This is a genomic window from Verrucosispora sp. WMMD1129 (assembly GCF_029581255.1).
Lineage (GTDB): Bacteria > Actinomycetota > Actinomycetes > Mycobacteriales > Micromonosporaceae > Micromonospora > Micromonospora sediminimaris.
The window spans coordinates 112848-343533 of record NZ_CP120741.1; the positions used below are offsets into that span (position 1 = coordinate 112848).

Genomic DNA, 230686 nt, shown 5'->3' on the forward strand with positions numbered 1-230686 from the left:
GGCGGTGCGGCTGTTGCCGTGGCCGCTGCGGGCGGCCGGTCGGCTGGCCGCGCGGGCCCGGGGTGCGGTGCTGTTCCTCGGTGTCGCCCGCGCCGGACGGGGTGCGCCGGTGGCGCTGGGTCCGTTGGCGGTGTTGATCGTCGCGGTCAGCACCGGGGTCTTCGGTGGGGTGGTCACCACCACCGTCGCGGCGGCCCGGGACCGGGCGGCCACGTTGACGGTGCCGGCGGATGCCTGGCTGACCGGGTACACCTTCTCCCCCGATGCTCAGGACGCGTTGTCCGGGGTGGCCGGGGTGACGGCGGTGGCTCGGGTGTGGGTGGACTCGAATCGTCGGCTGGCGCCGGGGGCCGGGGTGCCGTCGCGGCAGATCGGCACGGCCCGGGTGCTGGTGGTGGACGGCCCGGCTTTCGCGGAGGTGGTGGCGCGCAGCGGTGTAGAGGTGGATGTGCCGGCCGCCCTGCGGGCTGCCGCCCGGGGTGACGGGCCGGTACCGGCGGTGGTGTCGTCGCAGGTGGCGGCGCAGGTCGGCGACCGGGCTGCCGTCGATGTGCAGGGCAGGTTGTACGAATTCCGGGTCGCCGAGGTGACCGACGCCTTCCCGGGCGTCGGGTTGGGCACCGAACGGTTCGTGGTGCTGCCGTGGCAGGCGCTGCCCGAGTACGAGTACACGCCGATCATCCCGAACCGGTACCTGGTCGCCGGTGACGACATCGATCAGGCGCAGTTGTTGGGGGTGGCCGACGACGCGCAACGGCGGCGGCAGTCGGCGGTGCTCGGGGTGGAGGTGACGCGTACCCAGGTGCCGGCGGCCCTGGAGACCTGGCGGGCGTACCGCGAAAACCTGGACCGGACCGGGGCCAACGACGTCCTGACCCTGGCGTTCACCGCCGGCACGGCCGGGGGTACCGCGCTGGCGGTGCTCGCCGTCGGGTTCTCGGTGGTCGCCGACGCGGCCGGGCGGGGGCGGATGCTGTCCCGGCTGCGCACCCTGGGCCTGTCCGTCGGCCGTGGTCGGCGGTTGCTGGTGTACGAGCTGGTGCCGTTGGTGCTGGTCGCGGCGTTGACCGGGGCGGCGGTGGGGGTGGCCCTGCCCCGGATCCTGGGGCCGGCCCTCGGGTTGTCCGCGTTCGTGCCCGGCGTGCCGGTCCGCGACCACCTGGATCCGCTGGTCCTGGCTTCGGTGTTGGGGCTGGTGGTGCTGGGCCTGGTGACCGGGCTGGTGGTGGAGAACCTGTTGAACCGACGGATGCGCCTCGGTGAGGTGCTGCGTCTGGGAGAGGAGAACCCGTGACGGTGGTGTCGGAGGTTCCGGACCTGGCGACGTTGCAACGGCGGGCGGCGGAACGAGCCGCCGCCCGGGCCGGTGGCACGGATCGCCTGCGCGGGCACATCGTCTGCGACGGGCTGGTGCGCATCTTCACCAGCGAGGGGGTGGAGGTCGTCGCGTTGCAGGGCCTCGACCTGGTGGTTGACCGTGGTGAGCTGCTGGCCATCGTGGGCGCGTCCGGTTCCGGCAAGTCGACGGTGTTGAACATCCTGTCCGGGTTGGACACGCCGACCGCGGGGATCGCCCGGGTGGCCGGTTACGACCTGCTGACCATGTCGGCCGCCAAGCGGTTGCGATATCGGCGGCACACTGTCGGGTTCGTGTGGCAGCAGACCGCCCGCAACCTGCTGCCGTACCTGACGGCCCGGGAGAACGTGGAGCTGCCGATGCGGCTGTCGCGCCGGGGTGGCCGGGCCGCTCGGCGGCGGGCGGCCGAGCTGCTGGAGATGGTCGGTGTCGGCTACTGCGCGGATCGTCGGCCGGGGCAGATGAGCGGCGGCGAGCAGCAGCGCTGCGCCGTCGCGGTGGCGGTGGCCAACGACCCGGAGGTGCTCTTCGCCGACGAGCCGACCGGTGAGCTGGACGAGGCGACGGCCGGGGAGGTCTTCGCCGCGCTGCGCACCATCAACGCCGAGCTGGGGGTGACCGTGGTGGTGGTGACCCATGACCCGCAGGTCGCCGCACAGGTGCGCCGTACGGTGTCGATCCGCGACGGCCGCACCGCCTCGGAGGTGCACCGCACGGCGCGGGTCGGCGCCGACGGCGTCGAGGAGTTGGTGACCGAGGAGTACGCGGTGCTGGACCGGGCCGGGCGGATGCAGCTTCCGGCGGGTTTCGTCGACGCGTTGGCGCTGCGGGACCGGGTGAGGTTGACCCTGGAGCCGGACCACGTCCAGGTCCGGTCCGGCGACGAGAGGAGTACGCGGTGAGCGAGCAGGATCTGATCCGGGTCGAGGGGCTCAGCCGCGACTACGGCGGTGGCGACCGGGTGGTCCACGCGGTGCGGGACGTCTCGTTGCGTGCTGGTCGCGGTGAGCTGGTCGCGGTGCGGGGCCGTTCCGGGGCGGGCAAGACCACCCTGCTGAACCTCATCGGCGGCCTGGATCGGCCCACCTCGGGGCGGGTGTGGGTGGCCGGTCAGGAGGTCACCGCGGCCAGCGAGAAGGATCTGCTGCGGCTGCGTCGGGACACCATCGGGTTCGTGTTCCAGTCCTTCGGGCTGGTTCCGATCCTGTCCGCGGCGGAGAACGTGGGGGTGCCGATGCGGCTGGCGAAGGTTCCGGCGGCGGACCGTGAGCAGCGGGTGTCGGTGCTGCTGGAGCTGGTCGGGCTGGGTGGTCACGCGGCGCAGCGGCCGTACGAGATGTCCGGCGGGCAGCAGCAGCGGGTGGCGATCGCCCGGGCGCTGGCCAACGATCCGGCGCTGCTTATCGCTGACGAGCCGACCGGCCAGTTGGACTCGGAGACCGGCCGGGCGGTGATGGACCTGCTGCGGGCGCTGGTGCATGCCCGGGGCATGACCGCGCTGGTGGCAACGCATGACCCGACGCTTGTGGAGCTGGCCGACCGGGTGCTGGTGCTGCGCGACGGTCGGCTGGTCGAGGCGGCCGAGTCAATCGGGGTGTGACAGGTCAGTACGGGTCGCCGCAGACCCGCCAGCCGCCGTCCTCCCGCACCACCGACAGGTCCCGTTGTTCGGTGCTGCCGCTGTCGCGGGTCAGCAGCACGGTGACCTTGCCGTGGGGTCGGCCGCCGCGGGTGGCCACGGACACGTCCACGATCTCGTAGTCGCGCACCACCGGCGGGGTGCGTACCCAACTGGTGAAGCCGATCTCGCTCCACCGGGTACGCGCGTCGGCGCAGAGCCGCTCGTACGCGCTGCCGGTGTCGCCCGCGGTGACTTCGCGCAGGAACCCTTCGGCGGTCTGGCGAACCGGGGCGGCGGCCTGGGTGACCAGTTGCAGATTCCAGGCGCCCAGGCCGGCGACGCCGACGCAGCACAGCGCCACCGCGGCTCCGGCGACGGCGAGGCCGGTCCGCATCGGATGACGTCGCCGGGCCGGTCTGCTCCACGGCTGCGCAGCGCCCACACCACTCGACGGTAGAGAATCGGCCGGCGCGGCGGGCGGAAAGTGGGCGTGGCCGGGCGGGACCGCACCGCGTCCCGTCCGGCCACGCCGGGGGCGAATCGTTGATCAGGACTTGATTTCCTTGCGGCCGTTGCCGGTCGCGCTGATGGTGACCCGGCGGGGCTTGGCCCGCTCGGCCACCGGGATCCGCAGCGTCAACACGCCGTTGTCGTAGCCGGCCTCAAGCTTGTCGGTGTCGAGGGTCTCGCCGAGGAAGAGCTGGCGGCTGAAGACGCCCATCGGGCGTTCGGCGGCGACCAGTTCGACGTTGTCGCCGGCGGGGCGGCGGCGTTCGGCGCGGACGGTCAGCACGTTGCGCTGCACGGTGCAGTCGATGCTCTCCGGGTCGACGCCGGGCAGGTCGAAGGCGGCGTAGAAGTGGTCACCGTCCCGGTAGGCGTCCATGTGCATGACGGCCGGACGGCTGGTGCTGCCGAAGAACTGCTCGGCGAGCCGGTCGATCTCACGGAACGGGTCGGTGCGCATCAGCATCGGGTGCCTCCTCGGTTCTCCTGGCCGAAGGTCCTTAGTTGAGTCCGCATGACTCAACTTCTGCTTCTTATTTAGCGCGCCCGACGCCCACCGTCAAGTCGTCCGGTCGAGCACTACCGACCTGGCGGGCACGGGCGACAATGTCACAGTGACAACGGCGACGCCGCGGGTCCGAACCGGTGCGACACAGCAGCCGCCGGCCCCCGAGCCCGGTCCCCGGACCACCGGGCCGTGGCTGGTCGCCGCGACGGTCACCCTGGTCTTGCTGGCTCTGGCCCCACGCTACGGCTACCACCGCGACGAGCTGTACTTCCTGCTCGCCGGCAGGCACCTAGACTGGGGGTACGTCGACCAGGGGCCGTTGGTACCGGCGCTGGCCCGACTCACCGACACGGTCGCCCCCGGCAGCCTGCTCGCCCTGCGGACGCCGTCGGCGCTGTTGGCCGGAGGTGCGGTGCTGCTGGTTGCCGCGACCGCCCGGCAGCTCGGCGCGGACCGGAGCGCACAGACGTTCGCCGCCCTGCTCGGCGCCACGTCGGGGATCGTGCTGGCCACCGGTCATCTGCTCAGCACCAGCACCGTCGACCTGGTGGTCTGGTTGGCCGCCGCGCTGTGCACGGTACGACTGCTGCGCACCGGGGACGGCCGGTGGGCCCTCGCCGTCGCGCTGGTGCTGGGCGTCGGCATGTCCAACAAGCTGCTGCCCGCGTTGCTCGCCGTGGGGTTGGTGGCCGGGCTGGCGCTGGCCGGGCCTCGCCGGCTACTCCGTGACCGCTGGGTGCTGGCCGCCACCGCGCTGTTCGGGCTGCTCACCGCCGCGAGCCTGAGCTGGCAGGCGGTGAACGGTTTCCCGCAGCTGGGAGTCGCCGCGACGATCTCCGGCGGGGACAGTTCCTACAGCGGTCGGCTCGACGCCCTGCTGCTGCACTTCGTGATCATCAGTCCGTTCGTGGTGCCGATCTGGGTGACCGGGCTGGTGGTGCTGCTGCGCCGGGCCGGCTGGCGCAGCTACCGGGCGCTCGGCTGGGCGTGGCTGGTGGTGGCCGGCATCGTGCTGGTCGTCGGCGGCAAGGGCTACTACGACGCCCCGCTGCTGCTGGTGCTCACCGCCGCCGGAGCGGTCGTCGCCGCCAGCTGGGCGGCGCGCAGTCGGGTACGCCGCGCCCTGCTGGCGGCGGTTGTCGTCCTCACCGCCGCCAGCAACGTGGTGCTGCTGCTGCCGGTCCTGCCGGCCGACCGGCTGCCCGGCTTCGTCGTGGCGGTCAACTACGACGCCGGGGAGACCATCGGCTGGCCGGCGTTCACCGACTCGCTGGCTGCCGTGCACCGCACCCTGCCGGCGCAGGAGCAGGACCGGGCGATCATCCTCACCGGCAACTACGGCGAGGCGGGCGCGGTGGCCCGCTTCGGTCCGCAGCGTGGGTTGCCCGCCGCGTACTCCGGACACAACAGCATGGCCGACTTCGGCCGGCCGCCGGACGGCGCCGACGTGGTGATCGCCGTCGGGTGGTCGCGGCCGGACCGGTTACGGTCCTGGTTCACCGACGTCACCCTCGCCGGGCGGGTGGACCTGGGGGTGGCGGTGGACAACGACGAGAACGGCGGACCGATCTGGTTGTGCCGTGGGCTGCGGCGTCCGTGGGCCGACATCTGGGACGCCGAGGTACGTCACACGGGGTGAACGGCAGCCACGCGGACCGCCACGGCGAGCACGCCGGGCGGGTTAAGGTGCTGCGATGGGTACCCACTCCGCCGCGGTCGAGGCCCTCAAGACCGACCCGCGCACCGCCTCGCTGCGCCGATCGCTTGAGGTCTACTACGGCGATCCCGACCGGGACGCGGCGATGGACGCGTTCTACGCCCGCTTCGTCCGCACCGGTGACCTGGTCTTCGACATCGGTTCGCACGTGGGAGACCACATCGGCACCTTCCGCCGGCTCGGCGCCCGGGTCGTCGCCGTCGAACCGCAACCGCTGTGCCTGCGGGCGTTGCGGGCCATCTACGCCGCCGACGACCAGGTCACGCTGATCGAGGCGGCCTGCGGTGCCCAACCCGGGCGGATCGGCTTCCTGGTCAACTCGGCCAACCCCACCGTCTCCACCGCCTCCACCGACTTCGTCACCGCCGCCGCGGGCGCGGGCGGCTGGGAGGACCAGGTCTGGGACGGTCAGATCGAGGTGCCGGTGACCACCGTCGACACGCTCATCGCCGAGCACGGCACGCCGGCCTTCGTCAAGATCGATGTGGAGGGCTTCGAGGACGCCGTGCTCGCCGGGTTGAGCCGCCCCCTGCCCGCCCTGTCGTTCGAGTTCACCACGATCGGACGGGCGGTCGCGGTGCGGTGCCTGGACCGGCTCGCCACGCTCGGGTTCGACGGGTTCGACGTGGCGCTCGGCGACGACAAGTCGCTGACCCTCGGGCGTTGGGTCGATGCCGAGGAGATGGCCGCGCACCTGCTCGCGCTGCCGCACGAGGCCAACTCCGGCGACGTGTACTGCGTCCGCACGCCACGGGGTTGACCCGCCGGTCAGCCGCGGCGGCGGGCCCGGGCCGCCCAGATGGCGTACGCCGGATCCCGGTCCAGGTTGTGCCGGTCCCGGTCGTAACGGCGGGTGGTACGCGGATCGGCATGGCCCATCGCGTCCTGCACGTCCTCCAGCGGCACCCCCTCGGACCGCGCGGTGGTGGCGAATGCGTGCCGCAGCGAGTGCGGTGACAGCCGCGCCCACGCGTCGATCCCGGCGCTGCGGGCGAGCCGCCGGACCAACCGGAACACCGAGTGCCGGTCGAGGCGGGCGCCGCTGGCGGTGACAAGCAACGGGCCGGTCAACTGCGTCACCTCCACCCGCTGCGCGGCGGCCCGCTCGGCCAGGTAGGCGTCGACGGCGTACGCGGTGCCCGGGGTCAGCGCCCGACGGCGGGACCGGCCGCCCTTGCCGACGAAGCGCACGCTGCGGTGTCCCCGCTCGGCGCCCAGGTCGGTCAGGTCGAGCGAGACCAGCTCCCCCACCCGCAGTCCCAGGTCGGCGAGCAGCGCGACGGCCGCCCGGTTGCGGGCAGCGGTCGGCCCGGTCTCGGCCTCGGCCGCCGCCAGCAGCGCGTCCACCTCGTCGGGGGCGAGACCGACCGTGGCCGAGTGGTCCCGGTCGACCCGTGGCCGGTCGGCTCCGGCGACCGGGTTGAGTTCCACCGCCCGCAGTTTGACCAGGAAGTCGTACCAGCTCGACAACGCGGACAGTTTCCGGGCCACCGTCGCCGCGGTCAGCGGGCGGCCGGTCCGGGCCGAGACGCTGTTCTCCAGCGCCCGCCCGTACTCGTTGACATGCAGGAAGTTCGCGCGCAGCGGGTCCAGTTCCCGGGCGGCGCACCAGGCCAACCAGCCGGCGACGTCCCGGCGGTACGCATCGCGCGTGTGTTCGCTCAACCGCCGGTTACGCAACCATGCGTCGGTGACGGCCATCGGCCCGTCGGGCAGGGCCGGGTAGGCCGACGGGCGGTACTGCACCGAAGTGTCGTGCGGACGCATGTGAAAAATGCTCTCAGCCCTGCTGTGGGTTGACGATCAGGCGCGCCGAAACATCATGATCGGCCGCCGGTAGGCCGGGTTCCACGTCGCACCCGGCCCCTACGCTGACCCGGTGCTGTCTCAGGTCAACGGTCTGTCCCGACACTTCACCGAGGACACCCTGCGGGCGTACCTGCTGAGTCGGTCGACCCGGGTCGACACCGGGTGCCTCATCGTGCGCGGCTACGGCAGCCGGCGCGGCGTGCACCAGAAGCTCGCCGGACGGGCGTGGGCACACATCGCCGCGTACGTGGTCTTCGTCGGCGGCTACGACCCCACCCTGGAGGTCCACCACGACTGCGGGGCGCCGGACTGCATCGAGCCGACCCACCTGCGCCAGCTCAGCCACGCGGACAACTGCCGGGAACGCACCCAGCCGCCGCGCTGCCGCAACGGGCACGAACGGGAGACCGATCCGGCGACGGGCCGCCTGCGCCGGGTCTGCCGCACGTGCAACCGGTTGGCGCAGCAGCGCTGGCGTGAGCGCCAGGCGGCGGAGGTGGCGCATGCCCGGGCGGCGTACGGGCGAGCGCCCTGTTGACCCGGCAGTCCCCGCCGGCTGGCTGGCGCCTGGCCTCCCCGTGGCCCGGGCGGGCCGGGAGTGACCCGCCCGGGCCCGCTGGTCAGTCGCCGGCCAGCACGGTGAAGGTGAACCCGGTACTCCTCGGACGGCGCACCGGGATGTCGCACTTGATCCGACGCAGCACCTCGCCCCTGCTCAGGCCGAGACCGTGGGCGATGAGCCGTTCCGGACGCACCGGCACCGGATCGGCGAAGTCGACCGCCACCTGGACCGGCCACGTCTGGCCGGGCCACTCCGACGGGGTGTCCAGCCGCCACGCCCCCGTCCAGTCGAGAGTGAAACGGTTACGCCTGGCGAACGACGTATCCAGCAACGTGGACGCCACCAGTTCCGCGTCGTTGACCCGGTAACCGGTCAGCTCGACCGGATCGAACGAACTGACCGGCGTCCGCTCGTACACGGTGAGCTTGCTCGTCCGATCGCAGGACACGCAGCGGACCAGCAGCCACACGTCCAGCAACTTGTGGTTGGCGTTGACCCGGAACCTGCCGGGGCCGGTGGTGGCCGACTCCGACCCGCAGTCCACGCACCGCCGCGACAGCAGCGGCAGCCTGGTCCGACGGACGACCCAGGGCAGCACGATATGAGGTGGTGAAGACACGATTGCTCCGAAGACCTGACACGAGGCCGATTGCGCGCGGCCTCAAGCGCTGTACGACCGGGCGCGCGAGGGCAGCCCGGCGAGGCCGACGGGGACGTCGGCTACCAGAGCGGAAGAGGTGTCAGGTTCAGAGAGCAGGCGGGGTCACGCGGGTATGTGTCCTCTGTCTTCACTGGGACGGGTCGTCGGCAACCTATGGCAACGTCCAGGCGAGGCTCAACCGGTTTCCGTCCGGAGCCGCTGCCCGCGCGCCCGCGGCGGCTCGGTCGCTGGGTGGTCGGCGTCAGCCCGGGCTGAGGATGCAGAAGTCGTTGCCCTCGGGGTCGGCGAGGCACCGCCACGACACGTCGCCCTGGCCGACGTCGACGACTGTGGCGCCGAGCGCCTCAAGCCGCGCCACCTCCGCCGCCTGATCGTCACCGGAGTAGGGCTTCAGGTCCAGGTGAACCCGGTTCCACCAACTCCTGGGCCCCGGCTTGCGCAGGAACTCCAGGTACGGTCCGACGCCCTGGGCCGACCGCAACCGCGCATGGTCATCGGTCACCTCGTGCAGGGCCCAGTCCGTCGCCTCACCCCAGAACCGGGCCATGGCCCGCGGATCCGCGCAGTCGACCACCACGGCGGCGATCGGCCCGGTGTCCCGGTAGATCTCCCGAGGCTCCAGAACGCAGAACACGTTGCCCTCCGGGTCGGCCAGCACTGTCCACGGGACGTCGCCCTGACCGATGTCCGCGGGCGTCGCGCCGAGGTCCATCAGGCGGCCCACCAGCTCCGCCTGGTGTGCCGCAGAGGTGGTGGCGAGGTCGAGGTGCGTGCGGTACCGCACCGTCTCCGGATCCGGAACGATGACGACGTCGATGCATACGGCCGTCGGGTCCGGCCAGGTGAAGCCCAGGGGTTCGACGTTGACCACGCCGGGCTCCTCGACGGAGACGCCCCAGCCGAGCGCGTCCGCCCAGAACCGGCCGAGGGCTGATTCGTCCCGAGCCTTGTAGTTCACCTGAACGAGCCGTAGCGCCATGCCGCCCACCCTATGCCCCGCAGGACGGGCGGGTTGGCCGGCCGCGCACACCAACCTAAGCGCTTACGCACCTTAACAGTCATTATGATGTTCGTGCGTTATGCCCGATTTCGGGCGGTCAATTAATGGATTGCAGTAACCGGTAATCCATTAATTGGGGTGATGTGGTTGCCGATGACCGGGCCCTGGATGAGGCGGTCACGCGACAGGCGTTGCGTCCCGCTGCGGGCTCAGAGCCGGTGTGGATCGATCGTCCGCGCCGACCGGCCGGTGGCGAGGGCGATCAGGCGGCGCGGCGGCGGCGGAACCAGGAGCGTCGTCGCGGCGCCGGCGGTTCGGCGACGGGCGGCGGGACCGCCTTCCGCCGCTCGTCCTGCCAGCGGCTTACCACCGCGTCAGCGTCGACCGGGCGCACCACGACCCGTGGGCCGGACGGGTTACGCAGCCAGGCCAGCACCTCGGCGTTGAGGTCGGCCACGACCGCCCGCACCGCCTGCTCGGTGGGCAGTTCCCGGACCTCGTCGGGGAGTTGCTCGATGCGGCGACGCAGCAGCAGCGGAGTGGGCAGCAACAGGCTGGTCGGCACCTGTTCGCGCTCCAGGAAACTCTTGATCCACCAGGACTCGTCGTAGGGCAGACCCCGGCCGGCGATCGGCTTGCCCGCACCGGGCAGATTGTCGAACTCGCCGCGCTCCTGCGCCGACCGGATCTGCGCCTCGACCGACGCCTCCCACCGCATCTCCACCGTCGCCACCTCCCCGGTCAACCGTAGCGTGACCACCGTCTCCTGATGGCGCAGCGTCACGGGCCCGACCGGCATTCCCCGGTGCCCTAGGCTCAGACACACGGTGGGACGGGGGTCACGGGCATGGTCAGTACGGCGGGAATCGTCGGCATCGCGTTGGTCGCCCTCGGGATGGTGCTGACGCCGGGGCCGAACATGGTCTACCTGGTGTCGCGGTCGGTGACCCAGGGCCGGCGGGCCGGGCTGATCTCGCTGCTCGGGGTCGCTGCCGGTTTCGCGGTGTATCTGGGGGCGGCGGTCGCCGGCATCGCCACCGTGTTCGTGCTGGTGCCGGCGCTGTACACGGCGGTCAAGCTGGCTGGCGCGGCGTACCTGCTGTGGCTGGCGTGGCAGGCGTTGCGCCCGGGCGGGCAGTCGCCGTTCAACCCGGCGCCGCTGCCACCGGATCCGGCCCGCCGGCTGTTCACCATGGGTCTGGTCACCAACCTGCTCAACCCGAAGATCGCCATCCTGTACGTGTCGCTGCTGCCGCAGTTCATCGACCCGGCACGCGGCAACGTCGCCGGGCAGAGCCTGCTGCTGGGGCTGACCCAGATCACCGTGGCGCTGACGGTGAACGCGTTGATCGTGCTCACCGCCGGTGGCATCGCCGGCTTCCTCAGCCGGCGGCCGCTGTGGCTGCGCGTACAGCGGATGCTGATGGGCACGGTCCTGGCGGCGATGGCGGTGCGGATCGCCGCCGACCGGTCCCGCGCCGCCGTCGCCACCGGCTGAGCCCCGCACCGCCATGGGCGGGGCAGCCCGGTCGAGGTCAGACACGTACCGGCCCGGTGGCCGCGTCCAGCAGTTTCTCCAGGACCGCGCGGGTGGGCAGGTGCGACAGCAGGTGCGCGACGCTGCGGTCGGCGTACCGCCGCTCCTCGTCGTCGGGTGCGTCCAGGGCGACGCTCACCTGGCCGGAGACGTAGTTGGCGAGGCTGGTGACCGCGCCCCGGAACGCGGCCAGGTCCAGCGGCGGCAGGGCGCCCGCCGTCGCGCGGTACCCGTCGAGCAACGCGCGGGCGCCAGCCACGTTGACCTCCCCACCGGGAACCACGGCCCAGTCCAGCAGTGCGTTGGCCAGCTCCCAGCTCGGCGGTTGACCACCGGCATGTTCCCAGCCGACGACGACGAGGCGGCCGTTGGTGGCCAGCCGGGTGCTCGCCGGTCCGAGGGTGTTGTGGCAGAGCACAGGTTCCGGCGTCCCGGTGTCGCCGCCGATGCCGTCGAGGTCCGTCAGGGTGGCCACTGTGGCGTCGAGCGCCCCAGCCCAGCTGGCCTGGCGAGCCGCGGCGACGGCGGCGAGTTCGGGCCAGCTCGCGGTGGCCAGCCGGGTGCCGTGCCACGGGCTGATCCGATCCACCGGCAGCCTGAGCCCGTGGATCGTGGCGAGGACGCCGCCGACCGCGCGGGTGAGCGACGAACGGGCCGGGGCGAGCAGTGGTGGCCCGGAATGCAGCCCTTCGTAGACCCGCCAACGGTGCCCGCCGATGGTTTCGACGATGCGGCCCGCACGGCTGCGCACCGGCGCGGGCAGCAGGACACCGGCGGCTGCGGCGGCCTGCTGCAACGCCACGTCGGTCTCGGCGTCGACGATGGGCCACCAGGTGTCCATCGTCCGCACCGCCCAGCGGCCCCGGTCCGTCACCAGCGCCCAGCGACGCCCCATGTCGTCGGCACGGGCGACCGTGCGCATCTCGCCGACGACGTCGCCGAGGCCGTAGCTGGCGGCGATCGCGCGGGCCAGCGAAACCTCGGCGATCTCGGCCCGGCCCCGCACCCGGGCGACCTCGGTCTTCAGCGCTGCCCGGGTGGGAAAGCCGTACTGCTCGGCCAGCCGGGCCTGAGCGGTGGTCAGCGTCGCGGCGGGATCCATGTCGCGCAGGCCGGCGAGCAGGTTCTTGGCCTGCTGACGCAGGTGGTCGAGGCTGGGGTTGTCGGGCAGGGTCTTCACACGGCACCTCACTGCTCGCCCGGACTCGCACGGGCGGAACTGAGCTTCGGTGTCCGTCGCTCGACAGGTGGTGTGTGGGGGTGGCTTCGAGCCTACCGGCGAGTCTCGGCGCGTTCCCGACGCGCTGGTCCGAGATTAGCCAGCCAGAGTCGACGGATCAACCCTTGTGCTCGCGGAGCACCGCGACACCACCGGGCGCCAGGGTGACCGCCCGCTCGATCGGCGTCGCGGTGAGCAGGTCCACTCCACGCGCGGGTACGTGCAGCTCCTGGTCGGTGTGGTTGAGCAGGAACAGCCAGCTCGCCGCGCCGTCGCGGCGGCGTACCGCCTCGACGCCCTCGGGCGCGTCGGGGCAGACGGTGGTGACGCCGGCCGCCCGCGCCGCGGTGTCGAGCAGCCGCCGGTAGGAGGTGTCGTCGAGGCGAGTGGACACATACCAGGCGGTGCCGGCGCCGACCCGGTGCCGGGTGACGGCCGGCATAGCGTCGAGTACGCCGCCGGTGTAGGAGACGACGGTGTCGGCGCCGGTCAGGCGCAGCGTCTCGGCCCAGATCCGCCCGGTCCCGCCGTCGTCGAGTCGGACCTGGTCGGCCGCGTCGAGGGGGTGGAACTCCTCCGCGTACGCGCCGAGCAGTTCCCGCAGGGCGCCGGGGTAGCCGCCGAGGCGTACCCGGGCGTGCTCGTCGGCGACGCCGCTGAGGTAGGTGACCAGCAGGTGTCCGCCGCCGTCGACGTAGCCGCGCAGCCATTCGGCGGTGGCGTCGTCGATCAGGTAGAGGGCCGGCAGGACGAGCAGCCGGTACCCGTCGACAGGGTCGCCCGGGGTGAGCGTGTCGCAGGCGTACCCGCTGCGCCACAGTGCCCGGTGCGCGGCGGCGAGTTCGTCGTGGTGGTCCGGCAGGGCCGACGGCAGGCCCGGGTGGCGCAGCGCCCAGCCGCTGGCCGCGTCGACCACCAGCGCCACGGCCGCCTCGACGCTGCCCCGGACCTCGCTGAGCTGCCGCAACGCGGCACCGAGTGCGACGGTTTCCCGGAACACCCGGCTGTCCGGGCCGGCGTGCGGCACCAGGGCACTGTGGAAGCGCTCGGCACCGCCGACCGGTGCCCGCCACTGGAAGAACATCGCACCGTGTGAGCCGCGGGCCACGTGGGCGAGGCTGTGCCGCATCATCCGCCCCGGTTCCTTGGTGTGCATCCGTCCGGCGGTGTGGATCTGGTTGGGCGCGCTCTCCATCAGCAGCCATGCCGCTGCGCCGCCCGCCGGCGGCGAGCCGGGGCGCCGGTGGGCGGCGTGTCGGGCCCAGCCGCGGGCCAGGTCGGCGGCGAGCGCGGTCTGTTCCTCGGCGCCGCCGTCGACGGCGGACGGGTAGTGGTCGACGGCGACCAGGTCGACCTCGGTGGCCCAGCGGGCGTGGTCGACCGGCACCCAGTCACCGAGTACGTAGTTGGTGGTGATGGTGAGCGCCGGGTTCGCCGCCCGCAGCAGGTCGCGTTGCTCGGTGTACGCGGCGAGCAGGGTGTCCGACCAGAAGCGACGGAAGTCGAGCAGGTGGCCGGGGTTGGGCAGGTATTGGGTGGCCCGGGGGGTGCTGATCTGCGCCCAGTCGGAGTAGTGCTGGCTCCAGAAGCTGGTGACCCAGGCGTCGTTGAGGGTGGCCAGGTCACCGTGGCGGGTGGTCAGCCAGCGCCGGAAGGCGCGGGCGGTGTGCTCGCAGTGGCAGGTGGTGCCGTACTCGTTGTGCACGTGCCAGCCGGCCAGTGCCGGGTGGTGGGCGTACCGGTCGGCCAGGGCGGTGGTGATACGCAGCGCGGCGTCGCGGTAGGCGGGGGTGGCGGCGCAGTAGGTGTCCCGGCTGCCGTGGTGCAGCCGGATCCCGTCGGCGGTGACCGGCAGCGCGCCCGGGTGGGCCAGGGAGAACCAGGGCGGTGGCGAGGCGGTGGGGGTGGCCAGGGCGACCCGTACGCCCCCGCCGTGCAGCAGGTCGAGCACCTGGTCGAGCCAATCGAAGGTGTACCGGCCGGGTGCCGGTTCGAGCCGGGACCAGGCGAACACCCCCACGGTGACGAGGTTGACTCCGGCCTGGCGCATCAGCGCCACGTCCTCGGACCAGACCTGCGCCGGCCACTGCTCGGGGTTGTAGTCGCCGCCGTAGCAGAGCGGGCCGTCGGTCCACATCACCATCACCAGCCCACCGGTTTAGTTGGGGATGCGTCCAAACTATGGATCATCACTGCGCATGTCAACAGGTCGAAGGTGGATTGCATTCATCGTCATCGTTGACAGTTCGTTGGATAGTTAAAGAAACTGTCGGCACCGCCGCGAAACGCCGCCGAGGAGAACTGATGCCGTACAGACCGCCGCTGGTGCCCTACGAGACCTTCGTCGCCGACCCACCCGACCTGCCGGTGCGCACCCCCGGTGAGGGTGGCCCGGCCATGGTGAGCCGGGCCGAGATCGCCGGCACCGACGCACACGGCGCCACCGTCAAGGCGGTGCTGGCCGACGGGGTGACGGCGGTGGTGCGCATCGACGCGGCCGGCGACGGCATGATCCGGGTACGGCTGGCCGAGGATCCCCAGGCCCGCAGTCGGTCTGCCCGGCTGATGCCGCTGACGCATCCGCGTCCCCACCCGGCCACCGTCACCGTCGACGACCGGCAGCTGCGGATCGACGCCGGCGCGCTGATCGCCGAGATCCGGCTCGACCCGTGGCACCTCCGGTTCCTGCGCCCCGACGGCTCGCTGCTGCTGGAGCAGGATCCGGGCACCGTCGACATCAGCGGTCGGCAACGCACCCTCCCGTTCGGGCACTCCACCAGCGACGGCGTACGGGTCGCCTGGCACGAGAGCTTCGTCGCCCCCGGCGACGAGCGGTTCGTCGGCTTCGGTGAGAAGTTCACCCCACTGGACAAGCGTGGCCAGCGGGCTCTGATGTGGAACTTCGACGCCTTCGGCAGCGAGTCCGACCGGGCGCACAAGAACGTGCCGTTCTACCTGTCCAACCGGGGCTACGGCGTCCTGGTCGACAGCGGGCTGCCGGTGCAGTTCGACGTCTGCCAGTCCACCCACAGCGCCGTGCAGATCCTCGTCCCCGACGACCTGCTCGACTACTACGTGCTGGCCGGACCGACCCCCGCCGACGTGCTCGACCGGCTGCACCAGCTGACCGGGCAGCCGTACCTGCCGCCGCGCTGGGCCTTCGGCACCTGGGTCTCCTCGGGCTTCTACCCGGACAGCCAGGAACGGGTGCTGGAGCGGGCCCGGCGCCTGCGCGAACGCGACATCCCCTGCGACGTGCTGCACCTGGACTGCTACTGGCAGGTGGCCGGCAACTGGTCGGACTTACGCTGGGACACCGAGGCGTTTCCCGACCCGGCCGGCATGCTGCGGACCCTGTCCGAGCAGGGCTTCCGGGTCTGCCTCTGGATGAATCCGTACCTGATGACGGCCAGCCCGCTCTACGCCGAGGCCGACGCGGCCGGCTATTTCCTGCGTCGACCCGACGGCAGCACGTACGTCGCCGACGTGTGGCACGGCAGCTACCCGGCCTCGGCCATCGTGGACCTGACCAACCCGGCGGCGGTGGACTGGTTCACCGGGCTGCTGCGGCCCCTGCTGCGGCAGGGGGTGGCGGTGTTCAAGACCGACTTCGCCGAGGGGGTGCCCGCCGACGCGGTGGCGCACAACGGGATGAGCGGCGTCGAGCTGCACAACGTTTACGCCCTGCTCTTCAACGACGTGGTCGCCGCGGTCACCGAGGAGGTGGCCGGCCACCGGGCGGTGTGGGCCCGCTCGTCCTACCTGGGCGGTCAGCGGCACAGCGCGCAGTGGAGCGGCGACGTCAACGCCACCTGGCCGGCCCTGGCCAGCACGCTGCGCGGCGGCCTGTCACACGGCCTGTCCGGGGTGCCGTTCTGGAGCCACGACACCGGCGGCTTCCACGGCACCCCCGAACCCGACCTCTACGTACGCTGGTCGCAGTTCGGCGCGCTGTCGCCGTTGGTGCGGCTGCACGGCACCACCAGTCGGCTGCCGTGGGAATTCCCGGCCGAGGCGGAACAACTCGCGGTGGCCGCGTTGCGGCTGCGCTACCGGTTGATGCCGTACCTCTGGTCGGCGGCGGTGCAGGCGGCCCGCACCGGCGTGCCGATGATGCGGGCCCTGCTTGTCGACACCCCGCAGGATCCGACGGCCTGGACGACCGACCTGCAGTACCGGCTCGGGACGGACCTGCTGGTCGCGCCGGTCACCGACGCCTCGGGCGAGCGGGACGTGTACCTGCCCGTCGGCGACGACTGGTTCGACGCCGCCACCGGCGAACTGCACCCGGGAGGCCGGCACCTGCGGGTGCGGGTGCCGCTGTCCCGGCTGCCGCTGTACGTGCGCCGGGGCGCGCTGCTGCCGCTGGTCGCGCCGCAGGCCACGGTCGGCGACGGGCCGTTCCGGGAGGTCACCCTGGTCTGCTGGGGCGCGGTGGAGGGGCGGACCGTCGTGCACGACGTGGCCGGCGACACGAGCATCGAGGCGGTCCGCGACGGCGACGAGCTGCGAATCCAGACCCGGGGGCCGCTGCTGGTGGGGCAGCTGGCGCTCGCGGGGGTCGGCGACGCCGACCGACCGGCCCGGTCACTGCTCAACGGTGCGGCGGTGACCGTCCTGCCCTTCGCGGGGCTCTTCCCCGCACCGGGCTGACCGTACCCGCGCGGTGCCCGACTGGACGGAGTCGGGCACCGCGCGGGTACGGGGCCGCGATCCGCGTGGGGGTCAGCCCTTCACCGCGCCGGTGATCACGCCCTTGGTGAAGTGCCGCTGCACGAACGGGTAGATGATCACCGCCGGGATCACCGTCACCACCACCACCGCCATCTTGACCGCGAGCGTCGGCGGATACGCGGTCACCCCGGGCAGGTTCACCGACGCGCCCGAGACGTTCGGTGACTGCCCGGCCAGGATGTAGCTCTGCAACACCCGCTGGATCGGGAACTTGTCGTTGGAGTCGATGTAGAGCACCGCGTTGAAGTACACGTTCCAGTAGCCGACCGCGTAGAAGAGCCCGACCACGGCGATCACCGCCTTGGACAACGGCAGCACGATCCGGGTGAGGATGCGCAACTCCCCCGCGCCGTCGATGCGGGCGCTGTCGAGCAGCTCGGCCGGCACGTTCATGAAGAACGCGCGGATCACCACCAGGTTGAACACGCTTATCGCGCTGGGCAGGATCAGTGACCAGAGGCTGTCCTTGAGGCCCAGCCCGGTCACCACCAGGTAGCTCGGCACCAGCCCCGGGAAGATCAGAAACGTCAGCAGGAAGTAGAACAGCAGCCCACGGTGGGCCACCGAGCCCGGCCGGGACAGCCCGTACGCGGCCAGCACGGTGAGCACCAGGCTGACCGTGGTGCCGAACACGGTGACCAGGGTGCTGACCCACACCGCCCGGGTGACGTCGCCGCCGCTGAAGATGGTGATGTACGCCGACGGGTCGAATTCCCGAGGGATCATCACCATGCCGCCCGCGTCGTCGATGGTGCCGCGTGAGGCGAGGCTGGTGACCAGCACCGCCCAGAGCGGCACCAGCACCGCCGCCACCAGCAGCGTGAGCACGACCCCCTTGCCGATGGTCAGCGACGTCGACGGGCGGCCCGCCCACACCGGACGACCGGGGTGACGTCGCCGTGGCGGTGGCGCGGGTGGCCCCGCCGTGGCCGGTGCCGCCGGTACCGGGCCGGCCCCACTGAGCTGTGCGGTCATGACTTGGAGTACACCCCCTGCTCACCGAGCCGATGTGCGATCTTGTTGGCGGTGAGGATCAGCACCAGCCCGACCACCGCCTTGAACAGGCCCGCCGCGGCGCCGAGCCCCCACTGCTGGGTGCTGATCGCCTGGTAGTAGACGAACGTGTCGAGCACCTCGGCCGCCTGCCGGCCGACCGCCTCCCGTTGCAGGATGAACTGCTCGAAACCGACCGAGAGCGCGTCGCCGAGCCGCATGATGAGCAGCAGCACGATCACCGGACGCAGTCCGGGCAGGGTGATGTGCCACAACCGCCGCCACCGGCCGGCCCCGTCGGCCGCCGCCGCCTCGTACAGGTTCTGGTCGATGGCGGACAGTGCGGCCAGGAACACGATCGCGCCCCACCCCAGGTCCTTCCAGACCGCCTCGGCGGTGACCAGCACGATAAACGTGTCCGGGTTGGTCATGATCCCCCAGGGCTCCAGACCGGCCTGGCGCATCTCCTGGGCCAGCAGTCCGGCTCCACCGAACATCTGCACGAAGAACGTCACCACCAGCACCCAGCTGAAGAAGTGCGGCAGGTAGACGACGCTCTGCACGAAGCCGCGCAGCCGCCCGGAGACCACGCTGTTGAGGATGAGCGCCAGCAGGATCGGCAGCGGGAAGAAGAACACCAGCTGGAAGGCGGTGATGCTCAATGTGTTGCGGACCGCGTCCCAGAACAGCGGGTCGCGGAAGAGCGCCTCGAAGTTGCCGAAGCCGATCCACTCGCTGTTGAGGAACGCGTCAAGCGGGTCGTCGCCGACGAACGGGTTGTAGTCCTGGAAGGCGATGATGTTGCCCAGCGTGGGCAGGTAGTGGAAGACCAGCAGCAGCACCGCCGCCGGTGCGGCCATCGCCAGCAGCGGCCAGTCGCGGCGCAACCGGACCCGCAGGCTGCGCCGCCCACCCCGCCGGGGACGCCGCGGTGACGGCGTACGCCCGGTGGGTGGTCGCGTGTCCACGGCGCCGGGGGCACTCACGACCGCACCCCGGCACCGGTCGGCGGCGCACTCACCCGCCCGCTCATCGGCCGTTGTCGGCGAGCGCCTTCTCGTGGAACGCGCGGCCCTCCTCGCCACCGGTGTCGAGGAACTCCTTGCGTACCTGGGCCAGGTCGCTGACCGGGCGACGGCCGCGCAGGATGTCCCGGATCTTGTCCTCGGTCGGCTGGATGATCTTCGACCAGTTCGCCGGCAGCTCCAGCTTGATCCCGGCGAACAGGTCCTGCTCCATCTGGCCGATGTGGTTGCGGTAGTACCCGATGTAGTCCTGCACGTAGTTCGGGGTGTCGCCGCTGCGCACCTTGACCGGCACCCGGCCGCCGATGTGGGTGTACTGCGCGCCGAGTTCCTTACGGCCCAGCTCGGTGAGGGCTGGCGTGCCGTCGGTGCCCCGGGTGAAGTGTTGCCCCTCCACGCCGTACTCGCGCAGCTCGAACTCCCGGCTGCCGAACGGGGCGGCACACCAGTTGAGCACCCGCAGCATCTCGTCGACCCGCTCGGCGGGCAGGTCCTTCTTGAGGAAGGTGTAGAAGATCGGCTTCTCGCTGCCCCAGATGACCGGCTGGGCGCCCTGCGCGCCGAAGACCGGCAGCGGCTGCATGTCGAAGGTGGGCAGCTCCTTGGCCCGTTCGCTCTGCATGCCCTGCCAGGCGCCGAGGCCGTCACGGTACATGAGGATCTTGCCGGAGTTGAACAGTTGCTTCTCGTCCTCGCCCTTGCTTTCCGCCGTGTCCGGGTGTACCAGGCCCTCGGCGAACAGCCGGGCGGTGAACGCCAGCGCCGCCTCGAACGCCGGGTCCTCGAACTTGTGCTGCAGACCGCCGTCGGGCTTCTTGCGCCAGGTCTGGTTGCAGCCGAAGTACTGCTGGATCATTTCGAAGACGCTGCCGAAGGCCCACACGCCCTTGGCCGGGTCGGTGGCCTTCTTGCCGAACTCGTACAGCTCGTCGGGGCTGGTGGGGGTGGCCAGGCCGGCGGCGCCGAGCAGATCCTTGCGGTAGAACATGGCCCACGCGAACGGACCGTCGGTGGGGAACGGCACGGCGTAGAGCCGCCCACCCCAGACCGAGTACTCCCAGGCGCCGCTGGGCAGCGCCGCCAGGTACGGGTACTTCGCCGCGTTGTCGCCCTGGAGGTGGTCGGTCAGGTCGGTGAACAACGCTTTGACCGCGTCGGAGAACCGGGCGACCTTGTCCACCTCCCAGTTCGGCGCGGACAGCAGCTCCGGCACGTCGCGGGCGCCGAGCATGGCGTTGAGTTTGTCGGCGTAGGTCAGGCCGTCCTGCAGGCTCGGGTTGACCTCCACGCCGAGCTTGCCGTTCACCGCGCCCAGGTAGGAGTTGCGGCCCAGCGGCGGCGGGGTCGGCCCCCACCAGGGGCTCATCGTCTGGATCGGCGGACCACCCCGGCCGGGTGTCTCGGTGACCGCGTCGACGAGTTCGCGCGGGTAGCTGAGGTAGCCGTGCGGGATCGGGCCCTCGCCGGGGATGTCCGGCTTGAGCAGCTCGGCCGGCTTGTAGGTGGGCAGCACCGCCTTGATGGCGTCGGCGTTCGTGGCGCTGCCCTGGCTGCCGGCCTCCTTGCTGCAACCGGCCAGGGCGCCGCCGCCCACGGTCGCGGCGGCGCCGAGGCCGATCAGCCGCAGCATGGTCCGGCGGTCGGTGGATGTGCGCGCAGAAGGCGTCACGGCGCACTCCCTTCGTCGTCGATAACGGTTTGCGGAGCGGGGGACTCCGGCTAGGATTAGTTGGGGTTCTAGCCGAACAAACTAATCGACGGCAATCCGTCCCACAAGACAGCGCTGGCGGCCTGGTCGGCCCCGCCAGCGCGGTACGCGATGATGGACGCGCGCCGCGACACCGGCGCAGGGAGCGGGCAGATCGTGATCAGCATCCACAACGAACCGCAGCCGACCGACCTCGGTGACGTCCGCGTCGCCAACCGGGCGGTGGTGCTGCGGCACGTACGCCTGCACGCCCCCTGCTCCCGCGCCGACATCGCCGCCCGTACCGGCCTGAACAAGGCCACCGTCTCCAGCCTGGTGACCGAGCTGATCGACAAGCGGCTGGTCCGCGAGACCGGGCTCACCGAGAACCGGGTCGGCCGACCCGCCACGATGCTGGTCCTCGACGGCGAGCCGTACGCCGCGCTGGGCCTGCAGATCGGCCCCGACGAGCTGGTGGCTGTCGCCATCGACCTAGGCGGCAGCCGGCTGCTGACCTGGCGGCGGGCCTTCGCCGCGACCACCGTGCCCCCCACCGAGACGCTGCGCGCCCTGGCCGCGCTCGCCCGGCGGGCGGTCGGGCGGGTCACCGCGCAGGGCCGCACCGTGCTGGGCCTCACCGTCGGCGTACCCGGCCTTGTCGACCCGTCCGGCGCGGTGCCACTGGCCAGCGCCCTGGGCTGGCGGGACGTGCCGGTCGCGGCGGAACTGCGCGCCATCCTGCGGGATCCGGAGTTCGCCGTCGGGGTCGACAACGTCGCCAACCTGGCCGCCCTCGCCGAGCAGCGGCACGGCGGTCACGCGGGCACCACCGAACTGGTCCACCTGACCGGCGGTATCACCGTCGACGCCGGCATCATCGCCGCCGGACGACTGCTCCGCGGCGGGCGTGGCTTCGCCGGGGCGATCGGGCACCTGCCGCTGGATCCGAACGGGCCGTCGTGCGCCTGCGGCGTCCACGGCTGCCTGACCGCCCTGGTCGGCCTGCCCGCCGTGGTGCACCGGCTGCTGCCCGACGCCGAGGCCGACGGCCCGGTCCTCGACTACCTGCCGGAGTTGACCCGGATCGTGGCGCTGGCCCGGCAGGACGATCCGGGGGTGTGCAGCGGCCTGGCCGAGATCGGCCGGCACCTGGGCCGCGGCGTCGCCGTCCTGGCCGACCTGCTCAACCCGGAGACGGTCGTGCTCGGCGACCATCTCGCCACCCTGGCGCCCTGGCTGCTGCCGGCGGCCCGGTCGGAGCTGGCCGCCCGGGCCCACGCCCCCGGCGCCGGCGGCTGCCGGCTGGAAGCCTCCACCCTGGACACGGCCGCCGCGCTCGGCGGCGCAACCGCCGCACTGGCCACCGTCGAGGCCGGACGGCTGCCCGTCCGCTGACCCGGCGGGCAACGTCACCGGTCGATACCCGCTCGGCCGGTCGGAGTCTTGACCCGACCCGTCCCAGGTGCCAACCTCGAAGCGAGCCGCTCCGCACGGGCACCCGGGGCGGCTTGCTTTCCACGGTTTGTCGAAGCGCTTCGCCAGCGTCCGGGCCGACGACCGTCACCCCACCATGACCTGCGAGGCCGCTCGGCCATCCGCCGTCGAAGCGCTTCGACCTCCGGCGCGCCGGGCACTGGAAGGCGATCCACCATGACCGACCGCACCACGCCCCCGATCCGAGACCGCGTCGACGACCTGCTGGCCCGACTCACCCTGCCGGAGAAGATCGGGCTGCTGCACCAGTGGCAGACCCCCGTCCCCCGGCTCGGCCTGCCCGGCTTCCGCACCGGCACCGAGGCACTGCACGGCGTCGCCTGGCTCGGACCGGCGACCGTCTTCCCCCAGGCCATCGGCCTGGCCAGCAGCTGGAACCCCGACCTGGTACGCGCCGTCGGTGACGCCGTCGGCGCCGAGGTACGCGCCAAACACCACACCGACCCGCAGCGCGTCGGCCTCAACGTGTGGGCGCCGGTGGTCAACCCGCTGCGCGACCCGCGCTGGGGACGCAACGAGGAAGGCTGGTCGGAGGATCCGTGGCTGACCGGCCGACTCGCCACCGCCTACGCCCAGGGGCTTCGTGGCGGGCATCCGCAGCGGCTGCGTACCGCCCCCACGGTCAAGCACTTCCTCGGCTACAACAACGAGACCGACCGGGCCACCACCTCCAGCGACCTGCCGCCCCGGGTGCTGCACGAGTACGAACTTCCAGCGTTCCGCGCCCCCCTCGCCGCCGACGCGGCGGTCGCCGCGATGGCCGCGTACAACCTGGTCGACGGGGTGCCGGCGCACCTGAGCCCGCTGATCGACGGTGAGCTGCGCCGGTGGGCGCCCGGCGAGGTTCTCGTCGTCGGCGACGCGGGGGCGGTGAGCAACATAGCCGGGGTGCAGGGCCACCTGCCCGACCACGTCGACGGATTCGCCGCGGCGCTACGCGCCGGGATCGACAGCTTCACCGAGGACGACACCGACAGCGCGCCCACCCGGCGACACCTCACCGAGGCCCTGGGCCGTGGACTGATCACCGAGTCCGACGTGGACCGGGCGGTCCGTCGGGTGCTCACCGTCCGGCTGCGGCTGGGCGACCTCGATCCGCCGCACACCGACCCGTACGCCCAGACCGGCCCGGAGGTGATCGACTGCCCGGCGCACCGGAACCTGGCCCGGGAGGCCGCCCGGCAGTCCATCGTGCTGCTGCGCAACCGTGGGCTGCTGCCGCTCGCGCCCGACCTGCGGATCGCGGTGCTCGGTCCGCTCGCCGACACCGTGCACACCGACTGGTACAGCGGCACCCTGCCGTACGCGATCAGCGCCCTTGCGGGGCTGGCCGAGCGGCTGCCGACGATCACCACCCACCCGGGTGCCGACCGGATCGCGCTGCGGGTGGGTGACCGTTACGTGGGCTGCACCGACGACGCCGAGGGCGGGCCGCTGACCGTCGGCGTCGACCCGGCCTCGTTCGACGTGTTCGACTGGGGTCGGGACACGGTCGCGTTGCGGGCCGTCGGCAACGGCCGCCACGTCGGCGTCGACGACGACGGCGCGCTTGTCAACGACCGGTCCGGCCCCGGCGGCTGGGTGGTCCGGGAAACCTTCCAGTTCGACCCGCTGCCCGACGGCACCGTGCTGCTGCGCCACCTGGCCACCGACCGGTACGTCACCGTGGACCAGGACGGCCGGCTGCGGGTCGACGGCGACGACCGGCAGGCCGGCACCGGCTTCGGCATCGACCTGGTCACCGACGGTGCGGCGCGGGCCGCCGAACTGGCCGCGGCCGCCGACGTGGCGGTGGTGACCCTGGGCAACCACCCGATGGTCAACGGACGCGAGACCGAGGACCGTCTCGACCTGGCCCTGCCGGCCCGGCAGGAGGCGATGCTGCGCGCCGTGCACGCCGCCAACCCGCGCACCGTGCTGGTGGTGACCAGCAGCTACCCGTACGCGCTGGGCTGGGCACAACAGCAGCTGCCGGCGGTGCTCTGGTCGGCGCACGGCGGGCAGGAACACGGCCGCGCCCTGACCGAGGTGCTCCTCGGCGACACCGACCCCGGTGGCCGGCTCACCCAGACCTGGTACGCCGACACCGCCGACCTGCCCGACCTGCTCGACTACGACGTGATCGGCGCGGACTCCACCTACCTGTACTACCGGGGTGAGCCGCTGTACCCGTTCGGGCACGGGCTGTCCTACGCCGAGTTCGACTACCGCGACCTGCGGTTGAGCGCCACGACGGTGAGCATCGGGGAGGAGGTGGAGGTGAGCGTGGACGTCACGAACACCAGTGAACGTCCCGGTGTCGAGGTGGTGCAGCTCTACACCCGGCAACGGCGCTCCCGGGTGAAGCAGCCGCTGCGGCAACTACGCGACTTCGCCCGGATCGTTCTCTCCCCCGGCGAACGGCGTACCGTCACGCTGCGGCTGCGCAGCGCCGAGCTGAGCTGGTGGGACACCGACGCGGGCAGCTTCGTGGTGGAGGACGCCACCCACACCGTGCTGGTCGGGCGTTCCGCCACCGACGTGCGGCTGGTCGGCGCGGTGGCCGTACGCGGTGAGCCGCTCACGCCGCCGGCCCGGCCGCACGCCACGAGCGGAGTCCGGTGAGCGGGCGGGGCCGGGTACCGTCCGGTCAACCCACCATCGCCGACGTGGCCCGCCACGCCGGTGTCGCGGTGAGCACCGTGTCGTACGTGCTCAGCGGCAAGCGGGCCATCTCGGAGCTGACCCGCAACCGGGTGCTGGCCAGCGTCCGGTTGCTCGGCTACCACCCGAACGCGGGCGCGCGGGCCCTGGCCAGCCGCCGCGCCAACGTCATCGCGTTGGTGCTGCCGCTGCGCTCGGGCATCCAGGTGCCGGTGGTGATGCAGTTCGCCACGGCGGTGGTGACCTCCGCCCGCGGTCACGACCACGACGTGCTGCTGCTGACCTCCGACGAGGGCCCGCAGGGGTTGCACCGCATCGCCGCCGGTGCCCTGGTCGACGGGGTGCTGGTGATGGACGTGGAACTGCACGACGTGCGGGTGCCGCTGCTGCGCGGGCTTGGGCGGCCCAGCGTGCTGATCGGGCTGCCCGCCGACCCCGACGGGCTGACCTGTGTGGACCTGGACTTCCACCGGGCCGGGCAGGTCTGCGTGGAACACCTGGCCGGGCTCGGACACCGCAGCATCGCGTTGCTCGGCGCACCGGCCGCCGTCTACGACCGGGGCACCGGATTCGCCCACCGCACCCGGGCGGGCGTGGTCGAGGCGGCGGCCCGGCACGGCGTCGAGGCGGTCGCGCTGCCCTGCGAGGAGAACGCCGCCGAGGTGCACGCACGGGTGGTCGAGCTGTTCGCCCGGCAACCGGAGCTGTCCGCTCTGGTGGTGCAGAACGAGGCGGCGGTCGGCCCGGTGCAGGCGACGCTGGCCGCGCTGGGTCGACGGGTGCCCGATGACGTCTCGGTGGTGGCCGTCTGCCCGGACCAGTTCGCCGAGCACGCCAGCCCCCGCCTGACCTCGGTGCCGGTACCCGCCGAGGAGATCGGCCGGCAGGCCGTGTCACTGCTCATGCGCAAGCTGCGGGACGAGCCGACCCCGCAGGTGACGCTGCTGGAACCCCGACTGACCGTCCGGGACAGCACGGCCGCGGCCACCGGCGCGCCGGTGACGCACGACGGTCGGGCGGCGGCCCGGTGACCGGTCCGGTCCACCGGATCTGGGACACCGCACCGGCCACCGACTGGCAGGACGCCCTGCTCGCCGGCAACGGCGAGTACGGGATCATGGTGCACGGCCAGCCGTGGGCCGAACGCATCGTGGTCAACCACCACCGGTTCGTGCTGCCCAACGGCACCCACGACGCCCGTGCCCCACAGCTGGCCGCGCTGCTGCCCCGGATCCGGCGGTTGATCCTGACCGGTCGGCGGGCGCAGGCCAGCCAGCTGCTGGCCGGTGACGGCGTGCTGCGCTGGACCCAGTCGTTTCATCCCGGCTTCGCGCTCACCGTCGACGCCGACGGCCCACCGGTGGGCGACTACCGCCGGTACACCGACTTCGACACCGGCGAGGTCGTGGTGCGGTGGGCCGGCGGGAGCCGCCGCTCGTTCGTTTCGCGTACCGACCGGCTGATCGTCACCCGGCTGGACATGGGAGCCTGCCGGGTCGGGGCGACCGGCGAACTGCCCGGCCGCCCCGCCGGCCTGCGTTACGCGGTGTCGGCGTACCGCCGCGACGGGCTGGTCTTCCTGCGGGTGCGGGCCCGCTACCCGACGGCCGGCGCGGCGTACGGCTTCGAGGGGTTGACCCTGCTGCGCGGCGCGGTCGAGATCGACGGCGACCAGGTGCACGTCGACGGGCCCGCCCTGCTGCTGACGGTCCTCGACCGCCCGCGCGACCGGTGGCGTACCGGGGCGTTGCAGCGCCGGCTGACCGCCCACCGCGACGCCCGCTACGGTGACCTGCTCGCCCGGCACACGGCCCGGCACACCCCGGCGTACCGGCGGGTCGAGCTGGACCTGGCGGTGCCGGCGGCGCAGCGGGCGCTGCCGGTCGGTGACCTGCTGGCCCGGCAGGCCGCCGACCCGCACACCCTGGACGCGGCCCTGCTGGAGCGGCTGTTCCACGCCGGGCGTTACCTGGTGCTCAGCGCCAGTGGTGTGCTGCCGCCCCGGCTGACCGGGTTGTGGCTCGCCTCGTGGGACGCGGCCTGGGCCGGCGACTTCACCACCGACGCCAACCTCAACCTGCAACTGGCCTCGGCGAACGTGGCCGCCCTGCCGGAGGTCACCGAGGCGCACGCCCGGCTGGTACGCGCCCAGGTCGAACACTGGCGACACAACGCCCGCGCGATCTACGGGGCGCGCGGCCTGCTGGCGCCCAGCCGCACCGACGGCGAGCACGGCCACCTGTTCCATCTGCATCCGGACTGGCCGTTCGCGGCGTGGCTGCCGGGCGCGCACTGGCTGCTGTTCCCGCTCTACGAGCGGTATCTGGTGACCGGGGAGCCGCTGGGTGAGGTGGCGGGTTGGCTGGTGGAGGTGGCCGAGTTCTTCGCCGACGTGCTGACGGCCACCGACGCTGACGGGACGTGGGGGTTCGTGCCGTCGTACTCGGCGGAGACCGGGCCGCTGGACGACTCGGGCACGGCGGTGCACGTGGCGGTCAACGCCACCATGGACCTCGCCGCGGCGCGGCACGCGTTCACGGTGGCCGCCGCGCTGACCGGCCAGCGGCGGTGGACGCGGTTGGCGGCGCGGCTGCCGCCGTACCGCCTCGATGCCGACAGTGCGTTGACCGAGTGGGCGTGGCCCGGTTACCGGGCCGACGAGAACCACCGCCACGTCAGCCACCTGTATCCGGTGTGGCCACTGGACGAGATCAACCCGGAGGACACTCCGGAACTGGCCGCCGCCGCGCACCGGGCGTTGCGCCGCCGGGGCGAGGAGAACCTGTCCGCGCACGGCAGCCTGCACCGGGCGCTGGTCGCCGCCCGGTTGCACGACGGGCCACTTGTCGAAGCGAACCTCCTCAAGATCGTCGGCAACGACATGTTCTTCCGGTCGCTGATGAGCGCGCACAACCCGGGTCGGGTCACCTACAACGCCGACGCCGCGCACGCCCTGCCGGCGGTGCTGATCGAGGCGCTGGTGCAGGGGCGGCCGGGCCGGCTGCGGCTGCTGCCGGCGCCGTTGCCGGGGCTGCCCCGTGGCACCCTGCGCGGGGTGCGCTGTCCCGGGCGGGTCACCGTCGAGGAGTTGGCGTGGCGGCCGGGTGCGGTGCGGGCCCGGCTGGTCTCGGCGGTGCCCCGACGACTGCGCGTCCGCAGCCCGTACGGCGAGACGGTGCGGAGGATGCCCGCCGGTGAGCCGGTCGAGGTGTCCTTCAATGGGTAGCCCGGCGTCGCCGTGACCTGGTCGGCGGCGCCGGGCGGGGCACTAGACTGCCCGTTCGATGGACGTTGAGTCGACTTCCGCCGCCGACACCCGCCCCTGCGCCCACTGTGGGCGGGAGGTGCCGCAGCGGGCCGGCGCCGGCCGCCCGTTCCGGTACTGCCGGGACAACGACGGCGCCTGCCAGCGGGCCTCCCGGAACAGCCGCATGCGGCACCGCAACGCCCCGGGTCTGCCCGGGCAGGTGGCCCGGACCTGGGAGGCGGTGGACCGGCTCGACCAGATCGTGGACACCCTGACCGAGGCGCTGCACGCCGAGTTGTCCCCGGCCGGGGTGCAGCGGCAGCTGTCGCAGCTGCGTGCGGAGACCGCCGGGGAGATCGCGGCGGCGCAGACCGAACGCGACGAGGCGCTGCGGGCCGCCGAGGACGCGAACGCCCACGCCGAGCGGCAGCGTCGGCAGGCTCAGGCGGCGACCGTCGAGCGGGATGCCGCCCGGGCCGAGGCCGCCCGCGCGACCGAGCAGGCGGAATCGGCCGCCCAGCGGGCGCAGGATGCGCAGACCGCCCGGGACGAGGCGCGGCGGGAGGCCGCCGCCGCGCAGGCGTTGCGTTCGCAGGCCGAGGCCGATCGCGACGCCGCCCGCGCCGAGGTGACCTCGGTGCGCGCCGACCTGACCGCCGAGCGTCGTCGCCACGACGACCTGGTCGCCGAACGCGACGCCGCCCGTGCCGAGGCGGAGCGGGCCGCCACCGCCAGCGCCGCGGCGCTGGCCGAGGCCGACCGGCTGCGGGTCGAGTTGAACCAGACCCGGGCCGCAGCCGAGCAGGCCCGAGTGGACACCGAGCAGGCCCGGGCGGAGGCTGCGCGGGCTGGCGCCGAGGCCGAGCAGGCCCGGGCGGAGTCGGCCGCGGCCCGGGCGGAGGCCGAACGGGCGGAGCAGGCGCGGGCGCAGGCCGAGGCCGACCGCGAACGGGCCCGGACGCAGGCCCGACAGGCCGGTGAGCAGCAGGCCGCGCTCGCCGGCCGCGCCGACCGGTTGGGTGAGGAACTGGCCGGCGTACGGGCGACGCTCAACGCCGCCGAGCGCCAGGTCAGCGAGCTGACGGTACGCCTACGCGCCACCGAGGCAGACCGCGACGGTGCCCGTGAGCGGGTGGCGCAGCTGGCCGCGAAGGTCGCCGACCTGGCCACCGCCCTCACCCGCCCCACCCCCTGACCCCCACCCGGCGCGGCAACGGGCGGCGGGTGGGGGTGGGGGAGGATGGCGGTATGGGTAAGACGCATGAGCGCATCGAGGGGCGGTTGCGGGAGTTCATCGAGGTACAGCCGATGTTCTTCACCGCCACCGCCCCGCTGGCCGGCGACGGCACCGTCAACCTGTCCCCGAAGGGCCTGCGGGGCTGCCTCGCGGTGCTCGACGAGCAGACGCTGGCCTATCTGGACTTCGCCGGCAGCAACGCCGAGACCATCGCCCACCTGCGGGAGAACGGCCGGATCACGCTGATGTGGTGCGCCTTCACCGGCCCGCCCAACATCGTGCGGGTACACGGCCGGGGCGAGCCGGTGTTCCGTGACGACCCCCGCTTCCCCGACCTGCTGGCACACTTCCCCGACATCGACGCCACCCAGCACGGCCTGCGAGCGGTCATCGTGGTGCACGCCCGGCTGATCCGCGACACCTGCGGCTACGCGGTGCCACTGATGATCTACGACACCGACCGGGACCTGCACGCCCGCCGTTTCGCCCGGGAGGACGACACGTCGCTGGACGCCTACTTCGCCGGCAAGGACAACGTCGCCACCAGCATCGACGGTCTGCCGGGGCTGCCGTTGCCGCTGCCACCGACACCGCGGACCGGCTGACCGGGCCGTCGCACACCAACGGGTGCCCGCCCGGCGCGTCAAGCCACTGCGTCGCCGGGCGACGACCTCGGCCGGTTACCATTCCCGCTGGCGGTGACGGTCCGCCGAGACGACCCGGCCGGGACGACCCTCGCCGGGCGTACGTCATGGCCGGCTACCCTGGACTGCGCACCCGGGTGTACGGGGTCGTCGAGGCGCGGGGAGCGGGAATGGCCCGGCGGAGACGGACCGTTACACCGATAGGACCTGCACCACCGAAGAGGGGAAGTCGATCATGGGCGAGCGTATGCTGCGCGGAAGCCGGCTGGGCGCGGTCAGCTACGAATCCGACCGCAACACGGAGCTCGCGCCGCGGCAGACCCGCGAGTACCTGTGCGCCAAGGGTCACCAGTTCGAGGTGCCGTTCGCCGTCGACGCCGAGGTGCCGACCACCTGGGAATGCAAGTTCGACGGCAGCGTGGCCCGGCTGGTCGACGGCAGCGAGCCCGAGCAGAAGAAGGCCAAGCCGCCGCGCACCCACTGGGACATGCTGCTGGAGCGACGTTCGATCGCCGAGCTTGAGGACATCCTGGCCGAACGGCTGCAAGAGGTTCGCACCCGTCGCGGCCGCGCCTGACCCGTTCACGTCAACGGCGCCCCCGGAAGTCCCGGGGGCGCCGTTTCGCGTACGTCAGCGCGGTTCCACGATCTCACCCTCGATGGCCTCGCCCTCCACCGCCGGACGCGTCCCGGCAGCGGAGGTCTGCGGCGGTGTCGTCGCCGGGCCCTGCGGCGGCGGAGCCTGCCCCGGCTGCTGCGGCCCACCCCGGTACACCCGCACCCGACGGGGACCGAACAGGTCACCGGCGGTCATCGACGACACCCGACGCTCAGCGGCCCGCTGCACCCCACCCCGGGTCAACCGGCGCACCGGCGGCACCAGCAACAGCAACCCCACCAGGCCACTGACCAGCCCCGGGGTCGCCAAAAGCAACGCACCGAGCAGCCCCACCAGCCCGTCGGTCACCTGCCGACCGGGCGGCCGACCCGACTGCGCCGCCTCCCGGAAACCCCGCCACGCCCGCACGCCCTCCCGGCGCAGCAACACCAGACCCAGCAGCGAGGCCGCGAACACCAGCAGCGTCGCCGCACCGAACCCGAGCGTCCGACCCACCACCACGAACACGGCGATCTCCACGGCCACGGACACCAGTAGAGCCAACGGTACGAACCTCAGTGTTCGGCGCATTTCACCCCAACCGCCTCACGGCGCCTCATCGTGGCGGCCCCGCCCCGGCGGCGCAGCCGTCCCGTTCGTCAAGCATGACACGCGACCGCTCAGCGCGGGTTCGAGGAGGCTCGCCCGTGGCGAACCGAGCCGCGCTCAGGGCCACCGCGCCTGTCCAGCCGTGGCCGCGCGCAGCCCACGCCGCACCGCCGTACGCCGGTCACGCACCGCCCAGCCGGTGATCCGCCACAGCGCCTCCACGACGATCAACGGGCTCATCTTGCTGGCCCCGCGTTCCCGCTCGGCGAACGTTATCGGCACCTCCACGATCCGCGCACCCGCACGGTGCGCCAGCCGGGACAACTCCACCTGGAACGAATACCCCTGCGAACACACCGAATCCAGATCCAGGGCGTCCAGCACCCCGGCCCGGTAGACCCGGTAGCCACCGGTGGCGTCGGCGACCGGCATACCCAACGCCAGCCGCGCGTACAGGTTGCCGCACCGCGACAGCAACAGCCGCCGCAACGGCCAGTTCACCACCCGGGCGCCCCGGGTCCACCGCGATCCGATCACCACGTCGGCGTCGCGGGCAGCGGCCAGCAACGCCGGCAGGTCCTCCGGGGCGTGGGAACCGTCGGCGTCCATCTCCACCACCGCGTCGAAACCACGCCGCCGCGCCCACGCGAACCCCGCCAGGTACGCCGCGCCGAGTCCCTGCTTCCCCTCCCGGTGCAGCACGTGTACCCGCCGGTCGGCGCGGGCGATGCCCTCGGCGATGCCGCCCGTGCCGTCCGGACTGTTGTCGTCGGCGACCAGAATCTCCACCTGCGGCGCGGCCACGCGGACCCGCCGCACGATCGCGGTCACGTTGTCGGCCTCGTTGTAGGTGGGAATGACCACCAGCACCCGACCCACGCCGGGCACCCCGGTCATCACCGGACGGATGTCGGTTCCGCGTACCACCGCTGCCCCCTTCACCCCGGGTGGGCGGCCCCCGGCACCGGTCGGCCGTCCCGCCGACGCCGCAGCACCGCCGCGCCGGCCAGCGCAGCCACCGCCAGCCCGGCCAGCACCACCTCCGGCAGCACCCCGACCCGGGTGGCCAGCGTGCGCCCCTCGGTCAGCCGCAGCTGCCGCACCACGACCGCACGGGTGTTGAACCCGGTGGCGTCGCTTACCCGCCCGTCCGGGGTGACGAACCCGGACACCCCGACCGTGGACGCCATCAACGCCGCACGCCCGTGCTCGACGGCCCGCAGCCGCACCATCGCCAACTGCTGACGCGCCTCGGCCTCGTCGAACGTGGCGTTGTTGGTCTGCACCACCAGCAGCTGCGCCCCACCGACGACGGTGTCGCGGACCAGCCCGTCGTAGGCGACCTCGAAGCAGATCACGTCACCGAGCACCACCGGCCCGCTGTCGACCACCCCAGCCTCGGTGCCGGCCACGAAATCGGCCCGTACCCGGTCGACCTGGTCGCTGACCATCCGGGCGATCCGGCGCAGCGGCACATACTCGGCGAACGGCACCGGATGCCGTTTGACGTACAGCTGCTCCAGGTCGGGTCCGCTGCCCGGACGCCACAGCAGTCCCGCGTTGCGCACCTGCCCCCGTTCCGGCCCGAACAGCACGGCGCCGACCAGGATCGGCACCCCGACGGCGTCCGCGGCGGCGGAGATCCGCGCCCCGGCCGACGCGTTGCGCAGCGGGTCGATGTCGCTGGAGTTCTCCGGCCACACCACCAGATCCGGTCGAGGTCGGGTGCCCGCGGTGACCTCGCCGGCCAGGGCGATGGTGGCGTCGACGTGGTTGTCGAGCACGGCCTGCCGTTGCGCGTTGAAATCCAACCCGAGCCGCGGCACGTTGCCCTGCACGATCGCCACCGTCACACTCGCCGTGTCCCGGGTGGTGGCCACCGGCACCGCCAGCCCACCGGCGAACAGCAGCAGCACCGCCGCGGCACAGCCGGCCGCGGGTGCCCACCAGCGGGGGCCACCGGTGCCGCGGCGGGCCCGTGCCGTCCACCACGCCCCGGCGACCAGCAGCCCACCGGCCAGCGCCACCGCGAACGTCACAAGCGGCGCACCACCGAGCGCGGCCAGCCGCAGCAGCGGCGACTCGTCCTGGCCGAACGCCAGCCGACCCCACGGGAACCCGCCGAACGGCGTCCGGTCGCGCAGCGCCTCCTGCCCCACCCACAGCGCGCCGGTCAGCGCCGGCCACGCCGCCGGGAACCGGTCGGCCAGCGGCGACACCCACGCCGTGGCCATCCCGAGCACCGCCAGGTAGCCGGCCTGCAACAACGACAGCAACACCCACGGCAGGTAGCCGGTGTGCAGGTTCGTCCAGGCCAGCAACGGCGCGAACAGGGCCAGACCGGTCAGGAAGCCCAGACCGGCGCCGGCCCGCAGCCGCCGCCGGTGGGTCGCGGCCGCCAACAGGGCCACCCCGACCGGCGCCAGCGGCCACCACCCGTACGGGGGGAAGGCCAGCAGCAACGCCAGGCCCGCGGCCACCGCCATGGCGACGGCCACCGGCAGGCGCACCGGGCCGGCCGCCGCCGGGGCAGGTGGCGGTGGGTCGGATCCGGCGGCACGGTCCACGGTCGTCACGGGCGGGTCGGGCGCGATCACGCGCCGAAGGCTACCCGCCCGCCATGATCGTCCGCCGACGACCCGACCCCCCGTCCCGTTGGTGGGGTGACCGTCAGCGGCGGCGGGCCAGCAGCACCGCGTCGTGATGGACCACCTCACGCCCGTCCGGATCCGTCACGGTACGGGGCCGGGCCTGCACCGTGAGCACCTCGAACTGGTCCGGGTCCAGCTCCGCGGCGGCCTCCTCGGCGGTGTACATCATCTCCGGATAGTGCAGGCGATGCCCGGAGTTGGGCAGGTCCGCCGGGTGGTGCCCGACGATCAGCAGCCGCCCACCGGGCGCGACCGCGTCGGCCAGCCGAGCGAAGACCTCCCGCCGCTGCGGCGGCGGCAGCTGCATGAACTGCGCCGACACCAGGTCGTACGCGCCGGACGGCGGTGACCACTCGAACAGGTCGGCGTGGGTCCACTCGATCCGGGCGGCCACCTCCGCGCCGGCGGCCTGGGCGTGACCGGCGGCCCGGGCCAACGCGACGGTGGAGATGTCCACCGCGTGGACCTGCCAGCCCCGCTCGGCCAGCCACACCGCGTCAGCGCCCTCACCGCTGCCCACGTCCAGCGCCCGACCGGGTGTCAACTCGCTGACCTCGGTGACCAGCTGCGGGTTCGGTCGGCCGCTCCACACCGCCGGCTTGGACCGGTAACGCTCCTCCCACGCCGCCTCGGTGAACATGGTCTCCCGCTGCCGCCGGTGCTCGGCCACCGCCTCGCGGGTGTCCTCCTCCACCAGATCCATGTTGATCATCCCGCCGGCGGTCGTACCGGATGCCGCGGCACGAATCACCTGGGCGGACAGATCGGCCACGTTGCCGGCCACCCACACCCCCGGTACGGAGGTCGCGCCGGTGGCATCGGCCGGAATCTGCCGACCGATGACGTGACCGGAATGCTCCACGTCCACCGGGACCAACCCGAGCGACTCCAGCAACGCCGAGCGGGCCGTCATCCGTGCGGCGACCACCACCGCGTCGAGCTCCACCAGCTCGCCGGAAGCCAACCGCACCCCGGTCAGCCGGTCCTCGGCGGTCTCCACGGCCACCACCCGCCCGGGCACCACGGGGACACCCAGGGCCGCCAACTGTTCGGCCTCCTGCGGGCCGGGCGCCGGGCCGTCGTGCAGCAGCAACCGCACATGCGGGCTCCATTGCCGCCACAGCTTCGCCCCGTGCACGGCCAGCGGCCCGGTGGCCAGCACCCCGATCCGCCGGTCCCGGACCTCCCAGCCGTGACAGTACGGGCAGTGCAGCACGTCCCGCCCCCACCGCTGCGTCAACCCGGGCACCTCGGGCAACTCGTCAACCAGCCCGGTGGTGACCAGCAGCCGCCGGGCTCGCACCGTACGCCCCCCGTCGACGGTGACCACGAAGCCGCTGTCGTCACGGACGACCGCGTCGACCCGCCCGGCCACGATCTGCCCGCCGTACGCGGTGACCTCCGCACGGCCCACGGCCACCAACTCCCCCGGCGGTGTGCCCTCCCGCCCGAGATAGTTGTGCACCCCGGCGGCCGGTGCGTTACGCGGCTCCCCCGCGTCCACCACCAGCACCCTGCGCCGGGCCCGGGCCAGCGTCAGCGCCCCGGCCAACCCAGCCGCCCCGCCGCCGACCACCACCACGTCATACCTGTCGTCCATTGCCGCCCCCTCGTCGGTGATGCCTCACACCCTGCAACCAACCCCGCCGATCGACAAGTAATGTTGCTGTTATGGCAAACGAGGAGGCGGCGGTGCTGGCAGCGGTCGGACCCCGACTACGCGCCCTGCGAAAACAACGCGGCACCACCCTGAACGAACTCTCCGACGCCACCGGCATCTCGGTGAGCACCCTGTCCCGGCTCGAATCCGGGCAGCGCCGCCCCACCCTGGAACTGCTGCTGCCGCTGGCCCGCGCCCACCAGGTGCCCCTGGACGAGCTGGTCGGCGCACCCGCCGTCGGCGACCCCCGGGTACGCCCCCGCCCCATCGTCCGCCACGGCATCACCTTCCTGCCGCTGACCCGCCGCCCCGGCGGCCTGCAGGCGTTCAAACAGATCCTGCCCCCACACACCCCCGCCGAGCCACAGCCACAGACCCACGAGGGCTACGAGTGGCTGTACGTGCTCTCCGGCCAGCTACGACTACGCCTCGGCGAGCACGACCTGCTGCTCGCCCCCGGCGAAGTCGCCGAGTTCGACACCCGGATACCGCACTGCGTCACCAACCCCGGGCCCGAAACCACCGAAGTGCTCAACCTGTTCGGCCCGCAGGGCGAACGCCTGCACGTACGCGCCCGCCCCGCCACCTGAACCAGATACGAAGTCGGGGCGCGGCATACGCCGCGCCCCGATGCTCCCAGGCCCCTCCCGGCCGGTGCGGCGGAATGTGGCACGCCGGCCTTCGGACCGACCCGACGATGACTGGCTGTCCCCGCCTGACCGTTGTCTACTGGCCGTGCACCCCATCCTGCCCGTACACCGGTAACCGCGGCCGGTTCGCGCCGCCCCGCCGACCCCCGCCCGCTGGACCTGGCCGCCGCGACTGAACATGCACCGTGTCGCTCGGCCAGCGGACGAAGGGACGAAGCGAACAACAGCCGCTTCCCGTGGTAGGACTCAAAGACGGTACGTGGCCCACCCCCGGCCTTGTCAACCCACCCCCGACGAGTCGCCGCACCACCCCGGCGTGTCGCGGCGGCGCCACCGCGGCGGCAACCCCAACAACCACCCGCCGACCTGCCCGCGACCGCCGCCGTCCACCCTGGTCAAACGAGCAACGACCGCAACAACCCCCGAGCCGCCACCGGATGCCCGTCGGCGAGCAACCCGGCGGCGGCCAGCACATAGTCGGTGTCCACCACCGGCCGCGCCGCCCGCGGCAACGCCCACCCACCGGCATGGTCGGTCAACACCGCGTCCAACACCCCGGCCGCGTCGTTGGCCGGAGCGTGCCGCAGCACCCCACCGGAACCGACCAGCAGTCGCACATCCCGCAGATCCCGGCCGGCCCGCTCACCGGTGCCCACCCCACGGGCATGCCGACGCAACGCCACCGTCGCCGCCAACGCCGCGATCCGGGCATCGACCGCCCGCCCCGCGGCGTCGCCCGGCAGGAAACCGGGATCGGCGGCACGCACCGCGGCCTCAGCCGCCAACCCGTCGACCGCCCCCGCCGCGAGCAGACGTTCCTCCACGGCCGCCCGCACCACCCCCGGGGCGCTCCACCGCACCCCCAGATCCCCCTCGACCGTCCGAGCCCGCCACAGCTCACCGGCCACCTCCCGGCCCGGCCCACTGGCCCGCTCATCCGGCGTGAGCACCGAATACACGTCCGTCGTCGCGCCACCCACGTCGACCACCACCAGGTCACCGCCGGCCACGTCGGCCAGCACCTCCACCCCCGACAGCACCGCGTCCGGCGTCGCCGCCCGCACCAGCCGGGCAAACCGGCCACCCCGCGACAACCCCTTACCGCCGATCACATGCCGCAGGAACACCTGCCGGATCGCCGACCGCGCCGACAACGGCGCCAACACCCCGATGCGGGGCAGCACATTGTCGGCCACCGTCACCGGCACCCCCGCCCCGGCCAACAACCCGTGCAGGTCGGCACGGACATCGACGTTGCCCGCCAACACCACCGGCACCCGCCACCGGGCCCGCGCCAACCGCGTCGCATTGTGCGTGAGCGTCTCCGCGTCCCCGCCGTCCGTGCCACCCACCAGCAGCACCACGTCCGGGCGGGCCGCCCGCAACGCCGTCAACTCCGCCCGACCCAGCCGCCCGGCCGCCACATGCACCACGTCCGCCCCCGCCGACAGGCCGACCCGCCGACCCGCCTGCGCGGTCACCAACGGCTCGTAGCCGATCACCGCCAGCCGCAACCCGCCACCGGCCGACGAACACACAAACCACGGCACCTCACCCGAGCCGAGCCCCACACCCGCCGCACCCACCGCCGCGTCCAGCCCATGCAGCACATCCGACGCCACAGTGGTGGGCACCGCCGCCGCCGACACCAACCCACCACCGGCCAGGTCGACCACCGCCACCTTCGTGTACGTCGAACCCACGTCGGCGCAGACCGCGACGTTCACACCGCAGCAGGCACGACCACCGTGCCGGTCGCCGTCACCGCCACCAACGGCTCGGCCAACACCTCCGCCGCCGACGAACCCCGATCCGGCCGCCCCCGACACACCACCCGGGCCTCGAAGTCGATGGTGCGGCTCCGGGTACCCACCCGGGTCACCGTGGCCACCACCTCCAGCACGTCACCAGCCCGCATCGGCGCCTTGAACTGCACATCCGAATACGACGCGAACAACCCCTCGTCCCCGTCGGTACGGATACACACCTCGGTGGCCACATCCCCGAACAAACCCAACGCGTACGCCCCATCGACGAGATCACCCGCGTAGTGCGCGTGCGCGTACGGCACATACCGCCGATGAGTCACCGTCACACCCAACCGCCGGTCAGTCATGCCACCGTCGCCTTCCTACCCGTGATCAACGCGTGGACCAGATAGGACGCCACCTCACCCGGAGTCGTCCCCCGACCGAAGATCCGATCCACCCCCAGCTCAGCGGCCTGAGACTCGTCGAACCGCGGCCCACCCACAATCAACAACGGCCGCCGCCCCGCCGGCATCGCCTCCCGGAACGCCGCCGACATCTCCCGCGTGTTGTGCAGATGCGCATCCCGCTGCGTCACCACCTGCGACACCAGCACCGCATCGGCCCGCGCCACCCGCGCCGCCTCCACCAACTCCGGCACACTCACCTGCGCACCCAGGTTCGTCACCGACAACTCCCGGTAGTACTCCAGACCCTTCTCCCCCGCGATCCCCTTCACATTGAGAATCGCGTCGATACCCACCGTGTGCGCGTCCGTGCCGATACACGCCCCCACCACCGACAACTTCCGCCGCAACCGCCGCTTGACGACCGCATTGACCTCCTTGGCGCTGAGCAACGGGAAGTCCCGCTCCACCACCCGCACCGCCGACAGGTCCACCAGATGGTTCACCCGCCCGTACACCACAAAAAACGTGAACCCGTCACCGATCGGCTTCGCGTGCACCAGCAACGCCGGGTCCACACCCATCTTGTTCGCCAACTGCACCGCCGCACCCTCGGCCCGCTTGTCATGCGGCACCGGCAACGTGAACGACACCTGCACCATGCCGTCACCGGTGGTGTCCCCGTACGGCCGGACGATCTTCTGACCGCTCACGGCCGGACCTCCTCGGACCGCGACCCCGGCACCCGCCCGCCCGCACCCGGCTGCTCCAGGACCTCCGTGGCCGGGTTGTAGTAACCCGCCTCATGCCGCGCCACCCCGTCCAGACCCTTACCCCGATCCGCCGGCCGCTTCATGATCCCGAACGTGCCCTCGGCGATCGCCGTCAACAACGACTGCGCACCGATCCGCTCCAACAACCCCACCGCCTCGGCCAGCACCCGATGGGCGCGCTGCTGGATGAACCCACCCGGCGCCGGCACGAAATCCTCGTGCAACCCACCCGCCGCACCGAGCACGTACCGCACGTTCTGCAAGGCGATGTCCCGGTCCGACAACCACGGCGTCACCACCGCCTCCGTCATCATCCCCACCAGCAGGATGCCCTGCCCCGTCATGGTGCCCACCAGATTGAAGAACCCGTCCAGCAGATTCCCCCGGAACACATCCCCGGTCATGTGCTTCGTCGGCGGCATCCACTTCAACGGCGCATCCGGAAACAACTCCCGCGCCAGCAACGCGTGCGCCAACTCCAGGCGAAACGACTCCGGCACATCCGGGTTGATCTCAAAAGCGTGCCCCAACCCCAACTGCCAGTCCGCCAACCCCGCCTCATGCGCGAAATACTCGTTCAGCAACTGCGACACCGTCACCGTGTGCGCCTCGTCCACCGCATCCGCAGTGGTCAGGTAGTTGTCCTCACCGGTGTTGATAACGATCCCCGCCCGCGCGTGCACCTGCCGCGAAAACCGCTGATCCACGAACGTCCGCACCGGATTGATGTCCCGGAACAGAATCCCGTACATCGAATCGTTGAGCATCATGTCCAACCGCTCCAGACCCGCGAGCGTCGCCATCTCCGGCATGCACAACCCCGACGCGTAATTCGTCAGCCGCACATACCGACCCAACTCCTTCGACGACTCGTCCAACGCCGCCCGCATCAACCGGAAGTTCTCCTGCGTCGCATACGTGCCCGCGAACCCCTCCCGGGTCGCCCCCTCCGGCACGTAGTCCAGCAACGACTGCCCCGTCGACCGGATCACCGCGATCACATCCGCCCCGGCCCGCGCCGCCGCCTGCGCCTGCGGAATGTCCTCGTAGATGTCCCCCGTCGCCACGATCAGATAGATCCACGGCCGCTGCCTCGGATCCCCGTACCGCCTCACCAACCGGTCCCGCTCGGCCCGCCGCCGATCGATCCGCCGGATCCCCGCCGCCACCGCCCTACGGGCGGCCCGCCGCGCCGCCGTCGCCGCCCGACCCGACGGCACCTGGAACCGCACCGACCCCGCCGCCGCCTTCTGCGCCAGCAACGTCACATCCGTGGTCTGCTCCCGCACCAGCGCGTCGAACACCGGCAACGCCACCCCGTGACCCAACCCGACATCCGCCACCACCGCATCCACCAGCCGGTTCACCCACGGAATACCGTCCGGATCCGCGCCGACCACCCCGGCCAGCCGCAACACCGCCCGCTCCACCGACACCGTCGTGTGGCTACGCGCCAACTCCACCACCGGCCGCCCGGCCCGCCGCGCCAACTCCCGCGCCCGCGCCACCAGCACCGGATCCAGATCAAGCTTCCCCGTCACGCGGACCCTTCCTCATAGATCACCTCACCGCGCAGCACCGTGCGCCGGCACACCGGCAACGGCGTCGGATCATCCGCGCCACGCGCCTCCAGATCCGCGGCCTGCAACACCGGCAACCCCCGCTCCACCCCACCCGGCGTGGACCACACCGCGAACGTCGCCGGCGCACCCAACGCCAGAACCCCCTCGTTGTCCAGATGCACCGCCCGCCAACCACCCCGCGTATGCGCCGCGAACGCCGCCCGCACACTCATCCGCTGCACCGGATTGTGATGCGCCACCGCCGCCCGCACCGAACCCCACGGATCCAACGGCGTCACCGGCGAATCCGACCCGAACGCCAACGCCACCCCGACCCCGTGCATCGCACCCATCGGATTCGAAGCCAACGACCGCGCCAACCCCAACCGCGACTCGTACATCCGGCCCGCGCCACCCCACAACCGGTCGAACGCCGGCTGCATCGACGCCACCACCCCGAACTCCACGAACCCGGCGATCAACCGCCGATCCACGATCTCCGCGTGCTCCACCCGATGCCGCGCCGCCCGCAACCGATCCGTACCCAACCGCCGCGCCGCCCCCGCGAAACCCTCCAGCACCGTCGACACCGCCGCGTCACCGATCGCATGGAACCCGCCCTGCATCCCGTGCGCCGAACAATCCAACAAATGATCACGAACCTGGTCCGCGCTCAGATAACCGTGACCACACCCGTCACCATCGACATACGGCTCCGACAGATGCGCCGTCCGCGAACCCAACGCACCATCGGCGAACAGATCACCACCGGCACCGACCGCACCCAACTCCCGCGCCCGCGCCGCACCACCCAACTCACCCCAGTACCCGTACACCTCCGGCACCCCCGCACCGGAAATCCCCAACAGGCCAGTGAAATCCTCCTCGTCGGAAATCTCCGGCCCACCACACTCGTGCACCGCCGCGATCCCCACCGACGCCGCATGCCCCAACGCCACCCGCTGCGCCGCCACCCGCTGCGCCCGCGTCACCGACGCCCGCGCCACCGCCCGCACCACATGATGCGCGTCCCGACGCAGCCAACCCGACTCGTCGTACCCAGGCGCGGCAACCGCCTCCGGACACGCCGCCAACAACGCCTCCGACACCAACGCCGAATGAATCGACGCCTGCGACAGGTACACCCGCCGACCACCGGCCGCCCGCCCCAACTGCGCCGCCGACGGCGGCTGCGCCACCGCCCACGTCGACTCGTCCCACCCGTGACCCAGCACCACCGCGTCCGCCGGCAGCCCCGCCGCGTACGCCGACACCGCGTCCAACAACTCACCGGCCGACCGCGCCCCGGACAGATCCAGCCCGGACAACACCAGACCCGTGTCGCTGACATGCACGTGCGCATCCACGAAAGCCGGCGTCACCAACGCACCGTCCAGCTCCACCACCCGGTCCGCCGACGGAGCGTCGGCATCCAAACCCAGCCACACGATCCGCCCGTCACGGACCAGCAACGCCGTCGCGGACGGATCCGCCGGACAGTGCAACACACCAGCGCGGTACAACGTCGAGGGGTTGTTCGTCATGAGCTCAGTCTGCCGCCAGCCGAGCCTCGAACAGCCCACGCACCCCCGGCTCACCCCGCAGCAGACCCAACGCCAACTCCGCGTGCCCCGGCACGTACCCGTTGCCGACAAGCATCGTCACGTCCGCCGCCAGACCCTCCGCACCCAACGCCGCCGCCGCGAAGCTCGTCGCCATCGAGAAAAAGATCACCGTGCCGCCGTCCGCAGTCGCCAACACCGCCCCGTGCTCACAACCCGGCACATCCACGCACACCACCGTCACGTCCGCCGGCACCCCGAACGCCGACGTCACCGCCGTCGACAACGCCACCGGATCACGGGCGTCGGCCAACACCACCGCATCGGCCAGACCCGCCGCCACCAGCGCCTCGCGCTCCGCGACCACCGGCACCACCCCGACCGTACGGCCCGCGCCCGCCCGCCGCGCCGCCGCCAGCGCCAACGAACCGCTCTTGCCCGCGCCGCCGACCACCGCCACCGTCACCGGTCGGGCCTCCCCCTCGACCGCCCGCTCGGCCACGTACCGGGACACCACCCGCGACGTCAACGCCGGCGCACCACACACGTCCAACACCGCCAGAGACAGCTGCGGATCCAGATCCCCCGGCAGCACCGCCGCGACCGACCGGGCGAACAGAATCGCCCACCCCGCACACGGCACCTGCTCGCTCCGGCCATCCCAGCCGGCCAACCCGTCGGTCACCACCAGCGGAGTCAACGTCAGCGACACCAGCGTGGCCACCCGCTCGCCCGCCTTGAGCCCCAACGGCGAACGTCGCCCCGCCTCCTCGACCGTGCCGATCAGCATGCCGCCCGACCCCGTCACCGGGTTCTGCATCTTTCCCCGGGTCGCGATGATGTCGAGCACCTCGGCCCGGATCGCGTCGCCGTCCCCGCCGTGCTTGACGGACAACTGCCGGAAACTCGCCGCGTCCAGATTCAGCCGCTCCACCCGGATCCGCACCTCGTTCGGCGCGATCTCCTGACGCGTGTCGAGCCGCCAGGCCGCCTGAGGCAACACGCCCCCGGGCTCCAGGACGCGATGCAGACCCACTGGTGACGTCACGCCAACCTCCCCTGTCTGACCGCCTGAAACTTCGCCTTGGACTCGCATGGCGGGAAAACTTACGGCAGAATAATTTCTCAACCGAAATTTTTCCAGTAGCCTTCGGTTCGCCGATCACCCAGGCAGACCAGAGGAGGGGCCGTGACCCAGACCCGACCGCCGGTGCAGACCATCCCGGCACCCCCGCCGGCCCCCACCACCCTCACCGGCCAGCCCTACGAATACCGCCGCAGCCCACTCGTCGAACCCGACTGGACCCGCTTCCCCGGCTGGCGCGACGTAACCCGCGACCAGTGGGAAAGCGCCCAGTGGCAACGCGTCAACTGCGTCAAGAACATCAAGCAGCTGCGCACCGTGCTCGGCCACACCGTCGACGACACCTTCTACGCCGACCTCGAAGCCGACCAGCGCGCCCTGGCCACCATGTCCATGCTGGTGACCCCACAAATGATCAACACCATGGCACCGTACGGCCCACCCACCACCGACGCGCTGCTCGCCGACCCCATCCGGCGCTACATGATCCCCGTCGCCTCCGACCGACGCACCGACTGGCCGTCCCACCCCTACGCCACCCGCGACTCCCTGCACGAACACGACATGTGGGTCGCCGAGGGCCTCACCCACCGCTACCCCACAAAGGTCCTCGCCGAACTGCTCTCCACCTGCCCGCAGTACTGCGGGCACTGCACCCGCATGGACCTGGTCGGCAACTCCACCCCCACGGTGGACAAGCTCAAGCTCAGCCTGAAACCCGTGGACCGCTACGACGCCCACATCGGCTACCTCCGAGCCCACCCCGGCGTACGTGACGTCGTGGTCTCCGGCGGCGACGTGGCCAACGTGCCCTGGCGCAACCTTGAGTCGTACCTGATGCGCCTACTGGAGATCGAAACCATCCGCGACATCCGGCTCGCCACCAAGGCCCTCATGGGCCTGCCCCAACACTGGCTGCAACCCGACGTCGTCGAGGGCCTGGAACGGGTCGCCCGCACCGCCGCCCGCCGCGGCGTCAACCTCGCCATCCACACCCACGTCAACCACGCCCAGTCGCTGACCCCGCTGGTCGCCCGGGCCGCCCAGACCGCCCTCGACATCGGCGTCCGCGACGTACGCAACCAGGGCGTGCTGATGCGCGGAGTCAACGCGACAAGCACCGACCTGCTCGACCTCTGCTTCGCACTACAGGGCGAGGCGGGCATCCTGCCCTACTACTTCTACATGTGCGACATGATCCCCAACGCCGAGCACTGGCGGGTGCCGGTCTGGCACGCCCAGCAGCTCCAGCACGACATCATGGGCTACCTGCCCGGGTACGCCACCCCACGGATCGTCTGCGACGTGCCCTTCGTCGGAAAACGCTGGGTGCACATGGTCACCGAGTACGACCGGGAACGCGGCATTTCCTACTGGACGAAGAACTACCGCACCTCCATCGAGTCCGCCGACCTGGAGGCGCTGAGCAAGCGCTACGCCTACTACGACCCGATCGACACTCTCCCGGAGGCCGGTCAGCAGTGGTGGCGCGTCCACCGCGACGACTGAACCAGCTCAGCGCCCGGCCGGACGGCGCCTCCTCCGCCAAACCGCGCCACACCGCGAAGTGGGCCGCCGGATCATTCCGGCGGCCCACTTCCGTACCGGGCGATCACTTGTTGAAAGCGTCCTTCGCGTTGCGCCCGGCCTCCTTGACGTTCTCACCGACCTGACGGGCGCGAGCATCGCTCTGCTGGTTGGCGCCCTCGGCCCGCATGCGCTCGTTGTCGGTCATGTCGCCGATCCGCTCCCTGGCGGCACCGCTCAGTTCCTCGACCTTGTTCTTCGCCTTGTCGGTGAAGCTCATGTCGCCTCCCTGCCTGATTTCGGCGGTTCGCGGAGCGGATCGCTCCGCTCTTTGTGGTGTCCCCCCGTGCTGTGGCCTGAAACGGTCTCGCCAGCCGTGGTGGGTGGCACAATCGCTGAGGCATCCTAGGACACTAGGGGTATCGTTCGGACGCGGTCGGGCAGCTCAGCGAGCGACGCGCCCCGGCCGATCCCGCCGCCGCCCGGCAACGGGCACGGTGTCCTGGTTGACTGAGGGCATGGGCCAACGAATCCAGACAATCGGCATGACGGGGTCGTGCCTTGCCCGGAAGCGACCTGCGACGGCATGAACGACATCCTGCTCATCCGGCACGGCGAGACCACGTGGAGCGCGAGCCGCCGTCACACCTCGTACACCGATCTCAACCTCACGCCCGACGGTGAGCGGCAGGCCCGCGCGCTCGGACCGGTCCTCGCCGGACGGCGGTTCGTCGCGGTGCTGACCAGCCCACGCATCCGGGCGCTGCGCACCGCGCAGCTGGCCGGGCTGGCCGTCACCGGTTCCGACGACGACCTCGCCGAATGGCACTACGGCGACTACGAGGGCCGCACCACCGCCGAAATCCAGGACGAACGTCCCGGGTGGAGCGTCTGGACCGACGGATGCCCGGGCGGCGAGTCGCCCGGCGAGGTGGGCGAACGCCTGGATCGGCTGCTCGCCAGGCTGCATCCCCTGCTCGACCGGGGCCCCGTCGCGTTGGTCGGACACGCGCACGCGCTGCGGGTGCTGGGCGCCCGCTGGGTCGGCCTGCCGCCGTCCGCAGGCGGGCTGTTCCGCCTGGACACCGCCACCCTCAGCCTGCTCGGACACGAACACGGCCGGCGGGTGATCCTCCGCTGGAACCAACCCGTCGCCCAGCCCACCGTGCCGGCCACCGGGTCAGCCGGTCGGCACTGACCCGTCGGAGAGCAAAGCTCCGGCAGCAGGCCGGCTCGATGACCGAACAACACCGGCTCCGGCCGGCGCGAGGCCGGGCCGGAGCCGGTACGAGAACCGCTGTCGAACTCAGAGGTAGCGGGACGCCTCGTCCAGGAAATGCTGGGCGTAGCGCTCCGGCGGAATGTCGCCGAGGTAGTACTTCTTGATGTCCTGTCGGGTGGAGGCCAGCGGATCGGCGCCGAGGAGGTCATCGAGGATCGCATCGAGCCCCTTGACCCGGCCGCCGTGGGCGTCGATGACATAGCTGGCCCGCCCCAGCGGGAACTCGTCGGTGAACGTGTCCGCCGGCGTCGAGACGGCCACCATCGCGAAGGGCTTCTCCGAGTACAGGTAGTCGGCCACCACACTCGACACGTCCGACACCATCGCGTCGGACGCGTTGAAGCAGTCCATCACCGACATCTTCACCTCGGCCTGCTTGCCGAAGACGTGCGGCCGCCCGTTGGCCTTGCGGTCCTCGGCCAGCAGCGCCTGGATCCGCTCACACTCACGGCCCAGCGCCGGATTCCGGTTGCTGTACGGGTGTGGCCGGAAGACGATGCTGCAACCGCGCTCGACCAGCGCCTTGACGATGTCGTAGCCGACGTGCAGTGACGAGTAGTTGGAGTCGGCGTAGAAACCCGCCCAGGTCGGCGCGTAGAGCACCCGGGGGTTGGCGATCGAGGCGATCGGCTTGGCCGCCACCGCCACGTTCTCCACCTGGGGTCGCCCGACGACGCTGAACATCTCGATCGGCATCTTCACGCCGTTGGCCGCGAAGCGGTCGATCGCGGCCTGGCCGGCGACGAAGTTCTTGTCGTACATCCGGAAGACCGGGTTGTGACTCGGCACCTTGTCGCTGTCGCCGTGGTTGAGCTGGATGTGCGTCAGGTTCGTGTACCGCAGGAGGTGGTTGTTCTTCGTCGCGGTGTTCACGTAGAAGGCGGCCCGCATGGACGGGGTGACCACACTGTCCATGTCCTCCAGGGCGGTGCGCAGCACCACCGGGGCCTTGGTCAGCGCCGCCACCTCGCTGAAGTTGGCCTCACCGCGCACCAGCACGAAGAATTTACGACCGAGCCGCTCCAGGTAGGGCAGCCACATCGCGACCTGGTACGCGGTGCCGGCCGGTGCGGTCCAGTGCACCACGAACGCCGGTTCGTAGGCGGTGAGCGCCTTGGTGAGGTTCCGCTCACTTGTCCGCCGCGCCCGCACCCGGGCCAGCCCCTGCCACAAGGTGAACAACGACAGGCCGAGCGCGGCCGCCGACACCGCCGCGGCGATCAACCCGAGGTTGCCGATGAAGGCGCAGACGAGCACCACCAGCACCGCGGCACCGTTGACCAGCACCGCGCGGCTCGTGTTCGGACGCCGATAGGGCCGCGCGCCGATTCCCGGCAGATTGGCCGTCACCGGGTACGCGGCACGGGAAATGAACCCCATCGGTGTCTCGCTGAGCACCGCCAATCCGGCCAGGGCCACGCCGACGGCGAGCGCGAGGTCGACGCCGCCGTGCACCGCGCCGAGCAGGTACGCGCTGGCCAGCAGCAGGACGCGCGGCACGGCGGCCTTCGAGGTGGACGCCGCTCCTTCGCGCCACGTCCAGGCCAGCAGACCGACTGCCAGCACGGCCGGCGGCAACGCCCAGAGCCGGGAACCGCCCACCGCCGCCAGCAGCAGCGCGGCGAGCGCCGACACGTCGATCGCCGTGGAGGTGATGCGCCCCCCCGTCTTCGACGCCACCCATGCCCCCAGTCGGGACGTGTTCGGAGCCGCAGTCGTCACCGACGGCCCCCCGTGGACAACGGGTTGATCCGCAGCACCCGCCCCATCCGACCCCGCCAGCTCGCCAGCGACTCCTGCTGCACCCTGAGTTCCTTCTCCAACTCGGTTACCCGCTCCTCAAGCGTCCTCTGTCCGCGCGGTTCGCGGAACGGTGGTTCGAATTCGTAGGCGCGGCGCTCCAGGTCGCCCTCGTGCCCCTGCCGTAGCCAACGCAGCCGGGACATCACCTGACGCCGCCCGACCACGTCCGAGGCCATCAGCGTGTGCACCGGGCCGGGGAACGGGGCAGCGGCGAGCGCCTCGTCGTAGGCCGGGTTCGCCTTGCCCGGCTGGAACACGTGCTCAAGGTCGTTGTGCTCGAGGAACCGCACGTAGGTCTCGAAGGTCTCGGCCTGACGCGGACCGAAGGCGTCGAAGTCCGCTTCCTCGTAGAGCCGCTGCGCGTCGACGTCCGGCGGCAGCTCCGAGTAGAGGCGGTACGGGATGCCGTGGTACTCGGAGAGTTCGACGGTGCGGGAGTCGTGCGCCAACACCACCGACGGCGTGCCCGCCAGCACGCCCGCGACGTTGCCGTGGATGCGCGTGCCGAAGGCGAAGTGCTGCTCGGCCATGAAGTCGACCCAGGTCGAGGCATCGACGAAGAACCGCATCCGGTCGTTCTCGTACAGCGGATGCTCGGTGTGGATGGGCATCCGCTTGTTGGGGACCTTGGCCGGATTCTCGCCCCACAACATGAGCGCCAACCGGTGATGCTGCTGCGGCACGATGACGCTGTTGGGGTACCGGTCGGTGTTCGCCTCGACCAGTCGGTCGACACCCTTGACCTTCGGCGTGTACGAGATGGCGATCGGGCTGTCGTAGGCCAGCCGGTCCACCTTGCGTACCAACGGTCCCAGCGGCCCGTTGCCGAACATCGACGGGCAGCCGATCACCCGCACGTGCTCGTCGCCGAAGCCGAGATACTTCAGCATGCGTGCCGTGTACTCACCGCGCACACCGATGGAGGCCGACCGGTTGAGAACGGCCCGGGTGAACCGCGTGACGATCTTCTTGTAGTTGTCGGGGAGCGAGTCGAACTCGGTGCCGTACGGCAGCTGCGCGCCGATGCCGACCACCGTGACCGGGATCTTCAACCGCTCGATGACCTTGGCGAGACGCTCCAGGTGCGGCAGGAAGGTGTCCCGGTACGAGTTCGCCATCGGCAGGACGAACCGGTCGAACTCTTCGTTTGTCCGGTTGATGTAGGTGCCCAGGTGCACCGGACGCTCATGCACGTAGGAGTTGGCGACCACCTCGGCACCGGGCACGCTCAGCACCCGGAACACCGCGCTGTAGAACAGCATGTTCCCAGAGTTTGACCCGAAGACACCCAACCGAGAGGTGGACAGGCTTTGCTCGTGGGACAGCACGGTCAACGGGCTCTTGCCGGCACGGATGAGAATGCGTGTCATGAGCGGACTCCGGCCGCCGGCTGGCTGGAACGCGATCGCATCGATCGGTACATCTCATCCTCCCCTTCGAGACACGCGAGGCGACCCGGACACCGGGCGGCACGAACCGCCCCGGCGTCCCGGTCATGATCCGGGTCTCACCTTCCGCCGAACCAGGGATGGATCCTAGCCCCGTCTCCTGGGTCGCAGCGGCACCGGGTGTTCCGGGTCAGTCCGCCTGTGCGCCAGCTGCGGCGGGCGGTACGCCCCGGGTGCGATGGTGCGCCGCCGGGTCGAGGGTGATCTTGGGCGGTCGGTGCTCGTACGGGGTGGACAGCACCACTGTCGTCCGGGTGGTGACGTTGGCCGCCGTCCTGATCTCCTGGAGCACTCGCTCCAGGTCGACCGGACCGGCCACCCGGACCAGCAGCAGGTAGAAGTCCTCCCCCGCCACCGAGTAGCACGAGTCGATCTCCGGCAGGTGAGCCAGCCGTTCCGGCGCGTCGTCCGGCTGGGACGGATCGAACGGCCGGATCGCCACGAACGCCGTCAGGGGCAGGTCCAGCGCCTCGAAGGAGACCCGCGCGGCGTAGCCCTTGATCACCCCACGCTGCTCCAGCCGACGCACCCGCTGATGCACCGCCGAGACCGACAGGCCGACCTTCTCCGCCAGGTCCGTGTACGACAGTCGGCCGTCCGCGGTCAGCGCCACCACGATGGCGCGGTCGATCTCCTCCACGGCGTGCAACCTACCGGGTACGACAGGTCGACGCGACTGACAAAGCCGCCCGCCGTCGCGTTCGGCGGGCGGATGGTCGCGTTCGGTCAGCCCTTCGCCAGCGCGCGGGAGATCACCAGCCGCTGGATCTGGTTGGTCCCCTCCACGATCTGCAGCACCTTCGCCTCCCGCAGGTACCGCTCGACCGGGTGGTCGGCGACGTATCCCGCGCCGCCGAGCACCTGCACCGCGTCGATTGTCACCCGCATCGCCACATCCGTGGCAAACAGCTTCGCCTTGGCCGCCTCGATCGAGTACGGCCGCCCGGCGTCGCGTAGCCGGGCCGCGGCCAGCGTCAACGCCCGCGCGGCGGAGATCTGGGTGGCGAGGTCGGCCAGGGTGAACCCGAGCCCCTGGAAGTCGATGACCGACCGGCCGAACTGCTCGCGTTTTCGGGCGTAGTCCACCGCGTAGTCAAGCGCCGCCTGGGCCAGCCCGACCGCGCAGGCCGCGATGCCCAACCGACCGGAGTCCAGGGCCGACATGGCGATGGTGAAACCCGCCCCGTCGCCGCCGATCAGCCGGTCGGCCGGCACTCGGGCCTCGTCGAAGACGAGCTGCGCCACCGGAGAGGAGCGCAGCCCCATGGTGCGCTCCGCGGCCTGCGGGTGGATACCCGGCGTGGCCCGGTCGGCGAGCAGGCAGGAGACGCCCTTCGGGCCGGGGCCGCCGGTACGGCAGAAGATGTTGTAGAAGTCGGCCACCTGCGCGTGGGTGATCCACGCCTTGGTGCCGGTGACGACATAGCCGTCGCCGTCGCGCACCGCCCTGGTGGTCAGTGCCGCGGCGTCCGACCCGCCCTGCGGCTCCGACAGGCAGTACGCCCCGAGCAACTCGCCGCCGATCATGTCGGGCAGCAGCTTGCGCTGTTCCGCGCTGCCGAACGCGGCGACCGGGTAACAGGACAGGGTGTGCACGCTGACCGCCTCGGCCACGGCCAGCCAGCGGCTGGCCAGGATCTCCAGCACCTGCAGGTAGACCTCGTACGGCTGGGCGGCGCCGCCGTACTCCTCCGGGTACGGCAGGCCGAGCAGTCCCGCCCGGCCCAGCGTGCGCAGCACCTCCCGGGGAAACTCGGCCCGCTGCTCGTACTCGGTCACCTTCGGCGCGAGTTCCCGATCGGCCAGCTCGGTGGTCAGCTCCAGCAGGTCGCGAGCCTCGTCGGTGGGCAGGATCCGGTCGACAGTCATAGCGCGATGAGCTCCGTGGGGGTGGTGTTGAGCCGTCGTACGCCGTCCGTCGTGCAGACGACGATGTCCTCGATCCGGGCGCCGTGCCGCCCGGCCAGGTAGATGCCCGGTTCGACGGAGAAGGCCATTCCCGCCGCCAGCGGGCGGTCGTTGCCGGCCACCACGTACGGCTCCTCGTGGCCGTCCAGGCCGATGCCGTGTCCGGTGCGGTGCAGGAAGGCGTCGCCGTAGCCCGCCGCGGTGATCGGTTCGCGGGCGGCGGCGTCGACCGCGGCGGCGCTCACCCCGGGGCGGACCGCCGCGACGGCGGCGCGCTGCGCCTCGTGCAGCACCGCGTAGTAGTCCACGAACTCGGCAGGTGGTGGCCCACCTGGGCAGTAGGTGCGGGTGCAGTCGGAGCGGTAACCCGAGGCCATGGTGCCGCCGATGTCCACCACGACCGGCTCACCCGCGCCGATGGGCCGGTCGGAGGTGCCGTGATGCGGGCTGGCGCCGTTCGGTCCGGCGGCCACGATGACGAAGTCGACAGTGACATGGCCTTCCGCCCTGATCGCGGCGGCGATGTCGGTGGCCACCTCCACCTCGGTCCGCCCTGGTCGCAGCCACTCCCCCATTCGGGCGTGCACCGCGTCGATCGCCGCGCCGGCCTCGGCGAGCGCCTCCACCTCGGCGGCCGACTTGTGGATGCGCAGCTCCCGCAGGACGGTCGAGGCGAGCCGCTGCCGGGCGTCGGGGAGCACCGCACGCAGCGCCAGCACCTGCTCGGCCCACATCCGGTCGGCCAGGCCGACCGCGCCGACCGGCCCGCCGAGAGCGGCGGTCACCAGTGGGTACGGGTCCGTGCCGTCCGGGTGGTCGACGAGGCGTACCCCGGTGGCCGGCGCCGGGGAGGCCTCGGCCGCCGGCCGCTCCAGGGTCGGCACGACAAGCGTCGGCTCGCCCTCGGCGGGCAGCACCAGCAGGGTCAGCCGCTCACCGGCGTGCGCGTCGTAGCCGGTCAGGTAGCGCAGGTCGGATCCGGGGCTGAGCAACAGCGCGTCCAACCCGGCGGCGGCGACGGCGCGCTGCGCCGTGGTCAACCGCTGCGGCGGATACAACTCCTCGAACCCCACACCGCTAGCTTAACGGTCGTTTGGGCCGACTGGCGCGGACGGTGCCGGACCGCCACGACACACCGGTCAGGAATCGAGAAGCACCGACCACCGGGACGTCACTAGCTTGACCAGGGTAGATCCCCGGCCGGGCAGCCGCTCGGGCCGGTGCGGAGAGTCAACCGGGAGGTTCGTGATGAGTGGGAGCAACTGGATCCGGCAGACCCATCGGTGGCTGGCGATCGTGTTCACGGTGACCGTCATCGTCACCTTCGTCGCGCTCGCGCAGGAGAATCCGGTCGAGTGGATCGCGTACCTGCCGCTGCTGCCGCTGGCGCTGCTGATGATCACCGGCCTGTACCTGTTCGTGCTGCCGTACGTCGCCAAGCGCCGCCGGCGGGCTACGGCTGGCGGAAGCTGAGGGCACCGCGGGGTCAGTCCGTCAGCCAGAGGCAGAACGGGTGGCCGTCCGGGTCCAGGCAGACCCGGACGTCCTCCTGGGGCTGAGCAGCGGCGAGCGTCGCCCCGCAGGCAAGCGCGTGCTCCAGCGCCGCCGGCAGGTCCTGCACCCCGATCTCCAGGTGCATCATCATCTGCTGCCGGCCGGGCTGCGCCGGCCAACTCGGCCGCACGTACGCGCGTTCCCGCTGGAAGGACAGCCCGACCCCGCCGTCGGCGGCACGCAGGATCACGTCGTCTGCCTCCTCGACCGCGATGTCCCAGCCGAGCAGGCGCGCGTAAAAGCGGGCCAGGGCCGCCGGGTCGGGCGTGTCGAGGTTGACCGTGGTCAGCGTCAGCCGGGTCGGTACGGTCATCGGCTCCTCCTTCGTCGCTGCACCGGACCGCACCGTCGACCTGCCGTGCGCCGTGAAAGTCGGTGCGGTGTGCCAGGCTGTCGGACGTGACAGCGCAGACCCCGATCATGCTCATCGACGCGCCCAGTCTCTACTTCCGGGCGTACTTCGGCATTCCCGAGTCCGCCGCGAGGACGGCCGACGGCCAGCCGGTCAACGCGGTACGCGGGTTCCTCGACATGCTCGCCCAACTGGTGCGCACCCGGCGGCCGGGGCGGATGGTGTGCGCGATGGACCACGACTGGCGGCCCGACTGGCGGGTCGCGCTGCTGCCGTCGTACAAGGCGCACCGGGTGGCGCCCGAGGGCGGCGAGGTGGTGCCGGACACCCTCTCCCCGCAGGTGCCGATGATCCTGGAGGTGCTCGACGCGCTGGGTGTGACAGTGGTCGGCGCGACCGGCTACGAGGCCGACGACGTGCTCGGCACCCTCTCGGTCACCCAGCCCGGGCCGGTCGAGGTGGTCTCCGGCGACCGGGACCTGTTCCAGCTGATCGACGACGCCCGGGGCGTACGACTGCTCTACGTCGGGCGGGGGGTGGCCAAGCTGGAGGACTGCGACGACGCCGCGGTGCGGGCCCGCTACGGCGTGCCGGCCGACAGGTACGCCGAGTTCGCCGCGCTACGCGGCGACCCGTCCGACGGGTTGCCCGGGGTGGCCGGCGTCGGTGAGAAGACCGCGGCCCGGCTTGTCGACAGGTACGGCGACATCGCCGGCATCCTCGCTGCCCTGGACGACCCGGCCGCCGGCTTCGCACCCGGGTTGCGCACCAAGCTCGACGCGGCCCGGGACTACCTGGCCGTGGCGCCGAAGGTCGTCAAGGTCGCCCTGGACGTGCCGCTGCCGCCGCTGGCCACCGAGCTGCCGGTGTCGCCGGCCGACCCGGAACGGCTGCTCGACCTGGCCGAGCGGTGGAACCTCGCCGGCTCCACCCGACGCCTGGTCGACGCGCTCGCCACCCGCAGCACGACGAGCTGACCCGCCTCCAGGCCGGCCCGGGCGACCATCCGGCCCGGGGGCGACCGGTTGCGCCGCCGTTCAGACGACCTCGCGCAGGTAGCCGTCGATGGCGGCGGCCAGGATCTGCTCGCCGGGGCGTGCCCAGACCTCGGCGTTGAAGACCTCCACCTCGACCGGGCCGGCGTAGCCGGCCGCGTCGACCGCCTCGCGTAGCCGGCGCAACTCGATGCAGCCGTCGCCGGGCAGCGCCCGGCCGAGCAGCGCCCCCTCCGGCAGCGGGGTGATCCAGTCGCAGACCTGGAACGCGGCGATCCACTCCCCCGCGCGGGCGATCTGGTCGTGGACGGTGTCGTCCCACCACACGTGGTACGCGTCCACCACCACACCGACCACGCCCGGGTCGAACCGCTCGGCGATGTCCAGCGCCTGACCGAGGGTGGAGATCACGCACCGGTCGGCGGCGAACATCGGGTGCAGCGGTTCAATGGCCAGGGTCACCCCGGCGGCGTCGGCGTGCGGGGCGAGTTCGGCTATCGCGTCGGCGACCCGGGCGCGGGCGCCGACGATGTCCCGGCTGCCGGCGGGCAGGCCGCCGGAGACCAGGACCAGCACCGGTGCGCCGAGAGTGGCCGCCTCGTCGATGGCGCGCAGGTTCTGCTCCCGCCAGTCGTCGGCGGTGAAGAACCCGCCCCGGCACAGGGTGGTGACCGCCAGCCCGGCGTCGCGGACCAGTTTCGCGGCGCGGCCAAGACCGTACTCGGCGACCGGTTCCCGCCACAGGCCGACGCCCGGCACGCCGGCGGCGACGCAACCGGCGACCACGTCCGGCAGCGGCCAGTGCTGGGCGGTCGCCTGGTTGAACGAGAACCGGCGCAGGGCCGCCCGGCTCGCCGGCCCGGCCCCGTGAGCCCGCTCAGCCGCGTGAGCAGGCCCGGTCACTGGGGCACCCCGGCCACGGTGAAGAAGGCCCGGGCGCGGGCGGCAGCCAGCTCGGCGTCGGGCAGCAGCCCGGCGGCGTCGGCGAGGCTGAGCAGGGTGCCCAGGTGCTCCGGTGAACGGCCGGACTGCAATCCGCCGACCATTGTGAAGTGCTCCTGATGCCCGGCCAGCCAGGCGAGGAAGACGATGCCGGTCTTGTAGTACCAGGTGGGTGCGGCGAACAGGTGCCGGGCCAGCGGCACGGTAGGAGCGAAGATCTCGTCGTACCGGGTCAGGTCACCGCGGTCGAGGGCGGCGAACGCGGCCGACGCGGCCGGCGCGATTGCGGCGAAGACCCCCAACAGCGCGTCGGAGTGGCCGGCGTCGTCACCCCGGATGAGTTCCGGGTAGTGGAAGTCGTCGCCGGTGTAGAGGCGTACGCCCGCTGGCAGCCGGCGGCGCAACGCCACCTCACGCCCGGCGTCGAGCAGCGACACCTTGATGCCGTCCACCCGGGCCGCGTGGGCCTTGAGCAGCTCGACGACGGTGTCGGCGGCCAGGTCCAGGTCGGCGGTGCCCCAGTAACCGGACAGCGCCGGGTCGAACATCGGACCGAGCCAGTGCAGCACCACCGGCCCGTCGGCGGCGTGCAGCAGTTCGTCGTACACCCGCAGGTAGTCCTCGGGGCCGCGGGCGGCCGCGGCCAGGTGCCGGCTGCACATCAGCACCGGCACCGCCCCGGCGGCCTGCACGTCTTCGAGCTGCGCCCGGTAGGCGGCGGTGACCTCGGCGAGCGTCGCCGGGCCGGGCGGCAACTGGTCGGTGGTGGCTCCGGCAACGATCCGCCCACCGACGGACCGGGCCTCCGCCGCGCTGCGGCGGATCAGCTCCCGGGTGGCCGGGTAGTCCAGACCCATGCCGCGCTGCGCGGTGTCCATCGCCTCGGCCACCCCCAGGCCGTACGACCACAGGTGCCGACGGAAGGCGAGGGTGCGGTCCCAGTCCAGGACCGCCGGGGTGCCCGGGGTGTTGTCGGCGGCCGGGTCGGCCACCACGTGCGCGGCGGCGTACGCGACGCGGGTGCGCGGCGGGCCGTCGGGGCGGGGATGCCCGCTGCCGCCGGACAGCCGGATCCGCCGGCCGCCGGGCAGGGTCACCTCGGCGCTACCGAGCCTGCTGGTTCGCTCGCTCACAGGGCCAGCTCCGGCACCTCGACGCGGCGTCCCTCACGGGCCGACAGCAGGCCCAGCTCGGCCAACTGCACGCCACGGGCGCCGGCCAGGAAGTCCCACGGGAACGGTTCGCCGGTGGCGACGTGCCGCAGGAACGCCTCCCACTGCACCTTGAAGCCGTTGTCGAAGTCCTCGTTGTCCGGCACCTCCGTCCACTGCGAACGGAAGTCCTCGGTGGCGGGCAGGTCAGGGTTCCAGACTGGCTTCGGGGTGACCGCCCGGTGCTGCACCCGGCAGCGCCGCAGCCCGGCCACCGCGCTGCCCTCGGTGCCGTCGACCTGGAACTCGACAAGCTCGTCGCGGTGCACCCGGACGCACCAGGACGAGTTGAGCTGGGCGATGACGCCGCCCGCCAGCTCGAAGGTGCCGTAGGCGGCGTCGTCGGCGGTGGCCTCGTAGGGCCGCCCGGCCTCGTCGACCCGCCTGGGAATGTGCGTGGCGATGGTGGCCGAGACGCTGCGTACCTCGCCGAACAGCTCCGCGAGCACGTAGTGCCAGTGCGGGAACATGTCCACCACGATGCCGCCACCGTCGGCGGCCCGGTAGTTCCACGACGGGCGCTGTGCGGGCTGCCAGTCGCCCTCGAACACCCAGTAGCCGAACTCGCCGCGTACCGACAGCACCTGGCCGAAGAAGCCGCCGTCGAGCAGTCGCTTGAGCTTGCGCAGCCCCGGCAGGAAGAGTTTGTCCTGCACCACGCCGGTGCGTACGCCGGCCGCCCGGGCGGCACGCGCCAGGTCCAGGGCGGCGGCGGTGTCCTCGGCGAGGGGCTTCTCGGTGTAGATGTGCTTGCCGGCCTCGATGGCCTGTCGGATGGCCTTCTCCCGCTGCTGGGTCACCTGCGCGTCGAAGTAGATCTGGATGTCGTCGCGGGCCAGGGCGGCGTTCAGGTCGGTGGTCCAGTCGTCCAGGCCGTGCCGTTCGGCGATCTCGCGCAGCTTGGCCTCGCTGCGGCCGACGAGGACGAGATGCGGCCAGACGGTGGTGCCGTCGGCCAGCGGCACACCACCGGCGGAACGGATGGCCAGCAGGGAGCGCACCAGATGCTGCCGGTATCCCATCCGGCCGGTGACGCCGTTCACGATGATGCCGATCGACCTGCGGGTCATGAGGGTCCTTCCGTCGTAGGCGCTCGTACCGATCAGGTAAGCGCTTTCCTGCACAGGTTAGGCGGTGCCGCGACGGCCAGGCAAGGGCTTACCCAACCGCGGTACTTTCGGCCGTCGCAGCCGTCGCCGGGGACGGCGGCAGGAACAAACCGCTGGCCATCTCGCCGCCCCAACGAGGATCATCACTGGATGGCTGACCAGTCAGACGAGATCGTCGCGTACTACACGGACCGCTACCGCGAGGATCTGCGGCTCGCCGCGCGGCCACAGGCCCGGCTGGAGCGGACCCGGACGTTGGAACTGCTGCGCGCGTACCTGCCGACGCCGCCCGCTCGGATCCTGGACGTCGGCGGAGGGCCCGGTGCGTACGCCCGGGCCCTCGTCGCCCTCGGCTACCGGGTACGCCTGCTCGACCTGGTGCCGGCGCACGTCGAACAGGCCCGCGCCGGCAGCCCCGCGATCGACTCGGATGTCGCCGACGCCCGCGCGCTGCCCGAGGAGGACGACAGCTACGACGCCACCCTGCTGCTGGGGCCGCTGTACCACCTGCCGCAGCGCGCCGACCGGTGTCGGGCTCTGGCCGAGGCGCTCCGCGTCACGCGACCCGGCGGACGCGTCCTCGCCGCCGCGATCTCGCGGTTCGCCGGGCCGCTCGACTTCGCCGCCACCGGGCGACTCGACGACCGGACGGTCGAGGAAGCCGAGGTGCTGCTCACCGACGGCCGGAACGACGCGCGTCTGGGTTTCACCCACGCCTACTTCCACCGGGTCGAGGAACTCCTCGACGAATGCCGTACCGCCGGGTTGGTCGAGCTGGCCGTCGACGGCGTCGAGGGACCGGCCTGGATCGCCGCCGAAGCGGCCGCGCACGGGCCGACGGCGGAGACCGTGTACGCCGCCGCCCTGCGGCTCGCCCACGTCTTCCGAGGGGAGCCGGCCCTGGTCGCGGCGAGCGCCCATCTCCTCGCCCGGGGCACGGTTCCCTGACCGCGCGGCGGAGACCGGACGGACCGCCCGGACCCGCGGCCTTGACCTGCGCGAACCACGCCCCGGAAAAGGCTCCGCGCTGCGGTACGGTGTCGCTGGTCGCCGCGACAGCGGCCGGCGCGACGCGTGAGGGGGCGGGTGTGGCGACGCTGTCCGATGTGGCCCGACGGGCCGGTGTCTCACCCGCCACCGCCTCCCGCGTGATCAACGGCAGCAGCAAGCCGGTCACCGAGGAGTTACGCGAACGGGTCTTGCAGGCCGTCGCCGAGTTGCAGTACGTGCCCAACGCGCACGCCCAATTGCTGGCCCGGTCGCACCGCGGCGCCGTCGGAGTGATCGTGCACGACGTCTCCGACCCGTACTTCTCGGAGATCACCCGCGGCCTGCAACGGGTCGCCACCGACCAGGGCCGCCTGTTGATGATCTGCAACAGCTACCGCGACCCGGAGCGGGAGTTGGAGTACGTCGAGCTGTTGCGGGGCCAGCAGGTCGCCGCCATCGTCCTGGCCGGTTCGGGATACCACGACGCCGACTTCACCCGGCTGCTCAACGGCAAGCTCGCCGCGTACGAGGCCACCGGTGGCCGGGTCACGGTGATCGGCCGCCACGAGCACTCCGGTGACGCGGTGATGCCGGACAACCGAGGCGGTGGCGGACTCCTCGGTCGGGAGCTGTGCCGCCTCGGCCACGAACACATCGGTGTGGTGGCCGGGCCCCGGGTGCTGACCACCATCACCGACCGGCTCACCGGGTTGCGCGCGGCACTCGCCGAACACGGCCTTGACCTGCCGGAACACCGCATCCGGTACGCCGATTTCGACCGTGACGGCGGTGCCGAGGCCACCGCCGCGCTGCTCGACGCGGAGCCCGGCCTGACCGCGATCGCGGCGCTCAACGACTCGATGGCCATCGGGGCGCTGGCGCTGCTGCGCGCCCGCGCGGTGCCGGTGCCGCAGCAGGTAAGCGTCTTCGGGTTCGACGACATGCCGATGGCCCGCGACGTTACGCCGGCGCTGACCACGGTGCGACTGCCGCTGGTGGAGATGGGTGCCCGGGCGATGGCCCTGGCTCTCGACCCGGGCGCCGCCAGCCCTCGGGTCGAGTCGCTCGCCGCCGAACTGATCCGTCGGGACAGCACCGGGCCCGCCCCGAGGTGACGCGAGTAGTGGGGGCTCGCGGCCCGGCCGAGGGCTCGTCTACCGCCACCGAAAACGTTATCGTGAGTGATCATCGTTAGGAGCCCCATGCCCCGCGCGCACCTCACCATCAACCCGGCCTTCACCATCGGCCCGGTCCGTCGCCGACTCTTCGGCGGTTTCGTCGAGCACCTCGGTCGCCACATCTACGACGGCATCCACGAGCCCGGGCATCCGAGCGCCGGACCGGACGGATTCCGGCGCGACGTGATCGATCTGGTCAAGGAACTCGGGGTCAGCACGGTCCGGTACCCGGGGGGCAACTTCGTCTCCGGCTACAACTGGGAGGACGGTGTCGGGCCGGTGGGCGAGCGGCCGCGCCGGCTCGATCTCGCCTGGCACTCCACCGAGACCAACGAGGTCGGCCTGCACGAGTTCCAGCACTGGCTCGACCTGGTGGGCAGCGAGCTGATGCTGGCCGTGAACCTCGGCACCCGGGGCCCGAAGGAAGCCGTCGAGCTGCTGGAGTACACCAACCTGCCGGCCGGCACCGCCCGCGCCGCGCAACGGGCCGCCAACGGCCGGGAGAAGCCGTTCGGGATCGCCATGTGGTGCCTCGGCAACGAGATGGACGGCCCCTGGCAGCTCGGCCACCGCGACGCGACCGACTACGGCAAGCTCGCGTCGATGACGGCGAAGGCGATGCGACAGGTGGACCGGGATCTGGAGCTGGTCGCCTGCGGATCGTCCGGCCGGGGCATGCCGACCTTCGGTGAGTGGGAACGCGTGGTGCTGACCCACGCCTACGACGACGTCGACTACATCTCCTGCCACGCGTACTACCAGGAACACGACGGGGATCTCGCGAGTTTCCTCGCCTCCGGGGTCGACATGGACACCTACATCGAGTCGGTGGTCGCGACCGTCGACCACGTACGCACGGTGAAGCGCTCGACCAAGCGGGTGGACCTCGCGTTCGACGAGTGGAACGTCTGGTACATGTCCCGCTGGCAGGAACAGGCCCGCACGTTCACCATCGACGAGTGGCCGGTCGCACCACGCCTGCTGGAGGACCGGTACACCGTCGCGGACGCCGTGGTCCTCGGCGGTCTGCTGATCTCGCTGCTCAACCACGCCGACCGGGTCACCTCGGCGAACCTCGCGCAGTTGGTCAACGTCATCGCGCCGATCATGACCGAGCCGGGCGGGCCGGCCTGGCGGCAGACGACGTTCTTCCCGTTCTCGGTGACCTCGCACGCCGCCCGGGGCGACGCGCTGCGGGTGCTGGCCGACGCCGACGAGACGACCACCGCGACCTTCGGCTCGGTGCCGGTGGTGGCCGCCGCCGCGACCAGCGACGGCACCGAGCTGACGGTGTTCCTGCAGAACCGGCACCTCACCGAGGCCACCACCGTGACGATCGACCTCGGCGCGTTCCAGCCGGCCGGCGCGGTCGCGGCCCGGGGGATCTGGGACACCGACGTACGCGCCGCCAACGACCTGCGTGACCCGCACCGGGTCGGGCTGCGGACCAACGACACCGCGCGGCTCTCCGGTGATCTGCTCACCGTCGAGCTGCCGCCCGTGTCGTGGACCGCACTCACGGTCGAGCACGCCGAGCCCGGCAAGGCCTGACCGCTGCGGCGGTCGGCGCGTATCGTCTCCGCCGTGACACCGGCGCTCGGAAACCTCACCCGCCAGCAGCGCAGGCTGCTGGCGGGGTGGCTTCCAGGGGCGACCGTCGAGGCGGACCACAGCTGGGGTCTGGTGGCCACCACGGTGCTGGAGGTGACCTGCGCCGGTTCGCGTTTCATCGTCAAGGCCGGCGGTGCCGAGGACCATGGCATCCGGCGCGAACTGGACGCCCATGCCAACTGGTTGCGCCCCTGGACCGCCCGGGGTCGGGCACCGACTCTGGTGCATGGCGACGCGGGAGCGAAACTCCTCGTCACCCGTTATCTGCCCGGCGAGTTGGTGCTCGGCAGCGCGCAGGCCGAGGACCCCCGGGTCTTCCAGCAGGCCGGTGAGCTGCTGGCGCTGTTGCACGCCCAGGTCGTCGTCACCGACGACGACCATGAGAGACGCGAGAACGAGAAGTCGCTGGCCTGGTTGTGCCGACCACACCGGATCGCCGCGCACACCGTGCGGCGACTACGGGCCGAGATCACCTCCTGGCCGACCCCGCCGGCCCGCCTCGTGCCCACCCACGGTGACTGGCAGCCCCGCAACTGGCTCGTCCACGACGGTGTGGTGGGCGTCATCGACTTCGGCCGTGCCGCGATGCGCCCCGCGTTCACCGACTTCGGCCGGCTGGCCGCCCAGGACTTCCGTCGCGACCCGCAACTGGAGGCGGCCTTTCTCGACGGGTACGGGCCTGATCCGCGTACGCCGGACGCGTGGCACCGCACCCGGGTCCGCGAGGCGATCGGCACCGCGGCGTGGGCGTACCGCGTGGGCGACGAGGCCTTCGAAGCCCAGGGCCATCGCATGATCGCCGAGGCGCTCGCCGATGTCCGGCGCTGACCAGTCCGGCGGAGGCTGTGGCGTGGCGATGCGATCATCGGTGCCATGCGCAAGATTGCCGTGACGATGGCCGTGGTCGTGCTGGTGTCGGGGTGCACCGGCGGACCGGCCGGCACGGACATCTCGGTCCCCTCCGGGACGGCCGCCGGCGGATCCCCCGAAGCCGTCGTCACCAGCCCGCCGGCACCAAGCTGGCGGCTGGCCACGCTGCCGGAGCTGGCCGGGCCCACAAGCGTGCTGTGGGACGTGGTGTCGGTGGACGCCACGCACGCGTGGGCCGTCGGCAGCGAGGCATACTCACCCGAGCAGCCGAACGACACCGGCAGCCCGGTGATCCTCCAGTGGGACGGAAGGAACTGGGCCCGCGCGCCGCTGCCGGCGATCTCGTGGCACGGTCGTCTCGACCTCGTCGCCGGCGACTCGCCCGGGAATGTCTGGGCGGTGGGCAGCACGGCCGCCGCCACCCCGGAGGAGCAGGTGACGCACGTCCTGCACTACGACGGCAGCGCCTGGCGCGAGGTGCCGTTCGCGCGGGGCGAAGGCGGAGGCCACGCACTGATCACCGGGCTAACCGTCCAAGGCGGACAGACCTGGTTGGTGGGGAACGACCTCAGCGATGTGATCATCGAGCAGTGGGACGGACGATCCTGGCGGTCGCACCAGCCGCCCGCCGAATGCCGCACCGGCGGCACCTCCTTCGGTGGAATGCCGAACTTCTGCACCTTCACCGCGATCAAGGCCTTCGGCCCGGATGACGTCTGGGCCGCCGGCAACGGCGCGTGGCAGGGATTCAAGGGCCCGTTGCTCTTCCACTGGAACGGCTCAGCCTGGCGCACCGTCCAGGTGGGCGTCAACGAGGAGGAGTCCTCGTTCAGCGCGCTCGCGGGTCACTCTTCGGGCGAGCTGTGGGCGGTGGGCGACGGTGGGTTGGCCGCGCGCGGGAGCGGTGGATCGTTCGAGCTGCTCAGGTACGGGCAAGGTGGCGCGCTGCCCGACGTGGTCACCGACCTGGCCGGACGCCCGTGGCTGATCGACAACTCGGCTACACCCAGTGCGTCGCTCGTCACGTACCGCACGGGCGGGTGGGCCCGCGTACCGGCGCCGCAACCGCCCGACGCCGTCGGCATGAGCCTGCACGGGCTTGACAGCATTCCGGGCGGCCCACTGATGTTCGCGGTGGGAGCGGCCGATCTACCCACCGATCCACGCTACCTGAGGGGGGTCGTCCTCGAGTACGCGCCGGCGCCGTCGGCCGAAGCACGCCACTGACGGGCTTGTGCCGGAGGTGGTGCTGACCGGGGAGGTGACCGACGGCTGAACCGTACCGCCCGCCGGCCGCACCCCGGGTGGGGCCGGCGGGGACGGGACGGACAGCACGCGGAGCGCGGCCTACGCTGTCCGGGTGGCGCCGGTCAGTCCAACGCAACGGGTCCTCTCCCCCGACGACGTGGTCGACTTCGTACGATCGTCCTTCGGCCCGGATCGACGGGTGACCGCCTGCGGGCCGCTGTCCGGCGGGGGCTTCGCCGCGGTGTGGTGGGCCGGTCTCGACGACGGCCGGGACGTCGTGCTCAAGGTCGCCCCGCCGCCCACCGCCCGGCTGCTGCGCTACGAGACCGACCTGCTCGCCGCCGAGGCCCGGTACTTCCGGCTGGTCGCCGAGCGGGCACCGCAGGTGCCGGTGCCGCCGGTGCTGCACCACGGCCACGACCGGCGACTCGGTGAGTGGCTGGTCACCGGCCGGCTGCCCGGCCGGGCCCTGCCCGAGCTGGACGGCGACGACGCGGCGGTCCGCGCCGGCCTGGGCGCGGCCACGGCCGCCCTGCACCGGATCACCGGCGACCGGTTCGGCTACGACGCCGGCCGCACCGGCGGAGCGACCTGGTCGGCCGCGTTCGCAGCGATCATCGACGACCTGCTCGCCGACGCGGCCGACTGGGAGGTGCCGCTGCCCGCGCCGCCGGAGCGGTTCCGGACGCTTGTGGCCCGGCACCGCGAACTGCTCGACACGGTACGCCGGCCGGCGCTGCTGCACTTCGACTGCTGGGACGGCAACGTCCTCGCCACCCTGGACGGCGACGGCGTGCACCGGATGTGTGGCCTGGTCGACGGCGAGCGGTTCCTCTACGGCGATCCGCTGCTCGATCTGGTCTCTCCGCTGCTGTTCCGTCGCGCCGAGGACGAACCGACGCACCCGTTCCTGCGCGGGTACGCCGAGGCCACCGATGTGCCGCTGGTCTTCGACGACGGGGCCCGCCGCCGGCTCGCGCTGTACCGGATGCACCTGCACCTGCTGATGACCGTGGAGATGCCCAGCCGGGGCATCACACCGGAGAACGACCCCGGCCGGCACGCCCTGCTGGCCGGGCTGCTCGACCGTGACCTGACCGAACTGGCCTCGGTCTGAGCGGCCCGCCGACCGACCCGACCGCCCGGCCCCAGCCGACCAGACCAGGCCGGCCGACTGTTGACGACCGTGAGAGGAGCCGCCGTTGCGAGACCGTCACGCCAACCTGACGCGCATCCGGTCGCTCGACCCCGAGCGTGACCACCTGGCGATCTACCAGACCATGCTGCGCCACGAGTTCTGCTGGGACCTGCGGCTCGGGCTCAACCTGGCGTTCAACCGCTCCTTCTCGATCCCGGAGATCGCCGCCGTGCACACCGCCACCGGCGAGCTGACCCGGCGGACCCGCAAGCGCATCGACGACACCGGCCTGCTGATGTACGAGATGGTGCTCAACGGCTTCGACCATCCGCGCGGGCGCTCCGCGCTGCGTCGGGTCAACCAGATCCACCGCCCGTACGGCATCGGCAACGACCACCACCGGTACGTGCTCGGCTGCCTGGTGGTGATCCCGACCCGGTGGATCGACAGGTACGGTTGGCGCCGTACCTGCTGTCACGAGCGGCGCGCCACCCACGTCTTCTACCGCGAACTTGGCCGCCGGATGGGGATCACGAACATCCCGGACACCTACCAGGAGTTCGCCGACTGGTTCGACGCGTACGACGCGGCACACCTGCGGCCCAACGACGACGCGGCGGCGATCGAGCGGGCCACCCGGGAGCTGCTGCTCGGCCGGCTGCCCCGCCCCCTGGCTCCGATCGGCGACGCCCTGGTCGCCGCGCTGTACGACGACCGACTGCGCGCGGCCACCCGGGTCGCCAGGCCGGCCTGGCCGGTGCGGGCCGGGCTGCACGCCGCACTGCGCGTCCGGGCGTGGCTGCTACGCCATCTGGGCCGGCCCCGCGTCGCGCCGCTGTTCACCGACGGGGTGATCAGCACGAGGACGTACCCGGACGGCTACACCATCGACCAGCTCGGCCCACACCCCGGCTGATCCGCGACCGCCGCCCCGGCGACGGCCGTCGCCGGTCCCGACCGGCGACGGCTGGTCGGGACCGGGTGTGCCGCAGGTCAGGACGGCGCGAAGCGGGCGATCGGATTGGTCAGCGCACCGACCAGTTGCAGGGCTGCGGACGGGTCGGCGAGGTCGACCATCTGCTGGTTGTCGCGCAGCTGGAGCCGGTTGAGGCAGGACAGCGCGAACTCCGGGGCGAACAGGTCGTAGCGGGCCAGCCGGTCGGCCAGGTGGGGTACCCGGGCGGCGTACTCGGTGGCGCAGTCGGCCACGGTACGCCAGAACTCCTCCTCGCCGATGACGCCCTGATCGGCCAGGGTCGCGCCGAGGAAGCGGAAGAAGCAGTCGAAGACATCGGTGAAGATCGACAGCAGCTTCATGTCCTCCGGGATGTCGGCGCGGACCCGCTCGACCGCCGGCGGCAGCTGCGCCGCGGCGCTCATCACCACGATCTCCTCGGCGATGTCCTTGAAGATCGCCCGCTCCACGACCCCGTCACGCAGCACCAGGATGACGTTCTCGCCGTGTGGCATGAACGCCAGGTCGTAGGCGTAGAACGCATGCAGCAGCGGAGTCAGGTAGGCGTTCAGGTAGCGGCGCAGCCACGCCGCCGGCGCCAGCCCGGAGGTGGCGATCAGCTCGGCGGCGAACGACCGCCCGTCGGCGTCGACGTGCAGCAGTGACGCCATGGTGGCCAGTCGCTGGCCGTCAGCCAGGTCGGGGACCGGGCTCTCCCGCCAGAGCGCGGCAAGCATCTTCCGGTACGGCGAGTAGCGATCGGTGGCGGCCTCGTACTGCCGGTGCCGGTAGCCGACGGCGGCCCGCTCCCGGATGATGGTCAGCCCGGTGGCCCGGAACACCTCGTCGCCGTCGATCAGGTCGGCCAACCAGTCGTTGATGGCCGGGGTGGCTTCCATGTACGCGGCCGACAGGCCCCGCATGAAGCCCATGTTCAGCACGGACAGCGCGGTCTTGACGTAGTGCCGCTCCGGCTGGCTGACGTTGAAGAAGGTGCGGATGGACTGCTGGGCGAGGTACTCGTCGGCGCCTTCACCGAGGCAGACCAGCCGGCGACGCGCCACCTCGCCGGCGAAGGTCACCGACAGCTTGTTCCACCACTGCCAGGGGTGCACCGGGATGAGGTGGTAGTCGGCGAGGTCCAGGCCCAGCTCGGTCATGGTCGCGGCGAACCGGGCGAGGGTGGCCTCGCCCAGTTCGGTGCGGAGCAGCGTCTCCTCGTCCAGGTCGGCGGCGCTGGTGAAGGTGGCGTGGTCGCGGTGGGCGGCGAGCCAGATCAGCCGGACCGGGTGGGCCGCCTCGGGGGCGTACCGGTGGTACTCATCGACACCGAAGCCGAGTCGCCCGTTGTTGGCCACGAAGCAGGGGTGGCCCTCGGTCATCGACGTCTCGATGGTCTGGAAGTCGGCCTCCACCAGCTTCGCCGCGCTGGGCAGCGCCCGGTCCAGCTTGTACGCCAGGCCGGCGAGGGTGGAGGTGATCTCCTCAAGGTAGACCGGCAGGATCCGGTCGGTGAGGCCGAGCGCGTCGCGCAGGTCGAGACAGAAGTCGACCGCGTCCAGCGGCAGCGGCTCGCCGTCCCGGTGCCGGCTGATGCTCTCCGGATCGACATCCCAGTGCTCCAGGGTCAGCACCCGGGCGGCGAACCGGTACCGGACCGCGCCGGAGGCGGCGGTGACGGCGTACCAGCGGCGGCCGGTGCCGTCGACGGCAGCCGGGCCGTCCGGTTCGGGAGTGAGCAGGCGCTCGTGGGTGAACTCGGCGAGCGCCTTGCGCACCAGCAGGCGGTTGGCCCGCTCCCAGATCTGCGGGCGCAGGTGGGCGACCGGGTCACGGGTGGTCATGCCGGTACTCCTTCGTCTCGGGTGGCGGCCAGGAACCGCTGCCGGGTGCAGATACTCAGCAGGGCCGTCTTCTCCGGCTTGCTGACCGGTCCGACCACCTCGAAGCCGACCGCCGCGTTGAGCGCGTGCACGGCGGTGTTGCGCACGTCCGGCTCGACCACCACCCGCGCCGTGGCAGGGTCGGCGAAAAGCCAGGCCAGCACGGTGGTGATGACGGCCCGGGTGAAGCCGGACACGGGGGTCTCGGCGGGCGCGCAGAGGAAGTGCATCCCGACGTCGCCGGGCCGGGCGTCATGCAGGCCGACCAGCTCGACGCGCGCCGGATCGTAACGTTCGGCGAGGAACGCCGGCTCGCCCCGCCACAGACCCAGGTACGCCTCGTGGTGCGGATGATCGGCGATGCGCTGGTACTCGGCGACCACCGCGTCGACGTCGGCGTCCTGCATCAGCCAGAACGCCGCCTTGGGGTGGGTGACCCACCGGTGCAGCAGCGGCGCGTCGGCAGCCACGTCGAGCGTACGGAGGGCGAACTCGCCGAGTCGCCGATCGTGGCGGGTGTGGACGAGCTGGCTCACCCGGTCACCCCGAAGTCCTGGAAGGCGATCGACTTCTCGATCGGGTACGGCTCACGGCCGAGCAGTTCCCGGATGATCCAGCTGTTGCGGTACGGACCCATGCCGAGATCGGGCGAGGTGATGCTGTGCGTGTGGGTGCCCCCGTTCTGCAGGAACACGCCGCGCCCGGTGGAGTCCACACTGTAGTTGCGGGCGACGTCGAGCCGACCGTGCTGGTCGAAGCGCAGCCGGTCCCGGACCGGCTCCAGGAACGCCGGCACCTCGTACCGGTAGCCGGTGGCCAGCACCAGCCCCTCGGTGTCCAGGGTGAAGTCCCGCTCCTGCTCGACGTGGCGCAGCCGGAGGGTGTGCACGCCGGTGCTCTGGTCGTGGGTGACCTCGGTCAGCTCGGTGTTGGTCAGCAACCGGGTGTTCACCGGGCCGTTGATGCTTGAGGCGTAGAGCAGGTCGTAGATGTCGTTGACCAGCTCGGCGGAGATGCCCTTGAACAACCCTTTCTGCTCGGCCTCCAGCCGGTACCGGGTGGGCTCGGGCAGCGCGTGGAAGTAGTCCACGTAGTCCGGCGAGGTCATCTCCAGCGTGAGCTTGGTGTACTCCAGCGGGAAGAAGCGGGGCGAGCGGGTCACCCAGTTCAGCTGGTAACCGTGGTGGTGGATGTCGCCGAGCAGATCGTGGTAGATCTCGGCGGCGCTCTGCCCGCTGCCGACGATGGTGATGCTCCGCTTGGCCCGCAACGCGTCCCGGTGTTCCAGGTACCGGGAGTTGTGCACCGCGTCGGAGGTCAGGCCGGCGCAGGCGCCCGGCAGGTGTGGCGGGGTGCCGGTGCCGAGCACCAGGTGCCGGGCCCGGTGGGTGACGGTGGCGCCGTCGACGGTGGCGGTCACCACGTACCGGTCATCGGTCGGGTCGTACTCGACGGCGGTGACCTGGTGCCCGAACCGCAGGTTGGGCAGTTTGGCGGCGGCCCAGCGGCAGTACGCGTCGTACTCGACCCGCAGCGGGAAGAAGTTCTCCCGGATGTAGAAGGGGTAGAGCCGGCCGATCTCCTTGAGGTAGTTGAGGAAGGAGAAGGGCGAGGTGGGATCGGCGAGGGTGACCAGGTCGGCCAGGAACGGCGTCTGCAACCGGGACGACTCCAGCAGCATGCCGGGATGCCAGGAGACGTCGTCGCGGGCCTCCAGGAACAGCCCGTCGAGGTCGGCGACGGGTGCGGTCAGGCAGGCCAGGCCGAGGTTGTACGGCCCGAGGCCGATCCCGATGAAGTCGTAGCTTTCCATCCGGCCCTCCAGGCTCGGGTCAGCAGGTGGCATGGTCAGCCGACCGGGCAGGTCAGGTCGGCGGTGGCCGCGCCGGCGTGTTCGTGCACGTGACGGCCGGCATGCTCGGCGATCAGGTCCAGCACGTAGGCGACGTCCTCGGTGGTGGTGGCCGGGTTCAGGACGGTGAACTTGAGGTACTGACGACCGTCGACCCGGGTGCCGGCGACCACGGCGAGACCGGAGGCGGCCAACGCCTCGCGGGCCCGCAGGTTCGCCGCGTCGGCCAGGTCCCGGCCGGGTCCGGTGGGGCGCCAGCGGAACACCACGGTGCTCAGCTGTGACCGGGTCAGCACCTCGAAGCGCGGGTCAGCGGCGACCAGCGCCCACGCCTGCGCGGCCCGGTCGCAGACCTCGTCGAACAGTTCACCGACGGCGTCGGGCCCCATCACCCGCAGGGTCAGCCAGAGTTTGAGCGCGTCGAACCGGCGGGTGGTCTGCAAGCTTTTGTCGACCTGGTTGGGGATGCGTTGGGCGACCATCCGGGCCGGGTTGAGGTAGTCGGCGTGCCAGGTGGCGTGCCGCAGGGTCCGCCGGTCACGGACCACCAGCGCGCTGGAGCTGACCGGCTGGAAGAAGGACTTGTGGTAGTCGACCGTCACCGAGTCCGCGCGTTCGATGCCGTCGAGCAGGTGCCGGCGGGTGGGCGAGACCAGCAACCCGCAGCCGTACGCGGCGTCGACGTGCAGCCACACGCCGGACGTCGCGCACACCTCGGCGATGTCGTCGAGCGGGTCGATGGTGCCGAAGTCGGTGGTGCCGGCGGTGGCCACCACCGCCATGACGGTCAGTCCGGCGCGCCGGCAGCGGGCGATCTCGTGGCGGACCGCGCCGGGGCGCATCCGCCGGTCGGGGCCGGTTTCCACCACCACGACCGCATCCGGTGCCAGGCCGAGCAGCTTTGCCGCCTTCTGCACGCTGAAGTGACCGGCCGCCGAGGCGATGATCCGCAGCTGGGGCAGCAGGATCCGTCGGTCGGCGGGCGTCGCGGCGGCCAGCGCCTCCTCCCGGGCCAGCAGCAGGGCGTGCAGGTTGGACTGGGTGCCGCCACTGGTGAACACCCCGTCGGCGGCTGGGCCGAGACCGATCCGGTCGGCGGTCCACTCGATCAGCCGGCGCTCGATCAGGGTGCCGCCGGCGCTCTGGTCCCAGGTGTCCATTGAGGAGTTGACCGCGCTGAGGATCGCCTCGCCGACCAGCGCCGGAATCACCACGGGGCAGTTGAGGTGGGCCAGGTAACGCGGGTGGTGGAACCAGACCGCGTCGCGCAGGTAGACGTCCTCCAGCTCGTCGAGCGCGGCGGTGGTGTCGCCCAACGGCCGGTCCAGGTCGATCGCCTCCACCTGGGGGGCGAGTTCGTCCGGGCGTACGCCGGTGAAGGGTCCGTCCGCCTCCGCCACCCGACGGGCCACCCGGTCGGTGCCGGCGGCCACCGCCCGGCGGTACTGCTCGACCGTATCGTCGTTGAGCAGGTGTGCCCGGGCGGGTGTGGTCGCGGGCTTCGGGTGGGTCGGCGTTGCCTCGGCGGTGTGCACCGGCAGGGTCATGGACGTGTCCTCCACGATCGGCGGTTCGGTTTTCGGGCAGCCGGAACCCGCCGCACGACAGGTGGGCGGCGGGCAGTTCGGTTCTGGGAGGGGTGGCGGGCGGCCGGTGCGGTGGTCGACCGTGGCCGGCCGCCCGACGGCATCAGGTGAGCTTCTTCGCCCCCTGGATCGCCTTGGCGAGGTTCTCCAGCAGCGGAGCCGCGCCCGCGTACGAGAAGCGGGGCACCGCGTCCCACGGCGTGACCTGCCCGGCCTGCACGGCGGGCAGCTGCTTCCAGGTGGGCTTGGCGGCCAGGTCGGTGGGTTGCAGGGCGGTGCTGCGGTTGTCGAGCAGGATCAGGTCGGCGGGGAACTTGCCGGTGTTCTCCCAGCTGAGCGCCTCGAAGTAGTCGCCGGCTTCCAGCTTGGTCGGCACCACGATGTCGACGCCGAGCTCGGCGAAGTACATCAGGTCGGTGCTGACCTTCGGGTTGGAGACGTAGAACAGGTCGGGGCTGCCGGAGGCGGCCATCACCTTGATGCCCGGATTGGCCGCGACGGCCTGGCGTACCGCCTCGGCGGCGGCCTCGAACCGTGCCTTGGCGTCGGTGATCCTGGGCGCCGACAGGTCGGCGCCCAGGGACTCGGCGAGCTGCGCGTACCGCTCGATCGGCTTGGTCATCGGCACCCGCGCGGTGGTGATGGTCACCACCGGCGCCAGCGGCAGGATCTTGTCCTTGCTCTCGTCCGGGACGTACCAGTAGGCGCCCGGGTCGTACATGTGGGTGACCAGCAGCTCCGGGCGGAGGGCGGCGTACTTCTCGACGCTGAACTCGCCCCAGACGTTGCCGAGGATCTCCACGCTCTCCACGTCCAGGTCACCGGCCTGCGGCTCGACGCTGCCGTCGGCCTTCTTCGTCTCACCGAAGACGCCGACGATCTCGCGGCCGAGTCCGAAGTCGACAAGTGCCGCGGCGGAACCGGTGAAGGCGACCACCCGGTCCGGCCGGGCGTCGGCGGTGACCTCCTCGGGTCGGTCGTCGGTGAACGACCAGGGCCCGGAGGCGTTGTCTCCGTTGGTTCCGGAGGCATCGTCGCGGCCGCAGCCGACGAGTGCGGCGGCCACGGCGGCACCGCCGACGGCGAGCAGCCCCCGGCGGGAGAGGCGACGGGGAGAGGGGTGCTCAGACATTCGTGTCGTCTTTCGATCAGGGTCTCGGACCATGGACAGCCGGGGGTTAGGCTAACCTAACCTAACTTCGTGCCTAGACTCGGCTCCTGTCAAGTCCCGACGGCGTTTCGCACCACACTGGAGTTCACACTGTCCGTCATCGAGTCGCCACCCTACGAGACGCCGACCCGGTCGACCGCACCGCCCCGGCACCGCCGCACCGCCCTGCGCGCCAGTGGTCTCCTGATGGCCGCGCTGACCCTGCTCACGGTCGCGGTGCTCAGCATGGCCGTCGGCGCCAAGCAGATCCCCCCGGGCGAGGTCTGGCACGCCCTGACCGACCGCGACGCCGCCGAGTACGCGGTCGTGCGGGAGCTGCGACTGCCCCGTACGCTGCTCGGTCTGTTGGCCGGCGCCGCGCTCGGCGTGGCCGGCGCGGCGATGCAGGCGCTGACCCGTAATCCGCTCGCCGACCCCGGGCTGCTCGGTATCAACGCCGGAGCCGCCGCCGCCATCGCCACCGCCACCGCCCTGTTCGGCCTCGGTGGTGGCACCGGGCAGGTGTGGTTCGCGCTGCTCGGCGCCGCCGTCGTCACCGTCGGGGTGTACGCGGTCGGTGGCGGTCGCTCGGCCACGCCCGCCCGCCTGGCGTTGGCCGGCGCGGCGCTGAACGCGGCCCTGTACTCGTACGTCAGCGCGGTGATGCTGCTCAACGCGGCCGGTCTGGAACGGCTGCGCTTCTGGACCGTCGGGTCACTGGCCAGCGCCGACGCCGGCACGGTGCTGCGGGTGCTGCCGTTCATCGCCGTCGGGTTGCTTGTCGCGTTGGCCGCCGCCCGGCCGCTCAACGCGCTCGCCCTCGGCGACGACGCCGCGCAGGCCCTGGGTGCCCGACCGGCCGTGGCCCGGGCCGCTGTGATCCTCGCCATCACCCTGCTCTGCGGGGCGGCCACCGCAGCCTGCGGCCCGATCGTCTTCGTCGGGCTGCTCGTGCCGCATCTGGTCCGTGCCGTCACCGGCCCCGACCTGCGCTGGCTGTTGCCCTACTGCGCGCTGCTCGCCCCGGTGCTGCTGCTCGGCTCCGACGTGTTCGGCCGGGTCGTCGGCCGTCCCGGCGAACTTCAGGTCGGCCTGATCACCGCCGTGGTCGGCGGCCCGCTGTTCCTGACGCTGGTGCTCAGGACGAGGACGACCCGCTCATGATCGTGATTCGTACGCCCGGCCGGCTCTCGGTCCGGTTGCATCCCCGCGTCCTCGCCGTGGGCGCGGTCTGCCTGCTGCTCACCGTCGGCGTCGGCGTACTGGCCGTCGGACATGGCGAGTACCCCATGTCACCGGCCGACGTGCTGCGCACCCTGACCGGTGGCGGCAGCGCCGCCGAGGAGTTCATCGTCACCCAGTTGCGGCTGCCCCGGCTGGTCACCGGCCTGGCCGTGGGCACCGCGCTCGGTCTGGCCGGAGCGGTCTTCCAGTCGCTGGTCCGCAACCCGTTGGGCAGCCCCGACGTGCTCGGTTTCACCCAGGGCGCGGCAACCGGAGCGCTCGTCGTGGTCGCCGTCGGCGGCAGCAGCGCCGCCCTCGCCGGCTCCGCGGCCCTCGGCGGTGTGGTCACCGGACTGCTCATCTACCTGATCGCCTGGCGGCGCGGCGTGCACGGTTACCGGCTGGTCCTGGTCGGCATCGGCATGTCGGCCATCCTCACCGGCGTCAACGGCTACCTGATGACCCGGGTACCGCTGATGAGCGCCTCCCGGGCGATGCTCTGGCTCACCGGCAGCCTCGACGGCCGCGGCTGGTCCGACGCCGTGCCGCTGCTGGTCGCCCTCGTGGTGCTGGTGCCGGCGCTGCTGGCCTGCGCTCCGGCGCTGCGGATGACCGAGCTGGGCGACGACGCCGCCAGCGGGCTGGGGGTGAGCGTGCACCGGATGCGGATGCTGCTGCTCGCCGGGGCCGTGCTGCTGGTGGCGCTGTCCGCAGCCGCCGCCGGGCCGGTGCCGTTCGTCGCGCTCACCGCCCCCCACCTCGCCCGCCGGCTCACCCGGGCACCCGGGGTCACCCTGCTGCCGGCGGCGCTCATCGGCGCGCTGATCACCGTCGTCGCCGATCAGGTCGCCCTGCGCGCCCTCCCCGGCCAACTCCCGGTCGGCGTGGTGACCGGCGTGATCGGCGGCGGCTACCTGGTGTGGCTACTGGCCACCGAGCGCCGGGCGGGCCGGCTGTGATGCCCGGACAGTCCCACGGACCGCAGCCGGACACCGTGCCGGTCCCGACCACGACACCGGTCCCGACCACGACACCCGAGAACGGAGCAACAAGCATGTCGACCTCCCGGCTCGGTGGCAACGGGCTGCGGCTCGCCTACGACCGGCGCGTTGTCGCCGAGGACCTCACCGTTGCGGTGCCCGACCGCTCCTTCACGGTCATCATCGGCCCGAACGCGTGCGGTAAGTCCACGCTGCTGCGAGCGCTGTCGCGGCTGCTGAAGCCGGCCGCCGGGGCTGTGCTGCTCGACGGCGCTGACATCCGTCGGCTGCCCGCCCGAGCCGTGGCCCGTACGCTCGGGTTGCTGCCCCAGTCGCCGATCGCTCCCGACGGCATCGGGGTGGCCGAACTGGTGGCCCGGGGCCGCTACCCGCACCAGGGGCTGCTGCGTCAGTGGTCCCCCGACGACGAGCGGATCGTCGCCGAGTCGATGGCCGCCACCGGCGTCGACGACCTCGGCGACCGGCTGGTCGACGAACTCTCCGGTGGCCAGCGGCAGCGGGTCTGGCTGGCGATGGCGCTGGCCCAGCAGACGCCCCTGCTGCTGTTGGACGAACCGACCACGTACCTCGACATCGCCCACCAGATCGAGGTCCTCGACCTGTGTGCCCGCCTGCACGAGGAGCAGGGCCGCACGCTGGTCGCGGTGCTGCACGACCTCAACCACGCCGCCCGCTACGCCACCCACCTGATCGCGATGCGCGACGGACGGGTGGTGGCCGCCGGCGAACCCCGCCGGATCGTCACCGCCGAGCTGGTCGAGGAGGTCTTCGGCCTGCCCTGCCGGGTCATCGACGATCCGGAGACAGGTACGCCGCTGGTGGTTCCGGCAGCCCGCGCCCGAGCCGGTACGGTGGCGCGGTGAGCGCCCGCCGCTACCGCGACGACTACGGCGTCCCGCACCTGCGCGCCGACGACCACCTGTCGCTGGCCTACGCCCAGGGTCGGGTCACCGCCCTGGACCGGGCCTGGCAGCTCGAGGTGGAACGGCACCGGTCCCAGGGCACCTCCGCCTCGTTCCTCGGCGCCGACGCGGTGGCCTGGGACAGCTTCGCCCGCCGGGTGCGGCTCGACGACACCGCGCGACGTTGCCACGCCGCCCTCGACCCGGCCACCGCCGAATGGGTGGGTCGCTACGTGGACGGGGTCAACGCCGCGCTGGCCACCGGTGCGGCGCAGGCCCCGGAGTTCGCCGCCACCAGCCTGCGACCGGGCCGCTGGCAGCCGTGGACGCCGCTGGCGATCTGGCTCGGTCACCACGTGCTCTTCGCGGGCTTCGGCACCAAACTCTGGCGCGACCACGTGGCCCGCCGACTCGGTCCGCAGGCGACCGGCCTGTTCGCCGTCGACAACCACGTCACCTCGGGCAGCAACGGCTGGCTGCTCGCCGCCGACCGCACCGCCACCGGGGCCGCCCTGATCGCCGGTGATCCGCACCGGATCATCGAGGCGCCCGGCATCTACCAGCAGATCCGCCTCGCCTGCCCGGAGTACGACGTGCTCGGGTTCGCCGTGCCCGGCGTTCCGGGCATCCCCCACTTCGGTCATGCCGGCCAGGTCGCCTGGGCGATCACCAACGCGATGGCCGACTACCAGGACGGGTACGCCGAACGGCTGCGCCGCCGGGGCGACCGGGTCGAGGCGTACGGGCCGGACGGGTGGCGGCCCGCGCACCGGCACGTCGAGACGATCGAGGTGGCCGGAGCCGCACCGGTCGAGGTCGAGGTGATCGAGACCGACCGGGGACCGCTGATCTCCGGTGGGCCCGACGACGACCCGGCCGTCACGGTGAGCCTGCGCCATCCGCCCCGCGTCCTCGGTGAGCTGGGCTTCAGCGTCCTGCCGGCGCTGCTGCGGGCACGGACCGTCGACGACGTCGACGCGGCACTGGACGGCTGGGTCGAACCGGTGAACGTGGTCCTCGCAGCCGACACGGCCGGCGGACTGCTGCACCGGGTGGCTGGCCGGGTGCCGCGTCGCCACCCGGACAACGGGCTGCGGGTGGTCCCCGGTTGGGAGGCGAGCCACGCCTGGCGGGGCTGGCACGACATGCCGAAGGCACCGGTCGACCGGGTGGCGGTGATGGCCAACGACCGTGGCATCGCCGCCGAACTCGGGGTGGAGTTCGCGCCGCCGTACCGGGCCGACCGGATCCGCCACCTGCTGGACGCCACCGACGACTGGGGTGCCGAGCAGTTGGCGACCGTGCACACCGACACCCAGCTGGCCGCCGCCGCGCCGCTGCTGGACCTGCTCGCCACGCTGGACGGGCTCGGCCCGGCCGCCGCCGGGCTGCGGGAACGTCTGCTGGCCTGGGATCGCCGGATGGCCGCCGACAGCGTGGACGCCGCCGCCTTCGCCGACCTGCGGGCCGCCGTGACCCACCGGCTCGCCGCCCACCCCGCGCTGGCGACGCTTGCCGAACCACCCGCCTATCCCGAGGTGTTCCGGCCGTGGCTGGCCCTGCTGCCCCGGGTCGGGTACGCGGTGAACCCGCTGCTGCACGCCGACCTGCCCGGCCTGGATCGGGCCGACCTGCTGAGCGAGGCCCTGACGGAGGTGGCCGCCGACGGCGACCCCCGGCGCTGGGGCGAACGGCACCGGCTCCTGCCGTGGCAGGCGCTGCCCGAGCCGGCCGCGCCGCCGGGTCCGCAGCTCTCCGGCGACCACGACTGTGTGCTGGCCACCTCCAGCGTCCCCGGAGTCACCGACCTGTGCCTGCGCGGGCCGGCGGCCCGCTACGTGTGGGACCTGGCTCGGCGGGACGACAGCCGCTGGGTGGTGCCGCTCGGCGCCACCGGCAGTGGACCGCACCGCGACGACCAACTGCCGCTGTGGGCCAGCGGCGAACTGATCCAGACCGGCTGCGACTGGGACCGGCTGACCGAGGAGCACGATGACTGACCGGCACCACTACGAACGGCACGTGCCCCGATTCGGTGTGGTCACCTTCCGGCCGGTCGAGCCTGACACCGACGCCGACGTCATCCACTCCTGGGTCAGTCAGGAACGGGCCCGGTTCTGGGGGATGCGCGACGCCGACCGGGAGCAGGTCGCCGAGATCTACCGGTACGTGGACTCGCTCTCCACCCATCACGCGTACCTCACCCTGCGCGACGGGCATCCGGTGGCGCTGTTCCAGACCTACGAGCCGGAGCACGACCCGGTCGGCGAGTGCTACCCGGTGCGCCCCGGTGACCACGGCGGGCACCTGCTGATCGGCACCCCGGTACGGCCGGAACCGGGGTTCACCGGCACGCTGCTGGGCGAGTTCGTCTCCTTCGTCTTCACCGACCGCAGCCGGCTACGGCTGGTGATGGAACCGGACGCCCGCAACGACAAGGCGATAACCCGGCTGCGGCGGGCCGGTTTCGTCGACGGCCCGCTGATCGACCTGGCCGACAAGCGGGCCCGACTGATGTTCCTCGACCGCCCCCCGGACTAGACCCTGGTCGAAGTCCTCGGCCGAGCCGAGGCGGAGTCCAGCCGGCGGTCCGGCCAGGCGGGGCCTAACCCCGACATGCCGCATGTCGCGCCTTCCCGCCGCCCGGACCGCGCGAGATGCGGCATGTCGCGGCCCCGCCGCCGCAGAGACACCGCGAGATGCGGCATGTCGCGCCTTCCCGCCGCCCGGACACCGCGAGATGCGGCATCCGGCGGCGGTCAGTCGGCCTGCGTCGGTTCGCAGCGTTCGGACAGGGCGTAGCGGGTGAGCACCACGTCACCGATCTGCCGCGCCTCGACCACCTGCGCCCGCCGACCCGGGTGCCACGGGAAGCTGCCCTCGCCGACGAACCGCGGTGCCCGCCGGTCAGCCACGAAGAACGGGGCCACCACCAGGTGCAGCTCGTCGGCGAGCCCCGCCGCGAGGAACTGTCCGTGCACGCCCGCGCCGCCCTCCACCAGCAGCCGGCCGACGCCCCGCTCGGCGAGGTCGGCCAGCATCCGCACCAGGTCGACCGGCTCACCGGCGTCGACCACGGTGGCCAGCGCGCCCAGCCGGTGCCGGGTCTTCTCGACCGCGCCGCTGGCGCTGTAGACGATCCGCTCGGTGTCGCCGACGGTGAACAGCCGGGCCTGCGGATCCAGGTCGCCGCAGCCGGTCACGGTCACCCGGGTGGGCGACGCCGGCAGGCCACGGGCGACCCGCGCAGCCCGGCGCCGTTCGCAGCGCACCAGCAGCCGGGGATCGTCACGGCGGACGGTGCCGGCGCCGACCAGGATCGCGTCGCAGCCGGCGCGGACCTCGTCCACCCGGTCGAGATCCGCGTCGTTGGACAGCAGCAGCCGCTCCTCGGTGGCGTCGTCGATGTAGCCGTCGATCGAGGTGGCGCAGCTGAGCAGCACGTACGGCCGGGCCACCCCGGGCGGGCCGGTCACCGGACGCAGGGAAGGTCGGCGGTGCGGGCCGCGCGGCTGGCCTTCGCCGCGAGGTAGTCGGCGTTGGCCGGGGACAGGAACACGCCGGTGGGCACCTGCTCGGTCACGGTGATCCCGAGCCGACCCAACTGGTCGGTCTTCTCCGGGTTGTTGCTCAGCACCGCGATCGGTCCGACGCTGAGCGCGGCGAGCATCTGCGCGGCCACGGTGTAGTCGCGTTCGTCCTCGGCGTGACCGAGCGCGACGTTGGCCTCGAAGGTGTCCAGCCCCGCGTCCTGCAAGGCGTACGCGTCGAGCTTGGCGTACAGCCCGATGCCCCGGCCCTCCTGGCGCAGGTAGAGCAGGTAGCCGCCGACGTCGGCGATGCGCTGCACCGCCTCACGCAACTGCGGCCCGCAGTCGCAGCGCTGGCTGCCGAACACGTCGCCGGTGAGACATTCGCTGTGCGGGCGGACCAGGGGCACGTTGCCGCCGCGTTCGGCAGCGGCGGTGTCGCCGAGGGCGAAGGCGAGGTGCTCCCGGCCGTCGACCAGCCCGTCAAAGGTGAACAGCCGGGCCGTGGTGGTGTAACCGTCGGGAAACCGCAGCGGCACGGTGACCTGCGTCCGGATGGTGGCGACAGGCAGTGATTCGGACATGGGTCTCCTCGTCAGACGGTGGCGGGTACACGGATACGTCGGGCCAGCAGCACGGCGGCTCCGGGCAGGCTCGCGACGAGCACCAGGGCGCCGTACACCGTCGCGGTAGCCACCCCCTCGGCGGCGGTCAGGCCGGCGGCGGCGAACGCCCACGCGGCCACCCCCTCGCGGGGGCCGAACCCGGCGACGTTGGCCGGCACCCCCATCGCGAGCAGGGCCAGCAGGGTCAGCGGCAGCAGCAGGGTCAACGGGGCGGTGGAACCCGCAGTGCGTGCCGCCACCAGGAAGGTGGCGAGGTGCCCGGCGACGGCCAGCGCCGAGGCGAACAGCACCCCGGCCCAGGTACGCCGGCCGAGCAGCCCGCGTCGGACGTCCGAGACGGCGGTGCCCAACGCGCGCGCCCACCGGGAGGCACCGGACTGCGGCAGCAGCCAGGCGGCCAGCACCACGGCGACCAGCACCGCCACCGCCACGGCGGTCGCCACCGGCAGGAACGGACGCACCGGCGACGGGAAGGCGAACAGCAGCACCACGGCGACCGCGACCAGCACCACCTGCCCGGCCATCCGTTCCCATACCACCGCCCGGATGCCGCGTCCGACGTCGCCCACGTCGCGGCCGTGCCGCACCGCGCGGTGCACGTCACCGAGGATCCCGCCGGGCAGCGTCGCGTTCAGGAAGATCGCGCGATAGCAGTGGGCGACCGCCTCCCGCAGTGGCAGCCGTACGCCGAGCCCGCCCGCGACGAGACTCCACCGCCAGGCGGCGCAGACGGTGGTGAGGACGCCGATGGCGAGCGCGGCGGCCAGGGCCGGCGCGTCGATCAGCCGCAGTCCGGCCAGGAACGGACCGGTGCCGAGCCAGCAGAGCAGCCCGACGAGGACGGCCAGTCCCAGCACCAGACGGGCCCAGCCCCAGAACGACCGGCCCACCGGGGTCGCCGTGGGCGCGGCGCCGCCAGCTTCATCCCCCACTCGTGCCTCCCCGGCATGACGATCTTCCCTGACTGTACGCACGCAGCAGGTCGGCTGCCGGTTCAACGGGGCAGCGCCAGCAGGTCGACGTGACCGACCAGTACCCCGAGCCGACCGGTTTCAGCCTCCGCCAGCCGACGGCGTTCGTACTCGCCGGTATGGGCGGTCAGCTCGGTACGTTCCTCACGAGCCGCGTCGAGCCACCCGGTGAACCACTCCGCCGCCAGGGCGGCCTGCTCCGGACCGAGCAGCCAGGGGCTGGGGCGTCGTTCCACGTCCACCCCGTGCCGGGCGAAGGCGGCGGCGCAGGCGTCGACCGCGTCCGGCCCGAGCAGCCGCCGACCGCCGACGGTACGCCGCTGGTGGGCGTTGAAGGCGGCGGCGACCTCGTCGTCCAGCGGGTCGGCCGGGGTCAGCCGTACGGTGCCGGTCACGGAGATCAGGAGCAGGGCCGGGCACCCGGCCTCGGCGCAGGTGGCGACCAGTCTGTCGAGTTCCTCGACGGTCAGCATGTCGAGCAGGGCGGAGGCGGTGACCAGGGCGGCGTCGGCCAGCTCGGCGGCGGTCAGGCGGGTCAGGTCGCCCTGGCGCGTCTCGACGGTCACCGGCGCGCCGTCGGCGGCGGTGGCGGGCATGCCGGCGCGGGCCCCAGCCAGCAGGTCGGGGTCCTGGTCGTGCAGGATCCAGTGCTGCGCGCCGGGCAGCAGCGGGGCCAGCCAGCGGCCCAGTGAGCCGGTTCCGGCGCCGAGGTCATGCACCACCAGGGGGCCGTCGCCGGGCAGCGCCGCCCGCAGTTTGTCTACCAGTTCGGTGGATCGGGCCGCCACGTCGGCGGGTTCCCGCAGCGCGAGCCACTTCGCGAAATCGGGCGGGAGATCGATGCTCATGCCGACGCCTCCTTCAGGGCGGTGGTGATCCGGGCGACCGTGCTGCCCCAGTCCGCGAGGGTGTCCCGTCGCTGGCCGGCGGCGTGCCGCAACTGCTCACGCAGGGCCGCGTCGTCGAGCCAGCGGCGTAACGCCGTGGCCAGCGCGGTCGGGTCGTCGGGCGGCACCAGCAGACCCGGCCGGTCGCCCGTCGCCGTGCGCCCGAGGGCGTCGGGCACTCCGCCGACGGCGGTGGCGAGCACCGGTACGGCGCGCGCCAGCGCCTCGGTGACCACCATCCCGTACGTCTCACCGCGCGACGGGTGCACCAGCAGGTCGGCGGCGGCGTACGCGGCGGCGAGCCGGTCACCGGCCAACGGCCCGGTCAGCCGGATCCGAGCGGTGAGCCGCCCGGCGCTGATCCGCTCGCGCAGCCGGTCGACGAACTCCGGCTCCCGGTGCAGCGGTCCGACGCAGGCCAACGTCCAGTGCCGGTCGGCCACCATGGTCAGCGCCTCGACCAGGACGTCGTGCCCCTTGTGCCGGGCGACCGCCGCGACGCAGAGCAGGGCCGAACCGGTCGCCGAGCCGGTCGCCGGCGACGCCGGGTCCACCCCGGGCGGCGCCACGTGCACCCGTTCGGCGGGCAGCGGGTACCGCCGCAGCAGCGCGTCGCGGGTCCAGGCGCTGGTGGCCACCACGGCGGTGACCGCGGCCAGCGCTCGGGCCTCGGTGTCGTCGTCCCGGGGCAGGTGCACCAGCGCGACCAGGCGCAGCCGCCCGGAGTGCGCGGCGAGCACGTCCGGCACCACCGAGGCGACCAGGCCGTCGACCAGCACCAGCGCACCGTCCGAGGTACCGGCCAGCACCCGCGCCAACGCAGCCTGCGCCGCCGGGGACGGTCTCGGCCAGTCACCGGACACGGCGTGCTCGCGGACCAACCAGCCGGCGGCGGTGAGCCCGGCGCAGATCCGCCGGTCGTAGCCGTTGCCGCCGCTGGGCGACGCCGGGTCGTCGATGTCGCCCGGCAGGATCACGTGCAGGGTCGGCACGTCAGGCGGTGCGCTCACCGACGGCGGTCGAGCCGGGCAGCGCCCGCTCGTAGCTGGCCCACGCCACGTGCGACTCGTGCAGGGTGACCGTGATCCCGGTCAGGCCCCGGGCACCGCCGCCGAGTTGACCGGCGGCCACCCGCTCGGCGAGCCGGTCGGCGATGGTGCGGGCCAACACCTCAGTGGTGGTGTTCTGCCCGGCGAACGCGGGTTCGTCGTCGAGGTTGCGGTAGTTCAGCTCGCCGAGCACCGCCTTGAGCTGCTCGGTGGCCAGTCCGATGTCGACCACGATGCCGTCGTCGTCGAGGTCCGGCCGGCGGAAGGTGGCGTCGACCACGAACGTCGCGCCGTGCAGCCGTTGGGCGGGGCCGAAGACCTCACCACGGAAACTGTGGGCGATCATGATGTGGTCACGGACGGTCACGCTGAACACGGTTCACTCCCCGTCGTAGGTGATGAGATGGCACAGCGCGGGCAGGTCGCCCCCGCTGAGTCGGGTGAGTACGTCGGGCAGTTCCGCGAACGGCGACCGGCCGGTGATCAGCACGTCGAACGCCGGGTCGGCAAGCAGGTCCAGGGCGAGCGCCATCCGGTCGGCGTAGCTGCGACTGCCGCGTCGCGCCGGCGCCACCATGCCAACCTGGCTGCTGCGGATGTTCAGCCGTCCGGAGTGGAACGCCCCGCCGAGGGAGAGTTGCACCGGCCGGTCGCCGTACCAGCTCAGTTCGAGCAGGGTGCCTTCCGGCGCGAGCAGGTCCAGGCCGCGTTGCAGGCCGGCGGCGCTGGCGCTCGCGTGCACCACCAGGTCACGGCCGTCGCTGGCGGTCTCGGGGGCAGCGAAGTCGACACCCAACGCGGCGGCCACCTCGGCGCGGGACGGATCGGTGTCGACCAGTTCCACCCGTACCCCGGGGAAGCGGGCCAGCAGGGCGGTCACCGCACAGCCGACCATGCCACCCCCGACCACTGTCACCCGGTCGCCGACCAGGGGCGGGGCGTCCCACAACGCGTTGACGGCGGTCTCCACGGTGCCGGCCAGCACGGCACGGGCCGCCGGTACCTGCGCCGGTACGACGGTCACCGCCTCCGCCGGCACCACGTATGCGCTCTGGTGCGGGTGCAGGCAGAACACCGTACGTCCGAGCAGGTGCGCCGGGCCCTGCTCGACCTCGCCGACACTGAGGTAGCCGTACTTGACCGGGGCCGGAAAGTCGCCATCCTGAAACGGGGCGCGCATCGCGGCGTACTGGCTGGCGGGCACGCTCCCGGTGAAGACCAGGGTCTCGGTGCCCCGGCTGACCCCGGAGTACCGGCTGCGCACCAGGACCTCGTCGGCGTCCGGTTCCGGCAACGTCACCGGACGGATCTCACCCGCGCCGGGAGCCCGGAGCCAGAAGGCGAGGGCGGTACGCGTCACGGATTTTTCTCCTTACCTGCGTCCAGACCGAACCGATCCGTCGTATTTTCCGTAGTTCCCTGGCAGGGGTCGTCGATCATAAACACGGAGGCACGGTGTCCACAGTTCGAACCGGTCCGCAAATCGGGCTGATCGTCCAGATCGCGCTGCTGGCGGCGCTCGCCGCGACGGTCGGTCTCGGTGTCGCGGGCTGGCTGGCGGGCCTGGCGTACGGGGCGGTGACCTGCCTGGCGCTCGTGCGTGGGCTGCGTCACGCGGGCTCGACCCGGCTGGGACCGGCCGACTGGGTGACGATGGGTCGGGGACTGCTGGTCGGGGCGGTGACCGCGCTGATCGCCGACTCGCTGACCGGCGATCGTCCCGCGCCGGTGGCGCTGCTGGTGACGATGACCGCGGTGGCCCTGGCCCTCGACGCGGTCGACGGCAAGGTGGCCCGCCGCACCGGTACGACAAGCGCCCTCGGCGCCCGGTTCGACATGGAGGTCGACTCGTTCCTGGTGCTGATGCTGAGCCTCTACGTCACCCCCTCGGTCGGCGCCTGGGTGCTCGCCATCGGCCTGATGCGGTACATCTTCCTGGTCGCCGGCTGGGTGCTGCCCTGGATGAACGCGCAGCTGCCGCACCGGTACTGGCGTAAGGTGGTCGCCGCGGTCCAGGGGATCATGCTCGCGGTCGCCGCCGCCCAGGTGCTGCCCGGGATGCTGACCACGGTCGTGCTGGTGGCCGCGATCGTCCTGCTGGTCGAGTCGTTCGGGCGGGACGTCAGCTGGTTGTGGCGGCACCGACCCGTCCGGACCGTGCCGGCACTTGTGGTGCCGGCGGCACCGACCATGCCGACCGTGCCGATCGGCGTGCGACGGGCCGATCGGGTCGACGAGCGCGACCTGTCCACCGCCCCCGTACTGTCGCTGCGCTGACCCGGGAGACCCAGTTGTCGATCGCCGACCCGGCGTCCACGCCCGACGCCGACCAGAACCCGAGCACCACCACCGACGTGGATGACGCCGCGTCCCGGCCAGCGCCGGTCACCATGCGCCGACGGATCCTCGCGCGGGTGGCCACAGCGCTCGCCGCGCTGCTGGTGCTTGTCACGTTCACCCTGCCCAACCGGCCGTGGCAGCTGGAACCCGGCGCGTTTCTACGAATCCCACTGGAGGCGCTGCTGCTGGCGGCGCTGCTGCTCGCGCTGCCCGGTCGGCCCCGCCGGGTGGTGGCCGCGCTGGCCGGTGGGCTGCTCGGGCTCGTCGCCGTGGTGAAGGTCGGTGACCTGGGTTTCTACTCCTCGCTTGGTCGCCCGTTCGACCTGGTGCTGGACTGGTCGCTGCTGGACGAGGCGTTCACCTTCGTGGCCGAGTCGATCGGCCGACCGGGCGCGATAGCCATCGCGCTCGGGGTCGGGCTGCTGCTGCTGGCCGTACCGGTGCTGACCGCCCTGTCGGCGGTACGGCTGTCCGGGGCGCTGGCCCGACACCGGACCGGCAGCACCCGGGCGGTCGCCACGCTGGTGCTGGTCTGGGCGGTGCTGGCGGCCTTCGGGGCGCGGATCGTGCCCGCCATGCCGATGGCCGACACCAACGCCACCATCCTCGTGCAGGAGCATGCCGCCGAGGTCCGGGACCGGCTGTACGACCGCCAGGCGTTCGCCAGCGAGGTCGGGGTGGACCCGTTCCGGGACGTGCCCGCCGACCAGCTGCTCACCGGTCTGCGCGGCAAGGATGTGCTGATCGCCTTCGTGGAGAGCTACGGCCGCGACGCGGTCACCGACGCCGAGTTCGCGTCCATTCCCCGGATGCTCGACGAGAGCGCCGATCGGTTGGCCACGGCCGGGTTCGCCACCCGCAGCGGCTTCCTCACCTCGCCGACCATCGGCGGAGCGAGCTGGTTGGCGCACGCCACCCTGCTGTCCGGCCTGTGGGTCGACAACAACCAGCGCTATCGGAACCTGCTCGCCACCGACCGGTTCACCCTCGGCGATGCGTTCCGGCGCGCCTCCTGGCGTACGGTCGGGGTGATGCCGGCGGTCAACCAGGCGTGGCCGGAGGGCGCCTTCTACGGCTACGAGCAGTTCTACAGCGGCCCCGACCTGGGCTACCAGGGCCCCAAGTTCGCCTTCGCCCCGATGCCTGACCAGTTCGCCATCCACCAGTTCCATCAGCGGGAGCTGACCGGACAGCGGGACCGTCCGGTCATGGCCGAGCTGGCCCTGGTCTCCAGCCACTCCCCCTGGACGAAGGTGCCGTCGCTTGTCGACTGGGACGCCATCGACGACGGCGAGGTGTTCCGGCGGGGCATCATCGGTACGCCGACGGCGCAGGCCCGCACCGGTTACCGGCACTCGGTCAGCTACACGCTGCGTACCCTCATCTCCTACGTGGAGCGCTACGGCGACGACGACACGGTGCTGGTCTTCGTCGGTGACCACCAGCCCGCGCCGGTGGTCACCGGCGAGAATCCGAGCCACGACGTGCCGATCCACATCGTGACCAAGGACCAGGCGGTGCTGCAGCGCATCAACGACTGGGGTTGGCAGGACGGCCTGACCCCGGACCCGAGCGCACCGGTCTGGCCGATGAACGAGTTCCGCGACCGTTTCCTCACCGCCTTCGGCCCCACCGGATCCCGCCCCCAAGCCCAACCCCGCTGACCCACCCCCACCCCCGCGATCTTGCGCTTTCTGTCCCCGCAAGAGGGGCATAGGGCACATTTCGACGACCAAAGCTGCAAGATCGCGGGGGTGGGGTCGGGTCAGGTGGGTTTGTGGGCTACCAGGACGTCGCGGACTATGGCTTGGTCGACGCGGTGGGAGAGGGCGCGCCAGGGGCCGGTGTCGAGGACGGTGAGGCCGGCGGCGGCCAGGCACTCAGCGGCGGCCTCACGCCGGGCGACGTTCGTGTTCCAGGAGATACCCAGCGCGCCACCGGGGCGCAGCACCCGCGCCCACCCGGGGGCGGCGGCGGTGAGCAGGGCGAGGGGGTCGCGGGCCAGCCCGTTCTCGGCGGTACGGCTGCCGTGCTGCACCCCGTAGGGCGCGTCGGCCACCACCACGTCGATCGTCTCCGGGCGGAAGAACTCACCGACCCGGGTGGTGTCCGCGTTCACCACGTCCACCGACTGCACGTCGCCCGCCTTGTGGGCCTCCTTCGAGGCGGCCAACTCCACCCGCAGCCGCCGGCCGACCACCTTGCGCTCCCGACGGATCGGCCCGGACTCCAGCACCCGGTGCTTGATCCGCTTGCGCTTGAGCCAGGTGCTCAGGAACGTCTGGTACGCCTCGAAGTCCTTGCTGTCCCGGTCCAGGCCGGCGGCGTCGAAGCCGTACATCATCGCCTGGTTGAGCGTGGTGCCCCTGCCGCACAGCGGATCGAGCACCCGGAACCGTCGGGTCAGCAGCTCGCCGGCCCCGTCCGAGGCGAGCAGTGTGACGTTGAGCAGCAGCTTGGTGAACTGCTCGTTGGTCTTGCCCGGGTACTTCTGGATGGTGAGCAGGTCGTCGTCGAAGCGGTCCAGCCGGGTCACCGGCACCGGATTTAGCAGCTCGCCGACGAACTCGAAGATCGCGTACGCGCCGGAGAGGTTGCCCAGCAGCGCGGCGTCCTGCTCGCTGAGGCCACCGGCGGCCTCGAATGTGATGTAGCGCGCCCCGCCGATGGTCGCGGTCGCCACCTCACCGATCCGCCCACCGAGCACCGCGTCGCCGAAGATCTCCAGCTCCGCCCGGGTCAACTCCACGGCCGCCCCCGAGTACACCCGGTTACTCGACGGCAGACTCAGCACCCCATACCTCGTCACGACCGCCCACTATCCCACCCCACCCCGCGCTCCCCCGCACAACCCTCGCCGATCATGCAGGTGTGGCACCCGGAACAGCCCGTTTCGGGGCGTTCGTGGGGCACCACACCTGCATGATCGCGGCGGCGCGGGTCAGGAGGGCAGGCCGCCGACCTGGGAGTTGATCCAGGAGCGGATCGAGGTCAGGTCACCGTAGATGGACGGGGCGGTGGCGCAGGTGGAGCTGTTGTTACCGGCTCTACTGGTCGCGCCGATCACGTTCCACACGCCGTTGATCCGGCGCACCTGCGGGCCGCCGGAGTCGCCGTAGCAGGCGCCGGCGTTGCCGTTGGTGTTGTTGGTGCAGATCTCGTACGGACCGTTGATGCCGCTGCACCGGCTGTCGGACACGATCGAGGTGTCCAGTTCGTGGGCCACGGTGGGCGCGGAGCCGCAGCCGCGGGGCGCGCAGGTCTGGCCCCAGCCGATGATCCGGGTGGCCGTGCCGACGGCGCCGGAGGTTGTCGGGATGGGTGCCGGCGCGTAGCTGACCGAGCTGGCGAGTTGGAACAGCTTGACGTCGATGCTCGGGTGGTTGACCGCCCGGCTGACCCGGACGACAGTGCCGCCGCTGGTGCGGTTGATGCTGCCCACCCGCACCGACGACGGGGTCGGGCAGTGCCGCGCGGTGACCACCCAGTTGGACTTGATCAGGGTGCCGGTGCAGCCGGAGGTGTAGACGAGCCACGGGTAGTTCTCGGTCGCCGGCCGGCCGTTGACCACCAGGATCCCGACAGCGGCGTCCTCGGTCCAGGTGTAGCTGCCCGCCGCCGCCGACGCGCGCACGCTGCCGGCGAAGAGCTGGTTAACCCGGCTCGCCTCGGCGGCGCTGGGGTACGCGTTGGTGCAGGAGACCGGCGCGCTGCTGCCGGACATCAGGTCGGAGCAGAGCCCGGTGCGCCGGTCGGGCAGGCCGAGGATGTGACCGAACTCGTGGGTGGCGATCCTGGTGCGGTGGTAGCCCTGGTTGACCGCCTGCCAGCCCATCCAGATGCGGCCGGAGCCGAGCCCGGTGACCTGCGCCCGGGGCCAGCCACTGTCGACGTAGATGGTGACGCCGGCGGGCGTGCCGGGCACCAGCCGCACGTTGCTGACCCGACTGTTCCAGATCTGCGCGGCCTGGTCGAAGTTGGTCCGGAACTCGCCGGCCCGGCTGGCGTCGTAGTAGACGGTCCGGGCCGCCGAGGCGCTGGCGGCGGTGGCCACCTGAAGCCCCGTCGCCGCCAGCACCGCCGCCAGCGCGGCGGTGGCCGCGCGCAGCAGTTGTCGTCGGATCATCACGCACTCCCTGCGAACTGAGCGGCGCGCCGACACGCCGCAATCGATGTGCGTAAATATTAATGGGCGCCCTTGGATGGTTGTCATCGCGAAAGCGTCATACCGCCCGGCGCTGTTACCCCTGCGTTACGCCACGGCGAAACTGCCGTGGCGTAACGGCGCGACCGTGGGATTTCACCAGGTCAAGCCCGCACGTCCCAGGGACGAGGCGGGCTGGAAGGGAGCACCGAATGAGGACCAGAAGGACCGTCACCACGCTGCTCGTGGCGCTCGCCGCGCTGATCGCCGCCACGGCCGCGCCGAGCACCGCCACGCAGGCGGCGACCGGCACGCCGTACTGCGGAATCACCTGGGGCAGCGCCGACAAGACCGCCGGGGCGCTCAGCTCCGCGCCACTGATCGACGTGCGAACCGGTCGGCACGACTGTCACGACCGGGTGGTGTTCGAGTTCGACGGCCCGGTCACCGGCTACAGCGTCGGCTACGGCGAGACGTACACCGAGGGTGAAGGGTTGCCGCTGTCGCCGTACACCGCCGGTGGCGCGCTGCTGCGGGTCTCGCTGCGCGCCCCCGCGTACGACGACGAGCACCTCGCGACGGTGCCATACCGGACCGGCGAGCACGTGGCGAACGTGCTGCGCTACCAGACCCTGCGCGACGTGGTCTTCGGCGGCAGTTTCGAGGGCTACAGCACATTCGCCGTCGGTGTCCGCGCCCGGCTGCCGTTCCGGGTGTTCGTGCTGGCCGGACCCGGCAACCACAGCCGGATCGTGCTCGACGTGGCGCACCAGTGGCAGGAATGACCGACCGCTGCGGTGAGGGTCCGGCACCGGCCGGACCCTCACCCTCGCCCGTCACGCCGAGCGACGTACCTGCCGTCCGGGACTACCCTGGGTGCATCATGGACGGCCGCGTGCTGGTGGTCGAGGACGACGCCTCCATCCGGGAGGTCACCGCCCTCGGGCTGCGTCGCGCCGGGTTCCGGGTGGACACCGCCGCCGACGGCCGGCAGGCGCTGACCGCCTGGCGGGCCGGGACCGTCGACCTGATCGTGCTGGACATCATGCTGCCCGGCCTGGACGGCCTCCAGGTGTGTCGGGAGATCCGGCGCAGCAGCGCGGTGCCGATCCTCATGCTGACCGCCCGTACCGACACCATCGACGTGGTGGTCGGTCTCGAATGCGGTGCCGACGACTACCTGCGCAAGCCATTCGACCTGCCCGAGCTGGTGGCCCGGGTCCGTTCGGTGCTGCGCCGCGCCGTGGTGCCACCCGAGCCCGGCGCGTTGCGGGTCGGCGACCTGGAGATCGACCCGGGCGCGTTCGTGGCCCGCCGGAACGGTCAGGAGCTGCCGCTGACCACGACCGAGTTCCGGCTGCTGCTGGAGTTGGCCCGCCGACCGGGGCAGGTGTTCACCCGCGAGCTGCTGCTGGACCGGGTCTGGAACCACAGCTACCTCGGTGACAGTCGGCTGGTCGACGTGGCGGTGCAGCGGCTGCGCGCCAAGGTCGAGGCGGACCCGGGCGCCCCTCGGCTGATCCGCACGGTACGCGGCGCCGGGTACAAGCTCGTCGCCGGATGAGCGGCCGACGGCGATGGGTGCAACGCCAGCACGGGAGACGACGGCAGGATCACCGACCGTCCGTCCCGGCCGGCTGCGCCGCCGGCTGACCATCGCGTTCGTGCTGGTCGCCGGAATCTCCGCCGGAGGGCTCGCCGGTGGGTCGTACCTGCTGCTACACCAGGCCCGCTACGACGCGTCGTTGCACGCCGCCGCGGCCGACGCCCGCTACCGGTTGGTGCTCGCCGGGCAGTTCCTGCCGCTGACCGAGCAGCGCCGCACCGAACTGCTGACCAGCTTCGAGGGCAGCGACCGGCACGTGGTGCTGATCGCCGAGAACACCTGGCCGTCGGACCCGGCGTACGCGCCGCACCTGACCGAGCGGCTGCGCAGCACCGTGGCAGCCGGACAGCTCGGCTACCAGCGCAGCTCCGGACCGACACGGCTGCTCGTGGTGGGCGGACGGATTCCCGGCTCGACCGCCGAGCTGTACGTGATCACCGACGAGAACGACCTCGCGGCCGGGTTGGAGCAGCTCCGCAACGCGCTCGCCGCCGGCTGGGTGCTTGTGGTGCTGCTCGCCGCCACGGTCGGGCACACCCTCGCCCGGCGCACCCTGGAACCGGTGGGGCGGGCCAGCCGGGCCGCGCGAGCCATCACGGAGGGGCTGCTCGCCACCCGGCTGCCGGTGGCCGGACGGGACGAGTTCAGCGGGTGGGCGGCGTCGTTCAACGAGATGGCCGAGGCGTTGGAGGCGAAGATCACCGCCCTGCACCACGCACAGGAACGCGAGCGGCGGTTCACGGCCGACGTGGCGCACGAGCTGCGTACCCCGGTGACCGCCCTGGTCGGCGCGGCCTCGCTGCTGCGCGACCACCTCGACCAGTTGCCCACCGATGCCCGGCGCGCCGGTGAGCTGCTGGTCATCGACGTGGTCCGGTTGCGTCACCTGGTGGAGGACCTGATGGAGATCTCCCGGCTGGACGCCGGGCGGGAGGCGGTGCACATGACCGACGTGGACGCACCGGACCTGGTACGCCGGATCGTGGCCGCTCGCGGCTGGCCCGACCGGGTCACGGTCGACGGCGACGCGCTGCGCCTTCGCACCGACCCGCGCCGACTGGAGCGGGTGCTGGGCAACCTGATCGCCAACGCGGTGCAGCACGGTGGCGGTGAGGTGCGGGTGCGGACGGCCCGGGCCGGTGACCGGGTGCAGATCGACGTCGACGACCGGGGGCCGGGAATCCCGGCAGAGCACCTGCCCCGGCTGTTCGACCGGTTCCACAAGGTCGACCCGGCGCGATCCGGCGGCGGTAGCGGGCTCGGTCTGGCCATCGCCCTGGAGAACGCCCGGCTGCTCGGCGGCCGATTGACCGTGCACAGCACCCCCGGCACCGGCACCCGATTCCGCCTCGACCTGCCCGACATCGCGCCCGCAGGCGTCCCGTCCGCAGAGCGCACCGGGCCCGGACGGGCGTCTGCGGGGCTACCCCCCAACGTCGGCGGCTCCGAGCTGACGGGCGGCACCGGATGATCCGGTGCCGATCCGCGACGCTGATCGCCCTGGTGCTGCTGGTCGCCGGGTGCGCGCCGTCGCGGTCAGGCTCGCTCGGGCCAGCGCCCACCGCCGCCGCGCCGATCGCGCCAGCTCCCACCAGCGTCGGCCCGTCCGCCACCATCGCGCCGCCGCCCACCGACGCCCCCGCACCGACCACGCCCGGCATCGGCACCACCGGCGTCGCCCGGCCGGAGACCCTCACCCTTGAGCTGTGGTACGTCCGTGACGGGCGGCTCGTCCCGACCCGACGCACCCGACCCGCCACGGTGGCCACCTCCCGGCTGGCCCTGGCCGAACTGGCCGCCGGGCCGACCCCACGGGAGGCCGACGCCGGTCTGGTCACCCTGCTGCCGGACGGTGCCGAGGTGAGCCGGATCGTCGCCGGTGTCGCCACCGTCCGGCTGGCCGCCATGGCCGACCCGGTCACCGCCCGGCTCCGTGAGGCGCAGGTGGTCTACACCCTCACCCAGTTTCCCACCGTGCGACAGGTCGACTTCGGCGCCGCCACACCGGCCGGCCGTGCCGACCACGCCGACCTGCTGCCACCGATCGTGGTCACCGGCCCGGTCATCGGCGGCCGGGTGACCAGCCCGGTCACCGTCACCGGCAGCGCCGACGTCTTCGAGGCGACGGTCAATGTCCGGGTGCTTGACGCCGCCGGCCGCCAGCTCGCTACCGCCTTCACCACCGCCACCTGTGGCAACGGCTGCCGGGGCGGGTACCGGGTCGCCGTGAGATACCGGCTGTCGGCCGAGCAGAGCGGCACCATCGAGGTGTACGAGGTGTCGGCGGTCGACGGCTCCCGTACGAAGGTGGTGGCGGTGCCGGTGACCCTGGCCGCGACCCGCTGAGCCGGCTCCGCAGCGACGGGCGGAAGGTCGGTCGCGGCTGGCGACTCGATCTCGACGACCGCGGCTACGATCTCCGACGTGTCTGCGAACGCCGTGACCGGGATGGCCGGTGCCTGGACGGCCGCTGCCTCGGCCCGCCGGACGGCGCTGCTGGTGCTGTCAGGGTTCGTCATCGCCGGGCTCAACACCGGCATCGGGTACGCCGCCGCTGGCACCAGGGCTGTCGCGATCGGGACCGGCATCGTCCTGTCGCTGGCCTTCGTGTTCGCCGTCCGCCTCCTGCACCGGGCGGCCTGGCTGGCCTTCCTCTCCTTCCTCCCGGCCCTCTTCGTCCTCGTCGGTTCGGTGCAGCTCGCCCCCGACCTGGCGCTCGAACAGCGCGGCGTACGCCAGGAGGTCACCGTCGTCGACACACAGGCCGACGGCAGCCGGCACACCTTCACCCTTTCGGGCGCGACCGGGCCCCTTGCGGAACCGCTTGTCTACCAGGGCAGTGACCCCGGTTACCGGATCGGCGAGCGGCTCACCGTGCTTACCGACCCGGACGGGGAGCTCACCCTCCAGGACGCCGACCGGGTCGACTCCGGCGGCAAGCTGATCGCGCTCCTGCTCGGCGTCAGCGGCTGGACCTTGATCGCCCTGCTCGCCGGGTGGCGTGGTCACGTCCGCCGCCGCACCGGCCGCGAGGACACCCTGGTGATCTAGCGGGTAGCGATGGTGTCGAGCGAGGGCGGCAGGGATCCTCGACCTGGGGCGGTCACCCCGGCAGCCGCCTCGCAAGGAGGGCCGGTCACGAGCGACGATTCTGCCCTACGGCCGGAGTCTTTCTCTCGACACGGCACGGCTGGGCCGTTCGTCGGACCCCGATCGCACGACGTGACGGCGGCCACCACAGGAGGTTCACTGCATGACCGAGAACGCCGCGAAACGTGACCGCACCGCCGTCTGGTCGCTGGTCCACGCGGAACGGGCGGCACTGGCCGACGACCTCGCCGGCCTGACCGCCGACCGGTGGGCCACTCCGTCGCTCTGCACAGGTCTGACGGTGCGTGAGGTCCTCGCCCATCTCACCGCGGCGGCGAGCCTGAACCCCGCGCGCTGGATGCTGGGCGTGATCCGATGCCGATGGGACTTCGACCGGCAGGTGCTCATGCGACTCCGGGAGCAACTGGGCGACACCCCCGACGACACCCTCGACAGGTTCCGCGGGATCGTCACCAGCACCACCAAGCCACCCCTGCCGGTGGTGGCGATGCTCGGCGAGCAGGTCGTGCACGGCGAGGACATCCGCCGCCCTCTGGGGCTGGAGCGCCCGTACCCGATCGAGACCGTCACCCGGGTAGCAGAGTACTTCGCCGGCTCCGACCTCACCGTGCCGGCCAAGGGTCGGATCGATGGGTTGCGCCTGGCGGCGACGGACGGCCCCTTCGCCACCGGTTCCGGGCCGCTGGTGTCCGGTGGCACGCTCGCGCTGACGATGGCGATGACCGGGCGGCGGGCCTACTGCGCGGACCTGACCGGCGACGGCGTGCCGATTCTGCTCGGCCGGTGCCCCACGGCGTGAGCCCACCGTCCACCGGGTCGGTGAGCGCCGCCCACCGACCGTTAATGAGCCGTCCTCATATTTGGCGTTGACCCTCCCACCCGGCCGTGCGATATAGATATCCATGAAATCTGCGTCATCACCGTCGTCTCCCCCGCCGACGCTCGCCGCCGGCCAACCGCCGCGCCGGTCTGGTAGCCATGGCCGGCGAGGGCTGGGCCGGCTCGTCGCCGGACTAACCGTCCTGGGCGTGCTGGTCCCGGCGGCACCGGCTCACGCCAGCTCACTGCCCAACCTGCCGCACAACGCCGGCGGCTACGAGTCGTCGTTCTCGCCCGCCTACGACTACGACACCGACGGCTGCTACGCCGTGTCGGCTATCAGCCCGGACGGCACGATCAACGGCGGGCTACGGACCACCGGGGCGATCAACGGCAGCTGCCGGGACCGCTCCGACCTGGACATGTCGCAGACGTACGCCCGGTCCAAGTGCAACAACGGCTGGTGCGCGATCGTCTACGCCAGCTACTTCGAGAAGGACCAGGCCGTGCACGGCAGCGGTCTCGGCGGCCACCGGCACGACTGGGAGCACGTCATCTCCTGGGTCGACCAGGCGGCCAACCGGGTCGAGTACGTCAGCACCACCCAACACAGCAGCCGGCGCACCTACCCGCGTGCCCAGATACGGTTCGACGGCACCCACCCGAAGGTCGTCTACCACAAGGACGGCGCGTCGACGCACTTCTTCCGGCTCGCCAACAACAACGACGAGCCGCCGGAGAACCACTACCACGTCTGGCACTACCCGCCGGTGGTGGACTGGAACGGCTGGCCCAGCACCGAGCTGCGCACCCGGCTGATGGACGCCGACTTCGGCGCCGCCACCATCAAGATCAAGGATGGCTCGTTCGAGTACCTGCTCAACGCCGCCAAGCCGGCCGGGATTCCCTTCGACCCGTACGGCTGACCGGCCGCGCGCCGGGATCGGCGGCGCGGTCACCGGTTCTGGCGTTCGATGCCGCGACGGACGAGGCCACGGATGCCGGGCAGGGTGACCGCCCGGATCGTGACCTCGTTCAGCCAGACGTGCAGGCGACTCGGTGGCGCGTACTGGTACATGCCCCGGCGGGCGAGCGCCTGCCGCTTGACGACCTCGGCGCGTAGGCCGGTCTCCCACTCGGTCAGCGCCGACCGGACGTCGTCGCCGTGTCGCCCCAGGGCGGTGCCGAGTTGGTCGGCACCGGCGAGCGCCAGGGCCGCGCCATGCCCGGCGAAGAGGCTGACGCACCAGGCCGCGTCACCGAGGAGAACCGTGCGACCGACGCTCCACTGCGGCAGCATGACCTGGCTGACCCGGTCGAAGTAGGCGTTCACCGGGTCGGCCTCCAGGTCACGCAGTGCCTCGGGTACGCCGCCGGCCACGTCCCCGAAGGCCGCGCGCAACGCGGGCACCGGCCCGCGTCGCAGTTCCCGGCCCGGCTCCGCACAACGGTAGGTGAAGAAGGCCGAGGACCGTCGCGGGCCCAGGTTGACGATTGCCGCCGTACGTCCCGGACCGATGAACGTGGTGGCAGACGACGCGGGCACGGCCTCGGGCGGACGGATTAGCGGGAAGGCCGCCACCACGTACGGCAGGTCGACCCGATGACCGTCGCCGAACAGGGTCGTCCGGGTCGCGGAATGCACGCCGTCGGCGCCGACGAGCAGATCGGCCTCCTCGGTGGTGCCGTCGCTGAGCCTGACCACCGCCCGGTCTGCTTCCTGCTCCACGGAGTCGACGGTGGTGCCGAAGCGGAGGTCGACCCGGTCGCGGACCGCCTCGTACAGCACGTCCTCCAGATCCCCCCGGAACACCGTCAAGGTGCGGGGGCCCAGTGCCGCCTCCGCGACGACCGAGGGCACCGTGAGCTTCGGCCGACCGTCCGATCGGACCAACACGGTGGTGAACAGGCCCAGCGCGCGCTCGGCGAGGGCGGGAAGCAGGCCGAGCCGCTCGACGGCGTCATAGCCTCCGCCGAGCAGGTTCACCAGGTAGCCACCACTGCGCCGGACCGGGGCACGTTCCACGACGATCGGCTGCCACCCGTCGCGTGCCAGTCGCAGGGCGGTGGCGAGACCAGCTATGCCAGCACCGACGATCACCGTTCGCTTCATTAAGACCCCCAGGTATGAGCGTTTGCTCAAACATGATGAGCGTATGCTCATCCGGGCGCAAGATGCGTAGACTGCCGGCATGCCACGCGGAGTCGCCATCACCGAGCCCCGGCAGCACCTCTTCGCCGCCGCGGAACGCCTGATCGCGACTGCGGGGCCCAGCCAGCTCACCAGCCGGGCCGTGACGCGGGAGGGTGGCGTCGCCACGGGGCTGCTGTTCGCCCACTTCGCCAGCTTCGACGACTTCCTGACCGGCTACGCGGTCGACCGGAGCTTCCAGATCGCCGCCGCCGTGGCCGGGCTCCCCGACCGCGCCGGCACCGGCACCCTCGACGCGAATCTCAGTGAGACGCTGCTCGCCACCCCGATGATCACGCTGCTCGCCGTCACCCGACTGTTCGCGTACCGGCCGACCCTGACGCAAGCCGTCGAAGCGGTGCTGGGCGGTGGAAGCGCCGCACTGTCGGCGCTCGAACGCACCGTCGCCGGCTACCTGACCGCCGAGCGGCACATCGGGCGGCTACCCGCAGCCGCCGACACCGAGGCGCTGGCCGTGGCGGTGGTCGGGGCGCTGCACCACGTCGCCCTCACCGACGGAGCGGACCCGGCAGCGGCCAGCCGCGTCCGCCGCGCCATCACCGCCCTGACGACCGCCGCGACGGTGCGGGAGCCTTCATGACCGTACGTCCGGACGTTGTCGTCCTCGGTGCCGGAGTCGCCGGTCTCAGTACCGGCACCCGGCCGCGTTCACCGTCGCCTGGCTGCGCCCGGACAGGTTCCGGCGGGTGCTGTGCTGCCTGTCCAGCTTCGCCCAGATGCCCGGCGGGAATCCGTACCCGGACATCATCGTCACTGAGGTCCGCAAGCCACTACGAATCTTCATGCAGGCCGGTCATCGGGATCTGCACTGAACGATCCGCACCGCAACTGGCTCTCCCACAACTTGCGTGTCGCGGCCGCCCTGGCCGAGGCAGGTTACGACTTCCGGCTCGTGCTCGGCGACGGTGGCCACAACCCCAACCACGGTGGCGTCCTTCTGCCTGACGCGCTGCGCTGGCTCTGGCGGTCAACCGACTCCTGACCTACTCCACCGCTCTCGGCGCGACGTCGGGCGTCGCGGCCAGCAGCAGCGCCGACCCGGCCGCGAAGACGGCCGCGCCGAGATAAACCGACCCCGGCCACGCGTACGTCAGCGACCAGCCGAACGCCAATCCGGCCGTGATCGGCACGACGGTCTCCGCCACGGCGCCGATGCCGGTCAGCGCACCCTGCACGGTGCCCTGCTCGTCGGCCCGCACGCTGCGGGAGATCCATGACTGCGCGGCGGCGCCGAGCAGACCACCGAGGACCGGACCGGCGACGAAGCCGAGCCCGAACGCGGCACCGGCCAGCCCGTACGCCTGGGCCCGCGCCCGGCGCATTGCGGCTCCTGAGTGTCGAGAGGGCAGGGCCCCCTCGCGACTCACGGTCCGCCGGAAGTACGGAGGATCAGAATATGTGCGCTGTCAAACCGTTTTCGACGTCGTGCGCCGTGGTCGACGCCGATGCCACCTCCCGGCGAAATCAGTGGACGACGGCTTCCCGGGGTGACCGATGATGGGTCCGTGGCCGAGACGTCCGTGGTGCGCAGAACAAACCTTCCCGCCTCGAGCGCGGAGGGGGCGTGGCAGGCGTTGGTTCTCGACGTCGGGCAGCCAGACCGACCGGTCCTGCGGGTGGAGGCAGCCGGGCGTGGCCTGCTCGTGCTGCGGCATGGCGACGCGGTCCTGCTGCTGGCCAGTGTGGCTGATGACCACTTCGGCGTCGCGTACGCGTCAACGGGCCAGCACCGCCCGCCGGTGCCGCCGATGAGCGCGGCCCGGGCGGCGGCCGTCGGCGCCGACAGCGGCGGCGCCTGGCTGGCTCGGTGGGCTCATCACTTCGCTACCGCGCTGACCGGGACCGGCGCAGGCCCGCTGCATGCCGGCCGCTGGGTCATCAGCGGCGACGTCGGGTACCCGGGGGTCGGCGCGACACAGCGACCGGCCCCTGTTCCGCTGCCGCATGACCGGGGCTGGATCGACTGGTTCGGCGGGGACCCGCACCGGCAGATCCTGCCGCTCCGCCCGCTGGCGGGCCCCGGCTCCGCGCGGGTCAAGGCGTATCGGAGGCAGTTCCGGGAGGGGGTCCTCCCACCGGTCCTGCTGTGGTGGATCAGCGGCCTCGACTGCCACGTCGTGCTGGACGGTCACGATCGGCTCGTCGCCGCGCTCACCGAGGACGGACAGCCACCGCTGCTCCAGCTCTCCTCGGTGGGCCAGCACCAGGTCGACGATGAGACGGACACCGCCGTGCGCCGCTACTCGACGACCACCGAGGCCGTACGCCACCAGGTGGCCGTCGGCACGCCCGGCGCGGCGGACGCCCTCGCCGCCGCGCATCGCCATTTCGCCCGCGAGCTGAGCGTGGTCGGAACCGGTTACGGCACCAGCCGCGCCTGGCCCCTGCGGGGCGGCCCGGCGAACTGGCACCGGCTCGCCGAAGCGCAGGCGCCGGACTGGCACGCGGAGATCTCAGCGGCGGACGACGGGTGCGGCCGGCGCCCGCCCCCCGACGGGCGCCGACCGCACCTCAGCCCTTCACGCAGATCACCTGCTTGAGGTGAGCGACCACCTCGACCAGGTCCTCCTGCTGCGCCATCACCTCGTTGATGTCCTTGTACGCGCCGGGGATCTCGTCGACCACCCCGGCGTCCTTGCGGCACTCCACTCCCGACGTCTGCGTCGCCAGGTCCGCGGTGCTGTACGTCCGCTTCGCCTGGGCCCGGGACATCCGCCGGCCCGCCCCGTGCGAGGCCGAGCGGTAGCTCCAGTCGTTACCTGAGCCACGGACGATGTACGAGCCGGTGCCCATGGAACCGGGGATGATGCCCAGGTCACCGAGGCCGGCCCGGATGGCACCCTTGCGCGTCACCAACACGTCCACCCCCTCGTAGGTCTCCTCCGCCACGTAGTTGTGGTGGCAGCTGATCGGCTCGTCGTACGTGATCTGCGGGAACCGGTCCCGCATCAGGTTCATCAGGACGGCGAGCATGACGGCGCGGTTGCGCCGCGCGTACTCCTGCGCCCACCACAGGTCCCGGCGGTAGGCGTCCATCTCCGGCGTGCCGGCGAGGAACACCGCCAGGTCCCGGTCGGGCAGGTCGGCGTTGTGCGGCAGCCGGCGGGCCACCGCGATGTGGCGCTCGGCCAGTTCCTTGCCGATGTTGCGGGACCCGGAGTGCAGCATCAGCCAGACCCGCCCGGCGTCGGCACCACCCTGTTCCAGGCAGACCTCGATGAAGTGGTTGCCGCCACCGAGGGTGCCGAGCTGCCGACGGGCCCGCGACTCCAGTTGCGCCACCCGCCGGTCCAGGTCGGTGAAGCGCCGCCAGAAGTCGTCCCAGCCGCGCTGTTCCAGCCCCCGTACCCGGCGCGGGTTCACCGGCTCGTCCCGTTGCGCGAAGCCGACCGGAATGGCGGCCTCCACAGCCCGGCGCAGCCCGGCGAGGTCGTCGGGCAGGTCGTCGGCGGTCAGCGAGGTACGCACCGCCGACATGCCGCAGCCGATGTCGACTCCGACGGCCGCCGGTGAGACCGCCTGCCGCATCGCGATGACCGAGCCGACCGTGGCGCCCTTGCCGAAGTGCACGTCGGGCATGACCGCGACGCCCTGCACCCACGGCAGCGCGCCGATGTTGCGCAGCTGCCGCGCGGCCTGCGGCTCGATGGCGTACGGGTCGGTCCACACCCGCACCGGCGCCCGCGTTCCCGCGAGCAGGCTGAAGCCCATGGTGGTGTTCTCCTGGTCTCTGAGGCGAAGCCCGCCGATCATGCACCTGTGGTCGGTGGAATGCAGCTTTTGCCCCGATTTGGACAGACCGCAACTGCATGATCCACGGCCGCGCGGGCGCGGGTGGCGGGTTGGTGTGAGAGATGCCGGGGCAGCCCGGGGTCGGTTGGGATGGTCGCGGAATCGTCGGCGAATCCGAGCCGGTCAGGGTCTGCCCTGCGGCGGCGCGCCGAGCGCCGGGACTACCTGCTGGTCGTCGGGAGGGCGGGTCTGCCGGCGAGCGCGACGGCGGGGCACCACAAACAACGACCGACCTGGCTGCGGTTCAGTTCTCGCACGGCATACTCCTTCCGGCTCCCGTCGTGATCGACCTGATGCCGGAAAGGCTAGGCATGATCCGCGCCGCCCGCAATGGATATTGACCCGGGGCTGCCAGCTGTCGAGGGCCCGGTCAGGCCGGCGCGGAGTGCTCCCGCTCATCGGCGACACGGTCCAGGTGGGCGGCGAGTTCGTCGGTGACCAGCAGGTCGGTGCGGATGTCCTCGTGCGGGTACGCGACCCGGCCGACCATGTGGGCCGCAACCGGGGCCGTGGCAAGGGAGAAGGCACCGACCAGCACCAGCGTGGTGATGTCCACCCCGGTACGCAGTCGCAGAGCGCACCCGACCAGCACCAGCAACAGACCGAGCACCTGCGGTTTGGCCGCCGCGTGCATCCGGGTGAGCAGGTCGGGGAAGCGCACCAGCGCCACCCCGGCGGCCAGGCTGAGCAACGCCCCGGCGATCAGGCAGATCGAGGCCACGACATCGAACACCACGTCCAGGTTCACGGCTGGCTCCCGTCCGAGGTGGTGGACGTGGCGTTGTCGTCACGTCGGGCGGCGAACCGGGCGACGCTGACCGAGCCGACGAATCCGAGCACGGCGAGGACGACCAGCACGGGCAGCGCGGTGGCGTCCCGGCTGTAGGCGGCCTCCGTGGCGATCGCCGCGACGATTATGGCCAGCAGCACATCGGTGGCCACAGCCCGGTCGAGGATCGACGGCCCGCGGATGACCCGGGTGAGGGTGAGCCCGCCGGCCACGGCGAGCAGCACGGTGACGGTCACGGCGACTGCGGTCATGCGGGTACTCCTTCCCGGTCAGCCGGATTCTCCCGGATGCGGCGCAACTCCTCGGGTGAGCCGATGGCCTCGATGATGCGGGCCTCAAGCTCCAGCACGCCGCGGCGGAATCGCTCGACCTCGTCCCGGCTGGTCACGCCCAGTACATGGATGTAGAGCGTGCCGGTCCGTCGGTCGGCCTCCAGGATCAGGCTGCCCGGCAGCAGCGACAACGCCTCGGCGGTGAGCGTGAGGTTGAGGTCGGTGTTGACCCGCAGTCGCGCCGCGATGATCGCGCTCTGCGGAGTGTGGCCAACCCGCATGGCCAACCAGGCGACCTGCGCCGAGGCCACCACGAGGTCGCGCAGGAAGTGCAGCCAGAAGCGGAGCATCGGCAGTGGGTGGATGCGGCCGGCGAAGGTCACCGGCGGCAGCGGGAACACGGCAAGCAGGACGGCGGCCACCACCAGTCCACCGATGATGTTGGCCCAGGAGAGGGTGCCCCAGAGCAGCACCCAGACGGCGACCAGCGCGGTCACCGCGATGACCTGGTTGCGCCGCCGGGCCGTGCGGCTCAGCGCGGGGCGCAGCGGCTCGTCCGGCTCCGCCGGGGTCATCGGGTCGGAACTCACGGCGCACCTCCCGGGAAGACGGCATCGACGTACGGCGTCCGGCGCAGCAGGTCGTCGGCGGCGTCGGTGCTGAGGTCGAACAACGGGCCGGCGACCACGGTCAACGCGAGGCCGAGCACGACCAGCGCGAGCGTCGGCGCGATCATCAGCTTGGGCAGCACAGCGCCTGACTGCCCGCCACGGTCCGGTTCCACCGCGCCCTCGGTACGGGCCGCCTGCTCGGCGTCGTCGGCGGCCGGCATGTCCACGTGCGGCGTCCGCCAGAAGGCCAGATTCCACACCCGGGCGATGGCGTAGAGGGTGAGCAGGCTGGTGACCAGCCCGCCGGCCACCAGGATCCAGGCCAGCACGCCCCCGTCGTCGACGCCCGCCTGGATCAGGCCGAGCTTGCCGAGGAACCCGGAGAACGGCGGGATGCCGGCGAGGTTCAGCGCGGGCACGAAGAACAGCACGGCGAGCACGGGTGACAGCCGGGCCAGGCCACCGAGACGGTCCAGCGCGGTGCTGCCGCCCCGGCGTTCGACCAGACCGGCGGCGAGGAACAGGGTGGTCTGGATGGTGATGTGGTGCACCACGTAGAAGATCGCCGCGGACAGCCCGAGCGACGAGGTGAGGCCCACCCCGAACAGCATGTAGCCGATGTGGCTGATCAGCGTGAACGACAGCAACCGCTTGATGTCCGACTGGGCGACCGCGCCGAGGATGCCGACCACCATGGTCAGCACCGCCGTCACCAGCAGCAGCGTGGCGGTGCGTCCGCCGGGGAACAGCAGCGTCTCGGTACGGATGATCGCGTACACGCCGACCTTGGTCAGCAGGCCGGCGAAGACCGCGGTGACCGGGGCCGGCGCCGTCGGATAGCTGTCCGGCAGCCAGGCCGACAGCGGGAAGACCGCCGCCTTGATGCCGAAGGCCAGCAGCAGCATGCCCTGCAACAGCAGGCGCAGGTCGTCCGGCAGGGTGTCCAACCGGTCGACGAGTTGGGCGAGGTTGAGCGTGCCGGTCGAGGCGTAGACCAGGCCGATCGCGATCAGGAAGATCACCGAGGAGAGCAGGCTCACCACCACGTAGGTGGTGCCGGCACGGATCCGGTTCTCCGTGCTGCCCAGGGTCAGCAGCACGTAGCTGGCGACCAGCAGGATCTCGAAACCGACGTAGAGGTTGAACAGGTCACCGGAGAGGAACGCGTTGCAGACGCCGGCGGTCAGCACCAGGTAGGTCGGGTGGTAGACCGACAGCGGGGTCTCCTCGTGGCCGTCGGCCATGCCCTGCCCGATCGAGTAGACCAGCACGCAGAGCGTCACCGCGGCCGAGACCACCAGCATCAGCGCGGCCAACTGGTCGGCGACCAGCACGATGCCCAACGGGGCGACCCAGCCGCCGACCTCCACCACCAGCGGTCCGTGCAGGCTGGACTGCACCAGCAGTGCCGCCGACACCGCCACGGTGGCGGCGAGCACGGTGAGGCTCACCCACCGCTGGGCGTGCGGACGGCCGAGCAGCAGCAGCGTCAGCGCCGCGCCGAGCAGTGGCATCACCACCGGCAGCGGTACGAGGTACGTCATCCGGCCCGACCTGCTTCCACCACGTCGACGCCCGGACGAGCACCGCCGGCCGGCCCGTCGTCGTCACCGTCACCGGTGCCGCCCTCGATGTCGGCGGTGCCCGGACCCTCGTCGCGGATCGCGAGATCCATGATCCGGCGGTCCTCGACGTCGTCCTGCACTTCGTCGTGCCCGTTGAGGTGCCAGCTGCGGTACGCCAGGGCGAGCAGGAACGCCGTCATGCCGAGGGTGATGACGATGGCGGTGAGAATCATCGCCTGTGGCAGCGGATCACTCATCTGCTCCGGATCGGTGGTGCCGACGATCGGCGCTCCACCGGCCCGGCCGCCGGTCAGCAGCAGCAGGTTGGCGCCGTTGCCGAGCAGGATGACACCCATCAGCACCCGGGTGAGGCTGCGTTCCAGCAGCAGCGTCACGCCGGCGGCGACGAGCACTCCGACCACGATCACGTAGGTGAGGTTGGCGCTCACACCAGCTCCTTTTCCCTGCTCTCGGCGGTCTCGGTCTCGCTCTGCCGGTCCATCTCCGCGCCGAGGCTGCGCAGGATGTCCAGCACCAGACCGACGACGATCAGGTAGACACCGACGTCGAAGAAGACCGACGTGACGAAGTGGACGTGCCCCAGCACCGGTAGGTGGAAGTCGAGGACCGCGCTCTGCAGGAACTCGCCGCCGAGCAGCATCGCGCCCACGCCGGTACCGACGGCGACGAACAGCCCGGCGCCGAGCACCACACCGGCGTCCACGGGTGCCGCGCCGTTGAGTTCGGTGCGCCCGCCGGCCAGATAGCGCACGGCCAGCGCGAGACCGGCTACCAGGCCGGCGGCGAAGCCGCCACCCGGGGCGTTGTGGCCGCTGAACAGCAGGTAGATGGAGAAGAGCACGATCGCGTGGAACAGCAGCCGGGTCACCACCTGGAGGACCACCGACTGGGTCCGGGTGGTGGCGCCGGTGGTCAGCCACCGTGGGCGGTTGTATCCGGCCCGGCCGTCGCCGGGAATGTCGGCCCGCCGGTGCAGGTCGCCAGCCCGGCGGAAGATCAGGCTGGCCACACCGGTGGCGGCCACCACCAGCACGGCGATCTCACCCATCGTGTCCCAGGCCCGGATGTCGACCAGGGCCACGTTGACGATGTTCTTGCCACCGCCGTACGACACTGCCTCGTCGGGAAAGCCCACCGAGACCGGAATGGCCTGGCGCGAGCCCGTGGCGACGTACGCCATACCGGCGGTGACCGCACCGACGGCGACGCCGATCGCGACGCGACCACGCCGGCTGGAGCGGATCGGCCGCTCCGAGAACCGCACCGGCAGGCGACGCAGCACCAGCACGAACATGACGATGGTGACGGTCTCCACCAGGAACTGGGTGAGCGCCAGATCGGGTGCGCCGTGCAGGATGAACAGCAGCGCGGTGCCGTAGCCGGCCACGCCTACCAGGATCATCGCGGTGAGGCGGCGCAGGGCGCGGGCGGCCAGCACCGCCGCCACGATCACCACGGCGGCGGCCACCCCCTGCAACGGGGTGTCCCAGACGTGGAACCGCTGCGGCCAGGGCGCACCGATCAGCAGGGCCCCGCCGGGCAGCAGCACCAGCACCACCAGGATGACGCCGAGGTAGAACGGCAACGAACCACGCTGGGTGGCACCGGTCAGCTCCACGGCCAGCCGGTCGACGCCACCGATGACCCGCGCGTAGACGGTGGCGCTGTCGAAGGGCAGCCGCAGCGCGGCAGGCACCCGTTCGCGGCGGCGCAACAGGTGGAACAGCCCGGCGCCGCCGGCCACCGCCAGCACCGACAGCCCCAGCGCCGGGGTCAGCCCGTGCCACAGTGCCAGGTGGTAGCCCGGCTCGGCGCTGGGATACAGATCGGCGTACGGGGCGAGCAGCCGGTCCACTGCCGGGGCGAGCAGTCCGGCCGCAGCGCCCGCGAGGGCCAGCGCCGCCGCCGGGGCGATGAACGGCCAGGACACGGTCGCCACCTCGGAAGGCGCGGTGTCCGGCTTGCTGGCGAAGGCGCCCCAGAGGAACCGCAGTGTGTACGCGACGGTCAGCGCCGATCCGAGCACCACACCGGCCAGCACCATCAGGTCGGACCCGCTGCCGTGCAGCAGCGCCTCGACGGCGGCCTCCTTCGCGACGAACCCGGCCATCGGCGGCAGGCCCGCCATGGACGCCGCCGCGAGCGCGGCCACCCCGGCGAGCACCGGCGCCCGCCGGCCCAACCCACTGAGCTCGCGCAGGTCCCGGGTGCCGGCGGCATGGTCGATGAGCCCGACGGTGAGGAACAGGGTGGCCTTGAACAGGGCGTGCGCGAGCACCATGGCCGCTCCGGCCAACGCGGTGTCGCGGGTGCCGGCGCCGAGCATCACAATCAGCAGGCCGAGCTGGCTGACCGTCCCGTACGCCAACAGCAGCTTGAGGTCGGTCTGGCGCAACGCCGCCCACCCGCCGAGGAACATGGTGACCACGCCAGCGGTCAGCAGCACCGGCCGCCACGGGGTGACCTCGGCGACCGCCGGCCCCATCAGGGCGACCAGGAACACGCCGCCTTTCACCATCGCGGCGGCATGCAGGTACGCGCTGACCGGAGTCGGTGCCGCCATCGCACCCGGCAGCCAGAAGCTGAACGGGAAGATCGCCGACTTACTGAGCGCGCCGAGCAGGATCAGCACCACGGCCACGGCGAGGTATCCGCCGCCGGGCAGGTTGCCGGCGATCTCGGACCAGCGGTAGCTGCCGGCGTGCTGGCCGAGCATGACGAACCCGGCGAGCATCGCCAGGCCGCCCAGCGTCGTCACCAACAGCGCCTGCATGGCCGCCCGCCGGCTGGCCCGTTTCGCCGGGTCACTGCCGATCAGCAGGTACGAGAAGACGGTGGTCAGCTCCCAGAACACGTAGAGCAGCAGCAGATCGTCGGAGACCACCAGGCCGAGCATCGCCCCGGCGAAGGCGACGAAGACGGCGGCGAAGCGGCCGAGACCGGGATCGTCGCTGCGGAAGTAACGCGCGCTGTAGGCCAGCACCAGCGCGCCCACCCCGCCGACCAGGACGACCATCAGCCAGGAGAGCGTGCCCATCCGGAAGGCGAGTTCCAGCCCGAGTTGCGGCACCCACGGCACCGTCTCGACCACCGGTGCACCGCCGCGTACCCCGGCGGCGTGCGTGAACGCCCAGACCAGCGTCGCGCCCGGTGCCAGCGCCACCAGGTAGAGGGCGTTACGCCCCCACAGCCGCACCAGCCTCGGGGCGATCACCGCTGTCAGCGCATGGACCGCCACCAGTGCCAGCACGCAGCCTCCCCAGAGATCATCAGACGGTGTAACGACCCTATCCGGTGACGCCCGTTATCCGCACCCGTCGTGATTCTGATCAAAGACGGACGCGACGGCAGGTGGTCATTCCTTGCCGACCCGGCGGAGGCGGCCGTCGTCGCGGTCGATGCGCAGCTCCCGTTCGAGCTCGACGATGAGCGTACGCAGGTCGTCGAGACGTTGACTGATCGCGATCCGGTCCACCTCGTCGGGGACGCCGTCACCGTCGGAGTCGTAGCCGGGGCCCAACCCTTCGGTCATCTCCAGCCGGCGCGCCTCCTCCATCGAGTTGACGAAGACCGCGATCAGGATGTTGAGCAGCAAATTGACAGTGATCACCACATAGCTGCCGTAGTAGAGCACCGTCCAGGGCGAGAACTCCATCCCCTGCTCGATGAGGTCCGGCAGCGTCTCCAACGACAGCAGCACGAACAGCGTCAGCAGGGAGCGGCCGATGTCTCCGTACTGCTCCGGATAGACCTCGCCGAAAATCAACCAGCCGGCCATGCCGTACACGTAGAGCGTCACCACAGCCAGGGCGAAGAAGCCGCCGATGCCGGGCAGGCTGCGCCACAGCGCGGCGACGATCGTGCGCAGCCCGGGCGAGAACCGCACCAGCCGGACGATCCGCAGCACCCGGACCACCCGCAGCAGCGCCGAGTCGCCGTGCAGGCCGGGGATGAAGATCGCGGCGATCACCAGTAGGTCGAAGACGTTCCAGCCGTGCCGGAAGAAGTCCTGCGGGCGGCGACCGTACGCCAGGATCCGGATGGTGATCTCGGCGACGAAGACCGCCCGGAAGCCCCATTCCAACGCACGCAACGCGGTGCCCGCCGGCCCCAGATCGGGGTACGTCTCCAGGCCGAGCACGATCCCGTTGGCGAGGATCACCACGACGATGGCGATCTCGAACGAGCGGGACGCGGCGAGCCGGGCGCAGCAGGCGAAGAGCGCCTTGCCGCGAGGGTTCCGGGCCGACCCGCCTCGCGGAGCCGGCACAGGCGTACCACTCATGGTGCGACCGGCCCCGGTGCGGACACCGGGGCCGGCGCGGCCACCCACCGTGCGTCATCGGCGCGCTGACGTACGGCAATCATGGGCGACAGCCTACGGGGCGACGGAGGCCGCGCTCAGCCGCCCAGCCGGCGCACCATGTTCATCACCGTCTCCACCTGGGCACCGCCCTTGATCGGGTAGTTGGTGGCGCCGAGGTAGCCCCACCAGTCCCAGCATCCGTTCGGGTTGCTGGGCACGGTGATGGCCTGCGGGTACAACACGATCGTGGCGTTGGTGTCGGCGTACTGGTTGAGGTTGGCCCGGTCCACGAAGGCGGTGCCGACCCGGCTGTGGCCCTGGAGGCAGCCGTGCAGCGCCACCAGCAGTCGGCAACTCGCTCCCGAGGCGCAGGACGACGGGACGTAGGCGAAACCGTTGGCGTCCATGCTCAGGCCGTTGGCCCAACCACCCGGCGCGAAGCCGTGCTGGCTGAACCGCACCAGCGTGCCACCGAGCGGCCCGGTGTTCGGCGGCTGCACCGAACCGAAGAGTTTGCGCAGGAAGGTGTGCTGCGGGTCGGTGCCGCAGTCGTTGAGGTACGGCGCGGCCGTGGCCGTGCAGCCCACCGTGCCGTAGGGCGTGACCCAGCCATGGCCGGCGGCCGAGCCGCTGTCGTACTGGACGCTGGCGCCGAAGTGCTGCTGATAGCGGACCAGGTCGTCGCTCACCGACCGCTTCACGGTGCCGTCGGATCCACCGTGGAAGACGTAGACCGGCTCGCCGGACAGCCCGCTGAGCGGGTCGACCCAGCCGTATCCGGCCCAGGTCCGGGTGTACGACTGCAACGCGCTCAGGTACGTCGGGTAGATATTGTCGCCGCAGCCGTACAGCGCCTGCGCGACGTTGTTCTGCGCGCAGTAGTAGGGGCCGGCGGCGAACAGCGCCGCTCCCCTGATCCGCTTCGAGTAGGCCACCTGGAGTTGGCCCGCCAGGTAGGCGCCGGAGGAGACGCCGGCGACGTACACACCCGAGATGCGGTAGGTCGACAGGCTTCCGGACACGGGACTCTTGGTGTGCGGGGTGTCGGCGGCGTGGGCGGGTGCCACCGGGGTGAGCAGCAGAGCCGCGACGGCGGCGGCGAGCAGCCGCGAGACAGGTCTGATCATGACGCTCCCTGGGGTCCGGTGAGCGCCGGCGGTGGTGTCGGCGTACGGCGACGCTAGCGTGACCTGCGTCACCGCCGACATGAGCGCAACCCACACCTCACCGGACCCCACAGTGGTGCCGTTCGCCGTCGACTGCCTCTCCCCCGGTCGCCGCTGGGCCTGACCGCCGCGCTCAGCCGGTGGTGCCGAACTGCGACCAGACCCGAACCCGCTCGGTGACGTGGTCCCGCCCGCCGAGGGCAGCGCGGACCTCGGCGGTGAACGCGGCCCGCCCGGATGCCGAGGGCAGCCGGTCGGCCGACAGGGCGGAGAAGACACCACCGACCATGTCGTCGACGGTGAGTGGCGCGTCGTACTGCACCAACGACTCGGCGTACTGGTAGCCGGCCCGGACCAGGGCCTCCTGGTTGAGCCGGCGACCTGCCCCGTCGGTCTGACAGGTCGCGGTGACGGGGTGGCCGAGCAGCCGTTCCAGGCAGTCGCGCAGTGCCGCCGACCACTCGGCGTCCTGCGACCACAACGGAGCGCCGTTGGTGACCACGGCGATCCCACCGCCGGGACGCAGCAGCGGCCGGGCGGCGGTGAACAGCGTGTCACGGTCCATGAACGCGAGCCTTGGCCAGCATGTCCGGCTCAGGGTCCACGCCGATGACGGAGCCCAAGGGCGTCAAGCACCTCGGGCGGGTAACCGCACCGGTGTCTCGCGTAGTACGTCGCCACCTCACCGCTGAAGTCCGTCCTCACCTCGCCAGCCTGCCCGCGACACCGGGCGCGAGGCGAAGCATTCTGCCCACGGCATAGCCCATCCCCACCACGCACCATCCATACGAGATCTTGGACATTTTCCGTTCTCGCCAAACGGGAAATGTCCAAGATCTCACATTCAACCCATCCGCGTGGCGCTCGTTCGTCGAGTCGATCAAGCTCGACGGGCTGCGCTGACCCGTCGTCGGAAGGATGGCCTGCCCATTCCCGGGCAGCCCCTCCATGGGGTTTCCGTCGCTCCCCGCGACCCTCGACGGCGTCAGCCGGCCGAGGAACGGGTCACCGGCAGGTCGAAGTAGGTGTCCGGCCAGGGTTCGTCGCGGTAGCGAAAGTGCCACCACTCCCGGTCGTAGCCGACGAAACCACCGTCGGTCATCAGCTGCCGCAGTTGCCGTCGGTTCTCACCGGCGACGGGTCCGACGCGGTCCGAGTCGGTGTGCGACAGCGGGTCGAAACAGTCGAAGCCGGTACCCATGTCGACGCTGTTGTCGGGGAAACGCTGCGCACGTGGGGCGGTGCAGGCCAGCAGCGGTTGACCGGGTTCGAAGCGGGCCTGCTCGGGCGGCGGCACGTCGACCAGGGTGAGGTCGACGGTGCTGCCCCGGCTGTGTGCGCTGGGTGCGCCGAGATAGCCGCGGTCGACCAGCTCCGCTTTGGCCACCCGAGGGTAGAACTCGGCCTTCATGGCGTCCTGCCCCGGTTGGCCGGCCCAGTTCAGGAAGTCCTCGGTGGCCCGCTGCGGGCGGTAACAGTCGTACACCTTGAGGCTGCGGCCGACGGCGAGCGCCGCCTCCTGCACCCGGCGCAGCGCCTCGGCGGCGCGTCTGGTGAGCAGGCACAGGGGTTCCTGGTAGCCGTCGACGCGGCGGCCGATGAAGTTGTACGCCGTGGCGTACCGGATGTCGGTGAGGATGCGATGGTCGACATCGGACAGCACCACGAAGCCCGGCGACACTGACGGCGAAGGTGGTGGCGGTGCCGGCTCCGGTTCGTCGTCCCGTCCGCAGCCGACAGCCATGACCGCCAACGCCGCCGTCACCGTCAGGCTCAGCCGGGCGAGGGAGCGCGACGATGCCGAGTGCGGCGGCGTGCCCGCCGTCCGCGCCGGGTCGCGCCTCGGCCAGTGCCGTCGCCGCATCACCTCAACGCCGACCGGCACGCGTCCCGGCGGTACGGTGCCGGCGGCGACGGCGGCCGACCAGACCGCCCGCGAGCAGCGTCACCCCGACGGCGAGGCCGATCAGGGAAACCGACCGCAGGCGACCGGCCAGGATCGCCGAGCGCGATGTCTCGGCCCCGGACGCGCCGCCGGGCAACGCCTGCGGGGGTACGGCGGCAGGTGGGGCCGAGGCGGTGGCCGCACCCGGGCTCACCAGCACTCCCACCGAGGCCGCCGGAGGCAGCTCGAATCCCCAGTCGAGCAGGGCCGCACCCTGTTGCCAGCCCCGCTTGTCGATCACGTCCGCACCCAGCAACGTCACCACGAGCCGACGTCCGCCCCGCTCGGCCATCCCGATGTAGGTGTGTCGGGCCAGGTCCGTGTAGCCGGTCTTGCCGCCCAACGCGCCGGGATAGTGGTAGAGCAACTGGTTGTCGTTGTCGATTGTGAATCCCTTGGCGCGCTGTCTCGGCTGGGCCGGGATGCTCGCCTCGCGAGTGGCCACGTAGCGCCGGAAACGTGCGTCGGCGAAACAGGCCCGGGTGATCAGAGCCAGGTCGTACGCGCTTGTGAACTGCCCGGGACCGTCCAGTCCGGAGGGGGTCGCCGCGTGGGTCTGGTACGCGCCGAGCAGTCTCGCCTGCTCGTTCATCGCCCGTAGCCCGCCGGCCATGCCGTCGGCACCACCGCCGAGGCGGGCCAACGCGTTCGCCACCTCGTTTCCCGAGCGCAGCAGCAACCCCAGCCAGAGTGTCTCCACTCGGTACCGACCGCCCGCCACCAGCCCCACCGCGGAACTCCCCGGTTCAATGTCAAGATCACCCGCGGTGATGGTGACTACGTCGGCCGGATCAAGTTTCGGCAGCATGGTCGCGGCCAGCAGCAGTTTCTGCACGCTGGCCGGGGTCGCGTACTCGTGAGGACCGCAGCCACCCAGCACCTCACCGGTGTCCAGGTCGGCCACCAGCCATGAGGTGGCGGCCACCTTCGGCGGTTTCGGTACCCCGGGCGGCACCACCAGACCGGACGTGGCCAGCCGAGGGCCGCCGACGGCCCGCTGCACCGGGTCCGGGGAGGGCGTCACAGGTGGTGTGGGGCCGGGAGCGGGCGGCGCCGAGCGCGGACACGGAACCGGCGCTGCCGCGTGGGCGTCGACGACGGGCACCAGCGGCGTCGCCAGTAGCGCGACAGTCACCGCCACCGTAAGCGCGGAAGCTCTCACAATTAGCGACACTATCGGGTGATTCCCAACCAGTCCCCCAAATCCCCCCACCCCCCACCCCCTCTCCCCTCTCCCCCCGTCCCCCACCCACCACCCAACCTGCCCGGATCTTGGACTCGGACGGCCCCGATAGGGGCGATTTCGCACCAAGATCCACGGCGGGTTGGGCGGGTCAGGGACGGCGGGAGGTCGCGGCAGGGGTGGGGCCAGGGGTGGCTGAGGCGGAGGCAGGGGTGGCTGAGGCGGAGGAGGCAGGGGCGGCTGAGGCGGTGGGGGCAGGGGCGGGGCTGGTCGGGAAACGTCGCGCGGCTGAGGTGGTGGGGGCGGGGGGCGTGGGGGCGGGGGTGGTTGGGGATCGTCGGGCGGCGACGACTGCCAGGGTTATCGCGAGCGCTCCGACGGCCAGCGCCACGAGCATTCCGGCGCCTGGCCCGTCGTCGACCGACGAGGCGGTGCCCGCCGGCTGTGCGCTCCCGGCCGGCGGGGGCGACGCCGATGACGGTTCAGCGTCCAACTCCCCCGGCTCCACCAGCCGGCCGACGCTGGCCGGCCGGGGCAGCGTGAAGCCCCAGTCGAGCAACGCGGCACCCTGCTCCCAGCCACGTTGCGGTCGCGGCTCGGCACCGAGCAGCGTCACGACCAGCCGGCGACCGTTCCGCTCGGCCGCACCCACGTAGGTGTGCCGGGCGTAGTCGGTGAAGCCGGTCTTGCCACCGAGCGCACCGGGGTAGCGGTACACCAGTTGGTTCTCGTTCTGGATCTCGAAGCCCTTGCCCCGCAAGGCCTTTTGCGCCGGAATGCGGGTGCGCTCCGTGAGCACGTACCGCCGGAATGCCGGATCGGCGAAGCAGACCCGGGCGATCAGAGCCAGGTCGTACGCGCTGGTGAACTGGCCGGGGGCGTCCAGCCCGGACGGGGTCACCGCGCGGGTCTGCCATGCGCCGAGCTTTCGGGCCTGCTCGTTCATCGCCCGTACTCCACCGGCCACGCCGTCGGCGCCACCGCCGAGGCGGGCCAGCGCGTTCGCCGCCTCGTTGCCGGATTGCAGCAGCAACCCCAGCCAGAGCGTCTCCACCCGGTACCGGCCGCCCGGCAGCAGTCCGACGGCCGAACTGCCGGGGGCGATGTCCAGATCCTCTTTGGTGACAGTGACAACCTTGGCCGGATCAAGTCGAGGCAGCATGGTCGCGGCCAGCAGCAGTTTCTGCACGCTGGCCGGGGTCGCGTACTCGTGAGGACCGCAGCCACCCAGCACCTCACCGGTGTCCAGGTCGGCCACCAGCCACGAGGTCGCCGTCACCTTGGGCGGCGTCGCCACGCCGGGCGGCACGATCAATCCGGGGGTGGCGAGCGCATCTCCGCCGACCACCCGGTGTTCCGGAACGGGCGGCGGCGGCGTCGGCTTCGGTGACCGGACCACCTTCGGCGCGACCGCCTTCGGGCAGGGCACTGCCGTCGGGGCGGCGGGCCCCCGAACGGGTGGCGGCGTAACGGCGGCGGCCGGCAGAGCGGATGAGGTCAACGGTCCAGAACCGACGGTGATCGCCGCAACACCGGGAGTCGCGGGGATCGTCACGGCGGCGAGGGCGGCAAAACCGGCGGCGAGGGCCCGGATTCTCATGAACACGCAGACTAACGGCAGGATCTCCGGCGACGCCCACCCCGGCCGGCCGGTTCGGGACTGGCGGAGGGCCGCGATCTTCGCGGGGAGATGTTGAACCGATCGCTCGCACCCCCCGTATCCACGACCGAACACATGAAACGCCCGGACCTGCGACGGGAGCGCTCCCGCAGCTCGGTCCGACGTCACCCGTGAGGATCCTCGGCATGCGGGGCGGGGCCGGCCGCCGTTGCCGATCGTCTTTCCGGGCACCCCATTGCGCACCAGCCGACGGTCGACCCGTCGGGCGGTCAATCATGAGGAGAGAAGCATGGTCAGGCGTACGCAGCAGCACCGCAAGCACGCTGCCTTGAAGCTCGGCGGCGTCGGTGTCCTGGCGGTGGTGCTCCTGGGAGTCGGTCTGACGCTGGCCTCCGCCGACGACGGCGCTGCGCCGCAGACGGCAAACTGCCCGACGGTACGGGACAAGCTGTCCAACGTGCCCGCCGCCGCCGTTGCCGGAGTCGAACAGGAACTGGCCAACCTCGACAAGCAGATCGCCGAGGCGAACGCCCGCCTCGCGCAGCAGGCCGCCAACCCCCAGGGCGGCCCCAACTTCATCCAGAACGCCATCCTCGGCCCGCTGGCCAGCAAGCGAACCGCCGCCCTCGATCGCATCGGCATCAACATCAACCGCGTCGGCGGACAGCGCCCCGATCTCGCCAGCCTCGCCACCTGCGGACTCAACGCCGCAGGGGTGCCCAGCGCCGTCAACGGCAACGCCGGAAACGCAGGCAACGGCAACGCGGGCAATGCCGGCAACGGCAACGCCGGCAACGGGAACACCGGCAACGGCAACGCGGGGGCCGGTGTGGCGCAGCGGGTGAGCTGCCCGACGGTGGCCGACCGGCTCCCGGCCGTGCCGGCTCAGGCCGCAGCGGAGGTGCAGCGGGAACTCGCCAACCTGGAGAGCCAGATCGCTGACGCCAACGCCCGCCTCGCCCGGCAGGCGGCCAACCCGCAGGGCGGCCCGAACTTCGTGCGCAACGCCATCATCGGCCCGCTGGAGGACCGGCGCGTCGCGGCGATCAACCGCATCGCCACCGCGATCGGCCGGGTCGACGGCAACCGGCCCGCCGACCTGGTCAACCTGGCCCGGCCCTGCTCGGCGGGCTGACAACCTGATCTACCCAGGAAGGGCGAGCGGGTGGTGACGCGAGTGGTCGACCTTCGAACACCCCGCTGAGCGAGCTTCCATCGTGGATCACTTCAGGCGGTGATGTCACTCGGACATGTGCATGTCGGAGTGACATCACCGCCTTCGACCTAGGTGCCTGCCCAGCAGTGTCAGGCGGTCAGGTGGCACAGATAGTCGTGCAGGGTCGCTGAGGCGGCCAGTCGTCGCCGGCTGCGGCGGTGCAACTCCTGCTCGCGGCGGGCCAGCTCGGCGCGGACCCGCTGCGGGCTACCGGTGGTACGCATCTCGTCGAGCACCGCTGTGATGATCTCGAACGGGTACGCGCCCCGGCGCAGCAGCGCCACCACCTGTGCGGCACGCTGCTCGGCCTCGTCGTACACCCGATAGCCGGTGCCCGCCTCGCGGACCGGACGCAGCAGGCCGCGAGCCTCCCACGAGCGCAGTTGCGAGGTGCGGACCCCGACCAGGTCGGCGACGACGCCGACCCGTACCGCCCGGCGTGGCACAGTGTGCTGGCGGGCACTCGTCACCACGGTTTCGAACGCGCCGAGCACCATCCGGATCTCGGCCCGTTCGCGGTCCAGCTCGGCGTGGCCGGCGTCCAACGACGCCAGCGCCGTCGGCAGGTCACCCCGGTGGACCGCCGCCATGATCTCGCGGGTACGCGTCCAGCCGTGCCCGTCGGCCACCGCGCGGGCCACCGTAAGAGCCCGCGCGTGCGCGTCGGTGAAGATCCGGTAGCCGCTCGGGGTGCGCTCCACCCGAGGCAGTACGCCGAGGTCGACGTAGTTGCGCACCTGCTGAACGGACACACCCGCCGTAGCGGCGAGATCCACCGCGCGCAGCCGTCCGCTGACCCGACGATCCACCACCGGTTCAGCCTAGCCTCTCACGTCTGTTTGAGACTTCTCGCCATCTACCGGACCTTGCACACGCTCGATACGTCGCAAAAGCCTCTACGAGCACATCAATGCGACAATTGAATCTGGCCAGGCCAATCGGAAGCCAGTTCCCGGGCGGTAGTCCGTCCACGATCTCGCGAAGGGTTCGCATGCAGCAGCCAGCACGGTCCGCCGCGGACAGCCACGACATGATCGAGGTACGCGGGGCGCGGGAGAACAACCTCGATGACGTCTCGGTCGACATCCCCAAGCGCCGACTGACCGTCTTCACCGGCGTCTCCGGCTCCGGCAAGTCATCGCTGGTCTTCGGCACCATCGCCGCCGAGTCCCAGCGGCTGATCAACGAGACCTACAGCGCCTTCCTCCAGTCGTTCATGCCCAGCCTCTCCCGGCCCGACGTGGACTCGCTGCGCAATCTCACCCCGGCCATCGTGGTCGACCAGGAGCGGATGGGCGCCAACTCACGCTCCACGGTCGGCACCGCCACCGACGCGTACGCCATGCTGCGCATCGTGTTCAGCCGGCTGGGTGAGCCACAGGTCGGCGGTGCCGGCGCCTTCAGCTTCAACCTGGCCGAGGGCATGTGCCCCACCTGCGAGGGCCTGGGCCGGGTCTCCGATCTCGACGTCAACGAACTGGTCGACGTGGAGAAGTCGCTGAACGACGGCGCGATCACCGTGCCGAACTTCGCCGTCGACACGTGGTACTGGCAGACGATCGTCGGCTCCGGCCTGTTCGACCCGGACGTCAAGCTCCAGGACTTCACGCCGCAGCAGTGGGAGGACTTCCTGCACAAGCCCGCCACGAAGATCAAGGTAGGTGGCACGAACCTGACCTACGAGGGTCTGGTCGTCAAGGTGCGTCGGCTCTACCTCGCCAAGGACCGGGAGTCCATGCAGCCGCACATCCGGGCCTTCATCGACCGGGCGGTCACCTTCACCACCTGCGCCGACTGTGGCGGCGCCCGACTCAACCCGGCGGCGCTGTCGTCCCGCATCGCCGGCCGCAACATCGCCGAGTGCGCCGCCATGCAGATCAGCGACCTGGCCGAGTTCATCCGGGGGATCGACGACGCGTCGGTCGCCCCGTTGACCGTCAACCTTCGGGAACTGCTGGACTCGCTTGTCGAGATCGGTCTCGGGTACCTCAGCCTCGACCGGGAGTCGGCCACCCTCTCCGGTGGTGAGGCGCAGCGGGTCAAGATGGTCCGGCACCTCGGCTCCAGCCTTTCCGACATCACGTACGTCTTCGACGAACCCACCGTCGGCCTGCATCCGCACGACATCGCCCGGATGAACGACCTGCTGCTGCGGCTGCGGGACAAGGGCAACACGGTGCTCGTGGTCGAGCACAAACCGGAGACCATCGCGGTGGCCGACCACGTGGTCGATCTCGGTCCCGGTGCCGGCACCGCCGGTGGCGGCATCTGCTACACCGGTGACGTGGCCGGCCTGCGCCGCTCCGACACCCTCACCGGCCGGCACCTGGACCACCGGGTACGGCTACGGGAACCGGTCCGTACGCCTCGGGGCCACCTCGCGATCCGGCACGCCGACCTGCACAACCTGCGCGACGTCAGCGTGGACATCCCGCTCGGCGTGCTGACCGTGGTGACCGGGGTGGCCGGCTCGGGCAAGAGTTCCCTGGTGCACGGCTCACTGCCCGGCCGCGACGGTGTGGTGGTCGTCGACCAGGCCCCGATCCGTGGCTCCCGGCGCAGCAACCCGGCCACCTACACCGGCCTGCTCGACCCGGTACGTACCGCCTTCGCCAAGGCCAACGGGGTCAAGGCCGCCCTGTTCAGTGCCAACTCCGAGGGTGCCTGCCCCACCTGCAAGGGCATCGGGCTGGTCTACACCGACCTGGCGATGATGGCCGGCGTCGCCTCCGTCTGCGAGCAGTGCGAGGGTCGCCGGTTCACCGACGAGGTGCTCACCTACCGGCTGCGCGGACGCAACATCAGCGAGGTGCTCGGCATGTCGGTGGCCGAGGCCCGGGACTTCTTTCCCAGCGGCCCGGCCCGGGTCATCCTGGACCGGATGGCCGACGTCGGGCTGAGCTACCTCACCCTCGGCCAGCCGCTCACCACGCTCTCCGGCGGCGAGCGGCAACGGCTCAAGCTCGCCATCCACATGGCCGACAGGGCCGGCACCTACGTGCTCGACGAGCCGACCACGGGACTGCACCTGGCCGACGTCGACCAGTTGCTCGCGTTGCTCGACCGGCTCGTCGACGCCGGCAACACGGTAATCGTCATCGAGCACCACCAGGCGGTGATGGCCCACGCGGACTGGCTGATCGACCTCGGCCCGGGCGCCGGTCACGAAGGCGGCCGGATCGTGTTCACCGGCACCCCGGCCGACCTGGTGGCGCACGGCAACACGCTCACCGCCCGCCACCTGCGCGATTACGTCGCCGCCTGACCACCGCCGGAGCCGGTACGCGCCGGCCGGCTCCGGCACCCGAGGTCCGACCACGGTGCCTGCTGATCCGGGCGTCGACGCTGTGGAGGCGACGCACCGGCCACCGCCACCCGTGGTCGGTGCCGCTACGCCGCCGACAGCCGGCGCAGCCAGCGCCGCTGCCAGGGCGTCTCCACCGCGCCCGGACGGTAGGCGGCGCGCACCCAGTCGACCGCATCATCGGCGGGCAGCCCGTCGAGGACGGCCAGCGCCGCCAACGCGGTGCCGGTCCGTCCCGTGCCACCCCGGCAGGCCACCTCGACCCGCTGGCCGGCGTACCCGCGGCGCAGCGCCTCGCGGAAGGCGTCCAGGGCATCCGCCCGGTCCAGCGGGATCCAGAAATCCGGCCAGCGGAGCCGCCGGTACGCCCAGCCGGGCACCGGCCCGTCAGCGAGCAGCAGACTGAAGTCGGCCGGTGAGGCGGGGTCACCGATCCGGCGACCCCGCATCCGCACCCCGCCGGGCAGTTCCACCACACCGACCTCGTCGGCCCAGTCCGATCCGCTCATCAGCACCTCCCTCGGGACAGCCAACCCCGTCCGGAGCCCGTTCGGGGCGGACGGGACGGGGCATCTCTACCGGCCGGACAGGAATCAGTGCCGGGGTTCCTGGTCGGTCGGTTGGTGGCCGTCCGACCAGACGCTGCGGTAGATGGTGCCCCGCCCGTCGGGATCCGGCACCCCGGCGGGCGTCGCGTCGGTCAGGCCGGCGCCGCTGTCGTTGGACCGCAGGCCGCCGGCTCGGCGGGAGCGGCGCAGACGGGTGACGACGAACCAGACGACACCCAGCGCCGTGGCGACGATGACCACGTTCTGCAGGATGCCGGCGTACCCCTCGACCAGGTGCCAGTTGTCACCGAGCAGGAAGCCGGCCATCACGAAGGTGGTGTTCCAGATCAGACTGCCCAACGTGGTGTAGACCGCGAAGGTGAGCAGCGGCATGCGTTCCACCCCGGCCGGGATGGAGATCATGCTCCGGAAGATCGGAATCATCCGTCCGAAGAAGACGGCCTTGACGCCGTGCCGCAGGAACCACTCCTCGGTCCGGTCGATGTCGCTGAGCTTCACCAGCGGCAGCTTCGCCGCGATGGCCCGCGTCCGCTCCCGGCCCAGCGCGGCGCCGACCCAGTAGAGCGCGAGGGCGCCGAGCAGCGAACCGAGTGTCGTCCAGAAGATGGCCCCGATGACGCTCATCCGCCCCTGCGCCGCGACGAACCCGGCGAGCGGCAGGATCACCTCGCTGGGAATCGGGGGGAACAGGTTCTCCAGCGCCACGGCCAGCCCCGCACCTGGGCCGCCGAGCCGCTCCACCAGGTCGGTGACGAAACCGACCAGGCCGTCCTCGGGTGGTGCGGACTGGCCGACGACCGAGGGCGAAGCGTACCGGACATGCATCATGTCCCACACGCTACGAACCTCAGCTGAGAGTCGCCGCACCGGCATCGCCTTTCCTGCGTGCGCCTGGCCGACGACGACAACGCCGCCGGCCGAAGCGCCAGGGCGCGCCGCAGCCCCGCCAGCCGTATTGCCGGTCGCTCTAAACTGCGCAGGTGCCGCGCCCCTCGCTGACCATCGCCGTCGCCCAGCCCCGATGCGTGTCGTACGACATCGACACGAACGTGGCGGCGCACGCGGCGATGGTCGGTGCTGCCGCGGCCCGGGTGGTGGTCTTCCCGGAGTTGTCGCTGACCGGTTACGAACTCGACGCCGCGCCGGTCGACCCGTCGGACCCCGGCTCGCGCCGCTGGTCGCCGCGTGCGCGGCCACCGGGGCGCTCGCGCTGGTCGGCGCACCGGTGGCCGGAGAGCACATCGCCACCCTCGCCGTGGACGGCGGCGGGACACGGGTGGCGTACCGCAAGATGTGGCTCGGGGAGGTCGAGGCCCGCCGGTTCCGCCCCGGACCGGCGCCGGTCGTGCTGGACGTCGACGGCTGGCGAATCGGCCTGGCGATCTGCAAGGACACCGGAATCGCGGAACACGCGGCGCGCACCTGCGCTGCCGGCGTCGACGTGTACGCGGCCTCGATCGTCGACGCCGCAGCCGAGGCGCACGTGCCGGACCAGCGGGCATCGCGGATCTGCGCCACCCACCGGGTCGTGGTCGCGGTCGCCGGCTTCGCCGGCGCCACCGGTGGCGGCTACGTCGAGACGGCCGGACGGTCGGCGATCTGGGCGCCGAACGGTTCGCTCCTCGCCCGCGCCGGGACCGCTCCGGGCGATTTCGTGCGGACGACCCTGGCCTGATCCTGGCTCAGCGGCGGTGCCGGTCGACGCCGGACAGGGTCACTCCTCCGGCAGGTTGGCCTCGAGCCGCTCCAGCACGTCGTCGACCTGGTCGGCGAAGTCAGCGGGGAGTCGACCGCGGTCCACCTCGTCGTCCAGACGCTCCCGCAGCTTCTCCAGTCGCTTCTCCTGCTCCTTCGGCCTGCCCCCGGCCAGTTCGGTCAGCTCCTCACGTAGCCGGTCCGCGGCCTTACGGTCGATCTCTCCGGTGAGCTGTGCCTCGGTGAGCAACGCGATGAGTTCGACCGCGGCCCGTCCCAGGCTCACCGGCTCCGGCCGGGCGGCCGGCGAGCTGGCGGCGGGTCGTGGTGAGGCAGGCGCGGAGGTCGGCGGGGCGGCTGGCGGCGTGGTGGGGCTGGCCGTCGACTGCCCGTCACTCCGGTCGCCGAGGACGAGCGCCGCGCCCAGGCCCAGCAGCAGGACCAGCGCGAATGTGACAAGCGCGCCTGCCGGCGGGCCGCTGTGCCCCCGCCGGCCCGGCGGCCGTCCGGGTGCCGGCCGGGGTCGGCCACGGCCGGACAGTGCTCCGCGCGTCGTGGATCGTGGTGCGACGCCGGACACGGTCTCGGGGCGGGTGGTCGGCTCGATCAGGGTCGGTGGATGGTGAGGCACCGGCCGGGTCTGCGGCGTCTGCTGCCCGCCAGCGCCCGGTGTGTCGACCGTGGCCGCCGCCAATCCGGTGGCGGCGGCGCGGAACCGGGTGGCCAGTCGGCCGGCCGTGGGGCGTCGTTCCGGATCGGGATCGAGGCAGGCCAGCACCAGCTCGGCGAGATCAGCCGGCAGGCCCGGCACCCGCGGGGGTGCGACAGCCGGGCGGTTGGCGTGCACCCTGACCGCATCGGGCCAGCTGCGCACGGGCAGCGGAACATCGCCGGTGAGGGTGCGGTACAGCAGCGCCCCGAGGGCGTACACGTCGCTGGCCGGATGGGGCGGGTCGGCGCTCAACCGTTCCGGCGCGAGGTACGCGGGCGTACCCATCAGGGCGCCACCCGCCGGGCGGGCGCCGGGCGACGGCGCACCGGCGAGCGCGGCGATACCGAAGTCGAGCACCTTGGCACCGTTGTCGGTGAGCATGACGTTGCCCGGCTTGATGTCGCGGTGCACCACGCCCAGGCGGTGCGCAGCGGCCAGGGCGGCGGCCACCTCCGCAGCCATCCGCAGGGCCGGCCGCCAGGGCAGCGGCCCGTCGGCCAGCCGGTCGGCGAGATTCCGTCCGTCGACCAACTCCATCACCAGGTAGGGCACCACGTTGCCGTCGGCCAGAGCCGCCTCGCCGTAGTCGTACACCTGGGTGACGTGCGGGTGGGCCAGGCGTGCCGCGGCACGGGCCTCCCGCCGGAGGGTGGCCCGCAGGTCCGGGTCCACGGCGAACGTGCCGGCAAGGACCTTCACCGCGACCGACCGGCCCAGGACCTCGTCGTCGGCGCGCCACACCTCGGACATTCCGCCGAGGCCGATGCGATCGTGCAGCACGTAGCGGTCGTGCAACCGCAGGCTGGGGGTGAACGGCGACATGGGCCTCCAGTCTGCCTGCTGCACCACCCGGCGCACCACCCGCTCGGATGGCGGACCGGCCTAGGTGCGGCAGGCGGGTGGGGCGGGCACGGGACGCGGCTGGATGTGGTCGGCGAGTCGGCGCAGCGCCCCGGCGGCGAGCCGGCGGGTGACCACCAGCCGCGCCGGCCGGGGTACGTCGGGTCGGACCGGTGCGTCCGGCCGGGCGGACATGACATGACGGGTGACGGCGTCGACGGCCATGACGAAGCCGGTGGGCTGTTCCATGGTCAACTCCTCGGGGCGGGTCCGGAGCTGCTCCGGACGACGAGCGTGGTGGGCAGCAGGATCTGGCCCGCAGCGGCGTCAGCGGGCGGGTCGAGCAGCAGCGTGGCGGCGCTTCGACCCTTCGCCTCGCCGGGCTGGCGGACGGTGGTCAGGCCGGCCGGGGCGGCCTCGGCGATGTCGTCGAAGCCGGTCACGGAGACGCGCCGCCCCCGCTCACCGTCGGCGCGCAGGACGTCGAGCGCACCGAGGGCGAGCACGTCGGAGCAGGCCAGCACCGCGGTGGGCGGTTCGGGCAGGTGCGCCAACGCCCTGGCGGCGGCGGCACCCGCGGCGCGGGTGTTGTCCGTCGCGGAGAGCACGGTCAGGTCGGGCCAGGCGACGCCGACCGCCGCGAACGCCTCGGCGAAGCCCGCCAGCCGGTCCCGGGTGGTGGGGTGCGGCACGTCGGCCACGTCGGCAACCCGCAGCGGCCCGACCGGTGCGCCGGGCAGGACGTCGTCGCCGAGCAGGGCGACCCGGCGGTGACCGAGCGCGGTCAGGTGTGCCGCGGCGGACCGGGCGGCGGACCGCTCATCGATGCCGACCCAGAGGTCTCCGGCGCGGGGCCGCGAGGAGGTGGTGACGAAGGGCAGCCCACGGCCGCGAATCGTGTCGAGGATGCTCTCCTCGTCACCGGCGCAGTAGACGCAGAACCCGTCGACGGCGGCGTTCTCCACCGCCGTACGCGCGCCGGCCGCGTCGTCGGGCAGCGGTATCAGCAGCAGGTTGCTGTCGTGGCGTTCGGCCGCCTCGGCGACGCCGGTCAGGAACCGGACGGCGAAGGGGTCGGTGAACGCGTACGACAGCCGGGAGGTGAACAGCACCCCGATGGCACCGACGAATCCCCGCCGCAACGATCGCGCGGTCGGGTCGGGCCCCGGGTAACCCATCTGCCGCGCGGTCTCCAGGATGCGCTGGCGCAACTGCGGTGAGAGCTGATCCGGGCGGCCGTAGGCGTTGGAGACGGTGCTGCGCGAGACACCGACAGCCTCGGCCACGGCCCGCAATGTCGGCTTCATCAGCACTCCCCGTTCTGGATCGATCCAGCAACTGAATCGATCCAGACCATAACCCCCGCACCCCCACACCCGTCAACCCCATCCCCGCCCTCGACGTGTTGATCACGAAATTCCCGTCCGGGCAAGCGCTTGCCAGCAGCGGTAGCCCCATGATCAGCGCGGAGGGGCGTGGGAAGGGTGAAGGTGTGGTGGTCAGCTGGGGTCGAGGTCGGCGATCATTCGTTCGAGGATCTCCGGCGTACGCTCCGGCGGCTCGGCCTCGACGCAGAGGCGTTCCATGGCGACCGCGTAGAAGTCGAGGTCTTCGCGCTTGTCCAGGTAGATGGCGCTGGTCAGCTGCTCGATGTAAACGATGTCAGGCAGGTCCTGATCACCGAAGCGCAGGATCGTGAAGGCTCCCCCGGCGGCGGCATGCCCACCGGCGGCGAACGGGATCACCTGAAGCCGCACGTTCGGCGTACGCGTCGCCTTGAGCAGCGCCTCCAGTTGACCGCGCATCACCTGGGGGCCACCGATCGGCCGGCGCAGCGCCGCCTCGTCGACGACCGCCCACAGGCGCGGTGGGCGCGGCCGGGACAGTAGTTCCTGTCGGCGCATCCGCAGATCCACCCGACGGTCGATCTCGTCGGGACCGGCCGTGCTGTGGCCGAGCAGCACCACGGCTCGGGCGTACTCCGGAGTCTGCAACAGACCCGGGACGAACTGGACCTCGTAGCTACGGATGAGGGCGGCCGCCGCCTCCAGGCCGAGGTACGACTGGAACCACGACGGCAGGACGTCGCCGTACCGGTGCCACCAGCCTGGATTGTTCGCGTCCCGGGCCAGTTTGAGCAACGCGGCTCGCTCCTGCTCGGCGGTGACGCCGTAGAGCGTGAGCAGATCGGCCACGTCGCGCTCCTTGAAGCCGACCCGACCCAGCTCCATCCGGCTGATCTTCGACTCGGAGGATCGAATCTCCCAGCCGGCGTTCTCCCGGGTGACGCCCCGCGACTCCCGCAGCCGTCGCAGTTGAGCACCCAGCAGCATCCGCAGCACGGTCGGGCCGGCCGCCGGACCCTCCTCGGCGGAAACCATGGTCACCTACCGTCCTCCGCATGCCGTCAGCGGCCGAACCGGTGGACCGACTCGACCGACGTGTAAGCATGCCATGAACCGTCAGTAAGGTGAACCGCCCATCCCGTGCGAGACGAATCCCGTCGATGGGATGCGGGGTCAGCCGATCAGGTGATCGAAGTCACCGTCCCGGGCACCGAGCACGAACGCGGCGATCTCGTCCACCGTGTAGATCAGCGCGGGTCCGTCCGGGTGCCGGGAGTTACGCAGGGCGATGCCCGCCCCACCGGGCAGCTCCGCCAGCTCGACACAGTTCCCACTGGGATTGCTGCGCCGACTCTTCTGCCAGGCAAGGGGAGGCAAGTGGTTGACGGAAACACCGTTGGGCGGCTGCTGCATGAGGGGCTTCTGTTCTCTCCGATTGGCGCCGGTGCCGTGGGAGGAGCGGTAGCGGCTTGACGGGCGGTGTCGGCTCGTTATGCACGTGCATCTGCTATTGCATCTGCAATGGACACCGGGGATGATAACGCACGTGCGTGATGCCTACCTGCTCACGTTCTGTCCCGCGAACCTGACAACCATCAGGGGAAACGAGGTGTCTGGCAGCGTCGGCCGATCGGTGCCCGACGTGTGTCGCGGAGAAGGGAGATGGTGGTGCCGGATCCGCTGACCGTCGCGTCCGGCATCTGCGCCGCAGGAGCGTTGCTCTCCTCCTGGCAACTGGGACGCCGGGCCGTGCGGGCGGAGGCGGAGATCGGGCGTCTTCAGGCGGAACTCACCGCCGAGCGGCACGCCGCCAGCCACGACCCGCTTACCGGTCTACCGAACCGGCGGGCCTTCTACCGGCTCGCCGCGACGCTGCTCACCGACCGCTCCGGCTGCCACCTGATCGCCGTGGTCCTCGACATCGACGACTTCAAGCAGATCAACGACCGGTACGGACACGCCGCAGGCGATCAGGTGCTGGTGAGCGTCGCCGAACGACTGGCCACCTTCGCCGGTGACAACCTGGTGGCCCGCCTCGGCGGTGACGAGTTCGCCGGGCTGCTGACCAGCCCGACCCTCGACCGACGGTGGATCGACCACGCGACCCGGCGGCTGTACGACATGCTGGCCGCCCCGATCCCGATGGGCGCCGTCACCCTCCGGGTGACCGCCTCGGTCGGTCTGGCACCCGTGCAGGACAGCCAGCTCACCGAGGCGCTCAACCGCGCCGACGCCGCGATGTACGAGGCCAAGGCGCTCGGCAGTGGCCGAACGGGCCGGGCTCTGCACGACACCGCGTACCTCGCCGAGTGCTGACGCCACCCCGGTTGCGGCCCCGGCCCGGGCGTCACCGGTCCAAAGGTGGGTACTCCGCCGGGATCAGGCTCGTACGGCGGAGGGAAGGTCATGGCGGACATCCGGGCGTTGATCCTCAACTGCACCCTCAAACGCTCCCCTGCCCGGTCCAGCTCCGAGGTGCTGGGCCGGGAGGTGCTCGACGCTCTCGGCGAGCAGGGGGTCACCGGCGAACTGATCCGGGTGGTGGACCACGACGTTCGCTTCGGTGTCTCCACCGACGAGGGGAATGGCGACGCCTGGCCGCAGATCCGCGCGAAGCTGATGGCCGCACAGATCCTCGTGATCGCCACGCCGATCTGGCTCGGCCAGCCGTCAAGCGTGTGCAAGATGGTCCTGGAGCGGCTCGACGCCGAGCTCAGCGAGACCGACGACCAGGGCCGGCTGCTCACCTACGGCAAGGTCGGCGGGGTGGCGGTGGTCGGCAACGAGGACGGCGCGCACCACACGATCGGGCAGGTGCAGCAGGCGCTCAACGAGGTCGGCTTCACCTGCCCGGCGGCCGGCGCGACGTACTGGGTCGGCGAGGCACTGCACAAGACCGACTACATCGACGCGCGCCCCAAGCCCGACACCACCGGTCGGACGACGAAGGCGCTGGCGCTCAACAGCGCTCACCTGGCGCGGCTGCTCGCCGAACAGCCGTACCCGCCGCCGGACGCCCGCGACGCCGCGGTCGACCCGGCCCAGCAGTCCGGCTGAGGCCAGCGGTCCCACGGCGCACGTCACCGGCGCCGCAGCGCACGCCACCGGCTCCGTGCGGAACCGCCGGGACCGGTCGGTCAGCGCCAGCCGTACCCGGCGCGCAGGGCCTGACCCACCCGGTCGAACCGGGCCCGGTCCAGGACCGCGCCTTCCCGCCGGATGCTGTCCTCCCGCATGGTCAGTACCCGGTCCAGGCGCACCCAGCTCGGCCGCCGGTCACGGTCCCAGTCGCCCGGCCCCAGGGCCAGCCAGTGCCGGTCGCCGTGGCGGTCCTGCTGGCTGGAGAGCATCAGCCCGAACAGCGTCCGGCTGTGCCGGCCCACCACCAGCACCGGCCGGTCCTTGCCCTGGCGAGGGTCGTCCTCGTAGGACACCCAGGTCCAGACGATCTCCCCCGGGTCGGCCTGGCCGTCGGGCTCCGGGGCGTACGACAACTCGCGGCGCTGCAACGCGCTGACCTGACGCCGTCGCGCGAGCCGCGCCGGGGACGGACCGGCCGCGCGCGGCCTCGGGATGACCGCGCCGACACGGGACGCCATGCTCCTGAACAGACCTGCCACGGCGGCAGCCTATCCGCTGCCACCGGTCCCCCGGCCGGCAGGGAGCGCGCCACGAGCCGCCGGGTGCCGGCCGCGCCTCACCCGACGATCGGGTCAGTGCCACCGCCGGCCGCGTGCAGTCGCGCCACCATCTCCTGGAACTCGCCGACGGTCACCGTCTCGCGCAGGGTGGCGAACACGGCCGCGGCCCCGGCGGCCGCCGTACCCTCGTCGACTCCGGCCCGCTCACCGACCCGGCGGAGGAAGTCCGCCGGCTCGCCCGGCGACACCGCGTTGGTCAGCTCGACCGGCAGGTACCCGGTCGGGTCGGTCGGCGGCGAGCCGGTCATCCGCTCCACGACGGTCTGTAGCACCGCGCGCGCGACGCTGGCCGCGGGTTCGGACGCCAGCCCGGATCGACGGGACACCGCGGCGACGAACAGCGGAAACCGCACGGCGCCCTCCTGTCGTCAGCGCCGCGCTGGTTACCCCCGCCGACACCTGACAAACGCCTGCCCCGGGTGCTCGGGGTGGTCCCGTGCGGTGACCGGGCGGGCCCGCCAGGAACCGACCAGGTGCGAGGCCGGCGGGACGAGCGCCGCCCGGAGGTCCCTCGGCCGCCGGGTACGGCTCGCACGCACACGTCGCGCCCCCGTTCGCCACCACGTGTGCCTGCCCGAAAGACCATGCTGGCAACCCGCCGGGCCGGAGCTGTCCGGCCGCTGGGGTTGCCAGGCGAATGCCATCGTACGCGTACAGTTAGGAGTCCTGTCAATGCTGGATGCCATGTCCAGCCCTCGTGTAAATATGGTGTTCCGCCGTGCGAGGAGCCTCCATGCCTGAGGAGCCGCACCACCCCGGCGAAACCTTCGCCGAGCGTCTCGACTGGCTGTTCCGAACCACCTCGGACCCGACCGGCAAGCCGTACAGCGTCCGCCATGTCGCCGCCGAGTTGACCCGGCGCGGCTGCCGCATCTCCCACACCCATCTCAACAACCTGCGCCAGGGACGAGCACCGGACCCACGGCGATCCGTGGTGGAGGCGATAGCCGCCTTCTTCGATCGTCCGCCCTCGTTCTTCACTGGTCGGCCGATCGATCGGGAGCTACCCGACGACGACCTCGTCCAGCTGCTTGCCGACCCGTACCTCCGGCAGGTGGCCCGGCGGCTGGTCGACGCCCGCCTGTCGCCGGAGGGACACGCCGTCGTGGTGGCGGTGATCGAGCAGGTCCGCCGGCTGGAGGCCGCGGCCGGAAACCGATGCGCCGCGGCCACCCACGTCGCCGGGAGGTGAATCACGCCGCCGGCTGGTCACAGGTCCGGCTGCGCGCCGACTTTCCCGGCTGTCTCGGGGCCGCGATGCTGTGCCTCGCGCCAACGTGCGGCGCGGACCCGGTCCATCGTGTAGCACAGCTCTCGAGGGGACTCCGGCCGCCCGGGCATTCGGTCGAACGGGAACCCCCGACCGGCGTAGTTGTAGTGGGCCTTGAGCAGCCGGGTCAACCCCGCCATCGCACCGATGATTTTCTTGCGGGGCCGTCCCGTGGCCTCGGCCAGGTCCGCCACCGTGAACAGCCGCTCCGGATCGGCGGCGAGCGCGTCGAGCACGGCGGCGACAGTCCGATGGGTGGCGCTGCGCCCCTGGCTGAGCCGACGCAGATCCTCGACCGTCCAGTCCGACTCCGCCGGGTGGGGCGTCGGGTCGGCCCGCCGACGGGGCACCGGCCCCACCCGGTGCCGGGCGTCGAGGTCGGCCAGCAGCCGGGCCACGTGCGGGACGTACGCCAGCGGGACCGCCACCAGCACCATCCCCTCCGTCGGTGTCCCCGACGGCGGGTACGACGGCAGCGTCGGCATGTTCACGACGTCGTCGGCGTTGCCGTGGCCTGGGCGGGCACGAAACGGTAGCCCAGGCCGCGTACGGTCACGATCATCGGCGCCTGGTCGCCGTCCAGCGCCAGTCGCCGACGCAGCCGTTTGATGTGCACGGTCAGGGTGTTCGACGTGTCGTCGGAGATGCCACCCCAGACGGCGGCGAGCAGTTGTTCGCGGGTGACCGTCCGCTCCGCGTGCGTCATGAAGAAGTAGAGCAGCCGGAACTCCTTCAAGGGCAGGGCCACCGTCCGGCCGTCCAGACTCACCTCGAACGTCGCCGGGTCCACCCGCAACCCGCCCAGTTCGATGGGTGGATCGAGGGCGCCGGAGGTCTCCGGGCGGATGGCCCGCAGGAGCGGCAGTACCTCCTCGGGCCGGTAGGGACGCCGGACGCAGGCCGTGGCACCGGCCTTGAGCGCGGCGGCGGCCACCCCACCGTCCTCGTCGCCGACCCCGACCACCGTGGGGATGCCGGCCCGACTGGCGAGCAGCCGCACCAACTCGGTGCAGCTCATCGTGGACAGACCGGCGGCGACCACGGCCGCGTCCGGTTGCAGTGCCCCGGCGGCCAGCAGCGCCTCGGCGGCGTGCGCGAAGTGGTGGCCGCGTACCCGGTGGTCGGCCAGCTGGGCGACCAACGCGGCACCGACGCTCTCGTCGTCGTCCACCACGAGCAGCACGAAACGCCCGTCGGATCGATGGTCACCCCTGGTGGCCTCGACGAGATTGTTCATCGCACACCGGCTCCGGTTCAGTTCAGGCCCGCCGCGACACCCTCGGTCGCGCAGGGCGATCCCCCGCACTACAGGTCGGCGACGGTCGGCCGGACGCGGCTGGGCTCACGACGAGCCAGCCACTCCCGGTGGGTCACCCTTGCCCAACGGCGACCCACCGCCGACCGTCGCGTTCGGCCTCAGCCGAAGCGACCGGTGATGTAGTCCTCCGTACGCTTGTCGGCGGGATTGGTGAACAACTTGCCGGTCTGGCTGAATTCGACGAGCCGCCCGTGCCGCTCCTGCGCCTCGTCCACCTCGGCGGTGAAAAACGCGGTGTAGTGGCTGACCCGGGCCGCCTGCTGCATGTTGTGGGTGACGATGACGATGGTGTAGTCGTTCGTCAGCTCGAAGATCAGATCCTCGATCTTCGCCGTGGCGATCGGGTCGAGGGCCGAGCAGGGCTCGTCCATCAGGATCACCTCGGGCTTGACGGCGATCGTCCGGGCGATGCAGAGCCGCTGCTGCTGGCCGCCGGAGAGCGCCAGAGCGCTCTTGCGCAGCTTGTCCTTGACCTCGTCCCAGAGCGCGGCCTTGGTCAGGGCCTCCTCGACGTGGTCGTCGAGGCGACCCTTGATGCCGTTGATCCGCAACCCGTACGCCACGTTGTCGTAGATGGACTTGGGAAACGGGTTGGGCTTCTGGAACACCATGCCGATGCGGCGGCGCACCTGGATCGGGTCGACGTCCTTGGCGTACAGGTCCTGGCCGTGGAAGAGGACGTCGCCGCTGACCCGGGCACCCGGGATCGGGTCGTTCATCCGGTTGAGCGCCCGCAGCACCGTCGACTTGCCGCAGCCGGAGGGCCCGATCATCGCGGTGACCTGGTTCTGCTGGATCGGCATCGTGGTGCCGCGGACCGCCTCGTAGCTGCCGTAGTAGACGCTGACGTCGCGCAGCTGCATCACTGACGCGTTGGCGGAGTCCGCGCCGGAGACGGTGGTGCCGGGAGCGTGCACCGCCACGGACGGGCGGGTGGTGAGGTTGGTGTCGTTGCTGGCCATGTCAGCGCTCCTTGATGGCGAACCGGCTGGAGATGAATCGGGCGATGATCGTGAAGCCGAGCACGATCACGATGAGCGTCAGCGCCGCACCCCAGGCCCGGTCCTGTGCGGCCGGGAAGGGCTGGCTGGCATTACGGAAGATCTGCGCCGGCAACGCCGTGTTGGAACCGTCGAAGAGGTTCCAGTTGGGCGAGAAGACGATGCCGGTGACGATGATGATCGGGGCGGTCTCACCGGCCGCACGGGCCACGGCCAGCAGCGAGCCGCTGGTGATCCCCGAGATCGCCGCCGGCAGCACCACGGTCAGGGTGGTCTTCCACTTGCGGGCGCCGAGCGCCATGCTCGCCTGCCGCAGCTCGTCGGGGACCAGCCGGAGCATCTCCTCGCTGCTGCGGATGACCACCGGCAGCATCAGACAGGCCAACGCCAGCGCGCCGGCGAAGCCGGTCTGCTCACCGACGAGCAGCACCCAGGAGATGTAGATGAACAGGCCCATCACGATCGACGGCACGCCGGTCATCACGTCGGACATCAGCCGGATGACCCGGGCCAACGGCCGCTGCTTGCCGTACTCGTTGAGGTAGATCGCGCCGAAGACGCCGAGCGGGATCGCCATCAGGGCGGCCATCCCGGTGATGAGCAACGTGCCGACGATCGCCGGGCCCATCCCACCACCTTCGCGGCGGTAGGAGTTTGGGATGTCCTCGTTCAGGAACGACAGGCTCATCACCCCACCGCCCTTGGCGATGACGGTGTAGGTCACCAGCGCCAGCGGGATGACGGCGAGCAGCACGGCGACCCAGATGGCCGCCGTGGCGAGATGGTTGGTGAACCGGCGGCGGCCGGAGAGCGCCGCCCGGGTCAGGTCGGGCCCGCCGGCGGCCGGCCGGGCGGCGGGTGGTGCGGTGAGAGTCACGCGACGCTTCCCTTCATCCGGGCCTCGGCCCGACGGACGACCACCTGGGCGAGCACGTTGATCAGCACCGTCATCGCGAACAGCACCACGCCGAGACCGATCAGCGCGGCGGTGAAGGTGCCGGTGGACTCGCCGAACTGCTGCACGATGACGGCGGCCATCGAGTTGCCGGGGGCGAACAGGTTGGCGGTGATGTTGGTGGCGCCGCCGATGACCAGCGCGACCGCGATCGTCTCGCCCATCGCCCGGCCCAGGCCGAGCATCACCGCGCCGACCACCCCGCCGAAGCTGTGTGGGAAGACCGCGCCCCGGATCATCTCCCAGCGGGTCGCGCCCAGGGCGAGGGCGGCGTCCTTGTCGGCACGCGGCACCGTGCTGAACACCTCGCGGGTGATCGAGGTGATGATCGGCGTGACCATGATCGCGAGAATCAGGCCGGCGGTCATGAAGTTGCGGCCGCTGCCCACCGGGCCGAAGAGGCGGCCGAGCAGCGGGATGCCGCCGAAGACGTCATGCATCCACTGGTAGATCGGGACCAGCGCGGGTGCCACGACCAGGATGCCCCAGAGCCCGAAGACCACCGACGGCACGGCGGCCAGCAGATCGATCACGGTCACCGCGGGGCCGCGCAGCCGGCGCGGGGCCAGCTCGGTGAGGAACAGCGCGATGCCGACCGAGACCGGCACCGCGAACAGCAGCGCGATCAGCGACGAGACCGCGGTGCCGTACGCGAACGACAGCGCGCCGAAGATGGCGTCGCCGGTGGCCGGGTTCGGGTCCCAGACCCGTTCGGTGATGAAGCGCAGGCCCATCGCGTCGAACGCGGGCCAGGCCTCCCGGACGGTGGTGATGAGGATCAGCCCGAGGATGGCCAGCACCAGCAGGCCGGTGCCGAGCGTCCACCAGGAGAAGACGCGGTCGCCGAGGGCGCTGCTGCCGCGCTGGGTCAACGTCGGCTTGGTGGCGGGGGGATTGTTCGTCAAGGTCATCTTCACTCCAGCTCAGGTACCCCGCTAGGGACGGGATCGACGTGATCCCGTCCCCAGCTGGAACGCCCTAGCGATCTTGATTTGATCAGCCCTGGATCTTCTCGACCTGGGCCAGCGCCTTCTCCTTGAGCGAGGCCGGCAGCGGTGCGAAGTCGACCTCCTCGGCCAGTTCCTGGCCGTCGTTGAGCAGGTAGGTGAGGAAGCCCTTGACCAGCGCAGCCTTGTTCGCGTCGTCGTAGGACGTCTTGACGATGATGAACGTCGGCGCGGTGATCGGATAGGCGGAGGCACCGGCGGCGTTGAGCGGGTTGTAGCTCAGGTCCTCGGCGACCTCGGCACCTTCCAGGCCGGCGGTGGTGCCCTCCAGGGACGGCTCGACGAACTGGCCGTCCTTGTTCTTGATGGCGGCGAACTTCAGGCCGGTCGCCTTGGCGTCGCTCAGGTCGACGTACCCGACGGCGCCGTTGGTCTGCTTGACGATCTGCGCGACACCGGTGTTCTTCTCGCCACCCTGGGTGCTGGCCGGCCAGGCCACCGTGTCACCGCTGCCCAGCTTCCAGGTGCCCGCCGCCGCGGCGTCGAGGTACTTGGTGAAGTTGCTGGTGGTGCCGGAACCGTCCGAACGGTGCGCGACGGTGATCGGCGTGTTGGGCAGCTCGACACCCGGGTTGTCGGCCTTGACGGCCGCGTCGTCCCAGGTCTTGATGTCGGTCTGGAAGATCTTGGCGAGCGTCTCCGGGCTGAGCTGGAGCTTGTCGACGCCCTCAAGGTTGTAGGAAACCGTGATCGGGGCCGCCACCGTCGGCACGTACATGAACGAACCGGCGGTCACGCCGTCGGTGTCCTTCACCAGGCTGTCGGTGCCGGCAAAGTCGACCAGGCCCTCACCGAACTGCTTCTTGCCGGTGCCGGATCCGGTCGCGTTGTAGGTGACCGTCACGTCGGATGCCTCGGCCTTGAAGGCCTCGACGACCTCTTGGTAGTAAGCGTCCGGGAAGCTGGCGCCCGACGCCTTCAACTCGCCGGACAGGTCGGCGTAGGCGCCGTCGCCGCCACTGCCGCCCGGCTCCGAGCTGTTGTCGTTGCTACCACAGCCGGTAAGCGCGAGCGCGGCAAGCGCGACGCCGGCAAGGACGCGCCGCGAAAGCACGTTGCGGTTCACCAGGTAAGCCTCTCTATCGGGGTGCATCAGCCCGTCCGGGCCGTACGCGAGTCAAGCTAGGAGGCCCAGGTAGCCGGACTCCCGGACCCAGGTGAACGAAAAATGAACTTGCCGGCTCGGTGATGGCCACCTGGAAGTCGGGATGTGAAGTTGCGGACGCGCCGTACCGGATGTCCGGAATCTGGGGCCCGCCGGCTGCCCTACGGGTGCCGCGTCAGAGCCGGATGGTGCCGGTCACCAGGTAGACGACCTGACGGGCGACGTTCACCGCCTGATCGGCGTAGCGCTCGTAGTAGCGGCCGAGCAGGGCCAGGTCGATCGCGGACTCCACCCCGTACGGCCAGCCGGAGACCAGCAGCGACAGCAGGCGTTCCTGCGCGGCGTCGACCTCGTCGTCGTCCAGCCCGAGCTGCATCGCGTCGAGCCGGTCCCGGGTGGCCAGCACGACCGCGCACTTGTCCGCCACCCGCGCCGCCGCCTCGGCCAGCGCCGTCATCACCGGCATCGCCGGCTCCGGGACCACCCCGATCGGATGCCGGCGCAACGCGACCTTCGCGACGTGCACCGCGAGGTCACCCATCCGTTCCAGGGCACCGGCCATCCGCAGCGCGCACACCACCAGGCGCAGGTCCGAGGCGACCGGCTGGTGCCGCACCAGCACCTCGGGGATCATCGCCTCCACCTCGGCCCGCCGGGCGTCCAGCACAGTGTCACCGGCGAGCACCCTCTCGGCCGCGTCCCGGTCCACCTCCAGCAGCGCGGTGCTGGCCCCCCGGATCGCCGAGCCGGCGTCCCGACTCATCAACGCCAGGACGCCGGTGAGCCGGTCGAGCTGCTCGTCGAAGCTGTCCCGGCTCATTGCGCGTCCCTCCAGTCGGGTCACCCGGTCACGGTGCCGGCCAGGACCGGCGCGGCAGCCGGCCGATCCTGGACAGCAACCTACCTGCCCCCGGGCAGCGCCACCCGCCGCGCCACCCCGGGCAGGGCACCGGCAGGGTCTCGCCGCACCGGTCAGTCGGCCAGCACGTCCAGCAGCAGGGCCGCCGTCCAGCTGAACGACGGTGAGCCCAGGCCGACACCGGTGTCCGGGTGGAAGTACTCGTGGCAACCGGCCGCCGCGACCAGGTCGATCATCGAGGAGCGCAGTCCGGCCGCCAACCGGTCGTGTCCGTGCCTCAGCAGTCCAAGCCGGATCAGCCAGGTGATGTTCATCCAGCTCGGGCCGCGCCAGTAGCGCAGCGGCTCGAAGTCGGTGGCGGTGCGGTCGTGGCTGGGCAGTGGCCGGGGCATCCGGGCGGCGAGGCCGAAGCGGGCCGAGCGTGCCTCGGCGAGCACCGCGTCGACCTGTCGCACCGGCAGGCCGGGCAGGATCAACGGGGTCAGGCCGAGCACCGTACGGGCCGGTGTCAATCGGCCGGTCCGCAGGTCACGCGGGTGGAAGGTGCCGCTGACCGGGTCATACAGCCGGGTCACCACGGCCTCGGTGATGGCGACGGCCCGCTCCCGGTGCGGGCCCGGGTCGACGCCGATCGCCTCGGCGATGCCGGCGAGCGCCACCTCCGAGGCACCCATCGCCGCGTTGAACAGCGGACACTCGACCAGGAACGGATGCCGATCGGCCAGGCCGTCGTCGCGGTAGCCGTCCGCCCGGTAGGCGGTGACCATGGTGACGTACCGCGCGTAGTCCAGGTCGGTGGGTCGGTGGGCGGGATCGGCGTGCACGGTGTCGCGCCGCCGGTACGCGCGCATCACCGCCGCCTCCGCCGGCACCGCGGACATCGGCCCGTCCCAGGCCGGGCTGTTGTCCAGTCCGGACTCCCACGGGTGCACGATGCTGACCAACCCGGCGCCACCGACATCGCGACAGGTCGCGAGGTAGCGCTGCTGCGCCACCAGGCGCGGATAGAGCCGTCGCAACGCGGCGCGGCCCGCCTCCGACGGCACGCGACGGTACGCGTGCCAGGCGGCCAACGCGTGCACGGGCGGCTGCACCAGGCCGGAGGTGGCCACCGGCGGTGTCCCCTCGACGGTGTTCGACGACCAGAACCCGGGGCCGGGAAAGTAGGCGCCGCCGGCCACCGCCGGGTTGAACACGATGTGCGGCACCCGGCCGTCGCGCCACTGGGCGCGGAACAGGCTGTCCAGCTCCGACCAGGTGCGGTCGGGGCGGATATGCGCCCAGCCGATCGCGATGAAGGCCGAGTCCCAACTCCACTGGTGCGGGTACAGGGTGCGCGACGGCACCGTGTGTCCGCCCGCCCAATTTCCGTCGAGGGTGGCGCGGGCCACCCCCCACATTCGGCCATGCTCACCGGCAGCGTCAGTGCCCAGAGCCGGGCCCGGCCCGGCCGGCGGAACAGTTCGGTTCACCATGAGTCACGACATGGTAGCGCGCGAGTTGGGCTCCGGACACCTGCCGTTGGTCCTGTTCCGGCGGTCGGACGGCTGCCCCGAGCCGGTCCGGATACGGTGCAGACATGACCAACAGGACCCGATGGGCCACCGACACCGGTCCCGAGCACTCGCAGTGGTACGTCAACCGGTTCCGGCAGTTGGCGGCCGAAGGGGCGGATCTGGCGGGTGAGGCCCGACTGCTCGACACGCTGGTGCCGCCGGCCTCCCGGATCCTCGACGCCGGCTGCGGCACCGGTCGGGTCGGCGCCGAGTTGGCGGCGCGTGGTCACACGGTGGTCGGGGTGGACGCGGACCCGGTGCTGATCGACGCGGCCCGGGCCGACCACCCCGCGCCCCGTTGGCTCGTCGCCGATCTGGCCGAGTTGGACCTCGCGGCGGCCGGCGAGAGCGAGCCGTTCGACGCGGCGGTCCTCGCCGGCAACGTGATGGCCTTCGTCGCCGCCGGCACCGAACGCCAGGTGCTCAGCCGGGTCGCCGCGCACCTGCGCCCGGACGGCGTGGTCGCGGTCGGATTCGGCACCGACCGGGGGTATCCGCTCACCGACTTCGACGCCGACGCGATCGGCGCCGGACTGCGCCTGGAACACCGCTTCGCCACCTGGGACCTGCGCCCGTGGCGCGACGACGCGGACTTCGCCGTCACCATCCTGCGCCGCCCCACCTGATCGCCGCTCCCCCGCCGTCCGCCATCCGCCGCGTCGACGCCCGAACCGGCTGATATTGACGTGGAAGCGTCACCGCGCCTCACCGTAGCCTGAACCGATGCCCCCACAGCTCCCGCACGCCGAGCCGGGCACGCCGGACACGAGGGGGCCACTGAGGTACATCTGGTGGCTGGTCCGCTGCCAGCCGTGGCGGGTGCTACGCGGCGGTCTCATCGGCACGGCCTGGATGCTCGGGTTGTCGGCCCGGCCGTACCTCGTCGCCCGCGCCATCGACGACGGACTGCGCGCCGCGGATCACCGGGCGCTGCTGTGGTGGGTGGCCGCGATCGTCGTCGCCGGGATGGCCTTGGCCTACCTGGGCATCATGCGGCACCGCACGATGACGTTCGTCCGGGAGGATGCGTCGGCCCGGTCCGCCGCGGTCTTGTTGCGTCACCTGTCCCGGATCGGTGCCGTGCTGCCCCGCAGACTCGCCGCCGGGGAGGTCGCCACCGTGGGCGGTGCCGACATCATCCACACCTCGGCGGTGCTGACCATGACCGGGCCGGGCGTCGGGGCCGTCCTCGCGTACGTCTTCGTCGCCTTTCTCCTGTGGTCGGTGTCCCCGTTGCTTGCAGTGTTCGTGCTGCTCGGCGTGCCGGCGGTGGTACTCCTCGTCGGGCCGCTGCTGCGCCGCCTCGAACGGGTCGAGTCGGTCTACCGGCACCAGCAGGGTCTGCTCACCACCCGGGCCGCCGACATCGTGGCCGGGCTGCGGGTGCTCGCCGGGGTCGGTGGGCGGGGACTGTTCGCCCGCCGGTACACGGCCCGCTCGCAGCGGCTGCTAGCGGAGGGGTACCGGGTCGGTGCCGTGAACAGCTGGATCGAGGCGCTGACGATCGCCATCCCGGGGCTGTTCCTGGCCGCCGTGGTGTGGCTGGCGGCGCGGATGGCCTCGGCCGGTGACATCACCATCGGGCAGATGGTGGCCGTGTACGGGTACGTGGCGGTGCTCATCGTGCCGGTGTGGTTCCTGCTCGAAGGCGGCCACCAGCTGATCCGGGGGCGGGTCGCCGCCCGCCGGATCGTCGCGCTGCTCAACCTGAGGCCGGACGTGGCCGGCCCGCCGTCGCCAGTCGGTGGGCCGCCTCGACGCGCCCCGGACCGGCCCGCCGACCTGCACGATCCCGACACCGGGCTGACCGTACCCGCCGGGCGGCTGCTTGCCGTCGCCGCCGACGACCCGGCCGAGTCCATCGCCTTGGCCGACCGCCTCGGGCGGTTCGTCGCCAGCGAGGTGACCTGGGGTGGCGTACCGCTGACCAGCATCGCGCTGGACGAGGTGCGGGCCCGGATCCTCGTCGCCGACCACGACTCCTACCTCTTTGCCGGGACACTGCGCGAGATCCTGCACGTCCGGGCCGACCTCGACGACACCGACCTGCGGACGGCCCTTCGCACGGCGTCGGCGGAGGATGTGGTCGACGCCCATCCGGAGGGGCTCGCGATGCCGATCGGTACGCGGGCCCGAACCCTCTCCGGCGGCCAGCGACAACGCGTACGCCTGGCCCGCGCTCTGCTCGCCGAGCCGGACGTGCTGATCCTCGTCGACCCGACCTCGGCGGTGGACGCGCACACCGAGGCGCGCATCGCGCAGCGACTCCACGCGGCGCGGGCCGAACGTACGACAGTCGTGCTGACCACCTCACCGCTGCTGCTCGGTCATGCCGACCTGGTCGCCCACCTGCGCCACGGCCGGATCACCGCTGCCGGCAGCCACGTCGAACTGCTCGAACAGGAACCGAGCTACCGCGCCCTGGTGTCCCGGGACAACGAGGTCGCCGACGCTGACGGGTCGCTGCGGTGAGCGGACTGCCCGTCGCGGACCGGCAGGTCGTCCGCCGTGCGGCGCTGGGCCTCGTCGCCGTGGACCGCCGCGCCGTCGCCGTGATGCTGGTGCTGCACGGCGCCGCAGCGGTCGCCGGGCTCGCCACGCCGTGGCTGGTGGGCAGGATCGTGGACGAGGTCGCGGCCGGTGCCGGCGTCGCCGCCGTGGACCGCCTGGCGCTCGCGATCGGCGGCTGCGTGTTGGCTCACGGGCTGCTCACCCGGTACGCCCAGTACACCGGTCACCGGTTCGGCGAGCGTGCCGTCGCCCGGCTGCGCGAGGGGTTCGTCGCCCGTACGCTCGACCTGCCCATCGCCGTGGTCGAGCGCGCCGGCACCGGCGAACTGGCCACCCGCAGCTCGGTGGACGTGACGACGGTCGGGAGCACCGTCCGGGACGTGGTGCCCGTCATGGTCATCGCCTCGACCCAGCTGACGCTGCTCTTCGGTGCGATCTTCCTGCTGCATCCGCTGCTCGGTCTGGTCGCCCTGAGCGGGCTTCCGTCGATCGTCGCGGTCACCCGCTGGTACCTGCGTCGCGCCAGGCCGGCGTACCTTGCCGAAGGGGCCGCGACCGCCGAGCTGACCGAGGCGTTGACCACGACCGCGGAGGGCGCCCGCACCGTCGAGGCGCTCCGCCTCGGCGCCGACCGCACCGCGTACGGCCGGCAGCGCATCGGCCGGGTGTGGGCCACCCGCCGGGCGACCCTGGCGCTGCGGTCGGTCTTCTTCCCGGTGGTGGAGGCGAGCTACGCGCTCCCGATCGCGGTGGTGCTGCTGTTCGGCGGTCTACTGCTGGACCGTGGCATGGTGAGCCTCGGCGAGGTGGTGGCGGCGGCGCTCTACCTTCAGCAGGCGATCGAGCCACTGGACCGGCTGCTGCAGTGGATGGAACAGGCCCAACGCGGTCTCGCCTCGTTCGCCCGCGTACTCGGTGTCGGCCAGCAGGCCGAACCCGCCGCCGCCCCGCGACCACGCGTCCCGGCGCCCGCCCGTTCCGGGCGGCTCGTCGTGCGCGGCGCCCGCTTCTCGTACGCCGACGGTCCCGACGTGCTGCACGGGATCGATCTGGTGGTGCACCCTGGCGAACGTCTCGCCATCGTCGGCCCTTCGGGGGCGGGAAAGTCCACCCTCGCCCGGCTGCTCGCCGGAATCGACGTGCCGCGCGAGGGGATGGTGAGCCTCGACGGCGTCGCGGTCACCGACCTCGACCCGGCCGAGCGGCGCCGCCGGATCGCCCTGGTCACCCAGGAGCACCACGTCTTCATCGGTACGCTGCGCGACAATCTCGCCTTCGCCGCACCGGACGCGTCCGACGAACAGATGCGCGCCGCACTTGTCGCGGTGAGCGCCGACTGGTACGCCGACCTGCCCAACGGGCTCGACACGCAGCTCGGCGACGGTGCCCGTGAACTCGGTGCCGCCGACGCCCAACAGCTGGCGCTGGCCCGGCTGGTGCTCGCCGACCCGCACACCCTGATCCTCGACGAGGCGACGGCCGCGCTCGACCCGACGACCGCGCGGCGCACCGAACGGGCCCTCGCCGCCGTAGTCAACGGGCGTACCGTCATCGCCATCGCGCACCGGCTCAACACCGCGCACGACGCCGACCGGGTGGCGGTGCTGGAGGACGGCCGGATCACCGAACTCGGCAGCCACCACGAACTCGTCCGCGCCGGTGGCGCCTACGCCGCCCTCTGGCGCTCCTGGCACGGCTGAAACCGTCTTGCACGGCCGCCTCGTCACCCTCGATCAGGCTCGACGCCGAGCAACGCCGCAGGCTGTTTCGATATTCTTCTAGGTTGACATATCTCTAATCAAGGGGCAGTCTCTGCTTCGAAGGTTGTCGAGACAGAGCCGCGGTGCAGGGACATGCGTACGCCGCATCCTGATCATCCTGCGGCCATCGAGAGGAGTTCGGATGAGCAACAACACTCAAGCTGTCGGATCCACCGACCACCCAGCCACCGCTTCCGGTTCCTGCTGCGGCAGCCCCGCCCGGCCGGCGGACACGACCCTCCCGCTCACCGGCGAGACGCCGACCACCAGTCCCTGCTGCGGCTCGACGGCGGCCGCCCAGGCTGCCGGTTCCTGCTGCGATGCCAGCGCCAAGGCCGCCGCCATCAGCGCAGGACAGGGATGTTGCGGATGACACGGGTCGGGTCCGAGGATCCGTTCGGACAGGTCCGCCCGGGCGGTGCGGCGACCCCGGTCTCGTCCATCGCCGGCGACGGTCGCCCGGGACGACCAGCCGCAGCCACCGTCTTCAGGCACGACGCCCAGGTGACGTCCCTGGTCGGCCCCGGTTGCACCGGCTGATGACCACCTCCACGGTGGTGTCCGCCGATCCGAGAGCCGACGGACACCACCCGTGGCGCATGGTCGCCGCCCTCGCCATCACCTCCACGGTGGGCTACGGCACGCTGTACTACGCCTACGCCGTCCTCCTCAGGCCCATGGCCACCAGCCTCGACACGTCCACCACCGCCGTCACCGGTGCGCTGACCACAAGCGTCCTCGCCGGGGCCCTGATGGCCATACCCGTCGGCAGATGGCTCGACCGGCACGGCGGACGCGTCCTCATGACCGCAGGCTCGATCACCGCCACCGCCCTGCTGGTCGCCTGGTCCCAGGTCCAGACCGTCGGACAGCTGTACGCCGTGATGACGGGCATCGGAATCGTCAGCGCGATGGTCCTCTACGAACCCGCCTTCGCCGTCATCGTCTCCTGCTTCTCCCCCGACCGACGCCCCACCGCCCTGCTCGCAGTCACCATCGTCGCCGGTTTCGCCAGCACCATCTTCATGCCCCTCACCGGCCACCTGGTCGCTCACCTCGGTTGGCGCGCCGCACTGCTCACGCTCGCCGCCATCCACGGCCTGGTGACCGTGCCGCTGCTCTCCCTCACAATCCCGCCGCCCACCGCGTCCACGCCCACCGCGCATCCGGACCGCAGCCAGCGACGGGCGGCGGCCAGCAGGGCCACCCACGACCCGCGATTCTGGATCCTCACCGCCGCCCTCGTCGCCCACGGCGCCGCGACCAGCATCATCGCCGTCCACCTCGTCGGCTACCTCACCAGCCGCGGCCACCCTGCCACCTTCGCCGCCACCACCACCGGCCTCCTGGGCGTCCTGTCCGTCACCGGCAGACTCGTCCTCACCGCCGCCCGACGCCGCTTCGCGGTCACCACAATCGTCGCCACGGTCTTCGCCATCCAGGCCGCCGCCATCCTCGCTCTACCTTTCGCCGGAGACAGCCGGATCGGGGCGGTCATCACCGTTACCGGATTCGGCATCGGGTTCGGCATCGCCCATCTCGCCGTCCCGGCCCTGCTCACCGGCCGCTACGGCACCACCGCCTACGCAACCATCGCTGGACGACTTGCCGCCCCCGTCACCATCGCCAGAGCCACCGCACCGCTCGGTGCCGCCGCGATCCTGCACACCGGCGGTGGATACCTTCTCGTACTCGCCGCCGTGGCCCTCTGCTGCGTCCTCGCCGCCGCCGGAATGCTCGCCCGAGCCGGCACCGCGACGCCGCCCACTTGAGCTGCGCCTACCCCGACCGGGACGCTTCCGCCTGTCCCAGTCGGCGCCAGGCCGTCAGGGTCGTACGCGCCCCACCTGATCGTCGCCGTGGTGGGAGCATCCTCGGCATGATTGTCTGGATCAATGGTGCCTTCGGCGTCGGCAAGACGACCACGGCGGGCCTGCTCGTGGAGCGGCTCCCGGATGCCAAGGTCTTCGACCCTGAGTACGTCGGTTACCTGCTGACCCGGTTCGTCACCTCGCCGACCGGGGACTTCCAGGATCTTCCACTGTGGCGTCACCTCGTCGTCGAGACGATGAGCGGCCTCGCCCGGGAGTATCCGCACCCCTGGATCGCGCCGATGAGCCTCATCAACCCCGTGTACCGCGAGCAAATTCTCGACGGTATCCGCGCGGACGGCGTCGAACTGCACGAGGTCGTGCTCACCCTCCCCGAGGAGCAGTTGCGCGTCCGCATCGATGCCGACCAGTTGGATGTCGCTGCCCGCCAGTGGCGACACGACCATGTCGCCCGGGCGCTCAGCACCTTCGCCGACGTGACCGGCGCTCATCTCGTCGACGCGTCCCAGCCGCCCGACCAGGTGGCCGACGCCGTCGCCATGAGCATCAGGTCCGCGCCCAGCCACTGACCGGCTTCGGCTGTGGGTACATCTGTTGTCGTCGGAGCGACAACAGATGTACCCACCACGGTCAGGCGGGACGGTGCCGCACCACCGGCCGGGCCGGTCGGCTGGTCAACGAACGACGTCGTAGACCAGCTTCTGGATGCCGTTGGCGTAGGACTCGCTCTCGATGAGCTTGAGGTTCTGCTTGTCCCGGTCGGCGTCGGAGAACAGCCGCTTGCCCGCGCCGAGCAGCACCGGAAAGACCAGCAGGTGGTAACGGTCGATCAGGCCGGCGTCGGAGAGGTTGCGGTTCAGCGTGGCGCTGCCGTGGATGCTGATCGGGCCGCCCTCGGTCTGCTTGAGCGCGGCGACGTCGTCAAGCGACCGGAGAATGACGATCTCCCCCCAGTTGGACACCAGGTCCTGCTCCTTGAGGGTGGTCGACACGACGTACTTCGGCATGGCGTTGTAGCCGGCGAACTCGACGGTCATCTCCGGCCAGACCGGGGCGAACGCCTGGTAGCTGACCCGGCCCATCATCATCGCGGTGGCCTCGTCCTGCTCACGGCCCTTGATCTCGTAGGCGGCCTCGTCGAACGCGATGTCGTTGAAGGTCCAGCCCGAGTTGCGGTAGCCCGGTTCTCCGCCGGGTGCCTCGACGACGCCGTCGAGCGAGACGAACGCGGTGGCGATCAGGGTACGCATCTGGTTGCTCCTTGAGGTCGGTCTGACGTGCTGTCGTCAGTGCGACGAGCGAGGGTCGCCGGATTCGACAACCCACGCCGAGAAATTTCCTACCACTTCCGCGGCGCGAGTCCGAGCAGGTCAGGCGGGGGCGGCGCGCTGGCGGGCCACACTCGGGTCGAGCGAGGCGCCAGCGGGTACGAGGCTGACCACGCCTGCGGGCAGCCGGACGGGTCGCACGTCCGCGTAGCCGAGCATGCCGGTCACCTCGGGGCCGGCGAGCGCGTACCGGCGGCCGAGGTCGGTCACCACGGAGATCGCGCCGCCGGTGGCGCCCGGCGTGGCGACCGATTCGACGACCGCGCCCCGCCCCGGCTCCACCAGCACGTGGTCAGCGGTCGTCGAGTCGGCCGGCTGTTCCGGCGTCGAGGCCGGCGTCGGCAGTTCCACACCCCGCCGCACCTCGACCGCACCGGTGTCGTCAGCCACCCGCACGCAGATCGTCGACGGTTCCGGCGTGGCCAGCCGGGGCGGAGCAACCGGCGGCGCGTCGGGCCCGGCGGGGACGAGATCGGGCAGCTGGGGCAGGGCGGCGAACCGGCCGAGGCTGATCTGCTCCGGCGCCCGCTGACCGGTACGGGCGAGCAGCAGACCGGCCTGTAGCTCGGTGATGCCGGCGAGCCCGTCGCGCAGCACCACCGCGTACTGCCGCCCGCCGCCGGAGTTGCTCACCACCAGCACGTCACCGATCCGAGCCTCGGCGACCCGGGTGGACCGCCGACCCAGGTCGGGCGGGTCCAGTGGGGCCAGGTCGAGACCGGCCGGCACCGAGTTGAGCAGCGCGGCGGCCACCGGTACGGACCGGGAACGGGTGGTCACCAACGCGGCCAGCACCCGGTCGGTGTCCCGGATCAGGTGCCGCTGCTGGTGCCAGAGCAGGTGCAGCCGGCCGTCGGGGTCACGCAGCAGCAGTGCGTCCCGGCCCAGCGGCCGGCCGCCGGTGCCGCCGGTGCCCACCAGCAGCACCGACCGTGCCGCCGCTGCCGGCTCGGTCGGTGGCACCGAACAGACCGTCCACGGTGCGGTGGCCAGCCGGGCCGCCGGGGGCAGCGAGTCGGGAGCGTCGCGGATGCCCAACGGCGATCCCCTCGGCACCCCGTCGATCGACCGCCGGGACACCAGTACGGTCTTCGGCCGCTGCGTGCCGACGATGAGCAGCGCGGAGGCGTAGTTGAGCACCGGGTGCAACTTCTCCTCCCGGTAGACGAACCGGGCACCGGACTCCTTCTCCACGATCACCACGCCGGTGTCGCGCCACTTCGCGCCGCCGCCGGTGAAGAGGCCGTAGAGGGCGGCAGCACCCAGCCCGATGACCGCCACCAGGACGCCGGCCATCCCGGCTCCGGCAAGCCGCCGCATCGGGGACTGCGCCGGGTCGGTCTCCCGCGTCACCAGCGCGGCCACCGTCCGCTGGAGGGTGAACTGGTACGAGTGCAGCTGATCCTGCCGCGACGGCATCGCTTTTCCCCTCCGGCGAGACGAACGGGGCACAGGATATGCGCTGCGTCGATGTCCCGGGGACCGAGCGTCGCGCCGCTCGTGGCAGTTCACCGGCCGGTAGCATGCCGGCGGTGAGCGTACGTTTCGAGGAACTGGCCTGGCGACCGACACCCATCGGCGAGATCAGTCTGCGCCGGCGTCGCGATCCCCGGCTCGACCTGGATGTGTACGAGGTCAAGCTCGATGACGAGTTCCTGATGTCGAGCCTGTTCACCGCCGGTGAGATCGAGTTGGCCCGGTTGGGGTTGGCGCCGCTGGCCGGTGACCGCCTCGACGTCGTCGTCGGCGGGCTGGGCCTCGGCTACACCGCCCGCACCGCTCTGGCGGACGACCGGGTCGCCTCCCTGCTGGTGGTGGAGGCCATCGAGGACGTCATCGACTGGCACCGGCGCGGCCTGCTGCCGTTCGCCGCCGGGCTGGCCACGGACCCGCGTACCCGGCTGGTGCGGGCCGACTTCTTCGCCCGGGTGGCCGGCCCGGACGGCCTCGACCCCGACGACGCCGGGCGTCGTTTCCACGCGGTGCTGCTGGACGTCGACCACTCCCCCCGGCACCCGCTGCACCCGAGCCACGCCGCCTTCTACCGGCCGGACGGGTTGCGCCGCCTGGCGCGGCTGCTGCATCCGGGCGGGGTGTTCGCCCTCTGGTCGGACGATCCACCGGACCCGGACTTCGAAGCCGACCTGGCCGCCGTGTTTCCCACCCACCACAGCCACGTGGTGCGGTTCGCCAACCCGCTGACCGGCGGCACGTCGGCCAACACCGTCTACCTGGGCAAACTTCCCGACTGAACCGGGTCGCCCACTCGCACAGACGGCATGATGCGGGTGGAAACGGGTAGCCGGACCGGCAACCGCGCCCGGACCGGCCGGGCGGCCGGTTGGGAGGTGGAGATGCGTGCCCTGCTCTGGGTGGTCGGCGTCGTCGCCGGGGCGCTGGTCCTGCTCGGGCTGCTTCTGGAAGCGGTCCGCTGGCTGGTCATCATCGGCCTCGTCGCGCTCGCCGCGGTGATCGTGCTGGCCTTCGTCAAGGGCCGCCAGTCCGCCCACAACTACCCCAACCGCCGCTGACCGACCCACTCCCACCCCGCCCACCAACGCTGCGGTGGGCAACTTCAGGGCTGTTACTGGGTCAGCGGGGCCTCCAGGCAGCAACAACCCCGAAGTTGTCCTCCGAAAACGGCGGCGGCGGAACGAGGTGGCGGCGCGTCGGTCAGGCGGCGACGAGTTCCCGGGTGGGGTGGTCGGCGGAGTCGTCGAGTGGGGTGGCGGGGGCCGCCGGCTGGCGACGGTTCGGCAGCGCGAGCCGGAAGACCTTCTTCCACGCGGAGAAGACCTGCCGGGGCAGCGAGCCGGTGGTGTACTTCAGCCCGTACCTGTCGAACAGCGCCCGGATCTCCGGCGCGATCTCCTGGTAGCGGTTGCTCGGCAGGTCGGGGAAGAGGTGGTGCTCGATCTGGAATGACAGGTTGCCGGTCATGATGTGCATCAGCCGGCTGCCGCTGATGTTGGCCGAGCCCAGCATCTGCCGCACGTACCACTCCCCCCGGGTCTCGCCCTCGATCGAGGTCTTCTCGAAGGTCTCCACCCCCTCCGGGAAGTGCCCGCACATGATCACGGAGTGGCTCCACAGGTTACGGATCAGGTTCGCGGTGAAGTTGGCGGCCAGGGTGTGCAGGAACGACGGGCCGGACAGCACCGGGAACAGCAGGTAGTCCTTGAGGAACTGGCGGCGGATCTTCCGGCCGACCGCGCGGACCCGGCGCCGGAACTCGGGGTCCTTGTGGCCCCCGTTCTTCAGCTTGTTGCCCAGGTCGAGGTCGTACGCGGCGATGCCGTACTCGAAGAAGCAGGCGTTGAGGAAGTTGTAGAGCGGCTGGCCCAGGTGAGCCGGGTGCCAGGGCTGGTCCTCGTCGACCCGCATGATGCCGTAGCCGAGGTCGTTGTCCTTGCCGACCACGTTCGTGTACCTGTGGTGCAGCTCGTTGTGCGACTGCTTCCACTGGTCGGCCGGGGCGACGTGGTCCCACTCCCAGCTGGTCGAGTGGATCTTCGGATCGCGCATCCAGTCCCACTGGCCGTGCAGGACGTTGTGCCCGATCTCCATGTTCTCCAGGATCTTCGCCACCGACAGCCCGGCGGTGCCGACGATCCAGGCCGGCGGGAACAGCGAGAACAGCAGCACCACCCGGCTGCTGATCTCCAGCTTCCGCTGCGTCGAAATGACCTTGCGGATGTACGCGGCATCCCGTTCGCCCCGGGAGGCGATCACCCGTTCCCGGATGGCGTCGAGTTCCTTGCCGAGAGTCTCGATGTCCTCGGCGGTGAGGTGGGCGATCGGGTTGTCGGCCTTTTTCTGGATCACGGTCATGTCGGTCGGTCTCCGATCAGATCTCGAGTTCGCACGGGCCGGCGGCGGCGGACACACAGGTCTGCACGCGTACGCCGTCGCCCGGCAGGGCGGTGGTGAGCTGGCCGTTGCGTAGGTCGCGGACCGCGCCCTGACGCAGCGGCAGCACGCAGCCGAAGCAGATGCCCATCCGGCAGCCCGAGGGCATCAGCACGCCGGCGTTCTCGCCGGCAGCCAGCAGCGGGGTGGCGCCGGTGGCCGCCACGGTCACCGACGAACGGGTGAAGGTGACCGTCCCGCCGTCACCGGCGGTGATCACCGTGGGGCGGAACCGTTCGGTGTGCAGGCGGGCGGCGTGGCCGCGGGCCGCCCAGTGCGCCTCGGCCGCGTCGAGCAGCCCGAGCGGGCCACACGCCCAGGTCTGACGGTCCAGGTGGTCGGGGACGAGCGTGTCCAACTCGGCCACGTCGAGCAGGCCCTCGACCTCGGTGTGCCGCTCGATCAGCCGGATGGCGGCACGCTCGGCGAGGCCGCGCAGCTCCGCGCCGAAGACCACGTCCGCGGCGGTGGGCGCCGAGTGCACAAGCACCACGTCGCTGCCGGCCAGGGCACCCGAGCGCAGCATTCCGGCCACCGGGGTGATGCCGCTGCCCGCGGTGAGGAACAGCACCCGCGACGGTGCCCGCTCCGGCAGCACGAAGTCGCCGCGCGCCTGGTCGAGCTGCACGATGGTGCCCGGCCGGATGCGACGGACCAGGTGGTTGCTGACCACGCCGTCGGGAATGGCCTTCACCGTCACCGAGATCGGATCGGCGCGCCGGCTGGGGGCGGAGGTGACCGAGTAGGCCCGCCACTGGCGCACCCCGTCGACGTCGACACCGAGCCGGACGTACTGGCCGGGGACGTGCCCGCGCCAGCTGCGGCCAGGCTGGATCAGCAGGGTCGCCGCGTCCGGCGTCTCCGGCTGCACGGCGAGGATCCGGCCGCGCAGGTCGGCACCGGCGCGGAGCGGAGCGATCAGATCGAGGTAGTCACTGGGCAGCACCGGCGTGGTCACCGTCTCGGCGAGCCGCCACAGGCGGCGCCGCAAAGATCTCGTCGTGCCCGGTGGCGGGACGGTGGCGGTCATACGACGATGGTCGCTGCGCGCTGGCATAAAATCTTGGCCAGCGAAGGTAAAGCGATCCATCCCTTTTGTGCGGGGAGAACAACCGTGGCGGAACCATCCGGAACGACCAATCGGGCGGCCCGCATCGAACTGGACCAGCGGGTGGCCCGCGAACTGCGCGACCGGCTGCCGCTGGTGGCCGGGCAGACCGTCACCGCGATCACCGCCGAGGTGCCCAGCTACTCCGGCACCCTGACCGGGCAGATGCGGGACAAGATCGAGAACGCGGTGCAGATCGCGTTGGGCACCTTCCTGCAACTGCTCGAACAGTCCCAGGCCGCCGACCGTACCCAGGTCAACGACCCGAGCACCCCGCTGGTCCCGGCGCTGGAGGCCGCGTACGCCCTGGGCAGCGGCGAGGCCCGGTCGGGCCGCAGCGTGGACGCGCTGCTGGCCGCGTACCGGGTGGGTGCCCGGGTCTCCTGGCGGGAACTGGCCGCCGCCACCGTGGCGACCGGCCTGCCCGCCGCCAAGGTCGCCGAGTTCGCCGAGTTGATGTTCGCCTACATCGACGAGCTGTCCGCCGCGAGCGTCGCGGGGCATGCCGACGAGTTGGCCAGCGTGGGCCGGGCCCGACGACGGAACCTGGAACGGCTCACCCAGCAGTTGCTCGCCGGTGAGGCGGAGGACGTGCTGCTGCGCAGCGCCGAGCGGGCCGACTGGCCGGTGCCGCAGACCCTCACCGTGGCGCTGCTGCCCCAGGCGAAGCTGCGCGGGGCGCTCGCCCTGCTGGGCGAACACACCTTGGAGAGCAGCGAGGAGCTGCCGGCCGGCGAGCCGGGCGAGGAGACCGCGGTGCTGCTCGTACCGGACATGCACGGGGACCGGCGCCGGCAGCTCGCCCGGGTGCTGCACGGACGCCGCGCGGTGCTGGGGCCCTGCCGTCCCTGGGCCCGGGTCTGTTCCTCGTACCGGCGGGTGGTCCGGGTGGTCGCGCTCGGTATCGCGCAGCCCACCGACGGCGAACCCCTGGACACCGAACAGCATCTGGCCGAACTGCTGCTCAGCGCCGACGTCGAGGCGCTCGCCGACCTGCGTGCCCGGGTCCTGCAACCCCTCGCCGCGCTGCCTGCCGCCACCGCCGAGCGGCTCACCGAGACGCTGCGTTCCTGGCTGCTGCACCAGGGACGGCGGGACGACGTCGCCGCCGACCTCTTCGTCCACCCGCAGACCGTGCGCTACCGGATGGGTCAACTGCGCGAACTCTACGGTGACCGCCTCACCGATCCGCGCAGTCTGCTCGACCTCACGGTCGCGCTCGCCCTGCCGGCCGGCGGGGCGGCGGCCGGCTGAGCGAACCCGCCGGGTAGGCGGGCCGGCCGGCTGAGCAGCGGTTACTCGGAGGTCGTCGGGCCGAGCAGGCGGATCTCCTCGACGTCCAGCCGGGCCTGCAACTCCTGCAAGACGGTGTCGTCGATCTCCCGCCGGTCGCGCATCGCGGTGATCTCGCGTCGCTTGTGTTCGAGGGCGGCCAGCCGCAGTTGACGCTCGACCTCCCGGGCGGTCAGCGACTCGTCCTCCGGCTCGGCCTGCATCGCGTTCAGATGACCCGAGTACTCGGCCCGGAGCCGTTGCAGGGTCTCCGCCTCGGCACCCACCCGGTCGGCGAGGTCGGGCAGCGCGTCGAGGGTGGCCTGGGTGGCATTCAGCTGCGCCTGCCGCGACTCCTCGACCCGTTCCGGATCGCCGCGCAGCCCGGCCCAGCTCATCAGGAACGGCAGGGTGGTGCCCTGCACCAGCATGGTCACCATGATCACCGTGGCGACGCCGAAGATGATCAGATCCCGCTCCGGCACCGGGCTGCCGTCCTGCGCGGTCAACGGCACGGCCAGCGCCGCCGCCAGCGACACCGCACCCCGGAAACCGGCCCAGCCGGCGACCGTACGCACCCGCCAGTTGACCTGGCGGGCGAGCTGCGACTCGCGCCGGTCCACCAGCCGGGCCACTCCGGCGATCAGGTGCAGCCACAGCATCCGCACGGCCACCAGCACCCCGGCCACCACTAGCGCGATCACGACGGCCCGGCCCAGGGAGACGCTCGTGACGTTCTGCACCGCCCGCGGAATCTGCATGCCGACCAGCACGAAGAGTCCACCGTTGACGAGGAAGGTGGTCAGGTCCCAGAAGGACAGCGCGAGAATCCGGGACCGGGCCCGGATCACCCGGGGGCTGGCGTAGGAGAGCATCAGACCGGCGACCACCACCGCGAGCACCCCACTCTCGTGGATGCTGTCGGCGAGCAGGAAGGCGGCGAACGGGGTGAGCACGCTCAACGCGCCCTCCCGCAGCGGGTCGTCGAGGCGCTTGCGGATCAGGATCACCACCGTGCCGACCACCATGCCGGCGGCGATGCCGCCGAGGAAGGACAGGCCGATCCGCTCGACGAGTTCGAAGGCGTTCGGTGCGGCGCCCCCGCCGAGCAGGCCGAGCGCGATGGCGAACAGCACCAGGGCGGTGCCGTCGTTGACCAGGCTCTCCGCGCGCAGGGTGGTCAGCAGCCGGCGGGGCATCCGCTTGGCCAGCCCGGCCACCGCCGCGGCGTCGGTCGGGGCGAGCACCGCGCCGAGCACCCAGGCCACCGCCGGGTCGACACCGAAGCGCTGCACGACAAGCGACACCGCGACCATCGTGACCCCGACCAGGCCGACCGCCAGCAACGCGATGACGACGATGTTCGCCCTGATCTCGCGCAGGCTGGTGACCAGGCTCTCCCGGTACAGGATCGCCGGCAGGAACAGCAGCAGCACCACCTCGGGTGCCAGGACCACGTGCGAGAACGGGGGCAGCAGCGCCACCAGGGCCCCCAGGCTGATCAGCAGCACCGGTGGGGCGACCCGGTACCGGCCGCCGATGGTGGTGCCGACCAGCACGACGACGCCAAGCGTGATGACCAGCAGCAGCTCGCGCACCTCGCCCCCCGTTCGTCGCCCCCCACATGGTGGTACGCGGACGGGCCGCCCCGGGCTGATTCGCCGCAGCGCCCAGACCGGGCTCAGCGACGGGGACCGGCGCTCAGGTCCTCCTCGATGCGCTTGGCCGTGGCCAGCAGCGGTGGCAGCAGCTCCCTGCGGATCATCTCGAACGAGCCTCGGCTGGCGTGGGCGGAGACGTTCACGGCGGCCACCACCGAGCCGTTGTCGCCGTGGATCGGCGCGGCCAACGACCGCAGCCCCTCCTCCAACTCCTGGTCGACGAGGGCGTACCCCTGGGTGGCGATCTTCGTCAGGAGGCCGCGCAGCTTGTCCGGGTCGGTCACGGTGCGCCGGGTCAGCGGGCGCAGCTGCGCCGTGGCGAGATAGTCGTCCAGCCATCGGGGCGGCTGCCCGGCGAGCAGCACCCGGCCCATCGACGTGGCGTACGCGGGGAACCGGGTGCCGACGCTGATCCCCACCGTCATGATCCGCTTGGTGGGCACCCGGGCGACGTAGACGACCTCGTCACCGTCGAGGACCGACACGGAGCAGGACTCGTGCACCTGCGCCACCAGCGCCTCCATGTGCGGCTGGGCCACCTCGGGCAGGCTCAGGCTGGACAGGTAGGCGTAGCCGAGGTCGAGGATGCGCGGGCGCAGGGAGAACAGCCGCCCGTCGGTGCGTACGTAGCCGAGTTCGACCAGGGTGAGCAGGAAGCGGCGGGCGGCGGCCCGGGTCAGCCCGGTGGCCCGGGCCACCTCACTGAGGGTGAGCTGCGGGTGTTCGGCGTCGAAGGCCCGGATCACGGCGAGACCGCGTTCCAACGACTGGACGAACTCGCCGGAGCGGGCCGTCGCCTCGTCGGTCACTGGGCCTCCTGCCGCAGAGTCTCCTGGGCCACCTTGAACGCCCGGTTCGCCGCCGGTACGCCAGCGTAGACGGCCACTTGGAGCAGCACCTCCTTCACCTCGTCGGGGGTGAGGCCGTTGCGCAGGGCGGCGCGTACGTGCATGGCCAGTTCCTCGTCGTGGTGCAGGGTGGCCAGCACGGCGAGGGTGATGCAGCTGCGGGTACGCCGGTCCAGCCCCTCCCGGGTCCAGATCTCACCCCACGCGTAGCGGGTGATCAGGTCCTGGAAGTCGGCGGTGAACTCGTCGGTGCCGGCGATGGCCCGGTCGACGTGCGCGTCGCCGAGCACCTGCCGGCGTACCGCCATGCCGGCCTCGTACCGCTGCTGGTCGGTCATCAGGGCACCGCGCCTTTCGGGTCGAGGTGGTCCGCGAGCAGTCGGGTGACGGCCTCGGGTTGCTCGACGTTGGCCAGGTGCGCCGCCCCGTCGAGCACCACCAGGCGGGCCGACGGGATCCGCTCGGCGATGGCGGCCGCGTGCTCCGGCGGGGTCGCCGGATCGTCGGCCGCGCCGACCACGAGCGTCGGTGCGCGGATCGCGGTCAGGTCCGGGCGCAGGTCCATCGCGGCGATTGCCGCACAGCAGCCGGCGTACCCGGCGGCAGGTGTGCTGACCAGCATGTTCCGGTACGCGGCGACGGCGTCCGGATGGGTCGCGGTGAAGGCCGGAGTGAACCAGCGCTCGACGATCGCGTCGGCGATGCTGTCCAGCCGACCGGCACGGACGGCGGCGGCTCGGGCCCGCCAGCCGTCCGCCGGCCCGAGCAGTGCGGAGGTGCACAGCAGGGCGAGGCGGTCGATCCGTTCGGGGGCGTGCGCGGCCAGCCACATGCCGACCATCCCGCCGAGGGAGAGCCCGGCGTAGTGGACCCGCGTCACGCTCAGGTCGTCCAGCAGCCGCAGCACCTTCCGGCCGAGCAGGTCGATGGTGTACGGCCCGGCCGGTGTCGCCGAGCCGCCGTGGCCCAGATGGTCGTAGCGGACCACGCGGTACCGCTCGGCCAGCGCCGCCACCTGCGGCTGCCACATCGCGCCGGTGGTGCCCAGGGAACTGCCGAGCAGCAGCACCGGCGCGTCCGGCGGGCCGTCGACGGTGTAGTGCAGCGCGCCGGTCACGGCCGTACCTCGCCGTCCGGCCCGACGGACGCGGCCAGGTCGTGCGCCGCCCCGGGGTGCGGCCCGCCGGACGCGGCCGGGTCGTGCGCCGCCTCGCGGTGCAGGTCGAGGGCGCGGTCGATGAGGTGCCCGGTGCTGCCGAGCCAACCGGCCGGGTCGAGGGCGGCGTCGACGTCCGATTCCGACAGGTGGGCGCGCAGGTCCGCCTCGGCCAGCAGCGCCGCCCGGAAGTCGGGCCGGCCGGCGGCGCGGCGGACCAGGTCGTGAGCGGCGGCGCGGCCCAGGGCCGGTGCCAGCCGGGCGGCGACCGCCTCGGCGAGCAGCAGGCCGCCGGTGGCGTCCAGGTTGGCCCGCATCCGCTGCGGACGTACGTCGAGGTTGGCGAGCATCCGGGCGGTGCGGGCGGCGGCCCCGCCGGCGAGGTGCGTCAGGTCGAGCAGGGGCTCCCACTCGGCGTGCCAGCCACCGGTGGCCCGCTCGTGTTCCTGGCCGGCGGCGGCGAACAACGTGCCGACGAGCCCGGGGCCACGCCGGGCCGCGGCGGTGACCAGCACCGAGTCCACCGGGTTGCGCTTGTGCGGCATCGCCGAGGAGCCGCCCCGCCCCGCGCCTCCCTCGGCCACCTCGCCGACCTCGGTCTGCGCGAGCAGGCCCACGTCGAGGGCGATCTTGCCAGTGGCGGCGAGCAGCCCGCCGAGGGCGGCGGCCAGGTCGAGCAGGGGCTGGCGGCGGGTGTGCCAGGGCAGCGGGCTCGCGGCCAGGCCGAGCTGCGTGGCGAACCGGTCGACCATCGCCGGCCCGGCAGTGCCGTAGGCGGCGAGGGTGCCGACCGCCCCGCCGAGCTGCACGGGCAGGTCGGCGCGCGCCCTGGCCAGCCGGGTCCGTGCCGCCACCAGGCCGACCAGCCAGCCGGCCGCCTTGAGCCCGAAGGTGGTCGGTGCGGCCTGCTGGCCGAGGGTACGGGCGGTCATCAGGGTGTCGCGGTGGGTCCGGGCCAGCCGGGCGGCGGCGTCGGCGGCGTCGGCGAGGTGCCGCAGCAGCGGCTCGGCGGCCCGGGCCGCCACCAGCGACAGGGCGGTGTCGAGCACGTCCTGGCTGGTCGCGCCGTGGTGGACCCAGGGCCGGGCCGGCGCGGCGACCGCGGCGGTCAGCTCCCGCACCAGCGGGACGACGGGATTGCCGGCTGCCTCGGCCGCCTCGCCGAGAGCGGCCGGGTCGTACCGTTCGACGCGGCACTGCCGGACGATCTCGTCGGCGGCCGGGGCAGGCACCAGCCCGACCTCGGCGCCGGCCCGGGCCAGGGCCGCCTCCGCGTCCAGCAGCGCCCGCAGCAGGGCGTGGTCGCCGAGTTCGGCGTCGACGTCAGGCGTGCCGGAGAGCCCGCGCAGCAGTGCCTCAGACGGCGAAGAAGACGGTCTCATGCTCTCCCTGAAGGCGGATGTCGAACTGGAACCCGTCCGTGGCCGGTCGGGCCAGCAGCGTGTCACGACGCTGCGGGTCGACGGTACGCAGCACCGGGTCGCTGGCGTTGGCCGCCTCGCCGGGAAAGTAGACCCGGGTGACGAGACGGTGCAGCAGCCCCCGCCCGAACACCGACAGGGTCAGGTGCGGTGCCTCGGTGTCGCCGTCGAAGGTGGGCAGCAGCCCGGGTTTGACGATGTGCAGGGCGTACCGGCCCTCGGTGTCGGTCTCGGCCCGGCCGAAACCCCGGAAGCCGGGGACCACCGGTGGCCGCGCGCCCCGCGGATCGTCGGGATGGTCGAAGCGCCCGTCGGGATCGGCCTGCCAGCTCTCCACCATCGCGTCGACCACGGCCGCGCCGGTGCCGTCGAAGATCCGGCCCCGCAGCCAGAACGCCCCGGGCGTACCCTCCGGGACCACGTACGGCCCGTCGGGCCAGCGCAGGCCGATGTGCAGGTACGGCCCGACGGTCTGGGCGGGCGTGACGCCCAGCGACTCACTCATCGTCGTCCTCGTCCTCGAACACGGTGGCCTCCCGGCCGCGCAGCACGATGTCGAACTCGTAGGCGAGTGCCCACTCGGGGCGGGTGGCGGCGTGGTCGTAGCGGGCCACCATCCGCTGCCGGGCCCGCTCGTCGCGGACCGAGTTGAAGATCGGGTCCTGCAAGAACAGCGGATCGCCCGGGAAGTACATCTGGGTCACCAGCCGCTGGGTGAAGGCGCGACCGAAGAGGGAGAAGTGGATGTGCGCCGGCCGCCAGGCGTTGTCGTGGTTGCGCCACGGATAGGCGCCGGGCTGCACGGTGACGAAGTGGTAACGGCCGTCCGCGTCGGTCAGGGCGCGTCCGACGCCTGTGAAGTTCGGGTCCAGCGGCGCCGGCCAGGTGTCCGCCGCGTGCCGGTAGCGGCCGGCGGCGTTGGCCTGCCAGATCTCGACAAGGGTGTGCGGCACCACGCGGCCGTCGCCGTCGAGGACCCGGCCGTGCACGATGATCCGCTGCCCGAGGGGTTCGCCGTCGTGCTGGCGGGTCAGGTCGTGGTCCAACTCGCCGAGGCGACCCTCGCCGAGCAGCGGGCCGGTAACCTCGGTGAGCCGCTGCGGCAGGTAGGTCAATGGCTGCTGCGGCGCCCGGGTCACCGTCGACCGGTAGCCGGGGCTGAGCAGCGGCGGGTGGGCGTCGACGTCGTCGCGCCGGTAGCTCGGCAGGATCAGTTTCCGCTCGGCGTCCTGGGTCAAGGCCGCTCCTCCCCTTCAGTCGATCCGAGTATCCGCGACCCGGAGGGTTCGAGCGGGTGCCCGCTGACGATCGCACCACCCGGCGGTTCGGGCTGCGGCTGGTCGGTCATGCCGCCGCCCGCATTGTCGCTTCGAGGGCGCGCAGCACTGTGAGTTCCTCGGCGGTCGGTGGCTCGTTGGTGCTCAGGTCGTCGGCGACGGCGAGCGGCCAGCCGGTGGCCTCGCGGACCCGCTCGACGGTGACGCCCGGGTGCAGCCGGGTGAGGGTGAGTTCGCAGCTGTCCGGGTCGGCCTCGAGGACGCCGAGGTCCGTGATGACGGTGCGGGGTCCACCGCCGCGTAGACCGAGCCGGGCCCGGTCGCCGGGGCCGGCGCCGTAGCCGACCGAGGTGACGAAGTCGACGCGCTCGGTGAAGGTACGCCGGCTCTGCCGGACGATCACCACCACCTCGCCGCAGGAGGCGGCGATCTCGGGAGCGCCGCCGGCACCGGGCAGGCGCACCTTCGGGTCGGTGTAGTCACCGCCGATGACGGTGGTGTTGATGTTGCCGTACCGGTCGAGCTGCGCGGCGCCGAGGAACCCGACGTCGATGCGTCCGGGTTGCAGCCAGTAGTTGAACACCTCGGGCACCGGGATCACCGCGTCGGCGGTGTCGGCGAGCACGCCGTCACCGATGGAGAGCGGCAGCCGGTCGGGTTTGGCGCCGAGACAACCGGACTCGTAGATCAGCACCAGGTCCGGGGCGTGGGTGGCGCGGGCCAGGTTCGCCGCGGTGCTGGGCAGTCCGATCCCGACGAAACAGGCGGTGCCGTCGCGCAGTTGCCGGGCGGCCGCCACCGTCATCATCTCGTCGGCGGTGTACTGACTCATGCCGGCCCTCCGCTGCGCTGCGGGCCGACATGAGGCACCAACGCGCTGAGTTTATGATTCGCTCGCTGACGCTCACTCATGCCGGCCCTCCGCTGCGCTGCGGGCCGACATGAGGCACCAACGCACTGAGTTGATGATTCGCTCGCTGACGCTCACTCATGCCTTCGTCCCCGCGTTCTGCACATGCCGTTCGATCCAGTCCTGGAAGGTGTCACGGTCCCGGCTGATCTCGTCCCAGGCGACGTAGAAGGCGTTGTCCCGCACCGAGTAGCCGTGCGCGTACGAGGGATGGGCGCCGCCGGGTACGTGCGCCACTGCGGTGATCGCCCAGCCGGGCAGCACCACCTGGCCGGGTACGGGGGTCAACTCGTCGACGATCTCCTCGACGGTGACCAGGGACCGGCGGGCGGCCAGCACCGCCTCCTTCTGCACGCCGGTGATGCCCCACATCTGCACGTTGCCGGCGCGGTCGGCGCGCTGGGCGTGCACCACCGTCACGTCGGGGTTCAGCGCGGGGACCGCGGTAAGCGTCTCCCCGGTGAACGGGCAGTCGATGCTGCGGATGTTGCCGGTGTGCCGGGGCAGGTCGGTGCCGGTGTAGCCGCGCAGCACCGCGAACGGCAGGCCGGAGGCACCGGCGACGTAGCGGTTGGCCATCCCGGCGTGGCTGTGTTCCTCCAGCTCCAACGGGACGGGCCAGGAGTTCTGCACGGCGTCGCGGAAGCGGTGCAGCGACCCCACGCCGGGGTTGCCGCCCCAGGAGAAGACCAGGCGGCGGGCGCAGCCGGCGCCGATGAGCTGGTCGTAGATGACGTCGGGGGTCATCCGTACCAGGGTCAGGTCGCGCCGCTCCTGCCGGATGATCTCGTGGCCGGCGGCGAACGGGATCAGGTGGGTGAATCCCTCCAGCGCCACCGTGTCCCCGTCGCGGACCAGCTCCGCGACGCCGTCGGCCAGCGGGACGAGCTTCGCCATGAGCCTCCCTGCCTCCTGTTTCACGTACCCACCGACCGCTGTTCGGCATGCGGACCGGCGTACTTATCTCGAACGTAATCGGCGTTGGTGACGTTCGTCAACGCGCCCCGGCCGGCCGGATTCACCCGTCCGACCTGTCGCAGAAATGTTGCGGTGATCCGTTGACGCGAGCCGAGTCCCGTGCAAATGTCCTTGATGAGAACGCCTGTTCGGCAAGCGAACAAGCGACGCGCGCGGTCGGCCCCGGCTACCGCCGGGCCGCCGCACGTATCAGGCGTGGCCGGAACCATCCCGCCGGCCACCGCCCGTGCCTGTCCCACCTGCGGCGCAAGGAGGATCACCATGCCCCTGCTCGACACCGACACCTGGCACGGCCGGATCTACAGCGACGGCTGGGTACGGGCCTCCGGCGGCACCGCCACCGTTCGTGCCCCCGCCACCGGCGAGGAGATCGGCCAGGTCGGCGTGGCCGACGCCGACGACGTCGCGCGGGCCAGCATCCGGGCCGCCGCCGCGCAGCGGGCCTGGGCCGCCACCAGCTACACCGAGCGGGCCGCCGTGCTGCGCCGGGCCGGCGCGTTGTGGGAGCAGCACGCCGCCGAGGTCGGCGAGTGGGTGGTCCGCGAGTCCGGGTCGATCCCGCCCAAGGGCGGCCTGGAGACCGGTACCGCCGCGCAGGAGTGCTACGAGGCCGCGACGCTGCCCTCGCAGTCGCTCGGTGAGATCATCCCGAGCGCCCAGCCCCGGCTCAGCCTGGCCCGCCGGCTACCGGTCGGCGTGGTGGGCGTCATCTCGCCGTTCAACGCTCCGCTGATCCTGGCGATCCGCTCGGTTGCCCCGGCGCTGGCGCTGGGCAACGCGGTGGTGCTCAAACCGGACCTGCGTACGGCGGTCTGCGGTGGGCTGTCCATCGCCCGGATCTTCGAGGAGGCGGGGCTGCCCGAGGGCCTGCTGCACGTGCTGCCGGGCGGCGTCGCGACCGGCGAGGCGCTGGTCGCCGACCCGCGCGTACGGGTGATCAGCTTCACCGGGTCGTCCGCCGCGGGCCGCAAGGTCGGTGAGGCCGCTGCCCGGCACCTGAAGCGGGCGCATCTGGAGCTGGGTGGCAACTCGGCGCTGGTGGTGCTCGACGACGCGGACCTGGACCTCGCCGTCTCGGCCGGTGCCTGGGGTTCTTTCCTGCACCAGGGGCAGATCTGCATGACCACCGGCCGGCACCTGGTGCACGAGAGCCTCGCCGAGCGGTACGTCACCGAGTTGGCCGCCAAGGCCGACCACCTGCCGGTCGGTGACCCCGCCAAGGAGCAGGTGGCGCTCGGGCCGATCATCGACGAGGCGCAGCGCGACAAGATCCACGCGCTGGTCACGTCGAGCGTGGACGCGGGTGCCCGGCTGGCCGCCGGTGGCAGCTACGAGGGGCTGTTCTACCGGCCCACCGTGCTCGCCGATGTCACCCCGACCACCCCGGCGTACGCGCAGGAGGTGTTCGGCCCGGTCGCCCCGGTGCTCGCCTTCAGCGACCTGGACGAGGCGGCGGCGCTGGCCGGCGCCAGCGAGTACGGGCTGTCGCTCGGCATCCTCAGCCGCGACGTGATGAAGGCGATGGCGCTGGCCGAGCGCATTCCCAGTGGCATCGTGCACATCAACGACCAGACCGTCAGCGATGAGGCGGTGGCGCCGTTCGGCGGGGTCGGTGCGTCCGGCACCGGTTCCCGCTTCGGTGGGGCGGCGGCGAACATCGAGGCGTTCACCGAGACGCAGTGGCTCACGATGCAGGGCGACATCACCCGCTACCCGTTCTAGGCCCCAAGGAGGCATGGATGCGTACCCAGGTCGGCATCATCGGAGCGGGACCGGCCGGTCTCATGCTGTCGCACCTGCTGCACCGGCACGGGATCGACTCGGTGGTGGTCGAGAGCCGTAGCCGGGAGTATGTGGAGCACCGGCTACGCGCGGGCGTGCTCGAACAGGGCTCGGTCGACCTGCTGCGAGACACCGGCCTGGGGGCACGCCTGGACCGGGAGGGGATGCGGCACGAGGGCATCGAGCTGCGCTTCGACGGCGAGTCGCACCGGGTGCCGATGACCGAGCTGACCGGCCGGGCGATCACGGTGTACGGCCAGCAGGAGGTGGTCAAGGACATGATCGCCGCCCGGCTGGCGGCGGGCGGGACGATCCTGTTCGAGGCACCCGCCGACCGGCTGTCCGGGCTGGACAGCGCCCCGGTGATCCACTTCCGGCACCAGGGCCGGGACGAGGAGTTGCACTGCGACTTCGTGGTCGGTTGCGACGGCTACCACGGGATCAGCCGACCGACGGTGCCCGACGGGGTGCTGACCACCTACGAGCGCACCTACCCGTTCGCCTGGCTGGGCGTGCTCGCCGCCGCCCCGCCCGCGGTGGAGGAGCTGATCTACGCCCATCACGAGCGCGGCTTCGCCCTCTACAGCATGCGCTCGCCGCAGATCTCCCGGCTGTATCTCCAGGTGCCGGCCGACGAGGACATCGCCGACTGGCCGGACGAGCGGATCTGGGCCGAGCTGCGGACCCGGTTGGAGACGGTGCCGAACTGGACGCTCAACGAGGGGCCGGTGCTGGAGAAGTCGATCACCCCGCTGCGCAGCCTGGTGGTCGAGCCGATGCAGTGGCAGCGGCTGTACCTGGCCGGCGACGCGGTGCACATCGTGCCGCCGACCGGTGCCAAGGGCATGAACCTGGCGCTGGCCGACGTCGCGCTGCTCGGTGTCGCCTTCGCTGCCTGGTACGCCGACGGCAGCACCCACCTGCTGGACGGCTACTCGCGTACCGCGCTGCGCCGGGTCTGGCGGGCGCAGCAGTTCTCCTGGTGGATGACGTCGATGCTGCACCGGCTCAACGCCGACGACCCGTACGAGGCGAAGCTCCAGTCGGCGACCCTGCGGTACGTCACCACCTCCCCGGCGTACGCGACAAGCCTCGCGGAGAACTACGTCGGCCTACCCGAGGTCTGAGCGCGGAAGGTGAGGGACCTCAGCGCTTGCGCGCGAGGATGAGCCGGAACCGTGGGCTGCCGTCGCGGTGCTGACCCAGACCGGTCAGGGCGGTGTCGGTCGCGGTGAAGCCGACCGCCGTCAGGTCGTCACGCAGCGCGGAGAGGCTGGTGGTGTGGTAGTACATCACGAACGGCGGGCGCCACACGGCGTTGCGCACCCGCATGGTCAGGTCGAACCCGCGGGTGACCCAGTGCGCGACCGAGGTACGCGGCGACGGCGTACCGATCGGAATGGCGAACAGCCCACCCGGCCGCAGCGCCCGGTGGACCCCCGCGAAGAGCGCGGGCCGTTCCTCCGGCAGGAAATGCCCGAGCGCGCCGGCGCTGACCGCGAGATCGAACCCCTCGGTGAACGGCAGGGCCCGAGCGTCGGCCCGCACCCAGCTGGCCTCCGGGAATGCGCGGCGGGCCTGCGCGAGCATCCCGGCGCTGAAGTCCACGCCCGTGATCCGATCCCGACACAGGGAGCTGAGGACCTGCATCCCCGCGCCCGTGCCGCAGCACACGTCCAACCCATTGTCGAAGGCCCCGACTTCGGTAAGCGCTTGCGCGGTCGCGCGGAGAACGCTGTCCGGCGTACGGAAGGGCGTGTGGTCGAACTTCGGCGCCAGCAGGTCGTAGCCGCGCTCCACCGAGGAGAGCGCCTGGACGCACAGCTCCCGTAGCGACGGGCCGTTGGGCGAGAACACCGGCCGAGGGTACCTTCCGGACCGCCGGCACCCGGCCGATGCCGAGGCACCCAGCCGGCGAGTGGACGATTCGCGCGCGCTCGGAGTCGCGGGAACCAGCACGGCCCGCCGTCCGACTAGGTGATCGAGCGGCGGGCATCCGGGCGACGGCAGGCAGCACTGACCCGAAGGGCACGGGCCAGGTCCGCAGCATGACCTCCCAACCCGATCGGAACACGCATGTCTCTGACCGAATTGTCCGGCGAGTCCGCGCCGGAGTCCGTCCCCGGCCCGGCACCCGCGGTGCCCGCCCGATCACCACGACGCGCCGCGCCGCTGGCGGCGTTGCTGCTGCGCCTGCACTTCTACGCCGGGGTCCTGATCGCCCCGTTCCTGGTGGTCGCCGCGCTGACCGGCCTGGCGTACACCGTCACGCCGCAGCTGGATCAGCTTCTCTACGGCGACCAGCTCACCGTCGCCAGCGTCGGCGAGCAACGGAGGTCGTTGGCCGACCAGGTCACCGCGGCCCGCAACGCCCACCCGACCGGCGATCTGGTGTCGGTGGCCCCGGGCACCGGCGACCAGACGACCCGGGTCGTCTTCGCCCTTGAAGAGTTGGGCGAGAAGCAGCACACCGTCTACGTCGACCCGTACACCGGTGCGGTGCAGGGGCAGCTCACCACCTGGTTCGGCTCCACCCCGGCCACCACCTGGCTCGACGACCTGCACCGCAACCTGCACCTGGGCGAGTTCGGGCGGCACTACTCCGAGATCGCCGCCAGCTGGCTGTGGGTACTGGCGCTCGGCGGCATCATCCTGTGGTGGCGTCGCCGGAACAACGGACGTGGTCGCGCCAAACACCTGCTGGTGCCGGACCTGTCCGCCGCCAAGGGGGTACGGCGGACCCGGAGCTGGCACGCCACCACCGGCGTCTGGCTCGCCGTCGGCCTGCTGTTCCTCGCGGCCACCGGGCTGACCTGGTCCCGCTTCGCCGGTGCGAACTTCGGCACCGGGCTGGACGCGCTCGACGCCCGGCGGCCGGTGCTGTCCACCACGTTGGACGGTGCCCCGAGTGCCGGTGGCGGCGAGCACCAGCACGGCGGCGCGTCAGCGCCGGCAGCTGCCGATCCGGCCACCTTCGACCGGGTCCTGGCGGTGGCCCGCGACGCGGGCCTGTCCGGGCCGGTCGAGATCAGCCCGGGTGCGCCCGGTACCGCCTGGGCGGTCGCCCAGACCGACAACGCCTGGCCGGTGCGGCTGGACCAGGTCGCCGTCGACCCGGCCACCAACGCGGTCACGGCGCGCAACGACTTCGCCGGCTGGTCGCTGCTGGCCAAGCTCAGCGCCCTCGGCGTACAGGCCCACATGGGACTGCTCTTCGGCGTGGTCAACCAGATCCTGCTGGCCGCGCTGGCTGTCGGTCTGCTCTGCGTCATCGTGTGGGGCTGCCGGATGTGGTGGCAGCGCCGCCCGACCCGGGCCGACCGGCGGGCCCCGGTGGGCGCGCCACCGGCGCGTGGTGGCCTGCGCGGGCTGCCGTGGTGGGTGGTGCTGCTCGGTGTGCCGGTGGTCGTCGCGGTCGGCTGGGCGCTGCCGTGGTTCGGCATCCCGCTGCTCGGCTTCCTGGTCGTCGACGTCGTCGTCGGTGCGCTCGCCCGCCGACGCGGCGGCCGACAACGCGATCCCGCAGCACTGGCCGGGTGACGCCCGCCCGGTGATCGGCACCGTCCTGGCGGGACGGCGGCGCTCGGCGCGTCCGGGGCCCGCCGTTGCGCCGGAACGGTGTCGACCGCAGCCCGATCCGCTCCAGGCATGGCGTACGGCGGCGTTACGGGGTAGAAACATCTCGGCGAGAGAGCGCTCTCACAGACCTGGTCCACCGTGTCGTCGGGCCCGCCAGCAACCGGCCCGACGGGAAGGACGAACGCATGCCGACCCCACCACCGCACCGGCGACTCGGCCGGGCACTGGCCTTCGGGCTGGTGCTGACCACCGCCGCGGTCGCCACGAACACCCCGGTCAGCGCGGGCCCGCCCCGACCGGCCGGCCCCACCTTCGGGCCCAACGTCACGATCTTCGACCCGAGCATGCCGGTCAGCCAGATCCAGGCGACCCTCGACGCGGCCCACGCCGCGCAGGTCGACAACGAGATGGGCACCACCCGGCACGCCTACCTGTTCCGGCCGGGCCACTACGGCACGGCCGACCAGCCGCTCCAGATCAAGGTGGGCTACTACACCGAGATCTCCGGCCTCGGCGCCTCCCCCACCGACGTGGTCATCAACGGCAAGGTCGAGGCGTACAACCGCTGTCTCACCGAGGGTGGCACCGCCAACTGCATCGCGCTCGTCAACTTCTGGCGCACGCTGAGCAACCTGTCACTGCGCATCAACGCCACCGGCCAGGACGACTGCCGCGCCACGGCCAACTTCTGGGCGGTGTCCCAGGCCGTGTCGATGCGCCGGCTCGACATCAGCGGCGGCGGACTGTCGCTGATGGACTACTGCACCAACGGGCCGCAGTACGCAAGCGGCGGCTTCATCGCCGACTCCCGGCTGCCGGCCACCACCAACGGCTCACAGCAGCAGTGGCTGACCCGCAACAGCGAGGTCGAGAGCTGGTCCAACGCCGTGTGGAACCAGGTGTTCGCCGGGGTGGTCGGCGCTCCCGACGACGCCGGTTTCCCCGACCCGCCGTACACGACGCTCGACACGACCCCGTTGAGCCGGGAGAAGCCGTACCTCTTCGTCGACGCCAGGGGCAAGTACCAGGTCCGGGTGCCGGCCGTGCGCCGCGACACGCGCGGCATCACCTGGGGTACCCGGATGACGCCGGGACGGACCATCCCGATCAGCGACTTCTTCGTCGCCCGGCCGTCCGACCCGGTGCACGTCATCAACCGTGAACTCGCCCGGGGCCGGCACCTGCTGCTGACCCCCGGGGTGTACGACGTGGCCCGCAGCATCGAGGTCCGCCGGCCAGACACGATCGTGCTCGGCATCGGGCACGCCACCCTGACCGCAGTCGACGGCGCGGTGCCGCTCAACGTCGCCGGGGTGCCCGGCGTGGTCGTCGCCGGGGTCACCATCGACGCGGGTCTGAAGGAATCACCGGTGCTGCTGCGGGTCGGCCGCAAGCACGGCCGCAACCACAGCACCCCGCGTAACCCGATCACGCTCTCCGACGTGTACTTCCGGGTCGGCGGCCCACACATCGGCAGGACGGACACCGCGCTGGAGGTCAACAGCGACCACGTCCTGATCGACCACACCTGGGTGTGGCGGGGCGACCACGGCGTCGAGGGCTTCACCGAGGGCGTCAACGGCGACACCGACCGCTGGCGTACCAACACCGGTCGCTACGGCGTCGTCGTCAACGGCGACCACGTCACCGCCACCGGCCTGTTCGTCGAGCACTTCCAGCGGTACAACACCGTGTGGAACGGTGAGCACGGCACCACGATCCTCTACCAGAACGAGCTGCCCTACGACCCGCCCACCCAGGCGGACTGGCACAACGGCAAGGTCAACGGGTGGGCCGGCTACAAGGTCGGCGACCGGGTCCGGCACCACACGCTGCACGGCGGCGGGGTGTACGTGTTCAACCAGAACAACCCGTCGATCCGTACCGAGAACGGCTTCGAGGTGCCGGTACGCCCCGGCGTCCGGCTGCGCCACATCATGACGGTGAACCTCAGCGCCGGCACCATCGACCACGTGGTCAACGGCGTCGGCGAGGCGGCCGACATGGACCGGGTCGGCGCTCCGGTCTACCTGGAGCAGTACCCGTAGCACCGCAGGCGGGGGGCCGGCGGCTCGCCGGCCCCCCGCCGACGCGGTTCAGTCCACCACCGGGCTGCGGCGCTCCAGCAGGACGACGTCGCGCCAGCGGCCGTGGTGGCGGCCCACCCGTTCGCGGGTGCCGACCACCCGGAACCCGGCCCGCCGGTGCAGCGCCAGGCTGGCGGTGTTCTCCGGGAAGACGCCGGACTGGATCGTCCAGATGCCCGCCGCGTCGGTCGACTCGATAAGCGCGTCGAGCAGCAGCCGGGCCACGCCCCGCCCCTGGGCGACCGGGTCGACGTAGACGGAGTGCTCCACCACCCCGGCGTAGACCGCCCGGGCCGAGGTCGGCGACACGGCGATCCAGCCGATGAGCGTCCCGTCTCCGTCGACCGCCACCAGCCGGTGCGCCGGCAACCGGCCGGCGTCGAAGTCAGTCCAGGACGGCGCGACGGTCTCGAAGCTGGCGTTCCCGCCGTCCAGCCCGGCCTGGTAGATCGCCAGTACCCGGTCGGCGTCGTCCGCCGTCATCGGGCGCAGCCGCACCTCGGCCGCCGCCGGCTCATTTCCGATCATTGGCGAATCGTAGGCGAGGGCGTCGGACGGCCCGCACGGCGATCGGAACCGCGCCGGGTCTGGGTCCGGCGACCGCCGCCGCGCTAGCTCGCCGGCCCGTACCGGTACCGCTCACCGTGGCAGCCGAATCGACGCGAGCGCAGCCGCCGGGCCGGGCGCGGCCTGCCGGCGGACGGTTCCGGCACGGGCGAGTCGCGCTCCCCCTCGGCCACGTGGACGACCGTGTCGAAGGTGCTGGTGAAGCGCTGCCGCAGGGACGGCGGCAGCGGTGCCCGGCTCACGCAGTGACGCAGCCGGGGCAGTACCCGGCGGCCCCGGGCCGCGTCGAGCAGCGCCGCGTACATCGCCGACGTGCCGTGGAAGACGGTGACCTCCTCGCGCAGCATGAGGTCCAGCGCGGCCGGGCCGGTGAAGCGGCTCAGCAGCACCAGGGTCGCCCCCGCCCGGAAGGTGCCGGTCAGGGCGACGGCCCGGCCGAACCGGCCGCCCAGCGGCAGGCAGCCGAGCACCACGTCGGTGCCGTCCGGCTCGCCGGCCGGGTCGACGTCGGGGTCCGCGAACGTGGCAGCACCGCCGGGTGGGGTGTCACAAAGATCTTCCAACCGGGGTACGCCGGACAGGCCCCGGGTCGGACCGACCGTGAGCAGCGGTACGCCGGCCCGCGCACTGAGCCGCCGCCCGGCCGCCAGTTGCGAGGTGTGGCAGACCAGCAGCCTCGCCTCCCGGGCCAGGTGGTCGGCGTGCGGACCGACCGGCACGCCGACCGGTAGGACGACCGCACCGGCGGCGAGGGCGCCGTAGTAGACCCGGGGGAAATCCACCACGTTCGGCGCGAGCAGGGCCACCGCGTCGCCGTCGCGGACCCCGGCGGCCCGCAGCCCGGCGCCGTAGCAGCGGGCCTCCAACCACAATTCGGCGTACGTGACGCGGGCCCGGCCGTCGACGACGGCGACGGTGTCGGCGTGCCGGTCGGCGGAACCGGCCAGCACGGTCGCCGGGGAGAGCGCGGTCATCGGGGCGGGTCCACGTACAACCGGCTCACCGTCTCGGCCACGCAGACCGGCTTGCCGCCACCGTCGCCGTCCACTGTCACCGTGGCCACCAGTTGCGCTCCGCCGTCGAACGGGCTGACCTGGTCGATGGTGGCGACGACCCGCACCGAGCTGCCGACGCGTACCGGGGCGGGGAAGCAGACCCGGTTGAGGCCGTAGTTGACCCCCATTCGCACCCCGTCCACCCGGTAGAGGCGGCCGACCAGGGCGGGCAGCAGGGCGAGTGTCAGGTAGCCGTGGGCGATGGTGCCGCCGTACGGCCCGGCCGCCGCCCGTTCCTGGTCGAGGTGGATCCACTGGTGGTCGTCGGTGGCGTCGGCGAACAGGTTCACCCGGCGTTGGTCGATGGGGAACCACGGGCCCGGCCCGAGTCGCTCGCCGACCGCGCCGGCCAACTCGTCGATGCTGGCGAAGCGCCTCATCCCAGATGCCCTCCGAGCTTCGTGTACCCGCGCAGCAGGTCGCGGGAGATGATCAGTCGCTGCATCTCGTCGGTGCCCTCGAAGATCCGGTACAGCCGCACCTGCCGGTACCAGCGTTCGATCGGCAGCTCGCGGGTGTAGCCCATCCCGCCGTGGATCTGCATGACCCGGTCGACCACCCGGTTGACCATGCCGGCGCCGTAGAGCTTCGCCATCGAGGAGGCGTGCCTCGGGTCCAGGCCGGCGTCGACCGTCCACGCGGCCCGCAGGATCAGCCAGCGGGCCGCCTCCAGCTCGGTCTCCGAGTCGGCGATCATCCACTGGATGGCCTGGTTGGTGCCGATCCTGGACCCGAAGGTCTCCCGGGTGTTGGCGTAGTCGATGGCCATCCGCAGCGCGCGTTCGGCGATGCCCACGGCGTGCGAGGGGATGGTGTAACGCCCCTTGCCGATCCACTGCATGGCGAGGGTGAAGCCCTGCCCGACCTCGCCGAGGATGTTGCGGTTCGGCACCCGTACGTCGTCGAAGAACAGCGAGGCGGGCCCGCCCTCGCCCATGGTGGGGATGAACTCCGACCGCCAGCCCATCGCCCGGTCCACCAGGAACGCGGTCGCTCCGCCGTCGCGGGCCCCGCGCTCCGGGTCGGTGACCGCGATGACGATGGCGAAGTCGGCCTCGTTGCCGCCGGTGATGAAGGTCTTCTCGCCGTTGAGGATCCAGTCGTCACCGTCGCGCCGGGCCCGGAACCGGATGTTGGCGGCGTCGGAGCCGGCGCCCGGCTCGGTGATGGCGAAGCAGGAGTTCCGCTCCCCCTCGATGGTGGGCAGCAGGAACTCCTGCCGCTGCTCCTCGGTGGCGTGGAAGAGGATGTTGTCCGCCTCGCCGCCGAAACGGAACGGCACGAAGCTGCGGCCGATCTCCGTCCAGATCAGCGACTGGACGACGGCGGGCAGGTCCATGCCGCCGTACTCCGCCGGCGTGGCCAACCCCCAGAAGCCGAACTTGCGGGCCTTGAGCTGCAACTCCCTCAGCTCGGAGCGTTCCAGGCCGGGTTGGTGGGCCCGCTCGCGACGCAGCAGCTCCTGCTCCAACGGCATGACCTCGCGGGTGATGAAGTCGCGGGCGGTGTCGCGGATGGCCCGTTCCTCGTCGGACAGCCCGAAGTCCATGTGCTCACGGTTCCTCTCGCGGGTTCAGAAGGCGTTGACGCCGGTGAGCGCCCGCCCGATGAGTAGCTGCTGGATCTGGCTGGTGCCCTCGTAGAGGGTGGCGACGCGGGCGTCGCGCAGGTACTTGCCGACCGGATACTCGTCGATGTAGCCGTACCCGCCGAAGACCTGGATGGCGTCGTTTGCCGCGCGGACGGCGGCCTCGCTGGCGAACAGCTTCGCCATCGACGCCTCGGTGGCGAACGGCTGACCCCGGTCGATCAGGTCGGCGACCCGCCAGACCAGCAGTCGCGCGGCGGCGGTGTCGACCGCGATGCCGGCGAGCAGTTGCTGCACGAGCTGGTGCCCGGCGATCGGCTTGCCGAACTGCGTACGGGTTCCGGCGTAGCCGACGGCGGCGTCCAGGCAGCCCTGGGCGATGCCGACGCAGCCGGCGGCGACCGACATCCGTCCCTTGGCGAGGGTGGCCAGCGCCAGCTTGAAGCCGGCACCGCAGTCGCCGAGGCGGGCGGTGTCGGGCACCCGGACGGCATCGAGGACGAGTTCGGCGGTGGCCTGCCCGCGCAGGCCCAGCTTGCCCTTGATCTCCGACCGGGTCAGGCCGGGGCTGTCGGTCGGCACCAGGAACGCGGTGATTCCCCGGTGGCCCGGGCCGCCGGTACGGGCGAAGATCAGCGCCACGTCGGCGGTGGTGCCGTTGGTGATGAACGTCTTGCGGCCGGTCAGCAGCCAGTCGTCGCCGTCGCGGACCGCGCGGGTGGTCAGCGCCGCCGCGTCCGAGCCGCTGTCCGGCTCGGTGAGCGCAAAGCAGCCGAGCGCGGTGCCGGAGCAAAGCTGAGGCAGCCACCGTTCCCGCTGTTCCGGGCTGCCGTGGGTGGCGATCGACTTGGCGACCAGGCCGAGCGAGACCGACACGATGCCCCGGACGGCCGAGTCGCCCCGGCCGAGTTCCTCAAGCACCAGGCAGTACGCGAGGTGGTCGCCGCCGGATCCGCCGTACTCCTCGGCGATGGTGAGGCCGAGGAAGCCGACCTCGCCGAGCTTGCCGACGATGCCGGGGTCGACCGCCTCGCGCCGGTCCCAGGCCGTCGCGTGCGGCACCACCTCGCGGTTGACGAACTCGGCGGCGAGCGCGCGGACCGCGACCTGCTCGGCGGAGAGGTGAAGGTCCATGGCAGTAAACTAGCGGTGCAAGTTTTATGCTGTCCAGACCCCGGTGTGGCAAAGTTCCCCGCGAGCCACCCACCCGAAGGAGGACGCCATGCCCCGGCCGCGACAGGCCCTGCTCAGCAGGGAGCGGATCGTCGAGGCCGCTGCCGCGTTGATCGACGCCGAAGGGCTCAACGCGTTCTCCACCCGCCGGCTCGCCGCCGCGCTGGGCGTGCGCGGGCCCTCGCTCTACAACCACTTCGGCACCAAGGACGAGATCCTCGACGCGGTCGCGGACAGCATCACCGGCCAGGTCGACGTGTCGTTCTTCGCCGAGGTCGACTGGCGTGAGGCGCTGCGTCGCTGGGGCCACTCCTACCGGGCCGCCCTCGCCGCCCATCCGAACATCGTCCCGCACCTGGCCCAGGGTCCGGGTCGACGCCCGGCGGCGCTGGCCATGGCCGACGCCGTCTACGGCGGGCTGGTCGCGGCAGGCTGGCCACCCGCCCGGGCGACGCACATCGGCGCGCTGATGCGCTACTTCGTGATGGGTTCCGCGCTCAGCTCCTTCGCCCAGGGCTTCGTGGAGGATCCGGGGCTCTACGCCGAGCAGTACCCGCACCTGAGCCAGGCCCACCGCCTCGCCGAGCACCAGCAACAGGTCGACGAGGGCGCCTTCGCGCTGGGCCTGGAGGCGCTCATCGACGGGCTGACGCACACGTACGAACGCGTCGTCGGCCCGCTGCCGCCCCTCCCGCCGAGCGGCCCGGCGTACTAGAGTCCAAACTTGCACCGCTAGTTTTAGTCGAGGTGAGGAGCCCATGGAATCCGTACGGACCGACTTCTACCTCGACGGACGCTGGGTGCGTGCCGAGAGCGGGCAGCCGCTGGAGGTGCACAACCCGACGACCGAGGAGGTCATCGGCACCGTCCCGGCCGGCACGGCCGACGACGTCGACCGGGCCGTGGCCGCCGCGCGGGCCGCCTTCGAGGGCTGGGCGGCGACCGACCCCGCCGACCGGGCCGCCCACCTCGACCAGCTGCACGCCGCCCTGACCGCCCGCGCCGACGACATCGCGCACACCGTCGCCGCGGAACTCGGCACCCCGCTGAAGGTCGCCACCCGCGTCCAGGCCGGACTGCCGCTGACCGTGCTGCGCAGCTACGTCGACCTGGCCGCCCACCCGCCCGCGCCGCAGACCGTGGGCAACTCCCTTGTGGTACGCGAACCCGTAGGCGTGGTCGGCGCGATCACCCCGTGGAACTATCCGCTGCACCAGATCGTCGCCAAGCTGGCGCCCGCCCTGGCTGCCGGTTGCACGCTGGTGCTGAAGCCGAGCGAACTGACCCCGCTGACCGCGTACCTGCTCTTCGACGCCATCGACGAGGCCGGCCTGCCGCCCGGCGTGGTCAACCTGGTCACCGGCACCGGACCGGTGGTCGGCGAGGCGCTCGCCGGCCATCCTGGCGTGGACCTGGTCTCCTTCACCGGCTCCACCGCCACCGGCCGGCGGATCACGCACCTGGCCGCCGACCGGATCGCCCGGGTGTCGCTGGAGCTGGGCGGCAAGTCGGCGAACGTGGTCCTCGACGACGCCGACCTGGCCAGCGCGGTCAAGGTGGGCGTCGGCAACGCCTTCCTCAACTCGGGCCAGACCTGCACCGCCTGGACCAGGATGCTGGTGCACCGGGACCGCTACGACGAGGCCCTCGACCTGGCCGCCAAGGCCACCGACGGCTACCAGCTCGGTGACCCGCTCGACCCGGCCACCCGACTCGGCCCGCTGGTCTCCGCCCAGCAGCGGGACCGGGTACGCGACCACATCACCCGGGGCCTGGCCGACGGCGGCCGGCTGGTGGCCGGCGGCCTGGACGCCCCCGTCCCGCAGCGGGGCTGGTTCGTCGCCCCCACCGTCATCGCCGACGTCGACCCCGACAGCGCCCTCGCGCAGGAGGAGGTCTTCGGGCCGGTCCTGGCGGTCATCCCGGTCGACGACGACGACCACGCGGTACGGGTCGCCAACAACTCCCGCTACGGCCTGGCCGGCGCGGTCTGGTCCGGTGACGAGGACCGGGCGCTGCGGGTGGCCCGCCGGCTGCGTACCGGTGCCGTCGACATCAACGGCGCGCCGTTCAACCCGCTCGCCCCGTTCGGCGGCTACAAGCAGTCCGGCGTCGGCCGTGAGCTGGGCGTGCACGGGCTTGAGGAGTTCAGCGAAGTGAAGGCGATCCAACGGTGAGGGGCCTGGTGGTTCGGGGCGTCGGCAAACCGCCCCGGGTGGAACCTGTCGAGCTGCCCGCCACCGGCTCCGGGCAGGTGCGGGTGGCGGTCCGGGCGGCCGGGGTCTGCCACTCCGACCTGTCCATGGTCGACGGCACCATCGCCGCGCCGTACCCGCTGCTGCTCGGCCACGAGGCCGCGGGCGTGGTGGTCGAGGTCGGCGACGACGTCGACCGGATCGCCGTCGGCGACCACGTGGTGCTCGACTGGGCGCCCCCGTGCCGCGTCTGCTGGTACTGCGGGCACGGCGAACCGTGGCTCTGCGAACGCTCCGGCACCCCCGCCGCCACCGCCGGGCACACCATCGACGGCGAGCCGCTGCACGTCACCCTCGGCCTCGGCGCGCTCGCCGAGCAGGTGGTGGTGCCGCAGCAGGCAGTGGTCACCGTACCGCCGGAGCTGCCCTTCCCCACCGCCGCGCTGCTCGGCTGCGCGGTGCTCACCGGTGTCGGCGCGATCCGCCGTACCGCCGACGTCCGTCCCGGCGACTCGGTGGCCGTCATCGGTCTCGGCGGCGTCGGCCTCTCGGCGGTCGCCGCCGCCCGCGCCGCAGGTGCCGCCCGCGTCATCGCCGTCGACGTCGCACCCGCCAAAGCCGAGCTGGCGTACGCGGCCGGGGCCACCGACTTCCTGCTCGCCGACGACACCCTCAGCCGCGCGGTACGGTCACTCACCGACGGCCGGGGCGTCGACCACGCGGTCGAGTGCGTCGGCCGGGCCGCCACCATCCGCGCCGCCTGGCGGGCCACCCGCCGCGGCGGGCAGGTCATCGTGGTCGGCATGGGCGCCAAGGACGACATGGTAGGGCTCAGCGCCCTGGAGATCTTCCACTCGGCCCGCACCCTGCGTTCCTCGGTGTACGGCTCCTCCGACCCGGACCGCGACGTGCCCGAACTGGCCCGCGCAGTGCTCGACGGCACCCTCGACCTGGACTTCCTGGTCACCGACCGGATCACCCTCGACGACGCACCGGAGGCGCTGGCCCGGATGGCCCGGGGCGAAGGCGCCCGCACAGTGGTCCTGTTCGACTGACGCACCCCGGTCGGCCAGCGGCATCCCCGCTCCGAGCATCGAGGGCGTTTATCGAGTGTCGTGACAGGTCGGTGCCCTGCCACCTGTAGCGACCTTCCCTGGCCCAGCACGGACACCTTTTCCGGCGACCTGGAGATCTTCCGTCAGTACGTGTCGCCCCAGTAGGTGTCCGTGCTGGCGTTCACCACGTCCTCCAGCGTACGAAGACCGGTGGGAAAGATGTTGAGTTGCCGCAGGTCGGCGAGGTTGCACCAGCGCATCCCCTGCTGGCCTTCGTCGGAGACATCGTCTGCGGCCAGGTAGTCGGCGGACAAGTCCGATTTGAGTTCCGCGAGAAAGTAGAACTCGATCTTGTGTTGATCGCGCCCCTTCCCGGCCAGTTCGTGGCGCGCGTGAATGTACTCACGAACGAAGAGCAGGCGCCCTGGCATCACGTCCGCGCCGATTTCCTCCTGGCATTCACGGATCAGAGTTTCGGTCAGCGTCTCGCCGTACTGCTGCCGACCGCCGGGCAGCGAGTACCAGACCCCGAGCCCCATCTTGCGGTCCACATACTTCAGCAGGAGCACCCTGTCGCCATCGAGGATGACAGCCTTGGCAGAGTTTTCGAGCCGGCTCTCGGCACTCGTCATGTCGTCGCTTCCAATCCCGCTGCTTCGATCATGTCCTGGAACGTGTGCGGAGGTGGGTTGTTCTGCCAGCCATTCATCGCCAGGCGGTCGAGCAGCGCCCGCTTGAGGTCGATGATCGCCAGGAGCGGCTCACCGAACCGAGGGTCCAGAGCATCGAGGCCGAGCGCGATCTCACGCCAGAGGGTATCGGCCTCCCGGTAGCACTCCCGCATGATGCCACCCGACACCAGCATCTCCAAGATGGCGCTGTGCGTCTCGTTCAGCTCAGGATCGTCGGCCAGCGCCCGGTTGAGCACACCAGCATGCCTGCCGTGGCTGCCGATGACCTGCTGCGCCCGGGTCCAGAGCTTGCTGATCGAATGGCGCAGGTGCGCGTTGAGCGTCGGCTCGGCGAGCCCCTTGGCGACCGGGTAGCTCACCAGCCCAGTAACGGTGTCCTCGAACAGGTCCGCCAGTTCGTCCACCCGCTGTCTCAACCGGCGCATGTCGCGGAGCTCGTCGGCCAAGCCATCCGGCACGGTCTTCCCGAGATAGGCAAGCAGTCCGAGTAGGCCAGACGAGTAGAAGCCAGATCCGAGGTGTCGAGACCTGACATCCATTCGATACCAGTTCACAAGGCTGTCTCCGTCTTCGAGCGGCGCTGCGTCGAAGCGGGCGGCGTAGTTGTCGTACATGGACTGCACGATTTCCACCGTCACCTCGGCCATCACCGGTAGTGCCCGAACGCCTGCTGGTGTGAGCGTCGCCTCGCGGACCATCGTCAGCAGGCTGGTCACCGAGAGGCACATGGTCGAGTTGACATCGGCAAGCAGCAAGGCCGGGTCGCGGATGCTGTAGGAAGCCGAAAGGTCGAGGTGGCGGTCCATGTTGTTGAGGATGAGGGTCTGACCCAGTGCGTAAATCTTCAGGTACTCAGCCAGCACCTCCCGATCGGCACCGATCCGGGCACCAACCGCGGCCACCGGCACCGTCTGCCGGAACAGCAGCTCGGAGTCAAGGGCATCCTGATACAGCCGGGACATCCGGGGAAACAGAAAGTCCATAGTGCGTAGTTGGCTAATGGCTATCAAGATCGGCTGACCGTATCGGGCGAGAAGTTCGACCGTCGTACCGAAGTCGTAGCCGACTGGGTCAGCACCCGTAGAGAAACGCCTCACCCGCCCGCTCCCACTGACCGTTTTCGTTGTACCCTCTGGAGTACCTCCCACGTGAACTCCATCTGCAAGAGGAAGTAGATCAGCGCGAACGCCGCTGACAGCAGGGGCGTCCAGGAGATGTCTGTTCCATACGTGATGAGACGGTCGGCACCGACAGCGACGTACGCGGCGTTGAGCGATCCGATCACCACTGAAGTAAGTGCTGCGGCCTTCAGCTTGCGTCGACTCTCCAGGTATGGGTTGGTCGACCCCCACACCGGTTTCCATCCTTCGGGAAAATCGGCGGCAAGCGCGTGCAGATAGAGGCTTCGCAGCCGGTTGACCTGGTGTTTCGCCTCGGTCTGCACCCGATCGGTGACGACATAGGCCCGCAGGACGATGTGTTCAACACCCCAGCGATCACCGCCGCCGCATAGATGATCGGTAGCCGCAGCACCGTGCCGACCTGCCCCACCGAGGAGATCAATTTTGCGGACACCAGGGCACCAGCGACCAGCACCGGAAAAGCCAGGATACGGAGACTGAGCTTATAGAGATCCCTTTCGGCGTCCTTGTAGTCGTTGTGCAGGATGAACGCCTGCTCGAAGTCGATCAACAACATCTTGCGGGCGGTCTCTACGTCGATGCCCCCGGGTCGCGTCCGCGCTGACGGTGTGGTGCGAGCCTCCGCATTCTTGGGCGTCAGCGCCTGCTTGATCACCTGGCGCAGACGCCTGCGGCGTTCGTGAGTAGGCACGGGTGATCGCCACCTCCCCATGGTCACGTGCTGCGCATTATCGCGTCAGACGTGGCATCATGGAAACGGCGCCGCAGAGACGACAAATGCCGACGGAAGACTATCGCGATCGAGGGCGGTTCTGCGGTCAGTGCACTTCGCCGCGCTACGGTGACGGTCATGCCGCGCTACCTGAAGGTCGTCTACCTCCTAATCCTGCTCGCCCTCGTGGTCTTGGGCTTCGCCTGGGACGCGTCCGTCGGTCTTAAGATCCTGGTTGGTGCGGTGGCGGTAATCCCTGTTGTGGTAGCTAATTTCGTCCTCAGGCACCGGCGGAGCGGGTCGCCCAACGCATAGCCCGAAATGTACGGCGGCCTGTCCCACCTCCGGTCATCGCGCTCACCAGCGCGCCGCCAACCCGTCGGCCGCCGACCCCACACCTCGGTGGAGCAGCCGTTTGGCAACTCGACCTGGAGCCGTCTGGCCCTGTCGGAGCCGCAATCCCCAAGTCTCAACCCTGTCCCACCGTCGGCCCTGCGATGAGGATCAGTCGGTTGCGGGCTGGGCGAGAGACAGGAATGGTGCCGTCACTGGTCAGCCCACCCCGAGGGCAACGGCGAGCTGCGTGATCGTGCTCGGGGCGCACGCGTCACGGGCGATCTCGGCGAGTAGCTCCCGGCCCGCGGGCCGGTGACGGATCTCGGCCGGTGCGGTGCGTTCGGCTTCGATCAGGACCCGGGCAGCATTGGTCGCATCGTCGGCGTGGAGGTAGGCGCGGGCGACGTCGAGCAGGTGCGCGGCGCGATTTTCGGGCGGTAGCCACCGCCATCCGGGCCGCCTGGTGGCCTTTTCGTGCCAGCCGATCGCAGCACCGGCGTCACCGGATTCGACGGCTGCGGCGGTACGGGCCAGGGCGACGGCGGTGGGTCCGAACCCTGTGTGGTGATGGTCGTGCCCGTCGCCGACCCGCTCGGCCATGCCGGCGGCCTCATCGATCAGCTCAGTGGCGGCCGACTCGTTCCCGTGCTGTGCGGCGGCCAGGGCGGCCTGGATGAGCAGGGTTCCACACAGGGACAGCTCCGCCGGTGTACCGCTCTCGATCACCGGCGGAGCGATCCGGTAGGCGGCGGCGAGCATCACTGACTTCGCCTCCCGCGCCCCACCCGACATCCGCAGCACCTGCCCGAGTTGGACGGCTGCGGCTGCCACCAGTTCCGGGTCACCGGTGGCAGCGAGCATCGCCCGGTCGATGGCGAGCCAGGCCATCTCGGCCTCGCCGAGCTTGATCAGCAGGGCGGCCGTGATCCGGTACGCCTCCACCAGCGGCGTTCGACCCGGGACCGGGGCTTGGGCGTGAGTGCGCTGTGCCTTGGTGAGCAAACCCGGCGCCATGTCGATCACCTGCTGGTAGCGGGCATACTGAAACGTCGTCCACGCGTGCTCCACCTCCCGCAGCATCCGGTCCACCGGAAACACCGGCCGCAGGCCCGCCGGCATGCCCAACGGAATCTCGTACCGGGACAGCGCAACCCTGATCCGATCGACACCCTCGGCGCGATGTGTCACCTCGGCCGGCTCGGTGTTCCCGCCGACCAACACGGCGGCATCGATACGCAGCACGCGGGCGATCTGCTGGAGGGTGGACAGTCTGTCCAACGATCGGGCTCCGCGCTCAACCTTGTCGACCCAGCTCTTCGACTTGCCGAGCCGGTCGGCGAACATCTGCTGCGACAGCTTCCGCCGCCCCCGCCAGTACGCCACCCGCCGTCCGACCGGCAACAGCTCAACGCTGTCCACGACGCCACCGCCGGTCCGGTCTCGCCCGGGTGATCTCCTCCGCCGGGATCCGCTCCGCCTCAGCCTCGGCGAGAAGCCGCCGCTTCGCCGCTTCCCGCTCGACTGCTTGGATCTGCTCGCCCCGGCTCACCCCTGGCTCGTCGCCGTCACCCTGCATCCCCACCTCCGTCGGCCGAAGCGCGGCGGCAGTCGGCCGTCGCAGGTCTACAGTGACGTCCGAATGTCACCGACCGCGACGACACAAAGCCCGGCAAATAGGCCACATTGGTGGCGACAGAAAGGCGACACGACGCTATCTTGTCGGTCATGGACGCCCCCAATACCGCCCTGCGAGCTATCCGCATCGGGATGCGGATGAGCCAGGACGACTTCGCCCGCGCGCTCCAGGCGGCCGGCCATCGCGTCGGTGAGCCCAACGACGCCAACAAGAGGCTCGTCCAACGATGGGAGTCCGGGGCGATCGCTGCGCCCAGACCCGTCTACGCCCGCGCGCTGGAGGTCGTCACCGGCCTGCCGATCTCGCTGTTGGGCTTCGCCTCGGTTCCCGGCAGGGAGGTCGCCGACGACCAGCACGGCGGCCACGACCTGACATCTCCCATGTCCAGCCTGGCCACGCCGACGCCAAGGCCGACCACGGTTCACCAGTCGTACGAGGGAATCTGGCTCAGCCGCTACCAGTACTACTCAAGCGGCCGGGGAGACTCCTTCGCCGGCCAGCACTTCGTCGTAGTTCTCCAGCACGGCGACCGACTGACCGCACGTAGCCTGCCCGGTTCGGCAGCCTCGTCTCTTTCAATGGACCTGACCGTGGACGGCTCCGTCATCACCGGCACCTGGGTCGAGCAGACCGACCCGGCCGGCTACTACCGGGGTGCCCGCTATCACGGTGCGATCCAACTCCTCGCCGAGCCCACGGGCCGACGGATGGCCGGAAAGTGGGTCGGGTTCGGCAAGGACATGGACGTCAACACCGGCCCGTGGGAACTTATCTTCCGCGACCCCTCGACATCCAAGGCAACACTCGACCGATACAACACGACGGCGACGTAGCGCGCCGCTATCCGACCGACGACGCCGAGCCGCGGCCGACCTCGGCGTGGCGCTTGGCTAAGCCTGAGTACAACTTCCCTGTTGTTGTCGTCTCCGTTCGGTTCGAGGCGACAGCTTCCCCGTTGTTGTCCTATCCGTAGGGCCACTGACTACGGTCGGCGCTTGTACTGGTTGCCGTGCCGGACGGTGAGGTGGTTGGGCCTGATTCAACCGGGCCACCCGTCGAGGTACTCGGCGAAGGGAACGTCGCCCCGCTCGTCGCCGCCGATTTCCCGGAGCTGGTCCAGGTCGTCGTAGCCAGGAGTATCGGGCAGCAGCACCCGCAGGGGGTGCGTGGCGTGGTCGGCCAGGAACTTCCACAACGCTCGGGTCAACTCAGGCTGGTCGGAGTTGGCGCTGTAACCGTCCTGGAAATAGCCGATCCGCTGGTCGCCCAGCCGGTACGCGGTGCCCAGTGCCATACACATGGCGCACTGCGGACAGGCCAACCAGCCAGTGAGCGACATTCGGGAACCCCAATCACATCGTCATGCCACGGCGGTCAGGTGGCGGCGTCGCGTTCGGCCGCGTCGCGTTCGGCGGCGTCGATGTTGGCGTCGGTGACCACGAACATGCCGAGCAGCAGGGTCAACGTCAGTGACCCCAGGATGGCGAAGACCGCGCGGAGGCCGAACACCTCGGCCAGCAGACCCCCGATGAGCGCGCCGGCCGGCATGCTTCCCCAGGCCAGCATCCGGTAGCCGCTGTTGACCCGGCCGAGCAGCCGGTCCGGGGTGATGCGTTGGCGTAGCGAGATGGTGATGACGTTCCAGGTGGCGAGCAGGATCCCGCCGACGAAGAAGACCGTGCCGATCACGAAGGGGTTGGTACTCAGCGCCGGTACGCCGACGACGGCGGCCATCGCCAGCACGGAGAGCGCGAGGGTGCGGGACCGCCCGAGCCGTTGTTCGATCTTGGCGGTGGCGACCGAGCCGAGCACGATGCCGGCGGCGATGGTGGTGAGCAGGAGGCCGTACCCGGGTTCGGTGAGGCCGATGGCCGAGTCCGGGCCGACCGCGTAGAGCACCAGCACGGCGAAGATGCCGCTGGTGATGAAGTTGCTGGTCCCGACCATCGTGGCCAAGGTGCGCAGCAGCCGGTGCCGCCACAGGAAACGTAGCCCTTCGGCGATGTCGGCGCGCATCGTCGTCGGCTCGTCGCGCTCGATCCGGAACCGGCCGGTGACCAGGAGCAGTGCGGCGACCGCCAGCGCCCACAGCACGGCCGGCCCGGCGAGTGCCAGGGCCACCCCGGCGGCGATCAGGAAACCGGCGAGTGGCGGGCCGATGAACTGGTTGGCGGCCAGTTCCACGGCGGCCAGCCGGCCGTTGGCCCGGGGCAGCTGGTCGCGGGTGACCACCTGCGGCAGGATCGACTGGGCGGAGGTGTCGTAGAGGGTCTCGGCCATGCCGAGGCCGAGCGCCACCAGGTAGAGCAGCCAGATCGACCCGGAGTCGAAGGCCGCCGCCAGGGCCAGTGCGCCGATGAGTGCCGCGCGCAGGGTGTTGGCGGCGAGCATCACCCGCCGCCGGTCGAGCCGGTCGGCGAGGGCGCCGGCCGGCAGCGCGAACAGCAGCCAGGGCAGGCTGTACGCGGCGGCGACCCCGGCCACCAGCACCGGTGAGCGGGTGTAGCCGACGGCGACCAACGGCAGTGCGATCTTGACGATCCCGTCGGCCAGGTTGGACACCGCCGACGCGGACCAGAGCCGCCAGAAGCGACCCCCCAGCCGAGAATCGTGCGCCGCCCCCTGATCCGTACGCACTGGTTCCTCGACCCCCGTCATGCCGCCGATCATCGCAGCGTCGCGGCGACCGGTGAAAGGCCGCGCGGCCTTTCACTGAGTGAAATAGACGCTGCCGATCAGCGGTCGGATCACGGGATCATCCGACCGCACCCCGCTCCCGTCCCGAGAGAGGTTGGGTCACGATGGCGTTCGCCCGCAACCAGTGGTACGTGACGGCCTACAGCAACGAGGTCGGGCGGGATCTGCTCGCCCGCACCGTGCTCGGTGAGCCGCTGGTCCTCTACCGCACCGAGTCCGGGGAGGCCGTGGCGCTCGCCGACCGGTGCGTGCACCGTCGCTACCCGCTGTCGGAGAGCCGCCTCGACGGCGACACCATCGTCTGCGGCTACCACGGTTTCACCTACGACCAGACCGGCACCTGCGTCTTCGTGCCGGGCCAGCAACGCATTCCGCGGACCGCGCGGGTCGCCGCGTACCCGTTGGTGGAGCAGGATTCGCTGATCTGGGTGTGGATCGGCGACCGGGATCGCGCGGACCCGACTACCATTCCCCGCGCCCCCTGGCTGGACGACCCCCGGTACGCGGTCGTCCGCGGGATGGAGCCGCTGAACGCGCGGTACAGCCTGCTGGTCGACAACCTGATGGACCTGTCGCACGAGACCTACCTGCACGGCGGCTACATCGGCACCCCCGAGGTGGCGAACACGCCGATCACCACCGAGGTGGACGAGGAACGCGGCATCGTCTACGTCAGCCGGCACATGGACGACGCCGAGTGCCCGCCGTTCTACGCCAAGTCGACAGGCATCCAGGGCCGGATCACCCGCTGGCAGGACATCGAGTTCCACCCGCCGTGCCTGTACCTGCTGCACAGCCGGATCGCGCCGCAGGGCCTCTACCCGCCGGCCGAGGGCGAGGACAGCGACGCCTTCCACGCCGAGATCGTGTACGCCATCACGCCGTCGACGGAGAACACCACCTACGATTTCTGGGCTGTGGCCCGCGACTTCGCCATCGACGACGAGTCGGTGAGCGAGTACCTGCACCAGAGCAACCGCACGGTGGTCATGCAGGACGTGACGGCGCTGAACATCCTGGAGCAGGTGATCGCCTCCGAACCGGACAAGTACCAGGAACTGAGCATCAACATCGACACCGGCGGGCTCGCCGCCCGACGTCTGATCGCCCGGATGGTCGAGGCGGGGACGGTGGGGGCGCCCCGATGACCGGGCCGGCCCACATGCTCACCGGCGACCGGATCTACCGGATCCACTGGATGCCGGGTACGGACACGCTGCGCGGGATCTGCCACTGCGGTGCCGAGCGCGTCGCCGAGGAACCGGTCGAGATGTGGGAGTGGCTGCTCGCCCACCCGTACGGTCATCAGCCGCCGGAGGCGGTCGCACCGACCCCGCACGCCGCACCGACCCGGTCGGCGGTGCCGGCATGACCGACGACGCCTTGGACGGCGCGGAGCTGGTGGTGACCGACCGGGACCCGGCGGCGGAGGGTGTCGCCGTGCTGAGCCTGTGCCGCCCCGACGGCGGCGACCTGCCCGCCTGGACCCCGGGTGCCCACCTCGACCTGGAACTCGGGCCGGGGCTGGTGCGCCAGTACTCGCTCTGCGGCGACCCGGCCGACCGCGCCACCCTGCGGGTCGCGGTCCAGCTGGAGGCAGAGGGGCGCGGCGGCTCGCGGCACGTGCACGAACGTCTCACCCCGGGCGCGACCGTCCGGGTGCGCGGGCCGAGGAACAACTTCCCACTGGTGGCGGCGCCGCGCTACCTGTTCGTCGCCGGTGGCATCGGCATCACCCCGATCAGGCCGATGGTCGCCGCCGCCGACGCCGCCGGAGCCGACTGGCGGCTGGTGTACGGCGGACGCAGCCGCGCCACCATGGCCTTCGCCGACGCCCTCCGGGAGAAGTACGGCGACCGGGTGGGCCTGTACCCGCAGGACGAGACCGGCCTGCTCGACCTGGACGAGCTGCTGGGACGGCCGGTCGACGGGCTGGTCTACTGCTGTGGGCCGGAGGCGTTGATCGCGGCGGTGGAGCAGCGCTGCCGGACGTGGCCCGCCGGGGCCCTGCACGTCGAGCGCTTCACCCCGCTGGCCCCCACCGAGGCCGCGGACGCCGCCGTCGAGGTGGAACTCGCCCTCAGCGGCCGGACGCTCACCGTGCCGCCGGGCACGTCGATCCTCGAAGCGGTGGAGGCGGCCGGTGTGCAGGTGCTCTCCTCGTGCCGCGAGGGCACCTGCGGCACCTGCGAGACAGGTGTCCTGGACGGTGTGCCGGAGCACCGGGACAGCCTGCTCACCGAGGCGGAACGGGCCGCCGGCGACACCATGATGATCTGCGTTTCCCGGTCCGTCACGCCCCGGCTGACGCTGGAGCTGTGACCGGCGGGCCGGGGTCGGCATGATGGCGGGGTGGACGCGCAGCCCGGACGGTCGGTCACCAGCAAGGTGCTGGCCCTGCTCGACGCGTTCACCCCGGCCAGTCCGGCGCTGACCCTCAGCGAGCTGGCCCGGCGGGCCGAACTGCCGTTGCCCACCGCGTCCCGCCGGGTCGCCGAGCTGGTCGCCTGGGGTGCGCTGGAGCGGGGTGACGACGGGCGGTACCGGATCGGGTTGCGGCTGTGGGAGGTCGGTTCGCTCGCTCCCCGAGGGCTCGGGCTGCGCGAGCTGGCGCTGCCGACCATGGAGGACCTGTACGAGGTGACCCACGAGAACGTCCAGCTCGCCGTCCGGCAGGACGTCGAACTGGTCTTCATCGAACGGATCGCCGGGCGGCACGCGGTGCCGGTGCTCACCCGCGTCGGTGGCCGCTTCGCGTTGCACGCCACCGGCGTCGGGCTGGTGCTGCTCGCGTACGCGCCGGCCGAGGTGCAGGAACAGGTGCTGGCCGCGCCGTTGGAGCGGTACACCCCGCTGACCATCACCGATCCCGGGCGGCTGCGGCGCGGGCTGGCCGAGGTGCGGCGCACCGGGTACGCGGTGAGCGACCGGCAGGTCACCATGGACGCCCTCTCGGTGGCCGCGCCGATCTGCGGACCGGAGGGCGCGGTGGTCGCCGCGATCTCACTCGTGGTCGCGCAGCACCGGGCGGACCCGGTGGCGCTGGCGCCGCTGGTCCAGGCGGCCGGCCGGACCATTTCCCGATCCCTCGGCACCTCGTACGGGTCACGGCGGCCGGTCGGGTGAGGCCGGTACCGCGCTGTGAACTGGCGCAGTAACGTGACCGGGTGTTGATGCGCTCTGGTCAGCCCCGCAGCGGCGAAATCGCCACCGGGGCGTCGTCGTGGTGAGCGACGTTCTGGGCGAGTCGCCGCCGGGTTCGCCGTCGGAGCGGGCGGCGGTCGGGCGGGCCCGCGCCCAGCGTCTGCTGGTGACCCTGCTCGGCGATCACTGGCACGCCGGTCGTGCTCCGCTGCCGTCCGGGGGTCTGGTGGCGGTCCTCGCGGAGTTCGACATCGCCCCCGCGAACGCCCGCGCCACGCTCGCCCGGCTGACCCAGCGGGGCATGCTCCAGCGGACCAAGGAGGGCCGCCGGACCAGCTACCGGTTGACCGAGCCGGCCTGGCACATCCTCCAGCGCGGAGCGCGGCGCATCTTCGCCGCGACCGACGAGAGCACCTGGGACGGCAGTTGGACGCTCATCGCGTTCACCGTTCCGCTGGAGGACGCGAACCAGCGGCGGCTGATCCGGGCCCGGTTGCGCTGGTTGACGTTCTGGCCGCTGTACGACGCCACCTGGGTCACCCCGCACGACCGGCTCCACGAGGCACGCGAGCAGCTCAGCGAACTCGGCGTCACCGACGCGGTGCTCCTGCGCTCCACGGACCTTGAGCTGCTGCCGGACGGCAGGGCGCGGCTGGAGGCCGCCTGGCGGATCGACGAGGTGGCCGCCGGATACCAGGAGTTCCTGCACCGCTACCGCGACCTGGCCGACCGGGCCGAGGCCGGTGCGGTGCCGGCGGCGGAGGCGCTCGTCGCGCGTACCGAGTTGGTGAGCGACTGGCGGGCGCTTGTCGGCACCGACCCTGACCTGCCGGTCGAGTTCCTACCCGCGTCGTTTCCACGCGCCGAGGCACGGGCGATGTTCCTGAGCATCTCCGAGGCACTGGCACCGCTGGCCCAGAAGCGCTTCGAGGACCTCGTCCAACGGCTCGAACCGGTCTGACCGCACCGTACATCCGTGCCGAACCCGGCCCAGGGCCACCTCACGGCATCGATGCATTGCACTTCCATTGACTGCCGATCAGTTTTCGCATTACGTTCTCCCCGTGCCTTCGACCCCGGAGGCCCAGCCGCCCGTCCCCGGCTGAAAGGGTCCCGCCATGCCCATCCACCGTTCGAGGAGGAGCACCCGGCACCGACCCCTCCGGGTGGCGTTGACCGCGCTCGTCGCCATCGCACTGGTCAGCAGCTCCGCACCGGCCGGCGCCGCGCCCCTGACCGGCAAGGGCGGCGACAGGGGCTTCGACGTGACTGTCGTCTCCGGCCGCCCGGACATGGTCAGCGGCGGCGACGCCCTGGTACGGGTCACCGTGCCGCGTACCGTCGCGCCCCACCGGGTGAAGGTCCGCCTCGACGGCCGCGACGTGACCGGCCGCTTCCGCCCAGCGGGCGACAAGCGGACCCTGCTCGGCCTGGTGGACCGGCTGAAGCTGGGCCGCAACCGGATCGAGGTCCGCACGCACGGACCGGGCTGGGGACGCCCCGGCGCCAGCCTGACGCTTGTCAACCATCCGGCCGCCGGCCCGGTCTTCTCCGGGCCGCACATCCCGCTGTTCTGCACCGCCTCGGGCAGTCCGTGGCACCTGGGCCCGGTCGACGAAAACTGCCACGTCACCGAGGCTCAGGTCAGCTACCGGTACCGCAGCACCGCCGGGAGCTTCGCCGACCTGCCCGACGGTCCGCTGCCGGCGGACGTGGCCAGCACCACCACCACGACCGGCCGGACCGTCCCGTACGTGGTGCGGATCGAACGCGGCACCATCAACCGGGCGGTGTACGAGATCGCCATGCTGCACCAGCCCGGCACCCCGACCCCGAGCCCCTGGGCGGCCACGCGTGGCTGGAACGAGCGGCTGGTCTACACCTTCGGCGGCGCCTGCGGCATCGGCCACACCCAGGCCACCAGCACCGGCGGCGTACTCGACCACATGCTGCTGAGCCGCGGCTACGCGGTCGCCAGCGCGACCTTCAACGTGTACGCGCACAACTGCAACGACGTCACGTCAGCCGAAACGGCCATGATGGTCAAGGAACACTTCGTCGAGACGCTCGGCGTACCGGCCTTCACCATGGGTTGGGGTGGATCGGCCGGCACCATGCAGCAGTTGCTGATCTCGAACGCCTACCCCGGCATCCTGGACGGCGTCATCGGAAGCATCGGCTACCCGGACGAGCGCTCCACGACCATCTCCGGTCACGAGTGCCGGTTCGTCTCCCAGGCGGCCACCGCCGCCGGGCTGTCAGCCGCCCAGCAGCAAGCCGTCAGTGGCTTCGGCAGCCCGAACACCTGCTTCGGCTACCAGTTCTTCGACAGTGTGGACTGGCCGACCGCCTGCCCCGCCCACATCCCCGCCGACCGGCGCTACCACCCGGACACCAACCCGGAGGGCATCCGCTGCGCCATGGCGGACTTCGTCTCGAACGTCTACGGCGTCGACCCGAGGACCGGTGCCGGCCGGCCGATCATCCCGGACACCGTCGGCGTGCAGTACGGCCTGGCGACGCTCCGGGCGGGCGTCATCAGCCCGGAGCAGTTCGTCCGGCTCAACGAGGGCATCGGCGGCCTGGACGTGGAGGGCAACCGCACGCCGCAGCGCACCTCGGCGAACGTCGCGGCGATCAGCAGGGCGTACGCGACCGGCCGGGTCAACCAGTTCGACGGCGGGCTGCGCTGGACCCCGATAATCGAGACGCGCGGCTACACCGACCCGACAGGCGACTTCCACGACCGGTTCCGCTCCTGGACCATGCGGGAGCGGCTGGTGCGGGCCAACGGCAACGCCGACAACCACGTCAGCGTGACCGGCCCGCCGGGCGCGGCCAGCGCGGCGATCCAGGAACAGGCGCTCGCCGACATGGACGCCTGGCTGACCGCGCGCGGCCGGCTCGCGGCGGCCCGTCCGCACCTCGACGCCGTCGCGCTCACCCGGCTGTCCCGGCCGCGTGGCCTGGCCGACGGTTGTGTCACGCCCGACGGAGAGCTGATCGTGGAGCGGCTGACCCTCGACCCGAACGCCCGGTGCAACCAGCTCTACCCGTACCACCGCAATCCCCGGGTGGTGGCGGGCGGGCCGACCACCTCGGCGGTGCTCAAGTGCCAGCTTCAGCCGCTGCGCAAGTCGGGGTACGGGGTGCGCTTCACCGCCGAGCAGTGGCAGCGGCTGCGCGCGGTCTTCCCCGACGGTGTCTGTGACTGGTCGAAACCGGGCGTCGGGCAGCGCCCGCTCGCCGGCACCTGGATCCGCTTCTGAGTGCGTGTTTGAGATGGAGTTGATCAGGTCCTGGTGAAGGTGCGGCGGGGTTGCCGGCGGGCGGGTTGGCCGCGGGTGATGCGGCGGGTGATGCCGGCGATGGCGGCCCAGCGGATGAGGGCTGCGGAGATGGCCGGGTGGCGTTCGTAGTCGCGGGCCAGGCGGCGGCAGGCGGTGAGCCAGGCCAGAGTCCGCTCGACCACCCACCGACGTGGGTGGACGGCGAAGCCGCGCTGGTCAGCGGGTTTACGGACGATCTCCAGGGTGGTGCGCAAGGTGTCGCGAGTCCAGTCGACCAGGCGGCCGGCGAAGCCCTGGTCGGCGTAGACATGCCGGATCGGGCTGATCATGTAGGCGCCCAGCAGGGCGGTCTTGGCACCGTCGCGGTCCTGCCAACTCGCGGCGAGGACGGTGACGGCGACCAGCAGTCCCAGGGTGTCGGTGACGATGAACCGCTTGCGGCCGTTGACCTTCTTCCCGGCGTCGTAGCCCCGACTGTCCCGACCCACGGTATCCGCGCCCTTCACCGTCTGGGAGTCGATGATCCCCGCCGACGGGTCCGGCTGACGGCCTTGCTGCACCCGCGCCTTGACCCGCAGCGTGGTCAGGAGCTTCTCGGTGACGCCGGCTTCTTCCCACCGGGTGAAGTACCAGTACACCGTCTGCCACGGCGGCAGATCCGCCGGCAGATAGCGCCACGGACACCCCGACCGCACCACGTACAAGATCGCGTTCACGATCTCCCGACGCGGATGCTTCTCCCTGCGGCCGTCCGTGCTCGGCTCGGGCAACAACGGCTCGATCAGCGCCCACTGGGCGTCAGTCAGGTCCGAGGGGTAACCGCGACGTGCAACCACCGCGCCACCCTGCCCGCCCCGGCAACAGATGTCACGCCGCCACACCGTCCACAACAGACCTTCTCAAACACACTCTGAGGCTCAGCGCGTAGTCGGGGAGGCTCGCTCGTCGCGAGCCTCCCCGACCGCGCTCAGTCGGGAAAGGCGAGCAGGCGCAGCAGGCCGGCCAGCCGCTCGTGCTCCTCGGGGGTGACCGGGGCCAGCAGGCCCAGCTCGACGGCACGGGCGGCCTGCTGCGCACGGGCGAACAGATCCCGGCCGGCGTCGGTCGCGACGAGGACGTTGGCCCGCCGGTCGGCGGGGTCGGTGCGGCGCTCCACCAACTGGCGCTGTTCGAGCCCGTCGACAAGCGCGACGACCTGGCTCGGGTCGAGGCGGAGGAACTCGGCCAACTCCCGCTGGGTGGGTCGAACCCCGTCGGCGGCCAGCGCGAGCACGGAATAGGACCGTGCCTTGAGCCCGTGCTCGGCGAGGGCGGCGTTGGCCGCCGCGAGCGTGAGCGCGTTGGCGCGGGCCAGCAGAAAGACCAGGTCACCGCCGAGCACGCTGTCCCGCAGGGCGTCCCGCCCCGGCAGCCGGGTCTTCCCGCTAGCGGACATGGCGACGATGGTAGCGCGTTTCACCAATGATTGACATTTTCAACGGTCCGTGCTCAGATCGGGTGAACACGAAGGAGTTCTCCATGTCCCTGGACGGCAAGGTCGCCATCGTCACCGGATCCGGCCGCGGTCTCGGCCTCGCGTACGCGCAGGAGCTCGCCCGGCAGGGTGCCGCCGTGGTGGTGAACGATGTCGACGCGCAGGCCACGGCCGACGCCGTCGCGTCGATCGAGGCGCTCGGTGGCCGGGCCGCCGCGGTGGTCGCCCCGGTCGGCCCGACCGAGACCGCCGAGCGGTTGGTCGCTGCCGCCGTCGAGACGTTCGGTCGACTCGACATCCTGGTCACCAACGCCGGTGTGCTGCGCGACACCGTGCTGTGGAAGATGACCGACGAGGACTTCGACACCGTCATCAACGTGCACCTGCGCGGCACCTTCACCACCGTGCGCGCGGCGGTGCAACACATGCGGGCGGCGGGCGAGGGTGGCCGCATCATCTGCATCGGCTCCCCCACCGGCCAGCGCGGCAACTTCGGCCAGACCAACTACGCCGCCGCCAAGGCGGGCATCGTCGGCATGACGCGTACCTGGGCGCTGGAGCTCAAGCGCGCCGGCATCACCGCCAACACCGTGGTCCCGGTGGCCGCGACCGCCATGACCGCCACCGTTCCCTACTTCGCCGCCGCCGTGCAGGCGGCCGAGCAGGGCGAGCCGATGCCGGCGTTCTTCCGGCACGATCTCGGCTTCGGCACGGCTGAGGACGTCGCCGGTCTCATCGCGTTCCTCGGCTCCGACGCGGCCGGCGGGGTCACCGGTCAGGTGATCGGGGTGGGCGGCGACCGGCTCCAGGTCTGGACCCACCCGGAGGCGGCGCTGACCGCCCACCGGGAGGGCGGTTGGACGTACGATGCTCTGCTCGAAGCCTGGCCGGCGACGTTCGCCGGGGCGCTGCAGAGCGTCGGCGAGCGGTTCCCCGAACTCCCCGAGGAGTTCAAGACCGCAGGCTCCTGACCCGCCGGACGAAAGTTCCCCATCATGTACCAACCCGCCATCGACCTCGACGCCGTCACCGCGATCGACATGCACGTACACATCGAGGTCGACGAGCACGGCCACAACTCGCTGCCCGACGACCTGGTGGCGGCGGTGTCGAAGTACTTCAAGGCCGACGGGCCGCGCCCGGCGATCGAGGCGGTGGCGCAGTACTACCGGGAACGCCAGATGGCGGCAGTCGTGTTCACGGTGGACGCCCGCACCCAGTTGGCGCACCAGCCGCTGTCGAGCGTGGAGATCGCCCGCGCCGCGGCCGAGCACGCCGACGTCCTGATCCCGTTCGGGTCGGTCGACCCGCGCACCGGGGCGGCGGCGCTCGATCTCGCCAGTCGGCTGATCGAGGACGAGGGCGTACGCGGCTTCAAGTTCCATCCCACCGTGCAGGGCTTCGATCCGAGCGACGAGCAGTACGCCCCGCTGTGGGGCCTGCTCGAAAAGGCCGGTGTGCCGGCGCTGTTCCACACCGGGCAGACCGGCATCGGTGCCGGGATGCCGGGCGGCTACGGCTTCCGGCTCGGCCTGTCGAACCCGATGCTGCTCGACCCCGTCGCGGCCGAGTTCCCCGACCTCCAGATCATCATGGCCCACCCGTCGGTGCCCTGGCAGGACGAGGCGCTGTCGGTGGCCACCCACAAGCCGAACACCTGGATCGACCTGTCCGGCTGGAGCCCGAAGTACTTCCCGGCCGAGCTGGTGCGGTACGCGAACTCGCTGCTCAAGCGCCGGGTGCTGTTCGGCACGGACTACCCGCTACTCACCCCGGACCGCTGGCTGCGGGACGTGCGCACCACCGACCTCAAGCCCGAGGTGCTTCCCGGCATCCTGAAGGACAACGCCGTCCGGCTGTTGCGCCTGTCCAGCTGACGACGAGAGGACGCTCATGACGACGACGATCACCTACGAACAGCTCGCCGACCTTGCCGGCACCGACCTCGGCTACACCGACTACCGGACGGTCACCCAGGACCAGGTGAACCTCTTCGCCGACGCCACCGACGACCACCAGTGGATCCACGTCGACCCGGAGCGGGCGAAGAACGGCCCCTTCGGCGCGCCCATCGCGCACGGCTTCCTCACGCTCTCGCTGGCGGTGCCCTTCTGGACCGAACTGCTCGACGTGAAGGGGGTCACCACGAAGGTCAACTACGGCCTGGACAAGGTGCGCTTCCCGGCCCCGGTAAAGGTCGGCTCGCGGGTACGCATGACCGCGACGGTCGCCGAGGTCGTCGAGGTGGCCGGCGGCTACCAGATCGCCGTCGACCAGACGATCGAGATCGACGGCGGCGCCAAGCCCGCAGTGGTGGCCCGCGGCCTGTACCGCTTCTACGCCTGACAGCCAGCGGCACGCCGGGAGGCCGCCCGGCCACCGGCACGCCGACCGGCCACGCATCGACGCACCATCCGCCACCACCGGGAGACCGCTGATGCACGAACAAGGAATCGGTGCCTGGCTGGCCAAGCGCCGGCTCAAGTCCCCCGACAAGCTCGCCCTGGTCCACGGCGAGGGCTCCACCGTGACGTACCGCCAGTTCGCCGACGGCACCGACCGGGTCTCCGCCCTGCTGCGGCGGCTCGGCGTCGGCAAGGGCGACGCGGTGGCCTACCTGGGCGAGAACAGTCCGGATTTCCTCCAGGTGATGTTCGGCGCGGCGCGGCTGGGCGCCGTCTTCGTGCCGATCAACACCCGGCTGGCGCCGCCCGAGGTCGCCCACGTGCTCACCGACTGCGGCGCGCGGGTGCTGATCCACGATCCCGAGTTCGGCGAGCGGGTGGCCGCAGCCATCGGCACCGGGCCGTCCCCGCGCGTCGTCGTCACCGGGGAGGGTACGGCCGACCGGCCGGGACTGACCCGGCTGCTGAGCACGACCGCCGTGGGCGACGCTGCCGTGGCGGTGAGCCTGGACGACCCGGCCGCGATCATCTACACCTCGGGCACGACCGGCCGGGCCAAGGGTGCCGTGCTGACCCATGGCAACCTCACCTGGGTCGCGCTCAACTGCGTGGTCGACTACGACGTCGTGTCGACCGACGTCGCGCTGATGATCTCGCCGTTGTTCCACGTCGCGTCCCTCGGCATGGGTGCGCTGCCGGTCATCCTCAAGGGCGCCACGCTGGTGCTGGAGAAGGGCTTCGAGCCGGGACGCGCGCTTGCCCAGATCGAGCGGCACGGCGTCACCATGCTCAGCGGCGTGCCGACCACGTACCAGCTGATGGCCGACCACCCGAACTGGGCGACCACCGACCTGTCGACGTTGCGCAAGCTGACCTGCGGTGGCTCGGCCGTACCCACCCGGATCCTCAACGCCTACGAGGAACGCGGCCTGTCGTTCTCGCAGGGCTACGGCATGACCGAGGCGTCGCCGGGTGCGACGTCGCTGCCCCCGGCGATGACCCGCGCCAAGCAGGGCAGCGTGGGCCTGCCGCACTTCTTCACGAGCGTGCGGATCGCCGACGAACACGGCGCACCGATCGGCGACGACGGCATCGGTGAGATCCAGATCTGCGGTCCGAACGTCTTCCCCGGCTATCACCTACTGCCGGAGGCGACGGCCGAGGCGTTCACCCCGGACGGCTGGTTCCGCTCCGGCGACCTCGGATACCTCGACGCCGACGGCTACCTCTACATCTCGGGCCGCCTCAAGGACATGATCATCTCGGGGGGCGAGAACATCTACCCGGCCGAGATCGAAGTCCTGCTCGGCGAGATCGACGGGGTGACCGGAGTGGCGGTCATCGGCGTACCGGACGCGCGGTGGGGCGAGGTGCCGTGGGCGATCATGACGGTGCGGGAGGACGCCACCGTCGACACGGCGACGGTGCAGCAGTTCCTCGACGGCCGGGTCGCCCGTTACAAGGTGCCCAAGAACGTGGTCGTCGTCGACGAACTTCCCCGGACCGCGTCCGGGAAGGTGCGCAAGGGCGATCTGCGGAGCCGGTTCGCCGGCTAGTGCGGGGCCCGGCTGCGCCGGGCCGGATCGCCGACCGACCTCGCCGCGGCACCGGCGACGTTCCTGGCCACCGCACCGGCGCCAGCGGTGACGAGGGCGGCGAACTCGTCGGCGGAGGCCGCAGCCAGCCGCTGGTGCATCCGCCGGTAGACCTGCGTCGACCGCTCGGCCGGCCACTGCGCGTCCATGAACTCGCGGGGCAACCTCGGGTCCGCGCGCAGCAACGCGAGCCAGTCGGCCACCAGCATGGTGCGTACGGTCAGCGCGCTCGCCGCCTGGGTCGCGGCGCCCGGGTCGCCCCACACCTCGATGAACGCCAGGTGTTCCCGCCGGATCGCCTCGATGTCCCATGCCGCCCGGACACTGTCGGCGATCGGAAACCCGGCGAGTTCCCGGGCGTGGAAGGCGACGACCGTCTTGGGGGGAAGGTCCTGACACAACGGCTCCAGCGACCCGGCGAGGTCGACCTCACCGGGCGCCAGCCAGAGCCCGTCGCGCAGCGGCGCGAACCCCTCCCAGGTCAGGGTGGAACGCAACCGGTGGCGCAGGGTCCGCTGTCCCTCGGGGATCGTGAACGTGACGAGGGTCCAGCCGGTGCCCTGCGGCTCGAACGGGCGCGGGCCACGGACGCGTGCGGTGGCCTCCCGCAGCACCGCCACGCCGTGCTCGGTGAGCGAGAAGAGGATCTCCCGGCCGCTCTTGCTCCGGTCCAGCATGCCGGTCTGCACGAGCCGGTCGAGGGTCGCCCGCGTCGCCGGTGCGGCGACGCCGGCGCCTTCGAGCACCCCGATCAGGACGCTGGCGCGAATCGGGCCAACCGCATCGTCGACGACGTGCTCGCCGAAGAACGCGAGCAGCAGCTGCTTCGGCTGACGACTGCGCACAGCTCTCCCTCTCGAGCGAATCCACCCCTCGGCACGGTCACGGGGCGACGGTCTGCCCGCGCTTCGCACGCTGGATCTGGTCGTAGACATGCGTACGCAGCTCGGTGAAGCGCGGTAGCGCCCGGGTGCTGATCTGGTCGCGCTCCGGCGGCAGGTCGACGGTCAGGTCCTCCTGCACCCAGGTCGGCGACGCGGACAGCACCAGCACCCGTTCCCCCAGGTAAACCGATTCGTCGATGTCGTGGGTGACGAAGAGAACCGAAATCTTCCGGTTCGTGTGCAGCTCGCGGACGAGATCCTCCAGGTCCGCGCGGGTCTGCGCGTCGACCGCGGCGAACGGCTCGTCCATGATCAGCACTTCGGGTTGGTACGCGATGGCCCGCGCGATCGCCACCCGCTGCTGCATGCCGCCGGAAAGCTGCCACGGGTGACTGCGTGCCGCGTGCGCCAGCCCGACCGCCTCGATGGCGTCGGTGACGAGCTTGTCGCGTTCCTGGCGGGACAGCCGCTTGTGCCGCAGCGGCAGCTCGACGTTGCCCCGGACGGTCAACCACGGGTAGAGGCTGCGACCGTACTCCTGGAAGACGACTGCCATCGCCGGGCTCGGGCCGGTCACCGGCTCTCCGTCCATCTCGACCAGGCCGCTGGTGGGCCGGAGCAGGCCGGCGAGACACTTCAACAGGGTCGTCTTGCCGCAGCCCGACGGCCCGACGATGCAGACCAGCTCACCGGAGCGCATGGTGAAGCTGATGTCCCCGATCGCCTCGACATCGCCGTTCGTGGACTCGTAGACCTTGCGCAGGTGCTCCACCCGCAGCAGGGTGCTCCGGTCAGGCACGGTTGACCTCCCTGATTCCGTGGTACCAGCGCAGCACCCGTCGCTCGACGACACCGAAGGTCGCGGCGAGGAGCACGCCGACGAGGCCGAGCAGGAGAATGCCGCTCCACATCTCGGCGATGAGGTAGTTGCGTTGGAAGTAGGCGATCCGATAGCCCAGTCCGGCGGACGAGGCGAACATCTCCGAGATGACCATCAGGATCAGCGCGACCGAGAGCCCCTGCCGGACCCCGGTCATGATCCGCGGACTGGCGGCCGGGAGCACGAGGAACCGGAGCCGCTCCCACCAGGTGATCTGGAACGAGTCGGCGGTCTCGGACATCACGCTGTCGGTGGCCCGGACACCGTCGATCGTGTTCAGCAGGATCGGCCAGACCGCGCCGGAGACGATCACGACCACCTTCATCGTGTCGGTGATGCCGAGCAGCAGCATCACGACCGGGATCAGCACCGGCGGCGGGATGGCCCGGAAGAACTCCAGCAGCGGTTCGAGCAGTTCCCGTAGCCATTGGAACAGCCCGATGAGCGTGCCGGCGGCGATGCCGATCACGATCGAGGCCGCGATCCCGAGGGCGAGCCGGTAGAGGCTCGGCAGCACGTCGTCGACGAACGCGGGGCCGATCCAGGTCTCCCGGAAGGCTTCGAAGATCGTGAGGGGGCCGGGGAAGAACCGGTTGGTCGACGAGCTCGACGCCACTCCCCAGACCACCAGCAGCAGGAAGGGCAGGCCGAGCGGGTAGAGGAAACCCGCGGCGACGCGGCGCCCGAGGCCGCGCCCGCGCGAGCGCTGGGCGATCCGGCCGGTGTGCACGGTCACAGGACCTCCTCACCGCGTACGGACTGGTGCCACGACAACGAGCGCCGCTCGATGAACCGGAAGACGAGATTCACCACGAGCCCGAGCAGACCGGTGACCACCACGAAGGCGTACAGGCCGACCGCGTCACCGGCGGACCGGGACAGCTCGATCATTCGCCCCAGACCGGGATTGCCGATCACCATCTCGGCTGTGATGGCGAGGATGAGGGCGACCGCCGCAGCCAGCCTGACGCCCGTCATGAGGTACGGCAGGGCGGTCGGCAGCACCAGGTACGACAGCCGCTCGCGGCCGGTGAGTCCGAAGCTGCGGGCGGTGTCCCGGGCGACCGCGTCGACGTCGGCGACGCCGTAGATCACCTGGACGAAGACCTGCCAGAACGACGCGTAGATGATGATGAGCAGGGCGGCCTGCATCTGGATGCCGAACAACAGCACGGCGAGCGGGATGAGCGCCACCGACGGGATGGGCCGCAGGAACTCCACCACCGTGTGGGTGGCGCGGCGCAGGAAGGGCACCAGGCCGACGATCGTGCCGAGGACGACGGCGGCGGCGGTGGCCACGGCCAGCCCGATCGCCCAGGAGGTCATGGTGTACCCGAGCCGGCGCCAGAAGGCGAGGTCACGGAACTCCTCGGCGAGCCGGGCGAGCACGTCCGTGACGTACGGCAGGTACTGCGAGTTGATCAGGCCCAGGGTCGGGACCAGCTGCCAGATGACGAGGAACCCGGTCAGCCCGACAACGCCCAGCATCACCTTGCGCAGCGAACGGGGACGCCGGAGGGACAAGACGTGCATGTTGCTCCCGTGGTCGGCGGCGACGCCCTTCCCGGTCGGTCACCGGGAAGGGCGGGACCGCGCCGGCTACTGCTGTTGGATGAGGCGATCGAAGTTCGGCTGCTGATCGAGCACCTTGTACTTGCCGGCGAGCGTGGCCAGCGACTCCAGGCTCGCCCGGTCCAGCTCCCAACCGAACTCCGGCAGCTTCACCGAGTCCGCGACCGCCTCCGGAAGCTCCAGGTTGTCCTTGATCGCCTGGCGGACGGCCGCCTCGTTGGCGGAGTCCTGTGCCCACGCGAGGGTCTCCTTCATCGCCGCGGTGAAGTCGGCGACCAGCTCGGCCTCGGAGTCCAGCTGCTCCTTCGTCGTGATGGCGGTGAGCGTCGCGAGCCCGGGGGCGACCGCCTGGTACGGCGCGACGACGAAGGTGTCGCCACGGTTGCGCAGCTGGGTGACGAAGGGTTCCGGCACCCAGGCGGCGTCGATGTTGTCGGCCTCGAGCTGCGCCGGGACGTCGGGGAAGGCGACCTCGACGAACTTGATGGTCGAGGGGTCACCGCCGTCCTTCTCCACCGCGGCCATGATCGTCACGTCGCCGGCCGCGCCCAGGCTGTTGACCGCCACCCGCTTGCCCGCGAGCTCCGCCGGCCTGGTGATGCCCGACTTGGCCGAGGCCACCACGGCGTTGATGTCGTCGCCCTCGGCGTAGGACGACGCGTAGTTGCCGATGATCACGACTCCGAGATCCTGCAGGTCGGCCCGGAACGGACCGAACGGCTGACCGATGGCGAAGTCGATGTCGCCGTTGATGAGCGCGGGGATGGCCTGTGCGCCGCCCTGCGCGGGCAGCACCTCGATCGACAGCCCGTGCTTTTCGAAGATGCCGGCCTTCATGCCACCCCACAACGCGGCGGTCTCGGTGATCGGCAGGGCCGCGACACGAACCTGGCGAAGTTCGCCGCTATTCTCTCCCGAGGGGGTGGCATCGGAGTCCGTACATCCAGCGAGCGCGATCGCGACGCTGGCGATCAGCCCGACCGTGAATAGCTTCTTCATCGACAAGGCCCTTCCTGGGGCGGGAGTGGTGGGCGCGTCAACACCGACAGGTGCCTTGGGACCTGCGGCGGGCTGGATGTGAGTGAGATCACCCGGCCGTGTTGGCCATCGTGGGCCACCGACCCTCAAATGTCAAGAAATTCTGACGCCCGTCATGGATCAGTTGAATATCGGTTTGGCCACGTCAGCCCAACGCGCGGACCAGCTCGGTGCGGGAGCGGATGCCGAGCCGGTGGTAGATGTTGCGCAGGTGATGGTCGACGGTCCGGGTGGACAGGAACATCTGCCTGGCCACCTCCTGGTTGGTGGCACCGGAGGCGACCAGGTGGGCGACGCGCAGCTGCTGACCGGTGAGCAGCCGCACGGCGTCCGGGTCCGGCGTACCGACGGACTCCCCCGCCGCGCGCAGCTCCACGGTGGACTGCCGCGCCCACGCCTCGGCGCCGAGCAGGATGAAGGTCTGCCGGGCCCGGTGCAGGTGACCGCGAGCCTCGCGGGGACGGCGGGCGTGGCGCAGTTCCCGACCGAAGAGCAACTCGGTGCGCGCCCGTTCGAAGGTGGCGGCGTCGCACGGGTGCAGGGACAGCGCGGCCCGGAAGTACCGCTCGGCCTCGGCGCTACCGCGCGGGGCCAGCAGCGCGTGGCAGCGGGCCGACAACGCCCGGCGCAGCGGGCTGGCGGTGCTGCCGGCCCAGCGGTCGAAGACGGCGAGCGCGGCCCGGGCCCGGGCGTGCCGACCATCGTGTGCGGCGGCCTCCACGAGGTGGGGCGTCGCCATCACCTGGACGAGGACCTGGCCGCGTCCGGTACCGGGCCGGGCCAACGCGGCCAGGCGGTCTGCCGCGTCGGCGTACCTGGCGTCGACCAGGTCCAGCAACGCGAGGGCCCACTCGGCGAGGGCATGCGGGCGGCTACCCGGTACGGCGACGTCGCCCAGCTCGGCGACGTGGCCGAGACTGGCGTCGTGGTCGGACCGCACGGCCGCGAGCACGGCGAGCAGGCCGAGATGCACGCCGGCGCTGCTGCGCTGGCCGGCGGCCCGCGCCACCCGCAGCCCTTCCCGGCAGCTCTGCGTCGCGGCCTCGTGGCGACCCAGCCAGTACTCGCTCATCGCGCGTAGTTCGAGCGCCCGGGGCAACAGGGACACCTCGCCCCGGTCGGCCGCCAACTCGACGGCGCGGTCGGCGAGCCGGTACGCCGCCGCGTCCACCGCGACCAGCAGACCGGCCACGGCCGCGCCGGTCAACGCGGTCGGGGTCGCTGCCGCACTTGTCAACCGGTCGCCGAACACCACCGCCCGACGTAGCAGCGGGCCGCCGTGGGCGTGGTCACCGCGCAGCGTGGCGGCCACCCCGGCGACCAGGGTGGTCAGCAGGTCCGCCCAGGGTGGGTCCCCGTCGCGACGGAGTGCCGCCATCCGTCGGGCCACCTCGGCGTAGCGGTACTGGTCGCCGCAGAAGCAGACCGCCTCACCGGCGCGGACCAGCGCGACCAGTGCCGACTCACGGTCCATCTCGGCCAGTGCGCCGGCGGCGGCAAGCAGGTTCGGCAACGCGGCCGGCGCCGAGCCGCAGCGCAGTCGCATCTCGCCCCGCAGCAGCTCGGCGAGACCGCCGGTGGGAGAAGTGACCGGCACGTCCGCGACGCGATGTAGCAACGCGCGGGCGCGACCGGGATCCCCCGCCTGCCAGGCGTAGCGGGCGGCGGTGACCTGCCGGCTGGCGGCGAGCACCGGATCGTCGCTGAGTTCGGCGGCCCGGGCCAGCGCGGTCGCCGCGGTGGAGCGGTCCGCACGGTCGTCCACCGCGTCCGCCAGTTCCGTGGCCAACGCCGGTGCCGGTCCGTCGGTCGCCGCCGCCAGGTGCAGGGCCCGACGCAACCGGGCCCCGGTGCCGTCGAGCGCGGCGGCGAGCAGTAGATGGGCGTCGCGGCGCGCGGTCACGGAGGCGGTGGCCTCGACCATGGCCCGGGCCAGCGAGCGGGGAAAGGCGACACCGCCCGGTGCGGTGAATCGGATCAGGCCGGCGGCCTCGGCCGGTGCGAGCGCCGCGAGACTGTCGCCGGCCGCTCGCAGCGCCCGGCTCAGCGTCACCGGATCCGCGACGTCCGTATGGTCGGCCGGGGCGGTCGCGGCGAGCGCGGCCAGCAGCAGCGCGCGCCGCGTCTCGCCGGGCAGACGGGAGAGCAGGCCACGGTAGGCCCGGCCCAGGCCGCCGTCGGCCGGCGGGGTCGTGGGCAGCGGTTCCACACCGCGCCACTGGCCGTGCGTCATCGAGTCCGCGAGGTCGACCAGGGCCTGCGGGTTGCCGGCGGCGAGGGCGCTCAGCCCGGCCAGCACCGGGCCGGGTGGTGGCGGCCCCGGGCGGCGCGCGGCCAGCAGGGCGTGGCTGTCCGGCTCGTCGAGCGGCAGCAGCCGGCGGCCGGGTATCGCGTCCGCTCCGCGGTCGCTGCCGGCGGTGAGCAGCAGGACGACGGGCAGCTGCGGCAGTCGTCGGGCCACCAGGGTCAGCAACCGCGCCGTCGGGGCGTCGCCGACGTCGAGGTCGTCCATGGTGCACAGCAGCGGGCCGTCGTGGGCGGCCTCGGCGAGCAGCCCGAGCACGGCGTGGGAGAGCACCAACTGGTCCTGGTCGCGACAGCCCTCACCGGCCACCGCCCGACGCAGCACCTCCCGTTGCCGCTCGGGCAACGCGCCGATGCCGTCGAGCACCGGATCGAGCAGCCGCTGCAATCCGGCGTAGGGCAGCATCGCCTCGTCGGGCAGGCCAGCCGCAGCGAGCAGCCGACGCCCCCGGCCGTGCCGGTGGGCGTACGCCAGCAGGGTGCTACGCCCGGACCCGGGTTCGCCGTGCAGCAGCAGCGCCTTCCCGGCCAGTGCGGCGAGCAGGCTCCGGATCTCCCGGCACTCCGCCTGCCGGCCCCGTAGCACAGCTATTTGCACCGTCGATGCAGTAACCATGCATCGAGTCTCGCCTACGCATCGGCGCTTGAGAAGAGGGAATTGTCGGGTGGCGGCGGCCCGGGTCAGCGGTCGGCCGGCTCGGCGAGCAGCGCGCCGACGGTGCGGGCCATCACCGCGCGGGCGGCGTCCACGCCCAACCCGAGGCTGTCGCGCAGGGTCGACCACGCCGGCCAGGTGCTCGCCGCCACCACGGCGTTGACCACCTGGTCCCGGGCCGGCCCGGTGCGGTCCAGCTCGTCGGCGAACAGCTGCTCGACCTCGTCGCGTACCCGGGCGATGTGTTTGAGGCGGTTGCGGCGCAGCTGCGCGGAGACCGGTTCGCGCATCTGTGCCGCCCGAGCCGACGGCGCGATCAGTTGCAGCAGTTTCGCCCGCTGCCGGCAGAACGCGTCGACCCGCTTGGCCAGCGGCAGGCTGGGCGAGATCGGCCGCCACGCGGCGTCCTGCTGACGAAGCAGCTCCGCCCCGCTGGCCTCGAACAGGGTCTCCATGTCCTTGAAGTTGGTCCAGAGCGTACGCAGGGAGATGCCGGCCCGCTCGGCGATGCGCTCACCGGTCGGGCGCAGGTCTCCCTCGGAGATGAGCGCGAGATGCGCCTCGACGATCGCCGCCCGGGTGCGCTCGGCCCGGGCGGTGCGCCCGTCGACCCGACCGGCTGCCTCGGCACTGACCATCCCCGCCGTCCCCCTCACCCTGGCGTCGCCTTCGTGCGAGCCGAGTCTAGGCGCTTGCCGAGACCCTGCCCGGACGAGCCGACCCGATCGCACCGGTGCCGCCGCGGATCGCGGCGGGTCGGCGCGGGTCGCGGCGGGTCGGCGCGGGTCGCGGCGGGTCGGCGCGGGTCGCGGCGGGTCGGCGCGGGTCGGCTCAACTCGCCGGTGTGCACCGACCGGGATCGGGCCGGGCGGTGCACACCGGGCGAGCGGATCAGGCGCTCGGCACGCCGTTCGCCGGTGGCGGCACCGGCGGTGTGGCGTACTCGTTGACCGGCCCGTCGGACTCGTCGGTCTCGTACGTGGGGCCGAAGTAGCGCTGCTCTCCCCCTTCGACCCGGCTCAGCCGGCCGCCGCCGTAACCGGAGTGGTCGGTGGCGGAGAACCGCAACGGCGCCACCCCGGGCCCCTGGTAGCCACCCTTGCGGACGGCTTCGACAAGCGACTCCCGGGTGAGGTCCTTGCCTGCGGCCTGGAGCACCTGCACGAACAGGTAGCCCACCGCCATGCCGTAGACGGTGTTGCCGTCGAACTCCGCGCCGCCGTTGTGCTCCGTGTTGACCTTGGTGAACAACTGGATCCACGGATCGTCGGCGTCGTTCTGCATCGGCAGGTAGTTCAGACCGACCATGCCCTCCAGCAGCCCGGCGGCGTCGCCGAGCTGGCGAGCCAGCGTCGGGTGGTCGGCGCCCACGTTCGACACCACCCACTGGGGGCGGAAGTCCAGTCGGGCGGCGGTGCCGACGGACAGGGCGGTGAAGCCCGGCACGGTGGCCAGGATGACCACCTCGCAACCGGCGGCCTTGAACGCACCGATCTGCGGCGCGACGTTTGTGTTGCTTGTGACGTAGGTCTGGCGGTCGGTCACGCCGTCGGCACCGAGCACCTTCTCCACGCCGGCCAGCGCGTCCCGGCCGAAGTCGTCGTCCTGCCCGAGGAAGCAGACCTTGCGACCGGGCAGGGTGGTCTTCACGTGGTTCGCCAGGATCTTGCCCTCGACCGTGTAGTCGGGGTTGAAGCCGAAGGTGTTCGGATAGCGGTCGGGCTGGTCCCAGCTGCGGCTGCCGGAGGCGACGAAGAGGTCCGGTACCCGGTTGGTGTGCAGGAAGTCCAGCACGCCGGTGTGGGTCGGCGTGCCGAGGCCGTTGAGGATGGCGAAGACCTTGTCCTGGAGGACGAGCTGCCGGACGACCTGCTGGGTGGTGGCGGGGTTGTACCCGTCATCCATGATCTTGTACGTGATCTTGCGGCCGTGCACGCCGCCGTTGGCGTTGACGTAGTCGAAGTACGCCTTCGTCGCCGGGGCGATCTTCGAATAGCCGGCGGATGCCGGACCGGTCAGCGGCATGTGGGTGCCGACGACGATCTCCGAGTCGGTGACGCCGGGCACCGGCGCTCCCGCACCGGGACCGTCGTCCGAGCCGCACGCGGCAGAGGTGAGCAACAGGGTGAGAGTGGTGGCGATCACGAGACCGCGCCGTGCCGTGCTTCGCATGGGACACCGACCTTTCATCGGTCCGGTAGTGCGAAATGGATGGTTGGGGTGGGTAGGTGCGACGGTTACGACCGCCCGACCGGCCAGCGGGCGCGCATCGCCCTGGCCAGCCGAGACAACAACCCCTGCACACCGCCCGGCGCGACGATCATGACCGCGATCAGCGTGCTGCCGAAGATCGCCAGCGGCAGGTTGCCCTCCAGTCGCTGCGCCGCGGCCGGCGAGAGGGTGAACAGGTTGGTCAGGGAATGCGTCAGATCGGGCAGCGCGACCAGCAGGATGGCGCCCCAGGCCGCCCCGGCGATCCGACCGAGACCGCCGATGACCACGGCCATCAGCAGGAACAGCGACAACGTCAGGCCGAACGCGCCGGGCGACACGCTCTGCGCGAGCACCGCCAGCAGGGCCCCGCCGAGGCCAGCGCTGGCCGCGCTGACCACGAACGCGACCACCTGGGTACGGGCCACGTGGATACCGGCCAGCCGGGCGGCGACCTCGTCGTCGCGTACCGCCCGGAACGAGCGGCCGTAGCGGCTGCGGACCAGGTTCGCCAGCAGCACCAGGCAGATCAGGGACGCCGCGGCGGCCACCCAGAGCTGCCATCGCTCGTGCGGGAAGTAGCTGCCCAGCGCGGCCGGGGCCGGGGCCACCGGCACCGCCAGGCCCTGTTCGCCGTTGAAGACCCCGTCGAAGGTGACGGTCAACGCCGGCACCACCACCGCCACGGCCAGGGTCAGCCCGGCCAGGTACGGCCCGCGCAGCCGGGCGGCGGCGACCCCGACGACCGCGCCGACGACGACGGTGGCCAGCACCGCCACCACCAGCGACACGGCCAGCCACCCACCGGCGGTGAGACCCCGATCGGCGAAGGCGTTCTGTACCAGCGCGAGGCTGTAGGCGCCGGTGGCCATCAGCGCGCCGTGTCCCAGCGAGAGCTGCCCGCAGAGCCCGGTCAGGACGGTCAGCCCGGCGGTGGCGCAGAGGTAGGCGGCCACGGTGGCCAGTTGGTAGTTGCGGAACGAGTCGAGTTGGTAGCTGACCGTCAGCACCAGCAGGGCGACGCCGGTCGCGACGGCGAGGTGGCGCACCAGGGTCGGCAGTGACCGGCCGGGGCGAACGGGATCGACGGCGGCGTGCCGGGTGGGCGGTGTCGCCGCCCGGGTGGCGCTCACACCCGCCTCGCGGCGACCGGGGCGAACAGCCCACCGGGGCGTAACAGCAGCACCGTCAGCAGCAGCGCGAGCACCGCGAGCGGGATGAGATCGCCGCCGGCGTACCCGCTGACGTAGGACAGCAGCAGGCCGACACCGAGACCGCCGACGACCGCGCCGGGCGGGCTGTCCAGCCCGCCGAGCACCGCGGCGGTGAACGCGGAGACGAAGACCAGGTCCATCGCGTGCGGATGCAGCCCCAGTTCGGTGGGGATGACCAGCATCCCGGCCAGGGCGCCGACACCCGAGGCCAGCGCCCAGCCGAGGGTGAGCATGCCGCCCACGTTCACCCCGAGCAGCCGGGACACCTCGGGTGCGAACGCCGCGGCGCGCATCCGCAGCCCGATCGCCGTCCGGGTGAAGACCCAGACCAGGGCCGCGCCGACCACCCCGACGGTGGCGAAGACGAACAGGTCGTACGGGGACAGCACGGCCGTGCCGCCGACCGTCAGCGCGGTCCGGCTGAACGGTGTCCGGGCCGGCAGGTACTCGTTGCCGTACACCATGCCGAGGATCGCCTGGATCAGCAGGACCAGCCCGAGCGCCACGATCACCGGATTGAGCGGTGACCGGTGGTCCACCAGCCGCATCACCGCGACGTCCACGACCGCGCCGAGCAGCAGCCCGGCCAGCAGCGCCGCGCCGAAGCCGAGCCAGTACGAGCCGGTCACGGCGGTGACGCTGTACGCGACGTACGCGGCGGCCACCGCCATCGCGCCCTGGGCGAAGTTGACGATCCGCCCGGCCCGCCAGATGAGCACCAGGGCGAGTGCGAACGCGGCGTAGACCGCGCCCCTCGACAGGCCGTCGAGGGTGAGGAAGAGGAAGCGGTCCACGGTCCTCCTTGCGCTTCAGAATCCGAGGTAGGCGTGGCGCAGGTCGGCGTCGTCGCGCAGCCGGGCGGCCGGGGCGGCCAGCGCGACCCGGCCGAGCGACATCACGATGCCCTGGTCGGCGACGGCCAGGGCGCTGCGCACGTTCTGCTCGACCAGCAGCACGGTCAGCCCGGTGTCGTCGCGCAGCTGGCGCAGCAACGCCATGGTCTGGGCCACCACCCGCGGCGCCAGGCCGAGTGACGGTTCGTCCAGCAGCAGCAGGCGGGGCCGGCCGACCAGCGCCCGACCGAGGGCCAGCATCTGCCGTTCGCCACCGGAGAGCTGGTGGCCGAGGTGTCGCCGCCGCGAGGCCAGCGGCTCGAACAGCTGATAGACCTCGTCGAGGGCGCGCGCGGCGTCGCTGCGGTCCCGCCGCCACAACGCGCCGAGCCGGAGGTTCTCCTCCACGGTGAGTTCGCCGATCACGCCGCGCCCCTCCGGCACGTGCGCGACGCCGCGCCGGACGAGTTGCTCGACCGGGGTGCCGCGCAGGTCGCGGCCGTCGAGGAGGATCCGACCGGCGGTCGGGCGCAGCATGCCCGACAGGGTGCGCAACAGGGTGGTCTTGCCGGCGCCGTTGGCGCCGATGACGGCGGCGATGGTGCCGGGGGGCACCCGCAGGTCGACGTCGTGCAGCACCGGCACCGGCCCGTAACCGGCGGCCAGGGCCTCGGCGGTGAGCAGGTCGCCGGCCACTACGCGGCCTCGTCGAGAGCCGCGCCGAGGTAGGCGTCCACCACGGCCGGATCCTCGCGGACCGCCTCGGGCGGCCCGGTGGCGACGACCCGCCCGAAGTCGAGCACCACGATCCGGTCACAGACCGCCATGACCAGGTCCATGTGGTGTTCCACGAGCAGTACCGCGCAGGGGTCGGAGGCCCGGTGCGGCAGCCCCCGGATCAGCTCCGCGAGGCTGTCCACGTCGTCCGCGCCGAGGCCGCCGGCCGGCTCGTCGAGCAGCAGCAGCCGGGGGCGCGCGGCCAGCGCGCGGGCGAGCGCGACCCGCTGGCGTACCGCGAACGGAAGGGTGTCCGGCGCGGCGTCGGCGTACTCCGTGATGCCCAGGTCGGCCAGGACGGCGCGGGCGTGCTCGCGCAGCCGGCGCTCGTCGCGGTCGCTGCGAGGCAGACCCAGCAGGGCCGGTATCAGCCCGGTGCGGGCGGTGTGGGCGGCCCCGGCCATCACGTTCTCCAGCACGGTGAGCCCGGCGAACAGGCCGGTGCCCTGCAACGTCCGGGCGATGCCCAGCCGGGTCAGCCGGTGCGGCCGTGGTCGAAAGGGCCGGCCGTCGAGGGTGAGTGTGCCGGTGTGCGCGGTGGCGAAGCCGCAGACGACATTGAACAGCGTGGTCTTGCCGGCCCCGTTCGGACCGATCACCCCGACCACCTCGCCCGGCCCGACCGTCAACGAGACGTCGTCGAGGGCGATGAGGCCGCCGAAGCGGACGCCGACCTGGTGCAGTGCGAGACCGTCCGCCATCAGCCCGCTCCTCGCCTCGCCGCCACATTATTACACTCGGAGTGTACGTTTCTCGCGTGTTTCGTCAACACCCTCGATGCCTGGTTGTTACCTGTCGGTACTGCGACTCGTGACGCCCTCGGCGGCGCCCGGCCCGGGCAGGTCGACCAGCCGGGCCAGGGCGGCCCGGTGCCGGTCGGCGGTGCCGAAGGCGATCGCGGCGCTCTTGGCCCGCTTGAGATAGAGATGGGCCGGGTGCTCCCAGGTGAAGCCCAGCCCACCGTGCAACTGGACGCAGACCTCCGCCGCCCGGACCGCCACCGGGCCGCAGTACGCCTGCGCCAACGCGGCGGCCAACGACGCCTCGGAACCGGCGGCGTTGGCGGCCGCGTACCGGGCCACCGCCCGAGCCTCGGTCAGCTCCACCCAGAGGTCGGCCAGCCGGTGCTTGACCGCCTGGAACGAGCCGACCGGTCGGCCGAACTGTCGACGCTGCCGCACGTAGTCCACCGTCGTGTCCAGACACCACTGCGCCACCCCGACCTGTTCGGAGGCGAGCAGCGCCGCACCCGCGGTGAGCGCCGCCCGCACCGCCGTCGCGGCCACCTCGCCCGCCGCGACCCGGCGGGCGGGCGCGGCGGTGAACTCGATGTCGACGAGCGGTCGGGTGGCATCCAGCGACACCACGGGAGTCGTCCGCACCGCCGGATCGGCGGCGTCCACCGCGTACAGTCCGTCGCCGGTCGGGACCAGCAGCAGGCCAGGCGGCGCGGTGTCGGCGACGCCGGCCACCCGGCCGGAAAGCGTCGGCCCGGGGCCGGCGGTGACCGCGCCGGGAGCCGCGTCGGGCGCGGTGGCGAGACCGACGGCCAGCGCCACGTCGCGTTCGGCGGCCGCGACCTGACGCAGCAGCGTGGACTCGCCGCAGGCGAGCAGTGCCCGGGTGGCCACGACGGTGCCCAGGAAAGGCACCGGCGCGACCGCTCGGCCCAGTTCCTCCAGCACCACCGCGACCTCGCGGAACCCGGCCCCGGCGCCACCGTGCTCGGCCGGCACCACCAGGCCGGTCACCCCGGTCTGGTCGACCAGCCGACGCCACAGCTCCGCGTCGTACGGCGCATCGGCGTCCACGGCGGCGAGGATGCGCTGCCACGGCGCGTGCGTGGTCAGCAGGGCGCGTACGCTGCCGCGCAGCGCCTCCTCGTCGGAGTCGTAGAGCAGGTCGGTCATCGGTCCACCCGGGGCTCGGCGGGCAGCCCGAGCACCCGCTCGGCGATGATGGTGCGCAGGATCTCCGACGTGCCGCCCTCGATGGAGTTGCCCCGGGCGCGTAGATATCGATAGGTGGCGGTGCGGCCGAGCAGGTCCGGGGCCACCGGCCGACGCATCGTCCAGTCGTCGTGCCGCAGCCCCTCGGCGCCGCGCAACTCGACCTCCAGCCCGCTGATCCGCTGGCTCAGCTCGGCGAAGGAGAGCTTCACCGCCGAACCCTCGGGGCCGGGTTGGCCGGCGGCGACCAGCTGGCGCAGACGCAGCGCGGCCAGCCGGGCGGCTTCGGCGCGCACCCACGCGTGCAGCACCTCCTCGTGCAGGCCACCGGTGCGCAGGTCCGGTCGCTCCCGCCACAGCCGGGCCAGCACCCCGACCATCCCGCCCTCCCGGGGCAGCGGCCGGCCGCCGATGGCGACCCGTTCGTTCATCAGGGTGGTGCGGGCGATCCGCCAACCGTGTCCGACCTCGCCGATGCGGTGGGTGTCGGGTATCCGGACACCGGTCAGGAACACCTCGTTGAACTCTGCCTCACCGGTGGCCTGCCGTAGTGGCCGCACCTGCACCCCCGGCGCCGCCATGTCACAGACGAAGTAGGTGAGGCCGTGATGCTTCGGTGCGGCGGGGTCGGTGCGGGCCAGCAGGATCGCCCAGCGCGCCTCGTGGGCCAGCGACGTCCACACCTTCTGCCCGTCGACCACCCAGCCGTCGCCGTCGGGCACCGCCCGGGTACGCAGGCTCGCCAGGTCGGAGCCGGCATCGGGCTCGCTGAACAGCTGGCACCACACCTCCTCGCCGGTCCACAACGGTCGCAGCCAGCGCCGGCACTGGGCCTCACTTGCGTGCCGTAGCAGGGTGGGCGCGGCCATGCCGAGCCCGATGCTGTTGCGCCGGGGCTGGTTGTCCGGCGCACCGGCCGCGGCGAAGGCGTCGTCCACCACCGCCTGGAGATGCGGCGGTGCGCCCAGGCCTCCGCGACCCGGCGGATGATGCACCCAGGCCAGTCCGGCGTCGAAGCGAGCGCGCAGGAAGCCGGTGCGGTCACCGCTCGGATCGTGCCTCCGCAGGAACGCGGCGACCAGCCCGCGCAGCCCGTCGGCCGTGTGGTCGGACACTCGCCACCTCCAATATTTTTGCACTGCTGATGCAATATAAGGCCGCCGGTCCACGGGACGGAAGACCGGCGGCCGGACGGCCGGGGCGGACGCGACGCGACCGCCCCGGACCGACCTCAGTGCGGGCAGGTGTCGCGGTACTCCTCGATCGCCAGGCCGCTCGGCCCCGGGCAGAGGAACTGCTCGTACCGGGTGTCGTCGTCCACGAACCGCTTGAGCCAGGCCACCATCTGCTTGGCGGTGGGGGTGTTTACCGTGTTGGGGAAGAAGTGACCTTCGCCGTTGAGTTCGAGGTACGCCTTCTCCGCCGAGGCCGGGATGCTGTTGTAGAACGGCTCGGAGTGCGACGAGACCGAGGCCACGGTGTCGTACTCGCCGCCGACGATCAGCGTCGGCACCCGCAGGTTGGACCAGTTCTTGGTCAGGTTCCACGGCGCCAGCGGCACGGCGGCCTGCAACGACGGCCGGCTCGCCGCAGCCTCCAGGCTGCCGCCACCACCCATCGAATGCCCGGCCACGGCCAGCCGACTGGCGTCGATCCGGCCGCGCACCGAACTGCGCTCGGTCAGGTAGTCCAGCGCGGCCAACAACTGCCGACCCCGGCTGCTCGGCTGGTCGAACCGGGTGATCGTGTCGATGCCGATGACCACGAAGCCGTGCGAGGCGATCCGCGGGCCGAGCCAGTCCAGGCTCGACCAGGAGGCGGTGTAGCCGGGCGAGATGGCCACCGCGCCGAAGGTGCCCGCCGTGGTGGTGGTCGGGTAGTAGATGACGCCGCCGCCGAAGCCGCTGACCAGCGAGGAGACGCTCGTCGACGAGGTGGCGAACGGGCCGCGGCTGGCCTCCAGGATGGCGTTTGTCGGTGCCGGTCCCCGCTCGTACGGGTTGGCGGCCTGGACTGGGGACGAGGCGGCGACGACGCCACCGGTGGCCACGACGGCGGCCATCGCCAGCCGGGCCAGGAGGGAGAGGGAACGGGGACGGGTGGTGGTGGTAGATCGCACGTCGGATACTCCCTTGGGTTGGAGTTGTATCGACTGCGATCAGTGTTTGGGGCGTCCCACCAGCCCCGCATCGGCAAAATCACCAGTCCCGGCGTCGTCGGTGGAGCGCGATGCCGCCACCGACGACGCCGGCGGCCTCACAGCACGGCGCAGAGGGTGCCGTTGAGCCGGAAGGCGGTAGGTGTCACGTTCGGCCCGCTGTACTCCCCGACGAAGCCGGCGCTCGTGCCACCCCCGGCGGGTATCCGACGGTTGTCGTCGGTGCTGGTGACCCGGACGGTGGTGTCGACCTGCTCCCAGTTCGCGCTCCAGCCGCTGCCCACCCGCTGCCACGTCGTCGGCCAGGTCCAGGTCAGCGTCCAGCCGTCGATCTCGGTGTCGGTGTTGTTGACGATGTCGACGTTCGCCACGTAACCGTTGCCCCAGTCCGTGGTGCGGGTGAAGCGGACGCCGCAGCTGCTGGTGGCCGGGGCGCCGGTGGTGAAGGTCAGCGGCGGCGACGCCCACGAGACCCGGCCGGCGGTGTCCCGGGTCAGCACGTTGACCGTGTACCTGCGCCCGGGGACGAGGTTGTCGACGGTCAGCGAGGTGCCCGAGGTCTCGCCGAGTTGCTCGCTGACCGCGCCGTACTGCCGGTGCACCTCGTACTTCGCGATCGGGCTCGCGCCCCGGGTCGCCGCCGGCCAGGAGATCGTCGCGGTCCGGTCGGTGACCTCGGTGGCCGTGGGCTGCCCCGGTGCGCCGGGGTGCCCGGTGGCCGGAGCGGCTGACTGCACCACGAGCGTGGTCAGCGAGTACGGCGGCAGGGTCCGGCTGGTCGCGCTGCCGGACCGGCTGGTGGTGATGGCGGTGGCGCCGTTGGTGTGGGTGTGCACCGTCGGCTCCCCACTCGACGGGGCGAAGCCGGCGTAGTCGATGGTCACCTCGTGGGCGTTGTCCGGATCCCGGTTCACCAGCAGCACCGCGACCTCGCCGTTGGCCCGGCGTACCGCGTGTGCGGCCACCAGCGGGTCGTCGCTGGCCGCCCGGATGAACTGGTCGCCGGTGCGGGCGAAGCGGCTCATCATCGACAGCCCGTGGTATGCGGCGAAGGGGGTGTTCAACGGCGGCTCGCAGACCGATCCGTCCGAGGTGCAGGTGCCGCTGGAGAGCATGCCGAAGTCGCCGTAGTCGGTCTGCCCGGCCACTGTCGACACCTGCCCGATGCCGTTGCGCACGTTCCACCAGTGGACGGTGAACACACCGTTGGCCAACAGCCCGCTGTACGCGTCGGCGAGGAACAGCGCGGCCGGCTGGCTGGTCATGCCCTGGGAGGTGACGTTCACCTCGGTGAGGCTGATGCCGATGCGACCGGCGTCCGGGCCGGCGTACCTGGTGATCTGCTCCCGGAGCAGGTGGACCGCGTCGGTGATGTGGCTGGTCCGGGGCAGCGATTCGGCGGCGCTGCCGCCCGGGTACCAGTGCACGTCGACGAAGTCGATCTTCTGGCTGGCGATGTCCAGCACGGTCTGGTTCCACGGTCCCGGATCGTCACCAGCGGTCAGCCCGTCGGGCCAGTTCGCCGGCATGGTGAGCACCGCGCCGACCTTGATGCTCGGGTCCACGGCCTTCATCGCGTCCGCGTACTCGACCACCAGGTTCGCGTAGTAGGTGGCGCTCTTGTCGGGGTGGTGGTCGGCCTCCCACGCCGATCCGTAGTGGCCGTTCCCGTAGTTCTCGTTGCCGACCGTCCAGTACCGGGCGTCGTAGCCCTTCGTCACGTTCGCGTACCGGACCCACTCGGCCGCTTCCTCCGGGGTGCCGGTGCCGTAGTTCGCGATGATCATCGGCTGGGCGCCGGCCCGCCGTACGCCGGCCATGAAGGTGTCGAAGTCGGTGCCGGGAGCGACGTAGCCGCCGGGCGCGGTGTGGTCCTCCCAGTGGTAGATGTCGGCGTAGGAGCCGCCGGGATAACGCATCATCTGCACACCGGCCGTCCGCAGCAGGTCCGACGTCTCGGTGCTGCCCAGCTGCGAGTCCCAGATGGCGTGGTTGACGCCGAGCGCGGTGTCGGGCACGGTGGCCAGCCCGGCCCGGGCATTCACTGTGATCGTCGCCGGCGTGCTCGCCGCGACGGCGTTCGGTTGGTCGATCCCGACCAGTGCCGTGCCGAGCAGCAGGCCGACCGCGAGGAGGGACTGCGCGCGTCGGACGGATGGTCGAGGTCGGGCCAGGTGTCGAACCCCGTGCCGGTCCGAGATTTTCATGATCTTCCTTCGTTGGTCACGCGGAGATCCATCGGCCCCGGGCCCGACGTACCGGACCCGGGGCCGATGGGTCGGAGACGAATCCGTCTTCGGCCGTCGTCCCCCGGAACCGTGGCGGCCCCGGTTGCCCATCGGGCGACGGTCACTCACACGCGCGACAACGCATCGGCGTCCAAGAATCCCACAGCAATCGGTCCGGCTCAACGCCCGGTTCACTGCTCGGAACTAATAGTAAGGTTTATGAACAGTGGGTGTTACCATCACAGTCGTCGATGACCGTTCCGGCTCTCGACGTACCACTCCCCCCGGAAAGGAGTGATCGCATGTCGAGATTGCGCGCCCTGGCCGCGCTCGCGGCACTGACGCTCACCGGCGCGCTGCTGGCGGTCATCCCGTCGACCGCCGCCTCCGCCGCCGCCTGTGCCACCCCGTGGCAGTCCGCCGCGGTCTACACCTCGGGCATGCAGGTCTCCCACAACGGCCGCAACTACCAGGCGAAGTGGTGGACGCAGAGCGAGGCCCCGCCCGGCACCACCGGAGTCTGGCAGGATCTCGGCGCCTGCGGCGGCAGCACCCCGCCGCCCCCGGGCGGCACCTGCAACCATCCCAACTGGATCGCCGGCACCTGGTACCCGGCCGGCAGCATCGTGCGGTACACCAACGGCCAGTACTACATCGCCGAGCACGACAATCCCGGCTACGACCCGATCATCAGCACCTGGTACTGGAACCCGTACACCTGCTCGGGCACGCCGCCCACCAGCAGCCCGCCGCCGACCAACCCGGGTGGCTTCGTGGTCAGCGAGGCCCAGTTCCGTCAGATGTTCCCGAACCGGAACTCCTTCTACACGTACTCCGGGCTGATCAATGCGCTGAGCGCCTACCCGGCGTTCGCGCGCACCGGTAGTGCCACCGTGCAGCGACAGGAGGCGGCGGCCTTCCTGGCGAACGTCTACCACGAGACCGGCGGCCTGGTGCACATCGTGGAGCAGAACACCGCCAACTACCCGCACTACTGCGACAGCAGCCAGCCGTACGGGTGCCCGGCTGGCCAGGCCGCCTACTACGGGCGGGGGCCGATCCAACTGAGCTGGAACTTCAACTACAACGCGGCCGGGGCCGCCCTCGGGCTGCCGCTGCTGACCAACCCGTGGCTGGTGCAGAACGACGCCGCCGTGGCCTGGAAGACCGCCATCTGGTACTGGATGACGCAGCACGGGCCCGGCACGATGACCGCGCACAACGCGATGGTCACCGGGGCCGGCTTCGGGCAGACCATCCGCAGCATCAACGGCTCGATCGAGTGCAACGGCGGCAACCCCGCCCAGGTGCAGAGTCGGGTCACCCGGTACCAGCAGTTCGTGGGCATCCTCGGGGTGCCCGCCGGAGCGAACCTCTACTGCTGATCCCCCGGCTCCGGCGTCGCCGCCCACCGCGGCGGCGCCGGACCGGTCAGCCCACCTTCGGGGTGGCCCGGTCGATGATCGCGGCGAAGTCGACGCCGGCCGGCAACGTGCCGTAGGCATGCCCCCGGTCGCCACCGAGCCGGGACGCGCAGAAGGCGTCGGCGACCGCCGGGTGACCGTGACGCACCAACAGCGCCCCCTGCAACACCAGCGCCAGTTGTTCGACCACCCGGCGGGCACGTACCTCCAGATCGGCCGGATCGGCCAGGGCCGCCCGCACCTGGCGGACCGCGGCGTCGAGCCGGGCGTCAGCGCCCGCGGCGGCGTCCACCTCCGACTGGAACGCCGCCAGCACCTCGGGCTGGCCGGCCAGCGCCCGCAGCACGTCCAGCGCGGCGACGTTCCCCGAGCCCTCCCAGATGGAGTTCAGCGGCGATTCGCGGAACAGCCGCGGCATCCCGGACTCCTCCACGTAGCCGTTGCCGCCCAGGCACTCCAGGGCCTCCGCGGCGTGACCGGGCCACCGCTTGCAGACCCAGTACTTGCCCACGGCGAGGGCGATCCGCTTGAACGCCGTCTCGGCCGCGTCGCCACGTGCCGAACGGTCGGTCGCCCCGGCCAGGCGCATCATCAGCACCGTGGCGGCCTCGGACTCCACCGCCAGGTCGGCCAGGACGTTGCGCATCAGCGGCTGATCCACGAGGTACCGACCGAACGCCCGCCGGTGCGCGGCGTGATGGGTGGCGGTGACGACCCCGTGGCGCATGCCGGAGGCCGCACCGATCACGCAGTCCAACCGGGTCAGGTTCACCATGTCGATGATGGTGCGGACGCCCCGGCCCTCGTCGCCGACCCGCCAGGCCACCGCCTCGTCGTACTCCACCTCGGCGGAGGCGTTGGAGCGGTTGCCGAGCTTGTCCTTCAGCCGCATCAGCCGCATCGGGTTCCGGACGCCGTCGGGAAGCACCCGCGAAACCAGGAAACAGGTGAGACCGCCCGGCGCCTGGGCGAGGGTGAGGAAGAGGTCGCACATCGGCGCCGAGGTGAACCACTTGTGCCCGACCAGCCGGTAGCTGCCATCGGGCGTCGGGCGGGCCGTCGTGGTGTTCGCCCGGACGTCCGACCCGCCCTGCTTCTCGGTCATCGACATGCCCGCGAGCAGCCCCTGCTTGCGCTGCGGTTCACGTAGCCCGAAATCGTAACTGCGGGCGGTGAGCAGCGGTTCGTAGCGAGCGGCCAGGTCGGGGGCGTGCCGCAGCGCCGGTACCGCCGCGTACGTCATCGAGATCGGGCAACCATGGCCGGCGTCGGGTCGCCAGACGTGGAACTTCGCCGCCCGGGCGACATGCGCGCCGGGTCGCTCGTCGGCCCAGGGAGCGGCGTGCAGGCCGTGCGCCACGGCGGTACGCATCAACTCGTGCCAGGAGGGGTGGAACTCCACCTCGTCGACCCGGTGTCCGTACCGGTCGTGGGTACGCAGCACCGGCGGATGTTCGTTGGCCAGCCGGCCGTGCTCGACCGCCTGTTCGGTGCCGGCCAGCCGGCCGAGTTCGTGCACCTCGGCCGTGGCCCAGTCGGCCCCCTCCCGGGCCAGCGCGTCGAGCAGCGCGGGCTCGTCGGCCGTGTCGTGGCTGACCAGCGGCGGCACCTGATTGAACACCTCGTGTGTGCTCACGACGGAACTCCCAACGCGCGGTGGATGAAGGTGATCAGGCCGCCGACGGTGTCCGGGCCGGCGACACCGGCGGCCAGCGGGCCCACCATCGCCTCAGCCAGCGCGCCGACCACTGCGGTGGACGTCAGCTCGGGATTCTGCGCCGGCAGCTCACCGTCGGCCACCCGTCGGCGATGTAGCCGGCCAGCAGCGCCGCATGGGCACGCCGGAAGACCAGTCGCTGCGCCTCCACCGCCGGATCGACCGGCTCGGCGAGCAGGGCGTACGCCAGCCGTGGCGACCGTAGGGCCCGGCCGGCAAAGGTTTCGATGACCGCGCGGACCCGCGCCGCGGCCGTGCTCTCGGCCGCGGCGGCCCGGGTGACGGCGTCGATCTCGCGCTGGCTGGCGGAACGGAACACCTCGGCGACGAGGTCAGCCTTGGCGGGAAAGTGACGGTACACGCTGCCGGTCGCCACCCCGGCCCGCGCCGCGACGGCAGCGACCGAGCAGCCGGCATAGCCGTCATCGGCCAGGATGCCGATCGCGGCGGCCACGATGCGCTCCCGCGAGGCGGTCAGCCGCGCCTTCACCCGCTCCGTGCTCCGGTAGGCCACCAAAGGATTGAACCATCATTCATTTCTTGCCGGCAAGCACCCGACCGGCGACCAGTACCGCCGCCGGGACGTCCCCGCCGGGTGAGCCTCAGGCGGCCACGGTCACAGGTCGTACGCCTGCGCGAGTTGCTTGCGCAGCGCCTCGACGAACGGCCGCAACTCGGCATCGAGGTTGGCCGCCTCGTCCGGGGTCACCACGACCGAGGCGTCCCGGTGGGGCATTCCCGAGATCACCTGGTGCCGCCGGCCCGGCGCCGGATGGCTGGCGAGCAGTGACGCGTACTCGCGGATGGTGAGCTGACGCAGCATCGGCAGCCGCACTGCCTGCTCCGCACGGGTGGTGGCGATGGCCCGCCGCCACACATCCATCGCGACCCCCGGCGTTGGATGCGCGGTGACGAGAGGCGACAGCAGAGGCGACAACGCCAAGACGTCGATCATGCTGAGAGCCGCGGTGCTGCCCGCCGCACTCGCCGCCATCGCGTCGGCTCGCACCTCCGCTCGACGCCCCTCCCGGGCATCGAGCGTGTTCATCGCGAGGTGTACGGCGAACAGCAGCCAGCTGACGGCACCTCCGACCAACTGCCAGAGTGTGTAGAAGAGGGCGTAGATACCCGCCACGTCCCTGTCGTGCGCGTCTCCGTGTGGCGGCCGGGTCGCGGTCGCGAGCATGCCGAAGAAGGTCCGGGCCGGCTGCGTGAGGAGACGACGGCGCGAGTCGGCCCAGCGGAAGTGTCCGAGTTCGTGACCGATCAGTGCCACCATCTCCTGCGGCGACAGGCCCACGAGCAGCGGTACACCGAGCAGCAGTACTCGGGTCCTGCGCACCCCGACGACTGCCGCCGCCGCGTTCCACTCGTCGTTGAGCACTATGAGGTCGGGCTTCGGTGCGCCGACAGAGTCGCCGACCCGTTCGACCAGACGGTGCAGCGCCGCCTGTCGCTGCGGAGTCAACCGGTAGGCGCCTTTGACCACCTGTCGGACGCTGCCCAGGCGGGGACGCAGCGCGTAGGCCACGGCGGCGAGCAGCAGCGGCAGAATCAACGGCCCCACGCCGTCGACAAGCAGCCACACGGCGGCGGCCAGCGCACCTAACGGAAGAAGCACCAGCGCGAACGAGACCAGCACGAGCAGCAGGAAGGCAGGCGTCAGCCAGGAGTGGGAAGCACCCAACTGCGTGGCCATGTGGGCCAGGCGGCGGTCCGCCCGGAACCCGGCACGACGATCGAGCCGTTCGAGAGACCGGCCGAGACGGCCGACGGCACTCGAAGCGGCGACGTCGAGGTTCCACTCACAACGTCCGCACCAGGGTGGCTGATCGACGACGGTCCGCAGCTCCGTGCTGGCGCAATCCGGGCAGGAGCCGACGCCGGGCTCGGACATGATGTGGTCACGCGCGATGGGCACCGCGACAGTGTGATCAACTGCTATGTCTCCGTCAACGGCTCACCATCGCCGGGCTTCGGCGGGTACCTGCCAGCGCGCGTTTCAGGTCAGCGGCTTGGCGAACCAGTGGTGGGCGTACGGGTTGTCGTTGTAGCGCGGGATCTCCTGGTAACCCTCGGCGCGGTAGAGCCGCATCGCCTCGGTGAGAGTGCGGTTGGTGTCGAGGCGGATGCTGGCCGCGCCGGCCGCCACGGCGTGCCGCTCCAACTCGCCCAGCAGGCGACGCCCGACGCCGAGCCCGCGCACCGAGGCCGACACCCAGAGGCGCTTGATCTCGGCGGGCTCGCCCGGGGACAGCCGCAGCCCACCACAGCCCACCGCCTCGGTCGAGAGGGTGGCGACCAGGAAGAGGCCGGCCGGAGGCACGTATTCCTGCTCGTCGGCGCCGCCCTGACCCACCTCGAAGCCGGAGTCGAACCGGGCGGCGAGTTCCCGCACGTACGCCCGCAGGCAGGCGCGGGCACGCGGCTCACCGGGATGGCAGGGTTCGATGGTGACAAGCGACGCCATCAACAGGCGCTCGACCTCGGCCATGGCGCTGGTGAGCCGGGCGCGTTGGCCGGCGGTGAGCGGTGCGAGGACGGACCAGGCCAGCTCGTCGGACCTGCCGTCCAGCAGGTGCCACTCGGCGCGGCCGGCGTCGGTGAGGCGGACGGTCCGCACCCGGCCGTCTCCCCCAGCGGGCCCCACCACGACGAGGCCCGCACCCTCCAGCGTCCGGAGCAGCCGGCTGAGGTAGCCGGCGTCGAGATCCAGCCGGGTACGCAGGGCCGCGACCTCGGCACCGTCGGGTCCGATCTCCCAGAGCAGCCGTGCTTGCGCCAGGGGCCGATCCCGAGCGAGATAGCTGTCGTCGAGCGCGCCGACGCGCTGGGTCACCGTGCGGTTGAAGCGCCGCACCACGTCCACGAGTGCACGATCCACGATTGCTGACTTTAGTCAGATATTCGAGTGACGAACAGTCGCCGGGGACGATGAGCCGCGCAGGGTCGGCGTGGCCAGGGCCGCCAGCCCGGTCACGGCGAGTACGCCCGCGCAGCCGAACAGCACCGCCGGGACGTCCACGATCTCGACGACGAGGCCGAACGCGTTGGCCGTCACCAACAACGGCAGGCTCTGCGCCAGCACCAGCACGGACTGCACCCGAGCCAGATGGGTGAGCGGCGTGGCGGCCAGGACCAGTGGACCGACGTGCGTGGCGAAGCAGCCGGCGCCGGCACCGACGAGCACACCGGCCAGGACGGCCGGCAGCGGAGCGCGGGCGACCGCGAGCGCGACCACGCCAGCGGCGGCGACCAGCAGGCCGACGGCGGCCACCGCTGCGGGACGGGAGGACCCACCGCGCAGCAGAACCCCCAGCGCGATGGCGGCGGTGCCCAGCGCCATCGCCGCGACGACCGCGCCGGTGGCCGACGCCGACCAGTCCCGCTGCCGGGCCAGCAGGGGCACCAGCAGCGTGCCGACCGGCAGGAGGAACCCGGCCGCGACGCCGGTCACCAGCAGCGCCAGCCGCAGCACCGGCACCGACCAGGCGAGGCGCAGTCCGTCCAACCCGGCCGACACCGGCGACCGCCGGTGAGCCACCCCGGCGCCGGGCGGCCTGTGGCCTCGTCCGGTGTTCGGTGGCCGCCCGCCGTCCGACCCGGCGTCGGGCGGCCCCTCGCAGTCCGGCCCGGCGTCCTGCGGTTGCTCGGCGGCGGGTCGGACGACCAGCAGGACCGCGAGCATCGCCAGGAAGGTGGCGGTGTTGGTCAGGGCCGCCCCGGCGAGCCCGGTCATCCCGAGCAGCACGCCACCCAGCGGCGGGCCGCTGAACAGCGCGAACTGCCCGACGAGTTGCCGGGCCGACATCGCGCGGGCCAGCACCCCCGGCGGTACCAGCCGCCGTGGCATCGAGCCCGAACTCGGCAGCTGAAAGGCGTCCACGGTGCCGATCGCCAGCGCGGTGAGCAGCAGCGGCAGCCGCAGGTCGAGCGGCGACCACGCGACGGCGGCCAATGCCACGGTGACCACCACCATGGCCGCGTTCGAGGCGAGCAGGACGAGCCAGACGCCGAACCGGTCGGCCACCGCACCGCCCACCAACAGCAGCAACACCCGAGGCAGCACGATCGCGGTCGGTACCAGGGCGGCGAACCGAGCCCCCTGCCCGGCCGCCGACCAGGCCATCGCGAACGCCATCGCCTGTACGCCGACCAGACTCAGCGCGCTGCCGCCCAACCACACCCGGTACGCACCCGGCATCTTCGCCCGGCCCCCACTTGCCACCACCACGTGCCCCTGCCGTCGCCGCTCGCCCGACCGGTCTCGGCGAGGACGCCGGCCGGCTGCCCTCGGCACCCTCCGGCCTCGACCGGGTCGAGGGTCAATCCGGGTCGCCCCGCAGCCCCGTCAGCAACGTCTTGCGGTAGCCATATAGAGCCGCGTATGTTAGCGATAACATTGATGGGCTTGGCAAGGCCGCCACCGCAGCAAACGCGCCGGGTCCGATCGTTGCGCGCTGCGCGCCGCGCATCGACGTCATCGCACCACTCCTCGCCGCCCGGTCGGCCACCACTCCCGCCGGGTCGGGCGGCGTTCCCCCATGCCACCACGGAGGTCGTGATGCCCTACCCGTCCCTCAACCGTCGACACGTGCTCCGGGCCGCCGGCGCGGCCGCCGTCGCCGCCGCCGTCGGCCCCGCACTGGCCAACGGCACCGCCAGTGCGGGACTCCCCCCGGTACGCCCCGACCTCGGCGTCTCCGCGTACGCCTTCGAGCCGGGTCAGGTTCGGTTGACCGCCAGCCGTTGGCTGGACAACCAGAACCGCACGGTCAACTACCTGCGCTTCGTCGACGTCAACCGGCTGCTCTACAACTTCCGCGCCAACCACCGGCTCTCCACCGCCGGTGCCGCGGCCCTGGGCGGCTGGGAGGCCCCCAACTTCCCGTTCCGCACCCACTCGCAGGGGCACTTCCTGAGCGCCTGGTCGTACCTGTGGGCCGTGCTCGGCGACACCACCTGCCGGGACAAGGCCAACTACATGGTGGCCGAATTGGCCAAGTGCCAGGCCAACAACGGTGCCGCGGGCTTCAACACCGGCTACCTCAGCGGCTTTCCCGAGTCCGACTTCACCGCCGTGGAGAACCGCACGCTCAACAACGGCAACGTGCCGTACTACGCCATCCACAAGACCCTGGCCGGGCTGCTCGACGTGTGGCGGTACATCGGCAACAACCAGGCGCGCGACGTCCTACTGGCGTTCGCCGGCTGGGTGGACTGGCGCACCAGTCGACTGAGTTCGGCGCAGATGCAGGCGATGCTGGGCACCGAGTTCGGCGGGATGAACGCCGTGCTGACCGACCTGTACCAGCAGACCGGCGACGCCCGCTGGCTGACCGCCGCCCAGCGGTTCGACCACAATGCCGTGTTCAATCCCCTGGCGGCCAACTCCGACCAGCTCAACGGGCTGCACGCCAACACCCAGGTACCGAAGTGGATCGGCGCGGCCCGCGAGTTCAAGGCCACCGGCACCACCCGGTACCGGGACATCGCCAGCAACGCGTGGAACATGACGGTCAACGCCCACACCTATGTCATCGGCGGCAACAGCCAGGCGGAACACTTCCGGGCCCCGAACGCCATCGCCAGCTACCTGCGCAACGACACCTGCGAGGCGTGCAACACGTACAACATGCTCAAGCTGACCCGGGAGCTGTGGCTGCTGGACCCGAACCGGGTGGCGTACTTCGACTTCTACGAGCGGGCACTGCTCAACCACCTGATCGGAGCGCAGAACCCGGCCGACAACCACGGCCACATCACGTACTTCACCCCGTTGAACCCCGGCGGGCGGCGAGGTGTCGGACCGGCGTGGGGCGGCGGCACCTGGAGTACGGACTACAACTCCTTCTGGTGCTGCCAGGGCTCGCAACTGGAAACCAACACCACCCTGATGAACTCGATCTACTTCCACAACGACACCACGCTGACGGTGAACCTGTTCCTGCCCTCGGTGCTGAACTGGTCGCAGCGCGGCATCACGGTCACCCAGAGCACCACCTACCCGGTCAGCGACACCACGACCCTCACCGTGACCGGCGACGTCGGCGGGTCGTGGACCATGCGGATCCGCATTCCGGCGTGGACGCAGGGAGCGACGGTAAGCGTCAACGGCGCCGCGCAGAACATCAGCACCACCCCGGGCGCGTACGCGACCCTCACCCGATCCTGGGCCTCCGGCGACACGGTGACCGTACGGCTCCCGATGCGCGTGATCGTGCAGCCCGCCAACGACGATCCGAACGTGGTGGCACTCACCTACGGGCCCGCGGTGCTCTCCGGCAACTACGGCAACACCGCGCTCTCCGCCCTGCCCGCCCTGGCCACCACCTCGGTCAACCGGACCAGCACCTCGGCGTTGACCTTCACCGCCACCGCCAACGGCGCCACGGTCAACCTGGGCCCGTTCTACGACGCGCACGGGCACAACTACACCGTCTACTGGAACGCCAACGGCCAGTCCCCGGGCACCGGAACGGCGACGTTCCGGCTCGCCAACGCCGCCAGCGGCCTGGTGCTCGGCATCGAGAACATGTCCACCGCCGACGGGGCGCCGGCGTTGCAGTGGGGCGACAACGGCACCGCCGACCATGACTGGCAGCTGGTCGTCGACGGCAACGCGGTGAAGTTCCGCAACGCCAACAGTGCCAAGGTGCTCGGGGTGCAGAACATGTCGACCGCCGACAACGCGCAGGTCCTGCAATGGTCCGACACCGGCACGGCCGACCACCGGTGGACGATCGTGGACGTCGGCGACGGGTCACACAAGATCCGTAACGGGCACACCGGCAAGCTGCTCGCCACCCTCAACGGGTCCACCGCGCAGGGTGCCCGGGTCGTCCAGGATCCGGACAACGGCACGCCGGACAACCAGTGGCGGTTCGTGCCAAACGGTGCCCGCCGGATCCAGAACCTGGCCACCGGTCTCGTGCTGGGCGTGCAGAACATGTCCACCGCCGACGGCGGCCTGGTGATCCAGTGGGGCGACACCGGCACCGCCGACCACCTCTGGACCGCGATCGTGGACAGTGGCGGCTACCTGCGGCTGCGCAACTCCCACAGCGGCAAGGTGCTGGGGGTGGAGAACGGCAGCAGCGGCAACGGCGCCCGCGTGGTGCAGTGGGCCGACAACGGCGCGGCCAGCAACCGGTGGCGGCTGCGGTACGCCGCGAACGGCTACTTCCGGATCCAGTCCGCAAACGGCGGGCGGGTCCTCGGCGTCACCGGCGCCTCGTCCAGCCAGGGCACTCAGATCGTGATCTGGGACGACAACGGCGCGGGCGACCACCGTTGGCGTTTCATCTGAGCCTGACCGCTGTCACCGAGGCCGTCGGAGCGACCCACCACGGGGTCGTCTCCGGCGGCCTCGACCGTCATTGCATCCATCGTCATCGCTTGAGCATGTTATCGATAACATGCTAGCTTCGGGGCAGGGAGCCACGGGCACGCTCCTGTTCAGGTCACCGGCCACCGGGCCGAGGCGGCACCAAGCCGACCCCGCCTGGCGGCCTGTCCGGGCCGGCATCCGCGAGACGCCGCGCGCTGTCAATCCGCGCGGAAGGGCACGCCTCGACGGCACCGATCGTCGCGTCATGGCCGCTGTCATCGGCGACCGCCACATCCCGACCAACCCCGCAACCCGTGCGATCCGCGCTCGGGTCGCCTCGCCGTGCCCGGATCCACACCTCCGCGCCGGTAGGCGGCCGCCAGCAGGCTGATCCGGGGTGGCATCCCGAACCACCACCATCGAAAGGGCACGTCGATGAAATCCAGAACCACCGGAGGCAGGGTCGTGGGCATCCGACCGCGTACCGTGCTGATGTCCGTCGCGGCCGGTGCCGCGCTGCTCGTCTCCACCGCGCTGGTCGCGCCCTCCGCCCACGCCGCCGCCAGCACCCTCGGCGCGGCGGCGGCGCAGAGCGGTCGCTACTTCGGCGCCGCCACCAACTCGTTCCAGCTCTCCAACTCCGCCTACGCCACGATCCTCAATCGTGAGTTCAACTCGATCGTGGCCGAGAACGAGATGAAGTGGTACGCCAACGAGCCCCAGCAGAACTCCTTCAGCTTCAGCGCGGGTGACCGGCTCGTCGCGCACGCCCGGGCCAATGGGATGTCCGTACGTGGCCACACCCTGCTCTGGCACGCGCAACAGCCCGGCTGGGCACAGAACCTGTCCGGCACCGCGCTGCGTAACGCGGCGATCAACCACGTCACCCGGGTAGCCACCCACTACCGGGGTCAGGTCCACTCCTGGGACGTGGTGAACGAGGCGTTCGCCGACGGTGGCAGCGGCGCGCGGCGGGACTCGAACCTGCAACGCACCGGCAACGACTGGATCGAGGCCGCGTTCCGGGCCGCCCGCGCGGCCGACCCCGGCGCCAAGCTCTGCTACAACGACTACAACACCGACGGCATCAACGCGAAGTCGACAGGCATCTACAACATGGTGCGCGACTTCAAGCAGCGCGGCGTCCCGATCGACTGCGTCGGCTTCCAGTCCCACCTCGGCACCACCCTCGCCGGTGACTACCAGGCCAACCTGCAACGCTTCGCCGACCTCGGCGTCGACGTGCAGATCACCGAGCTGGACGTCGCTCAGGGCCCCAACCAGGCGAGCATCTACGAACGGGTGACCCGGGCCTGCCTGGCCGTGACGCGCTGCACCGGGATCACGGTCTGGGGTGTCTGGGACGCCGCCTCCTGGCGGGATGACAACCCGCTGCTGTTCGACGGCAACGGGAACAAGAAGCCCGCGTACACCTCGGTGCTCAACGCGTTGAACAGTGTCAGCGGACCGAACCCGACCACCGCGCCGCCGACCACCACCGCGCCCCCGCCGGGCGGCGGTGCCTGCTCGGCCTCGGTGTCGCTGAACTCCTGGAACGGCGGCTTCGTGGCCACCGTACGGGTCACCGCCGGCAGTGCCGCGATCCGGGGCTGGACCGTGCGGATCACGCTGCCCGGCGGCGCGGCGGTCACCGGCACCTGGAACGCGCAGGCCAGCGGCAGCACCGGGACGGTGAGCTTCGGCAACGTCAGCTACAACGGTCAGGTCGGCGCGGGCGGTAGCACCGAGTTCGGCTTCCAGGGCACCGGCGTCGGCCCCTCCGGCACCCCCACCTGCACCGCAACCTAACCCACCCCACCCGGGTACGAATCGCCGGTTGATCAAGAAGTTTTGGTCGCGTCCAGCGCGCAGGCCGACCAAAACTTCTTGATCAACCCTTCGGTGGAGGGGTTGGTCAGGGGCGGGGTGGGGGGCCTACGCTTCGGCGGGCCACCAGGGTCGGGGCGATGGTCCGGCGCAGGGCGCCACCGCTCACCGACTCGATCTGGGTGAGCAGCATCTCCAGGCTCGCCCGGGCCACCGCGCCGAAATCCGGTCGTACGGTGGTCAACGGCGGAATGAAGTAGGCGGCCTCCGGCACGTCGTCGAAGCCGACCACGCTGATGTCGTCCGGCACCCGGCGGCCGTGCTCGTGCAGGGCGCGCAGCACCCCGAGGGCCAGGTGGTCGTTGGCGGTGAAGACGGCGGTGACGTCGGGCATCCGGGCCAGCATCTGCCCACACCGGTAGCCGGCCGCCGCGGACCAGTCCGCCGGCACCAGCGGCGGGATCTCCGCGCCGGCCGAGGTCAGCGCCGCCCGCCAGCCCTCGATCCGGCCGGCGCTGTCGAACCAGTCCGACGGACCGGAAACGTGCCAGACCGTACGGTGACCGGCGTCGAGCAGGTGCTGGGTGGCGGCCCGGGCACCGGCCGCCTGGTCCACCGTCACCAGCGGCATCGGCCGATGCGGATCCCCGTCCACGGTCACCAGCGGCACGTCCTTCGGCAGACGCTCCAACGCCTCGCCGGCCGACTCCACCGGCGCGATCACCACGATGCCGGCGACCCGGTGCGCCAGATGCCGCTCCACCACCGCCGAGATCGACCGATGATCGAGGTCACGCACGCTGCCCACACTTACCGCGAAACCGGACTCGGCGGCCGTCTGCTCCAGCGCGGCCAACAGCGAGGCCGGACCGTAGAGGGTGGTGTTCTGCGCGACCACCCCGATCACCTGCGAGCGGCCGGTGACCAGCGCGCGGGCCGCCCGGTTCGGCCGGTAGCCGAGCTCGGCGATGGCCGCCTGGACGCGCAGTCGAGTCTGCTCGCGTACGTTCGGGTGCCCGTTGAGCACCCGCGAGACCGTCTGATGGGAAACACCGGCGAGGCGGGCCACGTCCGTCATCGCAGGATCGCGTACGGCCATCTCACACTCCCCGCAATCCAGTCGCTCGCCGCAGCCCGTCGGCGATGACTGGCACGGCTCAGGTACAAAGATCCCCTCGCGCGGTGCCCACGCCGGCCCGTGCCGTCCGGGTGGAGAGCGCTAGATCACGCACAGTCTAGCGCCAGTAGCCGCCCCGGTGGCCGCCGGGCCGTCCGCGTACGCCACACAGCGTCCTTCATCGCTGCCTGTTAGCGGTCACACCCGGATTCCACTCCGTCCGGTTCGACGCAGATCTGTTGCTCCGAGGGGCTGTGTGGGCAAGCAACAGACAATTTACAGGCATTGATGATAGCGATAACATTCCTGTCATCGGAACGGTGCCTGCCGACACGGCGCGGCGGCAACCGTGCGGGGCCCGAAACAGCGTGCCGACCGGCGATATCCGGGCCCTGCACATCGGCGTCCCGGACGACTGCACGCGTACGTGGGCGGCGTGCGCAGGATCCGCCCGCAGAGTTCCACCCGGCCGGACCCCGCCGAACGCCGCGATGCCGGCGACCGGACCGATCACCACACCGACGCAAGGAGGATTCGACGTGCGTAGCGCAAGAAGGTGGCTGACCGCCGCCCTCGGCATCCTGGCGGTGACGCTCACCGCGAGCTTCGCCGACGGGGTCATCTCCCCCAAGCCGGCGCAGGCGCTGAACAACGGCGTCGCCCGTACCCCACCGATGGGCTGGAACACCTGGAACACGTTCGGCTGCAACATCAACGAGACGCTCATCCGCCAGATGGCCGACGCGATCGTCAATCACGGGTTGCGCGACCTCGGATACAAGTACGTCGTCGTCGACGACTGCTGGTTCAACCCGGACCGGGACGCGCAGGGCAACCTCCAGGCCCATCCGCAGCGGTTCCCGAGCGGCATGAAGGCCCTCGGCGACTACCTGCACTCCCGCGGGCTGCTGTTCGGCATCTACCAGGGGCCGCTGGACCAGACCTGCGCCCAGTACTTCGACGCCTTCCCCGGTTCCACGGGCAGCCTCGGACACGAGTACCAGGACGCCCGGCAGTTCGCCGCCTGGGGCGTGGACTACCTCAAGTACGACTGGTGCTCCCCCACCGGCACCATCAACGACCAGGTGGCCCGGTTCGGCATCATGCGCGACGCGCTGGCGGCCACCGGCCGGCCGATCGTCTACAGCATCAACTCGAACAGCATCCACGAGAAGACCGGGCCGCAACGCAACTGGAGCGACGTGGCCAACCTCTGGCGGACCACTGAGGACATCACCAACACCTGGGACAGCGGCCAGACCAACGGCTACCCGATGGGCATCCAGAACATCGTCAACGTGAACGTGCCACTCGCCGGCTACGCCGCACCGGGCGGATTCAACGACCCGGACATGTTGGAGGTCGGCAATGGCGGCATGAACGACACCGAGATGCGCAGCCACTTCGCGCTGTGGTCGATGATGGCCGCGCCGCTGATGATGGGCAACGACCTGCGCTCGGCCAGCACAGCGACGCTTGACATCCTGCGCAACCAGCACCTGATCGCGATCAACCAGGACACGTTGGGGCTCCAGGCCGTGCAGGTCTCGCACGACGGCACCCGGCGGGTACTGGCCAAGCGGCTGGCCAACGGTGACGTCGCGGTCGCGCTGTTCAACCAGGGCAACTCCACCACGACGATCTCCACCACGGCGGCGGCGATCGGCAAGACCGGCAGCTCGTTCACGTTGCTCAACGCGTGGACCGGCGGCACCTCCACGACCACCGGGACCATCTCCGCGAGCGTGCCGGCACACGGCACCGTGGTGTACCGGGTAAGCGGTGGCGGCACCACCAACCCACCGGTCCCGAGCACCTTCCGGCTGCGCAGCGAGTCGGCCGGGCGCTGCCTCGATCTCGACAACTCGAACACCGCGAACGGCACCGGAACCCTGATCTGGGACTGCCACGGCAACCCCAACCAGCAGATCACCCAGGACGGCCAGACGTTGCGGATCCTCGGCAAGTGCCTGGACGTGCCGACGAACGCCACAAACGGCACCCGGGTGCAGGTCTGGGACTGCAACGGCGGCACCAACCAGCAGTGGACGTTCAACGCCAACGGCACGGTGAGCAACGGCCGCTTCCCGTCGCTGTGTCTGGACGTCAACAACGCCGGCACCGCCAACGGGACCGCGGTGATCCTCTGGTCCTGCCACGGCAACGCCAACCAGCGGTGGAGCCGGGCATGAGCATCACGGCGCTCCGCCGCGTCGTCGCCGTGCTCGTGAGCATGACCTGCGCGATCGCCCTGCTACCCGGCGCGGCGCGGGCCGACAACCCGATCGTCCAGCACATCTACACCGCCGACCCGGCACCGATGCTGCACGACGGTCGGGTCTACCTCTACACCGGCCACGACGAGGACGGCTCGACCTACTTCACCATGCGTGACTGGCGGGTCTTCTCCTCGGCCGACATGGTGAACTGGACCGACCACGGCACGCCGATGAGTCTGGCCACGTTCGCCTGGGCGGACGCCAACGCGTGGGCCGGGCACGTCATCGCCCGTAACGGGAAGTTCTACTGGTACGTGCCGGTCCGGCAACGCTCGAACGGGCAGATGGTCATCGGGGTCGGGGTCGCGGACAGCCCGACCGGGCCGTTCCGGGACGCGCTCGGCCGCCCGCTGGTCGGCAATGGCGAGATCGATCCGCACGCGTTCATCGACGACGACGGTCAGGCGTACCTGTACTGGGGCAACCCGAACCTGTGGTACGTACGGCTCAACCCTGACATGATCTCGTTCTCCGGCGGTCCGACCCAGATCCCGCTCACCACGGCGGGCTTCGGTACCCGGACCGGAAACGCCAGCCGGCCCACCCTCTACGAGGAGGGGCCGTGGGTCTACAAGCGCAACGGGCTCTACTACAACGTGTTCGCGGCGGAGTGCTGCTCGGAGTTCATCGGCTACTCGACGGCACCCGGCCCTACCGGCCCGTGGACGTACCGGGGAACGGTCATGCCCCGGCAGGGCTCCAGCTTCACCAACCACCCCGGCGTGATCGACTTCGCCGGTGGGTCGTACTTCTTCTACCACAACGGTGCGCTGCCCGGCGGTGGCGGCTACACCCGGTCGGTCGCGGTGGAGAAGTTCACCTACAACTCCAACGGAACCATCCCCACCATGAACATGACCACCGCCGGGGCACCCCAGGTCGGCACGTTGAACCCGTACGTACGCCAGGAGGCCGAGACGATCGCCTGGGGATCCGGTATCGAGACCGAGCCGGCCAGCGAGGGTGGCATGAACGTCGGCTGGATCGACAACGGCGACTACATCAAGGTAAAGGGGGTTGCCTTCGGCACCGGAGCGACCACCTTCTCCGCGCGGGTCGCCTCGGCCACCAGCGGCGGCCGTATCGAGGTACGGCTGGACAGCGCCAGCGGTCCGCTCGTGGGCACCTGCACGGTGGCCGGTACGGGCGGCTGGCAGACCTGGACGACCACCAGTTGCGGGGTGTCCGGCGCCACCGGCACACGCGATCTCTACCTGCGTTTCGCCGGCGGCAGCGGCAGCCTGTTCAACGTCAACTGGTGGCAGTTCGCCGGTGGCGGTGGCGCACCGACGGCCTACCGGATCACCAATCGCAACAGCGGGCAGGTCGTCGACGTCCAGCAGCCGAACCTCGACAACCTCGCGGTGATCGGTCAGTGGAGCAGCAACGGCAACGCCTGGCAGCAGTGGCGTTTCCTCGACGCCGGCAACGGCAACGTACGGCTGCAGAGCGTGCACAGTGGCAAGTGCGTCGACGTGCGCGACGTCTCCACGGCCGACGGGGCGCAGATCATCCAGTACACCTGCCACGATGGCCTGAACCAGGTCTTCAGCTGGCGATCGACCGGCGACGGCTACCACCAGCTGGTCAACGTCAACAGCAACAAGTGCCTGAACGTGGCCGGCGGCTCCACCGCTCTCGGTGCCGCCCTGGAGCAGCGTACGTGCAGCTCCGCGTCGAGCATGCAGTGGTCCCGCGCCGCCTGAGCCACAGGTAGCCGAGGCCGGACGGGTGCCGGGTGGGATGTCTCCCACCCGGCACCCGCATGTCCCCCGGCTGCCGGCGGCGGCAATCGCCGGGCCGGAGGAGGGGCCTGTCGCCCGCTCGGCGGGCAGGCGACAGGCCCCGGTCCGTGGGTGACGGCCCGGCATCGGTACGACGCCGGACCGTCAACCGTCACCTCATGGCGTGGCCAACTCGAAACGGCGCACCGTCACCGAGCCGCCCAACGCCTGGGTGGCGTAGTTGAAGATGGCGAACCGGTAACCCATGAAGAACGTCCAGTTGTTGTTGAGCGTCAGGGCGTTGCCCAGCGGGACGAAATTGACCCCGTCGGTGCTGTAGGAGAAACGCGCCTGCCGACCGGAGCCGGGCCGGATGTCGGCGTTGGCCCGCAGCCAGATTCGCCCACCGGAGACCGCGGCGCTGGCGATCTCGCTACCGGTGCTGCTGGTGTCCCAGTTGCTGTTCATGTTCAGCCCGTTGGTCATCACCACCCGGGTGGCACCGTTGTCCCGCCGGACGCCGATCCACGCCGAGACGTCCCGCAGCATGGCCAGGCCGGTACGATCGCCGTCGCGCATCGTCGAGTAGTCGATCTCGACCGTGCCGGTCGAGGTCGGCCCCTGGATGCGGTGGGTGATCGTGTTGCGTGCCCGGTAGAGGTCGTTGGTCACGGTGGCGGTCTGCAACCGAAGCCCGTTGTTCACCGACCACCGGCTGTTGTCGGGGTTGTGGTTCCACTCGTACTGCGGACCGAGGGTGGTGCCGGTGAACGTGTCGACGCCGGTGAGCGGCTTGACCGGACGCAGCGGCAGCGGGTTCGGGTAGTTGACGCCCCAGGCGCCGTTGACCGTCTGCACCTGCGGCCAGCCGTCCGCGGTCCAGTTGATCGGCGCGAGGGTCGGCATCCGGCCGCCCGGGTACGCGTCGGTGAATGCCATGTAGTACCAGGATCCGTTCGGCAGCTGCACCAGTCCGCCCTGGTGGGGCACCCCGCCGCCGGAGATCGGGCCCTGCATGTTGAGCAGCACCTGGCGCTGCTCGTACGGGCCGAAGGGGCCGTTTGTGGACTTGAGCACGTACTGGCCGTTGGCCGGGCGGGTCAGCCAGATGTAGTAGGCGCCGTTGCGCTTGTAGAAGCGCGCGCCCTCCAGGGTGCCGATGCTCGACGGCGTCTGGTAGACCTGCTGCGCCCGGACCTGGCTGCGCCCGTCGGCGGAGAGCTGAGCCACGCTGATGGTGCCGTTGCCGTACGCGACGTACATGGTGTCGTTGTCGTCGATCAGCATCCCGGCGTCGTAGTAGCACTGCGGCAGGGTCGCGTGCCGGCTCCAGGTACCGTCGACGGCCGTCGCGGTGTAGATGTGGGTCTGGGCGAAGTTGATGCACCCGGCCCAGTAGTAGGTCTGGTTGCTCGGCCGGTAGTTCAGCGTCGAGGCCCAGATGCCCTCCACGTACGCCTGCTGCCCGGCGGGCAGGTCGTACTTGGTGCCGAAGTCCAGACGGGGTACCGAGTGCCCGGCGAACTCCCAGTTCACCAGGTCGTACGAGCGCAGGATCGGGGCGCCGGGCGAGTAGTGCATGGTGGAGGCGGTCATGTAGTACACCTCGCCGACCCGGATGACCTCGACGTCGGCGAAGTCCTGCCAGACGACGGGGTTGGTGAAGCTGCCGCCGGGGGGCGGGTCGGTGGGGTTGCCGCCGCCGTCGACGCGGACGAGTTGCCACTGCTGGTTGGCGCCGCCCCAGTCGTCGTACTGCACGATGTTGCCGCCGTCGGCGGTCGAGGCGTTCTGCACCTCCATCACCTTGTTGGAGTTGCGGTTGATCAGCCGTACGTAGCCACCTGCCGAGTCGGCCAGTCGGAACTGCTGGTTGGTCCCGTTGTGGTCGGACCACTGCACGATCGAGGCGCCGTTGGCGGTGGAGAAGTTGTAGACGTCGAGCACCTTGCCCGAGTGCCGCGACTTGAGCCGGTAGTAGCCGCCGCCGGAGTCGACGAACTGCCACTGCTGATGGTTTCCGTCGTTACGCGACCACTGGGTGATCCGGGCCCCGTCGTTGGTGGCCAGGTTGTAGACGTCGAGAGCCTTGCCGCTGTTACGGTTGACCAGCACGTACCAGGCGTTGGTGTCCACCGTGGCCG

208 protein-coding genes and 5 pseudogenes (2 of these 213 only partly in view) are annotated in these 230686 nt (G+C 71.6%); 81 read left to right on the plus strand and 132 right to left on the minus strand.

Features of this window, described 5'->3' with window-relative positions; genetic code table 11:
• The 3 genes in view from O7624_RS00565 to O7624_RS00575 are tightly spaced (each overlapping or abutting the next) and all read left to right on the plus strand, a layout consistent with a single transcriptional unit that may run on beyond the window.
• Window positions 1–1294, plus strand: partial view of an ABC transporter permease gene (locus tag O7624_RS00565; protein ID WP_282238457.1) — the final stretch only. The gene continues 1388 nt to the left of window position 1, outside the view; only the last 1294 of its 2682 coding nucleotides appear in the window; the start codon falls outside the window, past its left edge; the stop codon is at window positions 1292–1294.
• Window positions 1291–2259 carry an ABC transporter ATP-binding protein gene (locus O7624_RS00570; RefSeq protein WP_282238458.1) on the plus strand — a complete coding sequence of 323 codons (969 nt, stop codon included), beginning with the start codon at window positions 1291–1293 and terminating at the stop codon, window positions 2257–2259. Before O7624_RS00565 ends, O7624_RS00570 begins: the two co-directional genes overlap by 4 nt.
• Window positions 2256–2957: an ABC transporter ATP-binding protein gene (locus tag O7624_RS00575; protein WP_282238459.1), complete on the plus strand. Its 702-nt coding sequence runs from the start codon at window positions 2256–2258 to the stop codon at window positions 2955–2957. The genes O7624_RS00570 and O7624_RS00575 overlap by 4 nt, the downstream gene beginning before the upstream one ends.
• 4 nt (window positions 2958–2961) lie before the next feature.
• On the opposite strand, the gene O7624_RS00580 is transcribed toward O7624_RS00575, so the two are convergent.
• Together O7624_RS00580 and O7624_RS00585 are read right to left on the minus strand one after the other, a co-directional pair.
• Window positions 2962–3420 (minus strand): hypothetical protein, encoded by a 459-nt coding sequence (locus O7624_RS00580; protein ID WP_282238460.1) that lies wholly within the window; start codon window positions 3418–3420, stop codon window positions 2962–2964.
• A 105-nt stretch (window positions 3421–3525) separates the two neighbouring features.
• Entirely contained in the window at window positions 3526–3951 is a 426-nt protein-coding gene (locus O7624_RS00585) for an Hsp20/alpha crystallin family protein (protein ID WP_282238461.1), read from the minus strand.
• A gap of 148 nt (window positions 3952–4099) precedes the next feature.
• On the opposite strand from O7624_RS00585, the gene O7624_RS00590 reads away from it, so the two are divergent.
• On the plus strand, window positions 4100–5632 hold the full coding sequence (locus tag O7624_RS00590; protein ID WP_282238462.1) for a glycosyltransferase family 39 protein: 1533 nt from the start codon (window positions 4100–4102) through the stop codon (window positions 5630–5632).
• A gap of 55 nt (window positions 5633–5687) precedes the next feature.
• Window positions 5688–6470, plus strand: a complete 783-nt coding sequence (locus O7624_RS00595) for an FkbM family methyltransferase (RefSeq protein ID WP_282238463.1) — start codon at window positions 5688–5690, stop codon at window positions 6468–6470.
• A gap of 8 nt (window positions 6471–6478) precedes the next feature.
• Here the strand turns inward: O7624_RS00595 and O7624_RS00600 are convergent, their stop codons facing one another.
• Complete coding sequence (locus tag O7624_RS00600; RefSeq protein WP_282238464.1) at window positions 6479–7477, minus strand: tyrosine-type recombinase/integrase; 999 nt, start codon at window positions 7475–7477, stop codon at window positions 6479–6481.
• 112 nt (window positions 7478–7589) lie between these two features.
• Between O7624_RS00600 and O7624_RS00605 the strand changes: the two genes are divergently transcribed.
• Complete coding sequence (locus O7624_RS00605; RefSeq protein ID WP_282238465.1) at window positions 7590–8057, plus strand: HNH endonuclease; 468 nt, start codon at window positions 7590–7592, stop codon at window positions 8055–8057.
• A gap of 82 nt (window positions 8058–8139) precedes the next feature.
• Here the strand turns inward: O7624_RS00605 and O7624_RS00610 are convergent, their stop codons facing one another.
• The 3 genes from O7624_RS00610 to O7624_RS00620 form a co-directional block, all read right to left on the minus strand.
• Window positions 8140–8700: a DUF1062 domain-containing protein gene (locus O7624_RS00610; RefSeq protein WP_282238466.1), complete on the minus strand. Its 561-nt coding sequence runs from the start codon at window positions 8698–8700 to the stop codon at window positions 8140–8142.
• Window positions 8701–8983: 283 nt separating this feature from the next.
• Window positions 8984–9721 (minus strand): VOC family protein, encoded by a 738-nt coding sequence (locus O7624_RS00615; RefSeq protein ID WP_282238467.1) that lies wholly within the window; start codon window positions 9719–9721, stop codon window positions 8984–8986.
• Between the two features lie 283 nt (window positions 9722–10004).
• Entirely contained in the window at window positions 10005–10526 is a 522-nt protein-coding gene (locus O7624_RS00620) for a DUF1992 domain-containing protein (protein WP_282238468.1), read from the minus strand.
• Between the two features lie 63 nt (window positions 10527–10589).
• On the opposite strand from O7624_RS00620, the gene O7624_RS00625 reads away from it, so the two are divergent.
• A complete protein-coding gene (locus O7624_RS00625; protein WP_210933564.1) occupies window positions 10590–11240 on the plus strand; it encodes a LysE family translocator in 651 nt (216 codons plus the stop codon).
• A gap of 37 nt (window positions 11241–11277) precedes the next feature.
• On the opposite strand, the gene O7624_RS00630 is transcribed toward O7624_RS00625, so the two are convergent.
• Both O7624_RS00630 and O7624_RS00635 read right to left on the minus strand, forming a co-directional pair.
• On the minus strand, window positions 11278–12459 hold the full coding sequence (locus O7624_RS00630) for a phosphotransferase (RefSeq protein WP_282238469.1): 1182 nt from the start codon (window positions 12457–12459) through the stop codon (window positions 11278–11280).
• Window positions 12460–12616: 157 nt separating this feature from the next.
• On the minus strand, window positions 12617–14635 hold the full coding sequence (locus tag O7624_RS00635; protein ID WP_282240501.1) for a beta-galactosidase: 2019 nt from the start codon (window positions 14633–14635) through the stop codon (window positions 12617–12619).
• Between the two features lie 167 nt (window positions 14636–14802).
• Here O7624_RS00635 and O7624_RS00640 point away from each other — a divergent pair, with 167 nt between their 5' ends.
• Window positions 14803–17151 carry a TIM-barrel domain-containing protein gene (locus O7624_RS00640; RefSeq protein ID WP_282238470.1) on the plus strand — a complete coding sequence of 783 codons (2349 nt, stop codon included), beginning with the start codon at window positions 14803–14805 and terminating at the stop codon, window positions 17149–17151.
• A 72-nt stretch (window positions 17152–17223) separates the two neighbouring features.
• Here the strand turns inward: O7624_RS00640 and O7624_RS00645 are convergent, their stop codons facing one another.
• From O7624_RS00645 to O7624_RS00655, 3 genes are read right to left on the minus strand one after another with little or no spacing between them, the layout of a single operon-like run.
• Window positions 17224–18207, minus strand: a complete 984-nt coding sequence (locus tag O7624_RS00645; RefSeq protein ID WP_093402373.1) for a carbohydrate ABC transporter permease — start codon at window positions 18205–18207, stop codon at window positions 17224–17226.
• A complete protein-coding gene (locus O7624_RS00650; protein WP_282238471.1) occupies window positions 18204–19211 on the minus strand; it encodes an ABC transporter permease subunit in 1008 nt (335 codons plus the stop codon). Before O7624_RS00650 ends, O7624_RS00645 begins: the two co-directional genes overlap by 4 nt.
• Window positions 19212–19254: 43 nt before the next feature.
• Complete coding sequence (locus O7624_RS00655; protein ID WP_282238472.1) at window positions 19255–20919, minus strand: extracellular solute-binding protein; 1665 nt, start codon at window positions 20917–20919, stop codon at window positions 19255–19257.
• 195 nt (window positions 20920–21114) lie between these two features.
• Here O7624_RS00655 and O7624_RS00660 point away from each other — a divergent pair, with 195 nt between their 5' ends.
• From O7624_RS00660 to O7624_RS00690, 7 genes are all read left to right on the plus strand, one after another.
• Window positions 21115–22332, plus strand: coding sequence for an ROK family transcriptional regulator (locus O7624_RS00660; protein WP_282238473.1), 1218 nt, complete (start codon window positions 21115–21117; stop codon window positions 22330–22332).
• A 255-nt stretch (window positions 22333–22587) separates the two neighbouring features.
• Window positions 22588–25035, plus strand: a complete 2448-nt coding sequence (locus O7624_RS00665; RefSeq protein ID WP_282238474.1) for a glycoside hydrolase family 3 C-terminal domain-containing protein — start codon at window positions 22588–22590, stop codon at window positions 25033–25035.
• Window positions 25032–26105, plus strand: coding sequence for a LacI family DNA-binding transcriptional regulator (locus tag O7624_RS00670; protein ID WP_282238475.1), 1074 nt, complete (start codon window positions 25032–25034; stop codon window positions 26103–26105). The genes O7624_RS00665 and O7624_RS00670 overlap by 4 nt, the downstream gene beginning before the upstream one ends.
• Window positions 26102–28300, plus strand: a complete 2199-nt coding sequence (locus O7624_RS00675) for a glycoside hydrolase N-terminal domain-containing protein (protein ID WP_282238476.1) — start codon at window positions 26102–26104, stop codon at window positions 28298–28300. Before O7624_RS00670 ends, O7624_RS00675 begins: the two co-directional genes overlap by 4 nt.
• A 58-nt stretch (window positions 28301–28358) precedes the next feature.
• Window positions 28359–29516 (plus strand): hypothetical protein, encoded by a 1158-nt coding sequence (locus tag O7624_RS00680; protein WP_282238477.1) that lies wholly within the window; start codon window positions 28359–28361, stop codon window positions 29514–29516.
• A gap of 53 nt (window positions 29517–29569) precedes the next feature.
• Entirely contained in the window at window positions 29570–30163 is a 594-nt protein-coding gene (locus tag O7624_RS00685; protein WP_282238478.1) for a pyridoxamine 5'-phosphate oxidase family protein, read from the plus strand.
• A gap of 274 nt (window positions 30164–30437) precedes the next feature.
• A complete protein-coding gene (locus tag O7624_RS00690) occupies window positions 30438–30779 on the plus strand; it encodes an RNA polymerase-binding protein RbpA (RefSeq protein ID WP_046564157.1) in 342 nt (113 codons plus the stop codon).
• A gap of 54 nt (window positions 30780–30833) precedes the next feature.
• On the opposite strand, the gene O7624_RS00695 is transcribed toward O7624_RS00690, so the two are convergent.
• The 4 genes from O7624_RS00695 to O7624_RS00710 form a co-directional block, all read right to left on the minus strand.
• Entirely contained in the window at window positions 30834–31391 is a 558-nt protein-coding gene (locus tag O7624_RS00695; RefSeq protein WP_282238479.1) for an FxsA family protein, read from the minus strand.
• Between the two features lie 135 nt (window positions 31392–31526).
• Window positions 31527–32306 carry a polyprenol monophosphomannose synthase gene (locus O7624_RS00700; RefSeq protein WP_093402490.1) on the minus strand — a complete coding sequence of 260 codons (780 nt, stop codon included), beginning with the start codon at window positions 32304–32306 and terminating at the stop codon, window positions 31527–31529.
• A gap of 41 nt (window positions 32307–32347) precedes the next feature.
• Window positions 32348–34006 (minus strand): apolipoprotein N-acyltransferase, encoded by a 1659-nt coding sequence (gene lnt, locus O7624_RS00705; protein ID WP_282238480.1) that lies wholly within the window; start codon window positions 34004–34006, stop codon window positions 32348–32350.
• 73 nt (window positions 34007–34079) lie between these two features.
• Window positions 34080–35660, minus strand: a complete 1581-nt coding sequence (locus O7624_RS00710; RefSeq protein ID WP_282238481.1) for an FAD-dependent oxidoreductase — start codon at window positions 35658–35660, stop codon at window positions 34080–34082.
• Between the two features lie 71 nt (window positions 35661–35731).
• Between O7624_RS00710 and O7624_RS00715 the strand changes: the two genes are divergently transcribed.
• Window positions 35732–36310, plus strand: coding sequence for an XRE family transcriptional regulator (locus tag O7624_RS00715; RefSeq protein WP_282238482.1), 579 nt, complete (start codon window positions 35732–35734; stop codon window positions 36308–36310).
• A 455-nt stretch (window positions 36311–36765) separates the two neighbouring features.
• On the opposite strand, the gene O7624_RS00720 is transcribed toward O7624_RS00715, so the two are convergent.
• The 6 genes from O7624_RS00720 to O7624_RS00745 are packed head-to-tail and all read right to left on the minus strand — an operon-like array spanning window position 36766 to window position 43470.
• The gene (locus O7624_RS00720) at window positions 36766–38097 is read right to left on the minus strand and encodes a glutamate mutase L (protein ID WP_282238483.1); all 1332 of its coding nucleotides are present in this window, start codon (window positions 38095–38097) and stop codon (window positions 36766–36768) included.
• Window positions 38094–38486, minus strand: a complete 393-nt coding sequence (locus O7624_RS00725) for a hotdog domain-containing protein (protein ID WP_093402361.1) — start codon at window positions 38484–38486, stop codon at window positions 38094–38096. Before O7624_RS00725 ends, O7624_RS00720 begins: the two co-directional genes overlap by 4 nt.
• Window positions 38483–39238, minus strand: a complete 756-nt coding sequence (locus O7624_RS00730; protein ID WP_282238484.1) for an OAM dimerization domain-containing protein — start codon at window positions 39236–39238, stop codon at window positions 38483–38485. The genes O7624_RS00725 and O7624_RS00730 overlap by 4 nt, the downstream gene beginning before the upstream one ends.
• Window positions 39235–40839, minus strand: coding sequence for a lysine 5,6-aminomutase subunit alpha (locus O7624_RS00735; protein ID WP_282238485.1), 1605 nt, complete (start codon window positions 40837–40839; stop codon window positions 39235–39237). The genes O7624_RS00730 and O7624_RS00735 overlap by 4 nt, the downstream gene beginning before the upstream one ends.
• On the minus strand, window positions 40836–42404 hold the full coding sequence (locus O7624_RS00740; RefSeq protein ID WP_282238486.1) for an amidohydrolase family protein: 1569 nt from the start codon (window positions 42402–42404) through the stop codon (window positions 40836–40838). The genes O7624_RS00735 and O7624_RS00740 overlap by 4 nt, the downstream gene beginning before the upstream one ends.
• Window positions 42405–42408: 4 nt before the next feature.
• Entirely contained in the window at window positions 42409–43470 is a 1062-nt protein-coding gene (locus O7624_RS00745; protein ID WP_282238487.1) for a zinc-binding alcohol dehydrogenase, read from the minus strand.
• A 141-nt stretch (window positions 43471–43611) separates the two neighbouring features.
• Here O7624_RS00745 and O7624_RS00750 point away from each other — a divergent pair, with 141 nt between their 5' ends.
• Window positions 43612–45015 carry a lysine 2,3-aminomutase gene (locus tag O7624_RS00750; protein WP_282238488.1) on the plus strand — a complete coding sequence of 468 codons (1404 nt, stop codon included), beginning with the start codon at window positions 43612–43614 and terminating at the stop codon, window positions 45013–45015.
• Between the two features lie 103 nt (window positions 45016–45118).
• Here the strand turns inward: O7624_RS00750 and O7624_RS00755 are convergent, their stop codons facing one another.
• Window positions 45119–45313, minus strand: coding sequence for a CsbD family protein (locus O7624_RS00755; protein WP_282238489.1), 195 nt, complete (start codon window positions 45311–45313; stop codon window positions 45119–45121).
• Window positions 45314–45619: 306 nt separating this feature from the next.
• Here O7624_RS00755 and O7624_RS00760 point away from each other — a divergent pair, with 306 nt between their 5' ends.
• A complete protein-coding gene (locus O7624_RS00760; protein ID WP_282238490.1) occupies window positions 45620–46231 on the plus strand; it encodes a histidine phosphatase family protein in 612 nt (203 codons plus the stop codon).
• Between the two features lie 108 nt (window positions 46232–46339).
• Here the strand turns inward: O7624_RS00760 and O7624_RS00765 are convergent, their stop codons facing one another.
• The 5 genes from O7624_RS00765 to O7624_RS00785 form a co-directional block, all read right to left on the minus strand.
• Window positions 46340–47995 carry a CDP-glycerol glycerophosphotransferase family protein gene (locus O7624_RS00765; protein ID WP_282238491.1) on the minus strand — a complete coding sequence of 552 codons (1656 nt, stop codon included), beginning with the start codon at window positions 47993–47995 and terminating at the stop codon, window positions 46340–46342.
• 38 nt (window positions 47996–48033) lie between these two features.
• Entirely contained in the window at window positions 48034–49488 is a 1455-nt protein-coding gene (locus O7624_RS00770) for a polysaccharide pyruvyl transferase family protein (RefSeq protein WP_093402353.1), read from the minus strand.
• Window positions 49489–49696: 208 nt separating this feature from the next.
• Window positions 49697–50206 (minus strand): Lrp/AsnC family transcriptional regulator, encoded by a 510-nt coding sequence (locus O7624_RS00775; protein ID WP_232511097.1) that lies wholly within the window; start codon window positions 50204–50206, stop codon window positions 49697–49699.
• Between the two features lie 86 nt (window positions 50207–50292).
• A complete protein-coding gene (locus O7624_RS00780; RefSeq protein WP_282238492.1) occupies window positions 50293–51435 on the minus strand; it encodes an acyl-CoA dehydrogenase family protein in 1143 nt (380 codons plus the stop codon).
• Complete coding sequence (locus O7624_RS00785) at window positions 51432–52547, minus strand: Xaa-Pro peptidase family protein (RefSeq protein WP_282238493.1); 1116 nt, start codon at window positions 52545–52547, stop codon at window positions 51432–51434. The genes O7624_RS00780 and O7624_RS00785 overlap by 4 nt, the downstream gene beginning before the upstream one ends.
• 175 nt (window positions 52548–52722) lie before the next feature.
• On the opposite strand from O7624_RS00785, the gene O7624_RS00790 reads away from it, so the two are divergent.
• Complete coding sequence (locus O7624_RS00790; RefSeq protein WP_282238494.1) at window positions 52723–52947, plus strand: hypothetical protein; 225 nt, start codon at window positions 52723–52725, stop codon at window positions 52945–52947.
• A 13-nt stretch (window positions 52948–52960) separates the two neighbouring features.
• On the opposite strand, the gene O7624_RS00795 is transcribed toward O7624_RS00790, so the two are convergent.
• Window positions 52961–53341, minus strand: a complete 381-nt coding sequence (locus O7624_RS00795; RefSeq protein WP_093402349.1) for a VOC family protein — start codon at window positions 53339–53341, stop codon at window positions 52961–52963.
• Between the two features lie 107 nt (window positions 53342–53448).
• Between O7624_RS00795 and O7624_RS00800 the strand changes: the two genes are divergently transcribed.
• Window positions 53449–54357 (plus strand): 5'-3' exonuclease, encoded by a 909-nt coding sequence (locus O7624_RS00800; RefSeq protein WP_282240502.1) that lies wholly within the window; start codon window positions 53449–53451, stop codon window positions 54355–54357.
• 60 nt (window positions 54358–54417) lie between these two features.
• On the opposite strand, the gene O7624_RS00805 is transcribed toward O7624_RS00800, so the two are convergent.
• Genes O7624_RS00805 through O7624_RS00815 form a run of 3 tightly spaced genes read right to left on the minus strand, consistent with a single transcriptional unit; the run spans window position 54418 to window position 57598 of the window.
• Window positions 54418–55215, minus strand: coding sequence for a sugar phosphate isomerase/epimerase family protein (locus tag O7624_RS00805; RefSeq protein ID WP_282240503.1), 798 nt, complete (start codon window positions 55213–55215; stop codon window positions 54418–54420).
• Between the two features lie 59 nt (window positions 55216–55274).
• The gene (locus tag O7624_RS00810; protein ID WP_282240504.1) at window positions 55275–56390 is read right to left on the minus strand and encodes a dihydrodipicolinate synthase family protein; all 1116 of its coding nucleotides are present in this window, start codon (window positions 56388–56390) and stop codon (window positions 55275–55277) included.
• A gap of 56 nt (window positions 56391–56446) precedes the next feature.
• Window positions 56447–57598 carry a Gfo/Idh/MocA family oxidoreductase gene (locus O7624_RS00815; protein ID WP_282238495.1) on the minus strand — a complete coding sequence of 384 codons (1152 nt, stop codon included), beginning with the start codon at window positions 57596–57598 and terminating at the stop codon, window positions 56447–56449.
• Window positions 57599–57787: 189 nt separating this feature from the next.
• On the opposite strand from O7624_RS00815, the gene O7624_RS00820 reads away from it, so the two are divergent.
• The 7 genes from O7624_RS00820 (at window position 57788) to O7624_RS00850 (ending at window position 65588) form a co-directional block, all read left to right on the plus strand.
• Entirely contained in the window at window positions 57788–58585 is a 798-nt protein-coding gene (locus tag O7624_RS00820) for a class I SAM-dependent methyltransferase (RefSeq protein WP_282238496.1), read from the plus strand.
• A gap of 140 nt (window positions 58586–58725) precedes the next feature.
• Window positions 58726–59742, plus strand: a complete 1017-nt coding sequence (locus tag O7624_RS00825; RefSeq protein ID WP_282238497.1) for a LacI family DNA-binding transcriptional regulator — start codon at window positions 58726–58728, stop codon at window positions 59740–59742.
• Between the two features lie 87 nt (window positions 59743–59829).
• Complete coding sequence (locus tag O7624_RS00830; protein WP_282238498.1) at window positions 59830–61356, plus strand: alpha-N-arabinofuranosidase; 1527 nt, start codon at window positions 59830–59832, stop codon at window positions 61354–61356.
• Window positions 61357–61389: 33 nt separating this feature from the next.
• On the plus strand, window positions 61390–62244 hold the full coding sequence (locus O7624_RS00835; RefSeq protein WP_282238499.1) for a phosphotransferase: 855 nt from the start codon (window positions 61390–61392) through the stop codon (window positions 62242–62244).
• A 45-nt stretch (window positions 62245–62289) separates the two neighbouring features.
• Window positions 62290–63513, plus strand: a complete 1224-nt coding sequence (locus tag O7624_RS00840) for a hypothetical protein (RefSeq protein ID WP_282238500.1) — start codon at window positions 62290–62292, stop codon at window positions 63511–63513.
• A gap of 133 nt (window positions 63514–63646) precedes the next feature.
• Complete coding sequence (locus tag O7624_RS00845) at window positions 63647–64651, plus strand: phosphotransferase (RefSeq protein WP_282238501.1); 1005 nt, start codon at window positions 63647–63649, stop codon at window positions 64649–64651.
• Between the two features lie 85 nt (window positions 64652–64736).
• A complete protein-coding gene (locus tag O7624_RS00850; RefSeq protein WP_282238502.1) occupies window positions 64737–65588 on the plus strand; it encodes an oxygenase MpaB family protein in 852 nt (283 codons plus the stop codon).
• A 77-nt stretch (window positions 65589–65665) separates the two neighbouring features.
• On the opposite strand, the gene O7624_RS00855 is transcribed toward O7624_RS00850, so the two are convergent.
• The 5 genes from O7624_RS00855 to O7624_RS00875 all read right to left on the minus strand — a co-directional run bounded on the left by O7624_RS00855 (window position 65666) and on the right by O7624_RS00875 (window position 72080).
• Window positions 65666–67471 carry an IucA/IucC family siderophore biosynthesis protein gene (locus O7624_RS00855; protein ID WP_282238503.1) on the minus strand — a complete coding sequence of 602 codons (1806 nt, stop codon included), beginning with the start codon at window positions 67469–67471 and terminating at the stop codon, window positions 65666–65668.
• Window positions 67468–68046 (minus strand): GNAT family N-acetyltransferase, encoded by a 579-nt coding sequence (locus O7624_RS00860; protein WP_282238504.1) that lies wholly within the window; start codon window positions 68044–68046, stop codon window positions 67468–67470. The genes O7624_RS00855 and O7624_RS00860 overlap by 4 nt, the downstream gene beginning before the upstream one ends.
• Complete coding sequence (locus O7624_RS00865; protein WP_282238505.1) at window positions 68043–69323, minus strand: SidA/IucD/PvdA family monooxygenase; 1281 nt, start codon at window positions 69321–69323, stop codon at window positions 68043–68045. Before O7624_RS00865 ends, O7624_RS00860 begins: the two co-directional genes overlap by 4 nt.
• Before the next feature lie 35 nt (window positions 69324–69358).
• A complete protein-coding gene (locus O7624_RS00870) occupies window positions 69359–70909 on the minus strand; it encodes an aspartate aminotransferase family protein (protein ID WP_282238506.1) in 1551 nt (516 codons plus the stop codon).
• A 142-nt stretch (window positions 70910–71051) separates the two neighbouring features.
• Entirely contained in the window at window positions 71052–72080 is a 1029-nt protein-coding gene (locus tag O7624_RS00875; RefSeq protein ID WP_282238507.1) for an ABC transporter substrate-binding protein, read from the minus strand.
• 225 nt (window positions 72081–72305) lie between these two features.
• On the opposite strand from O7624_RS00875, the gene O7624_RS00880 reads away from it, so the two are divergent.
• The 5 genes from O7624_RS00880 (at window position 72306) to O7624_RS00900 (ending at window position 77766) form a co-directional block, all read left to right on the plus strand.
• The gene (locus O7624_RS00880; protein ID WP_282240505.1) at window positions 72306–73262 is read left to right on the plus strand and encodes an iron chelate uptake ABC transporter family permease subunit; all 957 of its coding nucleotides are present in this window, start codon (window positions 72306–72308) and stop codon (window positions 73260–73262) included.
• Window positions 73259–74281: an iron chelate uptake ABC transporter family permease subunit gene (locus O7624_RS00885; protein WP_282238508.1), complete on the plus strand. Its 1023-nt coding sequence runs from the start codon at window positions 73259–73261 to the stop codon at window positions 74279–74281. Before O7624_RS00880 ends, O7624_RS00885 begins: the two co-directional genes overlap by 4 nt.
• Before the next feature lie 95 nt (window positions 74282–74376).
• Window positions 74377–75186: an ABC transporter ATP-binding protein gene (locus O7624_RS00890; RefSeq protein ID WP_210933508.1), complete on the plus strand. Its 810-nt coding sequence runs from the start codon at window positions 74377–74379 to the stop codon at window positions 75184–75186.
• Window positions 75183–77225 carry a penicillin acylase family protein gene (locus O7624_RS00895; protein WP_282238509.1) on the plus strand — a complete coding sequence of 681 codons (2043 nt, stop codon included), beginning with the start codon at window positions 75183–75185 and terminating at the stop codon, window positions 77223–77225. Before O7624_RS00890 ends, O7624_RS00895 begins: the two co-directional genes overlap by 4 nt.
• The gene (locus O7624_RS00900) at window positions 77218–77766 is read left to right on the plus strand and encodes a GNAT family N-acetyltransferase (protein WP_282238510.1); all 549 of its coding nucleotides are present in this window, start codon (window positions 77218–77220) and stop codon (window positions 77764–77766) included. The genes O7624_RS00895 and O7624_RS00900 overlap by 8 nt, the downstream gene beginning before the upstream one ends.
• 218 nt (window positions 77767–77984) lie before the next feature.
• Here O7624_RS00900 and O7624_RS00905 read toward each other — a convergent pair whose 3' ends face one another.
• From O7624_RS00905 to O7624_RS00935, 7 genes are all read right to left on the minus strand, one after another.
• The gene (locus O7624_RS00905; RefSeq protein ID WP_282238511.1) at window positions 77985–78701 is read right to left on the minus strand and encodes a dihydrofolate reductase family protein; all 717 of its coding nucleotides are present in this window, start codon (window positions 78699–78701) and stop codon (window positions 77985–77987) included.
• Window positions 78698–79339: a GTP cyclohydrolase II gene (gene ribA, locus O7624_RS00910; protein ID WP_210933505.1), complete on the minus strand. Its 642-nt coding sequence runs from the start codon at window positions 79337–79339 to the stop codon at window positions 78698–78700. Before ribA ends, O7624_RS00905 begins: the two co-directional genes overlap by 4 nt.
• Window positions 79340–79350: 11 nt before the next feature.
• A complete protein-coding gene (locus O7624_RS00915; RefSeq protein WP_282238512.1) occupies window positions 79351–80313 on the minus strand; it encodes a lysylphosphatidylglycerol synthase domain-containing protein in 963 nt (320 codons plus the stop codon).
• Window positions 80314–80375: 62 nt separating this feature from the next.
• The gene (locus O7624_RS00920) at window positions 80376–81200 is read right to left on the minus strand and encodes a class I SAM-dependent methyltransferase (RefSeq protein WP_282238513.1); all 825 of its coding nucleotides are present in this window, start codon (window positions 81198–81200) and stop codon (window positions 80376–80378) included.
• Window positions 81197–82249, minus strand: a complete 1053-nt coding sequence (locus O7624_RS00925) for a glycosyltransferase family 4 protein (protein WP_282238514.1) — start codon at window positions 82247–82249, stop codon at window positions 81197–81199. The genes O7624_RS00920 and O7624_RS00925 overlap by 4 nt, the downstream gene beginning before the upstream one ends.
• On the minus strand, window positions 82233–82664 hold the full coding sequence (locus O7624_RS00930; protein ID WP_282238515.1) for a 6-carboxytetrahydropterin synthase: 432 nt from the start codon (window positions 82662–82664) through the stop codon (window positions 82233–82235). Before O7624_RS00930 ends, O7624_RS00925 begins: the two co-directional genes overlap by 17 nt.
• 3 nt (window positions 82665–82667) lie before the next feature.
• A complete protein-coding gene (locus O7624_RS00935) occupies window positions 82668–83648 on the minus strand; it encodes a zinc-binding alcohol dehydrogenase (RefSeq protein ID WP_282238516.1) in 981 nt (326 codons plus the stop codon).
• Between the two features lie 95 nt (window positions 83649–83743).
• Between O7624_RS00935 and O7624_RS00940 the strand changes: the two are divergent.
• Together O7624_RS00940 and O7624_RS00945 are read left to right on the plus strand one after the other, a co-directional pair.
• Window positions 83744–84433: pseudogene (locus O7624_RS00940) on the plus strand (CDP-alcohol phosphatidyltransferase family protein); the annotation flags it as partial.
• A gap of 269 nt (window positions 84434–84702) precedes the next feature.
• Window positions 84703–86292: pseudogene (locus tag O7624_RS00945) on the plus strand (sulfatase-like hydrolase/transferase); the annotation flags it as partial.
• A gap of 101 nt (window positions 86293–86393) precedes the next feature.
• Here O7624_RS00945 and O7624_RS00950 read toward each other — a convergent pair.
• Window positions 86394–87437 (minus strand): SAM-dependent methyltransferase, encoded by a 1044-nt coding sequence (locus O7624_RS00950; RefSeq protein WP_282238517.1) that lies wholly within the window; start codon window positions 87435–87437, stop codon window positions 86394–86396.
• A gap of 132 nt (window positions 87438–87569) precedes the next feature.
• Window positions 87570–88841 (minus strand): snapalysin family zinc-dependent metalloprotease, encoded by a 1272-nt coding sequence (locus O7624_RS00955; protein WP_348774973.1) that lies wholly within the window; start codon window positions 88839–88841, stop codon window positions 87570–87572.
• A 143-nt stretch (window positions 88842–88984) separates the two neighbouring features.
• Here O7624_RS00955 and O7624_RS00960 point away from each other — a divergent pair, with 143 nt between their 5' ends.
• The 7 genes from O7624_RS00960 to O7624_RS00990 all read left to right on the plus strand — a co-directional run bounded on the left by O7624_RS00960 (window position 88985) and on the right by O7624_RS00990 (window position 95234).
• Window positions 88985–89557 (plus strand): hypothetical protein, encoded by a 573-nt coding sequence (locus O7624_RS00960; RefSeq protein ID WP_282238519.1) that lies wholly within the window; start codon window positions 88985–88987, stop codon window positions 89555–89557.
• 98 nt (window positions 89558–89655) lie between these two features.
• A complete protein-coding gene (locus O7624_RS00965) occupies window positions 89656–90336 on the plus strand; it encodes a response regulator transcription factor (RefSeq protein WP_282238520.1) in 681 nt (226 codons plus the stop codon).
• Between the two features lie 13 nt (window positions 90337–90349).
• Window positions 90350–91849, plus strand: a complete 1500-nt coding sequence (locus tag O7624_RS00970; RefSeq protein ID WP_282238521.1) for a HAMP domain-containing sensor histidine kinase — start codon at window positions 90350–90352, stop codon at window positions 91847–91849.
• Window positions 91846–92724, plus strand: a complete 879-nt coding sequence (locus O7624_RS00975) for a Gmad2 immunoglobulin-like domain-containing protein (protein ID WP_282238522.1) — start codon at window positions 91846–91848, stop codon at window positions 92722–92724. The genes O7624_RS00970 and O7624_RS00975 overlap by 4 nt, the downstream gene beginning before the upstream one ends.
• Before the next feature lie 78 nt (window positions 92725–92802).
• Window positions 92803–93429 carry a hypothetical protein gene (locus O7624_RS00980; protein ID WP_282238523.1) on the plus strand — a complete coding sequence of 209 codons (627 nt, stop codon included), beginning with the start codon at window positions 92803–92805 and terminating at the stop codon, window positions 93427–93429.
• 202 nt (window positions 93430–93631) lie between these two features.
• Window positions 93632–94288, plus strand: a complete 657-nt coding sequence (locus O7624_RS00985) for a maleylpyruvate isomerase family mycothiol-dependent enzyme (protein ID WP_282238524.1) — start codon at window positions 93632–93634, stop codon at window positions 94286–94288.
• A gap of 229 nt (window positions 94289–94517) precedes the next feature.
• Window positions 94518–95234 carry an NPP1 family protein gene (locus O7624_RS00990; RefSeq protein WP_282238525.1) on the plus strand — a complete coding sequence of 239 codons (717 nt, stop codon included), beginning with the start codon at window positions 94518–94520 and terminating at the stop codon, window positions 95232–95234.
• 29 nt (window positions 95235–95263) lie between these two features.
• On the opposite strand, the gene O7624_RS00995 is transcribed toward O7624_RS00990, so the two are convergent.
• A complete protein-coding gene (locus O7624_RS00995) occupies window positions 95264–96409 on the minus strand; it encodes an FAD-dependent oxidoreductase (RefSeq protein ID WP_282238526.1) in 1146 nt (381 codons plus the stop codon).
• A gap of 91 nt (window positions 96410–96500) precedes the next feature.
• Here O7624_RS00995 and O7624_RS01000 point away from each other — a divergent pair, with 91 nt between their 5' ends.
• Window positions 96501–97100: a TetR family transcriptional regulator gene (locus tag O7624_RS01000; RefSeq protein ID WP_282238527.1), complete on the plus strand. Its 600-nt coding sequence runs from the start codon at window positions 96501–96503 to the stop codon at window positions 97098–97100.
• Between the two features lie 64 nt (window positions 97101–97164).
• A pseudogene (locus tag O7624_RS30625) lies at window positions 97165–97502 on the plus strand (esterase family protein); the annotation flags it as partial.
• A 1-nt stretch (window position 97503) separates the two neighbouring features.
• On the opposite strand, the gene O7624_RS01005 reads toward O7624_RS30625, so the two are convergent.
• Complete coding sequence (locus O7624_RS01005) at window positions 97504–97842, minus strand: hypothetical protein (RefSeq protein WP_282238528.1); 339 nt, start codon at window positions 97840–97842, stop codon at window positions 97504–97506.
• A 183-nt stretch (window positions 97843–98025) separates the two neighbouring features.
• Here O7624_RS01005 and O7624_RS01010 point away from each other — a divergent pair, with 183 nt between their 5' ends.
• Window positions 98026–99060, plus strand: coding sequence for a hypothetical protein (locus O7624_RS01010; protein WP_282238529.1), 1035 nt, complete (start codon window positions 98026–98028; stop codon window positions 99058–99060).
• Here O7624_RS01010 and O7624_RS01015 read toward each other — a convergent pair.
• The 13 genes and pseudogenes from O7624_RS01015 to O7624_RS01075 form a co-directional block, all read right to left on the minus strand.
• Entirely contained in the window at window positions 99032–100231 is a 1200-nt protein-coding gene (locus tag O7624_RS01015; RefSeq protein WP_093402312.1) for an RtcB family protein, read from the minus strand. The genes O7624_RS01010 and O7624_RS01015 overlap by 29 nt on opposite strands.
• 451 nt (window positions 100232–100682) lie before the next feature.
• On the minus strand, window positions 100683–101060 hold the full coding sequence (mnhG, locus tag O7624_RS01020) for a monovalent cation/H(+) antiporter subunit G (protein WP_282238530.1): 378 nt from the start codon (window positions 101058–101060) through the stop codon (window positions 100683–100685).
• Entirely contained in the window at window positions 101057–101353 is a 297-nt protein-coding gene (locus O7624_RS01025) for a monovalent cation/H+ antiporter complex subunit F (protein ID WP_093402310.1), read from the minus strand. The genes mnhG and O7624_RS01025 overlap by 4 nt, the downstream gene beginning before the upstream one ends.
• Window positions 101350–101964: a Na+/H+ antiporter subunit E gene (locus tag O7624_RS01030; protein WP_282238531.1), complete on the minus strand. Its 615-nt coding sequence runs from the start codon at window positions 101962–101964 to the stop codon at window positions 101350–101352. Before O7624_RS01030 ends, O7624_RS01025 begins: the two co-directional genes overlap by 4 nt.
• Entirely contained in the window at window positions 101961–103529 is a 1569-nt protein-coding gene (locus tag O7624_RS01035) for a Na+/H+ antiporter subunit D (protein ID WP_093402309.1), read from the minus strand. The genes O7624_RS01030 and O7624_RS01035 overlap by 4 nt, the downstream gene beginning before the upstream one ends.
• On the minus strand, window positions 103526–103999 hold the full coding sequence (locus O7624_RS01040; RefSeq protein WP_282238532.1) for a Na(+)/H(+) antiporter subunit C: 474 nt from the start codon (window positions 103997–103999) through the stop codon (window positions 103526–103528). Before O7624_RS01040 ends, O7624_RS01035 begins: the two co-directional genes overlap by 4 nt.
• Window positions 103996–106821 (minus strand): Na+/H+ antiporter subunit A, encoded by a 2826-nt coding sequence (locus O7624_RS01045; protein ID WP_282238533.1) that lies wholly within the window; start codon window positions 106819–106821, stop codon window positions 103996–103998. The genes O7624_RS01040 and O7624_RS01045 overlap by 4 nt, the downstream gene beginning before the upstream one ends.
• A gap of 105 nt (window positions 106822–106926) precedes the next feature.
• Window positions 106927–107856: an ion transporter gene (locus tag O7624_RS01050; RefSeq protein ID WP_282238534.1), complete on the minus strand. Its 930-nt coding sequence runs from the start codon at window positions 107854–107856 to the stop codon at window positions 106927–106929.
• A 116-nt stretch (window positions 107857–107972) separates the two neighbouring features.
• Window positions 107973–109004 carry a PHB depolymerase family esterase gene (locus O7624_RS01055; protein ID WP_282238535.1) on the minus strand — a complete coding sequence of 344 codons (1032 nt, stop codon included), beginning with the start codon at window positions 109002–109004 and terminating at the stop codon, window positions 107973–107975.
• A 172-nt stretch (window positions 109005–109176) separates the two neighbouring features.
• On the minus strand, window positions 109177–109608 hold the full coding sequence (locus O7624_RS01060) for a hypothetical protein (protein WP_282238536.1): 432 nt from the start codon (window positions 109606–109608) through the stop codon (window positions 109177–109179).
• Between the two features lie 420 nt (window positions 109609–110028).
• The gene (locus tag O7624_RS01065) at window positions 110029–110928 is read right to left on the minus strand and encodes a M15 family metallopeptidase (protein ID WP_282238537.1); all 900 of its coding nucleotides are present in this window, start codon (window positions 110926–110928) and stop codon (window positions 110029–110031) included.
• Entirely contained in the window at window positions 110912–112123 is a 1212-nt protein-coding gene (locus O7624_RS01070; RefSeq protein ID WP_282238538.1) for a serine hydrolase, read from the minus strand. The genes O7624_RS01065 and O7624_RS01070 overlap by 17 nt, the downstream gene beginning before the upstream one ends.
• A 541-nt stretch (window positions 112124–112664) precedes the next feature.
• A pseudogene (locus O7624_RS01075) lies at window positions 112665–113771 on the minus strand (serine hydrolase); the annotation flags it as partial.
• 310 nt (window positions 113772–114081) lie between these two features.
• Between O7624_RS01075 and O7624_RS01080 the strand changes: the two are divergent.
• Window positions 114082–114927, plus strand: a complete 846-nt coding sequence (locus O7624_RS01080; RefSeq protein ID WP_282238540.1) for a hypothetical protein — start codon at window positions 114082–114084, stop codon at window positions 114925–114927.
• A gap of 170 nt (window positions 114928–115097) precedes the next feature.
• Here the strand turns inward: O7624_RS01080 and O7624_RS01085 are convergent, their stop codons facing one another.
• Entirely contained in the window at window positions 115098–115820 is a 723-nt protein-coding gene (locus O7624_RS01085) for a MerR family DNA-binding transcriptional regulator (protein WP_282238541.1), read from the minus strand.
• 179 nt (window positions 115821–115999) lie between these two features.
• Between O7624_RS01085 and O7624_RS01090 the strand changes: the two genes are divergently transcribed.
• Window positions 116000–118273 (plus strand): excinuclease ABC subunit UvrA, encoded by a 2274-nt coding sequence (locus O7624_RS01090; RefSeq protein WP_282238542.1) that lies wholly within the window; start codon window positions 116000–116002, stop codon window positions 118271–118273.
• A 125-nt stretch (window positions 118274–118398) separates the two neighbouring features.
• On the opposite strand, the gene O7624_RS01095 is transcribed toward O7624_RS01090, so the two are convergent.
• A complete protein-coding gene (locus tag O7624_RS01095; RefSeq protein WP_282238543.1) occupies window positions 118399–118821 on the minus strand; it encodes a protein-tyrosine phosphatase family protein in 423 nt (140 codons plus the stop codon).
• An 84-nt stretch (window positions 118822–118905) separates the two neighbouring features.
• Window positions 118906–119706, minus strand: coding sequence for a DedA family protein (locus O7624_RS01100; protein ID WP_282240506.1), 801 nt, complete (start codon window positions 119704–119706; stop codon window positions 118906–118908).
• A 155-nt stretch (window positions 119707–119861) separates the two neighbouring features.
• Here O7624_RS01100 and O7624_RS01105 point away from each other — a divergent pair.
• Window positions 119862–120556: pseudogene (locus O7624_RS01105) on the plus strand (carbon-nitrogen hydrolase family protein).
• A 39-nt stretch (window positions 120557–120595) separates the two neighbouring features.
• Here O7624_RS01105 and O7624_RS01110 read toward each other — a convergent pair.
• The 5 genes from O7624_RS01110 to O7624_RS01130 all read right to left on the minus strand — a co-directional run bounded on the left by O7624_RS01110 (window position 120596) and on the right by O7624_RS01130 (window position 124887).
• Entirely contained in the window at window positions 120596–122110 is a 1515-nt protein-coding gene (locus O7624_RS01110) for a serine/threonine-protein kinase (RefSeq protein WP_282238544.1), read from the minus strand.
• A 60-nt stretch (window positions 122111–122170) separates the two neighbouring features.
• Window positions 122171–122377 (minus strand): hypothetical protein, encoded by a 207-nt coding sequence (locus O7624_RS01115; protein ID WP_093402301.1) that lies wholly within the window; start codon window positions 122375–122377, stop codon window positions 122171–122173.
• 2 nt (window positions 122378–122379) lie between these two features.
• The gene (locus O7624_RS01120) at window positions 122380–123435 is read right to left on the minus strand and encodes a LacI family DNA-binding transcriptional regulator (RefSeq protein ID WP_282238545.1); all 1056 of its coding nucleotides are present in this window, start codon (window positions 123433–123435) and stop codon (window positions 122380–122382) included.
• Window positions 123436–123627: 192 nt separating this feature from the next.
• Complete coding sequence (locus O7624_RS01125; protein WP_093402300.1) at window positions 123628–124515, minus strand: helix-turn-helix transcriptional regulator; 888 nt, start codon at window positions 124513–124515, stop codon at window positions 123628–123630.
• 132 nt (window positions 124516–124647) lie between these two features.
• Complete coding sequence (locus O7624_RS01130; protein WP_093402299.1) at window positions 124648–124887, minus strand: DUF397 domain-containing protein; 240 nt, start codon at window positions 124885–124887, stop codon at window positions 124648–124650.
• 255 nt (window positions 124888–125142) lie between these two features.
• On the opposite strand from O7624_RS01130, the gene O7624_RS01135 reads away from it, so the two are divergent.
• Window positions 125143–125790, plus strand: coding sequence for a GGDEF domain-containing protein (locus tag O7624_RS01135; protein ID WP_093402472.1), 648 nt, complete (start codon window positions 125143–125145; stop codon window positions 125788–125790).
• A 90-nt stretch (window positions 125791–125880) separates the two neighbouring features.
• A complete protein-coding gene (locus tag O7624_RS01140) occupies window positions 125881–126531 on the plus strand; it encodes an NAD(P)H-dependent oxidoreductase (RefSeq protein WP_282238546.1) in 651 nt (216 codons plus the stop codon).
• Window positions 126532–126611: 80 nt separating this feature from the next.
• Here O7624_RS01140 and O7624_RS01145 read toward each other — a convergent pair whose 3' ends face one another.
• Window positions 126612–127094, minus strand: a complete 483-nt coding sequence (locus O7624_RS01145) for a type II toxin-antitoxin system PemK/MazF family toxin (protein WP_093402297.1) — start codon at window positions 127092–127094, stop codon at window positions 126612–126614.
• A 77-nt stretch (window positions 127095–127171) separates the two neighbouring features.
• The gene (locus O7624_RS01150) at window positions 127172–127528 is read right to left on the minus strand and encodes a DUF2267 domain-containing protein (RefSeq protein ID WP_282238547.1); all 357 of its coding nucleotides are present in this window, start codon (window positions 127526–127528) and stop codon (window positions 127172–127174) included.
• 380 nt (window positions 127529–127908) lie between these two features.
• Between O7624_RS01150 and O7624_RS01155 the strand changes: the two genes are divergently transcribed.
• Window positions 127909–128367 (plus strand): hypothetical protein, encoded by a 459-nt coding sequence (locus O7624_RS01155; protein ID WP_282238548.1) that lies wholly within the window; start codon window positions 127909–127911, stop codon window positions 128365–128367.
• A 17-nt stretch (window positions 128368–128384) separates the two neighbouring features.
• On the opposite strand, the gene O7624_RS01160 is transcribed toward O7624_RS01155, so the two are convergent.
• The 8 genes from O7624_RS01160 to O7624_RS01195 all read right to left on the minus strand — a co-directional run bounded on the left by O7624_RS01160 (window position 128385) and on the right by O7624_RS01195 (window position 136090).
• On the minus strand, window positions 128385–128930 hold the full coding sequence (locus tag O7624_RS01160) for a hypothetical protein (RefSeq protein WP_282240507.1): 546 nt from the start codon (window positions 128928–128930) through the stop codon (window positions 128385–128387).
• Between the two features lie 2 nt (window positions 128931–128932).
• A complete protein-coding gene (locus tag O7624_RS01165; protein WP_093402293.1) occupies window positions 128933–129682 on the minus strand; it encodes a response regulator transcription factor in 750 nt (249 codons plus the stop codon).
• A gap of 179 nt (window positions 129683–129861) precedes the next feature.
• Entirely contained in the window at window positions 129862–130725 is an 864-nt protein-coding gene (gene pstB / locus O7624_RS01170) for a phosphate ABC transporter ATP-binding protein PstB (protein ID WP_093402292.1), read from the minus strand.
• A gap of 1 nt (window position 130726) precedes the next feature.
• Window positions 130727–131641, minus strand: a complete 915-nt coding sequence (gene pstA, locus O7624_RS01175; protein ID WP_282238549.1) for a phosphate ABC transporter permease PstA — start codon at window positions 131639–131641, stop codon at window positions 130727–130729.
• Window positions 131638–132630, minus strand: coding sequence for a phosphate ABC transporter permease subunit PstC (gene pstC, locus O7624_RS01180; protein WP_282238550.1), 993 nt, complete (start codon window positions 132628–132630; stop codon window positions 131638–131640). The genes pstA and pstC overlap by 4 nt, the downstream gene beginning before the upstream one ends.
• An 85-nt stretch (window positions 132631–132715) precedes the next feature.
• Window positions 132716–133792 carry a phosphate ABC transporter substrate-binding protein PstS gene (gene pstS, locus O7624_RS01185; RefSeq protein WP_093402289.1) on the minus strand — a complete coding sequence of 359 codons (1077 nt, stop codon included), beginning with the start codon at window positions 133790–133792 and terminating at the stop codon, window positions 132716–132718.
• 214 nt (window positions 133793–134006) lie between these two features.
• Entirely contained in the window at window positions 134007–134651 is a 645-nt protein-coding gene (gene phoU, locus O7624_RS01190; protein ID WP_282240508.1) for a phosphate signaling complex protein PhoU, read from the minus strand.
• Between the two features lie 152 nt (window positions 134652–134803).
• The gene (locus O7624_RS01195; RefSeq protein ID WP_282238551.1) at window positions 134804–136090 is read right to left on the minus strand and encodes a hypothetical protein; all 1287 of its coding nucleotides are present in this window, start codon (window positions 136088–136090) and stop codon (window positions 134804–134806) included.
• A 179-nt stretch (window positions 136091–136269) separates the two neighbouring features.
• Between O7624_RS01195 and O7624_RS01200 the strand changes: the two genes are divergently transcribed.
• The 3 genes from O7624_RS01200 (at window position 136270) to O7624_RS01210 (ending at window position 140457) form a co-directional block, all read left to right on the plus strand.
• Entirely contained in the window at window positions 136270–136872 is a 603-nt protein-coding gene (locus O7624_RS01200; protein WP_093402286.1) for a class I SAM-dependent methyltransferase, read from the plus strand.
• Window positions 136873–136969: 97 nt separating this feature from the next.
• Complete coding sequence (locus O7624_RS01205; RefSeq protein ID WP_282238552.1) at window positions 136970–138718, plus strand: ABC transporter ATP-binding protein; 1749 nt, start codon at window positions 136970–136972, stop codon at window positions 138716–138718.
• Entirely contained in the window at window positions 138715–140457 is a 1743-nt protein-coding gene (locus O7624_RS01210; protein ID WP_282238553.1) for an ABC transporter ATP-binding protein, read from the plus strand. Before O7624_RS01205 ends, O7624_RS01210 begins: the two co-directional genes overlap by 4 nt.
• Window positions 140458–140673: 216 nt before the next feature.
• Here the strand turns inward: O7624_RS01210 and O7624_RS01215 are convergent, their stop codons facing one another.
• Window positions 140674–140862, minus strand: a complete 189-nt coding sequence (locus tag O7624_RS01215) for a hypothetical protein (RefSeq protein ID WP_170863330.1) — start codon at window positions 140860–140862, stop codon at window positions 140674–140676.
• A 194-nt stretch (window positions 140863–141056) separates the two neighbouring features.
• On the opposite strand from O7624_RS01215, the gene O7624_RS01220 reads away from it, so the two are divergent.
• Together O7624_RS01220 and O7624_RS01225 are read left to right on the plus strand one after the other, a co-directional pair.
• Entirely contained in the window at window positions 141057–142289 is a 1233-nt protein-coding gene (locus O7624_RS01220; RefSeq protein ID WP_282238554.1) for an MFS transporter, read from the plus strand.
• 107 nt (window positions 142290–142396) lie between these two features.
• Window positions 142397–142918, plus strand: a complete 522-nt coding sequence (locus tag O7624_RS01225; RefSeq protein ID WP_282238555.1) for an AAA family ATPase — start codon at window positions 142397–142399, stop codon at window positions 142916–142918.
• A gap of 105 nt (window positions 142919–143023) precedes the next feature.
• Here O7624_RS01225 and O7624_RS01230 read toward each other — a convergent pair whose 3' ends face one another.
• Both O7624_RS01230 and eccB read right to left on the minus strand, forming a co-directional pair.
• Window positions 143024–143599 (minus strand): dihydrofolate reductase family protein, encoded by a 576-nt coding sequence (locus O7624_RS01230; protein WP_282238556.1) that lies wholly within the window; start codon window positions 143597–143599, stop codon window positions 143024–143026.
• 120 nt (window positions 143600–143719) lie between these two features.
• Window positions 143720–145096 carry a type VII secretion protein EccB gene (eccB, locus tag O7624_RS01235; protein WP_282238557.1) on the minus strand — a complete coding sequence of 459 codons (1377 nt, stop codon included), beginning with the start codon at window positions 145094–145096 and terminating at the stop codon, window positions 143720–143722.
• Between the two features lie 113 nt (window positions 145097–145209).
• On the opposite strand from eccB, the gene O7624_RS01240 reads away from it, so the two are divergent.
• Together O7624_RS01240 and O7624_RS01245 are read left to right on the plus strand one after the other, a co-directional pair.
• Window positions 145210–145929: a spermidine synthase gene (locus O7624_RS01240; RefSeq protein WP_282238558.1), complete on the plus strand. Its 720-nt coding sequence runs from the start codon at window positions 145210–145212 to the stop codon at window positions 145927–145929.
• 36 nt (window positions 145930–145965) lie between these two features.
• Window positions 145966–146208, plus strand: coding sequence for a hypothetical protein (locus O7624_RS01245; protein WP_282240793.1), 243 nt, complete (start codon window positions 145966–145968; stop codon window positions 146206–146208).
• A 142-nt stretch (window positions 146209–146350) separates the two neighbouring features.
• Here O7624_RS01245 and O7624_RS01250 read toward each other — a convergent pair whose 3' ends face one another.
• Window positions 146351–147508: an acyl-CoA desaturase gene (locus O7624_RS01250; protein WP_282238559.1), complete on the minus strand. Its 1158-nt coding sequence runs from the start codon at window positions 147506–147508 to the stop codon at window positions 146351–146353.
• Between the two features lie 16 nt (window positions 147509–147524).
• The gene (locus tag O7624_RS01255; RefSeq protein WP_282238560.1) at window positions 147525–148616 is read right to left on the minus strand and encodes a ferredoxin reductase; all 1092 of its coding nucleotides are present in this window, start codon (window positions 148614–148616) and stop codon (window positions 147525–147527) included.
• A gap of 84 nt (window positions 148617–148700) precedes the next feature.
• Between O7624_RS01255 and O7624_RS01260 the strand changes: the two genes are divergently transcribed.
• Complete coding sequence (locus O7624_RS01260) at window positions 148701–149948, plus strand: helix-turn-helix domain-containing protein (protein ID WP_282238561.1); 1248 nt, start codon at window positions 148701–148703, stop codon at window positions 149946–149948.
• A gap of 41 nt (window positions 149949–149989) precedes the next feature.
• Here the strand turns inward: O7624_RS01260 and O7624_RS01265 are convergent, their stop codons facing one another.
• From O7624_RS01265 to O7624_RS01310, 10 genes are all read right to left on the minus strand, one after another.
• Window positions 149990–151564 (minus strand): Na+/H+ antiporter, encoded by a 1575-nt coding sequence (locus tag O7624_RS01265; protein WP_282238562.1) that lies wholly within the window; start codon window positions 151562–151564, stop codon window positions 149990–149992.
• A gap of 83 nt (window positions 151565–151647) precedes the next feature.
• Entirely contained in the window at window positions 151648–152436 is a 789-nt protein-coding gene (locus O7624_RS01270; protein WP_282238563.1) for an IclR family transcriptional regulator, read from the minus strand.
• Entirely contained in the window at window positions 152433–152813 is a 381-nt protein-coding gene (gene pcaC / locus O7624_RS01275) for a 4-carboxymuconolactone decarboxylase (RefSeq protein ID WP_093402274.1), read from the minus strand. Before pcaC ends, O7624_RS01270 begins: the two co-directional genes overlap by 4 nt.
• A complete protein-coding gene (gene pcaD, locus O7624_RS01280; RefSeq protein ID WP_282238564.1) occupies window positions 152813–153592 on the minus strand; it encodes a 3-oxoadipate enol-lactonase in 780 nt (259 codons plus the stop codon). The genes pcaC and pcaD overlap by 1 nt, the downstream gene beginning before the upstream one ends.
• Entirely contained in the window at window positions 153589–155013 is a 1425-nt protein-coding gene (gene pcaB / locus O7624_RS01285) for a 3-carboxy-cis,cis-muconate cycloisomerase (RefSeq protein ID WP_282238565.1), read from the minus strand. Before pcaB ends, pcaD begins: the two co-directional genes overlap by 4 nt.
• Complete coding sequence (pcaG, locus tag O7624_RS01290) at window positions 154988–155557, minus strand: protocatechuate 3,4-dioxygenase subunit alpha (protein ID WP_282238566.1); 570 nt, start codon at window positions 155555–155557, stop codon at window positions 154988–154990. Before pcaG ends, pcaB begins: the two co-directional genes overlap by 26 nt.
• Window positions 155550–156266, minus strand: coding sequence for a protocatechuate 3,4-dioxygenase subunit beta (gene pcaH, locus O7624_RS01295; RefSeq protein ID WP_282240509.1), 717 nt, complete (start codon window positions 156264–156266; stop codon window positions 155550–155552). The genes pcaG and pcaH overlap by 8 nt, the downstream gene beginning before the upstream one ends.
• A 130-nt stretch (window positions 156267–156396) precedes the next feature.
• Window positions 156397–157161: a CoA-transferase subunit beta gene (locus tag O7624_RS01300; RefSeq protein WP_093402269.1), complete on the minus strand. Its 765-nt coding sequence runs from the start codon at window positions 157159–157161 to the stop codon at window positions 156397–156399.
• A gap of 156 nt (window positions 157162–157317) precedes the next feature.
• Window positions 157318–158136: a CoA-transferase gene (locus O7624_RS01305; RefSeq protein WP_282238567.1), complete on the minus strand. Its 819-nt coding sequence runs from the start codon at window positions 158134–158136 to the stop codon at window positions 157318–157320.
• A gap of 20 nt (window positions 158137–158156) precedes the next feature.
• Complete coding sequence (locus tag O7624_RS01310) at window positions 158157–158480, minus strand: hypothetical protein (RefSeq protein ID WP_282238568.1); 324 nt, start codon at window positions 158478–158480, stop codon at window positions 158157–158159.
• Here O7624_RS01310 and O7624_RS01315 point away from each other — a divergent pair.
• Together O7624_RS01315 and O7624_RS01320 are read left to right on the plus strand one after the other, a co-directional pair.
• A complete protein-coding gene (locus O7624_RS01315; RefSeq protein ID WP_282238569.1) occupies window positions 158479–159939 on the plus strand; it encodes a benzaldehyde dehydrogenase in 1461 nt (486 codons plus the stop codon). The two genes, O7624_RS01310 and O7624_RS01315, sit on opposite strands and share 2 nt — an antisense overlap.
• 17 nt (window positions 159940–159956) lie before the next feature.
• Window positions 159957–161126, plus strand: coding sequence for a 4-hydroxybenzoate 3-monooxygenase (locus O7624_RS01320; RefSeq protein ID WP_282238570.1), 1170 nt, complete (start codon window positions 159957–159959; stop codon window positions 161124–161126).
• A gap of 19 nt (window positions 161127–161145) precedes the next feature.
• Here the strand turns inward: O7624_RS01320 and O7624_RS01325 are convergent, their stop codons facing one another.
• Window positions 161146–161856 carry a class I SAM-dependent methyltransferase gene (locus tag O7624_RS01325; RefSeq protein ID WP_282238571.1) on the minus strand — a complete coding sequence of 237 codons (711 nt, stop codon included), beginning with the start codon at window positions 161854–161856 and terminating at the stop codon, window positions 161146–161148.
• Window positions 161857–162075: 219 nt separating this feature from the next.
• On the opposite strand from O7624_RS01325, the gene O7624_RS01330 reads away from it, so the two are divergent.
• Both O7624_RS01330 and O7624_RS01335 read left to right on the plus strand, forming a co-directional pair.
• Window positions 162076–163539, plus strand: coding sequence for a PepSY-associated TM helix domain-containing protein (locus tag O7624_RS01330; RefSeq protein ID WP_282238572.1), 1464 nt, complete (start codon window positions 162076–162078; stop codon window positions 163537–163539).
• A gap of 224 nt (window positions 163540–163763) precedes the next feature.
• Window positions 163764–165626 carry an adenylyl cyclase gene (locus O7624_RS01335; protein ID WP_282238573.1) on the plus strand — a complete coding sequence of 621 codons (1863 nt, stop codon included), beginning with the start codon at window positions 163764–163766 and terminating at the stop codon, window positions 165624–165626.
• 48 nt (window positions 165627–165674) lie between these two features.
• Here the strand turns inward: O7624_RS01335 and O7624_RS01340 are convergent, their stop codons facing one another.
• The 5 genes from O7624_RS01340 to O7624_RS01360 form a co-directional block, all read right to left on the minus strand.
• On the minus strand, window positions 165675–166193 hold the full coding sequence (locus O7624_RS01340; protein ID WP_282238574.1) for a GNAT family N-acetyltransferase: 519 nt from the start codon (window positions 166191–166193) through the stop codon (window positions 165675–165677).
• Window positions 166194–166276: 83 nt separating this feature from the next.
• On the minus strand, window positions 166277–167206 hold the full coding sequence (locus O7624_RS01345) for an AMP-binding protein (protein ID WP_282238575.1): 930 nt from the start codon (window positions 167204–167206) through the stop codon (window positions 166277–166279).
• Complete coding sequence (locus O7624_RS01350) at window positions 167203–167667, minus strand: MaoC family dehydratase (RefSeq protein ID WP_282238576.1); 465 nt, start codon at window positions 167665–167667, stop codon at window positions 167203–167205. Before O7624_RS01350 ends, O7624_RS01345 begins: the two co-directional genes overlap by 4 nt.
• Window positions 167664–168836: an acyl-CoA dehydrogenase family protein gene (locus tag O7624_RS01355; RefSeq protein WP_282238577.1), complete on the minus strand. Its 1173-nt coding sequence runs from the start codon at window positions 168834–168836 to the stop codon at window positions 167664–167666. Before O7624_RS01355 ends, O7624_RS01350 begins: the two co-directional genes overlap by 4 nt.
• Window positions 168837–168860: 24 nt before the next feature.
• A complete protein-coding gene (locus O7624_RS01360) occupies window positions 168861–170009 on the minus strand; it encodes an acyl-CoA dehydrogenase family protein (protein ID WP_282238578.1) in 1149 nt (382 codons plus the stop codon).
• Window positions 170010–170097: 88 nt separating this feature from the next.
• Between O7624_RS01360 and O7624_RS01365 the strand changes: the two genes are divergently transcribed.
• Genes O7624_RS01365 through O7624_RS01375 form a run of 3 tightly spaced genes read left to right on the plus strand, consistent with a single transcriptional unit; the run spans window position 170098 to window position 173298 of the window.
• On the plus strand, window positions 170098–170763 hold the full coding sequence (locus O7624_RS01365) for a TetR/AcrR family transcriptional regulator (RefSeq protein ID WP_282238579.1): 666 nt from the start codon (window positions 170098–170100) through the stop codon (window positions 170761–170763).
• 43 nt (window positions 170764–170806) lie between these two features.
• Window positions 170807–172225 (plus strand): aldehyde dehydrogenase family protein, encoded by a 1419-nt coding sequence (locus O7624_RS01370; RefSeq protein WP_282238580.1) that lies wholly within the window; start codon window positions 170807–170809, stop codon window positions 172223–172225.
• Window positions 172222–173298 carry an alcohol dehydrogenase catalytic domain-containing protein gene (locus O7624_RS01375; RefSeq protein ID WP_282238581.1) on the plus strand — a complete coding sequence of 359 codons (1077 nt, stop codon included), beginning with the start codon at window positions 172222–172224 and terminating at the stop codon, window positions 173296–173298. The genes O7624_RS01370 and O7624_RS01375 overlap by 4 nt, the downstream gene beginning before the upstream one ends.
• A 143-nt stretch (window positions 173299–173441) precedes the next feature.
• Here the strand turns inward: O7624_RS01375 and O7624_RS01380 are convergent, their stop codons facing one another.
• The 5 genes from O7624_RS01380 to O7624_RS01400 all read right to left on the minus strand — a co-directional run bounded on the left by O7624_RS01380 (window position 173442) and on the right by O7624_RS01400 (window position 177756).
• Window positions 173442–173930, minus strand: a complete 489-nt coding sequence (locus O7624_RS01380; protein ID WP_282238582.1) for an NUDIX domain-containing protein — start codon at window positions 173928–173930, stop codon at window positions 173442–173444.
• Entirely contained in the window at window positions 173927–174973 is a 1047-nt protein-coding gene (locus tag O7624_RS01385; protein ID WP_282238583.1) for a hypothetical protein, read from the minus strand. Before O7624_RS01385 ends, O7624_RS01380 begins: the two co-directional genes overlap by 4 nt.
• Window positions 174974–175298: 325 nt before the next feature.
• Window positions 175299–175823 carry a hypothetical protein gene (locus O7624_RS01390; protein ID WP_282238584.1) on the minus strand — a complete coding sequence of 175 codons (525 nt, stop codon included), beginning with the start codon at window positions 175821–175823 and terminating at the stop codon, window positions 175299–175301.
• 573 nt (window positions 175824–176396) lie between these two features.
• On the minus strand, window positions 176397–177599 hold the full coding sequence (locus O7624_RS01395) for a helix-turn-helix transcriptional regulator (protein WP_282238585.1): 1203 nt from the start codon (window positions 177597–177599) through the stop codon (window positions 176397–176399).
• Window positions 177586–177756 (minus strand): hypothetical protein, encoded by a 171-nt coding sequence (locus tag O7624_RS01400; RefSeq protein WP_282238586.1) that lies wholly within the window; start codon window positions 177754–177756, stop codon window positions 177586–177588. The genes O7624_RS01395 and O7624_RS01400 overlap by 14 nt, the downstream gene beginning before the upstream one ends.
• Window positions 177757–177905: 149 nt before the next feature.
• On the opposite strand from O7624_RS01400, the gene O7624_RS01405 reads away from it, so the two are divergent.
• Window positions 177906–178649, plus strand: a complete 744-nt coding sequence (locus O7624_RS01405; protein WP_282238587.1) for an XRE family transcriptional regulator — start codon at window positions 177906–177908, stop codon at window positions 178647–178649.
• A 206-nt stretch (window positions 178650–178855) separates the two neighbouring features.
• Here O7624_RS01405 and O7624_RS01410 read toward each other — a convergent pair whose 3' ends face one another.
• Together O7624_RS01410 and O7624_RS01415 are read right to left on the minus strand one after the other, a co-directional pair.
• Window positions 178856–179116 carry a hypothetical protein gene (locus O7624_RS01410; protein ID WP_282238588.1) on the minus strand — a complete coding sequence of 87 codons (261 nt, stop codon included), beginning with the start codon at window positions 179114–179116 and terminating at the stop codon, window positions 178856–178858.
• A 74-nt stretch (window positions 179117–179190) separates the two neighbouring features.
• Window positions 179191–180474 carry an MFS transporter gene (locus O7624_RS01415; protein WP_282238589.1) on the minus strand — a complete coding sequence of 428 codons (1284 nt, stop codon included), beginning with the start codon at window positions 180472–180474 and terminating at the stop codon, window positions 179191–179193.
• 143 nt (window positions 180475–180617) lie between these two features.
• Between O7624_RS01415 and O7624_RS01420 the strand changes: the two genes are divergently transcribed.
• The 6 genes from O7624_RS01420 to O7624_RS01445 all read left to right on the plus strand — a co-directional run bounded on the left by O7624_RS01420 (window position 180618) and on the right by O7624_RS01445 (window position 186926).
• Entirely contained in the window at window positions 180618–181661 is a 1044-nt protein-coding gene (locus tag O7624_RS01420) for an aromatic ring-hydroxylating dioxygenase subunit alpha (protein WP_282238590.1), read from the plus strand.
• A complete protein-coding gene (locus tag O7624_RS01425; protein ID WP_282238591.1) occupies window positions 181658–181885 on the plus strand; it encodes a hypothetical protein in 228 nt (75 codons plus the stop codon). The genes O7624_RS01420 and O7624_RS01425 overlap by 4 nt, the downstream gene beginning before the upstream one ends.
• On the plus strand, window positions 181882–182835 hold the full coding sequence (locus tag O7624_RS01430; RefSeq protein WP_282238592.1) for a PDR/VanB family oxidoreductase: 954 nt from the start codon (window positions 181882–181884) through the stop codon (window positions 182833–182835). Before O7624_RS01425 ends, O7624_RS01430 begins: the two co-directional genes overlap by 4 nt.
• 30 nt (window positions 182836–182865) lie before the next feature.
• Complete coding sequence (locus tag O7624_RS01435; RefSeq protein ID WP_282238593.1) at window positions 182866–183639, plus strand: IclR family transcriptional regulator; 774 nt, start codon at window positions 182866–182868, stop codon at window positions 183637–183639.
• A gap of 100 nt (window positions 183640–183739) precedes the next feature.
• Window positions 183740–184618, plus strand: a complete 879-nt coding sequence (locus O7624_RS01440) for a PaaX family transcriptional regulator C-terminal domain-containing protein (protein WP_282238594.1) — start codon at window positions 183740–183742, stop codon at window positions 184616–184618.
• 157 nt (window positions 184619–184775) lie between these two features.
• Window positions 184776–186926: a DUF6351 family protein gene (locus tag O7624_RS01445; protein ID WP_282238595.1), complete on the plus strand. Its 2151-nt coding sequence runs from the start codon at window positions 184776–184778 to the stop codon at window positions 186924–186926.
• A 23-nt stretch (window positions 186927–186949) separates the two neighbouring features.
• Here the strand turns inward: O7624_RS01445 and O7624_RS01450 are convergent, their stop codons facing one another.
• The gene (locus O7624_RS01450) at window positions 186950–187783 is read right to left on the minus strand and encodes an IS5 family transposase (protein ID WP_282237755.1); all 834 of its coding nucleotides are present in this window, start codon (window positions 187781–187783) and stop codon (window positions 186950–186952) included.
• A 131-nt stretch (window positions 187784–187914) separates the two neighbouring features.
• Entirely contained in the window at window positions 187915–188382 is a 468-nt protein-coding gene (locus O7624_RS01455) for a MarR family winged helix-turn-helix transcriptional regulator (RefSeq protein ID WP_093402244.1), read from the minus strand.
• 83 nt (window positions 188383–188465) lie between these two features.
• On the opposite strand from O7624_RS01455, the gene O7624_RS01460 reads away from it, so the two are divergent.
• From O7624_RS01460 to O7624_RS01475, 4 genes are all read left to right on the plus strand, one after another.
• Complete coding sequence (locus O7624_RS01460) at window positions 188466–189392, plus strand: SDR family NAD(P)-dependent oxidoreductase (protein ID WP_282238596.1); 927 nt, start codon at window positions 188466–188468, stop codon at window positions 189390–189392.
• A 24-nt stretch (window positions 189393–189416) separates the two neighbouring features.
• A complete protein-coding gene (locus tag O7624_RS01465) occupies window positions 189417–190298 on the plus strand; it encodes an amidohydrolase family protein (protein WP_282238597.1) in 882 nt (293 codons plus the stop codon).
• 16 nt (window positions 190299–190314) lie between these two features.
• A complete protein-coding gene (locus O7624_RS01470) occupies window positions 190315–190767 on the plus strand; it encodes a MaoC family dehydratase (RefSeq protein ID WP_282238598.1) in 453 nt (150 codons plus the stop codon).
• Window positions 190768–190858: 91 nt separating this feature from the next.
• On the plus strand, window positions 190859–192382 hold the full coding sequence (locus tag O7624_RS01475) for a long-chain fatty acid--CoA ligase (RefSeq protein WP_282238599.1): 1524 nt from the start codon (window positions 190859–190861) through the stop codon (window positions 192380–192382).
• Here the strand turns inward: O7624_RS01475 and O7624_RS01480 are convergent.
• The 16 genes from O7624_RS01480 to O7624_RS01555 form a co-directional block, all read right to left on the minus strand.
• Window positions 192379–193266, minus strand: a complete 888-nt coding sequence (locus O7624_RS01480) for a PaaX family transcriptional regulator C-terminal domain-containing protein (protein WP_282238600.1) — start codon at window positions 193264–193266, stop codon at window positions 192379–192381. The two genes, O7624_RS01475 and O7624_RS01480, sit on opposite strands and share 4 nt — an antisense overlap.
• 37 nt (window positions 193267–193303) lie before the next feature.
• Complete coding sequence (locus tag O7624_RS01485; protein WP_282238601.1) at window positions 193304–194104, minus strand: ABC transporter ATP-binding protein; 801 nt, start codon at window positions 194102–194104, stop codon at window positions 193304–193306.
• The gene (locus tag O7624_RS01490) at window positions 194097–194921 is read right to left on the minus strand and encodes an ABC transporter permease (protein WP_282238602.1); all 825 of its coding nucleotides are present in this window, start codon (window positions 194919–194921) and stop codon (window positions 194097–194099) included. The genes O7624_RS01485 and O7624_RS01490 overlap by 8 nt, the downstream gene beginning before the upstream one ends.
• Window positions 194918–195718, minus strand: a complete 801-nt coding sequence (locus tag O7624_RS01495) for an ABC transporter permease (protein WP_282238603.1) — start codon at window positions 195716–195718, stop codon at window positions 194918–194920. Before O7624_RS01495 ends, O7624_RS01490 begins: the two co-directional genes overlap by 4 nt.
• Window positions 195719–195784: 66 nt before the next feature.
• Complete coding sequence (locus O7624_RS01500; protein ID WP_093402465.1) at window positions 195785–196756, minus strand: ABC transporter substrate-binding protein; 972 nt, start codon at window positions 196754–196756, stop codon at window positions 195785–195787.
• Between the two features lie 184 nt (window positions 196757–196940).
• Window positions 196941–199715 carry a helix-turn-helix transcriptional regulator gene (locus O7624_RS01505; RefSeq protein WP_282238604.1) on the minus strand — a complete coding sequence of 925 codons (2775 nt, stop codon included), beginning with the start codon at window positions 199713–199715 and terminating at the stop codon, window positions 196941–196943.
• A 65-nt stretch (window positions 199716–199780) separates the two neighbouring features.
• Window positions 199781–200392, minus strand: a complete 612-nt coding sequence (locus O7624_RS01510) for a TetR/AcrR family transcriptional regulator (protein WP_282238605.1) — start codon at window positions 200390–200392, stop codon at window positions 199781–199783.
• Window positions 200393–200645: 253 nt separating this feature from the next.
• A complete protein-coding gene (locus O7624_RS01515) occupies window positions 200646–201926 on the minus strand; it encodes an ABC transporter substrate-binding protein (protein WP_282238606.1) in 1281 nt (426 codons plus the stop codon).
• A gap of 65 nt (window positions 201927–201991) precedes the next feature.
• On the minus strand, window positions 201992–203098 hold the full coding sequence (locus tag O7624_RS01520) for a branched-chain amino acid ABC transporter permease (RefSeq protein WP_282238607.1): 1107 nt from the start codon (window positions 203096–203098) through the stop codon (window positions 201992–201994).
• Complete coding sequence (locus O7624_RS01525; protein ID WP_093402232.1) at window positions 203095–203973, minus strand: branched-chain amino acid ABC transporter permease; 879 nt, start codon at window positions 203971–203973, stop codon at window positions 203095–203097. Before O7624_RS01525 ends, O7624_RS01520 begins: the two co-directional genes overlap by 4 nt.
• Before the next feature lie 15 nt (window positions 203974–203988).
• Window positions 203989–204708 carry an ABC transporter ATP-binding protein gene (locus O7624_RS01530; protein WP_093402231.1) on the minus strand — a complete coding sequence of 240 codons (720 nt, stop codon included), beginning with the start codon at window positions 204706–204708 and terminating at the stop codon, window positions 203989–203991.
• On the minus strand, window positions 204708–205490 hold the full coding sequence (locus O7624_RS01535; RefSeq protein ID WP_282238608.1) for an ATP-binding cassette domain-containing protein: 783 nt from the start codon (window positions 205488–205490) through the stop codon (window positions 204708–204710). The genes O7624_RS01530 and O7624_RS01535 overlap by 1 nt, the downstream gene beginning before the upstream one ends.
• Window positions 205491–205577: 87 nt before the next feature.
• Window positions 205578–206699 carry an acyl-CoA dehydrogenase family protein gene (locus tag O7624_RS01540; RefSeq protein ID WP_282238609.1) on the minus strand — a complete coding sequence of 374 codons (1122 nt, stop codon included), beginning with the start codon at window positions 206697–206699 and terminating at the stop codon, window positions 205578–205580.
• A complete protein-coding gene (locus tag O7624_RS01545; protein ID WP_282238610.1) occupies window positions 206696–207853 on the minus strand; it encodes an acyl-CoA dehydrogenase family protein in 1158 nt (385 codons plus the stop codon). The genes O7624_RS01540 and O7624_RS01545 overlap by 4 nt, the downstream gene beginning before the upstream one ends.
• Before the next feature lie 116 nt (window positions 207854–207969).
• Window positions 207970–208800, minus strand: coding sequence for an alpha/beta hydrolase (locus O7624_RS01550; protein WP_093402464.1), 831 nt, complete (start codon window positions 208798–208800; stop codon window positions 207970–207972).
• A 194-nt stretch (window positions 208801–208994) separates the two neighbouring features.
• Entirely contained in the window at window positions 208995–211103 is a 2109-nt protein-coding gene (locus O7624_RS01555) for a cellulose binding domain-containing protein (RefSeq protein ID WP_282238611.1), read from the minus strand.
• 323 nt (window positions 211104–211426) lie between these two features.
• Between O7624_RS01555 and O7624_RS01560 the strand changes: the two genes are divergently transcribed.
• Complete coding sequence (locus O7624_RS01560; protein ID WP_282238612.1) at window positions 211427–212509, plus strand: glycoside hydrolase family 19 protein; 1083 nt, start codon at window positions 211427–211429, stop codon at window positions 212507–212509.
• 46 nt (window positions 212510–212555) lie between these two features.
• On the opposite strand, the gene O7624_RS01565 is transcribed toward O7624_RS01560, so the two are convergent.
• From O7624_RS01565 to O7624_RS01590, 6 genes are all read right to left on the minus strand, one after another.
• The gene (locus O7624_RS01565; protein ID WP_282238613.1) at window positions 212556–214184 is read right to left on the minus strand and encodes an isovaleryl-CoA dehydrogenase; all 1629 of its coding nucleotides are present in this window, start codon (window positions 214182–214184) and stop codon (window positions 212556–212558) included.
• Window positions 214181–214348: a hypothetical protein gene (locus tag O7624_RS01570; RefSeq protein ID WP_282238614.1), complete on the minus strand. Its 168-nt coding sequence runs from the start codon at window positions 214346–214348 to the stop codon at window positions 214181–214183. The genes O7624_RS01565 and O7624_RS01570 overlap by 4 nt, the downstream gene beginning before the upstream one ends.
• Window positions 214309–214779 carry a TetR/AcrR family transcriptional regulator gene (locus O7624_RS01575; protein ID WP_282238615.1) on the minus strand — a complete coding sequence of 157 codons (471 nt, stop codon included), beginning with the start codon at window positions 214777–214779 and terminating at the stop codon, window positions 214309–214311. Before O7624_RS01575 ends, O7624_RS01570 begins: the two co-directional genes overlap by 40 nt.
• Window positions 214780–214881: 102 nt before the next feature.
• Window positions 214882–216186, minus strand: a complete 1305-nt coding sequence (locus tag O7624_RS01580) for a M48 family metalloprotease (protein WP_282238616.1) — start codon at window positions 216184–216186, stop codon at window positions 214882–214884.
• An 81-nt stretch (window positions 216187–216267) separates the two neighbouring features.
• Window positions 216268–217149, minus strand: coding sequence for a helix-turn-helix domain-containing GNAT family N-acetyltransferase (locus tag O7624_RS01585; protein WP_282238617.1), 882 nt, complete (start codon window positions 217147–217149; stop codon window positions 216268–216270).
• Window positions 217150–217164: 15 nt separating this feature from the next.
• Complete coding sequence (locus tag O7624_RS01590) at window positions 217165–218496, minus strand: MFS transporter (protein ID WP_282238618.1); 1332 nt, start codon at window positions 218494–218496, stop codon at window positions 217165–217167.
• Window positions 218497–218829: 333 nt separating this feature from the next.
• Between O7624_RS01590 and O7624_RS01595 the strand changes: the two genes are divergently transcribed.
• Window positions 218830–221574 carry a beta-L-arabinofuranosidase domain-containing protein gene (locus tag O7624_RS01595; protein ID WP_282238619.1) on the plus strand — a complete coding sequence of 915 codons (2745 nt, stop codon included), beginning with the start codon at window positions 218830–218832 and terminating at the stop codon, window positions 221572–221574.
• 513 nt (window positions 221575–222087) lie between these two features.
• The gene (locus O7624_RS01600) at window positions 222088–223404 is read left to right on the plus strand and encodes an endo-1,4-beta-xylanase (protein ID WP_282240510.1); all 1317 of its coding nucleotides are present in this window, start codon (window positions 222088–222090) and stop codon (window positions 223402–223404) included.
• 106 nt (window positions 223405–223510) lie between these two features.
• On the opposite strand, the gene O7624_RS01605 is transcribed toward O7624_RS01600, so the two are convergent.
• The gene (locus tag O7624_RS01605; protein WP_170863337.1) at window positions 223511–224500 is read right to left on the minus strand and encodes a LacI family DNA-binding transcriptional regulator; all 990 of its coding nucleotides are present in this window, start codon (window positions 224498–224500) and stop codon (window positions 223511–223513) included.
• 713 nt (window positions 224501–225213) lie between these two features.
• Here O7624_RS01605 and O7624_RS01610 point away from each other — a divergent pair.
• Entirely contained in the window at window positions 225214–226731 is a 1518-nt protein-coding gene (locus O7624_RS01610; protein ID WP_282240511.1) for a ricin-type beta-trefoil lectin domain protein, read from the plus strand.
• Complete coding sequence (locus tag O7624_RS01615) at window positions 226728–228524, plus strand: family 43 glycosylhydrolase (protein WP_282238620.1); 1797 nt, start codon at window positions 226728–226730, stop codon at window positions 228522–228524. Before O7624_RS01610 ends, O7624_RS01615 begins: the two co-directional genes overlap by 4 nt.
• Before the next feature lie 195 nt (window positions 228525–228719).
• On the opposite strand, the gene O7624_RS01620 is transcribed toward O7624_RS01615, so the two are convergent.
• On the minus strand, window positions 228720–230686 hold the 3' portion of the coding sequence (locus O7624_RS01620; protein WP_282238621.1) for an RICIN domain-containing protein. 130 nt of this gene lie beyond the right edge of the window; the window shows 1967 of its 2097 coding nt (coding positions 131–2097); its start codon lies beyond the right edge, outside the window; its stop codon occupies window positions 228720–228722.

Excerpts from the sequence above, each read along its gene's own strand:
- O7624_RS00585 (WP_282238461.1), bottom strand. The coding sequence starts at position 3,951 with ATGCTGATGCGCACCGACCCGTTCCGTGAGATCGACCGGCTCGCCGAG.
- O7624_RS00595 (WP_282238463.1), top strand. The coding sequence starts at position 5,688 with ATGGGTACCCACTCCGCCGCGGTCGAGGCCCTCAAGACCGACCCGCGC.
- O7624_RS00600 (WP_282238464.1), bottom strand. The coding sequence starts at position 7,477 with ATGCGTCCGCACGACACTTCGGTGCAGTACCGCCCGTCGGCCTACCCG.
- O7624_RS00615 (WP_282238467.1), bottom strand. The coding sequence starts at position 9,721 with ATGGCGCTACGGCTCGTTCAGGTGAACTACAAGGCTCGGGACGAATCA.
- O7624_RS00625 (WP_210933564.1), top strand. The coding sequence starts at position 10,590 with ATGGTCAGTACGGCGGGAATCGTCGGCATCGCGTTGGTCGCCCTCGGG.
- O7624_RS00635 (WP_282240501.1), bottom strand. The coding sequence starts at position 14,635 with ATGTGGACCGACGGCCCGCTCTGCTACGGCGGCGACTACAACCCCGAG.
- O7624_RS00640 (WP_282238470.1), top strand. The coding sequence starts at position 14,803 with ATGCCGTACAGACCGCCGCTGGTGCCCTACGAGACCTTCGTCGCCGAC.
- O7624_RS00645 (WP_093402373.1), bottom strand. The coding sequence starts at position 18,207 with ATGACCGCACAGCTCAGTGGGGCCGGCCCGGTACCGGCGGCACCGGCC.
- O7624_RS00665 (WP_282238474.1), top strand. The coding sequence starts at position 22,588 with ATGACCGACCGCACCACGCCCCCGATCCGAGACCGCGTCGACGACCTG.
- O7624_RS00680 (WP_282238477.1), top strand. The coding sequence starts at position 28,359 with ATGGACGTTGAGTCGACTTCCGCCGCCGACACCCGCCCCTGCGCCCAC.
- O7624_RS00685 (WP_282238478.1), top strand. The coding sequence starts at position 29,570 with ATGGGTAAGACGCATGAGCGCATCGAGGGGCGGTTGCGGGAGTTCATC.
- O7624_RS00690 (WP_046564157.1), top strand. The coding sequence starts at position 30,438 with ATGGGCGAGCGTATGCTGCGCGGAAGCCGGCTGGGCGCGGTCAGCTAC.
- O7624_RS00695 (WP_282238479.1), bottom strand. The coding sequence starts at position 31,391 with ATGCGCCGAACACTGAGGTTCGTACCGTTGGCTCTACTGGTGTCCGTG.
- O7624_RS00700 (WP_093402490.1), bottom strand. The coding sequence starts at position 32,306 with ATGACCGGGGTGCCCGGCGTGGGTCGGGTGCTGGTGGTCATTCCCACC.
- O7624_RS00710 (WP_282238481.1), bottom strand. The coding sequence starts at position 35,660 with ATGGACGACAGGTATGACGTGGTGGTGGTCGGCGGCGGGGCGGCTGGG.
- O7624_RS00715 (WP_282238482.1), top strand. The coding sequence starts at position 35,732 with ATGGCAAACGAGGAGGCGGCGGTGCTGGCAGCGGTCGGACCCCGACTA.
- O7624_RS00725 (WP_093402361.1), bottom strand. The coding sequence starts at position 38,486 with ATGACTGACCGGCGGTTGGGTGTGACGGTGACTCATCGGCGGTATGTG.
- O7624_RS00740 (WP_282238486.1), bottom strand. The coding sequence starts at position 42,404 with ATGACGAACAACCCCTCGACGTTGTACCGCGCTGGTGTGTTGCACTGT.
- O7624_RS00755 (WP_282238489.1), bottom strand. The coding sequence starts at position 45,313 with ATGAGCTTCACCGACAAGGCGAAGAACAAGGTCGAGGAACTGAGCGGT.
- O7624_RS00760 (WP_282238490.1), top strand. The coding sequence starts at position 45,620 with ATGAACGACATCCTGCTCATCCGGCACGGCGAGACCACGTGGAGCGCG.
- O7624_RS00770 (WP_093402353.1), bottom strand. The coding sequence starts at position 49,488 with ATGACACGCATTCTCATCCGTGCCGGCAAGAGCCCGTTGACCGTGCTG.
- O7624_RS00780 (WP_282238492.1), bottom strand. The coding sequence starts at position 51,435 with ATGACTGTCGACCGGATCCTGCCCACCGACGAGGCTCGCGACCTGCTG.
- O7624_RS00790 (WP_282238494.1), top strand. The coding sequence starts at position 52,723 with ATGAGTGGGAGCAACTGGATCCGGCAGACCCATCGGTGGCTGGCGATC.
- O7624_RS00795 (WP_093402349.1), bottom strand. The coding sequence starts at position 53,341 with ATGACCGTACCGACCCGGCTGACGCTGACCACGGTCAACCTCGACACG.
- O7624_RS00800 (WP_282240502.1), top strand. The coding sequence starts at position 53,449 with ATGCTCATCGACGCGCCCAGTCTCTACTTCCGGGCGTACTTCGGCATT.
- O7624_RS00815 (WP_282238495.1), bottom strand. The coding sequence starts at position 57,598 with ATGACCCGCAGGTCGATCGGCATCATCGTGAACGGCGTCACCGGCCGG.
- O7624_RS00820 (WP_282238496.1), top strand. The coding sequence starts at position 57,788 with ATGGCTGACCAGTCAGACGAGATCGTCGCGTACTACACGGACCGCTAC.
- O7624_RS00830 (WP_282238498.1), top strand. The coding sequence starts at position 59,830 with ATGCCCCGCGCGCACCTCACCATCAACCCGGCCTTCACCATCGGCCCG.
- O7624_RS00840 (WP_282238500.1), top strand. The coding sequence starts at position 62,290 with ATGCGCAAGATTGCCGTGACGATGGCCGTGGTCGTGCTGGTGTCGGGG.
- O7624_RS00855 (WP_282238503.1), bottom strand. The coding sequence starts at position 67,471 with ATGACCACCCGTGACCCGGTCGCCCACCTGCGCCCGCAGATCTGGGAG.
- O7624_RS00865 (WP_282238505.1), bottom strand. The coding sequence starts at position 69,323 with ATGGAAAGCTACGACTTCATCGGGATCGGCCTCGGGCCGTACAACCTC.
- O7624_RS00870 (WP_282238506.1), bottom strand. The coding sequence starts at position 70,909 with ATGACCCTGCCGGTGCACACCGCCGAGGCAACGCCGACCCACCCGAAG.
- O7624_RS00875 (WP_282238507.1), bottom strand. The coding sequence starts at position 72,080 with ATGTCTGAGCACCCCTCTCCCCGTCGCCTCTCCCGCCGGGGGCTGCTC.
- O7624_RS00880 (WP_282240505.1), top strand. The coding sequence starts at position 72,306 with ATGGCCGCGCTGACCCTGCTCACGGTCGCGGTGCTCAGCATGGCCGTC.
- O7624_RS00885 (WP_282238508.1), top strand. The coding sequence starts at position 73,259 with ATGATCGTGATTCGTACGCCCGGCCGGCTCTCGGTCCGGTTGCATCCC.
- O7624_RS00890 (WP_210933508.1), top strand. The coding sequence starts at position 74,377 with ATGTCGACCTCCCGGCTCGGTGGCAACGGGCTGCGGCTCGCCTACGAC.
- O7624_RS00900 (WP_282238510.1), top strand. The coding sequence starts at position 77,218 with ATGACTGACCGGCACCACTACGAACGGCACGTGCCCCGATTCGGTGTG.
- ribA (WP_210933505.1), bottom strand. The coding sequence starts at position 79,339 with ATGTCCGAATCACTGCCTGTCGCCACCATCCGGACGCAGGTCACCGTG.
- O7624_RS00920 (WP_282238513.1), bottom strand. The coding sequence starts at position 81,200 with ATGAGCATCGATCTCCCGCCCGATTTCGCGAAGTGGCTCGCGCTGCGG.
- O7624_RS00955 (WP_348774973.1), bottom strand. The coding sequence starts at position 88,841 with ATGACAACCATCCAAGGGCGCCCATTAATATTTACGCACATCGATTGC.
- O7624_RS00960 (WP_282238519.1), top strand. The coding sequence starts at position 88,985 with ATGAGGACCAGAAGGACCGTCACCACGCTGCTCGTGGCGCTCGCCGCG.
- O7624_RS00965 (WP_282238520.1), top strand. The coding sequence starts at position 89,656 with ATGGACGGCCGCGTGCTGGTGGTCGAGGACGACGCCTCCATCCGGGAG.
- O7624_RS00970 (WP_282238521.1), top strand. The coding sequence starts at position 90,350 with ATGGGTGCAACGCCAGCACGGGAGACGACGGCAGGATCACCGACCGTC.
- O7624_RS00975 (WP_282238522.1), top strand. The coding sequence starts at position 91,846 with ATGATCCGGTGCCGATCCGCGACGCTGATCGCCCTGGTGCTGCTGGTC.
- O7624_RS00985 (WP_282238524.1), top strand. The coding sequence starts at position 93,632 with ATGACCGAGAACGCCGCGAAACGTGACCGCACCGCCGTCTGGTCGCTG.
- O7624_RS01000 (WP_282238527.1), top strand. The coding sequence starts at position 96,501 with ATGCCACGCGGAGTCGCCATCACCGAGCCCCGGCAGCACCTCTTCGCC.
- O7624_RS01005 (WP_282238528.1), bottom strand. The coding sequence starts at position 97,842 with ATGCGCCGGGCGCGGGCCCAGGCGTACGGGCTGGCCGGTGCCGCGTTC.
- O7624_RS01015 (WP_093402312.1), bottom strand. The coding sequence starts at position 100,231 with ATGGGCTTCAGCCTGCTCGCGGGAACGCGGGCGCCGGTGCGGGTGTGG.
- O7624_RS01025 (WP_093402310.1), bottom strand. The coding sequence starts at position 101,353 with ATGACCGCAGTCGCCGTGACCGTCACCGTGCTGCTCGCCGTGGCCGGC.
- O7624_RS01035 (WP_093402309.1), bottom strand. The coding sequence starts at position 103,529 with ATGACGTACCTCGTACCGCTGCCGGTGGTGATGCCACTGCTCGGCGCG.
- O7624_RS01050 (WP_282238534.1), bottom strand. The coding sequence starts at position 107,856 with ATGAGTGGTACGCCTGTGCCGGCTCCGCGAGGCGGGTCGGCCCGGAAC.
- O7624_RS01055 (WP_282238535.1), bottom strand. The coding sequence starts at position 109,004 with ATGATCAGACCTGTCTCGCGGCTGCTCGCCGCCGCCGTCGCGGCTCTG.
- O7624_RS01060 (WP_282238536.1), bottom strand. The coding sequence starts at position 109,608 with ATGGACCGTGACACGCTGTTCACCGCCGCCCGGCCGCTGCTGCGTCCC.
- O7624_RS01080 (WP_282238540.1), top strand. The coding sequence starts at position 114,082 with ATGGTCAGGCGTACGCAGCAGCACCGCAAGCACGCTGCCTTGAAGCTC.
- O7624_RS01090 (WP_282238542.1), top strand. The coding sequence starts at position 116,000 with ATGCAGCAGCCAGCACGGTCCGCCGCGGACAGCCACGACATGATCGAG.
- O7624_RS01095 (WP_282238543.1), bottom strand. The coding sequence starts at position 118,821 with ATGAGCGGATCGGACTGGGCCGACGAGGTCGGTGTGGTGGAACTGCCC.
- O7624_RS01100 (WP_282240506.1), bottom strand. The coding sequence starts at position 119,706 with ATGCATGTCCGGTACGCTTCGCCCTCGGTCGTCGGCCAGTCCGCACCA.
- O7624_RS01110 (WP_282238544.1), bottom strand. The coding sequence starts at position 122,110 with ATGTCGCCGTTCACCCCCAGCCTGCGGTTGCACGACCGCTACGTGCTG.
- O7624_RS01115 (WP_093402301.1), bottom strand. The coding sequence starts at position 122,377 with ATGGAACAGCCCACCGGCTTCGTCATGGCCGTCGACGCCGTCACCCGT.
- O7624_RS01120 (WP_282238545.1), bottom strand. The coding sequence starts at position 123,435 with ATGAAGCCGACATTGCGGGCCGTGGCCGAGGCTGTCGGTGTCTCGCGC.
- O7624_RS01130 (WP_093402299.1), bottom strand. The coding sequence starts at position 124,887 with ATGCAGCAGCCGCCCAACGGTGTTTCCGTCAACCACTTGCCTCCCCTT.
- O7624_RS01140 (WP_282238546.1), top strand. The coding sequence starts at position 125,881 with ATGGCGGACATCCGGGCGTTGATCCTCAACTGCACCCTCAAACGCTCC.
- O7624_RS01155 (WP_282238548.1), top strand. The coding sequence starts at position 127,909 with ATGCCTGAGGAGCCGCACCACCCCGGCGAAACCTTCGCCGAGCGTCTC.
- O7624_RS01160 (WP_282240507.1), bottom strand. The coding sequence starts at position 128,930 with ATGCCGACGCTGCCGTCGTACCCGCCGTCGGGGACACCGACGGAGGGG.
- O7624_RS01165 (WP_093402293.1), bottom strand. The coding sequence starts at position 129,682 with ATGAACAATCTCGTCGAGGCCACCAGGGGTGACCATCGATCCGACGGG.
- pstB (WP_093402292.1), bottom strand. The coding sequence starts at position 130,725 with ATGGCCAGCAACGACACCAACCTCACCACCCGCCCGTCCGTGGCGGTG.
- pstC (WP_282238550.1), bottom strand. The coding sequence starts at position 132,630 with ATGACCTTGACGAACAATCCCCCCGCCACCAAGCCGACGTTGACCCAG.
- phoU (WP_282240508.1), bottom strand. The coding sequence starts at position 134,651 with ATGAGCCGGGACAGCTTCGACGAGCAGCTCGACCGGCTCACCGGCGTC.
- O7624_RS01195 (WP_282238551.1), bottom strand. The coding sequence starts at position 136,090 with ATGTGGGGGGTGGCCCGCGCCACCCTCGACGGAAATTGGGCGGGCGGA.
- O7624_RS01200 (WP_093402286.1), top strand. The coding sequence starts at position 136,270 with ATGACCAACAGGACCCGATGGGCCACCGACACCGGTCCCGAGCACTCG.
- O7624_RS01205 (WP_282238552.1), top strand. The coding sequence starts at position 136,970 with ATGCCCCCACAGCTCCCGCACGCCGAGCCGGGCACGCCGGACACGAGG.
- O7624_RS01215 (WP_170863330.1), bottom strand. The coding sequence starts at position 140,862 with ATGGCGGCGGCCTTGGCGCTGGCATCGCAGCAGGAACCGGCAGCCTGG.
- O7624_RS01220 (WP_282238554.1), top strand. The coding sequence starts at position 141,057 with ATGACCACCTCCACGGTGGTGTCCGCCGATCCGAGAGCCGACGGACAC.
- O7624_RS01225 (WP_282238555.1), top strand. The coding sequence starts at position 142,397 with ATGATTGTCTGGATCAATGGTGCCTTCGGCGTCGGCAAGACGACCACG.
- O7624_RS01230 (WP_282238556.1), bottom strand. The coding sequence starts at position 143,599 with ATGCGTACCCTGATCGCCACCGCGTTCGTCTCGCTCGACGGCGTCGTC.
- eccB (WP_282238557.1), bottom strand. The coding sequence starts at position 145,096 with ATGCCGTCGCGGCAGGATCAGCTGCACTCGTACCAGTTCACCCTCCAG.
- O7624_RS01250 (WP_282238559.1), bottom strand. The coding sequence starts at position 147,508 with ATGACCGTGATCCAGAAAAAGGCCGACAACCCGATCGCCCACCTCACC.
- O7624_RS01255 (WP_282238560.1), bottom strand. The coding sequence starts at position 148,616 with ATGACCGCCACCGTCCCGCCACCGGGCACGACGAGATCTTTGCGGCGC.
- pcaC (WP_093402274.1), bottom strand. The coding sequence starts at position 152,813 with ATGACCGACCAGCAGCGGTACGAGGCCGGCATGGCGGTACGCCGGCAG.
- pcaB (WP_282238565.1), bottom strand. The coding sequence starts at position 155,013 with ATGAGACCGTCTTCTTCGCCGTCTGAGGCACTGCTGCGCGGGCTCTCC.
- pcaG (WP_282238566.1), bottom strand. The coding sequence starts at position 155,557 with ATGAGTGAGTCGCTGGGCGTCACGCCCGCCCAGACCGTCGGGCCGTAC.
- O7624_RS01300 (WP_093402269.1), bottom strand. The coding sequence starts at position 157,161 with ATGAGTCAGTACACCGCCGACGAGATGATGACGGTGGCGGCCGCCCGG.
- O7624_RS01305 (WP_282238567.1), bottom strand. The coding sequence starts at position 158,136 with ATGGCGAAGCTCGTCCCGCTGGCCGACGGCGTCGCGGAGCTGGTCCGC.
- O7624_RS01315 (WP_282238569.1), top strand. The coding sequence starts at position 158,479 with ATGCCCCTGCTCGACACCGACACCTGGCACGGCCGGATCTACAGCGAC.
- O7624_RS01310 (WP_282238568.1), bottom strand. The coding sequence starts at position 158,480 with ATGGTGATCCTCCTTGCGCCGCAGGTGGGACAGGCACGGGCGGTGGCC.
- O7624_RS01320 (WP_282238570.1), top strand. The coding sequence starts at position 159,957 with ATGCGTACCCAGGTCGGCATCATCGGAGCGGGACCGGCCGGTCTCATG.
- O7624_RS01330 (WP_282238572.1), top strand. The coding sequence starts at position 162,076 with ATGTCTCTGACCGAATTGTCCGGCGAGTCCGCGCCGGAGTCCGTCCCC.
- O7624_RS01335 (WP_282238573.1), top strand. The coding sequence starts at position 163,764 with ATGCCGACCCCACCACCGCACCGGCGACTCGGCCGGGCACTGGCCTTC.
- O7624_RS01340 (WP_282238574.1), bottom strand. The coding sequence starts at position 166,193 with ATGATCGGAAATGAGCCGGCGGCGGCCGAGGTGCGGCTGCGCCCGATG.
- O7624_RS01345 (WP_282238575.1), bottom strand. The coding sequence starts at position 167,206 with ATGACCGCGCTCTCCCCGGCGACCGTGCTGGCCGGTTCCGCCGACCGG.
- O7624_RS01350 (WP_282238576.1), bottom strand. The coding sequence starts at position 167,667 with ATGAGGCGCTTCGCCAGCATCGACGAGTTGGCCGGCGCGGTCGGCGAG.
- O7624_RS01355 (WP_282238577.1), bottom strand. The coding sequence starts at position 168,836 with ATGGACTTCGGGCTGTCCGACGAGGAACGGGCCATCCGCGACACCGCC.
- O7624_RS01360 (WP_282238578.1), bottom strand. The coding sequence starts at position 170,009 with ATGGACCTTCACCTCTCCGCCGAGCAGGTCGCGGTCCGCGCGCTCGCC.
- O7624_RS01365 (WP_282238579.1), top strand. The coding sequence starts at position 170,098 with ATGCCCCGGCCGCGACAGGCCCTGCTCAGCAGGGAGCGGATCGTCGAG.
- O7624_RS01370 (WP_282238580.1), top strand. The coding sequence starts at position 170,807 with ATGGAATCCGTACGGACCGACTTCTACCTCGACGGACGCTGGGTGCGT.
- O7624_RS01380 (WP_282238582.1), bottom strand. The coding sequence starts at position 173,930 with ATGACGAGTGCCGAGAGCCGGCTCGAAAACTCTGCCAAGGCTGTCATC.
- O7624_RS01385 (WP_282238583.1), bottom strand. The coding sequence starts at position 174,973 with ATGGACTTTCTGTTTCCCCGGATGTCCCGGCTGTATCAGGATGCCCTT.
- O7624_RS01400 (WP_282238586.1), bottom strand. The coding sequence starts at position 177,756 with ATGCAGGGTGACGGCGACGAGCCAGGGGTGAGCCGGGGCGAGCAGATC.
- O7624_RS01405 (WP_282238587.1), top strand. The coding sequence starts at position 177,906 with ATGGACGCCCCCAATACCGCCCTGCGAGCTATCCGCATCGGGATGCGG.
- O7624_RS01410 (WP_282238588.1), bottom strand. The coding sequence starts at position 179,116 with ATGTGTATGGCACTGGGCACCGCGTACCGGCTGGGCGACCAGCGGATC.
- O7624_RS01415 (WP_282238589.1), bottom strand. The coding sequence starts at position 180,474 with ATGACGGGGGTCGAGGAACCAGTGCGTACGGATCAGGGGGCGGCGCAC.
- O7624_RS01420 (WP_282238590.1), top strand. The coding sequence starts at position 180,618 with ATGGCGTTCGCCCGCAACCAGTGGTACGTGACGGCCTACAGCAACGAG.
- O7624_RS01425 (WP_282238591.1), top strand. The coding sequence starts at position 181,658 with ATGACCGGGCCGGCCCACATGCTCACCGGCGACCGGATCTACCGGATC.
- O7624_RS01430 (WP_282238592.1), top strand. The coding sequence starts at position 181,882 with ATGACCGACGACGCCTTGGACGGCGCGGAGCTGGTGGTGACCGACCGG.
- O7624_RS01445 (WP_282238595.1), top strand. The coding sequence starts at position 184,776 with ATGCCCATCCACCGTTCGAGGAGGAGCACCCGGCACCGACCCCTCCGG.
- O7624_RS01455 (WP_093402244.1), bottom strand. The coding sequence starts at position 188,382 with ATGTCCGCTAGCGGGAAGACCCGGCTGCCGGGGCGGGACGCCCTGCGG.
- O7624_RS01460 (WP_282238596.1), top strand. The coding sequence starts at position 188,466 with ATGTCCCTGGACGGCAAGGTCGCCATCGTCACCGGATCCGGCCGCGGT.
- O7624_RS01465 (WP_282238597.1), top strand. The coding sequence starts at position 189,417 with ATGTACCAACCCGCCATCGACCTCGACGCCGTCACCGCGATCGACATG.
- O7624_RS01470 (WP_282238598.1), top strand. The coding sequence starts at position 190,315 with ATGACGACGACGATCACCTACGAACAGCTCGCCGACCTTGCCGGCACC.
- O7624_RS01475 (WP_282238599.1), top strand. The coding sequence starts at position 190,859 with ATGCACGAACAAGGAATCGGTGCCTGGCTGGCCAAGCGCCGGCTCAAG.
- O7624_RS01495 (WP_282238603.1), bottom strand. The coding sequence starts at position 195,718 with ATGCACGTCTTGTCCCTCCGGCGTCCCCGTTCGCTGCGCAAGGTGATG.
- O7624_RS01500 (WP_093402465.1), bottom strand. The coding sequence starts at position 196,756 with ATGAAGAAGCTATTCACGGTCGGGCTGATCGCCAGCGTCGCGATCGCG.
- O7624_RS01505 (WP_282238604.1), bottom strand. The coding sequence starts at position 199,715 with ATGGTTACTGCATCGACGGTGCAAATAGCTGTGCTACGGGGCCGGCAG.
- O7624_RS01510 (WP_282238605.1), bottom strand. The coding sequence starts at position 200,392 with ATGGTCAGTGCCGAGGCAGCCGGTCGGGTCGACGGGCGCACCGCCCGG.
- O7624_RS01515 (WP_282238606.1), bottom strand. The coding sequence starts at position 201,926 with ATGCGAAGCACGGCACGGCGCGGTCTCGTGATCGCCACCACTCTCACC.
- O7624_RS01535 (WP_282238608.1), bottom strand. The coding sequence starts at position 205,490 with ATGGCGGACGGTCTCGCACTGCACCAGGTCGGCGTCCGCTTCGGCGGC.
- O7624_RS01540 (WP_282238609.1), bottom strand. The coding sequence starts at position 206,699 with ATGACCGACCTGCTCTACGACTCCGACGAGGAGGCGCTGCGCGGCAGC.
- O7624_RS01550 (WP_093402464.1), bottom strand. The coding sequence starts at position 208,800 with ATGGCCGCCGTCGTGGCCACCGGTGGCGTCGTCGCCGCCTCGTCCCCA.
- O7624_RS01555 (WP_282238611.1), bottom strand. The coding sequence starts at position 211,103 with ATGAAAATCTCGGACCGGCACGGGGTTCGACACCTGGCCCGACCTCGA.
- O7624_RS01560 (WP_282238612.1), top strand. The coding sequence starts at position 211,427 with ATGTCGAGATTGCGCGCCCTGGCCGCGCTCGCGGCACTGACGCTCACC.
- O7624_RS01595 (WP_282238619.1), top strand. The coding sequence starts at position 218,830 with ATGCCCTACCCGTCCCTCAACCGTCGACACGTGCTCCGGGCCGCCGGC.
- O7624_RS01600 (WP_282240510.1), top strand. The coding sequence starts at position 222,088 with ATGTCCGTCGCGGCCGGTGCCGCGCTGCTCGTCTCCACCGCGCTGGTC.
- O7624_RS01605 (WP_170863337.1), bottom strand. The coding sequence starts at position 224,500 with ATGACGGACGTGGCCCGCCTCGCCGGTGTTTCCCATCAGACGGTCTCG.
- O7624_RS01610 (WP_282240511.1), top strand. The coding sequence starts at position 225,214 with ATGGGCTGGAACACCTGGAACACGTTCGGCTGCAACATCAACGAGACG.
- O7624_RS01615 (WP_282238620.1), top strand. The coding sequence starts at position 226,728 with ATGAGCATCACGGCGCTCCGCCGCGTCGTCGCCGTGCTCGTGAGCATG.